General features: G+C 68.2%; 174 protein-coding genes, 2 tRNA genes, 1 pseudogene and 1 riboswitch (1 of these 178 cut by a window edge). Of the genes and pseudogenes, 76 read left to right on the forward strand and 101 right to left on the reverse strand.

What is annotated here, in order from left to right; genetic code table 11:
* The 7 genes from DKM19_RS51275 to DKM19_RS36790 all read left to right on the forward strand — a co-directional run.
* Positions 1-811, forward strand: the final stretch of a protein-coding gene (locus DKM19_RS51275; RefSeq protein ID WP_204358400.1) for a protein kinase. 1,115 nt of this gene lie to the left of the window's left edge; 811 of the gene's 1,926 nt are visible here — the last part of the coding sequence; its start codon lies beyond the left edge, outside the window; it ends in the stop codon at positions 809-811.
* Positions 812-949: 138 nt separating this feature from the next.
* Positions 950-2,746: a serine/threonine-protein kinase gene (locus tag DKM19_RS36765; protein WP_110702235.1), complete on the forward strand. Its 1,797-nt coding sequence runs from the start codon at positions 950-952 to the stop codon at positions 2,744-2,746.
* A 56-nt stretch (positions 2,747-2,802) separates the two neighbouring features.
* Positions 2,803-4,194, forward strand: a complete 1,392-nt coding sequence (locus tag DKM19_RS36770) for a hypothetical protein (protein WP_110702237.1) — start codon at positions 2,803-2,805, stop codon at positions 4,192-4,194.
* A gap of 55 nt (positions 4,195-4,249) precedes the next feature.
* A complete protein-coding gene (locus tag DKM19_RS36775; protein ID WP_110702239.1) occupies positions 4,250-5,431 on the forward strand; it encodes a DUF2510 domain-containing protein in 1,182 nt (393 codons plus the stop codon).
* 22 nt (positions 5,432-5,453) lie between these two features.
* Positions 5,454-6,056 (forward strand): oligoribonuclease, encoded by a 603-nt coding sequence (orn, locus tag DKM19_RS36780; protein WP_110702241.1) that lies wholly within the window; start codon positions 5,454-5,456, stop codon positions 6,054-6,056.
* 76 nt (positions 6,057-6,132) lie between these two features.
* Positions 6,133-6,208 (forward strand) — tRNA-His (locus tag DKM19_RS36785).
* Positions 6,209-6,364: 156 nt separating this feature from the next.
* The gene (locus DKM19_RS36790; RefSeq protein WP_089205871.1) at positions 6,365-6,643 is read left to right on the forward strand and encodes a LuxR C-terminal-related transcriptional regulator; all 279 of its coding nucleotides are present in this window, start codon (positions 6,365-6,367) and stop codon (positions 6,641-6,643) included.
* Positions 6,644-6,793: 150 nt separating this feature from the next.
* On the opposite strand, the gene lat is transcribed toward DKM19_RS36790, so the two are convergent.
* Entirely contained in the window at positions 6,794-8,095 is a 1,302-nt protein-coding gene (gene lat / locus DKM19_RS36795) for an L-lysine 6-transaminase (RefSeq protein ID WP_110702243.1), read from the reverse strand.
* Between the two features lie 101 nt (positions 8,096-8,196).
* Positions 8,197-8,748, reverse strand: coding sequence for an HdeD family acid-resistance protein (locus DKM19_RS36800; RefSeq protein ID WP_110702245.1), 552 nt, complete (start codon positions 8,746-8,748; stop codon positions 8,197-8,199).
* Between the two features lie 123 nt (positions 8,749-8,871).
* Here DKM19_RS36800 and DKM19_RS36805 point away from each other — a divergent pair, with 123 nt between their 5' ends.
* Positions 8,872-10,071, forward strand: coding sequence for a M20 family metallopeptidase (locus DKM19_RS36805; RefSeq protein WP_110702247.1), 1,200 nt, complete (start codon positions 8,872-8,874; stop codon positions 10,069-10,071).
* 153 nt (positions 10,072-10,224) lie between these two features.
* Here DKM19_RS36805 and DKM19_RS36810 read toward each other — a convergent pair whose 3' ends face one another.
* Together DKM19_RS36810 and DKM19_RS36815 are read right to left on the reverse strand one after the other, a co-directional pair.
* Positions 10,225-10,899 (reverse strand): hemolysin III family protein, encoded by a 675-nt coding sequence (locus tag DKM19_RS36810; protein ID WP_110702249.1) that lies wholly within the window; start codon positions 10,897-10,899, stop codon positions 10,225-10,227.
* A gap of 274 nt (positions 10,900-11,173) precedes the next feature.
* A complete protein-coding gene (locus DKM19_RS36815) occupies positions 11,174-12,703 on the reverse strand; it encodes a penicillin-binding transpeptidase domain-containing protein (protein ID WP_110702251.1) in 1,530 nt (509 codons plus the stop codon).
* Between the two features lie 59 nt (positions 12,704-12,762).
* On the opposite strand from DKM19_RS36815, the gene DKM19_RS36820 reads away from it, so the two are divergent.
* A complete protein-coding gene (locus tag DKM19_RS36820; protein ID WP_239513784.1) occupies positions 12,763-13,611 on the forward strand; it encodes a spermidine synthase in 849 nt (282 codons plus the stop codon).
* Positions 13,612-13,632: 21 nt separating this feature from the next.
* Here DKM19_RS36820 and DKM19_RS36825 read toward each other — a convergent pair whose 3' ends face one another.
* Entirely contained in the window at positions 13,633-15,405 is a 1,773-nt protein-coding gene (locus DKM19_RS36825; RefSeq protein WP_110702255.1) for a histidine kinase, read from the reverse strand.
* A 178-nt stretch (positions 15,406-15,583) separates the two neighbouring features.
* Here DKM19_RS36825 and DKM19_RS36830 point away from each other — a divergent pair, with 178 nt between their 5' ends.
* The gene (locus DKM19_RS36830) at positions 15,584-16,951 is read left to right on the forward strand and encodes a serine hydrolase (protein WP_110702257.1); all 1,368 of its coding nucleotides are present in this window, start codon (positions 15,584-15,586) and stop codon (positions 16,949-16,951) included.
* A 165-nt stretch (positions 16,952-17,116) separates the two neighbouring features.
* The gene (locus DKM19_RS36835; protein WP_110702259.1) at positions 17,117-18,091 is read left to right on the forward strand and encodes a pirin family protein; all 975 of its coding nucleotides are present in this window, start codon (positions 17,117-17,119) and stop codon (positions 18,089-18,091) included.
* Positions 18,092-18,336: 245 nt separating this feature from the next.
* Here DKM19_RS36835 and DKM19_RS36840 read toward each other — a convergent pair whose 3' ends face one another.
* The 6 genes from DKM19_RS36840 to ngcE all read right to left on the reverse strand — a co-directional run bounded on the left by DKM19_RS36840 (position 18,337) and on the right by ngcE (position 23,253).
* On the reverse strand, positions 18,337-18,897 hold the full coding sequence (locus DKM19_RS36840; RefSeq protein ID WP_110702261.1) for a superoxide dismutase family protein: 561 nt from the start codon (positions 18,895-18,897) through the stop codon (positions 18,337-18,339).
* Between the two features lie 109 nt (positions 18,898-19,006).
* Complete coding sequence (locus DKM19_RS36845; protein ID WP_110702263.1) at positions 19,007-19,297, reverse strand: 4a-hydroxytetrahydrobiopterin dehydratase; 291 nt, start codon at positions 19,295-19,297, stop codon at positions 19,007-19,009.
* A complete protein-coding gene (locus tag DKM19_RS36850) occupies positions 19,284-19,886 on the reverse strand; it encodes a hypothetical protein (RefSeq protein ID WP_110702265.1) in 603 nt (200 codons plus the stop codon). The genes DKM19_RS36845 and DKM19_RS36850 overlap by 14 nt, the downstream gene beginning before the upstream one ends.
* Positions 19,887-19,984: 98 nt before the next feature.
* Complete coding sequence (locus DKM19_RS36855) at positions 19,985-20,878, reverse strand: carbohydrate ABC transporter permease (protein WP_110702267.1); 894 nt, start codon at positions 20,876-20,878, stop codon at positions 19,985-19,987.
* Positions 20,878-21,789 carry a carbohydrate ABC transporter permease gene (locus DKM19_RS36860; RefSeq protein WP_110702269.1) on the reverse strand — a complete coding sequence of 304 codons (912 nt, stop codon included), beginning with the start codon at positions 21,787-21,789 and terminating at the stop codon, positions 20,878-20,880. The genes DKM19_RS36855 and DKM19_RS36860 overlap by 1 nt, the downstream gene beginning before the upstream one ends.
* 6 nt (positions 21,790-21,795) lie before the next feature.
* Entirely contained in the window at positions 21,796-23,253 is a 1,458-nt protein-coding gene (gene ngcE / locus DKM19_RS36865) for an N-acetylglucosamine/diacetylchitobiose ABC transporter substrate-binding protein (protein WP_110702271.1), read from the reverse strand.
* Between the two features lie 330 nt (positions 23,254-23,583).
* Between ngcE and DKM19_RS36870 the strand changes: the two genes are divergently transcribed.
* From DKM19_RS36870 to DKM19_RS36895, 6 genes are all read left to right on the forward strand, one after another.
* Entirely contained in the window at positions 23,584-24,231 is a 648-nt protein-coding gene (locus tag DKM19_RS36870) for a class II aldolase/adducin family protein (RefSeq protein ID WP_110702273.1), read from the forward strand.
* Positions 24,232-24,236: 5 nt separating this feature from the next.
* Positions 24,237-25,451: a DUF4032 domain-containing protein gene (locus DKM19_RS36875; protein ID WP_110702275.1), complete on the forward strand. Its 1,215-nt coding sequence runs from the start codon at positions 24,237-24,239 to the stop codon at positions 25,449-25,451.
* Positions 25,452-25,602: 151 nt separating this feature from the next.
* Positions 25,603-25,983, forward strand: coding sequence for a roadblock/LC7 domain-containing protein (locus DKM19_RS36880; protein ID WP_110702277.1), 381 nt, complete (start codon positions 25,603-25,605; stop codon positions 25,981-25,983).
* 4 nt (positions 25,984-25,987) lie between these two features.
* A complete protein-coding gene (locus tag DKM19_RS36885) occupies positions 25,988-26,938 on the forward strand; it encodes a MarR family transcriptional regulator (protein WP_110702279.1) in 951 nt (316 codons plus the stop codon).
* 58 nt (positions 26,939-26,996) lie between these two features.
* Complete coding sequence (locus DKM19_RS36890) at positions 26,997-27,377, forward strand: roadblock/LC7 domain-containing protein (protein WP_110702281.1); 381 nt, start codon at positions 26,997-26,999, stop codon at positions 27,375-27,377.
* Between the two features lie 12 nt (positions 27,378-27,389).
* The gene (locus tag DKM19_RS36895) at positions 27,390-27,761 is read left to right on the forward strand and encodes a hypothetical protein (RefSeq protein ID WP_089205892.1); all 372 of its coding nucleotides are present in this window, start codon (positions 27,390-27,392) and stop codon (positions 27,759-27,761) included.
* A gap of 47 nt (positions 27,762-27,808) precedes the next feature.
* Here the strand turns inward: DKM19_RS36895 and DKM19_RS36900 are convergent, their stop codons facing one another.
* Entirely contained in the window at positions 27,809-28,669 is an 861-nt protein-coding gene (locus tag DKM19_RS36900) for an alpha/beta fold hydrolase (RefSeq protein ID WP_110702283.1), read from the reverse strand.
* Between the two features lie 127 nt (positions 28,670-28,796).
* Positions 28,797-29,504: a hypothetical protein gene (locus DKM19_RS53125; RefSeq protein ID WP_110702285.1), complete on the reverse strand. Its 708-nt coding sequence runs from the start codon at positions 29,502-29,504 to the stop codon at positions 28,797-28,799.
* Between the two features lie 222 nt (positions 29,505-29,726).
* A riboswitch (cyclic di-AMP (ydaO/yuaA leader) is annotated at positions 29,727-29,875 on the reverse strand.
* A gap of 258 nt (positions 29,876-30,133) precedes the next feature.
* On the opposite strand from DKM19_RS53125, the gene DKM19_RS52825 reads away from it, so the two are divergent.
* Positions 30,134-31,018, forward strand: a complete 885-nt coding sequence (locus tag DKM19_RS52825) for a lytic polysaccharide monooxygenase (RefSeq protein ID WP_110702287.1) — start codon at positions 30,134-30,136, stop codon at positions 31,016-31,018.
* A gap of 131 nt (positions 31,019-31,149) precedes the next feature.
* Here the strand turns inward: DKM19_RS52825 and DKM19_RS36915 are convergent, their stop codons facing one another.
* The 4 genes from DKM19_RS36915 to DKM19_RS53130 all read right to left on the reverse strand — a co-directional run bounded on the left by DKM19_RS36915 (position 31,150) and on the right by DKM19_RS53130 (position 34,798).
* On the reverse strand, positions 31,150-31,977 hold the full coding sequence (locus tag DKM19_RS36915; RefSeq protein WP_110702289.1) for a DUF4253 domain-containing protein: 828 nt from the start codon (positions 31,975-31,977) through the stop codon (positions 31,150-31,152).
* Between the two features lie 315 nt (positions 31,978-32,292).
* Positions 32,293-33,540: a formamidase gene (gene fmdA / locus DKM19_RS36920; protein WP_110702291.1), complete on the reverse strand. Its 1,248-nt coding sequence runs from the start codon at positions 33,538-33,540 to the stop codon at positions 32,293-32,295.
* Between the two features lie 107 nt (positions 33,541-33,647).
* Entirely contained in the window at positions 33,648-34,292 is a 645-nt protein-coding gene (locus DKM19_RS36925) for an AmiS/UreI family transporter (RefSeq protein ID WP_110702293.1), read from the reverse strand.
* 230 nt (positions 34,293-34,522) lie between these two features.
* Entirely contained in the window at positions 34,523-34,798 is a 276-nt protein-coding gene (locus DKM19_RS53130; RefSeq protein WP_110702295.1) for an FmdB family zinc ribbon protein, read from the reverse strand.
* A gap of 492 nt (positions 34,799-35,290) precedes the next feature.
* Here DKM19_RS53130 and DKM19_RS36935 point away from each other — a divergent pair, with 492 nt between their 5' ends.
* Together DKM19_RS36935 and DKM19_RS36940 are read left to right on the forward strand one after the other, a co-directional pair.
* Positions 35,291-35,902, forward strand: a complete 612-nt coding sequence (locus DKM19_RS36935) for a hypothetical protein (RefSeq protein WP_110702297.1) — start codon at positions 35,291-35,293, stop codon at positions 35,900-35,902.
* Between the two features lie 10 nt (positions 35,903-35,912).
* Positions 35,913-36,833, forward strand: a complete 921-nt coding sequence (locus DKM19_RS36940) for a transporter substrate-binding domain-containing protein (protein ID WP_110702298.1) — start codon at positions 35,913-35,915, stop codon at positions 36,831-36,833.
* 8 nt (positions 36,834-36,841) lie between these two features.
* On the opposite strand, the gene DKM19_RS36945 is transcribed toward DKM19_RS36940, so the two are convergent.
* From DKM19_RS36945 to DKM19_RS36955, 3 genes are all read right to left on the reverse strand, one after another.
* Positions 36,842-37,135: a hypothetical protein gene (locus tag DKM19_RS36945; RefSeq protein WP_110702300.1), complete on the reverse strand. Its 294-nt coding sequence runs from the start codon at positions 37,133-37,135 to the stop codon at positions 36,842-36,844.
* A 180-nt stretch (positions 37,136-37,315) separates the two neighbouring features.
* Positions 37,316-37,741, reverse strand: coding sequence for a hypothetical protein (locus tag DKM19_RS36950; RefSeq protein WP_110702302.1), 426 nt, complete (start codon positions 37,739-37,741; stop codon positions 37,316-37,318).
* A gap of 278 nt (positions 37,742-38,019) precedes the next feature.
* The gene (locus DKM19_RS36955; protein WP_110702304.1) at positions 38,020-40,254 is read right to left on the reverse strand and encodes a molybdopterin-dependent oxidoreductase; all 2,235 of its coding nucleotides are present in this window, start codon (positions 40,252-40,254) and stop codon (positions 38,020-38,022) included.
* An 89-nt stretch (positions 40,255-40,343) separates the two neighbouring features.
* On the opposite strand from DKM19_RS36955, the gene DKM19_RS36960 reads away from it, so the two are divergent.
* Both DKM19_RS36960 and DKM19_RS36965 read left to right on the forward strand, forming a co-directional pair.
* Positions 40,344-40,853 carry a helix-turn-helix domain-containing protein gene (locus tag DKM19_RS36960; RefSeq protein WP_110702306.1) on the forward strand — a complete coding sequence of 170 codons (510 nt, stop codon included), beginning with the start codon at positions 40,344-40,346 and terminating at the stop codon, positions 40,851-40,853.
* A gap of 35 nt (positions 40,854-40,888) precedes the next feature.
* On the forward strand, positions 40,889-41,671 hold the full coding sequence (locus tag DKM19_RS36965) for a YqjF family protein (RefSeq protein ID WP_110702308.1): 783 nt from the start codon (positions 40,889-40,891) through the stop codon (positions 41,669-41,671).
* 92 nt (positions 41,672-41,763) lie between these two features.
* Here the strand turns inward: DKM19_RS36965 and DKM19_RS36970 are convergent, their stop codons facing one another.
* A complete protein-coding gene (locus DKM19_RS36970) occupies positions 41,764-42,753 on the reverse strand; it encodes an LD-carboxypeptidase (protein ID WP_110702310.1) in 990 nt (329 codons plus the stop codon).
* A gap of 172 nt (positions 42,754-42,925) precedes the next feature.
* Here DKM19_RS36970 and DKM19_RS36975 point away from each other — a divergent pair, with 172 nt between their 5' ends.
* From DKM19_RS36975 to DKM19_RS36985, 3 genes are read left to right on the forward strand one after another with little or no spacing between them, the layout of a single operon-like run.
* A complete protein-coding gene (locus tag DKM19_RS36975) occupies positions 42,926-43,378 on the forward strand; it encodes an SRPBCC domain-containing protein (RefSeq protein ID WP_110702312.1) in 453 nt (150 codons plus the stop codon).
* Positions 43,375-43,725 carry a metalloregulator ArsR/SmtB family transcription factor gene (locus DKM19_RS36980; RefSeq protein ID WP_110702314.1) on the forward strand — a complete coding sequence of 117 codons (351 nt, stop codon included), beginning with the start codon at positions 43,375-43,377 and terminating at the stop codon, positions 43,723-43,725. Before DKM19_RS36975 ends, DKM19_RS36980 begins: the two co-directional genes overlap by 4 nt.
* A 47-nt stretch (positions 43,726-43,772) precedes the next feature.
* A complete protein-coding gene (locus DKM19_RS36985; RefSeq protein ID WP_110702316.1) occupies positions 43,773-44,216 on the forward strand; it encodes an SRPBCC domain-containing protein in 444 nt (147 codons plus the stop codon).
* A gap of 15 nt (positions 44,217-44,231) precedes the next feature.
* Here DKM19_RS36985 and DKM19_RS36990 read toward each other — a convergent pair whose 3' ends face one another.
* Complete coding sequence (locus DKM19_RS36990; protein ID WP_162642040.1) at positions 44,232-44,789, reverse strand: hypothetical protein; 558 nt, start codon at positions 44,787-44,789, stop codon at positions 44,232-44,234.
* Positions 44,790-45,318: 529 nt separating this feature from the next.
* Between DKM19_RS36990 and DKM19_RS37000 the strand changes: the two genes are divergently transcribed.
* Together DKM19_RS37000 and DKM19_RS37005 are read left to right on the forward strand one after the other, a co-directional pair.
* Complete coding sequence (locus DKM19_RS37000) at positions 45,319-48,075, forward strand: LuxR C-terminal-related transcriptional regulator (protein WP_110702322.1); 2,757 nt, start codon at positions 45,319-45,321, stop codon at positions 48,073-48,075.
* Between the two features lie 86 nt (positions 48,076-48,161).
* Entirely contained in the window at positions 48,162-48,740 is a 579-nt protein-coding gene (locus DKM19_RS37005) for a hypothetical protein (RefSeq protein WP_239513785.1), read from the forward strand.
* 219 nt (positions 48,741-48,959) lie between these two features.
* Here DKM19_RS37005 and DKM19_RS37010 read toward each other — a convergent pair whose 3' ends face one another.
* On the reverse strand, positions 48,960-49,478 hold the full coding sequence (locus DKM19_RS37010) for an SPW repeat protein (protein ID WP_110702324.1): 519 nt from the start codon (positions 49,476-49,478) through the stop codon (positions 48,960-48,962).
* Between the two features lie 351 nt (positions 49,479-49,829).
* Positions 49,830-50,018, reverse strand: coding sequence for a hypothetical protein (locus DKM19_RS37015; protein ID WP_110702326.1), 189 nt, complete (start codon positions 50,016-50,018; stop codon positions 49,830-49,832).
* Between the two features lie 1,185 nt (positions 50,019-51,203).
* Here DKM19_RS37015 and DKM19_RS52215 point away from each other — a divergent pair.
* The gene (locus DKM19_RS52215) at positions 51,204-53,666 is read left to right on the forward strand and encodes a hypothetical protein (RefSeq protein ID WP_239513787.1); all 2,463 of its coding nucleotides are present in this window, start codon (positions 51,204-51,206) and stop codon (positions 53,664-53,666) included.
* 657 nt (positions 53,667-54,323) lie between these two features.
* On the opposite strand, the gene DKM19_RS37025 is transcribed toward DKM19_RS52215, so the two are convergent.
* A tRNA-Lys gene (locus DKM19_RS37025) sits at positions 54,324-54,400 on the reverse strand.
* A 101-nt stretch (positions 54,401-54,501) separates the two neighbouring features.
* On the opposite strand from DKM19_RS37025, the gene DKM19_RS37030 reads away from it, so the two are divergent.
* Complete coding sequence (locus DKM19_RS37030) at positions 54,502-55,353, forward strand: MoxR family ATPase (protein WP_110702328.1); 852 nt, start codon at positions 54,502-54,504, stop codon at positions 55,351-55,353.
* Between the two features lie 151 nt (positions 55,354-55,504).
* The gene (locus tag DKM19_RS37035; protein WP_110702330.1) at positions 55,505-56,875 is read left to right on the forward strand and encodes a VWA domain-containing protein; all 1,371 of its coding nucleotides are present in this window, start codon (positions 55,505-55,507) and stop codon (positions 56,873-56,875) included.
* Between the two features lie 201 nt (positions 56,876-57,076).
* Here DKM19_RS37035 and DKM19_RS37040 read toward each other — a convergent pair whose 3' ends face one another.
* Both DKM19_RS37040 and DKM19_RS37045 read right to left on the reverse strand, forming a co-directional pair.
* Positions 57,077-57,508 carry a nitroreductase family deazaflavin-dependent oxidoreductase gene (locus tag DKM19_RS37040; RefSeq protein WP_110702332.1) on the reverse strand — a complete coding sequence of 144 codons (432 nt, stop codon included), beginning with the start codon at positions 57,506-57,508 and terminating at the stop codon, positions 57,077-57,079.
* Complete coding sequence (locus DKM19_RS37045; protein ID WP_110702334.1) at positions 57,508-58,143, reverse strand: NAD(P)-dependent oxidoreductase; 636 nt, start codon at positions 58,141-58,143, stop codon at positions 57,508-57,510. The genes DKM19_RS37040 and DKM19_RS37045 overlap by 1 nt, the downstream gene beginning before the upstream one ends.
* Before the next feature lie 104 nt (positions 58,144-58,247).
* Between DKM19_RS37045 and DKM19_RS37050 the strand changes: the two genes are divergently transcribed.
* Positions 58,248-58,637 (forward strand): helix-turn-helix domain-containing protein, encoded by a 390-nt coding sequence (locus DKM19_RS37050; protein WP_110702336.1) that lies wholly within the window; start codon positions 58,248-58,250, stop codon positions 58,635-58,637.
* A 40-nt stretch (positions 58,638-58,677) separates the two neighbouring features.
* Here the strand turns inward: DKM19_RS37050 and DKM19_RS37055 are convergent, their stop codons facing one another.
* The 4 genes from DKM19_RS37055 to DKM19_RS37070 all read right to left on the reverse strand — a co-directional run bounded on the left by DKM19_RS37055 (position 58,678) and on the right by DKM19_RS37070 (position 62,317).
* The gene (locus DKM19_RS37055) at positions 58,678-59,496 is read right to left on the reverse strand and encodes an ABC transporter permease (protein ID WP_110702338.1); all 819 of its coding nucleotides are present in this window, start codon (positions 59,494-59,496) and stop codon (positions 58,678-58,680) included.
* Between the two features lie 9 nt (positions 59,497-59,505).
* On the reverse strand, positions 59,506-60,267 hold the full coding sequence (locus DKM19_RS37060) for an ABC transporter permease (RefSeq protein WP_110702340.1): 762 nt from the start codon (positions 60,265-60,267) through the stop codon (positions 59,506-59,508).
* Between the two features lie 9 nt (positions 60,268-60,276).
* Positions 60,277-61,254, reverse strand: a complete 978-nt coding sequence (locus DKM19_RS37065) for an ABC transporter ATP-binding protein (RefSeq protein WP_110706253.1) — start codon at positions 61,252-61,254, stop codon at positions 60,277-60,279.
* A gap of 367 nt (positions 61,255-61,621) precedes the next feature.
* Positions 61,622-62,317: a nuclease-related domain-containing protein gene (locus DKM19_RS37070; protein WP_239513788.1), complete on the reverse strand. Its 696-nt coding sequence runs from the start codon at positions 62,315-62,317 to the stop codon at positions 61,622-61,624.
* A 259-nt stretch (positions 62,318-62,576) separates the two neighbouring features.
* On the opposite strand from DKM19_RS37070, the gene DKM19_RS37075 reads away from it, so the two are divergent.
* Positions 62,577-63,191, forward strand: coding sequence for a TetR/AcrR family transcriptional regulator (locus DKM19_RS37075; protein ID WP_110702343.1), 615 nt, complete (start codon positions 62,577-62,579; stop codon positions 63,189-63,191).
* Here the strand turns inward: DKM19_RS37075 and DKM19_RS37080 are convergent.
* Positions 63,139-63,948 carry an SDR family oxidoreductase gene (locus tag DKM19_RS37080; protein WP_110702345.1) on the reverse strand — a complete coding sequence of 270 codons (810 nt, stop codon included), beginning with the start codon at positions 63,946-63,948 and terminating at the stop codon, positions 63,139-63,141. The two genes, DKM19_RS37075 and DKM19_RS37080, sit on opposite strands and share 53 nt — an antisense overlap.
* A 116-nt stretch (positions 63,949-64,064) precedes the next feature.
* On the opposite strand from DKM19_RS37080, the gene DKM19_RS37085 reads away from it, so the two are divergent.
* Entirely contained in the window at positions 64,065-64,643 is a 579-nt protein-coding gene (locus tag DKM19_RS37085; protein ID WP_204358401.1) for a TetR/AcrR family transcriptional regulator, read from the forward strand.
* A 116-nt stretch (positions 64,644-64,759) separates the two neighbouring features.
* On the opposite strand, the pseudogene DKM19_RS37090 reads toward DKM19_RS37085, so the two are convergent.
* Positions 64,760-64,975 (reverse strand): annotated as a pseudogene (locus tag DKM19_RS37090) (acyl-CoA dehydrogenase); the annotation flags it as partial.
* Positions 64,976-65,059: 84 nt separating this feature from the next.
* Between DKM19_RS37090 and DKM19_RS37095 the strand changes: the two are divergent.
* On the forward strand, positions 65,060-65,707 hold the full coding sequence (locus tag DKM19_RS37095; protein WP_110706254.1) for a PadR family transcriptional regulator: 648 nt from the start codon (positions 65,060-65,062) through the stop codon (positions 65,705-65,707).
* Positions 65,708-65,844: 137 nt separating this feature from the next.
* The gene (locus tag DKM19_RS37100; RefSeq protein ID WP_110702349.1) at positions 65,845-67,032 is read left to right on the forward strand and encodes an NAD(P)/FAD-dependent oxidoreductase; all 1,188 of its coding nucleotides are present in this window, start codon (positions 65,845-65,847) and stop codon (positions 67,030-67,032) included.
* Positions 67,033-67,113: 81 nt separating this feature from the next.
* Here DKM19_RS37100 and DKM19_RS37105 read toward each other — a convergent pair whose 3' ends face one another.
* From DKM19_RS37105 to DKM19_RS37120, 4 genes are all read right to left on the reverse strand, one after another.
* Positions 67,114-68,217, reverse strand: a complete 1,104-nt coding sequence (locus DKM19_RS37105) for an acyl-CoA dehydrogenase family protein (RefSeq protein WP_110702351.1) — start codon at positions 68,215-68,217, stop codon at positions 67,114-67,116.
* The gene (locus tag DKM19_RS37110; protein ID WP_239513789.1) at positions 68,214-69,389 is read right to left on the reverse strand and encodes an acyl-CoA dehydrogenase family protein; all 1,176 of its coding nucleotides are present in this window, start codon (positions 69,387-69,389) and stop codon (positions 68,214-68,216) included. The genes DKM19_RS37105 and DKM19_RS37110 overlap by 4 nt, the downstream gene beginning before the upstream one ends.
* A gap of 46 nt (positions 69,390-69,435) precedes the next feature.
* Positions 69,436-70,815 carry an RNA-guided endonuclease IscB gene (iscB, locus tag DKM19_RS37115; RefSeq protein WP_110702355.1) on the reverse strand — a complete coding sequence of 460 codons (1,380 nt, stop codon included), beginning with the start codon at positions 70,813-70,815 and terminating at the stop codon, positions 69,436-69,438.
* 316 nt (positions 70,816-71,131) lie between these two features.
* On the reverse strand, positions 71,132-72,361 hold the full coding sequence (locus tag DKM19_RS37120; protein WP_110702357.1) for an acyl-CoA dehydrogenase family protein: 1,230 nt from the start codon (positions 72,359-72,361) through the stop codon (positions 71,132-71,134).
* Between the two features lie 75 nt (positions 72,362-72,436).
* Between DKM19_RS37120 and DKM19_RS37125 the strand changes: the two genes are divergently transcribed.
* From DKM19_RS37125 to DKM19_RS37135, 3 genes are all read left to right on the forward strand, one after another.
* On the forward strand, positions 72,437-72,997 hold the full coding sequence (locus DKM19_RS37125; RefSeq protein ID WP_110706255.1) for a YdeI family protein: 561 nt from the start codon (positions 72,437-72,439) through the stop codon (positions 72,995-72,997).
* An 80-nt stretch (positions 72,998-73,077) separates the two neighbouring features.
* On the forward strand, positions 73,078-73,665 hold the full coding sequence (locus DKM19_RS37130) for a GNAT family N-acetyltransferase (protein WP_110706256.1): 588 nt from the start codon (positions 73,078-73,080) through the stop codon (positions 73,663-73,665).
* 203 nt (positions 73,666-73,868) lie between these two features.
* A complete protein-coding gene (locus DKM19_RS37135; RefSeq protein ID WP_110706257.1) occupies positions 73,869-75,107 on the forward strand; it encodes an IS701 family transposase in 1,239 nt (412 codons plus the stop codon).
* 11 nt (positions 75,108-75,118) lie between these two features.
* Here the strand turns inward: DKM19_RS37135 and DKM19_RS37140 are convergent, their stop codons facing one another.
* Positions 75,119-76,045, reverse strand: coding sequence for an RNA polymerase subunit sigma-70 (locus DKM19_RS37140; RefSeq protein ID WP_110702359.1), 927 nt, complete (start codon positions 76,043-76,045; stop codon positions 75,119-75,121).
* 143 nt (positions 76,046-76,188) lie between these two features.
* Here DKM19_RS37140 and DKM19_RS37145 point away from each other — a divergent pair, with 143 nt between their 5' ends.
* Complete coding sequence (locus DKM19_RS37145; RefSeq protein ID WP_110702361.1) at positions 76,189-76,896, forward strand: DUF899 family protein; 708 nt, start codon at positions 76,189-76,191, stop codon at positions 76,894-76,896.
* Positions 76,897-76,903: 7 nt separating this feature from the next.
* Positions 76,904-77,410: a hypothetical protein gene (locus DKM19_RS37150; RefSeq protein WP_110702363.1), complete on the forward strand. Its 507-nt coding sequence runs from the start codon at positions 76,904-76,906 to the stop codon at positions 77,408-77,410.
* Positions 77,411-77,511: 101 nt separating this feature from the next.
* Here the strand turns inward: DKM19_RS37150 and DKM19_RS37155 are convergent, their stop codons facing one another.
* Complete coding sequence (locus tag DKM19_RS37155; protein ID WP_110702365.1) at positions 77,512-78,081, reverse strand: TetR/AcrR family transcriptional regulator; 570 nt, start codon at positions 78,079-78,081, stop codon at positions 77,512-77,514.
* Between the two features lie 73 nt (positions 78,082-78,154).
* On the opposite strand from DKM19_RS37155, the gene DKM19_RS37160 reads away from it, so the two are divergent.
* Positions 78,155-79,456: an FAD-dependent oxidoreductase gene (locus tag DKM19_RS37160; protein WP_110702374.1), complete on the forward strand. Its 1,302-nt coding sequence runs from the start codon at positions 78,155-78,157 to the stop codon at positions 79,454-79,456.
* Between the two features lie 58 nt (positions 79,457-79,514).
* Here DKM19_RS37160 and DKM19_RS37165 read toward each other — a convergent pair whose 3' ends face one another.
* The 3 genes from DKM19_RS37165 to DKM19_RS37175 all read right to left on the reverse strand — a co-directional run bounded on the left by DKM19_RS37165 (position 79,515) and on the right by DKM19_RS37175 (position 82,295).
* Positions 79,515-80,375: a DMT family transporter gene (locus DKM19_RS37165; protein ID WP_110702376.1), complete on the reverse strand. Its 861-nt coding sequence runs from the start codon at positions 80,373-80,375 to the stop codon at positions 79,515-79,517.
* Between the two features lie 101 nt (positions 80,376-80,476).
* On the reverse strand, positions 80,477-80,839 hold the full coding sequence (locus DKM19_RS37170) for a VOC family protein (protein ID WP_110706258.1): 363 nt from the start codon (positions 80,837-80,839) through the stop codon (positions 80,477-80,479).
* Between the two features lie 187 nt (positions 80,840-81,026).
* Positions 81,027-82,295 carry a hypothetical protein gene (locus tag DKM19_RS37175; RefSeq protein ID WP_110702378.1) on the reverse strand — a complete coding sequence of 423 codons (1,269 nt, stop codon included), beginning with the start codon at positions 82,293-82,295 and terminating at the stop codon, positions 81,027-81,029.
* Between the two features lie 146 nt (positions 82,296-82,441).
* Here DKM19_RS37175 and DKM19_RS37180 point away from each other — a divergent pair, with 146 nt between their 5' ends.
* From DKM19_RS37180 to DKM19_RS50110, 3 genes are all read left to right on the forward strand, one after another.
* The gene (locus DKM19_RS37180; protein ID WP_110702380.1) at positions 82,442-84,232 is read left to right on the forward strand and encodes a polysaccharide lyase family 8 super-sandwich domain-containing protein; all 1,791 of its coding nucleotides are present in this window, start codon (positions 82,442-82,444) and stop codon (positions 84,230-84,232) included.
* A gap of 263 nt (positions 84,233-84,495) precedes the next feature.
* Positions 84,496-85,380: a DMT family transporter gene (locus DKM19_RS37185; RefSeq protein ID WP_110702382.1), complete on the forward strand. Its 885-nt coding sequence runs from the start codon at positions 84,496-84,498 to the stop codon at positions 85,378-85,380.
* A 271-nt stretch (positions 85,381-85,651) separates the two neighbouring features.
* Complete coding sequence (locus DKM19_RS50110) at positions 85,652-85,999, forward strand: hypothetical protein (RefSeq protein ID WP_162642041.1); 348 nt, start codon at positions 85,652-85,654, stop codon at positions 85,997-85,999.
* Between the two features lie 293 nt (positions 86,000-86,292).
* Here the strand turns inward: DKM19_RS50110 and DKM19_RS37190 are convergent, their stop codons facing one another.
* Positions 86,293-87,084 (reverse strand): class II aldolase/adducin family protein, encoded by a 792-nt coding sequence (locus tag DKM19_RS37190; RefSeq protein ID WP_110702384.1) that lies wholly within the window; start codon positions 87,082-87,084, stop codon positions 86,293-86,295.
* 334 nt (positions 87,085-87,418) lie between these two features.
* On the opposite strand from DKM19_RS37190, the gene secA2 reads away from it, so the two are divergent.
* Positions 87,419-89,629: an accessory Sec system translocase SecA2 gene (gene secA2 / locus DKM19_RS37195; RefSeq protein ID WP_369986823.1), complete on the forward strand. Its 2,211-nt coding sequence runs from the start codon at positions 87,419-87,421 to the stop codon at positions 89,627-89,629.
* 456 nt (positions 89,630-90,085) lie between these two features.
* On the opposite strand, the gene DKM19_RS37200 is transcribed toward secA2, so the two are convergent.
* From DKM19_RS37200 to DKM19_RS37215, 4 genes are all read right to left on the reverse strand, one after another.
* The gene (locus DKM19_RS37200) at positions 90,086-90,361 is read right to left on the reverse strand and encodes a type II toxin-antitoxin system RelE/ParE family toxin (protein WP_110702386.1); all 276 of its coding nucleotides are present in this window, start codon (positions 90,359-90,361) and stop codon (positions 90,086-90,088) included.
* Positions 90,358-90,636 (reverse strand): type II toxin-antitoxin system Phd/YefM family antitoxin, encoded by a 279-nt coding sequence (locus DKM19_RS37205; protein WP_239513790.1) that lies wholly within the window; start codon positions 90,634-90,636, stop codon positions 90,358-90,360. Before DKM19_RS37205 ends, DKM19_RS37200 begins: the two co-directional genes overlap by 4 nt.
* Positions 90,637-90,769: 133 nt before the next feature.
* Positions 90,770-93,451, reverse strand: coding sequence for a DUF6493 family protein (locus tag DKM19_RS37210; protein ID WP_110702391.1), 2,682 nt, complete (start codon positions 93,449-93,451; stop codon positions 90,770-90,772).
* On the reverse strand, positions 93,448-93,756 hold the full coding sequence (locus DKM19_RS37215) for a hypothetical protein (RefSeq protein WP_162641153.1): 309 nt from the start codon (positions 93,754-93,756) through the stop codon (positions 93,448-93,450). Before DKM19_RS37215 ends, DKM19_RS37210 begins: the two co-directional genes overlap by 4 nt.
* 350 nt (positions 93,757-94,106) lie before the next feature.
* Here DKM19_RS37215 and DKM19_RS37220 point away from each other — a divergent pair, with 350 nt between their 5' ends.
* The gene (locus DKM19_RS37220) at positions 94,107-94,910 is read left to right on the forward strand and encodes a helix-turn-helix transcriptional regulator (protein WP_204358402.1); all 804 of its coding nucleotides are present in this window, start codon (positions 94,107-94,109) and stop codon (positions 94,908-94,910) included.
* A 72-nt stretch (positions 94,911-94,982) separates the two neighbouring features.
* Here the strand turns inward: DKM19_RS37220 and DKM19_RS37225 are convergent, their stop codons facing one another.
* Together DKM19_RS37225 and DKM19_RS37230 are read right to left on the reverse strand one after the other, a co-directional pair.
* On the reverse strand, positions 94,983-96,062 hold the full coding sequence (locus DKM19_RS37225) for a methyltransferase (RefSeq protein ID WP_204358403.1): 1,080 nt from the start codon (positions 96,060-96,062) through the stop codon (positions 94,983-94,985).
* 80 nt (positions 96,063-96,142) lie between these two features.
* Positions 96,143-96,781: an HD domain-containing protein gene (locus tag DKM19_RS37230; protein ID WP_110702394.1), complete on the reverse strand. Its 639-nt coding sequence runs from the start codon at positions 96,779-96,781 to the stop codon at positions 96,143-96,145.
* A 456-nt stretch (positions 96,782-97,237) separates the two neighbouring features.
* Here DKM19_RS37230 and DKM19_RS37235 point away from each other — a divergent pair, with 456 nt between their 5' ends.
* Positions 97,238-98,215 (forward strand): GlxA family transcriptional regulator, encoded by a 978-nt coding sequence (locus tag DKM19_RS37235; RefSeq protein WP_110702396.1) that lies wholly within the window; start codon positions 97,238-97,240, stop codon positions 98,213-98,215.
* Positions 98,216-98,438: 223 nt separating this feature from the next.
* Here DKM19_RS37235 and DKM19_RS37240 read toward each other — a convergent pair whose 3' ends face one another.
* On the reverse strand, positions 98,439-99,023 hold the full coding sequence (locus DKM19_RS37240) for a TetR/AcrR family transcriptional regulator (RefSeq protein WP_110702398.1): 585 nt from the start codon (positions 99,021-99,023) through the stop codon (positions 98,439-98,441).
* A 109-nt stretch (positions 99,024-99,132) separates the two neighbouring features.
* Between DKM19_RS37240 and DKM19_RS37245 the strand changes: the two genes are divergently transcribed.
* A complete protein-coding gene (locus DKM19_RS37245) occupies positions 99,133-99,966 on the forward strand; it encodes an SDR family oxidoreductase (protein ID WP_204358405.1) in 834 nt (277 codons plus the stop codon).
* A gap of 231 nt (positions 99,967-100,197) precedes the next feature.
* The gene (locus DKM19_RS37250) at positions 100,198-100,959 is read left to right on the forward strand and encodes a hypothetical protein (protein WP_110702400.1); all 762 of its coding nucleotides are present in this window, start codon (positions 100,198-100,200) and stop codon (positions 100,957-100,959) included.
* Positions 100,960-101,005: 46 nt separating this feature from the next.
* Here DKM19_RS37250 and DKM19_RS37255 read toward each other — a convergent pair whose 3' ends face one another.
* From DKM19_RS37255 to DKM19_RS37270, 4 genes are all read right to left on the reverse strand, one after another.
* The gene (locus DKM19_RS37255; protein WP_110702401.1) at positions 101,006-102,625 is read right to left on the reverse strand and encodes a PepSY domain-containing protein; all 1,620 of its coding nucleotides are present in this window, start codon (positions 102,623-102,625) and stop codon (positions 101,006-101,008) included.
* Positions 102,626-102,742: 117 nt separating this feature from the next.
* Complete coding sequence (locus tag DKM19_RS37260) at positions 102,743-103,285, reverse strand: hypothetical protein (RefSeq protein ID WP_110702403.1); 543 nt, start codon at positions 103,283-103,285, stop codon at positions 102,743-102,745.
* A 237-nt stretch (positions 103,286-103,522) separates the two neighbouring features.
* On the reverse strand, positions 103,523-106,252 hold the full coding sequence (locus tag DKM19_RS37265; protein ID WP_239513792.1) for an FtsX-like permease family protein: 2,730 nt from the start codon (positions 106,250-106,252) through the stop codon (positions 103,523-103,525).
* Complete coding sequence (locus DKM19_RS37270) at positions 106,252-106,983, reverse strand: ABC transporter ATP-binding protein (RefSeq protein ID WP_110702405.1); 732 nt, start codon at positions 106,981-106,983, stop codon at positions 106,252-106,254. Before DKM19_RS37270 ends, DKM19_RS37265 begins: the two co-directional genes overlap by 1 nt.
* A 91-nt stretch (positions 106,984-107,074) precedes the next feature.
* Here DKM19_RS37270 and DKM19_RS37275 point away from each other — a divergent pair, with 91 nt between their 5' ends.
* A complete protein-coding gene (locus DKM19_RS37275; protein ID WP_110702407.1) occupies positions 107,075-107,680 on the forward strand; it encodes a response regulator transcription factor in 606 nt (201 codons plus the stop codon).
* Here DKM19_RS37275 and DKM19_RS37280 read toward each other — a convergent pair.
* Positions 107,573-109,813 carry a histidine kinase gene (locus DKM19_RS37280; RefSeq protein WP_110702409.1) on the reverse strand — a complete coding sequence of 747 codons (2,241 nt, stop codon included), beginning with the start codon at positions 109,811-109,813 and terminating at the stop codon, positions 107,573-107,575. The genes DKM19_RS37275 and DKM19_RS37280 overlap by 108 nt on opposite strands.
* 228 nt (positions 109,814-110,041) lie before the next feature.
* Between DKM19_RS37280 and DKM19_RS37285 the strand changes: the two genes are divergently transcribed.
* On the forward strand, positions 110,042-113,002 hold the full coding sequence (locus DKM19_RS37285; RefSeq protein ID WP_110702411.1) for an AfsR/SARP family transcriptional regulator: 2,961 nt from the start codon (positions 110,042-110,044) through the stop codon (positions 113,000-113,002).
* 109 nt (positions 113,003-113,111) lie between these two features.
* Here DKM19_RS37285 and DKM19_RS50115 read toward each other — a convergent pair whose 3' ends face one another.
* Positions 113,112-113,432 (reverse strand): hypothetical protein, encoded by a 321-nt coding sequence (locus tag DKM19_RS50115; RefSeq protein ID WP_162642043.1) that lies wholly within the window; start codon positions 113,430-113,432, stop codon positions 113,112-113,114.
* 296 nt (positions 113,433-113,728) lie between these two features.
* Complete coding sequence (locus DKM19_RS50120) at positions 113,729-113,926, reverse strand: hypothetical protein (RefSeq protein ID WP_162642045.1); 198 nt, start codon at positions 113,924-113,926, stop codon at positions 113,729-113,731.
* Between the two features lie 809 nt (positions 113,927-114,735).
* Between DKM19_RS50120 and DKM19_RS37290 the strand changes: the two genes are divergently transcribed.
* On the forward strand, positions 114,736-115,929 hold the full coding sequence (locus DKM19_RS37290) for an ADP-ribosylglycohydrolase family protein (protein ID WP_239513793.1): 1,194 nt from the start codon (positions 114,736-114,738) through the stop codon (positions 115,927-115,929).
* A 200-nt stretch (positions 115,930-116,129) separates the two neighbouring features.
* On the opposite strand, the gene DKM19_RS37295 is transcribed toward DKM19_RS37290, so the two are convergent.
* Both DKM19_RS37295 and DKM19_RS37300 read right to left on the reverse strand, forming a co-directional pair.
* A complete protein-coding gene (locus tag DKM19_RS37295; protein WP_110702413.1) occupies positions 116,130-119,816 on the reverse strand; it encodes a S8 family serine peptidase in 3,687 nt (1,228 codons plus the stop codon).
* Positions 119,817-120,296: 480 nt separating this feature from the next.
* Complete coding sequence (locus DKM19_RS37300) at positions 120,297-121,547, reverse strand: S9 family peptidase (protein WP_110702415.1); 1,251 nt, start codon at positions 121,545-121,547, stop codon at positions 120,297-120,299.
* A 244-nt stretch (positions 121,548-121,791) separates the two neighbouring features.
* Between DKM19_RS37300 and DKM19_RS37305 the strand changes: the two genes are divergently transcribed.
* Entirely contained in the window at positions 121,792-122,391 is a 600-nt protein-coding gene (locus tag DKM19_RS37305; RefSeq protein ID WP_110702417.1) for a TetR/AcrR family transcriptional regulator, read from the forward strand.
* Between the two features lie 80 nt (positions 122,392-122,471).
* Here the strand turns inward: DKM19_RS37305 and DKM19_RS37310 are convergent, their stop codons facing one another.
* The 9 genes from DKM19_RS37310 to DKM19_RS37350 form a co-directional block, all read right to left on the reverse strand.
* Positions 122,472-123,326, reverse strand: coding sequence for a TIGR03620 family F420-dependent LLM class oxidoreductase (locus DKM19_RS37310; protein WP_110702419.1), 855 nt, complete (start codon positions 123,324-123,326; stop codon positions 122,472-122,474).
* Between the two features lie 115 nt (positions 123,327-123,441).
* Positions 123,442-124,191, reverse strand: coding sequence for a glucose 1-dehydrogenase (locus DKM19_RS37315; RefSeq protein WP_110702421.1), 750 nt, complete (start codon positions 124,189-124,191; stop codon positions 123,442-123,444).
* Positions 124,192-124,568: 377 nt separating this feature from the next.
* Entirely contained in the window at positions 124,569-124,835 is a 267-nt protein-coding gene (locus DKM19_RS37320; RefSeq protein ID WP_110702423.1) for a YgjV family protein, read from the reverse strand.
* Between the two features lie 49 nt (positions 124,836-124,884).
* Entirely contained in the window at positions 124,885-125,856 is a 972-nt protein-coding gene (locus DKM19_RS37325; RefSeq protein ID WP_204358406.1) for a nucleoside hydrolase, read from the reverse strand.
* A complete protein-coding gene (locus DKM19_RS37330) occupies positions 125,853-126,812 on the reverse strand; it encodes a ribokinase (protein ID WP_110702425.1) in 960 nt (319 codons plus the stop codon). The genes DKM19_RS37325 and DKM19_RS37330 overlap by 4 nt, the downstream gene beginning before the upstream one ends.
* Complete coding sequence (locus tag DKM19_RS37335; RefSeq protein ID WP_110702427.1) at positions 126,809-127,753, reverse strand: nucleoside hydrolase; 945 nt, start codon at positions 127,751-127,753, stop codon at positions 126,809-126,811. The genes DKM19_RS37330 and DKM19_RS37335 overlap by 4 nt, the downstream gene beginning before the upstream one ends.
* 57 nt (positions 127,754-127,810) lie before the next feature.
* Positions 127,811-128,683: a carbohydrate ABC transporter permease gene (locus DKM19_RS37340; protein ID WP_110702429.1), complete on the reverse strand. Its 873-nt coding sequence runs from the start codon at positions 128,681-128,683 to the stop codon at positions 127,811-127,813.
* Positions 128,683-129,522 carry a carbohydrate ABC transporter permease gene (locus DKM19_RS37345; RefSeq protein ID WP_239513795.1) on the reverse strand — a complete coding sequence of 280 codons (840 nt, stop codon included), beginning with the start codon at positions 129,520-129,522 and terminating at the stop codon, positions 128,683-128,685. The genes DKM19_RS37340 and DKM19_RS37345 overlap by 1 nt, the downstream gene beginning before the upstream one ends.
* A gap of 98 nt (positions 129,523-129,620) precedes the next feature.
* On the reverse strand, positions 129,621-130,919 hold the full coding sequence (locus tag DKM19_RS37350) for a sugar ABC transporter substrate-binding protein (RefSeq protein ID WP_162642048.1): 1,299 nt from the start codon (positions 130,917-130,919) through the stop codon (positions 129,621-129,623).
* 104 nt (positions 130,920-131,023) lie between these two features.
* On the opposite strand from DKM19_RS37350, the gene DKM19_RS37355 reads away from it, so the two are divergent.
* On the forward strand, positions 131,024-132,058 hold the full coding sequence (locus tag DKM19_RS37355) for a LacI family DNA-binding transcriptional regulator (RefSeq protein WP_110702435.1): 1,035 nt from the start codon (positions 131,024-131,026) through the stop codon (positions 132,056-132,058).
* A gap of 412 nt (positions 132,059-132,470) precedes the next feature.
* Here DKM19_RS37355 and DKM19_RS37360 read toward each other — a convergent pair whose 3' ends face one another.
* Both DKM19_RS37360 and DKM19_RS37365 read right to left on the reverse strand, forming a co-directional pair.
* Positions 132,471-133,466 (reverse strand): NAD(P)-dependent alcohol dehydrogenase, encoded by a 996-nt coding sequence (locus DKM19_RS37360; protein WP_110702437.1) that lies wholly within the window; start codon positions 133,464-133,466, stop codon positions 132,471-132,473.
* Positions 133,463-133,678: a hypothetical protein gene (locus tag DKM19_RS37365; protein ID WP_162642049.1), complete on the reverse strand. Its 216-nt coding sequence runs from the start codon at positions 133,676-133,678 to the stop codon at positions 133,463-133,465. Before DKM19_RS37365 ends, DKM19_RS37360 begins: the two co-directional genes overlap by 4 nt.
* Positions 133,679-133,756: 78 nt before the next feature.
* On the opposite strand from DKM19_RS37365, the gene DKM19_RS52830 reads away from it, so the two are divergent.
* Positions 133,757-135,994 (forward strand): LuxR C-terminal-related transcriptional regulator, encoded by a 2,238-nt coding sequence (locus tag DKM19_RS52830; protein ID WP_110702441.1) that lies wholly within the window; start codon positions 133,757-133,759, stop codon positions 135,992-135,994.
* Between the two features lie 118 nt (positions 135,995-136,112).
* On the opposite strand, the gene DKM19_RS37375 is transcribed toward DKM19_RS52830, so the two are convergent.
* The 6 genes from DKM19_RS37375 to DKM19_RS37400 form a co-directional block, all read right to left on the reverse strand.
* Positions 136,113-138,641 carry a DUF262 domain-containing protein gene (locus DKM19_RS37375; protein WP_162642051.1) on the reverse strand — a complete coding sequence of 843 codons (2,529 nt, stop codon included), beginning with the start codon at positions 138,639-138,641 and terminating at the stop codon, positions 136,113-136,115.
* Between the two features lie 199 nt (positions 138,642-138,840).
* Complete coding sequence (locus tag DKM19_RS37380) at positions 138,841-140,064, reverse strand: McrC family protein (RefSeq protein WP_162642053.1); 1,224 nt, start codon at positions 140,062-140,064, stop codon at positions 138,841-138,843.
* Positions 140,061-142,151 (reverse strand): AAA family ATPase, encoded by a 2,091-nt coding sequence (locus DKM19_RS37385; protein WP_162642055.1) that lies wholly within the window; start codon positions 142,149-142,151, stop codon positions 140,061-140,063. The genes DKM19_RS37380 and DKM19_RS37385 overlap by 4 nt, the downstream gene beginning before the upstream one ends.
* A 125-nt stretch (positions 142,152-142,276) precedes the next feature.
* A complete protein-coding gene (locus DKM19_RS37390; RefSeq protein WP_239513796.1) occupies positions 142,277-142,726 on the reverse strand; it encodes a hypothetical protein in 450 nt (149 codons plus the stop codon).
* The gene (locus DKM19_RS37395) at positions 142,707-143,360 is read right to left on the reverse strand and encodes a DUF433 domain-containing protein (protein ID WP_110702449.1); all 654 of its coding nucleotides are present in this window, start codon (positions 143,358-143,360) and stop codon (positions 142,707-142,709) included. The genes DKM19_RS37390 and DKM19_RS37395 overlap by 20 nt, the downstream gene beginning before the upstream one ends.
* Before the next feature lie 392 nt (positions 143,361-143,752).
* Complete coding sequence (locus tag DKM19_RS37400) at positions 143,753-144,433, reverse strand: ATP-binding protein (protein ID WP_110702451.1); 681 nt, start codon at positions 144,431-144,433, stop codon at positions 143,753-143,755.
* Between the two features lie 219 nt (positions 144,434-144,652).
* Here DKM19_RS37400 and DKM19_RS37405 point away from each other — a divergent pair, with 219 nt between their 5' ends.
* The 3 genes from DKM19_RS37405 to DKM19_RS37415 all read left to right on the forward strand — a co-directional run bounded on the left by DKM19_RS37405 (position 144,653) and on the right by DKM19_RS37415 (position 147,775).
* A complete protein-coding gene (locus DKM19_RS37405; protein WP_239513797.1) occupies positions 144,653-145,507 on the forward strand; it encodes a helix-turn-helix transcriptional regulator in 855 nt (284 codons plus the stop codon).
* A gap of 26 nt (positions 145,508-145,533) precedes the next feature.
* A complete protein-coding gene (locus DKM19_RS37410) occupies positions 145,534-145,758 on the forward strand; it encodes a DUF397 domain-containing protein (RefSeq protein ID WP_110702453.1) in 225 nt (74 codons plus the stop codon).
* 385 nt (positions 145,759-146,143) lie between these two features.
* Positions 146,144-147,775: a restriction endonuclease gene (locus tag DKM19_RS37415; RefSeq protein WP_204358407.1), complete on the forward strand. Its 1,632-nt coding sequence runs from the start codon at positions 146,144-146,146 to the stop codon at positions 147,773-147,775.
* Between the two features lie 235 nt (positions 147,776-148,010).
* Here DKM19_RS37415 and DKM19_RS50125 read toward each other — a convergent pair whose 3' ends face one another.
* The 5 genes from DKM19_RS50125 to DKM19_RS37435 form a co-directional block, all read right to left on the reverse strand.
* A complete protein-coding gene (locus tag DKM19_RS50125) occupies positions 148,011-148,181 on the reverse strand; it encodes a hypothetical protein (protein ID WP_162642056.1) in 171 nt (56 codons plus the stop codon).
* A gap of 597 nt (positions 148,182-148,778) precedes the next feature.
* On the reverse strand, positions 148,779-149,852 hold the full coding sequence (locus tag DKM19_RS37420; RefSeq protein WP_162642058.1) for a DUF3644 domain-containing protein: 1,074 nt from the start codon (positions 149,850-149,852) through the stop codon (positions 148,779-148,781).
* A gap of 550 nt (positions 149,853-150,402) precedes the next feature.
* Positions 150,403-154,476, reverse strand: a complete 4,074-nt coding sequence (locus DKM19_RS37425; RefSeq protein WP_110702459.1) for a DNA methyltransferase — start codon at positions 154,474-154,476, stop codon at positions 150,403-150,405.
* The gene (locus DKM19_RS37430; protein ID WP_110702461.1) at positions 154,473-157,295 is read right to left on the reverse strand and encodes a helicase-related protein; all 2,823 of its coding nucleotides are present in this window, start codon (positions 157,293-157,295) and stop codon (positions 154,473-154,475) included. Before DKM19_RS37430 ends, DKM19_RS37425 begins: the two co-directional genes overlap by 4 nt.
* Positions 157,292-162,463 (reverse strand): DEAD/DEAH box helicase, encoded by a 5,172-nt coding sequence (locus DKM19_RS37435; RefSeq protein ID WP_110702463.1) that lies wholly within the window; start codon positions 162,461-162,463, stop codon positions 157,292-157,294. Before DKM19_RS37435 ends, DKM19_RS37430 begins: the two co-directional genes overlap by 4 nt.
* 198 nt (positions 162,464-162,661) lie before the next feature.
* Here DKM19_RS37435 and DKM19_RS37440 point away from each other — a divergent pair, with 198 nt between their 5' ends.
* Entirely contained in the window at positions 162,662-164,755 is a 2,094-nt protein-coding gene (locus DKM19_RS37440; RefSeq protein WP_110702465.1) for a UvrD-helicase domain-containing protein, read from the forward strand.
* Between the two features lie 340 nt (positions 164,756-165,095).
* On the opposite strand, the gene DKM19_RS37450 is transcribed toward DKM19_RS37440, so the two are convergent.
* Positions 165,096-166,016, reverse strand: a complete 921-nt coding sequence (locus DKM19_RS37450; RefSeq protein ID WP_110702469.1) for an NADP-dependent oxidoreductase — start codon at positions 166,014-166,016, stop codon at positions 165,096-165,098.
* A 106-nt stretch (positions 166,017-166,122) separates the two neighbouring features.
* Positions 166,123-167,091, reverse strand: a complete 969-nt coding sequence (locus DKM19_RS37455) for a zinc-binding dehydrogenase (RefSeq protein ID WP_204358408.1) — start codon at positions 167,089-167,091, stop codon at positions 166,123-166,125.
* Between the two features lie 377 nt (positions 167,092-167,468).
* Between DKM19_RS37455 and DKM19_RS37460 the strand changes: the two genes are divergently transcribed.
* Complete coding sequence (locus DKM19_RS37460; RefSeq protein ID WP_110702473.1) at positions 167,469-168,425, forward strand: M23 family metallopeptidase; 957 nt, start codon at positions 167,469-167,471, stop codon at positions 168,423-168,425.
* 71 nt (positions 168,426-168,496) lie between these two features.
* Positions 168,497-169,939, forward strand: a complete 1,443-nt coding sequence (locus DKM19_RS37465; protein ID WP_110702475.1) for an N-acetylmuramoyl-L-alanine amidase — start codon at positions 168,497-168,499, stop codon at positions 169,937-169,939.
* 211 nt (positions 169,940-170,150) lie between these two features.
* On the opposite strand, the gene DKM19_RS37470 is transcribed toward DKM19_RS37465, so the two are convergent.
* Positions 170,151-171,023, reverse strand: a complete 873-nt coding sequence (locus DKM19_RS37470; RefSeq protein WP_204358409.1) for a hypothetical protein — start codon at positions 171,021-171,023, stop codon at positions 170,151-170,153.
* 321 nt (positions 171,024-171,344) lie between these two features.
* A complete protein-coding gene (locus DKM19_RS37475; RefSeq protein ID WP_110702477.1) occupies positions 171,345-171,836 on the reverse strand; it encodes a MarR family winged helix-turn-helix transcriptional regulator in 492 nt (163 codons plus the stop codon).
* A gap of 127 nt (positions 171,837-171,963) precedes the next feature.
* On the opposite strand from DKM19_RS37475, the gene DKM19_RS37480 reads away from it, so the two are divergent.
* The 3 genes from DKM19_RS37480 to DKM19_RS37490 all read left to right on the forward strand — a co-directional run bounded on the left by DKM19_RS37480 (position 171,964) and on the right by DKM19_RS37490 (position 173,832).
* Entirely contained in the window at positions 171,964-172,806 is an 843-nt protein-coding gene (locus DKM19_RS37480; protein ID WP_110702479.1) for a sulfurtransferase, read from the forward strand.
* Positions 172,807-172,870: 64 nt separating this feature from the next.
* A complete protein-coding gene (locus tag DKM19_RS37485; RefSeq protein WP_110706267.1) occupies positions 172,871-173,056 on the forward strand; it encodes a hypothetical protein in 186 nt (61 codons plus the stop codon).
* A gap of 227 nt (positions 173,057-173,283) precedes the next feature.
* Positions 173,284-173,832 carry a hypothetical protein gene (locus DKM19_RS37490; RefSeq protein ID WP_110702481.1) on the forward strand — a complete coding sequence of 183 codons (549 nt, stop codon included), beginning with the start codon at positions 173,284-173,286 and terminating at the stop codon, positions 173,830-173,832.
* Positions 173,833-173,853: 21 nt separating this feature from the next.
* Here DKM19_RS37490 and DKM19_RS37495 read toward each other — a convergent pair whose 3' ends face one another.
* Positions 173,854-174,228 (reverse strand): VOC family protein, encoded by a 375-nt coding sequence (locus DKM19_RS37495; protein ID WP_110702483.1) that lies wholly within the window; start codon positions 174,226-174,228, stop codon positions 173,854-173,856.
* Between the two features lie 347 nt (positions 174,229-174,575).
* Between DKM19_RS37495 and DKM19_RS37500 the strand changes: the two genes are divergently transcribed.
* Positions 174,576-175,439, forward strand: a complete 864-nt coding sequence (locus DKM19_RS37500) for a DMT family transporter (protein WP_110702484.1) — start codon at positions 174,576-174,578, stop codon at positions 175,437-175,439.
* Between the two features lie 178 nt (positions 175,440-175,617).
* On the opposite strand, the gene DKM19_RS37505 is transcribed toward DKM19_RS37500, so the two are convergent.
* Positions 175,618-176,913, reverse strand: coding sequence for a hypothetical protein (locus DKM19_RS37505; RefSeq protein WP_239513798.1), 1,296 nt, complete (start codon positions 176,911-176,913; stop codon positions 175,618-175,620).
* Between the two features lie 196 nt (positions 176,914-177,109).
* On the opposite strand from DKM19_RS37505, the gene DKM19_RS37510 reads away from it, so the two are divergent.
* The 5 genes from DKM19_RS37510 to DKM19_RS37530 all read left to right on the forward strand — a co-directional run bounded on the left by DKM19_RS37510 (position 177,110) and on the right by DKM19_RS37530 (position 182,575).
* Entirely contained in the window at positions 177,110-177,859 is a 750-nt protein-coding gene (locus DKM19_RS37510; RefSeq protein WP_110702486.1) for a polysaccharide deacetylase family protein, read from the forward strand.
* 238 nt (positions 177,860-178,097) lie between these two features.
* A complete protein-coding gene (hpnC, locus tag DKM19_RS37515) occupies positions 178,098-179,141 on the forward strand; it encodes a squalene synthase HpnC (RefSeq protein ID WP_110702488.1) in 1,044 nt (347 codons plus the stop codon).
* Entirely contained in the window at positions 179,128-180,240 is a 1,113-nt protein-coding gene (locus DKM19_RS37520; RefSeq protein ID WP_110702490.1) for a squalene/phytoene synthase family protein, read from the forward strand. The genes hpnC and DKM19_RS37520 overlap by 14 nt, the downstream gene beginning before the upstream one ends.
* Entirely contained in the window at positions 180,237-181,565 is a 1,329-nt protein-coding gene (gene hpnE, locus DKM19_RS37525) for a hydroxysqualene dehydroxylase HpnE (RefSeq protein WP_110702492.1), read from the forward strand. The genes DKM19_RS37520 and hpnE overlap by 4 nt, the downstream gene beginning before the upstream one ends.
* The gene (locus DKM19_RS37530) at positions 181,562-182,575 is read left to right on the forward strand and encodes a polyprenyl synthetase family protein (RefSeq protein ID WP_110702494.1); all 1,014 of its coding nucleotides are present in this window, start codon (positions 181,562-181,564) and stop codon (positions 182,573-182,575) included. Before hpnE ends, DKM19_RS37530 begins: the two co-directional genes overlap by 4 nt.
* Here DKM19_RS37530 and DKM19_RS50130 read toward each other — a convergent pair.
* Complete coding sequence (locus tag DKM19_RS50130; protein WP_162642060.1) at positions 182,556-182,708, reverse strand: hypothetical protein; 153 nt, start codon at positions 182,706-182,708, stop codon at positions 182,556-182,558. The genes DKM19_RS37530 and DKM19_RS50130 overlap by 20 nt on opposite strands.
* A gap of 17 nt (positions 182,709-182,725) precedes the next feature.
* On the opposite strand from DKM19_RS50130, the gene shc reads away from it, so the two are divergent.
* Genes shc through hpnH form a run of 3 tightly spaced genes read left to right on the forward strand, consistent with a single transcriptional unit; the run spans position 182,726 to position 186,455 of the window.
* Positions 182,726-184,591, forward strand: a complete 1,866-nt coding sequence (shc, locus tag DKM19_RS37535) for a squalene--hopene cyclase (RefSeq protein ID WP_110702496.1) — start codon at positions 182,726-182,728, stop codon at positions 184,589-184,591.
* On the forward strand, positions 184,588-185,454 hold the full coding sequence (locus tag DKM19_RS37540; RefSeq protein ID WP_110702498.1) for a hypothetical protein: 867 nt from the start codon (positions 184,588-184,590) through the stop codon (positions 185,452-185,454). The genes shc and DKM19_RS37540 overlap by 4 nt, the downstream gene beginning before the upstream one ends.
* A complete protein-coding gene (gene hpnH, locus DKM19_RS37545; RefSeq protein WP_110702500.1) occupies positions 185,451-186,455 on the forward strand; it encodes an adenosyl-hopene transferase HpnH in 1,005 nt (334 codons plus the stop codon). The genes DKM19_RS37540 and hpnH overlap by 4 nt, the downstream gene beginning before the upstream one ends.
* A 157-nt stretch (positions 186,456-186,612) precedes the next feature.
* Here hpnH and DKM19_RS37550 read toward each other — a convergent pair whose 3' ends face one another.
* The 5 genes from DKM19_RS37550 to DKM19_RS37570 all read right to left on the reverse strand — a co-directional run bounded on the left by DKM19_RS37550 (position 186,613) and on the right by DKM19_RS37570 (position 214,469).
* Positions 186,613-187,347: an SDR family oxidoreductase gene (locus DKM19_RS37550; RefSeq protein ID WP_110706269.1), complete on the reverse strand. Its 735-nt coding sequence runs from the start codon at positions 187,345-187,347 to the stop codon at positions 186,613-186,615.
* 225 nt (positions 187,348-187,572) lie between these two features.
* The gene (locus DKM19_RS37555; RefSeq protein WP_110702502.1) at positions 187,573-188,301 is read right to left on the reverse strand and encodes a bifunctional 2-polyprenyl-6-hydroxyphenol methylase/3-demethylubiquinol 3-O-methyltransferase UbiG; all 729 of its coding nucleotides are present in this window, start codon (positions 188,299-188,301) and stop codon (positions 187,573-187,575) included.
* 249 nt (positions 188,302-188,550) lie between these two features.
* Positions 188,551-188,976, reverse strand: a complete 426-nt coding sequence (locus tag DKM19_RS37560) for a hypothetical protein (RefSeq protein ID WP_162642062.1) — start codon at positions 188,974-188,976, stop codon at positions 188,551-188,553.
* Between the two features lie 780 nt (positions 188,977-189,756).
* Entirely contained in the window at positions 189,757-213,480 is a 23,724-nt protein-coding gene (locus DKM19_RS37565) for a DUF11 domain-containing protein (RefSeq protein WP_110702506.1), read from the reverse strand.
* A 605-nt stretch (positions 213,481-214,085) separates the two neighbouring features.
* Entirely contained in the window at positions 214,086-214,469 is a 384-nt protein-coding gene (locus tag DKM19_RS37570) for a VOC family protein (protein WP_110702508.1), read from the reverse strand.
* A 105-nt stretch (positions 214,470-214,574) separates the two neighbouring features.
* On the opposite strand from DKM19_RS37570, the gene DKM19_RS37575 reads away from it, so the two are divergent.
* Positions 214,575-214,955 (forward strand): helix-turn-helix domain-containing protein, encoded by a 381-nt coding sequence (locus DKM19_RS37575; RefSeq protein WP_239513799.1) that lies wholly within the window; start codon positions 214,575-214,577, stop codon positions 214,953-214,955.
* 140 nt (positions 214,956-215,095) lie between these two features.
* Here the strand turns inward: DKM19_RS37575 and DKM19_RS37580 are convergent, their stop codons facing one another.
* From DKM19_RS37580 to DKM19_RS37620, 8 genes are all read right to left on the reverse strand, one after another.
* Positions 215,096-217,354, reverse strand: a complete 2,259-nt coding sequence (locus DKM19_RS37580; RefSeq protein ID WP_162642063.1) for a PxKF domain-containing protein — start codon at positions 217,352-217,354, stop codon at positions 215,096-215,098.
* A gap of 443 nt (positions 217,355-217,797) precedes the next feature.
* Positions 217,798-220,281 (reverse strand): DUF4132 domain-containing protein, encoded by a 2,484-nt coding sequence (locus DKM19_RS37585; RefSeq protein ID WP_110702512.1) that lies wholly within the window; start codon positions 220,279-220,281, stop codon positions 217,798-217,800.
* 1 nt (position 220,282) lies between these two features.
* Positions 220,283-220,675, reverse strand: a complete 393-nt coding sequence (locus DKM19_RS37590) for a hypothetical protein (protein WP_110702514.1) — start codon at positions 220,673-220,675, stop codon at positions 220,283-220,285.
* Positions 220,676-220,802: 127 nt separating this feature from the next.
* Positions 220,803-221,228 (reverse strand): DUF433 domain-containing protein, encoded by a 426-nt coding sequence (locus DKM19_RS52230; protein ID WP_239513800.1) that lies wholly within the window; start codon positions 221,226-221,228, stop codon positions 220,803-220,805.
* Between the two features lie 207 nt (positions 221,229-221,435).
* The gene (locus tag DKM19_RS37600; RefSeq protein WP_110702516.1) at positions 221,436-223,259 is read right to left on the reverse strand and encodes a caspase family protein; all 1,824 of its coding nucleotides are present in this window, start codon (positions 223,257-223,259) and stop codon (positions 221,436-221,438) included.
* A 3-nt stretch (positions 223,260-223,262) separates the two neighbouring features.
* On the reverse strand, positions 223,263-223,661 hold the full coding sequence (locus DKM19_RS37605; protein WP_110702518.1) for a hypothetical protein: 399 nt from the start codon (positions 223,659-223,661) through the stop codon (positions 223,263-223,265).
* 273 nt (positions 223,662-223,934) lie between these two features.
* Positions 223,935-224,444 (reverse strand): hypothetical protein, encoded by a 510-nt coding sequence (locus DKM19_RS37610; protein ID WP_110702520.1) that lies wholly within the window; start codon positions 224,442-224,444, stop codon positions 223,935-223,937.
* A 455-nt stretch (positions 224,445-224,899) separates the two neighbouring features.
* Complete coding sequence (locus tag DKM19_RS37620; protein ID WP_162642065.1) at positions 224,900-226,768, reverse strand: hypothetical protein; 1,869 nt, start codon at positions 226,766-226,768, stop codon at positions 224,900-224,902.
* A gap of 259 nt (positions 226,769-227,027) precedes the next feature.
* Between DKM19_RS37620 and DKM19_RS37625 the strand changes: the two genes are divergently transcribed.
* Both DKM19_RS37625 and DKM19_RS37630 read left to right on the forward strand, forming a co-directional pair.
* Complete coding sequence (locus tag DKM19_RS37625; RefSeq protein WP_162642066.1) at positions 227,028-227,993, forward strand: D-isomer specific 2-hydroxyacid dehydrogenase family protein; 966 nt, start codon at positions 227,028-227,030, stop codon at positions 227,991-227,993.
* Positions 227,994-228,292: 299 nt separating this feature from the next.
* Positions 228,293-230,503: a hypothetical protein gene (locus DKM19_RS37630; protein WP_110702526.1), complete on the forward strand. Its 2,211-nt coding sequence runs from the start codon at positions 228,293-228,295 to the stop codon at positions 230,501-230,503.
* The last annotated feature ends 183 nt before the right edge of the window (positions 230,504-230,686 follow it).

A 230,686-nucleotide genomic window follows, 5' to 3' on the forward strand; every position in this document is an offset into this window, starting at 1 on the left:
CTCGGTTTCCGACTCCCCGGACTCCTCCGTGCCACCGCCGGGGTCGCCTTCCGAGTTCTCCGAGCCCTCCGAGTCCGCTGCGGCCGGACCGTCCGGGGAACCGCCGGCCTCCCAGACCGCCTCCCCGTCCTCTTCCCCGTCGGTCTCGCCGTCGCCGAAGCCTCCGGCCAAGACCCCCACCCCGCCCCCCTCGAAATCCCCCGAACCGCCCCCCACACCCAAGCCTCCGAAGCCAGAGGTGCGCCGGGTGGACGTGCTGCGGGCCAATCTCAACGCGCGGGGCACCGGGGTGGTCTCGGTCTCCGTGGACACCGCGAACACCCGGCAGGTGCGCCTGAGCGTGGTCTTCCAGGCCGGTCAGGCCATGCAGCAGGCCGTCGTGCCCCTGTCCGGGGCGACCGGCTACACGCGGACGGTCAGGTTCGCCTTCGCGAAGGTGGCCTGCGGGTCGACCTGGAGCGTCATGGCGACCGGCGATCCGTCCGGAGGCTCAAGCGGCGCGAACGGCAGGACTCCCGCGTGCCCCAAACCGACGCCGAAGCCCACGGCCACCCGCACCGTCAAACCGACGCCGAAACCAACGGTGACCCGCACGGTGAGACCGACACCGAAACCCACGGCGACCCGCACGGTCAGACCGGAGCCGAAGCCCACCGCGACCCGCACGGCCAAGCCGAAGCCCGCGGTGACCCGCACGGTGCAGACGAAGCCGAAGGCGACGATCGCCCGTACCATCTCGCCGATCCCGGCCGCCCCCGCGCCGCCGTCATCGAAGGACACGGTCAAGACGTCCGCGGAACGTACCTCCTGACCGCGATATCGCAGGACAGGGACTGATCACTCCGGCTTTGTGGGCTGTTTCGTGATTGATAACGAGAACACGATCGTCTATCGCTAGGCTACGGTTCGTCTGTTATGGGTGGGGGCCCAGGCAACTGAGGAGACGGTTATGCACGGCACGTCGTCAGGTTGGCGAATCCCCGGATACACAGAAATCCGCGAGTTGGGCGCCGGTGCCGGCGGCTCCGTGGTGATGGCACGGCACGACGCCGACGGCGTCCTGGTGGCGATCAAGTACCTGTCCGACGAGCTCCGCAACGATGTCGCGTTCGTGGCACGTTTCCGGCAAGAGGCGCGGGTGCTCAACACCCTGGACAGCCCTCATTCCGTCCAGTTGTACGACTACGTCGAAACCGGCGAGGGCTCGGCCATCGTCATGGAGCTGGTGGACGGTGTCGCCCTGCGCGCGCTCCTGCGCTCCGAGGGGCCGACCGGCCCGGAGGCCGCGCTGGTCGTGCTCAAGGGCTCCCTGCTGGGGCTGGCCACCGCGCACACGGCCGGAGTCGTGCACCGCGACTTCAAGCCGGAGAACGTGATGGTCGACGCGAGCGGCATGAGCAAGCTCGTCGACTTCGGCATCGCGGTCCGCGCCGGCGACGGTGAGGCCCCGGCCGGCACGCCGCCTTACATGGCGCCCGAGCAGTGGCTGGGAGGTCCCGCCGGGCCGTCGACCGATGTCTACGCCGCCACCGTCGTGTTCTTCGAGTGCCTGACCGGCACCCGGCCCTTCCGCGCCACGAACATCGCCGCGCTGGCCCGGCAGCACCAGGTCACGCCACCGCCCGTCGAGGAGGTGCCGGCACCCCTGCGGGGACTGGTGGAGCGGGGCCTGGCCAAGGACCCGGCCGACCGGCCGCCGACCGCCGCCGCCTTCCTCACCGAGCTGGAGGCCGTCGCCGCCGATGCCTACGGGCCGGAGTGGCAGGAGCGCGGCCGTCGCCGCCTGGCCGGGGTCGCTCTGCTCCTGGCCTCGCTGTTCCCCCTGGGGAAGGCGCCGGCTTCGGGAGTCGCCAACACCTCCCTGGCCCAGACGGACCTCGGCGAAGGCGAAGGCGGAGGCCGGCGCTGGAGCCGGAGCCGGAGCCGAAGCCGGAATGTGAACCGGGGAACGTCCCTGGGCGGCAAGCTGGGGGTCAAGGTCCTGGTCGGCCTCGGGTTCGTCGCGGCGATCAGCGGCGTGACCGCGGTGCTGGTCAACGCCGGTGACGTCACCGAAATCCAGACGCAGGGCACGGCCACCACGCAGGAACCGTCCCCCTCGGAGCCGGTGGAGACGATCATCCCGGCCGAGGACACCGCCGAGCCCACCGAGGAGCCCACGGAGGAGCCGCCCACGGAGGAGCCGGCCGAGGAAACACCCGAGCCGACAACCACCGCGGCACCCACCGTGGCCGGCCCTCCGCCGGCGCCACCCACCGGAAACCCGCTTCCCAAGCCCAAACCGCCGGTGAAACCCACCAAGAAACCACCGGTCAAACCGACGAAAAAGCCAACGCTCAAACCGACGAAGCCCCCCGTGAAGCCGTCGCCGAGCCCCTCCGGCGTGGACACCTCCGACATCGGTGTCCCGGCCGCTCCCTCGACCCGCCCGGCGACGACCCCACCGCCGACTCCGCCGCCGGCGACGGCCGCCCCCACTCGGCCGCCACGGCCGACGAGGCCTCCGCAACCGACCAGCGCCCCGACCGAGGAGAACCCCTCGCCGCCGCAGACCAGTCCCCGCGGCGTGGAAAACCCGCCGGAGCAGAACGCCCCCGGGTCCTCGGAAGGAACCCCCCGGAAAGGGATCATCGCTTCACTCGGCATCGGGACGGCCGCCCCGGCACTCCTCACCCTCAAGCTGATGACGAACGACGCCGTTCCGTTGACACTGACGGTGACACGCGGCGCGGTCGACCCCCGGTAGAGCGGCGTGGTCGGCCCACAGTAGAGATGGCAGTAAATGGCTGAACGAGCACGATCATGAGCACCGACGGGGCGAACATCGCCGGATTCCGGCTGGCCGGCCGCACCTGGGCCGACGATCTGGGCACCTGGTCGTCGGCTGTCTCCGCCGACGGACGGCCCGGGACCGCGCTCAGGTTCGATCCACGGCTGATCACCGATCGCGCGACCCGTGACCGGCTGGTCGCGGCCGTGGTCGCGGACCGCAGGCTGGCCCAGAGCGGCCTGACCGGGCTGGTCCCGATCGCCGATCTGATCACGGCCCAGGACGAGGTCTGGCTGCTCACCGCCGAGCCGGTCAGCCCGAACGTGGCCGACCTGCTGGCCGACGAACCCGGGATCCCGCGTCCCGACGCGGGCAGCGCGGCCACCATCCTCGTGGAGATCGCGCAGACGCTGCTGGCCATACACGCCGCCGGGCTCGCCCACGGGGCGCTGCATCCCGGCACCGTGGCGATCGCCTCGGACGGCTCGGCCCTGCTCGCCGAACGGGGGCTGGCCGACGCGCTGCTCGGGCGGCCTCCCGCTCCCGAGCGGGACGTGACGGCCTGGGCCTCGCTCGCGCGGGGCCTGGCCGCCAGCTGGTCCGCGGCCGACCCCCGGTCGGCAGCCCTGCTCGAACGGGCGGCGGCCACGGCCTCCACCCTCGGACTCACCCCGGCTCGCGACACCCTGCTCCTAGGGCGTGATCAGCTGCCGCCGGGGTTCGTCACCCGCGACAGGCTGGTGGAGATCCTGCGGCGGCGGGCGGAGCGCGACATGCCCACCCAGGTCGGGCAGTCGGCGCGGACGCCGGTCATGCCGGACGAGGGAGACATCGTCACGCTGCTGAAGGATCCGAGGGCCGGCGAGCCTCCCACCGAAGACGTGATCATGCGGTTCGGCCCGGGGGTGCCGGTGGACACCACGGCCGCCCAGATCTGGCGGGCCGGCCGGGACCAGCAGCAGACGGAGCTAACCGCGGCCGGGCTCCGGAGCCGAGGGGCTCCGCCCAGGCAGCGGCGGGCCCGCACGATACTCGCCTCGGTGATCCTCGCGCTGATGATCGTGGCCGGGCTGGCGATCTGGCTGTTCCGTGGCCCGTCGATGCCTCTGGAGGTGACCGCGGTGGACGTGACCGCCCCCAAGGCGGTGCAGAAGTGCAACACACCCGTCATGATCACGGGCATGCTCTCCACCAACGGCTCGGCCGGAGAGATTCGCTACCAGTGGAAGCAGAGCGATAAAAAAGTCCCGATCGCCCAGACCGACCGGCTCGTGGCCGGGGAGACCTCGCACGAGGTGAGCCTGCTGTGGAGGGTCAAGGGCAAGGGAAGTTTCAAGGGAACCGCCACGCTGCAGGTGATCTCTCCGCTCCCCGACGGCAAGAAGCTCCAGGACAAGGCGACTTTTACTGCCAAATGTTCATGAGTGGGGCACAAGGTCAACAATGCACTGCTAAGCGGTTCTTACTACTCTGGCGGCCATGACCACGCAGACCCCACCCGGCTGGTACCCCGACCCCTACGGCTCGCCACAGTTGCGCTGGTGGGACGGGAGTCAGTGGACCGACGCCACGCATCCCGGGGACGTCCCCGCCGGGCAGCCCGTGTCCCAGGCGCCGCAGACCGGATCTTCGTCCCAGCCGGCAGGGCCTCGCTCGGCGGAGCTTCACTCCAGCCCTACCAGCCCTTCTGATTCCTTCGGATCCCCCGCACCCGGCGGGCCCGCCGGACCGCCGTCCGAGCCTCGGGAGGGCGCGGGGCAGCAGTGGGGCCAGCAGACCATTCCGGCGCCGGAGGGCGCCCGCATGGATCAGCCGCACTGGGGCGCGCCGTCCAGCGGCAACACGATGCAGATGCCCGCTCCCGCGTTCGGGTATCCGTCGGGCCCGCCGCCCCGCAAGAAGAACCCGTTGCCGTGGATCCTGGGCGGCAGCGGAGTGGTGGCTCTGATCGTCGTCATCGTGGTCGCCGCGATGTTCCTGATGAACCCCGACCCCACGCCCACCGCGAGTGATGTCACCTCGCCGCCCGCGACGACGCAGGAGCCGAGTTCCGAGCCGCTGCCCGAGACGACGATCCCGCCGTCCATCCCGGATCAGCAGAACAGCGCTCCCCCGCTGCCCCAGCCGCGGGGCGGACGCGTACAGGACCCCGAGACCGGCCTGTCCTACGCGTTTCCCAGCTCACCCTGGCAGGTGCCCACGAGCGTTGCCGCCGACCCGCTCGGGTTGACGTGGAACACCGCGGCCGTCGCGGTCTCCCAGAACGACTTCGACGGCAAGGGCAGCAACTGGCTCGGCAACATCTTCACCGGCACGCTTCCCGAGGGACTGCCCTACGGCGGGGTCGACAGCATGCAGGCGACCGCGGCGACGTTGCTGAAAGCCGTCGAGCCGGTCTACTACAGCCCCGAGCACCTGCGGAAGACCGTCCAGGACAAGGCCATCAAGGTGAGCGGCAAGGACGCCTGGCTGCTCATGGTCGATCTGGACTTCTCCAAGGAGTCCGAGGCCAACGGCTGGAAGTGGAAGAAGGAGCGAGCCGCCTTCGTGATCGTGGACCGGGGAGCCTCCACCCCTCCGGCGCTGGTCTACCTGTCCGTGCCGGACAATCTCAACGTGTCGGTGGCCGACCGAGTTGTCGAGTCGCTCAAGCTCTCCTGAAGGGAGTACTACCCTGAAGGCTATGAGTGATCTGCTGGTCTGGATCGATTGTGAGATGACCGGGCTCGACCTTGGCCGTGATGCGCTCGTCGAGGTGGCCTGCGTGGTCACCGACGGCGAGCTGAACCAGCTTGACGAGGGTGTGGACGTGGTCATCAAGCCCCCACCCGAATCGATTGAGCAGATGTCGGAGGTGGTGCGGGAGATGCACACGGCCTCCGGCCTGCTGGACGTGCTGGGTGGCGGCGTCACGCTGGCCGAGGCCGAGACCATGGTGATCGAATACATCAAGAGCCATATCCGGGAGCCCAAGAAGGCTCCGTTGTGCGGCAACTCCATCTCCACCGACAGGTCGTTCATCTCGCGTGACATGCCTGCCGTGGACGCGTTCCTGCATTACCGGATGATCGATGTCTCCTCGGTGAAGGAGTTGGCCCGGCGGTGGTACCCCCGGGTCTACTTCGCCTCGCCCGAGAAACAAGGTGGACATCGGGCTCTGGCCGACATCACCGAGAGCATCAGGGAGCTGCGCTACTACCGCGCGGCGGTCTTCGTGGCCCAGCCAGGACCCGATTCCGCGACCGCCCGGGAGCTGGCGGAGGGCGTTTCCACCCGTACTCCCTGAGCCTCCGCCGGAAACCCGGTGCGAAACGACTCCCAGAAACCGCTATGCTTTTTCATGTGCTGCTGCGGCGGACATGGTGGGTGTAGCTCAGCTGGTAGAGCGCTAGGTTGTGGTCCTAGATGTCGCGGGTTCAAGTCCCGTCACTCACCCCAGAAGAACGGCCGGTCCTACGGGATCGGCCGTTCTGTTTTTCCGAACCATCCACTTGCCACCAAAAATGGATATAGCGGGTTATGCTCGCTGCTATCGCTACGCCGTAAGACCGGGGGTTTCGGCGACCTGACCGTGTTGGCTGCCACGGAGGCCGGATGAGAGTCGACGATGCCCCGTTCGACGCCGAACCCAGAGTCGTGACGGGCTTGAGCAGGCGCGAGACCGAGGTCATGGAGCTGATCGCGACGGGTCGCTCCAACGGGCAGATCGCCCAGCACCTATTTCTCAGCGAGAAAACCGTGAAGAACCACGTAAACCGGATATACGCCAAACTCGGCGTGGACTCGCGGGTCACCGCGATCGGCCTCTGGCTGGAGCGAGCCGCCCACGAGGAGCCCCCGCGCTTCCCGGCCGAGAGACGACTTCCAAGCTGACAGGTTGCAGGCCGAAAGGCGACCCCCCGGCCGAGAGACGAGCTCCAGGCGGGCAGGCCGCTCCCGGGCCGGAAGACGGCCTCCTGGCCGCCGGGTGGCCTCCGGGCCGACCGGCGGACTTCGGACCGGCAGGCGCGATCTCCGGCGTCGCTAGGCCGACAGCCGCACGTCCCTGAAGGACTCCAGGGCCCGGTCGATGGCGGACACGCCCTCCCCCAGCTCGTCGGGAGTGACCGAGAGTGCCGGACGGAGCCGCACCGACCGCTCGCCGCACGGCAGGACGAGCACCCCCTCGTTCTCCCTGAGGGAGGCCACCAGGAGGTCGCGCTCCGCAGGGTCCGGCAGGTCGAAGGCGCACATCAGCCCGCGCCCGCGGGCATTCTCGACCAGGTCGGGGAAGTGCGCCTGGACCTTCAGCAGCGCGGTGAGAAGCTCGCCGCCGAGCTCTCCGGCACGCGGGATCAGGCCGTCGCGCTCCACGATCTCCAGCATCCGCCGGGAGCGGACCATGTCGACCAGCCCGCCGCCCCAGGTCGAGTTGATCCTGCCGCTGACCTGGAACACGTTGTCGGGCACCAGGTCGACCCTGCGGCCCGCCATGATCCCACCCACCTGGACCTTCTTGGCGAAGGCCACGATGTCGGGGCGCACGCCCAGCTGCTGGTACGCCCAGGGGGTGCCGGTGAGCCCGGCCCCGGTCTGCACCTCGTCCATGACCAGGAGCGCGTCGTGCTCGTGGCAGAGCCGCTCCATCGCCAGCAGGAACTCGGCTCGCAGGTGGTTGTCGCCGCCCTCGCCCTGGATGGGTTCGGCGATGAAGCAGGCGATGTCGTGCGGGTGCCGCTCGAAAGCCGCCCGTGCCTGGGCCAGAGCCCGCTCCTCGGCCGCCTCGACGTCACCGAGGTGGATCGCCGGCACCTCGATCCGGGGCCAGTCGAACTTCGGGAAACGGTCGGTCTTGACCGGGTCGGTGTTGGTCAGCGAGAGGGTGTAGCCGCTGCGCCCGTGGAAGGCTCGGGTGAGGTGGAGCACCTTGGTGCCCAGCTCCGGGGAGCGCCCGTTCGCCTCATTGTGGCGGCTCTTCCAGTCGAAGGCGCACTTCAGCGCGTTCTCCACGGCGAGCGCACCGCCTTCCACGAAGAACAGGTGCGGCAGCTCGGGATCGCCGAGGACGCGGGTGAACGTCTCGATGAAGTCGGCGAGGTGGCTGGTGTAGAGGTCGGAGTTGGCGGGCTTGTTCGCGGCGATCCGGCCGAGCATGGCCAGGAAGTCCGGATCATCGTCGAACGGGTTCACGCCCAGGGGCGCCGAGGCGAAGAAGGTGTAGAAGTCCAGGTAGCTCCGGCCGGTGCGGGCGTCGACGAGCCGGGAGCCCCGGCTCCGTTCGAGGTCCAGCACCAGCCGGTAACCGTCGACGAGCAGATGACGAGCGAGACAGCCGTGTACATCCATGTCCCCTCCACGTTGACCTGGACTGATGATCCCCCGTTCATGACGCGTCTATACGGAAATCTTACGCATAGACCCCGGTCTCTGTGAAGATTCTCCGGCCGTCAAGCGGGGTGAGGTCTTCCCGAAGGGCCGTAGGAACCGACTCCCCTGACCCTGAACGCCAGTGCCAGCAGGGAGATCCCGTACACGATCGCCATGGCGCCGATGAGCCAGGCGATGGCCAGCGCGCCCGTGGCGGGCCAGAGGAACAGCAGGATGCCGAACAGCACCGCCAGCACGCCGCTGACGATGAACATCCACTCTCCCTCCACGGCCCTGCGGAGCAGGATCGCCGCGACGACCTCCAGGATGCCGACGACGACGGCCCAGCTCGCGACGAGGAGCAGCAGGATGAGCGCGGTGATCCCCGGCCAGAACAGGACCAGGAGACCGATCAGGATGCTGCCGACGCCGGAAAAGATCGTCCAGCCCCGAGAGCCTCCCCTGCCCGAGCTGAACAGCTCGAAGACACCGTTGACGATGGCGTACGCGCCGAAGGCGGCGACCAGGACGAAGAGCGTCATGCCCGGCCAGATGATCGCCAGCAGACCGAACAGGATCGCGCACACGCCACGAATCAGGTACACCCACCAGGTATGAGCCAGCTCTTCCATGTTCCCTCCCCGTGTGCTCGATTCCTTTCCGGATGATCACCACTCTGAGACCACAATTCGGTTAAATCAGAGCTATCGTCCGTTTCACGACATATAGCTGTTAGATCACCAGGAGGATGCCCGGTGTCCCTTCACGAGTCCGCCATCGACATGCGGGACGAGCTCGTCCGCCTCCGCCACGCCCTGCACCGGGAGCCCGAACTGGGTCTCGACCTGCCGCGCACCCAGGAGAAGGTGCTGACGGCGCTCGCCGGTCTCCCCCTGGAGGTACGGCTCGGCGACGGGCTGAGCTCGATCACCGCGGTGCTGCGAGGCTCCCAGCCGGGTCCGACCGTGCTGCTCCGGGGCGACATGGACGCCCTGCCGGTCTCCGAGCGCAGCGGCGCGGCGGTCACCTCGCAGTTGGACGGCCGGATGCACGCGTGCGGCCACGATCTGCACACCACCATGCTGACCGGGGCGGCACATCTGCTGGCGGCCAGGCGTGACCGGCTCGCCGGAAACGTGCTCTTCATGTTCCAGCCGGGCGAGGAGGGCCAGGGCGGCGCGAAGATCATGATTGACGAGGGCGTACTGGACGCGACGGGCGAGCGCCCGGTCGCGGCCTACGCCCTGCACGTGATCAGCTCGGTGATCCCCCAGGGAATGTTCGTCACCAAGGGCGGGCCGATGATGGCCGCCGCCGACAGGCTCATCGTGACCGTGCGCGGCGCCGGCGGGCACGGCTCGTCGCCGCACCGCGCCAACGACCCGATCCCCGCCGCCTGCGAGATGGTCACCGCGCTGCAGACCATGGTGACGCGGGGGTTCGACGTGTTCGACCCGGTGGTCGTCACCGTCGGGAGTTTCCACGCGGGCACCGCCGACAACATCATCCCGGAGGAGGCCCGGTTCGAGGCGACGATCCGGTCGTTCTCCGGCGCCGCGCACGCGCGGATCCAGGAACGGGCGGTGACCCTGGTGAAGGGCATCGCGGCGGCCCACGGGCTGGAGGTGGACGCCGACTACGAGGTGAGCTACCCGGTCACGGTCAACAACCCCACCGAGGCCGACTTCGTGGGCTCGACCGTCCGCGAGGTGTACGGCGAGCACCGGTTCCTCACGGCCCCCCAGCCGTTCACCGGCTCGGAGGACTTCTCCTTCGTCTGCGACCAGGTGCCGTCGGCGTTCGTGGCGCTCGGCGCGTGCCCGGCGGACGCCGATCCCGGCAAGGCCGCCTACAACCACGCCCCGGAGGCGCTGTTCGACAACGCGGTGCTTCCCGACGGCGCCGCGCTCCTCGCGGAACTCGCGATGCGCCGCCTCGAACGCGTCGCCGTCTGACCGGACCGGGGCTCGCGACGCGCCACCCTGGGCGCGTCGCCGCCCGACCGGAGCTCGCGACGTGCCGTCCCTGACGTGGCGCGCGCGGACCTTCCCTGAGCTCGCGGCGCACCGTCTCGGACGCGTCGCGAGCCGGCCGGGCCGATCGGCGCATTATGTCGCCGCGTACACCACCAGGGACACCGCGACGTACTGGGCCACGTAGGCGGCGACGGTGAAGGCGTGGAAGACCTCGTGGAAGCCGAACCAGCGGGGAGAGGGGTCGGGGCGGCGCAGGCCGTACACGACTCCGCCCGCCGTGTAGAGCAGGCCGCCCGCGAAGAGCAGGACCACCGCGACCGCTCCCGCGCCCTCCACCAGCTGGGGCAGCACGAAGACGGCCGTCCAGCCGAGACCGATGTAGAGCGCGGTCGACAGCCAGCGGGGGGCGCCGATCCACAGCACCCGGAACAGCACCCCGGCGATCGCGCCGGTCCAGATCACCCCGAGCACCACCGCGCTGGCCGGCCCGTCCAGGGCGAGCAGCGCGAACGGGGTGTAGGTGCCCGCGATGATCAGGTAGATGTTGGCGTGGTCGAGGCGGCGCAGCACCTCTGCGAGGCGCGGGGAGAGCGTGCCGCGGTGATAGGTGGCCGAGACGCCGAAGAGCAGGCCCGAGGTGATCGCGTAGACCGCGGCGGCGAGCCGTGCCTGCGGGACGGGCCCCAGCGCGACGAGGACGAACCCCGCGACGAGCGCGAGGGGAAGGGCCGCGGCATGGAGCCAGCCGCGGAGGCGAGGCTTGATGGGCTCCGGGAGGACGAGTCTTTCGGTGCCGATCGTGGTCATAAACCTACGGTACCGTAAGTTACGTCACCGTAGGTTGTGATCTGCCATACACGGATACCGGACTTCCCGAACGGGAGGAAGCGCGTCCGGCTCCCGGACGGGCTCGCGTGGCCGGTGACGGCTTCCCCGAGGAAGGGACGACGTTCTGGCTCCGAAACGTATCGGCGTGGCCGACGACCCACCGGGCGTGGCCGGGGATCTCTTTCGCCGGACCCACTCTCCGCACCTCACCCGTTTGACCTGCAGCGATACGGCGTATGCGAAGACCAGGGGGCTAGAGGGCGCGCAGGAAGCGCGCGGCGATGGGGACGGCCGCCTGCGCGCCGCTTCCGCCGTTCTTCACGAAGACGGCGAAGGCCAGCTTTCCCCGATAGCCGATGAACCAGGCGTGTGTCTCCTGCCCGTCCACCTCGGCGGTCCCCGTCTTGCCCGCCGTACCGGCGGGAAGGTTCGCGGAGGAGGCGGTGCCGCTCGACACGACCTCCCGCATCATCGTGCGCAGGCCCGCGGCCACCCCGGGCGGCAGGGCGACCGTGTCCTCCGGCTCCGCGGGACGTTTCATCATGGACGGCTGGCGCCAGGATCCGTTCTGTACGGCCGCCGCGGCCAGGGCCATGCAGAGCGGGCTGGCCACCACCGAGTTCTGGCCGATGGCGTCAGAGCGGAGGTCGTCGACGTCTCCGTGGGGTTCGATCCTGCCGCAGACCCCCGGGCCCTTGATGTCCTGGTTGAACCCGAACAGCTCGGCGGCCTTCACCAGGCCGCCGGCCGAGAGCCGCAGGATCGACTGCTCGACGAAGGTCGTGTTGCAGGAGACCGCGAAGGCGCCGGCCAGCGTGATGGTTCCGGGGGCGGCGTCCCCTCCGGCGTTCTGAATCGGCTGGCCGTTCGGGGGCGTGTAGGTCGCGGGGCACCGCACCGGTGAGTCCGCGCTCAGGCCGGCGGAGAGCAGGGCGGCGGCGGTGATCACCTTGAACGTCGAGCCCGGGGGGTAGTAGCCGCGGAAGGCGCCCTCCCCGCCCAGCCGGTCGGCGACCGCGAGCACCTGGCCGGTGTCGGCCTGGATCGCCACGATCGCCGCGGGCCTGTCCACGCCGTCCAGCGCGCGGGCCGCCGCGGCCTGGATCGGCCGGGAGAAGGTGGTCTTGATCTTCTTGGCGTTCGGCGGCGGGAACGTCACCAGTTCCTCGATCCTCCCGTCCGCCGCGGCGGCTTCCAGGACGTAGCCGCTCTCGGTCGCCCCCACGTCGGCGTTGAGCCCGCCGAGGTAGTCCTCGGCCCCGCTGTCGCGCGGGAACCGCACGCCGGAACGGGTGACCAGCTCGATCCCCGGTGCCGGAACCTCCCTGAACCAGAGCCGCCCGCCGTCCTTGAGCGCCGGGTGCAGCGTCTCCGGCGCCCAGAGCACCTTCCACCTGCCGTCCCGCAGGGCCAGTCTCAGCGTCGAGGCGAACGCCCAGTTCCCGAGGTCCTTGATCCCCCTGATTCCCTGGAACGGCAGCTCCGCCCGCTCGCCCTGCCGCCTCAGCGTGCCGGGGGTGAGCGTGAGCGACTCGATGTCCAGATCGCGGCTGAAGGCGAGGTGCCGCTCGACGAAGTCGGAGGGGGCGTCGGCGACCAGGCGGCTCATCGTGGAGATGTCGCTGTCCTGCCAGGCGCTCAGGTATGCCTCGGCCGTCTCCTCGGGACCGGCCGCCGCCGGAGAGCCCGGCTCCGGCCCGGTGGGCCGTACCAGAACGTAGATGCCCGCCCCGCTGACAAGGAGCACGACGATGATGAGCGCGAGGACCGCTCGACTACGCATACGGTTTCTCCCATGGATTTCTCCCCGGGTGTATATCAGACGAAAGAGGCTCAAATCTGATGGTCAGGCGGGAATTGAAGGGGCCGATGCCGGGCCGTTATCCGGTCACCTTCGGCGAGGTCGACCTTCTACAGGACCTGGACCGTTCCTCCGGCTGGGTGATCTCCAAGGACGGCGTCCCGCAGTCCTATGTGGACCTGGACGACGCCACCTACCTCGACTTCGAATACGTCCAGCTGATGGCCGTCGTGATCGACCTCCTCGGCGAGGGCCCGCTGGACGCCGTGCACGTGGGCGGCTGCGCCTGCACCCTGCCCCGCTACGTCGCGGCGACCCGCCCCGGATCCCGCCAGATCGTCGCCGAGCCGGACGGGGACCTCGTCCAGCTCGTCAGGGACCAGCTCCGGCTCAAGTCGGTGCCCCGGCTCAAGGTCAAGATCCTCGACGGCCGTACGGCCACCGCCGGGCTCCAGGACGACTCGGCCGACCTGATCGTGCTGGACGCCTTCAGCGGCGCCGCGATGCCGCTCGACCTGGCCACCTCCGAATACATGGGTGACGCCGCCCGCGTCCTGCGCCCGGACGGTACCCTTCTGGTCAACATCGCCGACGGCAAGGGCCTGGCCTTCGCCCGCCGGATGCTCGCCACCATCCGGGGCACCTTTCCCCAGGTGGCCCTGCTCGCCGAGCCCGGCGTCATGCGGGGGCGCCGCTTCGGCAACCTCATCGTCGCCGCCTCCCACCTCGAGCTCCCCTTCGCCGGCCTGACCAGAAAGGCCGCGGGCGGCCTCACCCAGGCCCGATGCGTGTACGGCGACGAGCTCGTCAAGTTCATCGCCGGAGCCCGGCCGCTGAACGACGGCGACGCCGTGGTCATCCCCGTCCCGCCACCCGCCGTCTTCGGCTGACCGTACGGTCTCCCGCCCCGTTCAGCCGGGCGTGGGCACCCAGGCGCGCACAAGCGTGCCCTCGCCCGGTCCGCCCGACACGTCCAGCCCGCCGCCGAGGGCGGTCATCCGGTCGGCCAGCGCGCCCAGTCCCCGGCGGCCGGTCGCGTCCAGGTCGAAGCCTCTCCCGTCGTCCAGGACGACCGCCTGGAGCCGGCCGGCGGACTGCGTCAGCCGTACCTCGATCCGGGAGGCCGCGGCGTGCTTGAGCGCGTTGGCGATCGCCTCGCTCACCGTGAAGTACAGCGCGCTCTCCACCTGGTCGGGGAAGCGCCGTGCGCGCAGGGCCGGGTCGACCGCCACCGTCGTGGCCACCGGCAGGCGTGAGCAGCGTTCCTCGACCGCCTCCACCAGGCCGCCCTGGCTGAGCACGGACGGGTGGATGCCGGCCGCCAGCTCCCGCAGGTCGTTGAGGGTCTGGCGGGCCTGCTCGCGCAGGAGCGCCAGGCTGTCGGCCCCGCCGCCGGTCGCGCGGGCCAGCTCCAGCCCGGCGATCAGCGCGACGAGCTGTTGCTGCGCCCCGTCGTGGATGTTACGCTCGATCCGCCGGCGTTCGGCCTCCTGCGCGTTGACCAGCCGGGTCACCAGCCCCGCGTTCTGGATCGCCAGCCCGATCGGCACCGCCAGCGCGTCGAGCAGCCTCCGGTCCTCGGCGGTGAAGCGCCCGGCCGTCCTGGGGCCGCACGCGATGTGTCCCAGCCCGGCCGGAACGGTGAGCACGGCCTCGCCCTCCTCCCGCCCCGCCACCACCCGCGTGCCGTCCGCGAGCGCGACGGCCGCCCACCGCGTCTCCAGCCCCGCCCGTACGGCCCCCGCCAGCCTGCCCAGCTGCTCCGCCGGCTCCGCCTCCTCCAGCCCCGGGCCGAGCTCCGTCAGGAGCTCGTCCACCGTCGGCCGGAGGTCGAAGATCAGGAAGAACTTCGAGCCCCTGATCCCCACCCGGAGGTCGAGCAGGTTGTGCCGGAACACGGTCACCACGATCACGGCGGGCAGCGTGCCCAGGGCGACTATGACGCCGACCCAGCCCGCCTCGTGGTTCGCCCCCAACAGGAACAGCGTCAGCACGACTCCCCCCAGGGTGACCCCGGAACCCGCGACCATCCAGCGGAGCCGGCGGCGCTCGGTGGAGGTGCTGCGCCGCCAGCGGCGGATCAGGGAGACGAGCACCGACAACCCCACCATGAAGATGGCCACCTGTCCCGTCCCGCCCACGAATGCCGCGAGCAGGCCGGCCGCACCGCTGAGTCCCAGCGGGTTGCCACCGCCACCGGAGAAGGTGCTGTTCCAGATCTCGTCCGGGTACAGGAGCGCGCCCAGCCAGTAGACGGTGATCGACGTCGCGGCGATCCAGGCGCCCACGCGCCAGCCCCGCGAGGGCAGACGCCCGTCAGGGAACAGCAGGGGGACGAAGACCCAGGTCAGGCCGTAGAAAATCGTGTACAGCGACGCCAGCAGGGCTCCGATGACGGGTATGAGTCCCTCACCGGCGTCGTTCCTCGTCAGAAGACCCACCCCGAGGCCGCCGAGGCCCAGGCAGTCGGCGGAGGCCAGCAGCAGCCAGCCGTAGACGTTGTCGGACCGCCTGACCGCGATGAGCCAGCCGACCGCGGGCAGGAGCATGCACGCCGCGCCGAACAACCACTCGGTGATCGGCAGGGGCCAACCGGCCGTCAGCACCTCACCCGCGACGATCCCGGCCGCAGCCACCACGGCCATCAAGGCGGCGAGCGCGCGGACCGGGGCGGTGGAGTTCATGGAAGGCAGGGTGACCTACCGGACGGGCCGCCGTCCATGGGGTTGTCCGCACAGTCCGTGCGGTTCGCCGCACCCCGGAAGACGGAGGTCCGCCGGATGGTGCGGTGCCGTGACCCGTCCTAGTTTTGGATCAAGGCCGCCGGGAAGGCGGCCACGACACCAGTGATAGGAGTCTCTCGTGCGGTTACCGTTCCGATCGACGCGCTTCCTGGCCCTCGCCGTCGTCACGGCGGCCGTCCCCTTCGCCTCGCTCGTGGGTGGCGGACAGCCCGCGACGGCGTCCACGGCCCAGACGATCACCGCCGCCCCGGAGATCCCCGACAGCCCGGTCGGCAGGCAGCTCCGGTGGTTCCTCGACGCGCCGAGCCGGGCGCCCCTGACGGAGAGCGAGCTCGGCGCGCACGTGAACGCCGCGTATCTCCAGTCCCTGACGGTCGACGGCTTCAACGCGTTTCTCAAGAACGTGACCGGGTTCCAGCTGGAGGAGCTGACCACGGTGACGCCGACGGCCCTGGTCGGCACCGGCACGATCGGCGGTGAGAAGTTCGTCGTCCAGATCCACGTGGACGCGGAGGGGAAGATCGATCTGATCGGGGTGACGCTCCCCACCCCGCCCCCTCCCCCCTCCCCCACGAGCTGGGGTCAGCTCGACACCCGGCTCCGCAAGGCCGCCCCCCAGGTGGGTTTCCTCGCGGCCGAGATCGACTCCCGGGGCCGGTGCGAGACCGTCCACGCCGTGAACCCGGACAGGGCGCGGCCCCTGGGCTCGATCTTCAAGCTCTACGTGATGGGCGCCGTGGCCGAGAAGGTCCGCGACGGCAGGCTGAGCTGGAACACCAAGCTCACGATCAGACCCGAGTGGAGGAGCACGGGCCAGGGCGGCCTGGCGGATCGGCCGGACAACAGCACCGTCACGGTCCGCGAGGCGGCCAAGCTGATGATCTCGATCAGCGACAACACCGCCACCGACCTTCTCATCCACACGGTCGGCCGCGGGGCCGTCGAGTCCACGGTGCGCCGGTGGTCGGGCCACGCCAAGCAGAACGTCCCCTTCCTCACCACGCGCGAGCTCTTCCTGCTCAAGGGCGTCAACTACCCCGCACAGGCCAACGCCTACCTGGCCCTGAGCCCTGCCAAGAAGGCGGCCTACCTGAAGAACACGGTCGCCAAGCAGGCCCTGACGGACATCAAGCCCTGGGACAGGCCTCGCGAGATCGACAAACTGGAGTGGTTCGGCTCTCCCCGCGACGTCTGCCGCGCCTACGCCGGGCTGACCGCGCTGAACAGCAAGCCGCTGCACGAGGCGATGTCGGCCTACGACATCGAGCTCAAGCTCGACCCCAAGAAATGGCCGGCCGTCTGGGCCAAGGGCGGCTCCGAGCTCGGGGTCCTGGACCTGTCCTTCCGCGCCCGCTCCGCGAAGGGGAAGACCTACGTCGTCACCGCGCTGACCAACAACCCCCGGAGCGCGATCGACGAGAGGACGGCCACCGGGGAGCTCATCTCGCTGAGCCGGGGCGCGTTCACGCTGGCCACGTCAGGCTGAGTCCACCACCGTCCGGCCGATGATCCGATGGACCGGCCGGCGACCTCACCGGACAGCCGATCACTTTCGGGGCCGCGGCACCTTCGATGCCGCGGCCCCGAATCATGGAATAGTTGAAACATCAACTGAGTTATCACCGGCGAACATCGTAGGAAGGGATCCAAGATGCCAGCCGTGACCGTAGAGAACCCGCTGACCCTGCCCCGCCTGTCGCAGCCGCTCGACGCGGTGCGGGAGCGTGAGGTGCTGACCATCACCACCGCACCCAGCGGATTCGAAGGAGAAGGCTTCCCGGTCCGCCGTGCCTTCGCCGGCATCCACTACCGCCATCTCGACCCGTTCATCATGATGGACCAGATGGGCGAGGTGGACTATCAGCCTGGGGAGCCGAAAGGGACCCCGTGGCACCCCCACCGGGGCTTCGAGACCGTCACCTACATCATCGACGGCATCTTCGACCACCATGACAGCCAGGGCGGCGGCGGCACCATCACCAACGGCGACACCCAGTGGATGACGGCCGGGTCCGGCCTGCTCCACATCGAGGCGCCGCCGGAGCACCTCGTCATGTCGGGCGGTCTCTTCCACGGGCTCCAGCTATGGGTGAACCTTCCGGCGAAGGACAAGATGATGCCCCCGCGCTACCAGGACATCCGCGGCGGCACCGTCCAGTTGCTGACGTCTCCGGACGGCGGTGCACTGCTGCGTGTCATCGCCGGCGAGTTGGACGGCCACAAGGGGCCGGGCACCACGCATACGCCGATCACCATGATTCACGCGACGATCGCGCCGGGCGCGGAGATCACGCTTCCATGGCGCGAGGACTTCAACGCTCTCGCGTACGTGCTCGCCGGGCGCGGTTCCGTAGGCGCAAAGCACCGGCCGGTGCACCTGGGCCAGACAGCCGTGTTCGGTGCGGGCTCGTCGCTGACCGTTCGGGCGGACGAGAAGCAGGATTCGAATGCGCCGGATCTTGAGGTCGTCCTTCTCGGCGGTCAGTCGATCCGAGAGCCGATGGCGCACTACGGACCATTCGTCATGAACACCAAGGAAGAGCTTCAGCAGGCGTTCGAGGACTTCCAGAAAGGGCGGCTGGGCACGATCCCGGCCGTGCACGGAATGTCTGAGGGCGGACTGTAAGGCTCGCTGGGACCACATGCGAACGAGCCCCGCCTGGAGATGGACGGGACTCGTTCGCGCTTGCCGCCTGGTTCGGTTCGTCTTGTCCGCCTGATCGCGGGCGAGGTCGGCGAGTTCACCGGCGAGGCCGGATCCGGTGGGAACCACGCCGGATCCGAAGGAACCGCACGCCACGGCACCCTCGGAGCGAGGCCGTGCGGGGCTCTCATGCCGCGGCGGCCTCGAAGCGGGAGCCGTGCGGGGCCCTAGACCTCGGCGAGGGTGACGCAGGCGATCCGAGCTCCGGCGGTGCCCGCCTGGGTGCCGGTGGTCGCGGTCTTCTCCGCGTGGATCACCAGCGACCGGGGCAGCCGGCCGGAGACGAACGCCCAGTCCTGGGTGGCGATGGCCGTGGCATACCCCGAGGCGTCGGTGGTGAGGTCGAGCCACACCTCGTTGTCCGCGCTCGCATGGGTGTGGGCGTGCTGGTAGTGCGGGCCCGCGTCCTCCGGCTTGAGCCCGCACGGGTTCACGTGCAGGTGCACGCCGTACGTCCGGTTGGGCAGCAGGCCCGCGACCGTGACCGTGGAGGTGGCGAGCACCGCCCCCGATTCGGCCGTGGCATTGACCGAGGCCCCCGCGGGCGCCAGGGCGGTGTCGTAGACGATCGCCGAGGCCTTGGGCCTGGCCGCGACGAGCGTGCCGCCCCCGGCCAGGCGGATCGCGGAGGCGGCCGGGCTGTGCGTGGGCGGATGGGCCGCCGGCGCCTGCTGGCCGCAGGCCACGGCGAGCAGGCCGACGGCGACAAGAACACCGAGAATGCGCATCCGGCATCTCCTGATCAGAGGGGGCAGAAGCAGCGCCCACTCTAATCAGTAATCATGCGATCACTCATGGTATTCATATTTTTCCGTCCGGACACGGCCAACGAGAGCGTCAGGTGTGGGGCACGGCGATCTCGTCGATGCGGGCGGCGAGGGTGAAGTCCGCGTCCGTCAGACCACCGGCGTCGTGGGTGGTGAGCGCCAGGTGCAGGGTGCGCCAGCGGATGTCGATGTCGGGATGGTGGTTGAGCTTCTCGGCCTCGACCGCGATCTCGTCCACGATGCGGATCGCGGCCGGGAAGTCGCGGGCGGTGATCTTACGACGGATCTCGTCGCCTTCCCGCCGCCATTCGGGCACGCCGGTCAGTCTCTGGTTCACCGCGGAGTCATCAAGCAGGTCCATCGGCCCAGGAGATCACGTTCTTGGCGAAGACGCCAAGCCGGGGCAGGTTTCCCGCGCGCCGGGCCATGGCCATGACGCCCTGGGCCATGGACGTGGCGTGGGTGCCCTTGTCGAGGGCCTGCTCCAGCTCCGGCAGGAGGCCGGGCAGGCGGGCGAGGCTCCAGTCGTGCCACGGTGACAGGCGGGTGCCGCCGCTGTCGGGGTCCTCGGCGCGGTAGGCCGCCAGGATCGGGCACTCGTCGTGGATCCGGATGAGCCATGCCTCGATGTCGGCGTTGAGGGCCGCGATCCGGGAGGGCGCGGCGTAGAGCCAGCCGTCCTCGCCGATCCGGTCCGGCTCGTCTCCGGTGGCGGCGTAGGCGCGGATCACCGAGCCGTGCAGGAACAGGCCGCTGGCAGCCAGCAGCTGGCGTCCCTCGCACCAGTCGACCGCGGTGCGCAGCGGGGCGGGGACGGTGCCCACGATGACCTCACGTTGCGAGCTCGTGGGCTCGCGGCCGAAGCGCACGTGCACTTCCGCCCACATGTAGTAGTCGGCCTCCCCGGCTCCGAAGAACGGGAAGGGAAAGACCTGTTCCGGGTAGGCCATGAGTGAGCTTCTCCGAGGAGAGGGGGTGGGAGTCGTTCCGAATAAGAACGACTCCCGACGACCCCGCTGGGATTACCGGCGAAGCGACACCGTTACGGCTATTTGACGGCGCCCGAGGTGAGACCCGACTGGATCTGGCGCTGGAAGATGATGTAGATGAACATGACCGGGATGATGGCGATGCTCAGCGCGGCGAACATGCCGGGCCAGTCGGCCTCGTAGCCGGCGCTGGTGGAGATGTTCGCGACACCCTGGGTGATCACCCACTTGTCCTCGACGTTGCCGGACAGCAGCACGATCGGCAGAAGATACTGGTTCCACTGGCCCAGGATGTTGAAGATCGTGATGCTGATCAGGCCGGGCTTGGCCATCGGCACCATGATCTGGAAGAACGTCCGGGTGTGGGAACAGCCGTCCATCATCGCCGCCTCGGCCACCGAGGTGGGCAGCGTCTTGAAGAACGCCGACAGGAAGAAGACGGTGAAGGGCAGCGAGTAGGCGGTGTAGACCAGGATCAGGCCGAGGTGGGTGTCGATCAGGCCGAGGTTCCTCACCACGAAGAACAGCGGGACCAGCGCGAGGAACACCGGGAACGTCATGCCCGACACGAACAGGAAGTAGATCGCCCTGTTGCCGGGGAAGGCGTAGCGCGCCAGCACGTAGGCGGCCATCGAGCCCAGCAACATGGTCGCGGCCGTGCTGCACGCCACCACGAAGACGGTGTTCAGCATGTACTGGCCGATGTGGGCCTTCTCCCAGGCCCGGCCCCAGGAGTCCCAGCCGAAGGAGGACGGCAGCGCGATGGCGTCGCCGAAGATCTCCGTGTTGGTCTTGAAGGAGGCCAGGAACGTCCACACGATCGGGCCGATGATGAGAATCGCCCAGATCAGCAGCGCGATGTGGGACATGGCGCCGAAGACGCCCAGCGGGTTCTTCCGCTTCTTGGGCTCACGGGGAGGGGCAGACGGCCGCTGGGCCGAATCCGTAACCATCAGAACTCGATCCTCTCGCGCCGGGTCACGCGCAGGGTGATCGCCGCGAACGTGATGGTCATGAAGAACAGCGCCACGCCCATCGCCGACGCGTATCCGAACTTGGAGAAGCTGAACGCCGTGCGCCAGATCTCCAGCGGAAGCACCGTCGTGGAGTTGTCGGGCCCGCCGCGGTCGACCGAGAGCACCTGGACCAGGGCGAAGGCGTCGAAGGCGGCGATGCCCAGGTAGACCCAGGCGACCTGCATGGTGTCCCACAGCAGCGGGAGCGTGATCCTGAAGAACAGGGTGAACCGGCCCGCGCCGTCCAGCGCGGCGGCCTCGAACACGTCCTTGGGGATGGTGGACATACCGGCCGAGAACAGGACCACGTAGAAGCCGACGGCCTGCCAGACCATCACGCCGATGATCGCCAGCAGGGCGATGTCCGGATCGATGAGCCAGCCGACCGGGTCGACGCCGATCTTGCCGAGCAGGCCGTTGATCACACCGGTCTCGTCCGGGCGGTAGATCGACTGGAAGAGCACGCCGACGATGGCCACAGCCAGGACCTGGGGCAGGAAGAAGATCACACGGTAGACCTTCGAGCCCCAGACTCCGGTCATCTGGCCGCCCTTCTGCCCTCCCCCCAGATTGAGGAGGAAGGAGAAGAACAGCGCGATCACAATGGTGACGAGCGGCATGACAAGCAGCAGAACACCGTGGTGACGCACCGCGGCCCAGAAGACCTCGTCGTCCCATAACCGGGAGAAGTTCTCCAGGCCGACGAACTGAGGATTTGCCGAGATGCCCTTCCAGTTGGTCAGCGAGATGTAGAAAGCCTGGACGTACGGGCTGACCACGAAGACCACATAGAGGAGCACCGGCGCGGCGAGAAAGCCGACGATGAACGGATACCTGCCGTGCCGCATTGCTGCCTACACCGTCCGGTTCTGCTTGGTGATGGACGAGTCGGCCTTGGTCTTGTCGGCGGCCTTCTGCATCTTGTCGCAGAACTCGTCGGCGGAGATGCGGCCGAACATCAGCGCGTTGGTCTGCTTGCGCAGCTCGGTCTCGAACTCCTTGTACCAGTTCTCGAAGCTGCTGTAGGTGACGATGTTCTGGCCGGCGGCGGTCTGTGCGGCGCTGAGGCTGGCGTTGCCGGGTGAGAGCTCCAGGCCCTCGGCGGCACCGGTCACGACGGTGATGTTGCCGGACTTCTCGGTGAAGCCCTTCGCACCCTCCTTGGAGAGCATGATGCGCAGGTACTCCAGGCCGCCCTTGGGGTTCTTGCCCTTGGCGGGGACGAGGTAGGCCTCACCGGCGGCGGCGCGGATGGCCTCGAAGGGCATCTTGTCGGCGGCCGTGACGCTGGGGGTGGGCGTCAGGGCGTACTTGAAGGTGTCAGGCGTCTGACCCTTCTGCTCGTTCTCCAGCCAGGAGCCCGAGGGGTAGAGGGCGACCTTGCCCTGGTTCTGGCGGGTCTGCACCTCGGTGTGGATCAGGCCCTCGAAGGACTTGTCCATGAACTTGCCGATCTCGGCCCACGCGGCGGCGGACTGCTTCATCGAGTCGCGCTTCCAGACGCCGTCGACGAGGTTGTCGACGTCGAGCAGGAGCTGGTTGCCCTCGATCTTCGCGGCGGAGATGAGGATCATCCAGTAGGCGTAGTAGGAGGCGTTCTTGCCCGCGTAGGCGAAGGGCGCGATGCCGGCGGCCTTGGCCTTCTCGCAGAAGGCCTTGAACTCGTCGAAGGTCTTCGGCGGGGTCCAGCCGTTCTTCTCGAACAGGGCGGAGTCGTACCAGAGGCCGTAGGCCGAGAAGACGTAGTTCATGAGGTACGGCTTGCCGTCGATGAGGCCCGACTCGACGGTGCCCGGCGCGACCGTGTCGCGCACCTTCTTGCTCGGGTCGTCGATGGAGGGGGCGTCCCACAGCTCGGTGAGCTCCAGAAGCTGACCCTCCTGCTGCAGGGCCGCGTTGTCCATGAGGTCGGTGCCGGAGTTGGCGATCATGTCCGGGACGTCGCCGCTGGCGAAACGCGGCTGCAGGGTCTGCGCGATCTGCTGCGTTCCGACGTGCTTGATCGTCGCCTGCGGGAAGGCCTTCTTGTACAGCGGCTCGTGGACGTCGGTGGCGTAGCTGTCACCGAGGCCACCCTTGAAGATGACCACCTCGAGCGGGGCGTTGGCGGCGACTCCGAACGGGTTGGCGGCCGAGACCGCGCCTCCTGCGGACGGAGCGGCGGAGGCGCTGGCCGCGGGGGCCTCGCCTCCGCTGGTGGCGCAGGCGCTCAGCAATCCGGCACCGGGGCCGGCGATCAGAGCGGTCAGGCCGATCCGGCGGATCATCTGCCGCCGGGTGATAGCTCCTGGCGTACCGGCCGAGTTGGACATGTAACCCTCCTGAGCGGGGGATCAATTAGGAAAGTTTCCTAAACGTTTGCCCGAAGGTACGTACCTCCGTAGTCCAGCGTCAAGAGGTCTCAGCCGGTCTAGACCGAGCCGTGATGTCCTCGCGACATATCCGGTAGCAACCAAATGCCAAAGAAGCGCAATCTCAGGACAAAAGGTCACAGACCACTCGATATCCCCTGCAAGACCGTTGACTCAACGCTCCCAGGAGAGTAAGGGATCTGCGGCTTCTCGCCGACAATGGGCAACAACCGGTCTAGACCAGATAATGAAGGTTTGCCGCCCATCACCGCAAGCCCTTACTTTTAGAACATGTTGCTGGGGGACGAACGACGACTGCTGTGCGAGTACGGCCGCCGAGCCTCCGGGACCGGTCTGGTCATCGGAACCTCCGGCAACCTGAGCGTCCGGGTGGACGACCTGGTCGCGGTGACACCCAGCGGAATCTCCCTGGACCGGCTGGAGCCCGGGGACTGCCCGATCGTCGACGTCGAGGGCCGTCTGGTCGAGGGAGAGCTGCAGCCGTCCTCCGAGACCCCCATGCATCTGGCGGTCTATACGGCCACCGGCGCCGGCGCCATCGTGCACACCCACTCCACCTTCGCCACCGTGATAGCCACGACCATGACCGAGCTCCCGCCGATCCACTACAACGCGCTGCTGCTCGGCGGGACCGTCAGGGTCGCGGACTACGCCACCTACGGCACCCCCGAACTGGCCGCCAACGTCAGGGAAGCCCTCAAGGACAGGCGTGCCGTGCTGCTGGCCAACCACGGCGGGGTCACCTTCGGCGACGACCTCGGCGCCGCCTTCGAGGCGACCCGGCTGCTCGAATGGCTCTGCGAGGTCTACGTGCGGGCCAGGAGCATCGGGGAGCCCCGGGTGCTCACCGAAGAGCAGCTCTCCGCGGTGGTCCAGCGAGCTTTCCACCCGCCCACATTTCCCCGTCGCGAGGATTGACTTCCATGCCCCTCCAGCTCACCGGCGCCCCGAGCGACCCGGATCTGATCCGCCTTCCCTGGGACGTCCCGCTGGAGGAGTGGCCGGCGCATCACCTGGTCTCCCTGCCCCGCGGCATCTCCCGGCACGTGGTGCGCTTCGCCCGGCTCTCCGGCAAGGTCTACGCGATCAAGGAGATCAGCGAGTACTACGCCAAGCGGGAGTATCGCCTCCTGTGGGACCTCAGCCGGATGGACACCCCCTCTGTCGAGCCGGTGGCCGTGGTCACCGGGCGGACCGACGCCAACGGCGAGGCGCTCGACTCCGCGCTCATCACCCAGCACCTGCAGTTCTCCCTGCCCTACCGGGCGGTCATGTCGGGCACGCTCCGGCCGGAGACGCTCAACCGCCTGATGGACGCGCTCGCCGTGCTGCTGGTCCGGCTGCACCTGAGCGGTTTCTACTGGGGCGACTGCTCGCTGTCGAACATCCTGTTCCGCCGGGACGCGGGCTCCTTCGCCGCCTATCTGGTCGACGCCGAGACGGGTGAGCTCCACCCCATGATCAGCGAGGGCCAGCGGCTGTACGACATCGAGGTGGCGCACACCAACATCTTCGGCGAGATGCTCGACCTGGAGGCGGGCGAGCTGCTCCACGCCTCCATCGACCCGGAGGAGGTCGCCGACTCGATCTGCGAGCGCTATCACGCGCTCTGGAGCGAGCTCACCTCCGACGAGATCATCGAGGAGGTCGACTGGCACATGATCGACCAGCGGATCCGCCGGCTGAACTCGCTCGGCTTCGACGTCGCCGAGATGATGGTCCGCCGCAAGGCCGGCACCGGACGGCTGATCGTCCGTCCCAAGGTCGTGGACGCGGGCCACCATCAGCGCAGGCTGCTGCGGCTCACCGGCCTGGACGTGGAGGAGAACCAGGCCAGGCGGCTGCTCAACGACCTTGACTCCTTCCGGGTGTCGTACGGCCTGCGCCACGAGGACGAGGCGATCGTCGCCCACCGGTGGCTCGCCGAGGTCTTCCAGCCGACGGTGCAGGCCGTGCCCCAGGAGCTGCGGGGCAAGCTGGAGCCGGCCCAGCTCTTCCACGAGGTGCTCGACCACCGCTGGTACATGTCGGAGCAGGCCGGAAACGACGTCGGCCTGCCCGCCGCGGTGGATTCTTACGTGAAGAATGTTCTTATTTTCAAGCCGGACGAGAAGGCACTTATCACCGAGTCCATCTAGGTGAATTTCCACTCGGAGTGCCTATCCTTCTATCCGGTTATTGAATCCTGTCCCTCCTTCTATCGGAGTTGCGAGTAGGGCACTCAACTCCGGCGGGCTTTCCCTACGCTGTCCGGGCGACCTCTTGAAAGTCGTTGGCGAGGGAGAGCCCGTGCTCGGAATCGAAGACTGTTTGGCCGAGGTCATGGCCATACCCGGTGCGCTGGATGCGGTTCTGATCGATCAGACCAGCGGGATGGCCGTGGCGACCGGCGGTGGGAGCCGTCACACCGACGCGGAGAAGTCAGCCGCGGGATTGAGCGAAATCCTCCGCGCGACATTGGACGGGCTCGCCGTGGCCTCCCCCGGTGGAACAATCCGAATCCGCGACATGATCATAACCACGGACGAGGGACACCATTTACTGAGACCGCTGGAAACGGTTTTCGATGGTCCTCTGGTCATTCATGTCAGGCTCGATCTGAACCGCTCGAATCTGGCTCTGGCCCGCCATCGTCTTCAGGCGCTGTCCGACTGCCTGATAACGACGTGAATCCATGCAGAGCGTCGAGAACATACTTAGCGGGCTCGCCGACGATCGGGCCACCGGCTCGCTGCGTCTGGGTAAGGCCGGAACGTTCTACCTCACCGACGGCCGCGTCACCTACGCCGAGAGCACGGCCGCTCCCCGGGTGGAGGACCTTCTCACCGCCAGCCGCAGGATCTCCGCCCATGCCGTACGGCAGGCCAGGCAGGCCGCCGCCGAGGGCCGGTGGGGCGGCGAGCAACTGGTCGACAAGGGCGTGCTCACCAGGGGCGAGCTTGAGTTCTGCGTGCTGAACGCGGTGCTCGACGCCGCCTACTTCCTGTGCGACGCCACCGGGCACCGGCCGCGGTTCCGGCCGGGAGAGCTGCACTGGCTCGGGCCGCAGTGGTACTTCGAGGTGACCGGGCTGTTTCGGGAGTGCAAGCGAAGGAAGGCACGGTTGGACGAGGCCTGGCCGTCCGCGGAGCTGGACGCGCTCCCGGTTGTCCCGCTGGGACGCATCACCGCCCAGCGGGTGGTGCTGACCCCCATGCAGTGGGAGGTGCTGGTCGGCGCCGACTCGGCGGCGTCTCCCGCCGATCTGGCGCAGAAGCTGGGCCGCCCGGCCTACTCGGTGCTGCTCGCCGTACGGCAGCTCGCCTCGTCCGGGCTGCTCCGCCTGCCGGAACCCGAACCCGGAGCCGTGCCCGCCACCCCGGCGAGATCCGTCAAGCCGGCCGTCCCTTCTGCCCCTTCCGCACCCGGCATGCCCGCCGCGCCGGATCCGCCCGCTCCCCTCGCCACCCCGCGACCGCCCGACACACCCGACCTGCTGCCCAAACGGACACGCGGCGACACGAAGATCCCCGACGCCGGTGCGACCTCCTCTGGATCATCCGACTGGCTCCCCGCGGCGACGGGGGACCCGACCGACCTGAACCTGCTCATCCGGCTGAGGAACGCATTGGAGGCACTGACGTGAGCTGGCTCCGATGCCGATAAGGCCGCGGAGGCTGAAGTTGATTGGAAGGAGGATTCCGGTGGAACTCCGTGACACGGTACGCCAGGAGATGATGCTGCTGCGTGCGCGCATGCCCGATGTGGACGGATGCGTCGCGTGCAGCGTCGACGGCCTGACGATAGCCGGTGACCTGGGCGAGAACGCCGAGCAGACCGGCGCGCTCTCCTCCGCGCTCCTGGCTCTCAGCCGCCGTATGACGAGCATGGTCGACAAGGGCACCTTCGAGGAGACGTTGATCTCCGGCACCAACGGCTACGCGGTCTTCTACGCCGCCGGCCCCAAGATCGTCCTTACAGTCCTCGCACGCCCCGGTACCAACCTCGGGCTGCTCCGGCTGGAGGGCCGCAAGACGGCGGCGAACCTGGCCGCCATCACATCTCACATGTCGGTAACTCAGTGATCGGAGCCTGGAATGGGCAACATGGACATCTCCCTCAAGGAGATGATGGCGATCGACGGCGCCATCGGCGCGGTGGTCGTGGACTACAACAGCGGGATGGCGCTGGGCGCGCTCGGCGGTTCCAAGGACCTTGACCTTCAGGTCGCGGCGGCGGGTAACACCGAGGTCGTCAAGGCCAAGATGCGGACCATGGAGTCGCTGGGCCTCAAGGACGGCATCGAGGACATCCTCATCACCCTCAGCGGCCAGTATCACGTGATCCGGCCGCTCGCCGGCAGGAGCGGCAAGGGTCTCTTCCTCTACCTCGCGCTCGACCGCGCCCGGGCCAACCTCGCACTCGCGCGGCACTCCCTTCGCGGCATCGAGGAAAAGCTCGAGGTCTGATCCTCCGGTACGGCTTACGCCCCGGGAGGCGTAAGCCGTACCGGAGCTCAATCTTCGGCGGCCGCGGTGAGCTCGCCGATCGCGCCGACGAACTCGGGCCAGAGCGGGCGGGGCAGATCGTGCCCCATGCCGGGGAAGGTGACGAGCTTGGCTCCGGGGATCGCCTCCGCCGTGGCGATCCCGCCGGAGAGCGGCACGAGCTGGTCGTCCTCACCGTGCAGCACGAGGGCGCGCACCGTGAGCTCCTTGAGCATCGGCGCGCGGTCGGCGGAGGCCGTGATCGCGGCGAGCTGCCTGGCCGATCCGGCGGGATCGAAGGACCGGTCGTAGCTCAGCCCGGCGAGCCTGGTGGTCCGCTCACGGTCGAGCGGATATCCCGGGGAGCCGATGACCTCCCAGGTGGCCAGCGCCCGCTGGATCGCGGTCTCGCGGTCGGACGCGGGGGGCGCCATGAGCGCCGCCATCGCCGCCTGGGTGGGCCGGGCGGCCTCCGGGCTCGGAGTGGACATGATCGAGGTGAGGCTGTGCACCCGGTTCGGGTGGCGGATCGCCAGCAACTGAGCGATCATGCCGCCCATCGAGGCGCCGACCACGTGGGCCGACTCCCAGCCGAGCGCGTCCAGCAGCCCCGCGGCGTCGTCGGCCATGTCGTCCAGCAGGTAGGGGGCCTGCATGTTCTCGCCGAAAACGGGGGTGCCCGCGTCGTGGAGATGGGTGCTCTCACCGACGTCGCGATTGTCGAACCGTACGACATGGTGTCCCGCGTCGGCGAGGACCCCGCAGAACTCCTCGTCCCAGTGGATCATCTGGGAGCCGAGTCCCATGACCAGGAGAAGCGGGCGGCCCCGGGGGGAGCCGAAGGTGTCGTAAGCGATCTCGATGCCGTTCGCCGAGGCGCGCTGAGTCATGGCACTCCTACCGTGCTGGGTCCCGCGAATGTCCTGCCGATCCTGCGGAACAGAATGTCATTCGGTAGAAACGAGGACAAGAGCGGGAGTCCGGCGTCGTAGGCGCCCGGCCCGGTTGGGCCGCTGGTCAGTCGTTGACGACGTCGACCTTCGGGGGCGTGGCGGGGTTGTTGTCCTTGCGGCTCCACGCGCCGGTGGAGAACGCCATGGGGTAGTTCTTCTTGCCCACGCCGTCGCCCCACTTGGTGACCACGTACTGGACGTCGATGTGGCCCAGGCCTCCGTTGCCCTCCACGGCGAGCGTGTTGGAGTTGAACGTGCCGCCGGTCAGGTCGGCGAAGGTCTTGGCGTCGATGTCGATCATGATTCCGCTGCTGGAGGGCGTGCCGGGGCCGCGGTCGCCGACGAAAAAGGGGGCCTTCTTGCCCTTGTAGATGATGTAGCCCTCGGTGAACAGCGGCCAGCTCGGGCTGGCGATCATGCCCTTCTGCATCGGCTTGCCGCTCGCGGGCAGGCCGGTGTCCCCGGCGCGGCCGGAGGCGTCGTCCCAGAAGTAGGAGGCCTTGGTCGAACCCTTGAGGAGGGGGACGTCGGAATCGGGCTTGGGGGTGGGGCTCGACGCCTTGAGGCCCGTCGGTGCGCTGAGGCCCGCCGGTACGTCGAGGCTCGCCGGTGCGAGACCCGCCACGGCGGGGGATGCCGAGGTGGGGATCGCGTCCGCGCAGTACGCGGAGGCAGGGAGCGCCGAGGCGACACCGGCGGAGGTCAGGATGCTCGCGCCAAGGAGGGTGGCAGCGGCGAGACGGTTCTTATGCGGACTGAGGGAGAAACGCATGGAAGAGCCTCTTTCGCGAGGGAATGGGGCAGCCGCGTGCGACACACGGGGAGGAGGCACTGGCGGAGACGCGCTCACAGAACGGGAGGACGTAGCCGGATCAACCGGGCGCTACGCGGAGCACGTGCGGGAGGACACCGCTATCAGGTGCGGCGGAGGTGCTAGACGATCGACACGAACGGAAGATGCACCGGTACGAACATGACGCGGTGATCCATAGGGATCTCCTCTCCATCTCGTCTACCGGGTTAGCTGACGGGTTCGGGCGGTGGAGTTGCCCTACCGCCGCACGTTCGCGGCGGATTCACCCCAAGAAGTGGGCCCCCGGCTCCCGAGGCCCTACTGACCTTGGGATTCGACGCGGCTGGCCGCTCCTTCCGATGAAGGGCAGGTCGCCAACCGGTAAATGGGACACTACCGACCCAAACGGACAAAGCAAAGCAAAAGCCACGAAAGCCCCAGAAGATCTACCTGCAATCGTCAAGGAACCCTTACCGGGCAGACCTTGACCATCTTGCTCGCGGGCGTTAACTTCGGTGAAACTATTAGTAAAGTTACCTAATAGTTGACCGACGATCATCGCCTTGAAGTGCGATTTCTTCCTTTCCACCCCCGGGGGAGACAGTCTGATGAACAAGCGTAAGATCGCTTTGATCGCCGCGGCCGCCAGTGCGCCGGCCCTTCTCTCGACGGTGCTGATCACTTCCGCGCAAGCCCATGGTTCGATGGAATCCCCGGTCAGCCGGGTCTACGCGTGCTTCCTGGAGGGACCGGAGAGTCCCGACACCGCCGCGTGCAAGGCCGCGGTCACGACCGGCGGCACCCAGCCGCTCTACGACTGGAACGAGATCAACATCGGTGACGCCGCCGGCCGGCACCGTACGATCATCCCCGACGGCACACTGTGCAGCGCCGGGCGCGCCAAGTATCGGGGGTTCGACGCGGCCCGCACCGACTGGCCCTCGACCGCGCTCCCCGCGGGCGGCGCCTACACCTTCCGGTACAAGGCCACCGCGCCCCACCCGGGCACCTTCGAGGTGTACGTCACCAAGAACGGCTACAACCCCGCCCAGCCGCTGAAGTGGTCGGACCTGGAGACCACGCCGTTCCTCAAGGTCACCAACCCGGGCCTGGTCAACGGCGCCTACGTCATGCAGGGCCAACTCCCATCGGGCAAGAGCGGGCGCCATCTCATCTACTCGATCTGGCAGCGCTCCGACAGCCCGGAGGCCTTCTACACCTGCTCCGACGTGACCTTCGGCGGCGCCGTCTCCCCCAGCCCGACCCCGACGGTCACCCCCACCCCGACTCCCCCCGTCACCCCGAAGCCCACCCCGACCCCCACGCCCACCCCGACTCCCCCGGGTTCGGCGCAGGCCTGGCGCGCGGGCGTCTCCTACGCCACCGGAGCGCTGGTGACCTACTCCGGGGCCACCTACCGCTGCCTCCAGTCGCACACCTCGCTGACCGGCTGGGAGCCGTCCAACGTCCCCGCCCTCTGGCAGCGCCTCTGAAAACCTCGAGCCGCTGAAAAATCTCGGGCCTCCGAAAAACCCCGAGGAGGCCCGGCCCGAGGCGGCCGGGTCTCCTCGACGGCCTCCCGCACCGCCCGCGCGAGTGGTCAGGCGGGCAACGCGTCACCCGGTCAGTCCCACCAGAAGGACCAGGCGTTCCTGCCCTTGATCTGCTCCGCGTAGTCGATCAGCGTCCCGGCGCCCTGGGTGATGCTGTCGGGACAGAACGTCCAGTGTTCGGCGGCGACGTGCAGGGCGTGTTCCGAGGTCACCGGGGGCGCGGCGATGCTCAGGTCCAGGGTGTTGAATCCCATGCCGACCACCCGTGCCCCGAATCTGTCCTCCCAGCTCCGCACCACGGCGGCGAGCGGGACCATCCACTCGTTGTGGTTCAGGGCGCCCTGCCACCCCATGACGGCCAGCGCGTCGGCCCCCCGGTCGGCCGCGATCAGCCCGAGAGGGGTCCTGCGCTCGGCCACGAGCCCGGCGTACCAGTCGGCGACCACGCCGGGGTCGGCGGCGAGCTTGCCCGACGGGGCCGGACCCGGGCACTCGGGACCGAACGGGTCCAGCAGCTCCAGCTGGTCGATATGGGCCCTCGCGATCCAGTCCGCCCACACCTCGGCCATGAACGCCGCCGTGTGGTAGTGATCGATCTCGACCACCGTGTCCGGAGCGACCTGGCCCGTCGACCACGGCTGTATGGAGTCCTCCAGCAGCACCGGCCACAGACCCGAGTGCTCATGCTGTGCCCGGAGATCGGCCCACAGCTCACCCCGCACCGCCTCGTCACTGAGCCAGAACGCCGGACGGCGACGGATGGCCAGCTGTGCGTAACCGGGGTCGGGCCAGACCACATCCCCCGGCGGCAACTCCACCGAGAGCGTCCGCCCGTCACCTCCGTCGGCGAACAGCTGACCCAGCACTGGCGGAAGTTGCCCACGCTCGCATTCGTCCATCTCTACCGATCCGATCCTGACCACGGATCAATTTTGGCCTGTCAAGCGCCCCAAGGGACAGTTCTGCCCTGGGCCAGGCAAAAATTATCGGTATACCGCCGGATGGAACGAGGGGCGGGGGTGTCAGAAAGCTGTGTCCGCCGTCTGTCCGCCGTCTGTCCGCCGTCCACCGCTCCCACCCGCCGGGGCGACCACCGCCCCGGCGGGCCTCCTCGATGCGGGGTGTCGGAGGAGCACCGGTCACCCCCGGCCCACGCCGCGCCGACCAGTGCCGACCAGTGCCGACCAGCGGCGGTCAGCTGCGATCAGCGGCGATCAGGACGTCACGGCGCACTGCCCCCTGTCCTTCCTGACGGGTCCCTCCGCGTTCGGACGCACGTCGAAGTCGAATATCGCCGTCGGCAGGTAGAGGGAGCAGCACGCGTTGGGAATGTCGACGATCCCGCTGATCCGCCCCTCGATGGGCGCCGAACCGAGAAGCAGGTAGGCCTGCTCGCCCGTGTAGCCCCACTTCTTGAGGTATTCGATGGCGTTGAGGCAGGCCCGGCGGTAGGCCAGCGTCGCGTCGAGGTAGTAGTTCGTGTCCGTGTCGTGGTCGACCGAGATGCCGATGAACGACATGAACTCCGTGTAGCGCGGCTCGACGTTGCCCGGCATGAAGATCGGGTTGGTGGTGACGCCGTACTTCTCCATGCCGCCCTTGATGAGGTCCACCCGGAAGTCGATGAAGCCGCCCATCTCGATCGCGCCGCAGAAGGTGATCTCACCGTCGCCCTGGCTGAAGTGCAGGTCCGCTCCCGAGAGCTTGGCGTCCTTCACGTAGACGGGGTAGAAGACGCGCGCCCCGCGGGTGAAGTTCTTGATGTCGTGGTTGCCGCCGTTCTCCCGTGCGGGCACGGCGCGAGCCCCTTCGGCGGCGATCCGGTTCGCCAGGTCGCCGGTCGCCGCTCCGGCGAGGGCGTTGTCGGCCAGCGGCGGCAGGGCCAGTGCCGGGACCCTGCCGGGATCGAGGTCGATGAGAGCCCGCTCCCTCCGATTCCAGCTTGCGAGCAGCTCCGTCGACGGCGCGGTGCCGAACAGCCCGGGGTGAGTGATGCCGGCGTACCGGACGCCGGGCAGGTGACGGGAGGTCGCGTATATACCGTGGAAGTCCCAGACCGCCTTGTAGGCGTCGGGGAAGTAGTCGGTCAGGAAGCCGCCGCCGTTCGCCTTGGCGAACACGCCGGTATAGCCCCAGCCCTGTCCAGAAACATCACCGATCTGCTGGGGAACCGGCCCCAGGTCGAGGATGTCGACCACCAGGAGATCTCCCGGCTCCGCCCCCTCGACCCCGATGGGTCCGCTCAGCATGTGCGTCTGGGACAGGTCGACGTCACGCACGTCGTTGGCCGAGTCGTTGTTGCCTATCTGGGCGTCGGTCCAGTCCCTGCATTCGAGGCGGAACTCGTCTCCGGGGCGCACCATGGCGGCCGTGGGGATGTCGGGATGCCACCGGTTGTGGCCGGGTACGGCCTGGTCGCGCATTGACTTCGACTGGTCCACGCTGAATATGACTTTGGGCATGACGGGTTCTCCTCCTGGATCAGACGCACGACGATCGGATGCCGGAAAGCCGCATCACCTCCTCTCCCTCGCTCGGCCCGGCTCCCCTCCGGGTCGTCGCGAACGGTTCACCGATGGGCCTGACGGGCGGCGACGGTCTCTCCGTGAGCGGGACCCACCCCCTGTTTCCCGGTCCGCGGCCACAACGCGCCGAACACGATCACCCCGAACGCGACGAGGGTGATCGCGACGAGGTTCTGGTTCCAGCGCTGCCAGTAACCGCTGAGGAGGAGGAACGCCGGAATGGCCCCCGTGACCCAGCCCTCGATCGCCGTCACCCAGCCCGTGTAGAGGGTGAGGTGTTCCCGCTTCAGACCCAGCAGCAGGAAGAAGAGGAACCACAGGAAAGCCCAGTAGAGCCAGATGACGGCAAAAGGCCTGTCGTTGAGAACCTGGAAATTCGCGTACGAGTAGCCGATCGCCATGATGGCCACGAACAGCGAGAAGTAACCGACGCCCGTGGTGTCGAACTCTCCGAGCACACCGATCCCCACGTACAGGTAGGTGAAGGCGAAGAGGAAGAGGCCCGACGCGTTGAGAATCACATTCGTGTCGCCGTTGGCGGTGATGATCAGCACGAGAGGCGTGATCACCTGCAACACCCCGACGAAGAGATTGAAAACAGCCGCCGACCGCGGTTCGACCTTCCCCAGGAGCATCAGCCCGTTCATGAAGAGCACCGCACCGACGTAGAGCAGCCCGACGTTTCCCATCCGTGGCACCTCCTAGCGTCGGTGATGGGCGATCCAGGTGGGCAACGTGATCCGCTCACGCCATGCGACTGCACGAACGTGCCCCGGCTGTGGCGACCGCGGCCGCACCGGACGGCCGGCCTTCACCGGGCACAGGCGTCACAGGTTCGGACGTACGAGGATGTGTTGTCCTGTTATTCGTTTGTCTGGGGTTCCACTGGTCAGGCCCGGGGTGTCTGACATCCCACCGGTCAGGGACGCGGCAGACGCGCCAGTGCCGGATGCGGTGGCTGCGGACGCCGCCGGCCAGGCATGCCGGAGACGACCGTCGGCGCCTCCCGGCTCTGCTCGTCGCGATCGAGGGCGGCGGACAACGCCGGATGTGTACGAGAGATGTTCGGCGGGGAGAAGACGCGACGGGCGCCGCGCTCGCACGTGGAGCAGCCACGGGACAGCGGTGCGGTTCCTATCGGAAGGCGCACGTCGAACGGCCCACACGCCGGACACAGGTATTCGTAGATCGCCATAGGCACCCCCGCCTGCCCACCGGAGAAACAAAGGCTTTCCGGCCTTGACCTCCGGCCGGCGGCACTGTGGATTCACGACGCGTCTGCTCTACATTTCCGGACTACCGGAACCCCTATCGTTATGTCAAGTCCTGAACGGCGCCCACCGGATCCCCTTGCCCGGAAAGTGGCGTTGTATGGCCTTCTATGACTTAGAGACGACTTAGCGCGACAAAAGGGCCTGTACCCTCTCTTTGCGCATTCCAGAAGGACAATACGGAGATCGCCCCGAGAACGCCGTTTCGGGGCCGCGTTCACCCACCTGACCCATTCCGGTGGAGACCCCGGCCGCATCAACAAGGAATACCGTCAAAAAGCCAAAATAACCTGATCTACCGACATAGCATTGCACCCAAGGTTTGACCATTGTTTTCGATCAAAACACGGGGAGATTAATGCCGGAGGTGGAATGTGACGATGCACAAACCAAGCCAAACGCCCTATCTGAGGGATATGGTCTGGTTTATTCCAGCGTGCATCGCGACCTGCTTCGGGGGAATCGCACTGCTGGCGCAGGGGGCCAAGGGAGCCGAGGTCTCCCAGACCCTGTCCTTCGTGGTCGCGACCGTCGCACTCCTCCTCGCGCTCCTCTTCCGGACGAGGGAGCCGCAGCCTCCCCTGAGGAGAGGGCGGTTCTGGTTGACGCTGCTGATCGCGGTGGCACTGGGACTGGGCTCCGCGACCACGTGGTGGTTCGTCATCCACAGCCCCGATCTGAGAATCACCGACGACGTCACGGTCCTCGACGGCCGGTCGATGGAGGACGGGGCACAGGCCACCGTCGAGATCCCCGGGCGCCCACCCGGTCGCGAGAACCTCTCCATCACCTTCACCCTGGCGAATTCGCGGTCCACCGGTAACTGCGTCGTGCCGGCCACGCTCGAGGTGCGGCTCCTGGCCGACGACCGGTGGAGCAACCCACCGGCGATCGCCCACTCCGGTGAGGAGATCCGGCTGCCTCTGAGCCGCGTCAAGGACCGGGCGGGCGTGCAGGTCGATCTCCGGGTTCCCGACGACTCCTGCCTGCTCCACCTGAAAGTCTCCGAAGCCGTTCTCTACAACTAGGAAGCCGCCCGTGACCCGGATCCTCCGGCGAGTCGTCTTCGCCACCGCCCTGCTCGGCGTCACCGCCCTGTCCTCCTGCTCCGAATCCACATCTCCGCCGCTCCCAGGCGGGTTCCTCCACTCCGGCGCGGTGATCCACACGGGCGTCACCACCGACCATCCGGGCTGGTCGACGCTTGACCCGGGCGCCAACCAGCGCAGCGGATTCGACATCGAACTGGCCGACTGGCTCAGCAGCAAGCTGCAGATCGACCAGCAGTACGTGGACGTGACGCTGGAGGGCCGGATAAGGGTGCTTGAGGAGGAGAAGGTTCGCATGGTGGTCGCGACCTTCTCCATCACCGACGATCGCCGGAAAAGAATGGACTTCGCGGGGCCCTACATGATCACGTATCAGGGGGTGATGGTCAGGGAAGGCGACCGGCGAATCCAGAACTATGAGGATCTGGTGACAAAAGGCAGAAACATATGCGTCGCCGATGGCACGACGTCCCACGCCCAGCTCGCCGAGAAGGACAGAAAAGGGCTTACCCTCACGGTCCTGACGGCCCTGAAAGACTGCGCCACCCAACTGAGCAAGGGGCAGGTCGACGCCGTCTCGACCGACCAGCTGGTTCTGTACGGCTTCGCGAATTCCGAACTCTATCCCGGACTTCACGTGCTGCCCGATCTGACCTTCGGCTCCAAGGAGCAGTACGGCATCGGGCTGCCCGACAACGACTTCGCCGACTGCGAGATCGTCAGCAAGAAGCTGAACGAGTTTCTCAAGGAAGGAGACTGGGCCGAGTTCTTCGCCCGCTCCTTCCCCGGCGCCGCCCCGGCCGAGCACAAGCCCGCCCAACTCGACCCGTGCGAGAAGAGCACCGCCCCGCCGGCCACCCCTCAGGCCCTCACATCCACCGCCGTCGTACCGGCCGCCGCCACGGGATGACCCCGCGTCTAGTTCGAGGCGATCGAATCTTGCTGGGGTGAGTCCTGCTGGGGCACTTCGCCGATCCGGCAGATGGGCGAGCGGTTACGCGACGGCAGGGGTTTGACATAGATGTTGTGGCAGTGAGGACAGGAGAGGTCGCTCCACGGGGGCGGGCTGGGCAGGCCCCCGCGACGCCACACGACCGTGTCGCCGCCATGCCCGTCATCTGAGTGGCAGGCCTCGTAGAGGTCCTGCCAGGTCCGAAGACAGCGCAGGCAGAAGAATTCCCATATTTCGCTGATGGTCTGGATCTCTCGCATGAGACGGTGCTCCCGTGGATCGGGCGTGGGTATCGAGCAACCCGCAGGCTGCAAAGGGCGTCGGCCCGCGCTCGATGACGCACGGCCGAATCGGCCCGCATGAGTGGATGCGTACGACGGGAACGGCGGCGCGTGACAGGACGCGCGGACACTGTCGGGCCTACCGCCGGGTGCGTCGGTTTAGGTCAGGGAGATGCCCAGCCGGATCAGCAGGCCGGCGCTGGCCGGCCACACAGGCGATGCTTCGGGAAATCGTCTCGCGGGGCGGTCCGGAGCGAAGTCCGGCCATGCCGAGCCGAGCCATCCGGCCGGCAACAGGCCAGCGGCGAGACCGCCCGGCAGAAGGGTCCGGGCGAGGCGGTCTCCGGCCCGTGGGCGAACGATGTGGTGCGCCCAGATGTCATGGGGGTCGTGGGGCCTGGGCACCGTGGGCTGCCTGACGGCTCCGGAAGGACGAGCGTCCTCGCCTAAGGGCGTCCGCAGGCGCGTCGACCACACATCAGGGCCCGCGGCGACTACGAGGGTCACGGATTCCGCACCCGAGTAGGTGCGGATGGAGTGCCAGCTCCAGTCCAGGACCAGGTGGATCAGGATCACGAGAGGCATGACGAGCCATAGCGCCGACCTCCAGCGCGTACGGGGGGCCCCTCTCCGTGAATCTGCGGCCACGCTTCGAACAGTACACCACTCTGAGTAGTTATAAAATTACTATATGTAACCTTTATGGGCCGGTCTCTCCGCGCGCCCGCATCGGAGAACGTCAGCGAGGTGCGGGATCGCCCAACCGGGGATCACCGGCGTCCCGCAGCTCGGTCGGCCCGCCGAGCGGTGCGGCCCGCCGTTCGAATTCGTCCGCCCGACCGGCCGCGACGCCGGCCAGGCCGTCAGATCGCCTCCACCCGGGCGGGGACGTGCTTGTGCCAGGGAGTGCCCGCGAACCGGTCGCGGGCGTCGGACGAGGTGAGCTCGTTGGGCGGTGCTCCGGTCAGGACGGAGACGCCGTCCTCCGCCGGGTAGCCGAGCCCGAGGCCGTTGGGCAGGGAGACGTGACCGGGACGCAGGCCCGGGAACAGCTCGACCGCCACCTCGACGCTGCCCCTGCGGGTGGTCACGCGGGCGAGTGAGCCGTTCTCCAGCCCCAGCCCGACGGCGTCCGAGGGGTTGATGCGCAGGGCTCCCGAGGTGTCGCGGCGACGCCAGGCGGGATCGCGGTAGAGGGTGTTGGCGGTGAAGGCGCGCCGCTCCCCCGCGGAGAGCACGAACGGGAAGTCCGGATGGCGGGGTGGGCCGGCCGGAGGCAGGTCGCCCAACTCCGCGAGCAGGTCGGGCAGGGCGAGGTGGATCTTCCCGTCGGAGGTGCCGATCCGCCGCAGGCCGTCGCCGGGCTCGTCCACCGTGAAGTGGATTCCCGAAGGGTTGGAGAGGATCGCCTCGAAGAGCGCCTCGCCAAGGTCGTCCCCGGTGACTCCGGCGCGGCGGACCGCGTCCGGGTGGCGCATCGCCACCTGGTGGGCCTGTGCCCACAGGGAGGCCGCGGCCGGGGCGGGAAGCGTCGGGCCGAGGGTGCGGTAGAGCGCGACCTCGGGCACTGCCGCCAGCGCGGGATCGGCGGCCATCGCGGTCAGGAACGCGCCGGCGAAGGCCGTACGTCCCTCGGCCGCCGCCTGGCGCAGGGCGGTCAGGTCGGGCAGGGCGCCGAGCGCCTCGCACAGGCGGGCGTGGATCTCCGGCTCGGGCAGCAGGTCCGAGCCCGGCGGCGGGTCGAGGACCGGGCGGCGGAGGTGGAAGTAGTTGGCGGGCGCCTCCAGGTTGAAGAACGTCGCCTCCCACTTCTCGAACTGGCTCGGCGCGGGAAGCACGTAGTCGGCCAGCCTCGCCGTCTCGGTCATGGCGACGTCGATCACGACCAGCACGTCGAGTGCCTGGAGGGCCTCGCGCATGCGGGGCGAGTCGGCGAGGGAGTGGGCCGGGTTGGACGACTCGACCAGCATCGCGCGGTAGCGGGCCGGATGGTCGGTGAGGATCTCCTCGGCGACGACGTTGGAGGGGATCAGGCCGGAGATGATCCTCGCTCCGGCCACCGGGCTGAACCGCTCCTTCTGCGGCCGCAGATAGGACGTCTGCACCAGCGGCATGAGCAGGATCGGCGGGTTGTTGGTGCCCGGCCGGCCGAAGTTGCCGGTGAGCAGGATGATCAGGCTGTCGAGATAGCTGTTGAGCGTGGAGTGCAGGGTCATCTGGGTCCCGAGGTCCTCCATGGCGGCCACGCTCGAGGCCGACGCGATGCGGCGGGCGGCCTGCCGTACAAGGTCCTCCGGCACGTCCGCGACCTCGGCGTAGGCCGCCACCGGCACCTTGGCCAGGGCGGTCACGACCTCGTCCAGACCCTCCGCGCGTCCGGCCAGCCAGTCGCGGGCGATCAGGTCCTCCTGGACCAGCACCGCGGCCAGGGCCGCCAGCAACCACGCGTCGGTGCCCGGCTTGAGCCGCAGGTGGATGTCCGCCAGCTCGGCCGTCTCGGTGACCCTGGGATCGATCACGATCATGGCTCGGGCGGGATCGCGGGCTATCTCGCGCAGCGTGGGCCTGGCCCTCGGGATGCCGTGCGACTGCCAGGGGTTCTTGCCGATGAACAGCGCGAGCTCGCAGTGCTCGAAGTCGCCGGTGGCGAAGTTGCCGATCATCCGGTCCGACACCCAGAACTGCCCGGTCTTCTCCTGGGCCAGCGCGTTGGACCGGTATCTCCCGCCCAGGGCCCGCATCACCGAGCCCGCGTAGGAGCCGCCCAGGTGGTTGCCCTGGCCGCCGCCCCCGTAGTAGAAGATCGTCTCTCCGCCGTGGGCATCCCGTACGGCCGCGAGCCTCCCCGCGACCTCCGTGATCGCGGTGTCCCAGTCGATCCGCTCGAACGTGCCGTCGGGCCGCCGTCGCAGCGGGTGGGTGAGCCGGTCCGTACCGTTCTGGTAGTGGTCGAGGCGGAGCGGCTTCTCGCAGGTGTATCCCTGCGACGAGGGATGCGCCTTGTCGCCGCGGATCCGCTTGAACCGGCGCTCGTCCAGCTCTATCTCGATGCCACAGTTACTCGCGCACAACACGCAGGCGGTCGGCTGCCACGTCATGAATAGCCCCCGTTCGGTACCAAAATCGACTCTAACCTTATGAGTTCACTAGTGCAACGAACTCATTGAGGACGGATAGAATTCAGATCATGAAGCGCACCCCGTTCGCCGACTGGCCCTGCTCCATCGCCAGATCCGTCGACCTGCTGGGCGACTGGTGGACACCGCTCGTGCTGCGCGAGGCCTTCTACGGCACCCGGCGCTTCGACGGCATCCAGCGCAACCTGCGCATCGGCCGCAACATCCTCACCCAGCGCCTCAAGCGACTGGTCGAGGAGGGGATGATGGAACGCGTGCCGTACCAGGAGCGTCCCCAGCGGTATGAGTACGTGCTCACCGAGAAGGGCCGCGACTTCTTCCCGGTACTGGCGGCGATGATGCACTGGGGCGACAAGTGGCTCTCCCCCGACGGCCCGCCGATCAATCTGCTGCACCACGACCACGGCACCCACGCCGAGGTCGTCTGCGCCGAGTGCCGCGAGCCTCTCGAACTCCGCGACGTGTCCGCCACGCTCGGCCCCGGCTTCCCCGAGCGCCTGCGCTCCCGCCCCGACGTCGCCGGGCGCTTCCCCGACGACTCGAGCGCGAACGGCCGGTGATGGGCAGGGACGGCGCGTTCTGAGATCCTGATGTCGTGTCGCTCACGCCCGCCGTTCCTGAGCCCGTCACGGCCGACCCGCCCCGCTCCACCCCGAGCCCTCTGCTCACCCAGTCGTGGCTCGACATGGCCTTCCTGCACTGGGCCGCCGACCCGGCGGACGTGGCGCCCCTGCTGCCGGCCGGGGCCGTCCCGGACACCCTCGACGGGGTCACCTACGTCGGCCTCGTCGCCTTCCGGATGCACCGCATCGGCTGGTTCCGCCTCCCCGGCATCCCCTATCTGGGCACCTTCCCCGAGACCAACGTCCGTCTCTACTCGGTGGACGCCCACGGGCGGCGCGGCGTGGTCTTCCGTTCGCTCGACGCCTCCCGCCTGATCCCGGTGATCGTCGCGCGGACCGCCTTCCGGCTGCCGTACGTGTGGTCCCGGATGGCCATCCGCCACCGGGGCGACACCATCACCTACACCGGCACGCGGCGCTGGCCGGGGCCGCGCGGCGCGCACAGCCGGATCGCCATACGGACCGGCGGGCGCATCGAGGAGCCCACCGAGCTCGAACACTTCCTGACCGCCCGCTGGGGCATGCACAACACCTTTTTCGGGCGGCCGATGTATCTGCCGAACACCCACCCGCGCTGGCCCCTGCACCGAGCCGACCTCATCGAGTGCGACGAAGACCTCATAGCGGCGGCAGGACTGCCCGAACCGGCCGGACCGCCGGTGAGCGTGCTCTATTCACCGGGCGTCCCCGTACGTTTCGGGCGTCCCACCCGCCCGAACGGCATCCCGGCACCCGGGATGCCGGAGAAGCCGTGAACGGAAACGTCGGCCGGGCGTGCTGACGGCGATCGCCGGCCGGGCACCGTGATCGACGCGTTCGACGAAGGCGGATCACGCGTCCTCCGGTGTCAGCGTTCGGCGACGACGGGTTCGACCAGGGACAGGGTCCGGGCGGTGGCGTCGACGGCGGCGCGGACACCGAGAGGCAGCGGCAGGTTCGGCGCGGTGTGGCCGAAGTCGACGTGCCCGAGAATCGGTATTTCGCGGTCGCCGACGACATCGAGGACGATGTCGCGCAGCGTCGGCGGAGTGGGACCCCCGCCGGTGAGCGTGACGTCGCTCGGGATCCCGACGACCATCGCGTCGATCCGGTCCAGCACGCCGGACAGCCGAAGAATGTGGAGGTCACCCCAGATCGCCGCCATGGAGCGGTTCACCTCCTCCCAGAACAGGACGGCACCGTCGAACCGCTCCGCAGGCAGCGCGAAGGGGGTCGCCTGCAGCCGGATGAGCCGGTTGAGGAGGCCGCCGACGAGCGGCCCCTGAGCGCGGCCGGGCCGCCAGCACTCCCACGCGGACGCGGCCGGGAGCGGCCCAGGCGCCTCGGCCTTGGTCAGGACGCGCGTGTAGACGTCGACGAGCTGGGTGCGGCGGCTCTCATCGGCCAGGGTGTACCAGTCGCCGCCGAAGCCGTGGGTGGCGAGGTCGGAGTGAAGCCCCACCAGGCCGGTGCGGGCGTACAGCGCCATGTGCAGCACCGAGATGTCGCTGTAGCCCAGGATGGGCTTGGGATCGGCCCGGATCGCGTCCAGGTCCAGAAGGTCCAGGTAACCCAAGGTCGTCTGGCCACCGGTGTGCGCGACGATCGCCCGGACCTCCGGATCCCGCAGCAGGGTGTTGAGCTCTTCGGCCTGCTCCGCGGGCGAACCGGAGGCCCACCACCGTCTCCGTCCGGTGTCGACCAGCGGCGCGACGCGCACGCGGAACCCCATCCGTTCCAGCATCGCCACGCCACGCGCGAGGAGCGGCTCGTCGGCGGCTTCGAGCGGGCCGGACGGCGCGGCGACCGCGACGAGGTCACCGCGGGACAGGGCGCGAGGGCGGAGGACGGCGGACATGTGGAGCTCCTTTGATGTTCAGCGGCACTCCACACGATAACGATCGCCCGAACCGGAACCTTCGACAGCAACCAGCCCATCCCGCAATGCGCAACCGATGGTTGCATAACTGCGGATCGCGCGCTAACTTGACATGCAACCAAAGGTTGCAGATTGGGAAAGGGTGAAGAGCATGGAGTACGGCAGCATCGAACGCGAGATCCACGTCGACGCCTCACCCGAGGTGGTCTTCGAGGTCGTCAGCCGCCCCGAGCACATCTCGGAATGGTGGACCGACGACGCCGACGTCGAAGCGACTCCCGGCGCCGTCGGTGAGCTGGTCTGGGGCGACCGGGCAGAGGTCGTCCCGATCGCCGTGGTGAACGCCGAGCCGCCTCGATTGTTCTCGTTCCGCTGGTGCCATCCCGACGGCAAGGTCGACGACTCCGCCAGCTCACTGCTGATCACCTTCGAGCTCACCCCGTCGGGCACGGGCACGAGGATCCGGCTCACCGAGACCGGATTCCGGGAGATGGGCTGGGAGGCCGCCAAGCTGGAGGAGCAGTACCGCGAACACGTCTCCGGCTGGGACACCTTCATTCCCCGGCTCGGGGAGTATCTCGCCCGGCTGACGTCGACCTCATGACCGCCGTCGACGACGACCTGTGGTCCGCGATCGGGGACCCGACCCGTCGGCGGATGCTCGACCTCCTCCTGGCGGACGGCGACGGCACCGCCACCAGCCTCAGCGAGCAGCTGCCCGTGACACGGCAGGCCATCGCGAAACATCTCGGCGTGCTCGACCGCGTCGGCCTGGTGCACGCGTCGCCCGCCGGGCGAGAGAGGAGGTACCGGGTGGACGAGGCGCAGCTCGCTCGCGCGATCGCTCAGCTGTCCTCGGTGGGAGCGACGTGGGACGCCAGGCTCCGGCGCATCAGGCAGATCGCCGAGACGATTCAGCGCGGCAGAGACCAGCACGACACACCGCAGTGAACTCACAGATCTCAGACGAGAAGCAACTCTGGAAAGAGGAATCGAAAATGGTGGACATTCTGCACAGGACCGGAATCAAATCACCGGTGGCCGAGGTCTACGCGGCCTTGACCACCGTCGAGGGGCTTGCCGGCTGGTGGACGACCAGAACCCAGGGCGAGGGCGACAGGCTCGGCGGCGTGCTCCGGTTCCGGTTCGATGCCGGCGGATTCGACATGAAGGTCCTCGAGCTTCACCCCGGCAAGCGCGTGCTGTGGGAGGTGGTCGAAGGACCCGAAGAATGGATCGGCACGCACGTGATCTGGGATCTCGCTCAGGTCGACGACTACACCGTCGTTCTCTTCAAGCACGAAGGCTGGAAGGAGCCGGTGGAGTTCATGCACCACTGCAGCACTAAGTGGGCGGTCTTCCTGATGAGCCTGAAGTCGCTGGTCGAAACCGGGAAGGGCGCCCCGGATCCCCACGACGTCAAGATCGACAACTGGAACTGACGTTCCCGGCGAGGTTCAGGACTGCTGAACGGGGAGGGCGGACCAGTCGATGGTGAGGCGCTGGGCGTCGACCGGGTCGGACCAGACCTGGACCAGCTTGCCGGGAAGCACGGCGCCCATCAGGAGACGCGGCAGGATCTGGCGGTGACTCACCGCGTACGGCGGGCCGCCCGCGGGCTGGACCTGCAGGTCGAATACGACGACCACCTGGTCGTTCACGGTGGTGCCCGTGTCTCGCATCGAGGTGATCAGCGCTCGCTCCGGAACGCCGGCGCCGATCAGGTCCTGGTTGCCGGTTCCCATGAAGCTCTTCATCTGGCCGAGGACGCCGGTCGCCGGGCCCTGACCGTTGGCCGGCCTCGTGGCAAGAAGGCCGTTGGTCAGCTTCGCGACGAAAAAGCCGTTGGCCAGCTTCGTGGCAAGGAGGATCGAGCTCATGGTCGCCAGGAACATGCCGACGATGAAGGTCGGCACTCCCCAGGAGATGGTGGACAGGGAGGTCAGCCCGTACACGCCGGCGACCAGCAGGATGAGTCCAGCCCCGGCGCCCACGACGTACGCATTTCTCGGCATTTTTACAACCTTTCGAGTTTCTTATGCGTCACAGAGTGGGGGCCGGTGCTTGATCACCGCTTGCAGCGCGCTTACCTGACTCCCCAAATGAATTTCAGGGCATATCACTACATTTGGGACAGTTTGCCGTCGGCTTGAGTCCTCACCTCGGCGCCTGCCTCCATGGCCGGAGTCGACGCCGCGCCCGTTCGCTCCGTCCGGTTCACGCTTGCACGAGCCGGACGGAGCGAATCGCGCTCGGCGCACGCGCCCCGGGCCGATGGCGACGGCCGGCGGGGGCCGTGGCCGGTGGATCTGATCGCCGCCGCACGGGGGCGCCGGCGCGAGGATGCGGGCAGCTCGGTCCGGGTCCAGGCGACGGAGGAGCCGTCAGGGCCGAACGTCGAGGATTCGTAAGATCGGCCCCGAACGGGAGTGACCTGCGTTGATTCCGGGAAAAGCGGTAATTCAGAAGTGATTTGGTGATTGGTACGGCCCGCCGGACAAGTAGGGATTCTGTCCGTGTTTCGGCGGGGAGGTCGGGGGCGTCATGACGGCTGTGGCCGATGCGCGGGGATCTGGTCCCCGGCCGGGAGGCGGTGGTTGCGCGCCGCTGGCCGGCAAGCTCGCGCCTCCACGTCTCCACGTGGCCGTGCTGCCCCGGTCTCGCGTCCGGGAGAAGATCGATCACGCCGTCGAACACCGGGCCACCTTGATCAGCGCTCCCGCGGGCTCCGGCAAGACCACCGCGTGCGCGTCGTGGAGCATGACCTGCGGCAGGGCTCACGACGTCGCATGGCTCACCGTCGACCCCGCGGACAACCAGCCGCACAGATTCTGGTCTCACCTGGCCGCGGCACTCGGACAGGTCCAGCCGTCGCTGAGGACCCCCTCGCCGGACCGCACTCCACCGATGGATCTCGTCGATGAGATCGTCGAGGCGCTCTCCGGGAGGGAGCGGCCGATCGTCCTCGTGATGGACGACATCCACGAGCTCGATCAGCCGGAGGTCCTGCACGGCCTCGACCTCCTGCTCCGGCACGCCCCACCACAGCTCCGTCTCATCATGTCGGGCCGCCACCGGCCCGCCCTCCAGCTCGCCCGGCTGCGCGTCTCCGGCGATCTCGCGGAGATCGGGGCCGGGGATCTCGCCTGGACCGAGTCCGAGGCGGCCGAGTATTTCCGCACGGCGGACCTGCAGATCGGCACGGACCAGGTGGCGGAGCTGGTGGCACGCACCGGCGGATGGAGCACCGGCCTGCGTCTGGCCTGCCTGTGGCTGAAGGAGCGGTGCGAGACGGACCGGCAGGGGCGAGGTTTCACGGGGAGCACCCGCATCGTCGGCGACTACTTCCGCGACGAGGTGCTCAGCCGCCAGAAACCCGAGATCCGCCGTTTCCTGCTGCGCACCAGCGTCGCCTCCCCGCTCAGCGCCGACCTGGCGGGCACGCTCACCGGAACGGCCGACGCGGCGCGGATCCTGGATCGGCTGAGCCGGGAGAACTGCTTCGTGGAGGCACCCGACGCCGACCGGCCGGGGTACGGCTTCCACCCGCTCTTCCGGGAATTCCTCCGGGCCGAGCTGGGACGCGAGTCCCCCGATGACGTGCCCCGTCTTCTCGGTGAGGCGGCGCGCCGGCATCGATCGAACGGCAGGCCGCTGGACGCCCTGCGGGCCGCGGTCGCCGGAGAGGACTGGGAGCACGCCGTCGAGATACTGGCCGAGGACGACGTGCGGGTCCTCCTCGGAGCCGAGGACGGCGAACTCTCCGCGATCCTCATGCGCCTTCCGCCCGAGCTCACCTCCGCCACGCCGATGGTGGCCCTCGCCCACGCCTGGACCCGGCTGGTCGCCGGAGATCCCGACGCGGCCGCGCCGTACATCGAGTCGGCCGGGACGGCTGCCGCGGCCGTGGAGCCCCGTATCGAACGGATCATCGCCGCGCTGAACCTCGTCCGGGCCTGGATGAGCGGCGACCGCACCCCGGAGAGCCTCTCCGCCGCCCGGCGGGCGCTCCACCGGACCGGCGGCGTACCACCGCACGCGCCCGCCGAGCGCAGGGCGACCGGTTGCCTGCTGCTGGCGTTGGGACTCGCCCATTCCTGGAACGTCGAGTTCGTCTCGGCCGGTACGGCTCTGCGCCGCGCGGTGAAGGAGCTCGAAGCCGGCGACTTTCCCGCTCTGACCTGTTTCGCGACGGCGTGTTCGGCGCTGGTCGGCGCGATCCAGGGCGACCTGACGGGAGCGGAGGAAACGGCCGGAGCGCTCCAGAGCGACCTGGCACGGGCGAAGGAGACGGCCGGCACGCTCCGCGGCCCCACGCCGTCGCCGGACGGGCCGCTGCGACCTCACCCGATCGCCGACCTCGCCCTCGCCTGGGTGCACATGGAACGCGACGAACCGGCCGACGTCCACCGGCTGCTGGATCGGATCGAGCCGTGGCCACGGAGGCGGCCTCCGGAAGACGGGCCGGTCTCCGCGCTCGCGACGCTGATCCGCGCGCGAGCCCTGGTCGCCGGGGGCGACGTCGCCGCCGCCCGATCATGCCTGGCAGAACTCCACAGGCGGTGCCGGCTGTCATCTCGGCTCATCCAGGCGGTGGCCCTCCTCGACATCGCCTGGCTTCCGGCGACCGACCTTCCCGGCCTTCTGCCCGACCCGGATCCCACAGCCCCGACCCTCACGGGTTCGGAACCCGCGGCCTTGACCCTCACAGCCGCAGAGGCCGGCTCTCCACCGCCTGCCTCGGACGCCGTCGCCATGGGACGGCTGCACCTCATACGGAACGACCCGGTGAGCGCGCTCGCCGCCGTGCAGGACTGCCTGCGGGGTACGGCGGGCGAGACGCGCCTGCTGGACAGGATCGCCGCGCTGCTGGTCGCCGCGGCCGCACACCGCCGCCTGGGAGCGACGTCGCCGGCCGCCGAGCTGCTGGATCAGGCCCTGGAGCTGGCGGAGCCGCACCGGGCACGGCGAGTGTTCCTCGACGGCGGCCGATCGGTCAGATCTCTCCTGACGATTCTCGTGCCGCCCAACGGTCCCCGTGTCCCGTTCGGCAACGAGATCCTCCGCCGTTTCGAGCGCGGAGCCGTGAATCCGAACGGCGACGAGGGGCCGGCCCTGACCCAGTGCGAGCTGGCCGTACTCCGTTTTCTACCGTCGCACATGACCAACAAGGAGATCGCCGATGACCTCTTCCTGTCGGTCAACACCGTCAAGACCCACCTGCGCTCGGTGTACCGAAAGCTCGGGGTCACGACCCGTCGCGAGGCGATCAGCCAGGCCACCCGGCAGGGTTTCGTCTGAAGTTCACCCTTTTCGGGTGACATGACCTCCCCCCGCAGCGGCGATCACTCCTGGTAATGACTCACGATCATGAAGGAGGAGGCGGCATGGTGCACAACGAGGGAACCGGCAGGGTGCCCGGAGATGGAACCGGCAGGGTACCCGGCGAGGGGACCGGCATGCTGCACGACGAGGGAACCGAGAGGGTGCACGGCGAAAGCGGCATGCTGCGCAACGAGGGAACCGGCATGACACGCGGCATGAGGGACACGAGGACCACGAGTACGGGGGCCCCGAGGGTCACCGGCTGGATCGGCTGGGTCTGGTTCGCCGCCCTGATGATGATCTTGACGGGTGCGTTCAACATCATCTACGGCCTGGTCGCCATTCTCAGGAGCACGTTCTTCCTCGAGACTCCGAACAACACCCTGCTCTTCAACCTGTCCGCCTGGGGCTGGATCCACCTGATTCTCGGCATCCTCCTGGTCGTCGCCGGCTTCGCGGTGATCGCCGGGCAGACCTGGGCCCGCGCCGTGGCGGTCATCCTCGCCATGGTGAACGCCATCACGCAGATGCTGCTCTTCTCCGCCTACCCATGGTGGTCGCTTCTCGCCATCGCCATCGACGTGCTCGTCATCTACGCCCTGATCGTGCACGGACGCGAGTCCGAAGAGGTACGGATCTAGCCGTACGGGAGCGGTACGGGAGCCGTACGGGCCCCAATTGAGCAGCCGCCCGCCCGGCAACGGCCGGACAGGCGGCTTCTTCTCTTCCGGGACGACGGCCCCGGGCCGTGATGATCAACCTCAGGTGGGACGAGAGGCCACCGGTGCCCGGCGGGCGTGACGAGCATTCGCCCGCCACACCGCGTCGCACCGGTTCGGGGTCTGCCTGTTCAGGCCTGTTCAGGGCCTGCCCGGCATGTTATGGCCCGGCATACTGCTGCCCGGCATGTTGGAGGTCCTGCCCGACATGTCATTCGACATATGGGAGGTCCTGCCGCCCATATTGGGCATCTTCCTGGCGCTCACCGCCACCGCTCCCATCCCGAGCAGGAAGATGACGACGCCGGTGACGACGTTGGTCCAGATGGTCGACGTCGTCGCCGATCCCGTGACCCACGGCACGATGATGGTCCAGATTCCGATGATCGCTGCGATCCAGCTCAGCCCGTAGGTTCGGCCGAAGGCTGCCGCGAACGCCATGGCCAGAGCGGCAAGTGCGATGCCGGTGACCAGGTTGCTCACGGAAATCCTGGACAGACCGTTGAAGCCGACTACCCATGGAGAGATAGCCAGCCATAGCCCTGCGAGGAGGGAGAGTCCGTCGATTCCCTGGGCTGCCGTGCTGGAGCCCGCTCGCTCGTACCTCTCTCGCATCTCGATGAGATCGGGATGTTGTTCTAGGCCTGCGGGTCGGATCATGACCCACGCCCCCTTCCGGCTTTCGTACGGAACGGACTTAAATCCCTATACCCGTCATAAGCCACTAAAAAGTACGAAGCACGATAAATTTGACCTCGGGGGAGATTTCCCCTGCAATGGGCGGCTGGGTCGGGAGTCCCAACTGGCCCGTTTGCCGGAATTTTCCATTTCCTTGACGATGGGGTGGTCTCGTTCGGAGGTAAGAACCCCGGAAAAACGCAGCCGGAGAGTGAGACATGTCCGTCGGCAGCGGATTTCAAGAACGACGAGCAGGAAGGCTTCGCGGATGTCACCGCGTACCTTCCAGCGGATAAGCAGTCATCAAATTCAGCGCGGCGACATGGTCTCCTGTCAGACCGTCCAGCGGTGGATGCCGGAGCCGGGCGAGGCGCCACCGGTCAGATTCATGCCCGGTGGGATGCCACCGCCGTCGGCGATCACATGTGACCGCGCCCCACCACCTCGCGTACTCCCGCCCCCGCCGACCTCGGCCCCGAGGTCGTTCGAGGCGACCGGCTCGCCGGACTTCTCCGTGAGCACAGCCCGACCGGTTCTTCGGTGACCACGGGATGAGCGCCCATCCGGGGTTTCCATCACAGACGGAACGCGTGCCGCGCCCGGGTCATCCCGAACACGGCACGCGTTCTTTTCCTGCCTTTCATGCCCCCGGTCGGCTCAGTTCGGGGGGGTTATATTGCTGAAAGCGGAGCAGTTCGCCGGCCACGCCGGATTCAGGAGCGTTCCCGGAGTGGGCTGCACCAGACAACTCGTCCGGGCAATCGTCCCGGTTGAACTCAGCACGGTGACGTTGAGGTTGGTGAGATCCTCATTCAGGGCGACCCCGATCGCGTTGCCGGGATAACCCGTCAGCGTTGAGACGCTGTGCCACGGAGCGACCGTTCGCGGATCCCTGACCAACGTCGCCCCGGCACCCGAGGCAAACGCGGTGAACTCCGTTCCGTTCTCCTTCGAGGAGGCGATGCTCGCACTCGGGCCCGTAGGGCCCTGCGCACCCGTGAGACCCTGCGGTCCTGTCGGACCCGTGGCTCCGGTCAGGCCGGTGGGACCACGCGAACCGGTCGCACCCGCGGGCCCTGTCTGCCCGATCGGGCCCGTAGGACCTTGCTGACCTGTCGGACCCGTCGGACCCGTCGGACCCGCGGGGCCCGTCGGACCGGTGGCACCACGCGAACCGGTCGTGCCCGTCGCGCCCGTCGCGCCCGTCGGACCCGCAGGGCCCGTCAGACCGGTGGGCCCGGCCAGACCGGCCGCGCCGGTCGGACCCGCAGGACCGGTCAGACCGATGGGTCCGGCCGGACCGGCCGGACCCACGGGACCCTGTTCACCCGCGGGACCCGCCGGTCCGGTGGACCCCGCCGGGCCCACCGGACCCGCCGGGCCGTCGGCGCCATTCGCCCCAGCAGGACCCTGAGGACCTGCCTGCCCATCGGCGCCGTCGGCTCCAGGGGCGCCTGTCGGCCCCTCGGCGCCGTCCACTCCGGCAGGACCGGTCGGTCCTTGCGGCCCCACCGGGCCCACCGGGCCCGCCGGCCCCTCGGCGCCATTGGCTCCCGCAGGACCTTGTGGCCCTGCGGGACCCTCGGCGCCATTCTCGCCAACAGGTCCCACAGGACCGGTCAGCCCGATAAGACCTCTAAGCCCTATAGAACCGGTCAGCCCGATAGGACCTGTAGGCCCTTGTGGTCCTGTAGGGCCTACAGGACCTTGCGGACCCACCGCACCATCGGCACCCGCCGGACCCACCGGGCCCGCCGGACCCACCGCACCGTCCACGCCATCAACGCCGTCGGCACCGGCCGGACCCACCGGACCTACCGGGCCCACCGCGCCGTCAACGCCTGCGGGACCCTGCGGACCTACCGCACCATCAGCGCCCGCGGGGCCTTCTGGGCCTACCGGACCCACCGGACCTGCCGGACCTGCCGGACCTGTCGCACCGTCCGCGCCATCAACACCCGCCGGACCTACCGCACCGTCAGTGCCGTCAGCGCCGTCAGCGCCTGCGGGACCCTGTGGACCGACCGGACCCACCGCGCCGTCCGCGCCGTCGGCACCTGTCGGACCTTGCGGACCTTGCGGACCTACCGCACCATCAGCGCCCGCCGGACCCATCGGGCCCACCGCGCCATCAGCACCTGCGGGACCTTCTGGGCCCACCGGGCCAACCGGACCTGCCGGGCCCACCGCGCCGTCGGCACCGTCGGCACCGGCCGGACCCTGTGGGCCCGCCGGACCTACTGCGCCGTCCGCGCCATCAACACCCGCCGGACCTTCTGGGCCCACCGGACCTGCCGGACCTATCGCGCCATCAGCACCGTCGGCACCTGCGGGACCAACCGGGCCCACCGCGCCATCAGCGCCCACCGGGCCCACTGGGCCCACCGCGCCGTCGGCACCCGCCGGACCCTGCGGACCGACCGGGCCTACCGCACCGTCAGCGCCCGCGGGGCCTTCTGGCCCCACCGGACCTGTCGCACCGTCCGTGCCTGCGGGACCCTGCGGACCAACCGCACCGTCGGCACCCGCCGGACCCACCGGACCGTCCATGCCATCAGCGCCGTCGGCGCCTGCGGGACCCTGTGGACCTGCCGGGCCCACTGCGCCATCAGCGCCCGCCGGACCTTCCGGGCCCGCCGGACCTACCGCACCCTCCACGCCATCAGCGCCTGCGAGACCCTGCGGACCGACCGGACCCACCGGGCCCGCCGCACCGTCCGCACCATCAGCGCCCGCCGGGCCCACTGGCCCTACCGCGCCATCAGCGCCCGCCGGACCTGTCGGGCCTACTGCACCGTCCATGCCATCCGCGCCGTCAGCGCCATCAGCGCCTGCGGGACCTTCCGGGCCCTGCGGACCGACTGGACCTACCGCGCCATCAGCGCCATCGGCACCCGCCGGACCCTGCAGACCTGCCACGCCATCAGCACCCGCCGGACCTGTCGGGCCTTCCGGCCCCACCGCGCCATCAGCACCGTCGGCACCCGCCGGACCCACCGCGCCGTCAGCGCCCACCGGACCCACCGGGCCCACCGGGCCCACCGCGCCATCAGCACCGTCGGCACCCGCCGGACCCACCGCGCCATCAGCGCCGTCGGCACCTGCGGGACCCTGCGGGCCTACCGGACCTATCGGACCGTCAGCGCCATCGGCACCCGCGGGACCTGCCGGACCTACCGCGCCATCAGCGCCAGCCGGACCCACCGGGCCTACCGGGCCGTCAGCGCCGTCGGCACCCGCGGGACCCTGCGGACCTACCGCACCGTCAGCGCCATCGGCACCCGCGGGACCTTCTGTGCCCACCGGACCTGTCGGACCGTCCGCGCCCGCGGGACCCTGCGGACCTACCGCACCGTCGGCGCCCGCGGGACCCTGTGGACCTGCCGGACCCACCGCGCCATCAGCACCTGCGGGACCCTGCGGACCTACCGGACCCACCGCGCCGTCGGCACCCGCCGGACCTACCGCACCGTCAGTGCCGTCGGCACCCGCCGGACCCTGCGGGCCTACCGCACCGTCCGCACCGTCAGCACCCGAGAGCCCCTGCGGGCCGGCCGGGCCTTCGGGGCCGGTCGGACCCGGTGCTCCTTCCGGGCCGTCGGCACCGCTGGTACCGCGAGGACCGACCGTACCTGCCGGGCCCCGCGGTCCGACCGGGCCCGTAGGACCTGCGGGCCCGGTCGGACCTGCCTCTCCTTCAGGACCATCGGCACCGCTCACCCCGCTCACACCTTGTGGGCCCGCGGGTCCCCGCGGTCCGGCCGGGCCCGTCGGACCCGCTGGGCCCGTCTGACCTGCTGGACCCATCTGGCACGAAGGGACCGACGTCACGACCAGGCTTGCTTCCGTCGAGGCCTGCGAGCTCGGATCGTCTATCGGCCTCGGCGGGCTGGGCAGGTATTCGCAGGATTTTCCCCGCCCTTTCCAGCCGTCGACCTTGACATGGGTGTACATATTTCGCGGGGCGACAGTGAGGCCGGGGATCAGAATCGTCCTGCCATCACCGACCAGAGAATTAGCGTAGAAGGTTTCTGTCGTTTTGGAATCGGCGTTCGCCGGCACCTGACATGCCACTGCGAGAAAAGCTCCAGCTATTGTCGCCGCGACACTCCAGGCCGGGTAGTGCTGCCCCACGAGGGTCGGGGCTTTAATTCGCCCGTTACTGCTTAATTTCATTTTCATCCGCATCGTTGCGATTCCGAAGAAGTAGGCATCCGTAGCGCCCAAACAATCGCACCGAGAGATACCCCGACAGACGCCATTGAATACGCCACCCCGGCCAACGAGGATTAAATTAACAACATAAATCCAAAAACCTTCTTCAATTCATTTCATGTAAATAAATATGCCCCATTGTGCGATCTTTCATTTAGGCGGCATATGTTTTGAATGAGATGTTTGAGATGCTTTCATCCTGCGCCTGCACCGAGCGGCGCAGGCGCGGGCGCGGGCGCACTCGTTGCGTGGTCCAGCCCGTATCGCCCAAGCCAGGGCCTTCGAACGAGGCCGCCCCGGGCCCCGCGCACGGTTCGGGGGCGAGCCGAACCCGGTTGCGCCCAAGCGCTCGGTTCAGCCCATGAGGGCCTGAAATCACGACGAGGAAAGCCTGGAACCATGACGGGCACCGGGTGCGCTCTCTCAACCGTCGCAGCACCCGGTCGGCCCCCGACTCCGGTGACCGCCACACCGCGTGACCGCTCAGGGCGATCGACGATCGCATGGAGTCCTCGGTCACGGTCAGAGAGCCCGCAACGAATACATCGGGCCGGAAACAACCGTGGGCACCCTCGTCGTGAACGAGAATGCCCAGGTCATCGGTATGAACCGTGGTGCGCCGCCAGGGACTCGAACCCCGGACCCGCTGATTAAGAGTCAGCTGCTCTAACCAACTGAGCTAGCGGCGCTTGAAGCCCTCGAAGGATAGCGCACATCGGGCAGGGCTTCGAAATCATCGACGATCAGCGGTTAAGCTAGAACAACATTCGGTCCTGTACTGGGAGCACACATGTGGTTCGCCTCGCCCGCAGACGTCCGGGAGCGGCTCAGCGCCGTCGACTACCTCTCCGACGCCTCCATAGCGACCTCGGTCTTCCTGGCCGGAGCGCTCGGCAAGCCACTGCTCGCCGAGGGTCCGGCGGGAGTGGGAAAGACCCAGCTCGCCAAGGCCGTGGCGGCGGCGACCGGGGCCCAGCTCGTCCGGCTGCAGTGCTACGAGGGGCTGGACGAGGCCAGGGCGCTGTACGAGTGGAACTACAAGAAGCAGCTTCTGCGCATCCAGGCCGGATCGGACCGAGACTGGGACGCCACTCACGATGACATCTTCACCGAGGAGTTCCTGCTCGAACGGCCCCTCCTGCGGGCGATCCGCTCCGAGATCCCGACGGTCCTGCTGATCGACGAGATCGACAAGGCCGACGTCGAAGTGGAGGGGCTCCTGCTGGAGATCCTCTCCGACTACCAGGTCACGATCCCCGAGCTCGGCACGATCTCCGCCGTGCGCAGGCCGTACGTGGTGCTGACCTCGAACGCCACCCGCGAGCTCTCCGAGGCGCTCAAGCGGCGCTGCCTCTACCTGCACCTGGAGTATCCGACGCCGGAGCGCGAGCGCGACATCGTGCTGGCCCAGGTGCCGACGATCGAGGCGGGCCTGGCCGAGCAGCTGGCGCGTACGGTCGCCACGATGCGCACTCTGGAGCTGAAGAAGGCCCCCTCGATCGCCGAGACGATCGACTGGGCCAACACCCTGCTCGCCCTGGGACGGACCGAGCTGGACGAGGCGACGATCGGCGCCACCCTCGGGGTGGTGCTCAAGCACGCCTCCGACCAGACCCGGGCGCGCAAGGAGCTGGCCCTGTGAACGGCGCGACCAGACATGGGACCGGCCCCTTGAAACGCGGAACGGATCACGGAGCCGGACCCGCGAACGGCCGGGCAAGACGCGTGATCGGATCTTCCAACGGCCGGACCGACCGCGGGACCGGACGGGTGAGCGGCGTGGGGGCCGGGACATGAGCCTGCTCGACCGTCATATCGGCTTCGTGCACGCGTTGCGCGAGGCCGGGCTGCCGGTGTCGCTGGCCGAGGGGCTGGACGCCGCCAGGGCCCTGCAGGTGATCGACCTGAGCGAGCGGGACTCGCTGCGCGCCGCCTATGCCTCGACCCTGGTCAAGCGGCCCTCGCACCGGCCGGGCTTCGACGTGCTCTTCGACCTGTGGTTCCCCGCCTCGACCAGCGGCCTGTACGACCCCCACCAGGAGGGCGCTTCGCACGCCCCCGACCTGGATCTGGAGGCCGCCCCGCTTCCCGAGCTGCGGGACCGGCTGGCCCGGCTGCTGCTGGGCGCCGAGGGGATGAACGAGTTCGCCCGGGCGATGGTGGAGCGCTTCGGCCGCCAGCCCGCGGGCCCCGGCAGGCAGAACTGGTTCTCCTACTCGGTGATGCGGGCGCTCTCCCCCGAGACGCTCATGGCACGGCTGCTCGCCGAGGTCCTGACCGGCCAGGAGCGCGGCGGGCTGGCCGAGAAGGTCGCCCGGCAGCGGATCAACGAGAACACCAGGCGGTTCGAGGACGCCGTCTCCACCGACGTACGCCGCCGGATCGCCGAGGACTCCGGGATCGAGCGGATCGCCCGCTCCGCCGTACGGCCGCCGCTGGAGCAGCTCGACTTCCTGCGGATCACCAAGGCCGACCTGGCCAGGCTGCGCAGGGAGGTCCACCCGCTCGCCCGCCGCCTGGCCGCCCGGCTGACCGTCAAGCACCGGCTCGGCCACCGCGGCCGCCTGGACTTCCGCCGGACCGTGCGGGCCTCACTGTCCAGCGGCGGGGTGCCGCTGAACACCTTCAACAAGCCGCGCCGCCCGCACAAGCCCGAACTGGTCGTCCTCTGTGACACCAGCGACTCGGTCGCCTCCTTCGCCCATTTCACGCTGCTGCTGACCTACGCGCTGCGCGAGCAGTTCACCAAGGTCCGGGCGTTCGGGTTCGTGGACACCGTGGATGAGATCACCCGGTTCTTCGTCCCCGGCGCCGACGTGGTGGAGGCGATGACGCGGCTGACCCAGGAGGCCGACATGGTGCGGTTCGGCCGCACCAACTACGGCCACGCGCTGGAGGAGTTCGCCGAGCGGTACGGCGACGCCATCGGGCCCAAGACCTCACTGCTGATCCTGGGCGACGCCCGGTCCAACTACCAGCCGCCCGCGCTGGAGACGCTGAGGCGCTTGAGCGCCGGCGCCCGGCACGCCTACTGGCTGAACCCGGAACCGACCGCCCAGTGGGACACCGGCGACTCGCTGGCGACCGCCTACGGCGGGATCGTCCCGATGCACGAATGCCGAAATGTCGCCCAGCTGGCGGCCTTCATCGAGGAGCTCGCCTGACGATCCCGACGGTGCGGGCCGGCCGGTCCGCACCGCTCAAGGGCTTCTCTTACGGGGCCGGCCCGCACCGTTGCGGGGCGCGGAAAACCCCGATCGGGTGAGGTGAAAGGAACGGAGCGATACCCGCCGACCGGATGCCTCGATTCAAGGTGATCGCTTAGGACGGTCGGCCCAGGTCCCGGGCAAACCGCAGGGCGGCCACTACACCCGCTCCACGATCACCACGGGGATGTCCCTGCCGGTCTGCCGCTGGTAGTCCGCGTAGGAAGGCATGATCGAGATCATCAGCAGCCAGAGCCGCGGCTTCTCCTCCGCCGTGGCGGTACGGGCCCGCCCGGTGAACGTCTCCGTGCCGACCTGCATCGTGACCTCGGAGTCGTCCAGCAGATTGAGGTACCAGGCCGGGTGGTTCGGCGCACCGCCGTTGGACGCGGCCAGCACGAAGCGATCACCGTCCCGCCCGTAGACGAGTGCCGTGCGGCGCAACGTGCCCGACTTCCGGCCGCGGGTCGTCAGCAGCAGGTCGTTCATGCCCGGACGCGCCTGGCCACCGGTTGCGAGAAAGCTGCGGATGTGCCGGGCGACCCAGTCGTTCGGACTGTCGTGAACGTCCTCGCCGGCGCGGCCGTCCATCACCCCTCCTCAACGCCGAGATGCGTGCGGTGGTGCCTCGGGGCCTCGATCTCGTCGAGCATCGCGATCGCGAAGTCGGCGTAGGAGATGCGGCTGGCCGCGTCCGCCCGGGCGGTCCGGTACCGGGCACTGCGTGCACCACCGTGGTCGAAGTCGCCGGCCGGACTGATGACCAGCCAGTCGAGTGTGGTGGCCGCCGCACGCAACGCGTCCGTCCCCGCCGCGTGTCCCAGATAGAACGATCGATACTCCTGGGGGTAGCCGGGAGTGTCCATCAGCTTCACCCCGGAGGAGGTCTCCAGGATGGAGGCCAGCCCGACCACCACCAACCGCCCCACCCCGGCCTGCCCCAGACCATCGGCCAGGGCCTGTGCCGCGCCGACGAAGAAGTCATGCTGATCGGCGCCCGGGTCGTACACGGCGCTGATCGCGGCGTCGTGACCGGCGGCGATCACGGTGATGGCGGACGGGTCAGTGACGTCGCCCGGAACAACCCGTACACCCTCGTCCCCGAGGTCGCCGTACTTGGCCGGGTCACGGACGACGGCGGTGACGTGGTGGCCGCGCCCGCGTGCCTCGGCCACGGCCGCGCGTCCGGCGCGGCCACCGGCCCCGAAGACCACGATCTTGCTCATCGGATCACCCCTCTCACCAGGGCTGGGCATGGGCTCCAGCCGCTTGGCCCGGACGCTATCCGGGGCAGTGGTTACCAAGGGGATACCGGACTATCGTGGCGCCCATGAGCGAACCGCTGGCCCCCGACATGTTCGACGAGCTCTGCCCGTCCGCGCTCTCACCGATCCGGTTCGGCGACAAGTGGGCGGGGATGATCATCCGCTGCCTCGAGCACGGCCCGCGGCGGTTCTCCGAACTGCGGATTCCCCTGCGCGGCATCACCGCGAAGGTGCTCACGCAATCGCTCCGGGGGCTCGAACGGGACGGCCTCGTCTCACGTACCGCCTACGACGAGGCCGTGCAGCGGGTCGAGTACGAGCTGACCCCGCTTGGGCGCAGCCTGCTGGGACCGATGGCGGTCGCGTGCGCCTGGGCGGAGAAGCACTGGGAAGAGTTGCTCGACGCCCGCGAAGCCTACGCAACCCCCGTCTCCGGGTTCGGCCGCACCGGCTGAGCGGCGCATGCGGGAGCGGCCAACGGGTTTCGGGCGATTTTCAGTGCAGCATGACGCGCGCCCACTGCCTGCGGGCCACGACGAGGCCCAGCGCCCCCACGACCAGGAGATAGACCACGCTCACGATCATGCCGGAATCGATCTGGCCGAGGGCGCACCCCCGGAGCAGCTGGATGGCGTGGTAGAGAGGCAGCAGCTCCACCGCGACCTGCACCGGCCCGGGGTAGACGGTGACCGGGTAGAAGGTCGTCGCGAACAGGAACATCGGCAGCATCACCAGCTGTACGTACTGGAAGTCGGACCACGCCCTGATGCGCGTCGTCACCGCCAGCCCGGCGGCCCCGAAGGCGAAGGCGACGAGCAGGGTCCCGGCCGCGGCGACCAGGGCGTTCGACCAGGAGACCAGCCCGAACACCGTGATCACGAGGAGGAACCCCAGCGCGGTGACGAAGCCTCGCAGCACCGCCCACGCCACCTCACCGACGACGATCCCGGTGAGGGACACGGGGGTGAAGAGGATCGACTGGTAGAACCTGTCGTGGGTGAACTTGACGAAGGCGCCCTCCATCGTCTCGTGCAGGGCGCTGTTCATGACCGCCGTGGCGAGCAGGCCGGGCGCGACGAACGCGGCGTAGGTGACCTTCACCCCCTCGACGTCCCCGACGAGTTGCCCGATGCCGACGCCTATGGCCAGCAGGTACAGGATGGGCTCGAAGATCGAGTACAGCGCCATGGTCCACGGGTTGCCTCCCGCGTGGACCCGGAGGTTGCGGAACACCAGGAAGTGCGCGCCGCCCCAGCGGGGGACGACGGCCGGCACAGCGGTGTCCGGCGCTCTGTTCTTCAGGCTCTCCGGCATGTCGCCCCCTCAGACGTGGATGTGGCGCCGGTAGGTGACCAGGGCCGCCGCGACGCCCGCCGCCGTGAGCGCCCCCAGGTAGCCGACGTGGATCGCGGAGGTGAGCAGGGTGGCGGTGCCCAGGCTCAGGGTGCGGCACAGGTCGACGCCGTGCCACAGCGGCAGGACGTACGCCAGCGGGCGCAGCCAGTCGGGAAGCGTCTCGATGCTGAAGAAGGTTCCGGAGAACAGGTACATCGGCATCAGCACGAACCGGAACACCTTGTTGAGGGTGTCGAACTTGTCGACGGTCACCGTCCACGCCGCCAGCGGGGCCGCGAAGGCCATGCCGGTCAGCAGGGCCGCGGGCACGGTGAGCACCGCCCACGGTGACCGGGTGGCGCCGAGGGCCATCATCACCACGGCGAAGGCCAGCGCGCTCGTTCCGATCCTGAACGCCATGAACAGCATGTGCCCGGCCATGATGTCGCGGGGTTCCAGCGGCGTCGCGGCGGCCACCGCGTAGCCCTGGCCCCGGCGCAGGGAGCCGTGGACCGCGAACGCCCCCTCGATGTAGGCGTTCTGCATCGCCGCGGCGGCGATTATCCCGGGGGCGAAGAACTCCAGGTAGGTCAGGCCACCGAGTGACGAGGGGTCCACCAGCTGTCCGAGCCCGGCGCCGATGGCGATCAGGAAGAGCAGCGGGTTCGCCACGCTGATGACGATGGTGCCCTTCCAGGTGCGGCGGTAGCGGAGCATCCACGAGGAGAACTCTCGAAGGAACATGGGCATGGGTCCGCCTCAGTCCGTCAGGGTCCGGCCGGACAGGCGCAGGAACACGTCCTCCAGCGTCGATCTCCGCACGAGGGCGGTGATCGGGGTCATCCGCGCGGCGGTGACGGCGGCCAGCGTCATCTCGCCGTCGTGCGTGTAGACCAGCACCCGGTCGGGCAGGACCTCCACCCGCTCCCCCTCGGCGGGGCGGACCAGGTCGTGGAGCTTCTCCGCGGCCTGCTCGTGCTCGTCGATCCGGAACCTCAGCTCCAGGACCTCGCGGGTCGAGTGCCGCTTGATGAGCTCCTGGGGTGATCCCTCGTCCGCGATGAGCCCCTTGTCCATCACCACCAGGCGGTCGCACAGCTGCTCGGCCTCGTCCATGTAGTGGGTGGTGAGCAGCAGCGTCACCCCCTGCTGCTTCAGCCTGAACAGCCGGTCCCACAGCACGTGCCTGGCCTGCGGGTCGAGCCCGGTGGTCGGCTCGTCGAGCAGGAGGATGTCCGGCTCGTTGATCAGGGAGCGGGCGATCGTCAGCCGCCGCCGCATGCCGCCGGACAGCGCTCCCAGGGTCTCGCCCGCCTTCTCCTCCAGCTGCGCGAACTCCAGCAGGCGCTCCGTGCGCTCCCTGATCACCCGGCGCGGCAGCCCGAAGTAGAGGCCGTACATCGTCAGGTTCTCGCGCACGGTGAGATCGGGGTCCAGCACGTCGTCCTGCGGGACCACTCCCAGGCGCGCCCGGATCTTCCGGCCGTCGCGCGCGGGGTCCATGCCGAGGATCCGCAGGGTTCCCTCGGTGGCCGGGGAGACGCAGCCGAGCATGCGCATCGTCGAGGACTTGCCCGCCCCGTTGGGGCCGAGAAACCCGAAGGCCTCCCCCCGGTTGACGTGGAAGTCGATCCCCGCCACGGCCCGGAACCCGGTGCCCCGCCTGTCTCTGGGCGGGTACGTCTTTCCGAGCCCCTTCGCCTGGATCAGCGGTGTCGCGCCGTCGTCGCCTGCCATGGACACCTCGGATTCGCGGTACGACAAGTCTCGTTACCCATAGATCACAGGATCTTTGGAACTAGATTTTGCAATAGTCCGCGCATCTCACGCAATATATTTATCGCACAGCAGGACGTCACGCATCTGGCCAGGGAGAGTCGATCGTCTATCCCGCGACGGCCCTGGTGACGCTCAGCCTGCCGGTGTCGATGCCCCGGGCCTCGGCCGCGGGCTGGACGTGCCTCATTTCGGCGGAGGATGACAGCGCGTGGATGGATGTGCCCCATTCCGGCGGCAGACGACAGGATGGTGGACTCGACGCCCGGATGCGTACTTCGCGGCCGGAAGACAACCCGTAACCGCGAAGCACCGGCACCCGTACGGATCAGCTCATCCGGCGCAGCACCCGCGCGGCGGTCCGGGTGAGCACCTCCACCTGGGACTCGTCGAACTCCGCACGCGGCCCGTTCAGGATCCAGCGCGCGACCAGCCGCGGCTTGAGCAGGGTGAGGCCCTCCGCGGTGACCGACCGCCTGATGATCCCGCCGTGCACGGCGAGCAGCGGCTCGATCGTGATGGCAATGCCCGACTCACGGGACAGCACCTCGGCCAGCGACTCGGCGACCTCGACGAGCGCCTGGGCCACCTTCGTCCCGTACTTCTCCCCGAGGAACAGCCGTTCACCATACCGGGCGATCTCGGTCTCGGGATGCCACGCCTCGTTGTCGACCACCCAGACGCCACCGGGACCGATGACGAGGTGGTCGATCGAGGCCTTTCCCGGGACCGCGCGGCCTTCGAGAATCTGGTAGCCGTGCTTGCGGAGCTTGCGGCGGAGCAGCTTGCCGGTGATGACCTCACCCCGGCGCTTTCCACGCCAGACCGCCGTGGCGTCGTGCGACCACCAGTTCCAGAACAGGTCGCCGGCGCCGACCAGCACGCCGAGCAGGAGTCCGACCACCGGAGGGGAGAGATCGAACCGGTAGGCCAACGCGACACCCACCGCCAGGCCGACCGCGGCCTTGACCCCGGCCATCTTCCTTCGCTGGTCGGCTTCTTTGAGCCAGAACTGCTCGTACATAACCTGAGGCGACAGACCATGGACCTGGTCGTCTGGAGGCACGTAGATAGATCCGCCTGGCAAAGCGAACCCCCTGAAGGCTCGAATGGTGGATGGAAAGGGGTGCGGATCTGCCACGCTGAAGATCCTCCGACTATGGAATACCCAAGTAGGGGCTCCAGGCATCCGAAGGTGATGCAAGTAACACATCTCAGCTACCTCATCAGCAGTTCAACCGACCAGTCGGTATGCTTGCTGAACCACACAATGGGGGACACGGATGACTCAGGACCAGGAGCCGGTACGGCAGCGCCTGCTCAGCGAGGCCACTCGCCTGTTCGCCGAACAAGGTTTTGAAAGCACGTCGGTGCAGGAAGTCGTCGCGGCAGCCGGCGTCACCAAGGGCGCGATGTACCATTATTTCGATTCAAAAGACGACCTGCTCCACGAAATCTACGGGCGCGTGCTGCGCATGCAGATGGAGCGCCTCACCCACTTCGCCGACAGCCCGGGACCGGTGGCCGAGCGCCTCTACGCCGCCGCCTCCGATGTCGTGACGACCACCGTGGCCAACCTGGACGACTCGAAGATCTTTTTCCGCTCGATGCACCTGCTCGCGCCCGACACCCGCAAGAGCGTCCGCGCCGAGCGCCGCCGCTACCACGAGCGCTTCCGCGACCTGGTCACCGAGGGCCAGCGCGAGGGCACCTTCAGGTCCGACACCCCCGCCGACATCGTCGTCGACTTCTTCTTCGGCTCCGTCCACCACCTGGGCACCTGGTACAGCACGGAGGGCGCGCTCTCCGGCGCCGAACTGGGGGCGCACTTCGCCGACCTGCTGCTCACCTCGCTGCGACCGGAGCTGCGACCGGATCGGCCAGCACGCCCCGAGTGACCTTCCGCCCGACCAGGGCGACGAGCCTGCGCGGCAGCTTTGACATGAACCGGGACGAGACGGAGTTGCCCAGCCCGGGGATCACGTAACCCCGATCACGATCGAGCGCGCGCAGAGCGGTCCTGACGACCGCCTCCGGTGTCTTCTCCTGCACTCCGATCATCGCCTTGTCCGTGCCGACCACGTCGAAGAACCCCGTCTGGACCGGCCCCGGGCAGAGCGCCAGCACCTTCACCCCCTTGCCCCGGAGCTCACTCCACAGGGCGAGGCTGAAGTTGAGCACGAACACCTTGGACCCGCTGTAGGTCGCGAAGTAGGGCGTGGGCTGGAACCCCGCGGTGGATCCCACATTGACGACCGCGCCCTCACCGCGCGCGACCATGCCCGGGATGAACGCGTGCGTCAGACCCACCAGGGACACGACGTTGACCATCAACTGGTCCCGGTCCCGCTCGGCGGGGATCTCGGCGAACCGGCCCGCCGTGCCGAACCCGGCGTTGTTGACGAGCAGGTCGACGGTCATCCCCCGGGCGGCCACCTCCTCCGCCACCCGCGACGCGGCGTCCGGCGCCGTGAGGTCCTGGCCGATCACCTCGGCCCGCACGCCGTACGAACTCCGCAGCTCGGCGGCCAGTTTCTCCAGCTTGTCGACCGAGCGGGCGACCAGCACGAGGTCGTCCCCGCGGGCCGCGAGCTGACGGGCGAACTCCACGCCGATGCCCGAGGAGGCACCGGTCACCAGGGCGGTCTTACTCATCGTTATCTCCTCTGTCGCTTCCCTTTACGCTCCTTGAAAGTATCACTTGGTTCATTAACTGCAACGGGCAAGTACCACTAATCTTCTGAGAGAGATCATTGATGTAACATCTGGCCATGGACACGAAGGGCCGCCCGCTGCGAGCGGACGCCGAGCGCAGCATTCGGGCGATCATGGAAGCGGCCGAACAGCTCCTCAGCGAGAATCCGGGCGCGACGATGGAGCAGATCGCGGAGGCCGCAGGGGTGGCCAGAACCACCATTCACCGGCGGTTCGCCAGCCGCGAGGCCCTCGTCGAGATCATGACGACCTCTGCCTGGCGGGAGATCGGCGCGGCCGTCGAAGCGGCCAGGCCGCACACCGCTCCCCCGCTGGTCGCGATGCACCAGGCCACCACGAACGTGCTCCAGATCAAGTCCCGCTGGCGGTTCGCCCTCAACCACGTCAACCCGCTCAACGAGGAGGCCGCGGGCATCGAGGCCGCGCTCATGGAGACGTGCGACGCGGTGTTCCTGCGCGCACGGGAGGCCGGGATCCTTCCCCCCGGCACCGACCTTCTCTGGACCCGCCGGGTCTATCTGGCCCTGCTCAACGAGACGTGTGACCCCACTTCCGAGGACTCCGCCGAGCCCGATCCCGACACGCTCGCCGCCCGGATCATCGACACCCTGCTCTATGGCGTGAAAGCACGCTGACCCCCGGCACGGAGCCGGAGGTCAGCGCATCAACGTGCGGTCAGGCGGGGCCGGACAGGTCGGCGAGGACCGCCAGGGCGTCCCGGTGGACGCCGGGGCTGCCGAACGCGATCTCGGCCGCCGCCCCGGCGGACCGGCGCGCCGCCGATGGCCACCCGCTCGTTCATGAGCGCGGTCTGGACGACCCGCCGGCCGTCACCGATCTCGCCCAGCCGTAAAGAATCGCCGAGCCGTACGCCCGTCAGGAAGACCTCGTTGAACTCGGCCTCCCCGGTGATCTGCCGGAGCGGCCTGACCTCGACGCCGGGGGCGTGCATGTCACACACGAAGTAGGCGCGCATGGAAGATGAGCATTGCCAGGCTTTACTCGTCGACGTATATTCGTATACGAGTAAGCGGATGCGAGGTGATCGATGATGGCGAAGCGACGCAAGGTGGCGAACCTGCTGGCGTTGGCGATCCTTTCGGCGGTCGCGCACCGGCCCATGCATCCCTATGAGATGGCCGCGGCCCTGCGCGGCTGGAACAAAGAACGCGACATGGGCATCAAGTGGGGATCGCTCTACACCGTCGTGGGAAACATGGCCAGGCATGGGCTGATCGAGGAGGTCGAGAGCGTTCGCGAGGGTCGCCGCCCGGAGCGGACCGTCTATCGGATCACGGAGGCGGGCCGGGAGGAGCTCGTCGACTGGACACGGGAGCTGCTCAGCGTTCCGCACACGGAGTTCCCGCAGTTCCGGGCCGGCCTATCGGTAATGGCGGCGCTTGCCCCGGATGAGGTGATCGGGCTGCTCAAGGACCGCCTCGCCGCGCTCGACGAAGAGATCAGGACGTTGCGGGAACTCTACGAGCGTGACATCGCGGAGGTGCCGCGTCTGTTCCTCATCGAGACCGAATACGACGCGGCCATCCTGAACGCGGAAGCCGCCTGGACCCGCGCCCTGCTCGAAGAGCTGGCCGGGGGCACCTTCCACGGCCTGCGCGAGTGGCGGGCCTTCCACGAGACGGGAGAGATCCCGGCCGACATGCGGGAGCTCGCGGAAAAAAAGATCACAGATATGTAGGCCTGGTGGCGGTGCTGTAACACCGCCACCAGGAAACCTTCGAACCGCAACCTGTGGATGGCCCGAAGATGGCAATCACGAGGATAACGGGTCTCCTCCCATGGCGGTTCGAGCACGTCAACCGATCAGGAGGAGACATGACACACGTCGCAATCATCGGCGGCGGCATCGCCGGTCCGGTCACCGCGCTGGCACTGCGCAAGGCAGGTATCGATGCCACCGTCTACGAGGCGTACCCGGCCGCCGCCGACGGCATCGGCGGCACACTCGCCCTCGCCCCCAACGGCGTGGCGGCGCTGGAGATCGTCGGCGCGGCCGAAGCGGTAAAGGCGGTCGCGCAGCCCAGTTCGCGAATGGCGATGACATTCGCCGGCCGCAAGCGCATCGAACTGCCCGGCCTGTCCGACGTCGGGCCGCTGTTCGTGGTGCACCGCGCCGACCTGTACCGGGTGCTGCACGATGAGGCCGTCAAGCAGGGCATAAAGATCGAGTACGGCAGGCGTCTCATCGATGTCGATCACACCACGGCGGTCTTCGACGACGGCAGCCAAGCCGAGTTCGACGTCCTCGTCGGCGCCGACGGAATTCACTCCACCGTCCGCCGGCTCATCGACCCGAAAGCGCCCGGCCCCAAATGGACCGGCATGCTCAGTGTGGAAGGCATGTCACGACACGACGTGCCCGAGCACCCAGAGTCGATGATCTTCGCTTTCGGCAAGCGGGGCTACTACCTCTACTGGCCCGCGGCCGGTGGCGGCACCACCTGGGGCGTCAACCTCCCCTACCATCGGCCTCTGTCCCTCACCCAAGCACGTGAGGTGCCTACCGAGGAGTGGATGCGCCTACTGCGTGACACCTACGGCGACGACATGCCCGGTGGCGATCTGATCCGTCATACGCCGGTGGAGTCACTGCAGGTGGCGGGGTCGCTGTACATCATGCCGAGCATCCCGCACTGGTACAGGGACCGGATGGTCCTGGTCGGCGACGCCGCCCACGCGCCGTCGAACAGCTCGGGGCAGGGCGCGTCGCTCTCGATCGAGAGCGCCATCCAGCTGGCCCGCTGCCTGCGCGACATCGAGGACGTGCCACGAGCGTTCGCCACGTACGAGCGACTCCGCCGTACCCGCGTGGAGAAGGTCGCGGCCCGCGCCTCGAAGATCAACCACAGCAAGACCGCGGGCCCCATCACTCAAACGCTGATGCCGCTCCTCATGCCGCTCCTGATGAAAACGGTCATGACCCCGGAGAGGACCACAGGCCCCGAGCAGCGCTACCGCATCCCGTGGGACGCCCCCGTGACCCGTGACCACTCGCTGGTCTGACCGAATCACCGACGCCCTGCCGTACGGCATGGCAAAACGATGACCCCCGGCACGGAGCCGGGGGTCATCGCGTCACCGTGGTCAGGCCGGGCCGGGCAGGTCGGCGAGGACCGCCAGGGCGTCCCGGTGGGCGCCGGGGCTGCCGAACGCGATCTCGGTGGATTTGGCGCGCTTGAGATAGAGGTGGAGCGGGTGCTCCCAGGTCATCCCGATCCCGCCGTGGAGCTGCACGCTCTCCTCGGCCACGTGCACCGCCACCTCCGAACACCAGGCCTTGGCCACCGCCGCCGCCAGCTCGCGGTTCCCGACCGCCTCTGCGTCGCGGGACGCGGCCGGTTCCGAATCCGCGGCCAGCAGGTCGGCGGCGTTCCTCGCGGCGGCGCGGGCCCGCACCACGTCCAGCCAGAGGTCGGCCATCCGGTGCTTGATCGCCTGGAAGGAGCCGACCGGCCGGGCGAACTGGTGGCGCTCCTTGATGTAGGAGAGCGTCGTGCTCAGGCACCACTCGGCGACCCCGAGCTGCTCGGAGGCGAGCAGGCCGGCGCCGAAGTTCAGCACGCTCCGCACGTCGAACGCGCCGATCGCGTCACCGGGGGCGCCGGAGAACGTGACGGTGGCGATCGGCCGGGTCAGGTCCAGCGAGGGCACCACGTCGACCCGGACGTTCTCGGCCCGCACCGCGTAGAGCGTCGTCCCGACGGGCACGAGCAGCACGTCGGCCACGTCCGCGCCAGCCACCGCCCGGATCTCCCCGTTCAGAAGCCCGTCCGTGACGGTGACGGTCTTCGGCAGCGGCCGGTACGGCGAAGCCGCCATCGACACCGCGAGCGCCGCGGTGGTCTCCCCCGAGGCGAGCTCCTGGATCAGGTCTTTCTCACCGGCCTGGAGCAGGGCCTTCGTGGCGAGCACCGCACTGGTGAGAAACGGGACCGGCGCCACCGCCCGTCCCAGCTCCTCCAGCACCACCGCGACCTCCCGCGCCGACGCCCCCGCCCCGCCGTACTCCTCCGGCACGAGCAGGCCCGCCACCCCGATCTCCCGGGACAGCGTCTTCCAGAGGTCCATGTCGTACGGCACGCCCGACTCGACGCGCTTCAGCACGGCATCGGGCCTGCAACGGTCCGCGAGCAGATCCCGCACAGAGGCCCGGAGCTCCTCCTCGACCTCGGTATACAGAAGCGTCATCGGGGAAGATCCTTCCAGGGCACGTCCTTGTCGACGCGGGGCTCGGAGGGCAGGCCGAGCACGCGCTCGGCGACGATGTTGCGCAGGATCTCCGAGGTGCCGCCCTCGATCGAGTTGCCCTTCGCGCGGAGGTAGCGGTAGCCGGTGCCCCGGCCGAAGAAGTCCACACTGTCGGAGCGGCGGAAGGACCAGTCGTCGTAGCCCAGCCCCTCCTCCCCGCGCATCTCCAGGTCCAGCCCGGACAGCGCCTGGTTGAGCGTGGCGAAGGAGAGCTTCATGCCGGAGCCCTCCGGCCCCGGCTGCCCGGCGGACAGCTGCTCGCGGAGCCGTGTCCCGGCCAGCCGGGTCACCTCCGCCTCCACCCAGAGCCGCAGCAGGCGCTGGTGCAGGTCGTGGGTGCGCAGCTCGGGCCTCGCGCGCCAGTTCTCGGCGACCAGGCCGACCATGCCGCCACCCCGCCGGACCGGCGCGCCGCCGATGGCCACCCGCTCGTTCATGAGCGTGGTCTGGGCGACCCGCCAGCCGTCGCCGATCTCGCCCAGTCTCAGGTCGTCGCCGAGCCGTACGCCCGTCAGGAAGACCTCGTTGAACTCGGCCTCCCCGGTGATCTGCCGGAGCGGCCTGACCTCGACGCCGGGGGCGCGCATGTCACACACGAAGTAGGTGAGCCCCCGGTGCTTGGGCACGTCCGCGTCGGTTCTGGCGACCAGGATCGCCCACCGGGAGTGGTGGGCCCCGGAGGTCCACACCTTCTGCCCGTCCACGACCCACTCGTCACCGTCCCTGACCGCGCGCGTGCCCAGCGTCGCCAGGTCCGACCCGGCGCCGGGCTCGCTGAAGAGCTGGCACCAGATCTCCTCGCCCGTCCACAGCGGGCGCAGGAACCGTTTCCGCTGCTCGTCGGTGCCGAACGTCAGGATCGTCGGCGCCGCCATTCCCAGCCCGATCGCCTGCACCCCCGGGGTGAGCTGCGGTGTGTCCGCGAGCTCCCGCTCCACGACGTTCTGCAGCTCGCGGGGTGCGCCGAGCCCGCCGAGCCCCTCGGGGAAGTGCACCCAGGCCAGCCCGGCGTCGAACCGGGCCCTCAGGAACTCCAGCCGGTCCCCGGCGGGGTCGTGCCCGTCCAGGAACGCGGCGACGCGCTCCTGGACCGCCTTTTCGTCCAATGCCACGAACACTCCTTCAACGGGATTCTGGAACGGAGACCCTGGAATTCAGTCATGGGGAGATGCCGGAAGTGTCATCGATTACCTCCAGCGTGGAAACCCGGTCCTTCAGGGCCGGGAGGAAACACGGAATAGTCCGGGCGTCTGATTGAGTGGTGTAGCCGTAGCCGTCGGCTCGTTGGAGTAGCCGAATGTGGCGGTGGCCGATTCCTTGGACGGTGCCATGCCGCGTGGTGATATTGAATCTTCCGGTGGAGCGGACGGCGACCCGACCGGTGTGAACCCCGGCTTTCTTGCCATTCGGTACGTTCGCGCGGACCAGGTCGCCGGTGGTGAACCCCTTGACCTGCTTGATCCGGGGCAGCCGCAGCCTGGGAAAGCCGTAGGCGTCGGTGCGGGTACGGCAATAGGTGCCGCGCCCGGTCGCCTTCACCACCAACACCATGGACGGCCAGGCAGTCACCGTCTCCAGGTCACCGACGTGCAGCGCATCGAGCGTGTGCGACTTCGGGGCGCCAGTGCGCGAGCGGTTCCACTTCGTGCGCCCGCCCGAGGCCGTAGTCACGGATAGGCCGGTCGCGTCCAACGCCCGCCACAACGCCCACCTCGTGGCGTTGACCGCCGCCGCGTCTCGCAACGACGCCTTCGCCCGCTTGAAGATCTTCGCCAGGAGCGCGGGCCTGCTCTTCAGGAACTCCTCGATCGGAGTGGCGTTCTTCGCCTGGTTGCACGGGATGCACGCCAGGACGAGGTTACTGATCCGGTCAGAGCCGCCCCGGGAGCGCGGGTGGAGGTGATCGATGTTCAGCGGGACGTTCTGGGCGCCGCAGTAGGCGCAGGTGCGACCCCACTTCTCCAGCAGGTACTCGCGCACCTCGTATCCGGCGAGGGTGCCCTGCTGGTATTGCGATCCTTCGAGCGGATGACCCGCCGACAGGGCGTGCGTGTCGAAGGCGACCTTCTCCACGTGGATGGCGGTGACCGGAGCCCACCGGGTCAGGCGCGACACCCAGGACATGGTGGTGTCCACGCGGTGGCGAAGCGACGGCGCGAGCCACCCCTTCGGCCGTGTCCGGTTGTTAAACCGGGGCGCGCGATAGCGCAGGTTCCGCGACCGGCGGCCCCGGCGCAATGCGGCCCGCGAGGTGAGCTTGTCTCGGATCTGCGCACCCCGGTGGTCGAGCTGCACGCTGTACACGCCGGTCCGGCTCCCGCCGTATTCGGTGAATATCGCGATGCCGGTGTGTTTGCTGCCGGGGTCGATGCTGACCTGCACACCCTGGATGGCGGAGTCGGCTACCGTGCGGTCTTTGAGCCTTATGACGAACGGGGTGTGCCGGGCCACCACCGCCCGACCCGCCGCCAGCAGGCGACGGGCACGGGCCGGGTGGCACGGATCCAGCGATTGGCCGTGTGCGTCCAGGACGAACACGGCCGGGTGAACCTCACGGTCCGCTCCCTCAGACGCCGAAGCACCCTCGGGGTGACGCCGGTCCAGGCGGGTGCCGCCCGAACCGATCTCCCCTCGCCCATGTTCCATGCCAGTGCCCGGCACAGCCGGGGGTCGATGAGCCGTTTCGTCCCCACCCTCGGGGTTGTCTGCTCTCACCGATTCCAGAGCAAGCCGCTGAGGAAGCACGGCTTGGTGGGTCTTCTCACTCACAGGAAACGTAGTCATCAAAAGGCACCTCCTTGAGCTGATGACTGGGGCTGGTCAACGCGGGGCCATCGGTGCACAATGCGGCACCTCAGGCCCTGGCCTTCAGGCCGGGGTCGTTGACGTGCTTCTTGAGCTCCCGGTAGGCCAAGGAACGCTTGTGCACCTCGTCGGGTCCGTCGGCGAGCCTCAGTGTCCGTGCGTGCGCCCAGAGGGCCGCCAGCGGGAAATCCTGGCTGACGCCGCCGGCGCCGTGGGCCTGGATGGCCTTGTCCAGGATCCACTCCACGTCACGCGGGGTGGCGATCTTGATGATCTGGATCTCGGTGTGGGCCCCGCGGTTGCCGACGGTGTCCATCAGCCAGGCGGTCTTCAGCACGAGCAGGCGGAGCTGCTCGATCCTCACCCGAGACTCGGCGATCCAGTCCTGGACGACTCCCTGCTGGGCGATCGGCTTGCCGAACGCGCTCCGGGACAGGGTCCGCGCGCACATCAGCTCGACGGCCCGCTCGGCCATCCCGATCAGCCGCATGCAGTGGTGGATCCGTCCCGGTCCGAGGCGGGCCTGGGCGATCGCGAAACCGCCGCCCTCCTCCCCGACCAGGTTGTCCGTCGGCACCCTGACGTCCTCGAACACGATCTCGGCGTGCCCGCCGTGGTCCGCGTCGGAGTAGCCGAACACGTGCATGCCCCGCTTGACGTGCATGCCAGGTGTGTCGCGCGGCACCAGGACCATCGACTGCTGCCTGTGCGAGGAGGCCTCGGGGTCGGTCTTCCCCATCACGATGAAGATCTTGCAGTTGGGGTTCATCGCGCCGGAGGCGAACCACTTACGCCCGTTGATCACATACTCGGAGCCGTCCCTCACGATCGACAGCGAGATGTTCGTGGCGTCGGAGGACGCCACGTCGGGCTCGGTCATCGCGAACGCCGACCGGATCTGCCCGCTCATCAGCGGCTCCAGCCACTCCTTGCGCTGCCACTCGTTGCCGAACATGGAGAGGACCTCCATGTTGCCGGTGTCCGGGGCGGCGCAGTTCGTGGCGGTGGGGGCGATCCTGGGTGAGCGGCCCATGATCTCGGCCAGCGGCGCGTACTGCAGGTTGGTCAGGCCCGCGCCGTGCTCCCCCGGCAGGAACAGGTTCCACAGGCCCCGCCTGCGCGCCTCCTCCTTGAGATCCTCCATCAGCGGGGGGCTGGCCCACCCGCTCTCGGCCGCCTGGGCCTCGAAGGCCTCCTCGGCCGGGTATACACACTCGTCCATGAAGTCGAGCAGCCGTCCTCGCAGCTTCTCGGTTTCGGCGTCGAACGCGAAGTCCATGGGCCCTCCTCAGGTCTCCCAGGAGCGTACCGACCGGCCGGTATGGATGTCGACACGCCCTCTATTCTGAACGGCATGGAGCCCATCTTCTTCGCCACCCCAGAAGAATTCCGCCTCTGGCTCGAGAAGCATCACACCACCGAGACCGAGCTCCTGGTCGGTTTCTTCAAGAAAGGCACCGGCCGTCCCAGCATCACCTGGCCGGAGTCCGTTGACCAGGCTCTCTGCTTCGGCTGGATCGACGGGGTCCGCAGGAGCGTCGACGCCGAGAGCTACTCCATCCGCTTCACCCCGCGAAAATCCCGCAGCACGTGGAGCGCGGTCAACATCGCCAAGGTCGCCGAGCTCACCGAACTGGGCCTGATGCACCCCGCGGGCGTAAGCGCCTTCGAGCGGCGCACCGAGGAGAACTCCCTCATCTACTCCCACGAGCGGAGCCAGGATCCCGCCCTGACCCCGGAACAGGAGCATCGCTTCCTGACCGAGAAGGCCGCCTGGACGTGGTTCCAGAGCCAGCCACCCGGCTATCGCAGGACGGCGCTGCACTGGGTGACCGCCGCCAAAAGGCCGGAGACCAGGGAGAAGCGCCTCACACAGCTGATCGAGGACTCCGCTCAGGGCCGCAGGCTCAGATAGACGGAGCGCGGAGTGGTCCCGAGAAAACACGCGGGAGTGGACCTTAGGGCAGGTCCGCTTTCGGCCCTAAGGTCGTGTTCATGACCGCGAACACACCCACTTCCGTCACCCTCGAAGGCGATGTCGTACGGCTGGAGCCGCTGAGCCTCGTCCATGTGCCCGACCTTTTCCTCGCCGGTGGCGGCGACGACGAGGTGTGGCGCTGGATGCCGGCGCCGACGCCGCACAGCGAGGCCGAGATGGCGGAGATCGCGACCGGGCTGATCGAGCAGCCCGGCGTGGTGCCGTTCGCGGTGATCCTCAAGGAGACCGGCCGGGTGGTCGGATCGACCACCTACCACGACGTCCCGGGATTCGCCGACAGCATCGAGATCGGCTGGACCTGGTACGGCAGAGCAGTGTGGCGCTCGGCCGTGAACACCGAGTGCAAGATCCTGCTGATCGACCACGCCTTCGACAAGCTGGGCGTGAACCGCGTCCTGCTCAAGACCGACATCCTCAACATCCGCTCCCAGACCGCGATCCGGCGCATCGGCGGCCTGTCCGAGGGAGTGCTGCGCCGCCACCGGCGCCGCCCGGACGGCACCTGGCGCGACACGGCCTACTTCGGCATCCTCGACGACGAATGGCCCGCCCACCGCGCACGGCTCACCCAGCTCACCGGGTGAGCACGCCGTACGGAAGCCCGCGAACGCCGGCCCGCCCGACCTAGTACTCCAACGTCACTTGGCTTCGGCGTTGGGCGTGGCGTGGGCATGAAGACGGCCACCACGTTGCTCATCGATGGTTTGTGAGGACAACCGAAGATCGCGCGATAGCCGTGGGCCACAGCCTAGACCTTGACCGGTGGCGGTTCATCCTCGACGAGGCGGTGACGCGTGTCGCTGGCCGGTTCGTGCGGGCGGAGCCACGACGGACCGCGGGGCAGATCGTGAAAGGACTGCTGTCGGAGGCGGATCGCAAGACCTGCTGGTCGTTGGCCGAGCGAGCTGGTCACGCCGATCCGCAGGCGATGCAGCGGCTGCTGCGCACGGCGGTGTGGGACGCCGAAGCCGTCCGCGACGATGTGCGTGACTGGCTGGTCGAGCAACTCGGCCATCCGGACGCGGTCCTGGTCACCGACGAGACCGGCTCCCTGAAGAAGGGCGTGTGCTCAGTCGGGGTGCAGCGGCAGTACACCGGCACCGCCGGTCGGGTCGAGAACAGCCAGGTCGGGGTGTTCCTGGCCTACGTGACACCCGCGGGGCGCGCGCTGATCGACCGCAGGCTCTACCTACCCGAGACGACCTGGTGCGACCAGCCCGACCGCCTCGCCGCCGCGGGTGTTCCAGACGACATCGGGTTCGCCACGAAACCGGGCCTGGCCCGGCAGATGATCGCCGCCGCCCTCGACGCTGGTGTCCCGGCCTCCTGGGTCACCGCCGACGAGGTCTACGGCGCCGACCCCGGCCTACGCGCCGACCTTGAACAGCGCAGGATCGGCTACGTTCTCGCGGTCGGCTGCGACCGACGCGTACACATCAACGACGGCCGCACCCTCGTACGCGCCGACGAGGTCGCCGAGCGGATCCCCACCCGCGAGTGGCAACTGCACAGTTGCGGGCCGGGCGCGAAAGGTCCCCGCGAGTATCTGTGGGCCTGGATCACCACCGCCACCCGACCCGGTGAGCATCGGTGGCTGCTCATCCGCCGCAACCGCACCACCGGCGAACTGGCCTTCTACCTGTGCTGGTCACCTCGTCCGGTGCCGCCACGCACCCTTGTGACCGTGGCCGGCTCCCGCTGGAGCATCGAGGAGCTGTTCCAGACCGGCAAAGGCCAGATCGGCCTGGACCACTACCAGGTCCGCGGCTGGCACCGGTTCATCACCCTGGCCATGCTCGCCCTGGCCGTCCTGACAATCCTCGCCGCCACCACCGCCCAGCAGCCTGACGCCGACCCGGAGATGATCGCGCTGACCGTCGCCGAGATCCGCCGACTCCTCAACGCCTTCGTCCTGGCCGTGGCGCTACCGCCAGAGCACACCCTGCACTGGTCAACCTGGCGACGAACATCCCAAGCCCGAGCCCGACGATCCCACTACCAGCGCAGACTCGGCCACTTAGCTTGAGACTTACTCGTCTAGGGCTCGAGTGTGGCGGGCATGCTGAAGGCGGCGACGTGACGGGCACCGATGAAGGCGTTGCTCTCTACGATCTTCCCGTTCTCGATCCGGAGTACGTCGACGACCAACGCCTCGTAGTGCGGGCTGCCGGGCCGGCGGAGATAGTTGATCAGTGCCGGGCGCCCGTTGGCCGAGGTGGGGAACGTACGCCAGTCGAGCGGTCGGCTGAGGAACTCCGCGGCCGCGTCGATCCCGACGACCGGCGGCTCGGGCGGCATCGTGATCCGTACGTCCTCGGCGAGCAGCGCCCGGATCGTCTCCGGGTCCTTCGCGTTGGCGTTGGCGTAGCGGCGCAGGATCTCTTCGTCCTCACTGGTGAGCTGCGGGCGGCGCCAGTCCTTCGGGTCCGACGGAGCGCGCCGCCGGAGGGTGTGGCGGGCCCGCTGGAGGAGGCTGTTGACGGCCGCTACGGCGGTGTCGAGCGCGGCGGCGATCTCCTGCGGCGTCCAGCCGTAGACGTCGCGCAGCACGAAGGCCGCCCGCTGCCGCGGCGGCAGGTACATGAGCGCTGCGATCACGGCCAGCTCGACGGTCTCCCGGGCGGCGAGACCGGTCTGCGGATCGTCGGCCAGCAGGGCGTCGGGATAGGGACCGAGCTCGGTGGACCACTCCAGCGGATCACCGTACGGTACCGTCCGGTGACCGGCCGCCTTGCGGCTGTCGAGGAAGACGTTCGTGGCGATCCGGTAGAACCAGGTGCGCGCCGACGCCCGACCCTCGAAGCGGTCGCGAGCCCGCCAGGCACGCAGGAAGGTCTCCTGCACCAGGTCGTCCGCGTCGGTGACGTTCCCGGCGAGGCGGTAGCAGTGGACGTGTAGCTCACGCCGGTGCTCGTCGAAGGCGCGCTGCAGCCAGACCGCCTGCTCGTCAGGCGAGTCGGACATGTGATTTCTCCAGGGCTGAGTGGTCCTCACAACCGTACTGACGACCGCGGACCCATCCGTCATCGGTCATCGGTCACCGATGACGATCGCCGACTCGGTCGTCTGTACCTGTGACCGATCCCCACTCCACGAAGGAGATAGCCATGACGGCAACCCCCGCGTCCAGCGCCGCCGCGCCCCCGGTCGTCGACCGGGAGACCTGGCTGCGCGAGCGCGACGAACTGCTGGTCCGGGAGAAGGCCCATACCCGCGAAGGAGACGCGATCGCAGCCGCTCGGCGTCAGCTGCCGATGACCTTGATGCCGACGGTGACGGTGCGGGGCCCTGGCGGGGACACCCCGCTGGTGGAGGTGTTCGAGGGCCGCCGGATGCTCATCGCCTACTTCCACATGTGGCACGACGGCAAACCGTACGAGCATCAGTGTGAGGGGTGCACCTTCTCGACCTGTCACATGCAGATGCTGGACTACCTGCACGCTCGGGACGTCACCTACGCCGTGTTCTGCGAGGGTCCCTACGACGAAAGTGCCCCGTTCGCGGAGTTCATGGGCTATAGGTTCCCCTGGTATTCGGCGAAAGACTCCGACCCGGCTCTGGCCGACAGTCGTGACTTCGGGTTCATCGCGTGCTACCTGCGCGACGGCGACAAGGTCTACGAGACCTACTGGACCACCGGGCGGGGCGTGGAGGCGTTGATGACCACCTACCAGGCCCTGGACCTCACAGTGTACGGCCGGCAGGAGAACTGGGAAAACTCGCCTGAAGGCTGGCCGCGGGTCACCGGGCACCCGTGGCGTCTCAACGGCCGCCCCACCGCGCAATGGTCACGCCCCGGCGTCGCACCGCGATGACGTCCTGATGATCGAGGTGATCATGCTCGGGTCGGCCGCGGTGTCAGCCTGCTGCTGCGTCGTGCCGCGGGCGGGCGCTTCCCGCAGAGCCCGAATGCTTGCGGGTGCGACGGTGGCTGTCATGGTCGCGGTGACCCTCGACGCCGCACCGGTTGTGCAGCACGCGGGCACGCTGCTGCTCCTGGCCTTGGCGGTGGCGATCGTCGTCGGCGGTCCGACCGAGCGCGGTCCGGAGCTGGAGTGGCACCGTATGGCCGGGGCCGTGCTCATGGCGCTCGCCGTGCTGATGCATCAACACGGCGAGTCGATGGCTACCCACCACATGACCGCCGGGCCCCGGACGGACCACGGCACCGTCACCGGCCATGACGCGGCGCTCGTGTTGCTACGCGCGCCGCCACGGCGGCTTACCTCTGCTGGATGGCGACCGCACTCGTCCGGCTGCGCAATCGACCGATCACGGACCTGCTCCATTGGGAGCACCTGGCCATGGGGGCAAGCCTCGCGGCCATGATCTTCTTCATGAGCTAGCCGAGCAAGCCAGTCGGCCGATCAAATGACGTTGGAGTACTAGCCCCTCCCCGAACTCCCCCGGGATCACCCGGATCACCCGGATCACCCGGCGAGCATGCCGCGCAACAGATCCCTCACGCCGAGACGAAGGTCGTCCAGGGTCGGCTCGGCTCCGGCCCCGATGACGGCGTCGAACATCATGCCCTCGCTGAAGGCGACCATCTGGCGGCCGTGCCGTACCGGATCCGTCGACCCCGCGGCGGAGAGGATCGCGACCGCGGGGTCGCGGAACCGGCTCCCCGCCTCGTCGTAGATCTTGCGCAGCTCGGGACGGCGGGTGGCCTCCATGGCGAGCTCGTAACGGGCGATCGTCTCGCGGCGGCCGGTGGTCAGCTGCGTCCAGAGTGCCCGGGCCGTCATCTCGGCCAGCATGTCCGGCATGTTCAGTCCGGCGACGTCGAACACCGGGGCGAACGCGTCGGACTCCAGCTCGACGAGCCGCGCGAGGGTCAACTCCAGCAGCGCGGAACGGGTGCGGGCCAGATTGGACGTCGAACCCGGCGGCAACCCGGCCGCCTCGTCCACCGCCCGATGGGTCAGTCCGCGCATGCCCCGCTCGGCCAGCAGGGTGATGGCGGTCTCCGCGACAAGCTCGGCACGTTGGGGCTTCACCCCCCTGATACTACATTTGTAGTTTAACTACAGTCGTAGTAATATCCACTACAGCCGTAGTGAGGAGCAGGTCATGGCGCACGCAGTGGTGATCGGAGCGGGGATCGGCGGGCTGACGGCGGCGGTGGCGCTGCAGCAGCGAGGCTGGGACGTGACGGTGTTCGAGCGCGCGGCGTCCCTGGAGCCGGTCGGCTCCGGGCTGGCCGTCGCCGCCAACGCGCTCAAGGCCCTGGACACGATCGGCGTCGGCGACGAGATCCGCAGGCTGTCGGCGATCCAGGGCGAGGCCGGCATCCGGCGCGCCGACGGCCGGTGGCTGATGAAGACCACCGAGGAGGCCACCTCCGCCCGGCACGGCGACTCGGTGGTGCTGCTGCGCCGCGCGGACCTGGTCGACGCGCTCCTCGCCCGGCTCGAACCCGGCACCATCCGGCTGAACACCACGGTGAAGGAGGTGGACCCGGAGACCGGCCGGGTGACCATCGAGGTCCGAGACCTGGAAACCACCTCGGGAACCGACCCGGGAGCGAGCCACGGGACCGCCCCGGGACCCGGCCGCGTCACGGGCCGGCCCCACCCGGAAGCCGGGCGGGCGTCCGCCCCGGAGACCGATCACCCCATGGACCGGGAGCCCTACCTGGAGGCCGACCTGGTGGTCGCCGCGGACGGCATCCACTCCTCCGTCAGGGCGGCGCTGTTCCCCGGCCACCCCGGCCCGCGCTATGCCGGGATCACCAGCTGGCGGATTCTCATCCCCGGCGGGGGCGTTCCCGGCCAGACCTTCGAGAGCTGGGGCGAGGGGAAGGTCTTCGGGGTCATGCCGCTGGCCGGTGGCCTCGCCTACTGCTACGCCACCGACGCGGTCCCGGCAGGCGGCGGTGGCGGGGACCAGCGGGCCGAGCTGCGGCGCCTGTTCGGAGACTGGCACGCCCCGATCCCGGCACTGCTCGCCTCGGCCTCTCCGGAGAACGTGCTCAGAAACGACGTCCACCACCTCGCCGTCCCGCTCCCCGCGATGCACCGGGGAAAGGTCGCCCTGCTCGGCGACGCGGCGCACGCCATGACCCCCAACCTGGGCCAGGGCGCCTGCCAGGCGATCGAGGACGCGGTGGTGCTGGCCCATGTCGCGGGCAGCGGCACGGGGCTGGACGGCTACACCGCCGCCCGGCTGGAGCGGACCGCCGGGATCGTGGCCAGGTCCGCCTCGATCTGCCGGGCCACCCGGCTGCGCAATCCGCCGGCCGTACGGCTGCGCGACGTCATGATGGCACTCACCTGGCGCCTCGCCCCCGCCCGCATGACCGGCGCCATGGATGACGTGCTCGGCTGGACTCCGCCCGCGATGCCTGCGACACCCACGATCCCCATGACCTGAGTGATACCTGTGGCGCCCCGGCTTCCACGACCTGGGTGACGCCCCTGGCCCGCGATCCCTATGACCTGAGGAGGGCGGTCTCGCGAGGCAGGGCGGAAACCCCGTGGTCGGGGGCGAGACGCCCGAGCGTGACGGTCCCCCAGATCAGCAGGGCCGCGGCGAAGAGCGCGGGGATCACGTCCAGCCAGCCGGTCGGCATCGCCTCACCGAGCAGGAGCACGCCGGCGATGATCGAGGTGATCGGGTCCACCACCTGGACGGTGGCGTAGGCGATGCCGAAGTAGCCGACCTCGTAGGACTTCTGCAGCAGCACGATCGCGCAGAGGAGCAGCACGGGAATGGCGAACAGGAACCAGCTGAGCAGCTTGGACATGTCACCGCCGAAACCGCCGCCCACCACCCGGACGAAGGTCGACACGGACGCGGTCACCGCGCCCGCGCCGACCGACAGCAACAGCGCCTTGGCCGATCCCGTCACCTTCCGCGCGGCCAGGTGGGCCACCAGCACGACCAGCCCGACGGCGCCGAGGAAGCCGAACGCCTCGTTGTTCGTCAGGTGCGGCGTCACGGCATGTGTGGGGAGCAGCAGCACCAGGCCGAGCAGCCCGACCGCCACCGCGATCGACCCCATGATCTCTTCCTTGCGCGGGTGCCGGCCGTGCATCATCGCCGCCAGCGGCACCGCGAACACCAGCGTCGCCACGCTGACCGGCTGCACCGCGATCAGCGGCGCGAAGCTCAGGGCGACGGCGTGCAGGCTGGCCCCGGCAAAGCCGATGACTCCGCCCAGCAACCAGCGAGGCCGCTTCATCAGCTTCAGCGAGGCCCCCTCGGAGACCGCCTCGAACTGCTGCAGCGCGGCCCCCAGCGCATAGCCCAGTGCGCCGACGAGAGCGATGGAAATCCCGACCCAAGTCATCTCCACCCACCTGGGGAGAGCAGAGGAACGCAAAAGAGAATTTCTCGGGTCATCCTGCAAGCTTAAGGTGCCCGGCAAGCGGGTAGAGGCTGATCCCTCACTTAGTCGCGGGCCGGGCAGACGCAGAAGAGGTGCCCTTCGGGGTCCGCGAGCACGACATAACTTGTCTCATCGGGCTGGAAATCGGGCTTGGCGGCCCCAAGCTCCAGATAGTCCTGAACTGCCCTTTTCACGTCGGGGACGCGGACATCCAGGTGAAATTGCTTGTCCGAGCCGGGCCAGGCGGCCGGCTTGCGATCGAGGTTCTGCTGGAAGTAGATGGTCATCGTGCCGTCGCCGATGCCGGCGTAGGAGTCCTCGGCGTACTGGATCTCGTAGCCGAAGACCGCCGCGTAGAACTCGGCGAGCCGCTTGGGCTCGGCACAGTCGATGTTAACGGCGAGGAACTTCGCGATCGTGGTCATGTGTTCCATCGTCGCGCCCATACCTGTCAGCTGCCGTCAGGTATAGGCGACGGGCATCGGCGCCGTCGAGTCGCTCACGGACTCTCGTCCTTCACGGCTCGATCTCACGGAACCGAGCCGCACAGTCGAGCCCACTCAGCCGAGCCACTCAGCCGAGCCACTCAGCCGGGCCACTCAGCCGGGCCACTCAGCCGGGCCCCTGGGCCGGGCAGAGCGAGCGCGGGCGTTCGAGGTGGGCGAGCAGGCGATCGAGCACGTTCTGGTTGCCCGGCAACGTGAAATGGTCCACCCCGGAGTTGTCGGTGAGGCCGAAGCGATGGCAGGGCATCGCCTTCCAGGCCAGCACCGCCTCGTTGGTGATGTCCTCCTGGTTGCCGTCACCGTCCCGGTTCAGGGATCCCTTGGCGTCGGCCACCTGCCCCACGGTCAGGTTCGGCAACCGTGCCCCCACGACCGTCGCCAGGCCGGAGCCCCTCTCCGCGTACACGTCCACCTCGGGGAACGACCGGGCGTCGGCGAACGCGATGAAACCGATGTAGTGGTCGGCGATCTCCTTGGCCACCGGCAGGCCCGCGTCGGCGAACAGGCGCGGGTAGTCGCGCGGGGTGTAGGCGCGGCCGGTGGAGACGTCCCGGACGACGACCTCGCGATCACCGAAGATCTCGGGGTCGGACGCGCTCATGTAGGACGAGGGGGCGCTCAGATACAGGAGCGCACTGCTCCTGGCGTTCTCCCGGGTCGTCGGATACCCGAAGTCCTCGACGTTCAGCCCGGTGAACAGCACCGCGTACAGCAGGCCCTGCCCCGGGAAGTTGCCCGCGATCGGCGTGAAACCGTGGATGTACTTGTCGCGCCACGCCCGGGTGGTGTGGGTGAGAAGGTACTGCGCGTAGAGCGGCCCGTTGGAGTGGCCGATCAGGTGTACGGGCCGGTTGCCGTTGTCCCGGTAGGTGTCCTCGACAAGCTCCCTGGTCCGCTGCAGGAAGCCGCCCATGTCCGGGGTGAGCCGGGAGTCGTAACCGGCGACCCGGATATCGGCGTCCCGCACATACCCGGCGGACTCAAGCCTGCGATACAGCGGCTCGTAGAACGGTGCGCTGTCCGTCCTGCCGTAACCGACGATCCGGACGTCGACTCCGGGCTGATTCGAAAAGCGCGACGGCATCGGAGTGGCCGGACTCCCCCGGTAGCGGAGCGTGAGGAGCCGGTCCTGGCAGACCTGGCTGAAGACGGTGCTCGGGTGATCGTTGCGGAACCACTCCTCGAAGCCGCCCGACCGCGGGCATCCGGGAGCCGCCGTCTGTCCGTCGACGGTCACCGCGAGCCTGGTGAGATAGAACGCGGGAAACAGCACGACCGGGGTCCTGCCCGGCTGTGACGCCCCGGCCGTACCCGGGAACGCCGCCAGCAGGGTCAGCACCGCGATCACGACCCGCATCCAGGACCTGTCGAGCATCCGAATCCCCCTCGTTCGGCCACCGACCGCCTTTCGACCTAGCCATCCCCAGCAGCGGAGGAACGAATCTCGCAGCTCAACCCCCGGAAGAGGAAGCCGCGGAGCGCGAGGTGATCGAACGGAGCGTAGTGGAGAGACTACCGAACATGCATGATCTCAAGGCGATACGGACCCGCCTGCGGCACGAGCTCCTGGACGGCGTCACCGACCTGGCGGAGGCGACGCGCCTCACGAATGATCTGGCGGCCGACGGCACCTGGCCGGACATCGACTACACCGACCGGGACGGCATGGCCTTCCGGCCGCTGGAGCATGTGGCACGCGCGCTGCGCCTGGCCCTGTCGAAAGAACATCAGGCCGCAGCTCTGAGCGCCCTCGACGCGTGGCGCCACCACGGCCCGCGGAGCGACAACTGGTGGTTCAACCAGATCGGTGCGCCGCAGCTGATCGGCGACGCCCTTCTCCTGCTGGCCGGCGACCTCGGCACCCGGCAGCGCACGCGGTGGGGCGACTGGCTCGCCGGTTGCGCCGGTTCGATCGAGATGACCGGCCAGAACCTCGTCTGGGCGCAGGGGATCGTGCTGCGGCACGGGCTCCTGGCGAACGACGGCGAGCTGGTCTCCTCGGCCGTCGCCCGGATGTCGACGGTCCTGCGGGTGACCGACGGCGAGGGGATCCAGGAGGACCTCAGCTTCCACCAGCACGGTGCGCAGCTGTACTCCGGCGGCTACGGCTCCTCCCTGGTCGCGGACCTCGCCCTGTGGATCTACGCGGTGCACGACACCCCGTGGGCCTTCGGCACGTCCGAGGTCCGGCTGTTCACCGACTTCCTGCTGGACGGGCAGCAGTGGGCGGTGCACGGAGGCGGCTTCGACTTCACCACCATGGGACGCAACATCACCCGTGCCGGAGCGCACCGCGCCACCGGCGAGCTGCGGCCCGCGATTCGCAGGCTGCTGGCGGCGGGCGCGCCCAGGCGGGACGAACTCGCCGCGTTCGACGCGCGCCTGGCCGGGACCGAGGCCGGACGCCTCCCCGTGGGCCCGGTCGGCTGCCGGTACTACCCGCGCTCGGACTACCTCGTGCATCGGCGGCCCGCCTGGTCGGTGTCGGTGCGCATGTCGTCCACGCGGACCGCCCCCACCGAGAGCATGAACGGTGAGAACCTCCGAGGCCGCCACCTCGGCGACGGCGTCGCCGCGATCCGGGTCGGTGACGACCCGCAGGACGGCTACCGGGCCGTCATTCCGTTGTGGGACTGGGCCCGGCTCCCCGGCGTCACCGCCGAGTGGTTCCGCGACCCGGCGGCGCTCCTCCCCCGCCCCAACAACCGGCACGGCGGCTCCGCGGACGTCGGCGGCTGGTCCGACGGTCGTCACGGCATCGCCGTGATGCGCCTGGAGGGGACGGACCGGATCGCGGACGGCTGGAAGGCGTGGTTCTGCTTCGACGACCTGTTCGTCGCGCTCGGTGCCGGAATCACCGCGCCGTCGGCCGTTCACCCGGTGATCACCACGATCGACCAGCGGCTGGCGGAGGGACCGATGACGGCCGGGCCGGATCCACGCCGCCCCCGTTACGTCCATCACGGGCGCATCGGGTACGTGCCGCTGGCCGGTCACGGGTCCGTGTCCGCCCGGCTGGAGCCCCGTACCGGCAGGTGGTCGGACATCACCGTGACCGGCTCCGCCGCGCCGCTGTCGGCGGAGGTGTTCTCCATCGGGTTCGACCACGGCCCGCGACCGGAAGACGCCTCGTACGCGTGTCTGATCCTGCCCTGCGCTGATCGGACGACCACCGCCGAGCGGTCCATCGCCCCGGGCGTCACCGTGGTGTCGAACACGCCAGAGCTGCAGTCGGTCCGCTGTCACCGCAGCGGTGTCACCCTCACCGCCCGGCACGACGCGGACGGGATCGCGTTGACGCGGGAACCGTGATCTCGTGTCGGCGGCCTCACCGGTCCGGGTTCGAGGGCTCCGACGAGACGGCGGCCGTCGCTCGCCGGGGGTGCTGGATAAACCGCTGGATGACGCCTCTCGTGCCGGTTAGGGTGAAGCCGTGCATTTGATCATGTCTCCGCCCGTCGCCCCTTAGGCGGGCGGCACCTCTCTCCTGACAACCGGGCCCGAGCGGTCCGGTGGGTGGTTGACGCCCGCATACGTGCGGCCTGACGACAACCACCTCATCTGGAGAGTTATCCATGACGCATGTCTCCGTACGGCGGGGCCTGCTGTACGTTTCCATCGCGGCGACCGCCTGGGGCACCGGTGGCGCCGCCGGGGCGCTGCTCTACCGGACCGGCGGGCTCGGACCCGTCTCGGTCTCCTTCTGGCGATTCGCCGCCGGGGCGGTCATGCTCCTGCTGGCGTCCCGCCTCTTCGATCTCGGGCGCGTCCGCGGCCTCGGGCGGATCGTGGTCACCGGCGTCGCCATGGCCGTCTACCAGACCGCCTACTTCGCGGCGATCGCCGAATCCGGTCTGGCCGTCGCCACCGTGGTCACGATAGGCGCCACACCCGTCCTCGTGGCCGCGGGAGCGCGCCTGCTGCTGGGCGAGCGACTGGGCGCGGCCGGGCTGGGCTCCGTCGCGATCGCCCTGACCGGCCTGGTCATGCTGACCCTCGACGGCGGATCGGCGACCTTTTCCGCGCTTGGCATGGGGTGGGCGCTGCTCTCGGCGGCCGGTTACGCGGGGGTGACCCTGCTCAACCGCGCCTCCACCGACGAGCCGTACGCCACCGCCATGGGCGGCTTTGTCGTCGGCGGCCTCTGCCTGCTTCCCCTCGCGCTGGCTCAGGGCCTGCTGCCGTCGAGTGCCCCGCTCGCCTCCTCGGCGATCATTCTTTATCTCGGCGCGATCCCGACCGCCCTGGCCTACGGCCTGTTCTTCGCCGGCCTCGCCGCGGTGCGGGCCACGACGGCCTCCGTGATCTCCCTGGTGGAGCCGGTCGGTGCGGCGATCATCGGGGTGCTCCTGCTGGGCGAACGGCTCACCTCACAGACCGCCGGCGGTGCGGTCCTGCTGCTCGCCGCCGTCGGCCTGCTCGCCCTTCGCGAGAGGAGGGGCTCCTCGCTTCCCGGATGAGCCGCCGCACGCGAAGGCCGCCCCATCTCAGGAAGCGGTCTTCGCGTCCGCGGAACCATGGCTTTCCGCGCTTTCCCGGGAAGTCGATAAGTTCCCAAGAATCACCGGGACAAACAAAACGATAGGCAAAATTGGCTTCGCCTGAGCCTGTCTCCAATAATAAGAAAGCGAGCAATTAAATCCTTCGCCCCAAACAACTCGCCTTATAACGTGGCCATTGTTCACGGCCGCCGGGCAATCCCTGCCCGCGGCCCGGATAATGGAGGAATCCATGTATGGCAAGCAACGACTGATGGTGCTCGGACCGGCGCTTCTCGCGCTCCTGACCCTTGGACCGGTCTCGATCGCACACGCCTCGGACACGCCTGATCCCAGACCTCCCGCGGCGGTGAGCCAGTCGCACAACGGAGCTGCGAGTGTGTCGGACGAGCAGCCACCGTGGGGTGGATACGGGTATTGGGACGGTTACCGAGACGGTTACCGGGCCGCCGCACAGGACTGCAGAAGAAGGGCGATGCAGTCCTTCGGAGGAAACCGGAGAATGAGCGAGTACGACAGGGGCTGGATAGCCGGCTACAACGCCGGTCACCGCCGCTTCTGCACCCTGGCGACGGACTGATCCTCCCCTCTCGGCGGGGAAACCGGGCCGTGGCGGATCGATCCCGGAAGAGACCGGCAGCGGCTGTTCCGAGGTCCGTTGAAACGCACCGTGCCTGACATGAAAGACGGGCCGGTCGGCAAGGAGCACGTGGGTTCCACCACTTCCCCCGCCGACCGGCCCGCCCCATGAGTGAGATCACCGTTATACGACCCGCCGCGAGGCCGGAGCTTCCTCTCCGGAAAAGAGCATGCACGGGTGAGAGCCATCTGGAAGAGCCACGGAGGTTGGAGCGAGACGACCCCGTGCCGAGATCAGCCGAACAGGTCGGGCTCCGCCGCGACGATCTGGTCGTGGAGCGGCTGGAAGTTGATCCAGCCGACCAGGTCGTTGCCGATCTGACCGTGGGTGAGCTTGGCGTTCTCGTGGCTGATCTGGATCGTGGGACCGGCGGCCTTGGCCAGGAGCTGCGCCTGGCACGAGCGCTCCATCGTGATGAACCACCAGGCCGCCGCGTCCACGCTGTCGCCGACCGTCAGCAGACCGTGGTTGCGCAGGATCACGGCTTTGTGGGAGCCGAGGGCCTGGGCGATGCGACGTCCCTCCTCGGTCTCCAGGACCACGCCGGTGTAGTCGTCGAACAGGCCGTGGTCCTCGTAGAACGCGCAGGCGTCCTGGGTCAGCGGCTCCAGGAGCGTGCCCATCGACGACAGGGCCTTGCCGTACACCGAATGGCTGTGCGCGGCGGCGACCGCGTCCGGCCTGGCCTGGTGGATCATCGCGTGGATCGCGAACGCGGCCTGGTTGACGTGGTAGCGGCCCTCGACCACCTGGCCGTCGTGGTTGACGAGGATGAGGTCGCTCACCTTGATCTGCTTGAACGACATGCCGAACGGATTCACCCAGAAGTGGTCGGTGTGCTCGGGGTCCCGGACGGTGATGTGGCCGGCCACGCCCTCCTCGAAGCCGAACCTGCCGAACAGCCGCAGCGCGGCCACCAGGCGTTCCCGGCGATGGCGGCGCTCCTCCTCGACGGTCTCGAACGTCTGCGGCAGCCGGAAGACGAGCTGGTCCGTGGGGACCGGCTGCAGATCGGACAGGCTCATCGTGCCTCCAGGGGGGAAGGGGCGGGGTAGGGGCACACGCGCCGGGCGCGGGGGCCTTGAAGATGTCGGAGCCGCTGGATGCCCGATGGAGAAGGGCACGCGTCCAGCGTGTCCTTCCCCGGATGTCGTGTCCACGACCGACGCGAATCCCGTTCGGTTTTGTTTCGCGACGGCCCTGGTGACGCCGCGGCGCCTGCCCCGGCACAAAAAGGCACATATCCCGCCCGATGCCCCCCTACCCGGATGATCTACCCCGTCTGTACGGTGAGGCGACAGTCGGTACGGTAAAGGCGACAGTGGGAACGTGAGCCCGGGAACGGGCGTTGGAGGGAACGTGGCCTCGATAACTCAGCTCGTCAGGCGGTTCCTGGAGCGTCCCGGTTCGATCGACCGGACGCCGTTCGAGCGGACCGTGGCGGCCGCCGCGACCCGCGAGGACCGGATCCGGGAGCTCACCGAGCTTCCGGTGCCTTCGGTGGACGACCTGCCCGAGTTCTGTGCGATCGTGCGGGAGACCGCGCACCGCACGCTGGGTCTGCGGCCCTACGACGTGCAGTTGGTCGGCATGCTGGCCATGATGTCGGGAAACATCGCGGAGATGGCGACGGGCGAGGGCAAGACCCTGTCCGGTGCCATGGCCGCCGCCGGCTACGCCCTTCAGGGCAAGCGCGTCCACGTGATCTCGGTCAACGACTACCTGGCCCAGCGCGACGCCGAGTGGATGGGCCCGCTGTACGACGCGCTGGGTGTCTCGGTCGGCTGGATCGGCCAGAGCTCCTCGCCGGAGGAGCGCCGGGCGGCCTATGCCAAGGACGTGACGTACGGCTCGGTCAGCGAGATCGGCTTCGACGTGCTCCGCGACCGGCTCTGCACCGACGTCGCCGACCTGGTCGTGCCCGCGCCCAACGTGGCGCTGGTGGACGAGGCCGACTCGGTGCTGGTCGACGAGGCCCGCGTGCCGCTGGTGCTGGCGGGGAGCGCCGACCCGGGCGGTGCGGTGCCGGAGATGGCCGCGCTGGTCCGCCAGCTGGTCAAGGGCTACCACTACGAGCTCGACGACCAGGCGCGCAACGTCCACCTGACCACCAAGGGCATCGACACCGTCGAGCAGGCGCTGGATCTGGACCTCTACGACAGCCCGTCCTCCCTGACGGAGGTGAACCTCGCCCTGCACGCGCACGCCCTGCTGACCAAGGACGTCGACTACATCGTGCGCGACGGCAAGGTGCAGCTGATCAACCCGTCACGGGGCCGGGTGGCGATGCTGCAGCGCTGGCCCGACGGCCTGCAGTCGGCGGTGGAGGCCAAGGAGGCGCTGTCGCCCTCGGAGACCGGCGAGATCCTCGACTCGATCACCGTCCAGGGCCTGATCACCCGCTACCCGGAGAAGTGCGGGATGACCGGCACCGCGGTCGCGGTCGGGGACCAGCTCCGGGAGTTCTACGACCTCAAGGTGGCCGTGGTCCCGTCCAACCGGCCGTGCGTGCGGATCGACGAGCCCGACCGGCTGTTCGAGTATCGGATGGAGAAGGACCACGCCCTGGTCGACGAGATCGTCGAGGTGCACGCCACCGGGCGGCCGATCCTGATCGGCACCCTGGACGTGGCCGAGTCCGAGCGGCTGGCACTGACCCTGAGCGGGCGCGGGCTGGACTGCGTGGTCCTCAACGCCAAGAACGACGCGGAAGAGGCGGCGATCATCTCCGGGGCCGGAGAGCGCGGCACGATCACGGTCTCCACCCAGATGGCCGGGCGCGGCACCGACATCCGCCTCGGAGAGGGCGTCGACGAGCTCGGCGGCCTGTACGTCATCGGCTCCGGCCGGCACACCAGCAGCCGCCTGGACGACCAGCTCCGCGGGCGCGCGGGACGCCAGGGCGACCCCGGCGGCTCGATCTTCTTCGTCAGCGGCGAGGACGAGCTGATCACTCACTACGTGGCCGACGAGTACGCCAAGGGCGTTCCCGAGCACACCCTCGTGGGCCACGCCCAGCGGGTCGCCGAGGGCGTCAACATGGAGATCCACCGCAACACCTGGCGCTACACCCGCCTCCTCGAACTCCACCGGAGCCTGGTCCTCGACCTCCGCGACAAGATCCTGCGCGGCCACTCGGCCGGCGAGGCCCTGTCGGCGGGCGCCCCGGAGCGGTGGTCGGAGCTGGAGGAGACCGTCGGCGAGGACGTGCTGCACGAGGCCGCCCGGCAGATCGTGCTCTTCCACCTCGACCACTCCTGGGCCGACCACCTGGCCGACCTGGCCGACCTCCGCGAGGGCATCCACCTGCGCGCCCTCGGCCGCCTCAGCCCGATCGACGAGTTCAACAAGGAGGCCAAGGCCGCCTACCAGCGCATGCTGGCCGAGACCGAGTCGCGCTCGATCGCCACCTTCGAGACCGCCTCGATCACCGCGGACGGCCTCGACCTCGACGGCGCGGGCCTCAAGCGCCCCACCGCCACCTGGACCTACCTCGTCCAGGACAACCCCTTCGGCACCGAATGGGAGCGCATCCTCAACCGCCTCACCACCAAGGTCCGCCGCCGCTGACTCCGTCGTGCGGAACGGAAGCGAGAGGAATCCGGGCCACTCTGTAAGGAGTGGCCCGGCGCCGGTCTTCATCGTGGGTTCGGAACACCGACCTGGAACGGGCCCGCCACGGCCTGCCCCTCACTCCTTAAGTCGATCATCGGGAGTAAAGCGATGGTCCATTCACCATGAGCTGACGGGACACCGCCCCTGAGCGGGGGACCGACCGGCGCGCCATCGACGGTCGAACGGGCGGTGGATGCGTTTCCGGGTTGTAATCACGGGCTCGCGATGGGCGCCGAAGAAGAGGACGCGCGATCCCCTGCGTCGCGGTGGTGATCTACCTATTTCCCACGCGGGTCCTCAACTCCGGACCCGTTTTCGCCCTTGCGCACAGCCATCATCGTGAGCTGCGGGGGTTTCCAGCCATTCGGCTCACCCCGTTCCGGATATATCTTCTACGTCGTGCACGCCGTACTAGCGCGACCGGTAGGCGTCCGCCCGATGCTGGATGGTGATCACCTGGACCACGATCCGGCCATCGTCGATCAGATACAGAACCCGGTAGTCGCCTCGACGTGCGGACCATTGAGGGGCGAGAGGTTCGTCGAGGGGTTTGCCCACCCGATGAGGGTCGTCCAGCAGCGGCCCGGTGATGAACTCCCAGACCGCTGGCACGACCTTCGCCGGCAGGCGTTCGGCGAGGTCCTGCTTGGCACGGCGGGTGAGGTGAAGTTCGTACCTCTCACTCACAGACGGCCGGCCCGGCGTAGCTCGGCTTCCACCTCTGCCTGGGAGTGGACACGTCCCGATTCCAGGTCGGCGAGTCCCTCTCGGATGGCCGCCACCGTTTCGGCGGAGGCGAGGATCTCGATCATCTCGCGCATGGTCTCGTAGTCGTCCGCGGCCAGCAACACGGCCGCGGGCACGCCGTTGCGAGTGATCTCGAATCGTTCGTGTGTGCTGACGGCGGACTCGATGATGCCGGACAGTCGGGCACGGGCGTCGGCCAGAGGAAGAACTGTCATGTACATAATTATAGCCAAAATGAACGGACTGCGGTTCGCGGCCCCGGTAGTCCGGGTACCGTGCCGACCGTACGGAAAGATGATCATCTTTCCGTACGGTCGGGCCTTCCTCGGCAAAATCGTGTGACGACCGTCAGCCGGTGAGCTGGGCGTGCAGGCGGCGGGCGTGCCGTACCAGGCCGCTGGCCCGCGGCCGGGCGGCGAGCCGCGCGATCTCCGGCAGCTCGCCTCGCGCCTGCGCCCACCCGGCCACATCGGCGGCGAGGGCCACCAGCCGGGTGTGCGCGGTCGTGGCCCGCCCGCCCGGTCCTGGCAGGTAGGCGGGCAGCAGCCCGGCCATCACCCGCCACACCCCCAGGTGTGCGCCCTGCCGAGCCGCCTCCCGCAGCGCGGTCGTCGCCTCCGCGGGGGATTCCCCTCTGTGGCGGAGCAGCACCGCCAGCTGCCTGCCCACCTCCTCGCCCGGCAGCCCCCCGGAGGCCGCCAGCCACAGCAATGGCGACACGGCCCCGCCCTCCGGCCCACCGCACAGGTAGTGAGCGAGCATGAACGCGATGCCCTCGCCCCCCGGGCCTTCGGCGATGGCCAGCGCGGCCAGATCCTTGCGGGAAGGCTTCCAGTCGGGCGCGTAGGACAGCAGCCTCTGGACGGCGTACGCGGCGACCACCTCCCGGTGAGCGGGCAGCACGGCGAGGAGGCCCTCGCACGGCTCCTCCCACCTCTGGTAGGCGAGCACCTTGTCGAACACCGCCAGACCCGTGGGCTCGGCGGTGACCCCGGGCACGATGCGGATGTTGCCGTCGGTGGTCTCCCAGCGCAGGGTGATCCGGGGCTCGGCGGGGCGGGCGGTCATCCAGCGGACGGCGGCGCGACCCGCCTCACCGGTCAGCAGGAGGGCCCGCTCGACGACCTCGGCGGGCACCGTACGGGACAGGCGGAGCAGCGCCTGCTGCAGGTCGACGGAGAGCGCCTCGACGCCCGCCCGCTCGTACCCTTCCAGTCTTTCCACCAGCTCCGCGGCGTCCAGACGGCCGTTGACATGGGTGGGTGTGGCCAGCAGGTACGGCGGCAGCCTCCCGTCCATGAGCGCCTGGTACGTCTCGGCGAAGCGGATAAACGGCAGGAGCCGGCCTGCCGAGCACTGCTCGTACTCCGGCACCCGTTCCTGAACCGTCCTGGGCCACCTCGATCCGGCCACCGCCTTCCGCTCCGCACCCGGGTCGGTCAGCTCCTTGGCCATGGCCGCCGCCCACTCCCCGAGGTCCCACCACGGCGCCGACTGGTAGCGATCATCTCCGAAGCCCGCGGCGACGGGCGCGAGCGCGCCGGTCAGCGCGGCGCGGTCATGCGCGGCCAGCCGGACGAACCCGTCCAGCCAGCGCTCGGCGCTCCGCCAGTCGTACTCCGACCACCTGCAGCGCGTCAGCGCGTCGGGAACGAGGATCGGAGACGGCATGCGGGCCGGCTCGGGCGCGGGCAACAGCGGCTGGGGCGTGAACGGATCCGGGTCCGGCTCGGCGGGCACCGCCTCGCCGCCGAAGGCCGCGGCGAGAAGGGCACCCTCCTCAGCGGGGAGCAGGGCCACGGCGTCGCGGATCATCTCGGCGCCCGGCGAGGTGAACCGCCCGGCGTGTTTGACGGCCAGTCTTACGGCATGCTCCCGAGCCTCGGCTGACGTGCAGACGAAGGCGGTGGTCAGGGCGGGGGCATAGTCGTCGAGGTCTCCTCGGTGGTCGCGGACGAGCCGGTCGAGCCAGGCCAGTCCGGCCCGCACCAACCTGCCCTCCGCGCGGAAGAGCAGTCCCTCCACCGCCTCGCCCATCTCCTCCGGTTCAAGGGGTCCGAGGCTGCGCAGGTGCTTGAGCGCCAGGTCGGCGACGTTGGCCGGCGCGGCGGGCAGCAGCCGCAGATAGTCGCGCCGCCGCGCGGCCACCTCCTCGGCCGGATCGAGCTGATCGTGCAGGCGGACGAAGAAGCGCAGGTCGGCGGCGGATCCGCCGCGCAGGAAACGGTTGAGACAACCGTCGAGCAGCACCTCACGTCCCACGCGGCCCTCCTGCGCGAGAGCGCACAGCGCGGCCGGCCAGGCATCCTCATCGCGTAGCGCCCTGCCCACCCCCTCGGCCTCGAATAGACGGGGCAGCATCGCGTCGAACAGCGGATCCTCCCTCAGCCCCGCGGCCGTGGGCGTGGGCGTGGCCGCGATCCAGGCGGCGGTGAGCGGATCGTGCGCGGGCGGCTCGGCCCCGGTATGGCGCAGCAGCTCCAGTGCCAGCCTGATGGTCTGGTCGACCTCGGGGCGCAGGCCGCGCAGCCGCAGTGCCACGCGGGCGGCCAGGTCGGCCTGCCATTCGGCGGGCCGGCCGGAGATCGCCTGGAGGATCGGCGCCACGTCGTCGACCTCGTCCGACCGCCAACGCTCGAAGTCGCGCCGGTTCAGCCAGGAGACCACGGCGGCGACTCCGGCGATCGTGCCCGCTCCGGCGACGCGCATGGGTTCGATCCATCGGCTCTCCAGCCGGCGCGTCCAGTGCTCGGATACGCCCCACATGTACGACGCGTGGTGCTCGTCCCAGCCCTGCTGCTCCTTCTCGCGCAGGTACTCGGCCCGCCGGGCCTGCCGCCCCCGCTCCCACTCCGTCTCCCGCTTCCTGTCCTTCTCCTCTCCCAGCCGGCGCGCGACCGGCAGGTAGCCGGGCAGCTCGCGCGCCACCTCGCGCCGCTCCGCCTCGCCGAACCCGGCTACCAGCGCCGCCACCGCGACGGCGCTCTCGGCGTCGATCGCCCTGCGGACCGCTTCCCATGCCGCGCTCACGCGATCACCTCCGCCTCGGCACGAGCGGTGGCGGTGGCGGTGGCGGTGGCGGTGGCGGTGGCGGTGGCGGTGGCGGTGGCGGTGGCGGTGGCGGTGGCGGTGGCGGTGGCGGTGGCGGTGGCGGTGGCGGTGGCGGTGGCGGTGGCGGTGGCCGCGAGAGCGTGCCCTCCGGAGGAGCCGGAATGGTCGCGAAGCGCCGTGGCGGTCCCACCGAACGAGAGGGACCGCGAGAAGAACAGAGCCATCTCACCTCCGGCCGGGTCGGAGGGATCGGCGTAGGAGCACGCCCGCACCATATTCGTCATGATCGCGACCATAGAGCCACCCACCGACAGTCGGAGATCCCGGAACGGGCCCGACCTCGGGCGAGAGCCGTGCCGCGTGAAGCCGCCGTAACCCAGCAGCACAGCGGGCCGGCGGCGCCGGTGTCCGAGCCGGGCAGTGCCACAGCCTCACCGAAGCGAAACGCCACCACGACTCGTCATCGCAGACTTAGGATTTGCTACCCCGAATAGGCATTTATCATAAATAATTCATGGCATTCAAGCATTTTTGACTAGTATCTGCATATTCTATGAGCACAAGATAACATCATGGTACGCATAACGTGGACGGTAATGGTTTCACCATGGCCCGGCCGGTTATCGTGTAGTGCGTGACCAGCACCAGCGTGTCCCGGCCAGTCGGCGAACTTCTCCGCCAGTGGCGGGAACGTCGGCGGATGAGCCAGATGGATCTCGCAATCCAGGCCGACATCTCCACCCGTCACCTGAGTTTCGTGGAGACCGGCCGGTCAAAACCCAGCAGGGAGATGATCCTCCACCTCGCCGAGGAGCTGGAGCTCCCCCTCCGCGAGCGCAACCATCTCCTGCTCTCCGGCGGGTTCGCACCGGTCTACTCGGAGACCCCGCTCAACTCCCCGCACATGGCATCGGTCAGGGAGGCCCTGGGCCAGGTGCTGAGCGGACACCAGCCGTACCCCGCGGTGGTCGTCGACCAGCGCTGGAACCTGGTGGACCGCAACTCCGCCACCGGCCTGCTGCTGCGCGGGGTCGCACCGGAGCTGCTCGTCCCGCCGGTCAACGTGCTCCGGCTGAGCCTGCACCCCAAGGGGATGGCCCAGCGGATCACCAACCTGGGCGAGTGGCGGGCCCACCTGCTGCACCGGCTGCGCCGCCAGATCAGTCTCACCGCCGATCCCGACCTGGCCGCGCTCTGGCGCGAGCTCGTCGACTACCCCTGCGACCAGCCCGAGCCCGAGATAGAGCGGCCGGGACCCGGCGACATCGTGATCCCGCTGCGACTCCGCCGCGGCTATCGAGAGCTCGCCTTCTTCAGCACGATGGCCACGTTCGGCACCCCGCTGGACATCACCGTCGCCGAGCTGGCCATCGAGGCCTACTTCCCGGCCAACCCCGAGACCGCCGCCTACCTGCAGCACCAGCACCACCCGGACTAGTGGTCGTCCATCCGAGAGTCACGGCCGCTGTCGGCGGCGCTGCTCCATGGCGCCGCCGGCAGCGGCCGGGTGTCAGACCGCTTCCAGCTCGATCATTGTGAAGCTGAGACCTGTCGGGGTGACCGAGACCCGGCGCCATCTCGAGGCGGCGAACAACGCATCGAATTCGGGCAGGTCACGCTCTTGGCCCGGCGACATGGCCAGCATGTGCATGTCGGCGAGCGGTCCGGCGTCCGGGGCTCCGATCTCACCGATCACGTTCTCCACGACCACGGCACGGGCTCCCAAGCGGGCGGAGGCACGGCAGTTGCGCAGGATCCGCACGCACTGCTCGTCCGACCAGTCGTGCAGCACCGCCTTCAGCAGATACAGGTCGGCTGCCGGGACGGCTTGGAAGAAGTCACCGCCGACGGCCTCGAAACGGTCCGCCACCCCATCCTTCTCGGCCTCCTGCCGGGCCGTGGCCGCGTTGACCGGCAGGTCGAGGTTCAGGCCGCGCAGCGCCGGGTTCCTCTGAAGGATGCCGCGTACGAGTGCTCCGGTGGCGCCGCCGACATCCACCGCGACCGAGACGTTCGTGGTGTCGATCGTCGCGGCCACCAGCCGGTTCAATTGGTCGGTGACGCCCGCCAGCGCGGCCGAGAACAGCGCGGCCTCCTCGGGCCGTTCAGCCAGATAGGAGAAGAAATCGGTGCCCAGCACCGCCTCGATCTGAGTACCGCCCTTGCGGACGGCCTCGGGCATCCGCTCCCAGGGCCGCCAGTGTGACGGGCCGGCCCAGACCAACGCCAGTTCCCGCAGCGTGTTCGGCACTCCCGACCGGAGCAGCTCGCTCATCGGCGTCCCCGAGAACCGGCGATCACCCTCGTAGGCCACCAGGCCGAGCGACGCACAGGCCCGCAGGAGCCGGTATGTGGTGCGCGGGTCGCTGGACTCACGCTCAGCGATCTCTTCCGCGGTCAGTGACTCCGTGGCGAGATGGTCGGGGATGGAAAGGTCGACCGCCGTACGGACGATCTGACTCACCCAGTAGCCACTGATCATCTGCATGAGGGTGCCGACGACGGCCGGGGCCTCGGTTTCGCCCGCCGAAGAGCTCACGGTCTCGGTCATGGGTTGATCACGCACCTTGTTGTCTCGCACATCGGTCATGAGCGCTGAGCTCCTTGTTCTTCCGGGGGCTCGGGGACCGAGGCGACGCCGTTCATCGCGTGGCCTCGGGTGATGTCCGGTCAGCTCGGCCAGGGCGAGCCGACGATGCGCTCGACCGTCGTCACGCGCTGGAAGCCGGGGATGAAGTGCTCGAGCACGTCGGAGTTCACGGTGCCGTTCGTGGTTTCGGGGCGGTTCTTGAGCCCGTCGACGTAGGCTCGCAGAAACTCGTTCTTGAAGTCCCCTCGTGGGTGGACGGCGAGGATTTCGCCCAGCTGATCGTGTTCCAGTCCGTCCAGGCCGAAGCCGAGCACGTCGGTCAAGACGCCGAGGTACGTGGTCGCGATTTCCGGGGCCATCCGGTCGGGGATGCCCGGCGTGGTGTGCAGCGCGATCGCCGTCCAGACGGTCTCGGCGGCGGCCGTCGAGAAATCCCGGTCCAGAAGGAACTTGCGCGCGTGGTCGGCGCCGTCGACTTCGAAGCGCTGCTCGACGTCGGAAAAGGGGGCCAGGAGACCGGTGTCGTGGAACATGGCCGCCAAGTAGAGCAGCTCCGGGTCCGGCTTCACGCCGAGCCGGTGAGCGTGAATCAGGCCGAAGAGGAAGACCCGCCGGGAGTGGTGGTAGATGAGGGGGTCGGTCGTCTCCTGGATGAGCCTGGTCGCTTCGGCGACCGCCGCCGTCTCAGGAATCTCCAACCCTGCGATGATCTCTGACATGACCTCTGGCCTTCTGGGAAGTGCGTTGGCTGTGGACAGTGTGTCCGACGTTCATGCTGCCGACCGGCCGGCGTGCGGCGCCGCCTCCGTCCGGCCAGGAATCACTTAAATCCGGACAGGGCGAAATCGCAGCCGTGTGCTCCACCACGTCGCGCGGCCGGGTCCGGCGCGTGGCCCGCGACGTCGCGTCGTCCGTCACAGCCGGTTCCGCGCGATGCCCGGTGTCGGGTTCATCGCGTGAGTCACCCGGGCATCGGCTGCGGCACGAGGATTTCGCAGATCAGGCGTTTGCGACGGCTCCGGGCCGGTTGAGCAACCCCGCCCACGAGGATCCCGGTAACGGTGTGCTAGCAATGAACGGTGTCCATGCCTCCTGCGTCACCGACCCGACGGCGGTCGGTGCCGCCGGGGTCCGGCTGGTCACCGCGCGGGTCCGGCTCCGGAGGGGCAGGAGTCGTGAACGCCGCCCCCCACTCCGTCGCGATCCTCGTCTACGACGGAGTGACGTTGCTGGACGTCGCCGGTCCCGCGGAGGTGTTCAAGGAGGCGAACCGGTTCGGTGCCGACTACCGGATCGTGCTGCTGTCGCCGACCGGTGCGGACATCACGTCGAACATCGGGGTCCGGATCGCGGTCGACGGCGCTGTCTCCTCGCAACCGGCTTTCGAGACGTTCTTGGTGGCCGGGTCCGACCGCTATCCGCGCGCCCATGTCCCCGGCGACCTGGCGGACGCCGCGCGGATACCGGCGGCTGTGGCCGGCCGGATCGCGTCGATCTGCACCGGGGCCTTCATCCTCGCCGCCGCCGGCCTCCTCGACGGCAAGCGCGCGACCACGCACTGGCAGGTCACGCACGAGCTCGCCGCCCGGTGTCCGACGTGCCGCGTCGAGCCCGACGCGATCTACGTTCGCGATGGCACCACGTACACGTCGGCAGGGGTGACGGCCGGCATCGATCTGGCGCTCGCTCTCGTCGAGGAGGACCACGGGCCCGACCTGGCGCGCGACGTCGCCCGCGCCTTGGTGGTGTACATGCAGCGTGCGGGCGGCCAGTCCCAGTTCTCGGCGCCGCTGCAAGGACCGCCGCCCCGCTCGCCGGCTCTCCGCACAATCACCGACCTGGTGACGGCGAACCCCTGCGGGGACCACTCCCTCGGCGAACTCGCGAAACACCTCAGCATGAGCACCCGGCACCTCACCCGGCTTTTCCACGACGAGCTGTCCACGACACCGGCCCGCTACGTGGAAAACATCCGATTCGACATGACCAGGGCACTGCTCGACCAAGGACACACCGCGACGCAGGCCGCGACCCTCGCCGGGTTCCCCAGCTACGAAAGCATGCGACGGGTTTTCGCCAGGAAGCTGTCGATCAGCCCCGCCGCCTACCAGCGCCGGTTCAGCACGGCCCGCCGCGCCAACGCGGGTCGGTAGTGCTTTGTCGAGCCGGTGTGCCGGGGCGGAGTGGGTAGGCGCATGCCCTGCCTGCCACCGGACGGTGAAACCGTTACGCCGCAACAGCCATCGACAGACCTGACAGAGCACTACCGGCCGCTCCGCGCCCCCGGCCAGGAGCGGCACCCGTACAAACCGGTCAGGATCCGGAGCCACCGACGCTCCCGTCCATCGGGCCGGACCCCGTACGGCACCGGGTGGGTCAGGCCGCGGGTGCGAGCAGTGCGGTGATCAACGAGGCGGCCGTGGCCCTGAGCCGCTCGGGGTCCTGGTAGACGCGTTCCATGACGACGATCCCCCGGGTCATGGTGACCAGCACCCGCGCCGCCTCCGCGGGGGGGATGGTGAGCCGCGGGCGGGCCTCTTCGGTGGAGAGCCGCTCCCGGAGGAGCCGTTCGAGATTGTCGAGCAGATCGCCCAGCGCGGCGCGGATGCGCTCCCCCTCGGCTCTCGTGTCGATCGCGGTCTTGGTCGTCAGGCATCCGCGTGTGGGAATTCCGCTGGTCATGGATGCGATGGTGACGTCGAAGAAGCCGCTGAGGGCCTGGTCGACGGTCTGATCGGCGAGCACTTCGGCCGCCTCGGCCAGGAACTGGTCGGCGTAGCCCTCGAAGGCACGCAGGAACAGGGTCTCCTTGTCGTGGTACGCGTTGTAGAGCGATCCACGCTGGACGCCCGAAGCAGCCGCGAGGTCCTGCATGGACGTCGCCCCGTAGCCCTTGAGCCAGAAGACCTCCCGGACACGGTCGAGGGCGTGCTTCTCATCAAACTGACGCTGTCCGACCATCCCATGAGCCTAAATTATGTTTGACATACATGTCAATGTATGCAAGCTTGTCAAACATGACAGTTGTGTCAAACATAACGATGACTCCTCGTCCTGAAAGGGCCTTTCGATGAGCCTTCCCCGCCTGGACCTGCACGGACGCCGCGCCCTCATCACCGGGGCGGGCAGCGGAATCGGCCGCGCCCTGGCCTTGGAACTGGCCTCCCGCCACGGCACGCTCGCCCTGACCGGCCGGCGTCCCGAGCCTCTGGCCGAGACCGCGGCGCTGGTCGCCAAGCACGGCGGCACCGCCCATACGATCACCGCCGACCTCGCCGCCGACGGAGAACCCGAGCGCGTGGTCGCGGAGACCGTCACCGCGCTCGGCGGCCTCGACATCCTCGTCAACAACGCGGGAAACGTGCGGGCCGGGGTGCTCGACGACATCGACGTGGCCGACATACGGGCCATGATCCAGCTCAACCTGGTCGCCCCCATACTCGCGACCCGGGCGGCGCTGCGGCACCTGCGCGCCGCCGGCGCCCGGCACGGGCACGCCGCCGTGATCGGCATCGCCTCGGCCTCCGCCCTGGTCGGCTCTCCCTTCTACGCCACCTACGCGGCCACCAAGGCCGGTCTCACCAGGTTCGACGAGGCGCTGCGCCGCGAACTGATCGGCAGCGGCATCCACGTCGCCACGGTCTACCCCGGCCCGGTCGACACGCCCATGATGGCCTCGACCAACGCCGGCTCGGACCTGGGCTACGGCCTCCGTCCCGTCAACGAGGTGGTCGCCGAAATCGTGGCCGGCCTCGAGGCCCGTCACATCGACATCGACACGCAGGTGCCCGAACGCCTCGCTCTGCAGGAGCTCAACGCTCGCGACCCGCTCGCCGTCGATGCCGTCCTCGCGCCGAAGCTCGGCCAACTCCGAGCCGCCGTCAGCACCCATCGCAGTATCTGACCCGACGTCACGGAGCGGCGCACCCGGCGCTCCGCCGAACCCACCGAGCTCACCCGACGAATACGAGCCCGCCGGCTATCGCGACCGGACACCCCCGGCCGTGCCCCTGAACGGGCCTCGGAGCGGCTCCGGCAAGACCGATCTCGTGTGGCACATGACGCCGGGAGCGGAGCCGTACTTCGGTGATAATCTGCCCGGACCTCCTCCCTTGTCGCGCGGGCGGGAGCACGGGTGGGTAGCTGGTTCGCTAGGGAGATCGTGGCGACGGGCAAGCTCCGGCTGTTCTGCTTCTTCGTTTTTTTCATCGTCACGTTCGTGTTCATCCGGATCAGCGTGCGCCTGATCCGCGCCCAGGTGAAGTGGTGGCCCGGAAACGTGGCGCCCGGCGGCACGCACATCCACCACGTCGTGTTCGGCCTGGTCTTCATGTGCGTGGGCGGGATCAGCGGGCTGTCCGTGGAGGACAACACCTCGATCTCCGCCGGCCTGCTCGCCGCGCTCTTCGGCATCGGAACCTCGCTCGTGCTGGACGAGTTCGCGCTGGTGCTCCATCTCGACGACGTCTACTGGAAGGAGCAGGGCCGCCTGTCGGTGGACGCCGTCTTCGTCGCGATCGCGCTGTGCGGGCTGGCCCTGCTCGGCGTGAGCCCGCTGGAGCTCAGCGACGCGCTCACTCCCGACGTTGAAGGCGATCTCCCGTCCACGGGCATGATCGCCCTGTTCGTCGGCAGCAACCTGCTGTTCTCCCTGGTCGCCCTGGGCAAGGGGAAGATCTGGACCGGCCTGCTCGGGATCTATCTCACCCCGCTGGCTCTGATCGGGGCCATCCGGCTGGCCCGCCCCGGTTCGCCCTGGGCGCGGCGTCGTTACCGACCGGGCTCGCGGAGGTTGCGCAGAGCCGAGTGGCGGGAGCGGAGGATCCGGGAACCGGTCGAACGGTGGAAGGTCAGCCTCCAGAACTTCGTGGCGGGACGCCCGTCGATCAAGCAGTGAACCGGCCCATGCGTGGGGGTACGGCGACGCCGTACCCCCACCCACGTCAGGCGGGCGCCTCGACCCCGGACTTTTCGGGACCGGGCGTCCCAGCACCGGGCTCCTCGGAATCAGACGGCCCGGCGCCGGATCTCTCAAGCCCGGCTTCCCCGGCACCGGACGTCCCAGCACCGGACTCCACGGAGCCGGACAGCCCAGCGGCAGGTCCCCCGGAGTCAGGCATCTCAGCGTCCGGCTTCCCAACGCCCGGCGCTCCGGCGCGGGACGCCTTGACGCGGCCGAGTACGACGTCGAGCACGAGGAAGGCGAGCAGCGAGATCCCGAGCAGCGGCAGGAACAGTCCCACGGCGATCACCACGGCCGCCAGGGGCACGGCCACCGTCCAGGGCAGCCGTCGCAGGTCGCCACGCCTGTAGGGAGTGCCGAAGCCGCGGGTCGGACGGCGCAGCCACCACATCCGGTAGCCCAGCACGATGACGGAGATCAGTCCGATGGCGAGCGCCGCCAGGAGGATCTGGTTGGCCAGGCCGAACAGCAGCCCCATGTGACCGTCGATGCCCCAGCGGGTGAGCTTGGCCCCGATGGGGAAGTCCGCGAAGCGCAGCTCGCCGGTGACCTGGCCGGTGGCGGGGGCGACCGCCACCTGGTCGTTCCGCTGCGGCCAGTCGCGGTCCATCTCCTTGACGACGTAGTCACTCCCGGGCTTGCCCGGCCAGACGATCTCCAGGGGCCCGGACAGTCCCTTGCCCGCGGCTGCCCGGATGGCCTGGTCGACGTCGACGGGCTGGGTGGAGCCAGGACCGGCGTGGTCCCCGCCGGCGTGGTCGGCGTGGTCGCCCGCGGAGGTGGGGAGCGCCGGGGTGGACCAGTTCAGCGCCCTCTGGATCACATCGACGTTCACTCCGGCGTACTTCGACCAGGTCAGTCCGGTGGCGGACAGGAAGAGCAGACCGATCACCGCCCACAGGCCGACCGAGCCGTGCCAGGAGAGCGTCCGCCTCCGGCCGCGGACGCCGCGCTCGGGCGCGACCAGCCGGCGCAACCGCCGGCCGTTCCGGCGGCGGCTCAGCCAGAGCAGCAGCCCGCCGAGTGCGACGGCCCACAGCCAGCTGGCGGCCAGCTCGCTGTAGATGCGCCCCGGCTCACCCAGCTGCAGATGGCGGTGGAGGGTGGAGATCCAGGTTCGCACCGGCAGCGCGCCGGAGCTGCCGTAGCTCTCCAGGGCTCCCCTGACCTCGCCGGTGTAGGGGTCGACGAACACCGCCAGCCGGGTGCTCTCGGCGAGGCCCGGCACATCGAGCAGAACCTGGGTCGTGCCCTCGGGCTCGTCGGCGGTCCGTACGGCGTTGACGGTGCCCTCGGGGTGCGCGGACGTGGCGGCGACGACCTGCCGCGCGAGCGGCAGCCTCTCCTGCCCCGCCGGGACCGGGACCGTCAGCTCGTGGGAGTAGACCACCTTCTCCACCTGGTAGGAGGCGGCGTAGAGCAGGCCGGTCGTCGCCGCGACCAGCAGGAAGGGTGCGATGAGGATGCCCGCGTAGAAGTGCAGGCGGAGCAGGAGCGAACGCAGGACGGGCCAGGTGGAGGGCCCTCGGGATGAGGAAGGGGAAGACGGCTCAGGGAAGGACGGCTCAGCGGTGGGCTGAACCTCGACGTCGGACGTCATGGGAGGTTCTCCGTTCACTGGGGGCGCGCACGGTGAAAGGCACGCGCCACCTCGGCGAGTGGTTCATGAGAAAGGCCGTCCGCGAGGGCGCGGCGGCACTCGGGCCCGCGGGCCCGATCAGATGACGGAGAACGCTCCCGGCGGCCCACGCCGGGAGACGGCCGCGGCGAGCAGCCGGGTGACGAAGGAGACGCGGTCGTCGCCCCTGGCGGGAGGTGCGACGGGGTGCGCGATGGCGGGTGCCCGCCACACCAGGAGGGTGAGGACCGAGGCGACGAGCAGGCGCAGGAGGACGGCCAGGCCCGACTCCCCGCGCTCCAGCCAGTAGGCGGACAGCAGTCCCGTCGCGACGTGCACCAGCAGCATGAACAGGCCCACGGACAGACCGCCGCCGTGCGGGTGCTCAAGCTGCGGCGGAGCCATTCCGGCGGAGAACCAGAGGTGCAGGCCGTACTGCGTGGCGAAACTCGCCCCCATCAGCGCGCCGAACCCGCGCTGCCGCCGGGCGAGGAAGTACGCGCCCACCGCGACCGGCGGCATCGCCCCGGCCAGGACGCCCGGAGCCACCGGGGCGCCTTGGGCCAGCACGTGCATGGCCATCGACGCCGTCACGCACACGACCGCGAACACCGCGGCGCGCAGGAGACGGAGGGCGTGCATGGGGCAATGGTGGCAGAGAACGGCGAATCTGCCAGCCCCTTGATCTTCTTGGCAATATGCATTAATACCGGTTGATCCTCCGCTGAGGATCGCTTAAGGCGCTCGAAACGCCTCGCGGAACGGACTCGGCCGCGCCTGTCCCGCGAGAAACTCCAGGTCCGCCCATCAAGCCCGGCGGGGATGCCGAAGGTCCCGGAGGGAATCCGGGACCTGGGCGGCAGCGAAGTCGTCAGGGGTTTACTCGCGGGCTCCGATGGTGTCGGCGGGGCGGCCTCGGAGGGCGAAACGGGCAGGGACGCTGGTGGCGGCCACCGCCAGGATCGCCGCCCCCGCGACGATCAGGGCGTAGGTGAGAGGGGAGGCGTAGGGCAGGGCGGAGCCGGTCATGCCGGCGCTGAACGCGGAGATGGTGACCAGGGTGGCGACCGTGCCGAGGAGCACCGAGACGGCGACCACGGACAGGGTCTCCAGGCGGAGCATCCGCAGGATCTGGCGGCGGGTGGTGCCGACGAGGCGGAGCAGGGCGAACTCGCGGGCGCGGTCCGAGGTGGCCATGGCGAGGGTGTTGACGACCGCGATGAGCGTGAACGCGATGATCAGGCCCATGGCCACGTAGTTGATCTCGGCGCCGGCCTGCTCGCGCTCGGCCGCGACGGTCGCCTGGTCCGCCACCATGACCCCGGGGAAGTTCCGCAGGGCCTTCGCGAGGCCGGCGGCCGAGGATCCGGCGACGAGCACGGTGTCGCTGAGGGGATTGTCGACGTGGGCGGCCACCAGGCCGCGGGCCAGGGTGAGGTCGCCGAAACCGAGGTTGCGGGTGTAGGTCGCGATGACCTTCAGCGTGGCGGGCGTGCCGTCGCCGAGCGTGAGCCCGATCCGGTCGCCGACCTTGAAGCCCAGCTTCTCGCTGACCGCCACGGTGTCCTCGCCCAGGAGGCCGATCGAGCCGGAACGCACGCCGAGGCTCATGGTCCGCTCAAGCCCGGCCGGGGTGACGGCCTGGACTCCGTACTTGGCGAGACCGATCCGGACCGTGGTGTGCAGGACCTCGGTGACCGCGGTGACCCCCGGCGCCTGCCGTACGGCCTCGGCCGCGGCGGCGGGCACGTGCGGCCCGAGCACGTGGGCGGCGCGGGTGCCGTCGCGCAGCTGGCCGGCGGCGGCGTGACCCGTCGTGTCCTGGACGAAGAGGATCGTGCAGGTCATGGTCACCATCAGGGTGAGCGGGGTGACGACGGAGGCCAGGCGGCGGGCGCCGGTGCGGAGGTTGGCCGCGGCGAGGTAACCGCCGGCCCCGGAGGCGCGGAGCAGCAGGGCCGGCACGGCGACGAGGATCCGCGCGACGACGGGACCGAGCAGGGCCACGGCGACCGTCCAGATCAGGGCCGTCAGCATCGTGACCGGGCTGGACGCGGCCTCGGAGGAGAGCGTGGAGAGCACGATCGTGAGGATCACGCCGCCCGCCACGCAGACCAGCCCGGCCAGTACGCGGACCACGGGCAGGCGCGCCGGGCCCAGCGCGGCGTCGCCGAGCGCCTCGACCGGCCTGACGCGTGCCGTACGGCGGGCCGAGACGCGAGCGGCGGCCCAGGCCGCGGCAACGGTGGCCGCCACCGCGACGACGATGGGGAACGGGCTCACGACCAGCTCCAGGTTGACCGGCATCGCGCCGAGCGCGACGAACCTCCCCCGCAGCCAGAAGGCGAGCCCGGTGCCGAGGGCGGCGCCGATCGCTCCGGCGGGAAGGCCGATCAGCAGGGCCTCGCCGCCGATCATCTTCCTGATCTGCCCGGGGGTGGCGGCGACGGCCCGGAGCAGCGCGATCTCGCGAAGGCGTTGCTGGATGGAGAGCGCGAACGTCCCGACCACCACGATGATCGCGACCAGCAGCGAGGTGCCGCCGAGCGCGCCGCCGAGGCTGATCAGCTTGATCCGTGCCTTGTCCGCGTTGAGAAACTCCAGCGGACCGCGGGCGTCGCCCGTGTGGGCCACCGCGGCGGCACCCCCAACCGTGACGGGGGCCTGCGCGGAGGCGCCCTCCGCCCCGGCGGCCGCTCCCACGGTGCCGCTCCGCGCGGCGGCGGGATCAAGCGCAGGAGTGTTCTCCACCCCGGTATCCGTCCGCGCCGCGCCGCTCCGCGCGGCGGCGGGGTTCGGTGCGGAGGCGTCCTTGAGCGCGGCGGTGACATCCACGGCGGGAAAGACGCCGATCGCGCTGACCAGGCCGGGACGACCGGCCAGGCGACGGGCCTCGCCGGTGTGGAAGAACAGCGTGGGCTGGTTCTCCAGCGCCTGCGCGGTCACGCCGGCCACCCGGTAGACGCGTGGCTCGGCGGTGGACTGGATCGTGACGCGGGATCCCGTGCGAAGCCCGGCGGCCGCGTCGGCGACGACCTCGTCGTCCGCCTTCGGCGCCCGGCCTTCGGCCAGGGTGAAGGGGGTGAGGGCGGCGGACTCCCAGCCGTGTCCCAGGAAGAGGACCGATGCCGTGGGGGCGCCGATCGGGGCCGAGGTCGTGCTCCCGGAGGCATCGCGTCCCGCGGCGGTTCCGGAGGACACCCGGGCGACAGCGGTCGTGCTCCCGGAGGCGTCACGTCCCGCGGCCGTTCCGGAGGACACCCGGGTGACGTAGGCGGGGAAGGTCACCTCCGGGACGACCGAGGTCACTCCGGGCACCGCCCGGAGCCTGTCGGCCAGTCCGGCCGCGATCCACGCTCGCTCGGCGATGGGCTTGGCCTTGACCTTGACCTTGTCCTCGGACTTGCGGATCGTCTCCCGGACGTTCTGGTCCCCGGCGACGACCACCGGGGTTCCGGCGTAACGGGCGGCGGCGATGGTGCCCCGCAGGCCGGTCTCCAGCAGCATGCCGAAGGCGCAGACGAGCGCGGCGGCGCAGAGCAGCGCCAGGAAGGCTCCGGCGAAGGAGGCCTTGCGGTGGCGCAGGTTGTGCAGGGCGAAGGAGATCATCAGACGTACGCCCCCAGCCGGGTCATGCGCTCGGCGACCATGTCGACGGTCGGGGCGGTCACGGAGTCGACGATGCGGCCGTCCGCGAGGAAGAGGACGGTGTCGGCGTAGGAGGCGGCGATCGGGTCGTGGGTGACCATCACCACGGTCTGCCCCAGGCCGTCCACCACCTCGCGGAGCAGGGCCAGCACGTCGCGGGCCGTCATCATGTCCAGGGCACCGGTCGGCTCGTCGCCGAAGACCACCTCGGGGCGGGCCACCAGGGCCCGGGCGATCGCGACCCGCTGCTGTTGCCCACCGGACAGCTGTGCGGGCCGATGGTCCGTGCGGCCGGTCAGCCCGACCCGCTCGACGATCCCCCTCAGCCAGGCCTCGTCCGTTCTCACCCCGGCCAGCCGGAGCGGCAGCGTGATGTTCTGCGTCACGGTCAGCGACGGCACCAGGTTGAAGGCCTGGAACACAAAACCGATCCGCTCCCGGCGCAGTTCGGTCAGCTCGGTCTCGTTCATCGCCGACAGCTCGGTGTCGCCGAGCCGTACCGACCCCGAGGTCGGCCGATCCAGGCCCGCCGCGCAGTGCAGGAACGTGCTCTTGCCCGATCCGGAGGGGCCCATCACCGCGGTGAAACTGCCCTTCGGGATGCCGATCGTCACCTCGCGGAGGGCGGCCACCGCGCTCTGCCCCCTGCCGTAAACCTTGCTCACCACGTCCAGACGCACCACGTTGTTCATGGGTACGAGTCTTCTGATCACGCGGTCGCCGGCCCAGAGATGCCCTCACCTGTGGACCATGACCTCATCATGAACTGGTACATATGACCACATGCTCAAGGTTCTCCTCGCCGAAGATCAGCACGTGGTCCGGGGCGCGCTCGTCGCACTGCTGGAGCTGGAGTCCGATCTCACCGTGGTCGCCGCGGTCGGCTCCGGCGACCAGGTCCTCCCGGCGGCGCTCGAGCATCGCCCGGACGTCGCGGTGCTCGACATCGACATGCCCGTCATGGACGGCCTGGCCGCCGCGGCCGTGCTTCGCGAGCGGCTGCCCGGATGCGGCGTGCTGCTGCTGACCGGGAACGGAAGGCCCGGCCACCTGCGCCAGGCCCTGGCCGCCGGGGTCGGCGGCTTCCTGCTCAAGACCGCCCCGCCCGATGAGCTGATCGACGCCATCCGTGCGGTCTCCGCCGGTCAGCGGGTGCTGGACCCGAAGCTCGCCGTCACCGCCTGGGACCTCGCCGGCAACCCGCTCACCCCGCGCGACACCGACGTGCTCCGCCTCGTCGCGGAGGGCGCCGACGCGCCCGAGATCGCCACCAGGCTCCACCTAACCGCGGGAACAGTCCGCAACTACCTCACGGCCATCGTGGCCAAGCTCAACGCCCGCAACCGCACCGACGCGGTCCGCATCGCCACCGAGGCGGGCTGGATCTAACACGGCGCGCAGCTCGAACCAGCCGCCGTCGGTCCGGATCGTCAGTCCGGCGTCAAGGGCGGCCAGGCGGGTGGTCAGGTTCCCGATTCCGGAACCCGGCTTCTTCCGTGCGGCGGACACCCCGTCATTGGCCACGCTCAGCCCTTCGGAGGTGGTCCTGATGACGCAGCGCCGGGCGGAGCTGTGGCGCAGGACGTTGGTCACGGCCTCGCGGAGCACGGCGCTCAGGACGGTGGCCACCTGCGGCGGCAGGCGGTCGTGGGAGAGGTCGAGCTCCACCTCGATCCCGGCGGCGGCCAGCACCGACCTGGCCGACTCCGCCTCGACCTCGAGTGACATCTCCCGCCCGTCCCCCGACACGCCGCGCATGTCGGCCACCGCCCGCCCGGCCATCTCGACGACGTCGGCCAGCTCGGCCCTGGCCCGATCCGGATCCCTGTCGGCGAGGCGGCGGGCGAGCTCGCATTTGAGGAGGATCGCGGCAAGGCTGTGGCCGAGGAGGTCATGCAGGTCTCTGGCCGTCCGGAGCCTCTCCTGGACGACGGCCGCGCTCGCCAGCCGCTCTCTGGCGGTCTGGAGCTCCTTGACCAGCCGGGCCAGCGTGCCCAGACCGTACACGACCAGCCCGGTCACCAGCGTGCTGATCGTGAGGTTGACGACCACCCCGGGATCGAGGTCCATGGTCACGCCGATCCCCGCCACGCTTCCCATGACCCCCGCGACCATCGGCCACGCCGCCACCGGGGGGAGGGCCAGCAGCAGCGGTCCGGCCAGGAATCCCGCCACCACCAACCAGCCCGACCCGAACGCGGGAATCGGCAGGTAGGTCAGGGCGGCCATCACCAGCAGGTTCCACGGATGCCGCCCTCGCACCGAGATGAGATGCAGGAACACGACCATGCCCAGGCACACCGTGACCGGGACCAGCGTCTCCGCCGTCACCCGCAACAGCGCCTTCGCGCAGAATCCCATCAGCACGGCCGCCAGCAACCACACCGACAGCCGATACGCCGAGTCCGCGTTCCCCACCGTGCTGAGACGCCCGGCATCGAGACGCCCGAAGACACCGCCGAGGCGCCCGCCGGCACCCGCTCCGCTCGCCTCACCCCGCGTGCCCGTCGCCGCGCCGATCGTCGCCGGCCGGGCGGGCGGGGTTTTGGGGACACGGGCGTCGATGGTGAGACGGCCGTCGGGGGCGAGGTCGAGGGTCAGGGTCCCGTGGGCGGAGACGATGCGGGCCTGGGCTTCGGAGAGGGCGTCGGCGGCCTGGACGGCGGTGCGAGGGGCGTCGTGGACGATGCGGAGCCGTACGGAATCTTCGGATTCGGAGGTCTCGATGAGGCAGTGGCGGGCGGTGCCGTGCCGTACGGCATCGGAGACCGCGTCGCGGAGCGCGGCGGCGAGGAGGGCTCCGGTGGGACCGAGGGGCTCGGTGTGGCCGACGCGGACCTCGATCTCGACCCCGGCCGCGAGAAGGAGCGCGCGGGCGGAGGCGGTGTCGGGGGCCAGGGAGAGGGAGCGGTAGTCGACGGCGGCGGCGCGGGCGTCGGTCAGGGCCTGCCGGGTGACGGCCAGGATCTCGCCGAGCATCTCGGGCCGTTCCGGGTCGAGCCCTCCGACGATCGCCAGGCTCCGGCCGACGCCGGCGTTCAGCTCGGCGGCGATCTGCAGTCGCTCCTCGGCCACGGCCGCCATGGCCAGCTCGAGTCGCGCCGCGAACAGGTCGTCCACCAGCTCGATCATCCGGACCAGCCCGTAGATCACCAGGGCGATCAGCAGCGTGGTGATCGTGGCGTCCGGTGACAGCGAGATGGCCCCGGCGGCCGCCACGACGAGCGCCGCCGCGGGCCAGGCGGCGGTCAGCAGCAGCGACCCGGCCACGAACCCGAGCATCCCCACCGACATCCCGAAGCCGAGCACGCCCAGACAGCCCAGACCGGCCTGTACGGCGAGCAGCCACCACGGCCGCGCGTCCGTCAGGACATAGGCGGCCTGAACCAGGAAGGCGGCCACCGCGATCAGCACCGGCGCGGGCGAGGGCAGTCCCGCGAGCACGTAAACACTGGCGAAACCGCCGAGGACGGCGACGACCACCGTCCGGGCGAGGCGCGGAACCAGGTCAATACGATCCATGTCCCGAGATCTTCCCAGCAACGGTGGATCGGCGATCGCATCGGGCCCGCACTCCGGCAGGCATCTGATCCGAATCAGCATTAAGGCCGTCGAAATGGACCTTCAACGCCTTAACATAAGATGATCCATTCGGGCTATACTCCCCGAAATCAGACAACTACGGACCGTCTCCGGAGCGGCGCGGTTCGTACCGGCCCTTGAGATCTGCGAACCGTTCGGGGAGCTTCGATGAGGTTCCAGGTACTTGGCGATGTGACGCTCGTCCTCGACGGGCGTCCGGTATCACTGTCCTCCCGGAGGCAGGAACAGCTGCTGGCGCTGCTCGTCTGCGCGCAGGGACGCGTCGTGGCAGCCGAGACGCTGATCGATGCGATGTGGGGGGAGCAGCTCGGGCCTCGCGCCGGCAAGAACCTGCAGGTGCTCGTGCACCGGCTACGCAAAACGCTCGACGATCCCGAACGGATCCGGCACGACCGCTCGGGCTACGCGCTGTCGGCGCAGACGGCGGAGGTCGACGCCTGGCACTTCGCCGACCTGGCCGAGCGCGCCAGGAGGGCGCTGGACCGGAAGGATCTGGAGACGGCGGCCGTCCTGCAGAGGGAGGCGCTCGCGCTGTGGCGCGGCCGCGCCTTCGCCGGTCTGGACGACGTGGCCCCGCTGGCGGAGGCGGCGGAGCGGCTGGAGCAGGACCGCAGGCGGGTGCTGACCGAGCGCATCGACGTCGACCTGGTGATGGGCAGGCACGCCGAGGTCGTTCCCGAGCTGATCTCGATGGTCGCGGAGGATCCGCTGATGGAGTCCGCGGCCGCCCGGCTGATGGTGGCGATGCACCGGTCCGGGCAGCGTACGGAGGCGCTGGAGACCTACCGGCGTACACGCGCCGTCCTGGCCGAGGAGCTGGGGCTGGAACCGGGGCCGCAACTGCGCGCGCTGGAGGCGGCCATCCTGCGCGGGGACGCTCAGATCGGTCTGGACCTCCACATGAGAGCGGAGCCCGCGGAGAAGAAGACCGCGGCCACGGCACCGGATCCGGTGCCGTTCCTGCTTCCCGCCGGGGTGGGCGACCTCACCGGACGCGATGACGAGCTGCGCCGGCTCGCCGCGATCCTGCGTGACCGCCCCGCCACCACCCCGGCGATATGCGCCATTTCCGGCATGCCGGGAGTGGGCAAGACTGCGCTGGCCGTACAGTCCGCCCATGAGTTGCGGGACGACTTCCCCGACGGCCAGCTGTATGTGAACCTGCGGGGCGCGGGGACCGAGCCGGTCGAACCGTCGCACGCGCTCAGCCGGTTCCTGCGCGCGCTCGGCGTGGAGGGAAGGGCCATTCCGGACAGCCTGGACGAGCGCGCCGAGGTGTTCCGCGCCCGGCTGTCCGGCCGTCGCGTCCTGGTGCTGCTGGACGACGCCGCGGACGAGGCCCAGGTCGAGCCGCTCATCCCCCCGGAGAACGGGTGCGCGGTGATCATCACGAGTCGCAGCGCTCTGACCGCGCTGCCCGGCACGCGCCGGCTCGTCCTCGGAGTCCTCACGAGCACCGCCGCCGTCGGACTGCTGGGCACGATCACCGGCCGGGCCGAACTGATCTCCGACGGCACCGACGGCGCCACAGCCGGGCAACTGGCCGAGCTGTGCGGGCGGCTGCCCCTGGCGCTCCGGATCGCCGGAGCGCGGCTGGCCGCCCGACCGCACTGGACCGTCGACCGGCTGGTCTCCCGGCTCATGGCCGAACACGACCGGCTCGACGAGCTCACCCACGGCGCTCTGTCGGTGCGGGCCAGCCTCGCCCTCGGCTACTCCGGGCTCACCGAGCCCGGCCGTACCCTGTTCCGCCGCCTCGGCCTGGTCGAGACGCCCGACTTCGCCGGCTGGGTCGCCGCGGCGCTTCTCGACGCCGAACCACGCGACGCCGAGGACGTGCTGGAGGGGCTGATGGAGGCGCAGCTCATCGAGTACGCGGGGCTGGACGGCATCGGCGAGCCGCGCTACCGCATCCACGACCTGGTACGGCTGCACGCCAGGGAACGTGGCGACGACGAACCGCCCGCCTCCGTCCGCGCGGCGCTGACCCGGCTGACAGGGGCATACCTCGCGCTCGCCGAGCAGGCTCACCGGCGGCAGTACGGCGGCGACTACACCGTGCTGCACGGCGAAGGACTCCGCTGGGACTGCGGAGCGGCCGCCTCCCAACGGCTGCTCGCCGACCCCGCCGCCTGGTTGCGCAGCGAACGGCTCGGCCTGGTGGCCGCGGTGGACCAGGCGGCCAGGGTCGAACTGAGCGAGACCTGCTGGGACCTGGCCATGACGGCGATCACGCTGTTCGAGGCTCAGGGCCACTTCGACGACTGGCGGAACACCTCGGAGACCGCGCTGGCCGTGGTCCGCCGCGCGGGCGACCCGCGCGGCGAGGCGGCGATGCGCTACTCGCTGGGCACGCTCGATCTCTTCCGGCAGCGCTACACCGCCGCACGGCCGCACTTCGACGCCGCGCTGCCGCTCTTCGAGGCGGTGAACGACCAGCACGGCCAGGCACTGACCCTGCGCAACGCCGCGCTGATCGAGCGGGTGGAGGGACGCGCGGGGACGGCGCTCCGCCGTTACCGGCGGGCACTGCGGATGCTCCGCGAGGTCGGCGACCGGCACGCCGAGGCCCATGTGCTCGGCAGCATCGCCCAGATCCACATCGAGCACGGCCGCGCCGACGCGACCTCGCTTCTGGAGACCGCGCTGGCCGTCTACCACGATCTGGGCGATCTACGAGGGGCCGCCCAGATCCTCAACCGGATGGGCGCGCTGCACCTGCGGCAGGGCCGCACGGAGCAGGCAGGAGCCGCATACCGGCAGGTGAGCGCCGCGTCCCAGGCGATCGGAGACCGGATCGGCGAGGCGTACGGCCTGCTCGGACTGGGCGAGGCCGAACTGCTGGCAGGGGAACTCGACCTCGCGGCCGACCACCTCGACGCCGCGCTGGCGCTGGCCGAGGGGCTCGGGGAAACCTTCATCGCCGCCCGCGCCCGGCTGGCCGCCGGACGGCTCGCCGCCGAACGCGGCGAGCACGAACCGGCCCGGTCCATGCTGGACCGGGCGATCAGCGAGTTCGCCGAGATCGGCCTGCCGGTCTGGCACGAGCGGGCGGTGGATGCCCGGCGCAGCCTCGACACCACGCTGTGCCCGCCCCTGCCGTACTGACCCGGACCTGCGGTACGGCCAGGCGGATTTCTCCCGAGCACGGCAAACACAGCAAACGCGGCCCGTGCCTCACGCCTGACCGTCTCCACGACGCCGGTTCCCCCGATCACTAGGGGTTCCCCTCCGAGGGATCCCCGGGGATCCACCCCTTCGGAGGGATCTGGGGAGGCTCCCAGTCCTCATAGGGGTCTGGGGCCACCCCTTCGGAAGGACCGGGAGTCGGCGCAGGGGGAACAGGAGTCGCCGTGGAAGGATCAGGACTCGGCGCGGGGGGAGCAGGGGTCTCAGGGGGCTCGCTGGGCTCCATCCAGTGACTGTCCTGGACGCCGAAATCCGGATCCGGCTCGGTGCCGTCGGCGAGCGCGGCGTTCGCCCCCACCAGTGCCCCGGTCACCATCAGCGCCAGCAGCGCCACTCTGATCTTCTTCATCTCTCCTCGATCGTCATCGGGACGGTGCCCGCCATCATGCGTCGGTGATCTCCGACAGGACCGCGGCGAGTGCGGGCCGGCCCGCACCCGCCGCGGTCCTGTCGTTCCTCCGGCACGGGAGGACGGTTGACGGCCGGCGGCCCTCGACGCCGTGCCGTCCCCGCCCCTGCCCGCCCTGCTGCGCTGATCCAGACGTACGGTGCGGCCAGATGGAAGCGCGACCCCCGCCTCCCGCCTGACCGCCCCGTGACGTCAGTCTCCGCCAGAGGGAAACACCGGGGGTTCCTTCAGAGGGGTCAGGGGGTCCCTCCAGGGGGAACGGTGGGAAGCCCGTCGGGAGGGTCGCCGGGAGCCATCCAGTGACTGTCGGGACAGAAGCCGCCGCTCTGCTCCGGGCACGGACCTTCGTACTGCGTCGCGGAAGCGGGCGCGGCACCTGCCCCCAGGAGCCCGGCCACCACCACGGCCAGTAGCGCGCTCTTCAACTTTTTCATTCGTTCCTCCCCGCACTCATCTCCGGTAGGACTGGAAGAAGTCTCGGGTCTGCACGCTCATCTGTCACCTGTGTAATTCGGCGACGGGTGACCACGTGCCGTCGGTGAGATTCCCCGCTCATTCCGAAGGCGTGGTCATGGCCGCGTGCGACCCGGTGTCCCCGGCCAAGGCCGCGACCGCCCCCGCGGAGGCCACGGCAGTGACGTCCGCAGGCAACGCGCCCCGCCTGACGTCGTTCTCGGTCGATTCCGGTTGGAGTGCCGGACGGTCCCCGACGGGGCCGGCAGCTACTGGCAGGCCGCATGATTCGGCGAGGATGGATCACGTGCCCGGAGCCTCGGTGGCGCTCGCCGAGCCGTGGCCCGCGACTCCCCTGGGCAGCACTTCGTCGAATCCGGGCACGGACAGCCACCTTCACCTCGCGGCAACTCGGATGCCGCCCCCCGGCGGCATTGGCGCTAATCGAGATCAGGGTAAGGAGAACCGGTTTCACGGGGGTTTCATCCCATACGACGCGGAACGCGACCTGACCATCACGACAAAAGGTCGGCATAAAAAGGTGCGAAATGGTAGAAATCACCCTTTCGCATGCCTGATTTCCGCCATCGGGCAGCTGCCGTCAGAGGATGGATGCCTTCATAATCGATGTCACATATGCCTATTGGGCCGTAAATTTCGCAAGGACACCGTACTCATCCCGAAGTGCGGCCACTCTTGGGTGGCCTGCCCGTCGACCGACCATGAACGCTCCCGCCGGACATCTGCTACCGTCCGCCCGACATCTGACAGAAGCCGAAGGATCACGACCGTGCGCCGTTCCACCGATGACCTGCCGGAGTACCGCAGTCGCGTGAGGGGTTGCCTCCTGGGCGGCGCGCTCGGCGACGCGCTGGGAGCGCCCGTCGAGTTCGAACCGATCCGGAGGATCCGCAAGCAGTACGGCCTCGCGGGCCTGACCGGGCTCGTCGCCGACTGGCGCGGCGAGGTCGGCCTGATCACCGATGACACGCAGATGACGCTGTTCACCGTTGAGGGGCTGATCCGCGCGGGCCGGATCACCGTGGACGGGCCGGCTCACGAAGGTGAGACCGTCGCGGAGGAGCCGACCCTGACGGAGGAGACCGCCGCCGTCCGGCGGGCCTACCTGCGCTGGCTGGACACCCAGCAGCACTCCGCCCCTCTCCCCGTCTCCTCCACCTCCTCCGCTCCTTCCGTGAACGAGATGGTTCGCACCGGCCGGCTCCGCGAGCAGAAGTGGCTCTACTCCAAGCGAGCCCCCGGAAACGCCTGCCTGTCCGGCCTGCGTCACCAGCCGGAAAGCGCACCCGTCTCCCCCGGTCTGCCGGGCCCGGTCAATCCCGACTCCAAGGGCTGCGGAACGGTGATGCGCTCGGCTCCCTTCGGGCTCCGTGCGCGGAGCGCCCGGCACGCGTTCGATCTGGCCGTCGAATGCGCCCAGATCACCCACGGCCATCCCACCGGATACCTCGCCGCCGGCGCCTTCGCGGCCCTCGTCCATTTCCTGATGGAGGACGAGGTCCGGCGGGGAGCCGAGCCGCTCGCGCAGGCCGTACGGAAGGCGATGGACCTGCTGGCGACCTATCCCTCCCACGAGGAGACCACGCAGGCGCTGCACGCCGCCGTCTCCCTCTCGGCGACGGGCGACCCGAGCCCGGAGAAGGTCGGATCCCTCGGCGAGGCGTGGGTCGCCGAGGAGGCTCTCGCCATCGCGGTCTACTGCGCCCTGGTGCATCCGGAGCCCGGCGACTTCCAGCGGGCGCTCCTGCTCTCGGTCAACCACTCCGGCGACAGTGACTCCACCGGCGCCGTCTGCGGCAACCTCCTGGGAGCCCTACACGGCGAGACCGCACTCCCCGCCGAATGGCTCGCCCACCTCGAAGGGCGCGACGCCATCGTCGAACTCGCCGACGACTTCGCGGCGCAGTCGGTCGACGGGCACGAGGTCACCGAGGCGTGGCTGCGGAAGTATCCCGGCGCCTGAACCTGGAGGGCTCCGCGCCGGCCTCCGGATACTTCGGCGACGCAGTCGATGGGGCGCCGCACGTATGGCGTTCTCCACCTGGTGGTGCCGACGGTCCTCACCTACGCCGTCGTGTTCGGCGAGGACGATCCTTTTCCCGGCCTCCGTGGCGGGCGGGGCCGCGGTGAGCGGCCCCGCCCCGATGACGGGATTGAGAGTGGCTACTTCAGCCCGAAGGCACGGGTGATGTTCTGGGTGACGCTGTTGCCCCGGCCGTCGTGCGCGGTGACGCGCAGGGTGACGTACGTGGCTCTGGCGGAGGCGTGGAGTCTGGTCCTCCAGCCGTCACCGGCATGGGTGAGGTCTGCCTTCTGCCAGGTGACGCCGTCGTCGTAGGAGATGTCGAGCGTGAGGGCGTTGATCGCCTTGGAGCTCGGCCCTCCGGGGAGATGGGAGGGGGTGACCGCCAGGTCGGCGTTCCGGCGTGCCCTGCCCGCGGGGTCGGTGTCGACCTTGTAGTCGAGCTGGATCAGCGGCAGGACCGCGGCCGTGCCGGGGTCACCGGCCGCCGAGGTGAAACCCCACTCGGTCCGCGTGCCGGTGGAGTACGGGTTCGCCCAGGTGCCGCGGGAGTTCTCCGAGATGAGCCGGTAGGGAAGGCGCTCAGCGCCGAGTCCCCCGACCTCGATCCAGTCGAAGTAGTTCTCCTGCAGGAGCGTGTCTCCCTGGTACAGCGTCAGCGTGTTCATGACCTCGGGGTTGCTGACGGTGCCGCCCACGTGGTCGCCGCCGGAGTCGCCCCAGCCCGGGACGGTGACGTAGAACGCGTCGTCCTGCCTCGTCGGCAGTCCCGCCTGGACGCCGAGGCGAGGGCGCTGGATCGGGCCGAACCAGTGAACGTCGCTGGTGGTGCCGGCCCTGTACCGTCCCACCGGGGCCGACTCCTGGATTTCACCGAGGAGCAGTGCCTGTTCCTGCCACTGGATGTCCGCGTCCGCGGAGACCCAGTCGGTCCGCTCGCCCTGGGCGGGAGCCTCAAGAGAGATGGAGCTGCTGATCGCGACTCCCTGCCAGACGTCCCGGCGATACTCGATCGCGCTGTCCTGCTGGTAGTTGCGGAAGGAGACGTCGACGCGGGCCAGGTCGTGCTTCTCCGGCCGGTAGGTCGGGTCGGCGGGCACCGCGCCGTCGTAGTGACGGACGAAGTCGTAGAGGTAGTCGGTGGTGGGGCTGGAGACCAGGGTCAGCGGGGTCCTGCCGCGCTGGATCTGGGCGATCAGTTCCTCGCCCTCGTCATGGGTGAGGGTGGCCACCGTGACAGGCGCGGGCGGCGGAGGAGCCCAGATGGGGTTGGTCCAGGGCTGCAGGCGGCCGATTCCGTCGTTGACGACCAGCAGCAGCCGCGCGCCGGCCTTCACGGCCGAGGCCGCCTGCTGCTCCACGGTGACGGCGTCGTTGCGACGCACCACGGCGGCCTTGCCCTGAGCCCGCAGCCCGGCGAAGTCGGCCTCGGCGCCCTGTCCGGCGAAGACCGTGTCGAGCTTCATCCGGCCCTCGGGCAGCGGCGTCGAGGCTCGCTGGACCCGCAGGTCGTCGAAGCTCCGCCGGCCTGCGTCCACCGTCAGCATGGGCTCCTCCTTGCGCCAGCGCGCGCCGAAGAGGAACTCGCCCCTGGTGACCTTCTTGCCGGTGGGCAGCGCCCACATGCTGTCGTACTCGGGCCGGGGTAGCTGGGAGCTCCCCGCGGAGTCGTCGGGGCCGAAGGACCGGTAGGTGTCCAGACGGATCTGGGAGTCCGTGGTCTTCTGGGGGGTGACGGCCGTGACCTGCCGGGCCTTCGAGGCGTCCAGCGTGACCGCGCGATCCCGGTCCAGGATGATCTCGGGAGCGCTCAGCGTCGCCACGCCCAGGGAGTGCGGGCCGTGAGTGCCCTGCACGTCGGCCTCGAGCCACACTGCGTATGTGCCTGCCGGCATCCGGAGGCTGCCCGTGCCCGACGCGCCGAGACCGTACGACTCGAAGAGCTTCTTTCCCGCCACGAAGAGCTGCCCGGAGAGCGGCTCGCCGCTGCGGTCCTTGGCGGTGATCGTGAGGTTGTAGCGCTCGTTCTCCTTGCCGGCCCCGATGAGGGTGTGGGCCAGGACCTTGCCGTCGGCTCCGGAGGCGTCGACCATGCCGCTGTAGTGGCTGTCCAGCGGCATCTTGTCCAGGTTGGCCGTGAGGGCGACCTTGCCGGTTCCGTGGGCGGGCACGGTGACCCGCGTGGCGGACAGGGTGAACACGCCCTGGGGCGCCTGAGGTGCGTTGATCGCCAGGTCGAGGGTGACCGGGGTGTCGGCGGTGTTGGTGTAGGTCACCTCCTTGGTGCTCTTCTCGCCGGGCTCGTGCGGCCAGGTGTGGAAGCCGGAGTAGGCGCTGCCCGTCGCGAACACCGTGTTCCGCACCGCGGCCGCGGCGTCCAGGCGACCGCTGCCGGCCTCGTACGGGGTGTAGTCCGGGGTGGCCTTGGTGGAGCTGACCAGGGCGTCCTTGAGCTGCGGGCCGGTCCAGTCCGGGTGCGCGGCGGCCAGCAGCGCGGCGGCTCCCGCGACGTGCGGGGTGGCCATCGAGGTGCCGCTCAGCGTCTGGTAGAAACCCTCGCCCTCGGGCGCGTACTGCGAGCGTGCCGCGAGCACGTCGACGCCGGGCGCGGTGAGCTCCGGCTTGAGCCCGTAGTCGCCCGCGCGCGGACCCTGGCTGGAGAAGTCGGCGAGCTGGTCGGAGCCGTCCACGGCGCCCACGGTCAGCGCGGCGTCCGCGGCGCCCGGAGTGCCGACGGTGTTCGGCCCGGCGTTACCCGCGGCGATGGTGAAGAGCACGCCGGTCTCGGCGCTGAGGGTGTTGACGGCCTGGCTCATCGGGTCGGTGCCGTCGGTCGGGCCGCCTCCGAGGCTCATGCTGATGATCTTGGCGTGCTGGTCGCGGGCGGCCCACTCCATGCCCGCGATGATCCAGGAGTCCTGACCGCTTCCCGCGTTGTCGAGGACCTTGCCGATGTGCAGGTCGGCGCCGGGGGCGACGCCCTTCTCCGTACCGCCGGAGGCGGCGCCGGTTCCGGCGATCGTGGAGGCGACGTGCGTGCCGTGGCCGTGATAGTCGCTGACGTCCTCGTCGGGGACGAAGCTGGCCGTCTCGGCGATCCGGCCGGCCAGGTCCGGGTGACCGGTGTCGACGCCGGTGTCCAGGACGGCGACGTCCACGCCGGTGCCGGTGTTGCCCGCCGCCCACACCTGCGGGGCGCCGATCTGCGCGGTGGTGTCGGCCAGGTCGGCCTTGACCTTGCCGTCCAGCCAGATCTTGGCGATGCCGCCGGTGAAGACCGGCGCGGCGCCGGTGGTGCGGGCGCCCGCGCCGGAGGTGAGCGCGGACCAGAAGCCGGCCGAACGGCTCCGCTCCTCGGTCAGCGCCGCGCCCTGAATGCTGCTCAGGGCGCGGACCCTGGCCGCTCCGGAGGGCACCGCCTGGGTACGCGCGCCGGCGGCGGCGTCGGTGTAGGTGACGATCAGGGGAAGACGGTCGGCGTGCGCGTCGTCGTAACCGTCGGCGAGGAGCCGGGTGACGTTGAACAGGTCCTTGTCGAGGAGCCCGGCGGAGACGTACGGCAGGGTGGAGTCGGGATAGACGTAGGTGTCTTTTCCGACCTTATTGATCTTGAACCCGATGGATTCGCCATCCGGGCCCTCGACCTGCTTCGTCTCGGTGCCGTCGGCGGCGGTGGTGACGGTGACCCTGTCGCCGGTGATCAGGGTGACGGCACGAAGGGCGCCGGGGGTGTTCGATGTGACCGTCGCGCCGGGGGTGGTGGCCGACGTGGTGGCGAACGCCGGCGGGATGACCGTCAGGATCGCCAGTGCGGACGCGAAAGCCATCAGCTTCGATCCGCGGGGGGAAGGGATTAACAAAGGGGAGTTCCTTTGACGAAAGGGAATAAAACTCCAAAAACACCAAAGATGACTTAAGTGTCATCAATGCGAATTTCTGGGCGAAGCTGCCCAATCGTACGGTAGATCAACGGTGCCTGCTAGGACCTTTAAGCCTTGTTTCTACAGGTCTGTGAGCTATCATCCGAATTTGGCGAGCCGCCGAGATGGCCGAGGCGTGGGCGGGCCACTCTTGCTCACGCCCCATCGCCGTTCCGCCGTGAACGCGTTTTGGGAGTTTTTCTTGCCCCTCGCCATTTCTCGTGTTGATTTGGCGGCAGCCACCAAAAAATGAGGGTTTTCTTCTCTCCGCGCTTCTGCGCCCTCGCGCAACGGCGGCGGCTGGATCCGGCCGCCGGCGTGGATCGCCGCCGCCAACCGGCGCGGCCCCGTCGTCGTCATCACCCGGCTCGGGGCACGCTCCCGGGACTACTCCTTATCGGCCTCCTGCCGGAACCAGTCGAGCACCTGCGGCATGGATCGCATGACCGATCCGGTGTGGTCCACGTCCCCGACGTCGGTGAGGCTCGCGTCGAAGCCCTTGCTCCGCAGATCCTTCAGGCAGCTCACGGAGTTGGCGATGGCCACGTCGCGGTCGCCGTTCGCGGCGAACAGCCGTACGGGCACCCCGGGCCGCAGGTCGCGGCAGGTGGTGTCGTTCGCCCTGATCGCCTTCAGCAATGCGCCCGAGGGCTTGTCCAGCTGCTTGAGGTAACCGGGGGTGAGGAGTTTCTCCACCGTGGGCGGCAGGCCGGCCACGATCGTGTCGAAGTCCTGGCTCCCGTCGAGCAGGTTGGTGATCTTCTTGTCGTACGGCGGGCGGAAGGCCTGCGCGGGGGTGGCATAGAGGTTGTAGATCCGGTCCATCGAGGTGAGCCAGTAGGCGAGGTAGAAGGTGGCGGAGCGTTCGTCGAGCCCGCCGTGGAGCGCGGCGGGCAGCTCGGCGTCCTCGAGGTCGAAGGGACCGCTGACCGGCGCGACGGCCGCCACGTCGAGCTCCTCGTCCTTCTGGAGAGCCGCGCCCAGGGCCATGGCGGCGTGGCCGCCCTGGGAGAAACCCGTCACCAGGATCCGCCTGTCGAGCGTGACCTGCTTCTGGCCGGCCAGCGTCCGGGCGGCCTTGAGCAGGTCGAGTGAGGCACCGGCTTCGGTGGCGGTGTGCATGTAGGGATGGGGGCCGGGTCCGCCGCCCAGGCCGAGGTAGTCGGGGGCGACCGCCGCGAAGCCGTGGGTGGCGAAGTAGGCCGCCAGGTAGCTGCCGTCGGTCTGGGTCTCCACCGACGGGGCGTCCTTCCTCGTCGCCATCGTGCCGTGCGCGTAGCTGACCACGCGCAGGTTGTGAGCGGGCACGCGGGGCAGGACGACCGCGCCGGTCGCGGTGGTCGGCCTGCCCTGCACGTCGACGGTCCGGTAGGTGACGCTGTAGACGTCGATCCCCTTGGCGTTCTCGATCGCCGGGAACCCGGCATTGCCGAGGTAGTCGTTGACCTGCTTGCCCGACAGGTGGGCCGACCGCTCGGCCTTGACCAGGGCTCCCCGGGTGGACCCCGTGACGGTGGCAGCGGCGGCGGTGCCGGCGGTGGAGGTGGCGGCGGTGGCGCTGGTCACCGCTGCGAGGGGGGCGACGGCGATGAGTGCGGCGCAGGAGAGCGCGAGAACGCGGCGGGGGTTTTTGATCACGTTTGAGAGATTAGGTCTCCACCGAATGCCGCCCCCAGCAGGCCATCACCCGGATCCCGGGTAGCGCACACCGAGGATTCCCGGTAGTGCGCTCCGAGGTTTCCGGTAGTGCACGCCCTACTCTCAGGTCGTCGGCGGGCGCCTGCCGAGAGCCGTAGGCCGGTGCGAGCCGTCCTGTCCGGACACCGAGATCATGGCGTATTGTAGTGAGCGTTATAGATTTGGTCGATACCGGGAGGCCATCATGGCGGGAGGACGACCGCGCGGCTTCGACGTCGACGAGGCGCTCGACCAGGCGGTTGAGGTGTTCTGGCGCCAGGGCTACGAAGGCACCGGGATTTCAGACCTCACCAGGGCGATGGGTATCAATCCGCCCAGCCTCTACGGCACCTTCGGGAACAAGGAGGAGTTGTTCCGGAAGGTCCTCGACCGCTACACCGAAGGCCCCGCGCGCTACATTCGCGAAGCGTTCGAGCAGCCGACGGCGCGGGCCGTCGTCGAGCATCTCCTGCACGGTGCCGTTGACGGGACGACGCGTCCCGACTGCCCTCCCGGCTGCCTCACGGTGCAGGGCGGGCTTGCCTCCGCTCCCGGCGCGGAGGGCGCCCGCGACGAGATGGCGGCGCGCCGAAGGATGGGCGAGACCTTCCTGCGTGCGCGGCTGGAGCAGGCCCGCATCGAGGGGGAACTGCCGGACGACGCCGACCCCGACGGCCTCGCCCGCTACTTCGCCACCGTTCACCAGGGCATCGCCGTTCAGGCGTCCGGCGGCGCGAGCCGGGAGCAACTGCACCAGACCGTCGACTTCGCCATGCGTGTCTGGCCGTCACGGGTAGACGCCTGATCGCGGCCGGGGAATCCCCGTCACACCCGGGAAGGGCCGGGGGACGGCGGTAGCCGTATGCCCCGGGCAGCCGGGACACGTCAGCGGGTCAGCACGGCCAGTTCACGCCATTCGGGCAGGGGCAGGCCGGAGCCGGCGCCCACCACATGCAGGCAGACGTGATCGGCGCCGGCCTGGTGGTGCGCGCGGACGCGGTTGCCGATGGTCTCCACATCGCCCCAGGCCACGACGGCGTCGATGAGCCGGTCGCTACCGCCACCGGCCAGGTCCTCCTCGGTGAAGCCCTGACGGCGCAGGCTTCGGGCGTAGTGGTCCATGGCGAGGAACCCGCCGAGGAAGTCCCGGGCGGCGGCGCGCGCCTTGCCGGGGTCACGCTCCAGCACGACCGCCTGATAGGGCGCGATGAGGGGGCCGTCACCGAGCAACTCCCTGGCCGCGGCCGAGTATTCCGGGGTGACCATGAAGGGGTGCACGCCCGCGGTGCGCCGCCCTGCCAGCTCGGTCATTCTGGGGCCGAGCGCGGCCATGAGTCGTTCGTCCGCGGGCACCCCCGGGGCCTGGTCGAGCTTGTCCAGGTAGGCGCTCATGTCCGACAGCGGTCGATAGGCATGTCCCGCGCTCTGTGCGGCGGCCGGGTCGCTGACACCGAGCCCGAGGAGCAGCCGGCGGCCGTACCCGTCCTGCAGCCGCGCATGCCCGGCTGCCATTTCGGTGGCCTGGTGCCGCCAGATACTCAGCACCCCGATCGCGACCTTCGTGCTGCGGGTGGCTCGCAGCAGCCGCTCCGAGTCGCCGAGGATGTCCCCGCCTCCCAGGCCCGGGATCCACAACGCTCCCCAGCCCAGTTCGTCGAGCTCGGCGGCGGCATCCGTGATCTCTCCCGGATCCGCCATCCGCAGCTCGATGCTCCAAAGGCCCGTTCGTCCCAAATCCATGACATGTATCCCGTCTGCGCTGGTGGTGCTCTTGTTATGGATGTAAGGAGGCGGCCGTTCACCGCAAGCCGCCCCCTTCGGCCCCGCCCCGCAGCGGGGAAATCTGTGCAAGCGGTCAGATCTGGTTGGTGCCGCCGTCGACGAAGAGCTCGGTTCCGGTGATGAAGACGCTCTGGTCCGAGGCGAGGAAGAGGGCGGCATCGGCGACCTCCTCGGGGCGGCCCAGGCGCCCCAGGGGGATCTTGCCGGCCAGGAAGGTCTTGAGCTGGACGGCCTGCTCCTGGTCGGGGGCCAGGCCGTCGATCCCCGGAGTGTCGATCGTGCCGGGGGCGATGGCGTTGACCCGGATCGCCCGGCCCCTGAGCTCGGCGGCCCAGGTGCGGGCGAAGGACCGCACCGCGGCCTTGGAGGCCCCGTACACGCCGAACGCCTCATTGCCGACGGTGGCCGCGGTGGAGCCCGCGAGGATGATCGAGGCGCCGTCGTTCAGCAGCGGCAGCGCCTTCTGCACCGTGAACAGCGTGCCCTTGACGTTGGTGCCGAACGTCGCGTCGAAATGCTGCTCGGTGACCTGCTCCAGGGTGGAGAACTCACCGCCGCCGGCGTTGGCGAACAGCACGTCGATGCGCCGGCCCTGCTGCGCGACGGCCTCGTAGAGCCGGTCGAGGTCGGCCAGGTTGGAGACGTCGCCGACGACCCCGGTGGCGCTGGGGCCGATCTTGGCCACGGCGGCGTCGAGTGCGTCCTTACGGCGGCCGGTGATGAACACGTGCGCGCCCTCGGCGGCGAACCGCTGAGCGGTGGCCAGACCGATGCCGATGGTGCCACCGGTGACGATCGCCGTCTTGCTGTCAAGCTGTCCCATGATCTGGTGCTCCGAATCAAAAAAGATGGGGTGATACCCTCGAACCAAAGACGTAACATTTCTTGTTACATCACACTCCGAGCATGCCAATGCGATCGGGGTTGCGAGGTGGGAGTGAGGCACGTTTTGTAGTGCTCGATAAGAAACTAGATTGCTTCGAGCCCCACGTCAAGCGGGACGGCGAGACGCCACCCGGATCCCCTGTGACACACCCGAGATTTCCGGTCCCGGTAGTGCACGCCCCTCGACGACCTGGGAGGTGGTGTGACGGCCGGGCCGGTCTACCTGGATGGGGTGCCACAGCTGCTGATCGCGGCCGAGTTCGTTCAGATACCTGGCGACGGTCGAGCGCCGGTCACGCTTCGCGAAAATCGGCGCTAACGACCCTCTGGCGAACGTGAAGATGCATGTCGCTTCCCGTCGCGCGCGACCTTCCAGATGAAATAGAGATCGATGAGGAGCACCGCGGCATTCATCCCGACCATCGGCCAGATCGCGATAAGGACGTTGTAGACAACGAGCATCACGGAAGCAACCGCGTTGATGATCCTTAGTCGGAGGACCTGCTTCTGGAGGAGTGACAGGATCAGGACCCCGGAACCTGTCCAGCCGAACACGTCGAGCCACAGCTGAGGGTCGTTCATCGCTTTTTCCCCTGGGGAATCCTGGCTGTGCGGCGGTAGGCCCTACGGATCATGATGTCTGAGTAAGAAGCCGTGTCACCACGTCGGCGACGTCGTCCTTGACCTCGAGTACGACCGTGCATGTTGCTCCGCTCTGTGGCGGGAAGCCCCGGAACCGGTTCCTGAGATCGCAGATGGTTGCTCCGCGCGCCGGCCCGTGACCACACTCGACATGCACGCTCGTCAGCGGGGCGAGCGCCGGGGTGACGTTCCCAAGCGCGAGCAGGGCGGCCAGTGGGTCGTGAAGTGCGATGCGTTCGGTGGAGTAGACGCCCTCGTAGAACGTGAAGTATGGACCGACAACCGCAGCGATCACCGTGGCGAGAGGCGATGGTGCTCGCGCGATGAGTGTGTGTTGCGCCCGGGTGAGAGTGTGTTCCATCGTGACGTCCAACGGCACGAGGGTGAGGGGCCAGCTCGCATTGAGGACTTCGTGCGCAGCCTCGGGGTCGTGAAAAATGTTGGCCTCCGCTCCGGGGGTGATGTTTCCCGGCACCAGTGCGTTTCCGCCCATGAGAGTCACTGATTTCACAAGCGAAGCGATTCCGGGATCCAGGCGGAGAGCGAGGGCGAGGTTGGTGAATGGACCGATCGCGATGATCTCGAGTTTCCCTCGATGCTCGTGGGCGAGGCGAACGATCGCCTCCGCGGCACTCTCTCGTCCTTGCGGATGGCGAGCGATGCCGAGGGAGGTTGCGAGTCCGATGTCTCCAAGGCCGTCGGTGCCGTGGATGTGTGATACCCCTCCGTCGAAGACGCCGTTCAGCGGCGAGGAGGCACCTCGATAGACGGGAACGGTGCCGGCATCGGCCACACGCAGAAGAGCGAGGGCGTTGCGAGTCGTCTGATCGACGTCGGTGTTCCCGAAGACGGTCGTTACGGCGACGAGTTCGGCTGAGGGGTCTGCCAGGATCACGGCCAGCGCCATCGCGTCGTCGATTCCAGGATCGGTGTCCAGGAGGATCGGGCGGAGCGGTCTCACAGGTGCGACCCGCCTTCGCGGTCCGACAGCCAGGCGTTGAACCGGTCCCGGGTCGGGTAGGACGGTTGGGCACCGGCGTACTGAGCCGCGTAGGCGGCGACACCGGCGGCGGTTCTCGCCGCGGAGACGAGTTCAGCGCCTGCGGCGATTTCACTCGCGATGACGCCCGCGAACGCGTCGCCGCAGCCCGTCGTGTCCATGGCTCTCACACGAGGGGTCGGTACGCGCTGTGGCGACCGGTCCGGCCCGGCGGACGAGTCGATGACAAGGGCGCCTTCCGCGCCGAGCGTGATGACCGCCCTGTGCACCCCGAGTTGGTCGAGCTTTTCGGACAGTTCCCCATCGGAGATGTCGAGCAGGGAATCGATACCGCACAGTTTCGCCGCCTCGTGCTCGTTGACGATCACGAGGTCCGCCATCGCGGCGAGGAATGCCGCGCCCTCGCTGTACGGCGAAAGATTGAGGATGACCGTGACACCGTGCGCGGAGGCTGCGATCACGGTGTCACGGACGACGTCCAGGGGAATTTCGAGGCACAAGCTGACAGCCGACACCTCCGTAATCGCTTCCAGGGATGAGCGCACGTGCTCAGAGGTGAGCTGCGTGTTCGCGCCCGGCGACACGATGATCAGGTTCTCCGCCGCATCGTCGACGGCGATCAGAGCCACACCCGTGGTCGCCGAAGGAATCACACGGACGTGGGTGGTGTCGATTCCCGTGTTCTGGGCCTGGCTGATGAGCTCATGCCCTTCGGGATCGGAACCAACGGCTGCGACAAGGGAGACATCAGCTCCCATAAGGGCTGCGACTGCGGCCTGGTTTGAGCTTTTTCCGCCGGGGCTCCGACAGATGTCCGACCCGAGAACCGTGCTTCCCGGCTGGGGAAGGACCGTTGTTCTGACGGTGAGGTCGAGATTCATCGAGCCGACGACGACAAGTCGTCCGCCTCCGGTCATGTCAGCTCCGTTTCACGGAAGAGTGACGGTGGAGCCGAGGCATGCACGATCGCGTCCACTATCCGGTTCGCGATGTGGTTCTTGTCGAGCGCGGTTGTGATCCGTGTGGAGCCTGCCGGATCCGGCAGGAACACGCTGCGCCCCGCCTCGGTGCCGCCGACGGAAATCATCACGCGCCCAGGCTCGGAGAACTCGAACAGTTCGGGGTGAAGCAGGGTGAGAACGGCGACGGGGTCATGGGGGACGTTCCGTTCGCGCCGCCAGTGGGTCCACCACTGGCGGATGTCGGCGTCGAGCGCGGCACCGAGCTCTCCTCCCGCGGAGATTCTCGTCAACTGTTCGGCCTCGAACTCAAGCTGTTCGGTGACGTCAAGCCCGGTGACGGTTGTGGGGATGCCGGAGGTGAAGACGATGGCCGCGGATTCATCGTCGCTGCGGAAGTTGTGCTCGATGCCTGTCCCATCGATGCCGGTGCCTCCATCGAAGATTCCGCCCATGACCCAGAGGTGCCTGACATCGGCGGCGAAATGGTCGTTGGCTCGGATGGCGGCGGCGATGTTCGTCAGCGGTCCGATGGCGACAATGTCGATCTGGCCTGGGTTCTCCGCAACAGCGCGAGTGAGGAACTCCACCGCGGGCTCGTCGCTCACGGACTCGCGCTCAAGATCGTGGTGGAGAGAACCTTCGATCCCGGCCCACCAGACCTCCCGTCCGGACCGAGGGGATCCGATACCGGCGTAGGTGGGAGTATCCCGGTCGGCCAGGGAGCTGAATCGTCTCACGAGACGTGCTCTGAGCAGGGTGTCGCCGTACACCGTGGTGACGCCGAGGAGGTCGATCGACGGCGTTCCCAGGATGACGGCCAGGGCCATCGCGTCATCGACATCGGATCCGAGATCGGTGTCCAGAATGACATGGTGTTGCGTGCTCAAAACGAGCATCCTCCTTGAGGGGAACGAATGCGGCGCTGCGCCGAATGTCCATTCGTGGATGCGGTGTTATTTGATTCCGGACGTGCTGGCGCTCTGCACGAAATAGCGCTGGAAGGCGATGATTATCACCAGGGGGATCAAGGTGAGGACCATTGAGCCCGCGAAAAGAACCCCGTAGTCCACCGTGTGCTGCCCCTGCAGGTTGGCCAGGGCGATGGGCGCGAGCATGTGCTGGGAATCGGTGCCGACGAGAAGCGGCCAAACGTAGGACTGCCACTGGAAGAGGAACAGCGTCAGGCCTGCCCCGATCAGTGCGGGAACCGACAGCGGCAGGTAGAGCCGCCGGAAAATACCCCACCACCCCAGACCGTCCAACCGCGCCGCTTCGACCAGTTCCGTCGGAACAGCGAGGAAGAAGGTCCGCAGCAGGAAGATCGCCATGCCGTTGCCAAGGCCGGGGAGGATTAATCCGGCGTAGGTGTTGACCAGATTCCAGTTCCGGAAGAGGTTCGCGAGCGGGATCGCGATGGCGTCGAACGGGATGAGGAAGCTGATGACGATGAGGACGAAGACGACGCTCCGGCCGCGGAACGGGATCGCGGCGAGGGCGAACGCCGCAGTCGAGCAGATCACCAGCCCGACGAGGACCGTGACGGCGCTCACGAGAATCGAGTTCAGGGTCGCGGCGCCGAGATTGCTTGAGAACAGGGCCGTGTAATTGTCGAATTTCGGGGTGAGCGTGAAGAGCGTCCGCCATTGCAGCGGATCGAGGAAGGCGAACGTATCCGCCGATGGACGGAGAGAATTGATGAACGTCCACCAGAGCGGGATCAGGAACAGGAGTCCGACGACGGCGCCCAAGACGCTCAGGCCGATGTAGCCGACAGAGAGACTTCGCCGAGCCTTCCGGGCCGAGGTACGGGGTGCGGTGACGGCCATCAGTCGGCGCTCCTCAAAAGGCGGAATTGAACGGCGACGACGATGAGGGCGAGCAGCACGAGGATGATCACCTCTGCCTGGGCTTTGTTGAGGTCACCGAGCGCGTACGCCCGGTTGTACAGGTCGTACATCAGAAGATTCGTCGACCCGTCCGGACCGCCCTTGGTGAGGATCTGTGGCGGCGCGAAGACCAGGAAGTTCGCCACGGTGTCGGCGACGAGCACAAACGCGAGCGGCCTGCGGACCATCGGGAACGTGATCGACCACATTTTTCGCCACCCGGATGCACCGTCGAGAGACGCCGCCTCGTAGATTTCCTCCGGGATATCGTTGATGCCGGCGATCAGAAACATCATCCAGTACCCGATCCCGATCCAGCTCAGCAGCACCATGATCGACGCGAGAGCCTGGTGCGGCGACGTCAGGAACGGTTGTGCCGGGATCCCGAGCATTGACAGAAACGAGTTCCCCAGGCCGTCTGGGCGATAGATGACGCTCCACACGACGGCGGAAACAGCGGGAGGGGCCGCGATCGGGACGATGACCAACGACCGCCAGATGCGTGCGCCCGCCGCCTTACGGGTGTAGAGCGTCGCGAGCAGGAACGCGAGACCCACCTGCACCGGATTGATCACCACGGTGAACACGAGCGTGACGAGCAGAGCGCCCTGGAAACCGCTGTTGGAGAACAGATCCGCATAGTTGTCCAGGCCGACGAACACCGGGTCGGGGTTGAGGATGCCGGTGTGGAACAGGCTCTCCCACAGGGAGATCGCCGCGGGTGCCAGCCGGAGGACCACCAGGCTGATCAGCGCTGGTGCGAGAAAGGCCAGCGCCACCCATGCGTTCGACGACCGGCGATGCCGGGTGAGGCGGCGAGGTTCCGCCTCACCCGAGCGCTGAGGATCGGCTTCCGTACCGGAACGGGAAAGAGAGGTCACTTCAGCTGAGCCCAAGCGTCCGTGATCTCCTTCTGCGCTTGCGCCAGGCGATCTTTCACGGGTGAGCCGTTGAGGATGTCGCCGAACGCCTTGTTCGCGGCATCTTCAAACTGCGGGTATCCGACGCTGACGGGCCGAGGTGTCGCGGTGTTCTTGATCTCGTATGCGATGAGCTTGCTCGCTCCGGCGCTGTGGTCACCGGCGATCGTGTCAAGTTGCTGAAGGTACTTGGCCTGCGCGGCGAGATTGGAGGGGATGTTCGAGGTGGTTCCGCTCGTGGCGAGGCTTCCATCGGTGTCCAGCGCGGCGAACTTCATGAACGTGAGCGCGGCCGCCTTGTTCTTCGAAGCGGAGTTGAGCCCCCAGGACCAGGAACCTGTCGGAGTGTTCGTCCCTCCGCCCTTGAAGGAGGGCATCGGGGCGATTCCCCAGTCGACACCTGAGTCGGCGAACGTTCCGAGGTCCCACGATCCGCCGACGAAGAAGGCGAGATCGCCGGCCGCGAACACGGGACTGGTCTGAAAGTCCCCGATACCGCGGGGCGAGAGCTTGGAGTCGAAGGTTTCGGAGTACCAGCTCATGGCCTTGTTCCAGCCGTCGTTGGCGACATCGGCGGTGAGGTTGTCATCCCCGGTGAATCCTGAGCCCCCTCCCGCCGATTCCATCAGCGGTTGCAGCTGGTAGTAGGCGTTCGGTTGTTCCAGGAGGAGCCCATACTTCGTTCCGGCCGCTTGGGCCGCTTTACCCTCGGTTTCTATCTGCTCCCAGGTGAGCCGTTGCGCGGGATCGATCGACGGGTGCGCGACACCGGCCGAGTCGAGTGCCTTCTTGTTGTAGAAGAGCATCTGCGCGGAGTTGGAGATCGGAAGCGCCCACAGCTTGTCCTGGTAGACACTCACTTCATATTGGGCATCGGATACGGCCGACTTGGTCTGATCCTTCAGGTCACTGAGGTCTTCCAAAAAACCTTGCGCCGCGAGCTGAGCCATCCGTGGCTGATCGACGCCGTACACATCGATCGTGTCGTCTTTGGCACCGAGTCGTTGCTGAAGGGTGGAGTTGTACTGGGCGAACGGAATCTGCGTATACGTCACCGCGATATTCGGATTGGCGGCTTCAAATGCTTTGATGACGGCGGTATAAGTACTCGGGTCGTCAGTCGCGACGAAATTGACCTCACCGATACCGTCACCCTGACCGGCAGCCGCGCTGGAGTCCGACGAGGCCGAACACCCTGCGAGCAGGACAGAGCCGACCGCGATGAGTGCGATGACTCCTGGAATGCGTTTCTTCATGGGCACTTCTCTGTGAAGGAAGAGACAAGGCATCTATGCGCTTAGATTAGGTACTTCGCACCGCCCCGTCAAGTGGGCACTGCTGCTATGATGAGCTGCAGACGATGGCTGCCAGTCCAGACATCTATGCGATTAGATCTAGGGATGAGGAGACGATGGCGACCGCGAGCGACGTTGCACGGCTGGCCGGGACATCCACTGCCGTCGTGAGCTACGTGTTCAACGACGGTCCTCGCAGGGTTGCGCCAGAAACGAAAGAGCGCGTGCTCAAGGCCGCTGAGATGCTTCAGTACAAGCCGAACGCCCTCGCGCGCGCCCTGAGCGCAGGGCGTTCACAGTCAATCGGCCTGGTCGTTCCGGATATCACAAATCCTTACTTCGCCGAGTTCGCGCGCGCGATCGAAGAGGAAGCGATCGCCAAGGACCACTTGCTCCTCATTGGCGATTCCGCGATGACGGTCGAACGCGAGATCAGACTCATCGACACCTTCGTCGACCGGCGCGTTGATTCTCTCGTTCTCGCCTCGCTACGACAGCCACTTGACCTGAGTCACCTGCGCCGAGCGCGCATCCCCGTGGTCACACTTCACCGTGTGAGAGATGGCGAACATGCGTCGTCTCTGGTTATCGACTACGAGGAGGCGGCGTACGTCGCCACGAAGCATCTGGCAGAGCAGGGTTATCGAAGCATCGGGATACTAAACGGACCCGAAGGCTCGGTTCAAGGAAACGATCGGCTTCTGGGATTCACCCGAGCGGTTCGAGAGTTCGATATCGAGGCGAGCGAGCGAAAGTCGCCGCTCACGCGCGCTGCCGCGCATGACGTTTCCCTTGAGTGGCTTGAGGCCGATGACCGGCCGCGGGCTCTCTTCGTGACGTGCGACGAGCAGGCATTCGGCGTGCTTTCGGCAGCCCACAGCCTTGGGCTCGGAGTTCCCCATGATCTCGCTGTGATCGGCGTCGACGGCACCGAGTCGGGGAAGTTCACCGTCCCGCCCCTCTCGTCCATCAGGCAACCGGTCCGAGCGATGGCGCGAAAGGCAGTTGAGATCTTGGTTGGCAGGACGGTGGATGACCCGGTGGCCCACGAGGTGTTCGACTTCGAACTGAAGGTGCGCGAATCATCATTGTCCGGCTGAAGCCACCGAAGGCCAGGACGTCCTGTGCTGGGACACCAAGGACCCCGGTCCCGACAAACGGCCCATCGTGAACGCGGATTACGGTGGCCCCGAGGTCTTCACCGGTACCCTCACCGAGCTCCTTGTCGCCGAGCTCACGGGCCATGACGGACTTGGCATGACCAGCTCCGAGTTCGGTGATCCCGATGAGTGGGCATGGCCGATCCGGGGTCCACGCGCAGCCCCGTAACGACGGGGAAGCCGGCGCGTGCGGCTGCTGCACTACGACTGGCCGCCCGGGTGACCGGTCCACCGACTGCGCGGACACGCCGGAGGATACGCGCAGCCGTTCGCTCTACGCGGGAACGTCGTAGACGACCGGCTCGCCCACGCCGCCGGCGACGGCCGACCATCGGCCGTCAAGGGTTATTCGTCATGAGACGGTGATGACCACCTTGCCCTGAGCGTGTCCCTTGTCGAGGTAGCGGATGGCGTCCGGGACGGCGCTGAGCGCGTACGTCCGGTCGATGACCGGAGTGATCTTCCCGGCTTCGGCGTGCCGGCGCAGCAGGTCGAGGTCGTCGCCGCTCGCCTTCGTCACCATCGGCGCCAGCCGCTGACTGATCAGCGGGGAGAGCACGAGCAGTTTGAGCGGACCGAGCAAGGGTCGGATCCACATCCCCTTGAGCGGCCTGCCGACGGCCACGAGCACGCCGTTCGGGGCGAGCAGCCGCCTGATCACGGGCAGGGGATGGTTGCCGACCATGTCGATCATCAGGTCGTAACGGCGCCCCGCCCCGGTGATGTCGTCGCGGGTGTAGTCCACGACGTGGTCGGCGCCGATCGAGCGGACCATGTCCACGTTGTGGGTGCCGCACACGCCGGTCACCTCGGCGCCGTACGCCTTGGCGAGCTGCACCGTGAACGTGCCCACGCCTCCCCCGGCGCCGTTGACGAGCACCTTGTGCCCAGGCAGGACGCGGCCCTTGTCGCGCAATGCCTGAATGGCGCTGAGCGCCGACACCGGCATGGCCGCCGCCTCCTCGAAGGAGAGGTTGGCCGGCTTCTTGGCCACCATCCCGTCCTGGGGAAGGCTGGCGTACTCGGCGAACGCCGCACTGCGCGCGGTGGGCGCCATGCCACGGCCGCCGTAGACCTCGTCTCCCGGCCGGAACCTGGTGACGTTCCCGCCCACGGCCTCGACGCAGCCCGCCATCTCGCCGCCCAGGCCGATGGGCTTGGGCCGGGGCAGGCCGCACAGCAGGCGCATGAAGTACGGCGTGCCCGTCATGGTGCGGACGTCGAGCGGGCTGACGGCGGCCGCCTTCACCCTGACCAGCACGTCGTCATCGCCGACAGCGGGCATGTCGACGTCCTCCAAGCTCAGGACATCGGGCGGACCATACCGGTTGAAGCGGACTGCCTTCATGACGTCTCCTCAAAGGAATGCGACCGGAGGGGGATGACCTCGTGTCCGCGCAGCGCCTCGAGGAACAGCTGGAAGCCGCCGCAGACGCAACAGCTCAGGACCGTGCCGTCGGCCTGTACGTCACTGACTCCCGACGCGCGCGCCACCTGCCGTACGGGCGGGGCGCCGACGAAACCGACCTCGACGCGCTGTATCGCCGGCTCCTCGGACATGCTCGTCACGGTAGGCAGCGGAGCCGGGCCGCCGATATCACGGAGATTCGTGATTCGGTAGTAGTGTCCAGGTCAATCATGGCCAGACCGCCGCGCCTCTCGGGCAATCTGCCGGCCGAAGCGACCAGCTTCGTGGGCCGCCGCCACGAGCTGGCAGACGTCAGGAGGAAACTCACCGAGGCGCGCCTGGTCAGCCTCGTCGGGCCGGGCGGGGTCGGCAAGACGCGCCTGGCGATCAGGATGGCGGCCGATCTCGGCCGTGGGTTCCCGGACGGGGCGTGGCTGGTGGAGCTGGCCGAGGTACGGGATCCGGCCCGGGTCTGCGACGCCGTGCTGACGGCCCTGGACCTGCGGGACCAGGCGGCGACCAAGCCTCTGGCCCGGCTGCTGTCCTACCTGCGTGACAAGAAGCTGCTGCTGGTGGTGGACAACTGCGAGCACCTGGTCGAAGCGGCCGCCCGGCTCGTGACAGAGGTGCTGAAGGCCGCACCGGGTGTGCGGGTGATGGTCACCAGCCGCGAGCCGCTGTCGGCACCGGGCGAGCACGTGGTCCCCGTGCCGCCGCTCGAACTGCCCGTGGCTCACACGGCTCTCGCGCGGCTCCGGCAGAACGAGGCGGTCGCGCTGTTCGTGGAACGGGCCGCGGCGGGATCGGGCGCGTTCGAGCTGACCGCGGCGAACCAGGCGGCCGTGGTCGATCTGTGCCGCCGGCTCGACGGCCTGCCCCTGGCGATCGAGCTGGCGGCCGTCAGGACCCGGGTGCTCACCGCCGGGCAGATCCTCGATCGCCTGACCGACCGGTTCGGGCTGCTCGTCGGGGGTGGCCGGGCCGCGCTGCCGCGCCATCAGACATTGCGTACGACCATCGATTGGAGCCACGACCTGCTGGCGGCGGGCGAGCAAACGTTGTTGCGGCGGTTGTGCGTGTTCGCGGGCAGGTTCACGCTCGAAGACATCGAGTACGTCTGCGATTCCGCGGACGCGTTGGACCTTCTCTCATCGCTCGTCGACAAATCCCTGGTGATGAGGGAGGACGCCGGAGATCTCGCCTGCTATCGGCTGCACGAGACGATGCGCGAATACGCCGTTCTCAAGCTGCGAGCGGCCGGTGAGGAAGAGGCCGTCGAACGGCGATTCGCCGACTACTACAGAACGAGGTGCCTGCGTTCCACGGCCGAGGCCCGATTTCGGCTTGTCGAGTGGCTCGAGTGGATGGACCTGGAGATCGACAACGTCCGGTCGGTTCTCCGGCGATCCCTGGACCAGGAGGATTTCTCCGGCGGAATGGCCCTCGCCGTCTCCCTCGGCTGGTACTGGATGACGCGGGCGACCAATGAAGGCGTTCGGTGGCTCGACGAGCTGATCGCGTCCGGAGGCGGTGATGCGCGGGGACACTTCATGCGCGGATTCCTGGCCGTGCTGCAGTCCGATCCGGTAACCGCCGGATCGGCGCTCGAAAAGGCGGTGGCGGCGGCCCGGGAGCCGAGCCTGCTGTCACAGTCGCTCTCTCTGGCCTCGATGGCCGCGAACATGGCTGGTGATCGCGAATCCGCCGAGCGCCTGCTCGGTGAGGCCCGCGCGGCGTGCGACGACCTCCCGGCCACCCTCATGTCGCTGCAGGCCCAGTCGCTCAACGGACTGTTCGACGGCGATCTCGACAGCGTGAGATCCGCGTCGTCACAAGGCGTGCGGATCAGCCGGGAAATCGGCGACCTCTACAGCCTCGACATGATGCTGTTCAACCACGGCTCAGCCATGCTGATGGCCGGTGATCTCGGCGAATCCAAGCCACTGTTCACGGAGGCGCTGCGAATCGCCCAGCGGATCGACGACCGGGTGGCGCAGCATTGCCTGCTCGACGCCTTGGGGTGCCATGCCGCCGGCTCGGGCGAGGCGCGGCTCGCGGCGCGACTGCTGGGGGCGGCGGAAACCGTGCGCACGGGCGCGGGCGCGGGCATCCTGCCCTTTCTCGTCCCACTCGTCACCCGGGCCGAACAATCGGCGGCGGCGGAACTCGGGCCCTCCGGGTTCGAGGCCGAATTCAAGGCGGGAAAACGCCTGAGCCGGGCCGCCGCCATCGGGCTGGCACTCGGCGAATCGCCTCAGGTCGCCGCCTCCGCCGACGTGACGCCGCTCGGGAAGCGGGAGGCAGAGGTCGCGCGACTGGTCGCGGACGGTCTGAGCAACAAGCAGATCGGGGCCCGGCTTTTCATTTCCGAGCACACCGTGGACAGTCATGTTCGCCATATCCTGAACAAGCTCGGGTTCAAGTCGCGTACTCAAATCGCCGCCTGGATGGCATCGTCCGACCAGTAAAGAGGACTCGTGGAGCTCCCGCTCCGGATCGCGAGCAAAATCGGTGCCGGCCCAGCAGGACGGCACCCGAATCCCCAGTGACCTGCCCCTCGGATTCCCGGCAGTGCACGCCCTACTCTCAGGTCGTCGACGGGCCGCCGTCGGTTTCGGTCTGGGCGGTGAACCAGTCGAGGCAGGCGACCACCACGTCCCACACGGCTTCGTCCGCCATCAGGTCGATCTCGAAGGAGGGGTAGAGCTCCAGTTTGGCCGCAGACAGCTCCACGCCTGGAGCGTCGTTGAAGCGCCTGCGCAGCTCGTCGCGGAGAATGGGATCGTTGAACGGGATGCGCTTCTTGAGCGTCCCGAACGGCACTTCCACCGTCTTGGAATAGAAACGGACCATCGTCAGGGTCTCGCCACCATGCCTGACGAAGGGCGCGCACGAAGCCCCCGCCGAACGACCGAACTGCACCTCACCTCCACGGTCGCGCCACCAGTCCAGCAGCCGGGAGACCGCACCGGCCGCCTGCGGTCCACGCGCGTCGCCCAACTGCTGGAAGAAGCGCGCCTCGTGTTCATCGACATCGGCGTGGTCGTCGTCGGCTGCGAGCTCTGCCTCGCTGAGGTTCAACGCGCCGGGAAGGTCCAGCAGCTCGGCCAGCTCCCGTGCCGAGATTCGCTGGCCGGGGTCGGCGCGGTCGGCGTCGTCGAGTTTGATGCCCTCGGCGCGGAGGACCTCATGAACATCACGATCGTCGTCTTCATCCACCCACTGGAACCCCTTGGAAACCTGCCCAGCCGCGTTCAGCACCCGATGGGCGTTGAGCACCTGTGACTTGGCCAGGTGGGCGCCGACAGGAACGGCGTGCGAACCGATCAGCTCGGCCAGATCACCGTAGGTCGTCCAGGTGCCCGCAGGCAGTGCCGCGAGGGCGGCATGAAGCAACGTCCAGTCCCGAGAGGGACCGACCGGGCCGACGTCCATCGGGCTCGGCCAGATCTCGATCGCTCGTGAGGCGAGTCCGTCGGCACGAGACTGGATCTCCGTCTTCCCCCACCGCTCACGCTGGGCGATCTCCTGGTTCATGGCGATACCGCTGCGACCGAGGAAGTCACGCTTCTTGTCGAACGACATGTTGCCGAGCTCGGAGTTGTAGCCGCTGAGCGTGAGGTTGCCGAGAGTGTGCACCAGTTCCTTGTGAAGGCGGTCGGCATCCCCGTCGGAGGCGAGCTGCTCCCGCCAATCGGCGGTCGGGCTCTGCGGGAGCACATGCTCGATGGTGATCTTCTTGTCGGAGAGCTCCACCGCTTCCTTCGCCCCGTAGGACTCCTCCAACCGGCAGAGCACGAGCTTCTGCTGCGCCGTACGGCCCTGCCAGTAGAACGCCCGGCTCCGGATGTCGGCACGGAACTGCTCATCGGACGACCAGTACAGCCGGGCCGGCGAGAGCCCGGCGCGCAGAGTGTCGGCCGGCTTCTCTCCGGTCAGCTCCCGGGTCAACCGCATGAAGATCTTATTGAGGCTGCCGGTGGCGACTCCCCCGATGAGACGGCGGACCAGGAAGCTCTCGATGTAGCGCTGTGCCTCCACCACCTCGTCCTCAGTGGCATCACCGCTGTCGCGAAGCTCCAACAGGCGCATGATGACCGGGTAGGCGGTGCTCCCCTTCCACTCGTTGAGGAAGCGCAGGCGCGCGTCGATCTCTGACTCGCCATTGGGCTCAAGGATCTGGTGAAGGTACCGAGCGCGGCGGGCGAGGTCCTTGACGTAGTTCTCGACCCGATCCTCGACGTTTCCGCTGTCCATGGTCACGGCCCGGAGCAGCTCCTGATGACCGCGGTAGGTGTCGTTGTACTGCGCCTCGTCACCCCGGTCGAGGATTAGGGCCAGATACATCAGCTGGTCCATCCCCTTGGGGCCGAGCCTCTTCTGCATCGGCAGCCAGTGGACGTCGTAGACGTACTGTCCCTTGGTCGGCAGGTGCATGAAGACGTAGTTGCGGATCAGGTCGACCTGGCTGAGTCTCATTCCGGTGTTGTTGATGGACTCGAAGATCCGGAAGGCGTTATCGTCGTCCTCCACGACGATCTGCACGAGGTTCAGCCGGTTGAGGACGATGCTTTCAATGCGTGCGATGTCGTGGGGATCCGCCGGGTCGTCGACCGCCACCAGCTTGGTGCGGAAGAACTGGTAGGCACCCGCGATCCGGCTGTCGGTATCGCCGAACGGCTGTCCTTCGACGCAGTCTTTGAAGGCCTGACGGTCCACCTGGGTCGGCAGCAGGCGGTATCTCAGGTCACCGGGGCTGAACTTGTTGATCAGATGGGTCTCGTTGATCCGGTCACGATGCAGAGGATCCTCGGCGACCTGGTGGTCGCGGAGAGCGCACAGGGCCACCATCAGCGTGGTCAGTCGTTGCTGGCCGTCGACCACCAGCCACTGTGACCTGCCGGGCGAGTTCTCTGGGCCGGGTGCCAGCACGACCGAGCCGAGGAAATGGCTGTTGTCCTTTCCCTGCTCGATCCGGTCGGCCTGCAGCTCGATGTCGTTCCACAGCGTGGCGAGCTGTTCGCGCTCCCAGGAGTAGGGCCGCTGGTACAGCGGCACCAGCAACTGCTGCTCACCACCGATGAGTCCTCGCAGCGTCGTCTCGTTGGCCTTCACGTCGACCCCTTTCGGAACGTTACAACCACGGAAGATCAACGATCCTTACATGACTGGTTGCCCTACGTATACAGAAAGCTAGGAAGCGATTAATAAATGCCTCTACCTGCCGGACTAGAAGTAGTGGTCCTGAATTTTTTCCTGGGCACTCAAATACTTCATAAGCCATGCGATGTACACAAAAGCAACAAATTCCCATTCACCACGAACGACAAGACTCCAGCTCACGATCGCCGTCGGATCGAATAATCGATCCCGCAAGCCGTTCGATGGCGCCGAGCAGGTCAGCCGGTTGCAGGGTCAGGTCGATCGCGTGTTGCGCGATCTCGATCCCCGCGCCTCGCACCACATGCCGGTACGGCTCCGCCTCCCCCTTGGCGTACACCAGATGGCCGCGCTCGAGGCCGAGCGCCGTGCAGTACGCCAGCATCTGGTAGAGATCGGCGCCGTGGCCGCCAGGACCGGCCGAGATCTTGTACTTGCTATCGACCACCGCGGCCGGGATTTCCTTGCCTCCGGCGTCAACGACATAGCGCACCAGGTCAGGCTTGAGCAGCACCCGCTGCCCGTGGTCCAGATGGTGGCGCTTGTCCTGCAGCTCACTTCGCCCGCCATGCGGCCGGAGCGCCTCTGTCAGGGCTACGGTCACGAAGTCCTCGAAGACCCGCCACATCTCCACCAGCAGGCCGTTCACCCGGACGGCCGTGCCATCGTCCAGCTCGTAAGAGGCTCCGCGAAGAACGAGCTCGGCCAGCCCGAGCGCGGTGTGATAGCGCGTGTTGATCCGGCTGGACAACCAGGCCGGTAACGGCCGTCCCGGCACCAGCGCGGTGACGCCCGCCAGCCTGGCGATGACGTGCCGCAACGTCTTACGGGTCTGTACCGCAAGGCCAGGCAGCCGCAGCAACCGCGCCGACGCGGCCAGCAGCAGCCGGTTCTCGGCGATGTCGACGGTGTAGTCGTCGTAGCGGACCTCGACGGGGAGCGGCAGGCCGTACCGGCGGCGGAGCTGGTCGGCCTCGCGGATCCGGCCCCGGATGACCGGGAGAGCCTCCTCCATCTCCAGGTAGCCCTGGAGCACTCCCTGCCGGAGGGCACGGTCGGCGGCCATCGCGTAGGCGTGCGCGAGGGCCGGAAGCAACTCGGCGTGCTCCCCCGCGTTCACCTCCTCCTGTCGCCAGCCGCGTGGCCGGCGCGCGTATCCGAGGAGGAAGAACACCCGGTCCACCGGCGTCTTCGGCGTGATGCGCACCTCGACCCCGCCGATGACGGCCGCGCCCACGTATCCGTTGTCGCGGACCTTCCAGAGCCCCGCGCGCGGTCCCGGGCCCACCCGGACGGCTCTCGCCGTCACCAGGGCCGCCACCTGCTCGGTCGTCAGCTCGCACTCGACCGGCAGAGCGCCCTCCGTCAGTTCGATCACGGAGTGGGCTCCTGGTCGAGGCCGAGCCGTTGCCGCAGCGTGGCCAGGCCGTACCGCTGTGAGACATCGACCCCGTCGCCGTAGTGGTGCTCCTCCAGAAGCGGAAGGATTTGGGTCCGCCAGACCCGCTCGAACCCCTTCGCGTCCTGGTGGATCCTCTCCCGCATCAGATACGAAGGACCGATCTTGAAGTCGCGGTCCTCGATCCGGGCGTTGAGTTCCCCCAGCAGGCGAGAGGCATCGACCGGCAACCCCTTGCCCGCGAGCCAGCGCCCCAGCACCTCCCGGGTCGGCGTCTCCTCCGGGTGCAGCTCCACAAACGCGAAGCGACGCCGCATGGCCGCGTCAACCAGCGCGATCGACCGGTCAGCGGTGTTCATCGTGCCGAGGATGATCAGGTTCTTGGGCAGCGTGAACGCCTGGCCGGTCCCCTCCGCTGAGGAGTACAGCAGGTCGATGGCCTTGTCCCGATACTCCAGCAGGAAGTACAGCTCACCGAAGATCTTCGCGAGGTTACCCCGGTTGATCTCGTCAATGATCAGAACATGCGGCTCCTCGGGGTGCTGCCGCGCGGCATCCACCAGACGCAGCAGCGGCCCCGGCAACGGCTTGAAGGTCACGCCCTGCCCGTCGGCGGTCTGCACCGGTCGGAAACCCTCGAAGAAATCCTCGTAGGAGTACGCCGGGTGGAACTGCACGAGCTTGACGTTCTCCGGCTTCCCACCGGCCAGAAACTGGGCCAGATGCTGCGCGATGTAGGTCTTCCCGGTCCCCGGCGGCCCGTAGAAAATCATCTGAGGACGGTCACGGAGCAGCTCCACGCACTCCTGCAGCCAGTCCTGGTCGACGAGCAGTTCCTCGGCCAGCTCTATGCCGACGTCCGGCAGCACCATCTCCCGGACGACCGGCGGCCTCACCGGCCCCGGCCCGACCAGCGCTTCCAGCTCCTCGACGAATTCCGTCAGGTCGAGCACATCGTGCTGGGTGGCCAGCTTGGCCGCGATCTCGTCCGGCAGGTCGTCGGCGAAGTCGAGCGGGGCCTTCGGGTTCAACCACTCGACCGGTCGTTGCAGGTTGGCCCGGTTACCCACACTGGCCCGGAACGCCGGACCGCCCCTGATACGGCCCAGATAGACCTTTCCTCCGTCGTTGCTGAGCACCAGGTCGTCCTCACGCATGCGCGACAGGAACGCGTGGAACTCGGCCGTCTTCTTCAACCGGTCGTTGTACGAGCCGTGCGCGTAGTCCTCGTCAACGGCCGCCTGGATCGCTTCCTGTGTCACCCCGGCGAGGAGCTCGCGCAGCTTGGACGCGGGAAGCGAACAGTAACCGTCGGCCAGCCAGTCCTCCACCAGACTCATCCCGTGCACGTTGGACCCGCGCACCAACCAGGCCCGCCGCGGACGGTCCGACCCGTCAACGGCCACCGGATCCTCGATCACCAGCTGATGCAGATCGGCGCCGGGGATCCGTCGCTCCTGCGGCACCATACCGAGCATGGCGTCCAACCCATCCGAAGTGAGCAGCCCTTGCCACTCCTTACGCAGCCGCTCATCGACATGCGCGTCATCCGGAATACCGCCATCGGAATCCAGCACCCGGTGCCAGCCCTCGGGCCGCTCGCCTTGGAACAACCACACCAGCCGCGTGGCCTCAAGACCGGCCTGCGAGGCGAGGTCTCCGGCAGCGACCCAGCTTCCTTCCGGTACGGCTCCCGCCAACCGCTTGGCCGACTCGAACCCCGCCTTGTTCTGCTCCCAGTAGTGATACCCGGCGCTGGACCCCTCGGTGAAAGATGAGACATCGAGATGACGCTTGATGGCAGTACGGCCGAGCGGGGTCAGATACCAGCGACCATGCGCCTTGGTGACCCAGCCGGATTTGACCAGGCCTCCGCTCTTCCACTGAAGAGCGAGCTCCGGCCTGTTACTGCTCGCTCCGCCTGAGCTCCACTGCTCGTCCAGGTCCGGCATGCGCCCCTTGATCAAGGGCCACAGCTCGGAGACAGGCAGGCCGTCGGGGTGCTCAGCCAGAAACTGGGTGGCCATGAACAGGATTTGCCGAGTGAGCTCCATCCGCGATGCCATAGCTAAATGATCGTTAAATCCGATCTGATCATTACAACCTCGATCGAGCGTTCGATAACATCACGGCAATCGACTTTCAGTCCTCGATTTCGGCTTCAGTAGAACCGACCCCCGGGCGGTAAGGACTAAATCGAATCCGGCCAATACTTGGGCGGAGCAGCAGCCGGGTCAATAACGCGCAGGCGGCTGGCCGGCGCCGGGTCGATACTCCGCAATGTCACCAGACGTTGCCCATCTGCCTCAGCGAGGAGAGCCAGAGCAATGGGTAATCCAGCGGCGATCGTGGCCACCGCAAGACCGATCCCGATCAGGCCGGAGTGTTTGTGTGGGTATTCAATCCGATGCAGCCCAGAAGCGGCAATCGCCTGGACTTCCCGGGGACGTTGCATCTGCCGAGCGTCGTTGGTCAGGATGACGTGAAAACCCTCGGCCGCTGCCTGAAGATAAAGCTTCTCGTCTCGTGTTCCGGACCAGCGATCGAGGTCAAGAAGGTGAACGAGCTCGTGGCCCAAGACGAAAGCGGTGAGAGCTTGGTGGAGCGGCTTGGACACGTTTTCATCCAGCAACAGCCTCACGCAGTTCCTTGGGGGGATCGTAGCTGTCAACGTAGTCGGCGAAATCGGCGGCATCCAGGGCCGCCGTAGCAGTGACGCTCGGGTAGTAGTCAGAGATCCGTTCCGGGGAGACCCCGTCCCGGAGCAGCGCGGCGACCTCGTCATAGGGGACGCGAGTGCCTTCGATCACCGGGACCCCGCCGCGGATCGCCGGATCCACCGTCACATGCACGCGGGGCTGCAACAACGACGGGATATGCCTGCCGTCACGGTAGAACGGCTGCAGGACATCCACCATCTCGTGGATGACCACGTTGGCCTTCTTTCGCGCCAGGTCGATCGCTTGATCAGGGCCCGCCAGATAGATAGTGCTGCCGTCAGCGATCAGCGTGTAGGACGACAGGTGGTCCAGTTCTTTCAGATCGTCACGGAGCGTGTCGAGCGCCCGCCTGATCTTCTGCAGCGAAGCGTCGTTGCGCAGCTTGACGCAGGTCCTCAGCGCCACCACATCACGAAAGGAGTAAAGGACGGGCCGCGTGCTGGAGATCTCGGGTACCAAAACCGCGCCACGATTCACGCTGGCCTTACGCCAGTGTGCGAGCTGACGAAGCGTGGCACCCGACAGCGCCGCAGCCAGTTTCGGATCGTAAGTCATCGCTTCACCCCTTTCGCACCTCGTGAACCACTCTCTTGCCCTGTCATCATCGCAAATCTCTCTCGGCTGGTCAGCCGTTACACGATCTCCCCCCTTCAAGTGCGAGGCAGGATGTGTACCCGAAAACGACATCCCGCCCCGCACCTATCAGGTCGTCAGCCGACGCCTCGCCACACGGGCCGGCAGGTAGACGCTCCGACCAGAATCAGCGTGATGTGTCTCCACCTCGCATATCAGAGCTGTCAGGTCTTCCAGCTTGGCCGCCTCAACAGCTTCTGCGTTGTCACTGATCCAGCAGGGAAAGGCCCAGAATCGCCGCGCCCACACCCGCCACAGGATTACCCAATCCGAGTGGTTGGCCTGTAGACGGAGAGCTTGATCTGTCTCGGGTGCTACGACTCGCTGCGCCTCACCGGTGTGAGTACGTGCGCGATTCGCCTGGAGACAGCCTCGATGTCATCGACCGTGGCGATTTTTTCCGCCCAGCCCCACCAGAAATGCCACTGCTCTGCCTCCTGAGCCGCGTAAACGATCTCTGTCAGACTCGTTGCTTCCGGGTTGATCACTCGCAGGTAAGCAACGGCCCTTCCGTCCGCCGGACACACTCGAGCCAGGAAGCCCATGATCTGCAGCCGGTCACGGAGTTGTTCGAGGTAGTCGACCGCGCTGGCGGGGGTCGTCTCAGCGGCGATCCACCTGAGCTCTGCCCAGACGACGCGGCCTTCCGTGTCGCCCTCGACGCCCATGTGCGCGCTCAATGCAGCGACGATGGCCAGGCCTCGGCCGCCTTCGAGCATCTCTTCTTGGCCGGGAGAAAGAAGAGATGGCACCGTAGGTCCTCCGGCGTCTTCCACCGCGATCCGAACGGAATTTCTCGCCAGCCGGACTTCGACTACGAAGACGTCTTCGCATGACCGGGTGTGGATGACCGCGTTGGAGGCCAGTTCCTCGAGGCAGGTGATCGCATCATCGAGGACGGGGCACCCCGCCAGCAGCGCCGTAACGAGTTTGCGGACATCGTGAAGCTCGATCGCGTTACCGGGGAAAGACCGGCGCCACACCACGGCGCTCATGGTTCTGCATCCGAATTGCGAGGAGTGCGGGTTACATCCACCAGCGTCGTCATGCTGCTCACAGCCTCTCGACTCACACCACTCCGGAGAGTGATGACTTGAACACGTCGAACTATGGCATGCGCCTTGCAAATATGCACAGCGGAATCATGAACTCCTCCTATCTGCGTGACGTAGGTGTAACCTTCGAGCACTGTCCGTACATGAGAAGGGGTGGCCGTGAACGCCAAGCGCGGGGTGACGCTGCGATCGCAGTGGCTGGGCAAGCAGCTCCGTGAGCTACGCGAGGCGGCCAACCTCACGCTCAAAGAGACCGGCGAGTTCCTTCAACGGGACGGCTCCACCGTCAGCCGCTTCGAAGCGGGCCTCTATCCCGCCCGAACTCCGGACGTCATTGCGCTGCTCGACCTGTACGGCGTCGCGGGCGAACAACGGCGAGAAGGACTCATCCGATTGAGCCGTGACGTATGGCAGAGCGGCTGGTGGGACGCCTACTCCGAAGACGTGTCGCTGGGCATCGTCGACTACGCCTGGCTGGAGTCACGCGCCCAGCAGATCAGATCATTCGACGCACTCGTCATCCCGGGCCTGCTTCAGACCCAGCACTACATGGAAGCCATGATCCGCGCCGAGGATTCCGACGCCAGCCCTGATCAGATCAACCGCTGGATCGAGTTCCGGCGGACTCGTCAGCAGGTAATGATGGCGAAGGATGCGCCCAACTTCGTCGCAGTCCTCGATGAGGCCGCGCTGCGCCGCCTGGTAGGCGGATCCGAAGTCATGCGTGATCAGCTCGACCAGCTCGCAGCCGCCGCAGGCCAGACGAACACCGAGATCCGCGTGCTGCCGCTAACCGCAGGCGCCCATGCCAGCCCCGACGGCTCCTTCCGAATCTTCGAACTGCCCGAGCCGTACCCTGCCGTCGCCTACGTACCGAGCCCTGCGGGCGCGATATATGCAGAGGCCGAAGCAGCCGACAGGCTTAAGCTGAAGTTCGACCGCATTTGCCACGATTCGCTCACAGCCAGGAAGTCCATCGAGCTGATCACGGCAATCGCGGAAGACCTTCGCTAGCACGCAGAAACGGAGCCGCACCCGTCATGTCTGCACCCGAGCATGCACCGATCGCCTGGCACATCAGCAGCTTCAGCGCCGATGGCGGCGGCAACTGCGTCGAAGCTGGCCTCGTGAACGACGGTACCGAACGCGTCGCCGTGCGACACAGCAAGGACCCCGACGGTCCGACGATTCACTACACCCGCGCCGAGTGGGAGGCTTTTCTCGCTGGCGCCCGCGCGGGCGAGTTCGATTTTCACCGCGACTGACGATCTGCCGGTCAAAATCCTTCAGCCCGGCTCAGCCTCTTCCCGCGCCCGCGCGTGATCGCCGTGAGGCATGAGTCGTCTCGGACTGTAGTGGGATGAGTGGAACGCGTACTGAAGGCCCATCCACCCCCAGCCAGCCAGCAGAGTCCGGCACGGAACCTGGCGCTTCGGCTCGGCGCCCCCTGGATTGCCGCCCGTCACGCAGTGACCTGAACAGTCCCATCTATCCGGCCAAGAATTTTGAACTATTTGCACCATTTCGGATGCCTGCTATTCACGATTAGTTCGCGACTACTTTTCAGATGCTGGGATTTCGGGTTAATTTCACGTCAGACAGCCGTTCAATTCCGGAACGGCCAGCGAACCTCAGCACCGGAGGAACCACGTGGCCAAGCGCCAAGGAGTATGGGCTGACCTTCAACGTGAACGTGCGCGTCGCCAGCGCCTGGAACAACAAGCTGATCGGGCTGCAAGCCGGGCAGCGGCCAGTGCCGATCGGGAGCGAAAGCACGCTCTGCGCACCGCAGCGCAGAAGACTGCCGCGAACGAACGCGAGCGCAAAAAACTCTACGTCGAAGAACGTAAGGCCGAGGCTGCCGAAATGACCTCCGATCTCCAGTCGGTAATCACAGAACTAGAATCACTCCTGACCGTCGGAACCGGACGGCGGCCGGGCTTATCGTTCGCATCGCTCAAGCGCACTGTCGAAGTGCACCCATTTGACCCAGGTGATCTCGATAAACCGACTCCAGCGCCACGTTGGGACCAATTTGCGCCAAGGCCGCCGGGAGCATTTGGTCGCCTACTCGGAGGCGCCGCACGATACGAGCAGGAGGAAGCAGCAGCTCGACAGAAATATGAACACCGTCGTACGCAATACGCCGCCACGGAAGTTGATCGACTTAGACGACTGGACATGCGACGTAACGCTTATGACCAGAAAGTTTCCGAGACCGCTGCTGAAGTGCAGCGCTACAACACCGAGGTCGAAGAGTTCGAACGCGACATTTATTCTGGTGATTCTGATGCGGTTGCTCAGTTTTTCACTCTCGTGCTCGACGCTTCTCCTTATCCTGATGGATTCCCACACCAGACTCGAGCCATCTACCGACCTGAAGCTAAAGAACTGGTCGTCGAGTATGAACTTCCCGCGCAGACAGTCATACCATCCAAGCGTCACTACCGCTACGTTCAGACACGCGACGAGATCGATTCGGTCGAGCGTTCCATCAAGGAGATCAAGGACCGGTACGCCCGAGTTGTCGCACAGCTCGCACTACGCATGCTTCATGAAGTCTTCACTGCCGATCCGGAAACGATCATCGAAGTAGCGACGTTCAACGGCCATGTCTCCACCAAAGACAGGGCGACCGGGCAACCGATTCGCCCCTGTCTGATCAGCGTGAGCGCGACAAGGGAGCGGTTTTCTACCCTCGTGCTCACCGACCTCGACCCCGTCGCTTGCCTCAAACACCTCAACGCGCTGGTCTCCCCGCATCCTTACGATCTCGAAGCCGTCCGTCCTGTCGTTGACTTTGAGGCGCTGCTGTCTCAGTACAAGTTCGTCGAGGGCATGGACGTTGTCGCCAGCATGGACAGCCGGTCCGACCTACTCAAAATGACGCCAACCGAGTTTGAGCACCTGGTCAGGCATCTGTTTGAAGCCATGGGCATGAAGTCATGGGTCACTCAGGCCTCCAAGGACGACGGCGTCGACGCGGTTGCTGTCAACGAAGATCCTGTTTTCGGTGGCTTGTGCATCATCCAAGCCAAGCGCTATAGCAAGGCCGTCGGCATCGAATCCGTACGCGCTCTCGCCGGCGTGATGGAAGACAAGCATGCGACCAAGGGAATTTTGATCACCACCTCATGGGTCGGCAAGGACAGCCGTGACTTCGCTACCCGCCATGGCCGGATTCAGCTCATCGAGTGCGAAGAGGTGAAGTATCTCTGCAAAGAGCATCTCGGGCTCGATGTTCTCATCAGCCTGCCTAAGCCACCACCAAGCCGCCATTAACAAGCGCCCACCCAGCATCTAAATGATCACGGCCTAACAAGCGAGACGAATCCCGCAAGCCGACGCCGTACCAAGTGAAGGAGACCCGGCCTGGCGCCGTCAGTTCCGCGTACGTACTGCAAGCCCGCCGAGGGCTTGCCAATACTGGTCAGACCAAGTGCGGTGCTTCGTGGCTTGCTGTGATCGACGTAGGGGTTTGCCCGCGATCGGCCGTTGATCTTCGGCTTGTGGGGGATCAGGCGGCGCGTTCGTGGTTCAGGTGACTGTGGAGCTCGCGGACCATCACCCTGTCGCCGTACGGCTCAAGCTGACCGGCGAACTGCCGGAGACCCTCGACCGAGCGGGCGAAGGTCAGCGCCTTCGCCATCGGGATCGCGGCCCGTGCGGAGGCGAGGGCCTGCTCCAACTCGCCTATCCCGAGGTATGCCTAGGCGCGTTCACCTGATTGAGCTAGGCAGTTCGAGGGAGGCGTTGGCTGAACTCGGTCACGGTCGCTTCCGCATAAGCCGCTGACCACCGGTGCTAGCCAAGCAAGCTCCAACAGTCGCCCGCTTGGGCATTCAGCTCCACCGCGGCTTCGCCACCACCGATTGCCAACTCTGCCCGCTGTGGATGCACTGCGCCAAAGGCGTCTCAGAGGCCGTACGCGCCCACACCCTGCGCCTATGCCGCTACATAGGCCTGGCTGGCCAAGACCCGTCTGCAGCAGTCCTGATCGCCTGCGCCATGAATCCCGCCCGGATCGCCGACTGGACCGACGCGATAACCACCCAGCTCACCAATGTCCACTCAGCAGCTTCACAAACCTCCGCAAGACCCACAAAGCGATTTGACCACAGAGTCCACGCCGGAACCCCGATCACAACGAGACCAGGGGGGGTTATCGTTTTCCCGCAACGCCCGATAACCGCACATTCATGGCGATGCACTACAATATAAAAATAATTTCCCTGCGATCATCAATATTTATCGACTCACCCAAATTCTTCATCTCGACCTTACGTCAGCCATCGGATCGATTTACAAGGAAATCGCCGACAGGATCATTTATTGTAGCACCCCTGGGCATGACGCCAATAAGCTCCAGAAATCCGTCAGCCGAAGAGCACCTCTTGATGACCGCCTTAATGAAGGCATCCGTATATCCATAGTCTTTATGCATTGAATCATATCGACAATACTGCTCTTTAGTGCGCTCAGGATGAGGATTGCCCGTTTCGGGTCGGACACCTAACGCTTTCCAAGCTTTAGTAAAGTGATTCTGATTAAACACGAATATCAGGCTCTCGGAAATTTTCTCCGCAGCTACACGAGGCTTGTATAGATCATCGTTCGATACAGATCTCCTCTGCTCTCGCACTATAACAACGCCCATATCCTTAATGGCAACCCTCTGCTCCTCGCTCATTTCGTCATATCGAGTGAATTGCATGGGGAGAACTTCATCGTCCGTCGCCCTCGTCAGCTCGCTTACGAGCCGAATGCGGAACTCAAAGTGACTGCTATCCCTTATATCGCTATCGAGATCGGCGTGGTACTCAGAAATAAACTTACGGAGAGGAGCAGGAAGCCTAGACCTTAGTTTATTAAGTGCCCTTTTTCCGGAATCAGTAAAAGAACCAATAAATACGGGGAATCTAAGAGTCGTTGCAAGGGAGGAATTTTCGCCAAATTGATCAACAAGTTCTTCTTCGAAATTCAGCAGAAGAGCTTGAGCATGACCCGAGACCGCTAGGGAAATTTGCCTTTGCTCACTCTGGTAGCGATGTTCGATGCGATTTCTTATCTGAATGAAAAATTCAATATTTTGGCGAACGGGCTCGCCGGCATCCCACTTATAACTAACACACTTTGATAGTTCCCAACATTTGGGCTCTCCATCAATATATTCGATCAGTCTAGAATTATCGCGACGCCTGTATCTATAATCCACCCCATCACGAGTGAACTCTGCATGGAGTAGATAAAGCCAGGCAAGCTGCATATGGACAACAAAACCCTCGAAGGCTCGCTCTTCAGCCGCGTCATTATATAGGCGTACTGCCAGGCGGGCCTCAGCCTGAGCGGCTTGCATCATGCGGTAAAACTTCTTAGGGGGAGCCATTGTCTGACTTACTTCTCTCTGCGCCGCTTCTCGGCATGGCCTAGGATATAAAAGCTATTTAAGCCAGACGGGAAGTGTGTCAATATTAAACACTTAAGGTACACGTTACATAACATTATGTAAGGGATGGTTAGGTTAATCGATGGCAAGTTGATCTGATGCACGGGGCCGCCAAGGCTGCGGCGTGTGCCATAAGGCGTTGTTTGATCGCCGAGGGTGGAAAAGCTCCGTCAACGACCTGCCGTAGTGGGTCGTTCGAAGTTGAAGACAGCCTGACCTCGGAGCCGCGGGTGAGGGTGAGGGTGAGAGCAGCCTCGATAACGTCGGGACGTGTCGATACCGCCGGACGGCACGAGTAGTGAACGAGAAAACCATCTTGTGCCGCTCCCGATCTCCTCCTGTCCAGGGCGGGCAGGGATAGGTGCGTCGTCCGCCGCTCAGTGGAGGAGATCGGCCTGCCCCGCCCGCCGAGAACGACCACGGTCTGCTCCTGGCCACCATCTGTCCGGCGACACCTTAAGTGTCATGCGCGTCGCCCAGGGTGACGGGGGCCCTGACCAGGAGACGGATCAAGCGGGGTCTGGTACGACTTACGCCCATCGATGGCGTCTTGCATGGCGTCGTAGATATCCAGGATCGCGTCCTTGGTGCGCTGAAACTGGTGAGGAGACTTGTTTCGAAAGGCTCGGAAGGTATCCATGATGTAGTCCACATCTTCACGGGAAACCCCGTAAAGATGGAAGTAGGCCGCATCCAACTCGGCCCGCAGCCAGAACCGCCGCTCGTCATCCCACCTGTATGGAGCGCCTTCCTCATTGTGGTCGCGAGCAAACGCCTCCATTTCATAGGAGGTGTAAGAAAGCTCCATCACTCGTACGCTTACCCATGAGTCCAGCCGCCCGCTTGGCTCCCAATGACAGTTCTCTTCATAAGCCATCAGCGGCACAACGGGAAGCTGTTTTAAAGTCATGTATGACATAGATGTGCCTGCCATCTTTTGGCGAGCACAGAAGTCGAGCACGAATGACGAGAAGTTTGCTTGAAGGAGTGCACCTTTCGAAGGTACTAAAGCCAGCAGGAATTTGTGGCCGACCCCGAATCTAGGAAGAACGCTACTGATTAAAGTGCGAGTGTCGGAGCTGCGGCAGATGTCGCGCCAGCCGAGCAACCATCCCTTTTCCCACTTTCGGAAACGACGCTCACCTTCGACCGCGCTCTTCGGACAGAGTCTCTCTTCGACCTCGCCCTCAGCCACCCAATAACGAGGCTGCACCACATAGGCTGGGTCATCCTTCTGCACCTCAGTAGTTCTTGGCAACGTACCCTTATTTAACTGCGCCTCGGTTGCATCTCTGTAAGTACCAAACCGGTCGTCGAAATGATGAACCATCTTCGCTTCAACAAGCGGAAGCAGGCGCTCACCGTCTTTGAAAAGGAAGTTTCCACTAAGCTGCCACCCCTCTGCCATCATTTCTTCTAGCGTCTCTTTCCCTTCTGCGTTTGGGCGGAAAATATCGGAATTATTTGCCATGTCCAACATACGAAGGAACGATAGATCCCAAGGATTGACCTCGGGACTCTCTCGCCAGAGCACCGGGAGTCTCTGGTAGATGCGGAGCGTAATCTCCGAATTCTTCCTGTAGTCGAATACCGGGCATGTTCCAGTGTTCGGATTTAGCCTCGCGATGTCCTCAGGCGTAAGTGTGAATCTCCGTTCCTCCAACTGAGAGGTTTGTCGAAGCCTGAAAGCCAGATTGATTTCACTCTGAGGAGATTGACGGCCCGTTCCACTCCACAAGCAGAATCGAAATTGATTATGAACGTTAGAAAATATCTTCTCTTCGTTCTCAAAGTCGTAAAGCGAGGCCAGTGTCTTCGTCGTCACCATGTCCTTGAAGAAGAACTGGGTGGTGGCGTCGGTGGCGATGCCGGTGGGCAGCACCATGCCGACACGTCCCTTCGGCCCAAGGATCGTCCGCCCTGTCTCGGCGAAGACGGCGTAGGTGTTGATGTCACCCCGCCCGGTCAGCGGATACCGGCCTGACTCCCGGAACAGGTGTGCCCAGCCGTCGGCGCTGCGGAGTTCGTCCGCGAACTCGGCGAACAGTCTCCGGTCCACTTCTTCATCGCTGGTGGCCAGTGCGGCGATGGCCTTCTTCCGTGCGGCGGCGTTCCTGGCGTTCGCGATGTCTTCGTGCCGGGTGGCGAAGAACTCCTTCTCCTGCAGCTTGACCCGCTCCCACGGAGGGTTGCCGAGCACACAGGTGAACCCGCCCCGCCAACCTGTCGCCGGGTTGATGTCAGTGCCACCCTCGACTGTGACATCGAAGATCTCGGGAAACTCCACGTGCCAGTGGAAGAAGCGGTAGCGCTCCATGACCCGGTCGAACTCCTCGGCCATGGCCGAGGAAAGGCTGCCTCCTGCCGCCAACTGCCGCAAGGTGTCGGTGGTGATGGGGTTCGGAGCGTTGATGTGCTTGCGCCAGACGAACGCCGCACACCAGGCGTTGGCGACCAGACGGGCGCGGGCCAGTTCCTCGGACCGCTCGAACTCACGGAATCGCCGCTCCTGTTCCCGGACATCGGCCACGCTCGACACCGGGATGGCCGCCAGTGCCCGAAGCTTTCCGCCCAGGTCCTTGTTACCGACGCGCGGGCCCTTCTCCGCGAAGAGCGTGCCCTGGTTGCTCCGTTGGTGGGCGTTCTCCTGCTTCCACGATGCCACGATCTTCTTGTCATCGCCTTCGATCGCCTTGAAGGCCGCGTCCGGGATATCGTCGTCCAGCAGTTTGGGCGTGGTGCCCAGCAGGGAGTTGCCAACCTTGATGTGGGCGTCGAGGAAGGCTAGCGGCTTGCCCGGCTCCAATGACTCGATCCAGAGGGACACCTTGGCCAGTTCGGTGGCGAGCGGGTTGATGTCCACGCCGTAGATGCACCTGCCGACGACCTTGCGCATGGCCTCGCCGACGGCCTTGGGCACCGGCTCGGCCTCGCCAGTGACCATAGCGGCGTACCGCTTGGCGATGCGGCGGGCTGCGGCGACGAGGAAGTGGCCGGAGCCGCAGGCCGGGTCGCAGATGGTGATCTTCAACAGGTCGTCGGCGACCCCGGACGCGGCGTACTCGTCGATGACGGGGTCGAGTGTCGTGTCGAGCAGCGACTCGATCAGCGACGACGGCGTGTAGTACGACCCGGTGGTCTTGCGGTCGTTGCCCGCGACGGTCTTCAGCTCGAATGACGGCACCGCGAGCTCGGGGTGCGGGACCAGCTCCAGTAGTGACTCGTAGACGCTGCCCAGCTCGTCGGCTCCCAGGTGCTGGAAGTCGACGTCGCGGGGCCGGCCGTCCCTGCCGCGCACGGTGGACATGTGCCGGACCGCGGTGAGGAGAGCCTGGTTGGGCAGGTCGCAGACGAGAAACTGATCGGGCACGGCCTGGTCGGTCAGCTCCGTCAGGCTGTCGTCTGTACGGAAGAAAAGGCCGCCGAGGCCGGGCAGGCCGAGCGTGGACAGGCCGTTGTCGTCGCCGAGTGCCTTGATGACCCGGGCGGTGGTCTTCCACAGGTCGGTGTGGCGGTCTCCGGCACGTCGGACGGCGAGGCTGCGCAGCCGCCGGGTGGAGAAGTAGGTGACGTAGCGGTCTTTCGCGGCCTGCGACGCGTCCGGGGTGAGCAGGGCGTTTCGGTCCTCGGCGACGAAGAGGAAGATGAGCTGGTAGGCCAGCCTGAGCAGCTCGTGGTGGAAGTCCCCCTTCGTGAGGGCGCCGGAGCCAAGCTGGTCGCGGAGCTTGGGGTTGGCGACGAGGAAACCGGTGCCGAGCGTTTCGAGGGCCTGCTGCACGCCGATACGGAGCTGCTCGCGGGCCCGCAGACCGGTCTCGGCGGCGAAGGCGCGCCATTTCTCCAGCCAGCAGTCGGCGCAGGTGGGCGTGGAGTCGTCGCCGGAGATCAACTCGAAGCGGGAGGCGTGCAGCAGCGTGTAGAGCAGCACGAAATCCGAGTATAGCTCGCCGTCGAAGATGGCTTCCAAATCGAACTCGACGTAGGCCGCGCCGACCAGGGCGGTGGAGTCACGCAGGATGCGCAGCTGCCGTCCGTTGGACAGTACGCCCCACAGGTGGTCGTCGGAGAGGTTGAGAAACTCCTGCAGCATCGACTGCGGGGCCCGCTTGGTCTCCGCCCTGCCGGGGGTGCCCCTGTCCAGCTCGGTGTTCCAGCCGAGCAGGTGCATCGGCACGCTGTGCCACAGGTGGGAGATGGGAAACTCCTTCTCCCCCGTCTTCAGGCCGCCCCGGATGTACGGCACGTGCCCAAAGCCCAGCTCGCCGAGGAGCACCTGCAGCCAGCGTTCCCTGGTGGGGGTGGTGGCAGCGTCGCCGTCCGGCAGTTTGTCCACCCGGTCGCGGAACGCACGGTAGGCGCCGAGCAGATAGTCCCACCGGCGACTTGCCGCGTCTCCCAGCCGTTCAGAGGCGGCCAGGTGGTAGTCCTCGGGGCGGATACCGGGGAGCTCACGGTCGGCGGCGCCGATCCGGGAGAGCACGTCCTGCGGGATCAGGCTGCCCTCGACCTTGACGGCCAGGTAGGCGAAGGTTTTCATCGGGCACCGCCGGCCGGAAGGTAGACGTAGATGCCGAGCACGTCGGCATCGGGGTTGGCGGTCACCTTGAGTCCTCTCACTACCGCGCCGATGGCGCCGCGGACGCGCTGGTGGGATTCGGCGAGCTTGGCGGCCAGAGCCTCGCCGCGGGCTTCCAGGTCTGCCTTGAGATCGGGGACCTCGTCGGCGGCGCGCTGGGCGGTGCGTTCGACGAGCTGGCGCAGGGTGTTCTCCGGGCGGGAGGCCAGCACGTCCGACACCTCGGCGTCGCTGAGCCACTCACGCCCCTCCGCACCGGCCCGGTAACTGAGCACCTGGGCGTCCTCGGCGATGAGAGTACGGGTCCCGGCGCGACCGGGCAGGGTCACGTGGAAGCGGTAGCGGACCAGGAGCACCGTGGTGCGGATGCGAACCGCGTCGGTGCGGACGACGCCGAAGCGGCGGGCCGGGCCTTCGGCGTCGAGTGCGGAGTCCAGGGTGGTCCTGGCGAGGTCGCGGACCAGGGAGTCGGTCCGTACCAGTGGGTGACTGCCCGGTGGGGCCGGGATGTCGGGGTGGAAGTTCAGGTCCTGGGCCTTGCCGTTGAAGCTGAGGCCGAGGGCGTGCCGTACGGAGATCGGCAGTTGCCGGGTGTCGGCGGCGAAACCCTCGATTCGGGCGTCGATGATCGCGCCGAAGCCGGACAGTGCCTCGCGGGTGAACTTGGCCACGTCGTCCGCGCTGCCCAGCGCGGCGCGGATCTCGGCGACCTCCCGTTCGACTTCGTCGAGCTTGACGCCGGAGTGGGCGTATTTGGTGAGTGCCTTCGACTCGCGGTCGGCGGCGCTCTCCCAGGCCCGGTGGATCTGGTCGCGGGTCTTGGTGACGCCGAAGTCCAGGTCGAGTTGGTCCTGGTTGTCGTCGCCGCGGATCAGCAGGCCCTCGATCAGTGCCTTGATCACATCGTCTCCGCCACTGGGGACGGGTACGGCGACGCCGGTCTGCTTGGCAATGGCGCGGTGCTTGCGGATCAGCACGTTGAGCACGACGCCGTCGATGCCGTTGTCCAGGCCGTACATGGTGACGGCGCGGACGATCTGCTTGCGCTGGCCGAACCGGTCGACCCGGCCCTCCCGCTGCTCGTGCCGGGTCGGGTTCCAGGCCAGGTCGTAGTGGATGACCGCCTGGAAGTGCTCCTGCAGGTTGACGCCCTCGGACAGGCAGTCGGTGGCGACCAGGACGTGGCGGCCGGGTTCGGTGCCGAGTTCGTCGATGGCGGCCAGCCGCACCTCCGGCGGGAGTTGTCCGGTGACGTGGCGGACGGTTGCCTTCTTACCGAGCGCCTTGCGCAGGTGCTCGGCGACGTATTCGGCGGTGGGGATGAACCGGCAGAAGACGATCGGGTCGTAGCCATCGGCCAGCAGCGACTTGACCTCGTCGATGAGCGCCGCGAGCTTGGCATCCTCCTTCGGGCCCTCGATCGCGGCGAAGGCCGACGCCAGCCGCTTGAGCCGCCGGGCGTCCGCTGACTTCTCGTCGTCGTCGGTACGGCCGCCGGCCGCCGCGTCGATGCCCTCCAGGGCTTCGTCGTCGGTGAGGTCGAGCACGCTGGAGCGCCCCAGCTCATCGGCCTCCCGGTCGGTCTCGGCGGCGACGGTGGCCGACCGGGTGCTGAGCGTCGCGGCGGCGGCCCTCGGCGAGGAGGCGACGGAGCGCAGCATCGCGAGTGCCGACCACCAGGACACCCGCTGCTGCAGCCCGCTGCCCGGCTTGCGGACCGTCTCGCGGGCGTAGTCGAGGACCTTGCGGGCGAGCCTGCCGTACTCACCGGTCAGCGCGTAGGAGACGTCGCGGACGTGCCGGTCCTGCGGGAAGGGCGTCTCCTGATGGTACGGGGAGTCCTCGTGGAGGAACTTGCGGATGTCGCGGCGGCGGCGCTGCACGAAGTGCCTGGCCAGGTGCTCGCGGCCTTGCACCTGCTCCAGGTCGACGTTGCGCAGCTCAGGGTCGAGCAGGGCGATGAGGTCGCGGAAGGCGTCCTCCTTGCCGCTGTGCGGGGTGGCGGTGACCAGGATGAGGTGCCGCTTGGGGTTGTCGGCGATCTGCTCCAGCAGCCGGTAGCGGAGCTGGCTCTGCTTGCCGGTCGATCCGGCCGACACGCAGGTGTGGGCCTCATCGACGATGACCAGGTCCGGGCAGGTGCGGACGAACTGCTGGTAACGGCGGTCGGCCTTGATGAAGTCGGTGGAGACCACGGTGTACCGGTGCTTGTCGAAGATCGTCTCGTCCTGGCGGAGCTCACGCTCCAGCCGGTTGGCGGTGGAGGCGAGCACCAGCGTCGCTTCGATGGCGAACTTGTCGCGCAGCTCGTCGCGCCACTGCTCGGCCAGCGCCGGGGAGCAGAGAACGGTCAGCCCGGAGGCCTCGCCGCGCTCCAGCAGCTCCTTGGCGATCAGAGCGGCCTCGATGGTCTTGCCGATGCCGACGTCGTCGCCGATCAGCAGCCGTACGGTCTCCATCCGCAGTGCGAGCAGCAGCGGGACGAGCTGGTACTGGCGCGGACTGACGGCGATGGAGGCCAGGGAGCGGAACGGGCCGGCGCCGGAGGTGAATCCGATGCGCAGCGCCGTACGGAGCAGTCCGGCGGCGACGCTGTCGCCGACCTCTTCCGGCCGGGGCGGCGGGAAGGTCGCGGTGGCGACTTCGTCACGGAAGAGGCATGCCTCGAAGTCGGTGTCGCCGTTGAGCGGCCGGGCGAGCAGGAAGTCCCGGTCGCCGCCGGGCTGCACCACCCATTCACGGCCTCGGGCGGTCACCAGTGCGCCAGCGCTGTAGTTCATCGGCCGTTCCGTCCGGTGCCGAAGACACTCGGGTTGCTCCGCACGATCTCGTCCCACTTCTCGTCGTATCGGAATCTGATGACCAGCCAGCCCAGGTCCATCAGCCGGTCTTCCGCCTGCGCGTCGCGCTCGCCCACCGGTGCGGCGTCGTGGTGCGGCCCATCAACAAAAATCGCCACGTTTCCGGCCTTGAGCCGGTAGACGAAGTCGGGCTTCGTCCAGGCGTCGGAGATGAGCACCTGCGCTCCGTCGGGCAGGCGATAGTCACCCGCCCGGAGGAACTCGACGAACCGGAGCTCCAGCTCACTGTCGGATGAGTCGCGGAGGCTTTCCGTGTGCTCCTCAGCGGTCCGGTGCTCGCCGGTCGGCGTGGTGTCGGCGGACGCCAGCTCCCGCAGGACGTCCACGACCGCGAGCCGGTCGATCCGCTCGTGCCACCGCTGGTTGCCGTAGGAGAGCAGGCAGTCGTAACACCCCCGCTCGCACCGCTCCCTGGCCTCGGGAGCGTGGCCGTGGTCCTCTCCCGTCTCCGGGTCGATGTGGATGATCTCCAGTGCCTTGACGGCGACCTGGCGTAGCGCGTCGGGCTCGTCGTGCAGGCGGCGCAGCACACCCGCCCCGCCCTCGGCACTCTCGATGAGCAACATCCGGCCGCGCTGCAGAGGGTCGGGCAGTTCCTCGCTGGCCAGTTCGGCGTCCTCCAGCTGGAAGTGCGCCTCGATGCCACGCTCCAGGGCGTAGCGGAGGGTGGTGGCCACCGTTTCCGAGACAGGGTCGGTGAGGCGGATGACGCAGATGTTCTTGTGGTCCTCGACGAACGGGATGACCTTCATCACCCGCTGTGCGTCCTCGACCGACCTCAGTCCCTCGTCCTCCGGGTTCCGCTGGGCGGCCTTGGACTCGGCGAGCCAGCGGCCCCGGACCGGATCCAGCCAGTAGCCGACGTCGTTGGTGTTGCGTCGTCCCCGGTGTCCCAGGTTGGTGACGCGGACCGTGGCGGCGTCGCCGTACACCAGTTCGGCCAGCGGACCGTTCGTGCCCCGCACGTCCGCCCGCAGCCGCCCGTAACGGCTGCCGTGGCTGCTGAACCGGTAGGTGGTCTCCAGCTCGAACCCGGCGCGACGCCGCTCCTCCTCGTCGGAGGAGATCCGTTGTCGGCGGACGGTGTGCACGGTCTGCAGGTGCATCATCCCGGCGCGGTGGCCGCCCAGCTCGCTGTCGCACTCCTCGCAGCGGTCGAGGCCCACGTCGCGGGCGTGCCAGTAACCACACGCCGCACAGATCCGGACCTCGCTGGTGGCCACGTCCCCGGATTCGCCAGCGGGCACCTGGATGCTGTCCACCTGGTAGCGCTGGCCCTCGTGGTAGATCAGCGCGCCGGGACCGAACTCCCCGATTGCGATGAACCGGGGGCGCTGCACGTAGCTGCCCCGTCGCTTGCTTCCCGGGATGTAGGCGGCCAGTGGGAGGCGGGGGAAGGAGTAGCCCGGGAGGAAGCCCTCGGAGGCGAAGTAGCGGTAGGTGTAGAAGTCGCTGAAATGTTGCTCGGTGTCCTCGTTCTTGAGCAGCCGGATCTGGTTCTCCGCCTGCATGCGGCGTCCCTGCGCCCGCTGCCGGGATTTGGGCGTGGCGGCGTGGTCCAGGACCCGGCGGTTCTGCTCGGCCTGTTCGACGATGGCCGCCCGGTACAGACCACGCCACCGGTTGCAGTCGGCGTCGAACCTCTCCGCCGCACCGCGCACGGTGTCCTCGACCCAGCTTTCGGACCACCAGATGCTCTTTTCCAGCTCTCCGCGCTCCACGATGGTGGCGAGAATCCTCTTGGCGCGCGGTACGGCCCGGCGGCGTGCGTTGACGTCATCGAGCTGGACCTGGATGTGATCGTGGATGGGCAGCGTGTCCAGGTGCGAGATGTCGAGCACGTCGGTCATCTGGCTCTGCAGGTGCACGCCCGTCTCCGCCAGCCAGACGGCGTGGACGTGGGAACGGATCAGGTCCTCGTTGCCGAGGTCGAGCCGGGGCGGCTGCACGCTCCCCGCGACCATGAGCTGGCTGCGCCGGAAGTAGTACTGGTCGTGTGAGCTACCGGTCGAGCAGTAGGTGGTGATCAGGGCCGGCTGGCCGCTCCGACCGGCGCGGCCGGAGCGCTGGGCGTAGTTGGCGGGTGTCGGGGGGACGTTGCGCATCCCCACCGCGGCGAGGTTGGCGATGTCGACACCGAGCTCCATCGTCGGCGAGCAGTAGAGCAGCGGAAGCTTCTCCTCCCGGAACCGCTCCTCACGCTCCTGACGGTCCTCCGAGCGCACCTGCGCGGTGTGTTCCGCCGCGTGGATACCCACCAGGTCGGCGGAGGCCTCGGCGTACAGGTCCTTGAAGAACGGGTTGACGCGGGCGCCGACCTCTGGGTCCACGGTCTTGCGGAGCGGGTCGGAAGCGCCGGTTCTGCCGTCACCGGCCTGCCAGATCAGCTCGGAGGATTTGAGGCGATACCCGTTCACCCCGTCGCGCCCCTCCTCGATCTGGGTGAGCAGGCCGTACTTCCGCAGCGCCCAGAGCAGGTCGACGATGACCTGCTGGGCCTCATCGACGGTCAGCCTGCCCGGGTGGTTGGGGAAGGCTCCGGTCCGGCGCAGGTAGGTGCCGAGCGCCGAGCGGCCGGTGAAGTTGACCCGGTCACGGCTCTCGCCAGGACGCCCCGGCTGGGCGAACACGGTACGGGCGGTGTCGCGGCTGCCGCCCTCGGTGAGCGTCCACACTCCGGCGAGGTGCTGCTCGCTCTGCTTGTAGACCCGCTCGTATCCCTCGGGTGTGAGGTCTTCGACGTCCACGGCCAGCGCCCGGCGCATCTCGTCGAGCACGATGCGGGACAGTCCGGCCCGCAGGGCGGGCTCGGCGGTGCGCAGGGCGGGATGCGTTCTCTCCCAGTGCTCGGTGTCGGCGGCGATCTCGTCAAGTCCGACGTAGTCGAAGCGGAGCAGGCCGGTCTGCTCCAGGTTGGGCATGGTGATCCGCCAGCCACGCTCCAGGTCGAGATAGATCAGGTAGGAGAGGACGCCGCGGAGCGCCTTGCGCGCGGCCTCCTTCTGCCCGAACTTCACCTCCGGGTTCTGCGCATAGGCCTCCAGCGGCAGGTCCATGACCCGGGCCACCCGCTGAGCGACCTCGTCATGGCTCAGGCCCTCCTCACCCGCCGCCTTGGCCGCCCGGTAGAGGGCGCCCCGGAGCTGGGTCACCTGCACGAAGTCGTTCAGATGGCCGGCCTGCAGGCTGGCGTCCTGCCTGTTGTCGACGAAGGTGAGCAGCTTGCGGGCCTTTTCGTCGAGCTGGTTCTTCCGGCGCTGTTCGCGCAGGCTGCGCACGATGCTCGTACTGATGATCGACACCGCCGAGCTTCGGCCCTCGGTCGCGAAGGTGGCCAGCTTGGCGAAGTCCCGGCCCCGGCTCTGCTCGTAGGCGACTCGGCAGCGCAGGCAGAACCGGAAGGGCGAGGGCACGTACCAGGCCTGAATGCCCTCGCCGGGCGGAAGCTCCGCCCCGCCGGGGCCGAGCCACACCTCGCGAGGCAGATGATCCCTCAGCGACGGGCGCACCTGCGTACGGCCGTCGGCGGCCGGCTCCAGCCAGGAGTCCGGCAGGCGGCCGTTCTCCACCGGGTCGACCGGCCAGGGATGCTCGGCGCTGATGTAGAGGTAGCCGTTGACCGCGTCGCCGCCGACGACGCTCGCCTCCTGGCGGGCGCTGTAGCCTCCGCCCTTCCTCTTGGCGACGACGACGTAGTCCTGGCCGCACTCACGGCAGAAGGCGAGCGGGAGCAGGACCTTCTCCCGCTGTCCAGGCACGCTGACCTGGTACTGGCTGGTGATGTGGCGGATCTCCTCGGGCTCCAGGCTGATGTAGGAGGTGTCGCCCTTGGACAGGAACTGGTGCAGCCGGAACGCGAACAGCGGCCGGGTGGTCTCCGGGTGCCGTGCCCGCGCTCCCTCCTGAAGGAGCCGTTCGATCGCCTCCACGCACTCGGTCTCGTCGCGGCCGGTCTCCCCGGCGAGTGTCTCGGCGGCGATGGCGACCCTGGTCGGGTGGCGGCGGATCAGCCGTCCGGTGCCCGATTCAGCGGCGAGACCGAAGGTGGACTCGATCCAGCTCGCCAGCGGGTCATCGGCCAATTCCACGTAAGAACGGCCACTGCCCGCCCGTGCCATGCTGTCGGTGAGCTCGTCGGGGACGGATTTCCGGTCGACCGTGGCCCGGACCAGCGTCTCGCCGATCACCCGGTCGGGACCGACATCGGTGCCGAAGAGACGGGTGGCGACCTTGCTGACCGCCTCCTGCGCCGCGGTGAAGGTCGCGGTGGTGGCCATGGTGGCCGAGGTACCCACGCACTGGAGGTCCGGCGCGTTGCAGGCGTCCCGCAGCCGCCGGACCAGCATGGCCACGTCGGCGCCCTGACGGCCCCGGTAGGTGTGCAACTCGTCCAGCACAAGAAAGCGCAGTCCCTGTGCCGCCCCGATCAGCTTCTTACGCTCCTCCGGCCGGGTGAGGAGATATTCCAGCATCACGTAGTTAGTGAGCAGAATGTCAGGTTTATTGGTCAGAATGCGTTGGCGGTCATCCGCCTTCTCCTGCCCGGTGTACCGCTCGAAAGTGACCGGGCGAGAATGCTTGGGGAGTCCCCACTCCAGGTAACGCTCCAACTCGTGACGCTGACTATTGGCCAGCGCGTTCATCGGATAGACGACGATCGCCTTGATGCGGCCGGGGTCAGGGTCACGGAGAACGGAGTCGACGATCGGCACCATGTAGGCGAGACTCTTGCCGGAACCCGTTCCGGTGGTCAGGACATAGCTGCCGCCGTCACGAGCAGCCTCAACCGCCTCGCGCTGGTGACGGTGGAGCGAGATCGGCCGGCCTTCTGGACCGTTCCCTTCCGACTTGATGCAGAAGAGGCTTTCGCAGAGCGGATGTAGCAGATCCGCCGCCACCAGGTCGGAGATCGTGCCGCCACCGGCGAAGCTGGGGTTCAGTGAGACCCACGGGTGCGGCCACCGGACCCGGGCCTCCTGCTCGTCTTTCAGGTGCTGGGCGATGCGCTCGTCACGGACGTGGACGAGCGACGTGGTAAAACGGTCATAGTCGGCGATAAGCCGCTCATGTACCTGAAAGACATCCATTCCCGGACAGACGCCCCTTTTCTCCGGCGGAGACCAAAATGGCCGTTTTTGCACGTCGGAATTGGCCGCTTTCACGGCTTCGCCGAAGGATTCCCCGATCTAATCACCTGATGCCGAAAAATTGAATGGTAATTTACTGGCAGTTTAAAATCGGCACGCTGCACCGGTGCGACCGGCGAGAACTCAGGGAGACGTGGCATGGCCAGGATCGGCGTCTACCGGGACTTCTTCCGCGACTTCCCCAAACTCGAAAAATCGGTCCAAGACCAGGTCATTGGGGTTTTCTCAAAGTTTGAGGAGGCCACATACGCTGGATTGCACCTGGAACCTGTGAACAACGCTCGCGACAAACGAATGCACACAATCCGCATCACGCTCTTCTGGCGAGGCGTCGTGCTCGCCCCCGACAAGGGCGACGTGTATGTGCTGCTCAACGTGCTGCCCCACGACGACGCCTACGCGTGGGCCAAGCGCCGCCGCGTCACGGTGAACGCCGCCACCGGCGTCGTCGAACTGCGCGACCTCGTGACCCTGGAGGAACAGGCCGCCTCCGTCGTGCCTGCGGCCGAAACGGCAAGCCGACTGTTCGTCCATGTCAACGACGCCGACATGGCACGTCTCGGCATCGACGCCCAGGTGCTCGCATTCGCCCGGACGTTCAACAGCGACGATCAACTGGACAAGGCTCAGGCCTTCTTCCCGAAGCAACAGCACGACGTATTGGTCGGTCTGGCCTCCGGCATGACTCCGGACGAGGTCTGGACGAGCCTGCCGGCGCCCTCCGCGGAGGTCGCGGCATTCGACCCCGAGGACGTCAGCGCCGCCGTCGAACGCTCATCTGAGCAGGTGTTGCTGGTCAGCGGGCCCGACGAACTGATGGAAGCGTTCGCCAAGCCCTTCGCCTTCTGGCGGATCTACCTCCATCCCTCCCAGCGTGATGCCGCCTCCGGCTCCTTCAGCGGACCGGCCCGAGTGACGGGCGGTCCCGGAACCGGGAAGACCGTCGTCGCTCTACACCGCGCCAAGCATCTCTCCTCGCAAGCGAGCGATGAGAAATCCATTCTTGTCACCACCTTCGTCCGGACCCTGCCCTCCACCATGGAGGATGCACTGCGCCAGCTCACCGACGATGACGTGCTGATGAGCCGGATCGAGGTCCGGCACATCGATGGTGTGGCCTACCGGATCGTCACGGGCGGCACAGGTGGCCTTGCCGTACTCCGCGCTGAGGATGAGAAGCCGCGCTGGACCAGGGTGATCCGCGCCCTCGGCCTTCCCTCACGGTTCGACGAGGCCTTCCTCTCCCATGAGTGGCGGCAGGTCATTCTCACCCAGGGCATCAACTCCCTGGAGAAGTATCAGCAGGCGTCACGGCCAGGGCGCGGAAGGTCGCTCGGCCACCTCCAGAAGACGCAACTCTGGGGCGCCATCGCCGCCTTCACCGACGCTCTACGAGCAGAGGGAATGTGGACCTACGAGACCATCTGCCTTGAAGCGACGCGGTTGCTCGAGGAAGGCGAACGCAAGCCGTACAGGCACGTCATCGTGGACGAGGCGCAGGACCTCAGCCCTTGGCACTGGCGTCTCCTGCGTGCCGCGACGGTCCACGGCCGAGACGACCTGTTCCTGGCCGGCGACACCCACCAGCGGATCTACGACTACCGGGTCTCCCTGAAGAAGCTGGGCATCGACATCGCGGGCAGATCCACCCGGCTTAAGATCAACTACCGGACGACGGCGGAGATCCTGCGCTGGAGTCTGGGTCTGCTTCACGGCGAGCGAGTCGACGACATGAACGGCGCACTCGACACGCTGACCGGGTATCGATCAGACGTCCACGGCGCCGAGCCTCGCCTGACCGGCTTCACAACCCAGCAGAACGAGCTGGAGGAGCTGGTCAAGACCGTCAGACGATGGCTCGATCAGGGTGTCGCTCCAGGCCAGGTCGGAGTGGCGGCGCGCTCCAACATTCTCGCCGATCAGGCCGTTGCCAAGCTCAAGGCCGCGGGCATCCCCACGGCACCGCTGGCCAAGAAGCACACCGACTCCGAGGTGGGTGTAGGCACCATGCACCGGATGAAGGGGATGGAATTCCGGTGCATCGCGGTCATCGGCGTCGGGGAACACATGGTCCCCCCGACCTCTGCCATCACGCCTGCCGAAGAAGATCTGATCGCTCACCAGCAGGACCTACAACGGGAACGCTGCCTGCTGTTCGTAGCCGCCACCCGCGCCCGCGAAGAACTCACCATCTCCTGGCACGGCTCTCCCAGCACGCTTCTGCCCGTGTGATCATTCACCACAAACTGATCAAGCAGTAAGGCCTCCGTGTACGAACTTCTCACGATCTACATTCCGTGGAAGCCCAGTAGGAGAAAGGCGGAGTCGGCCGGCAACAGTGGCTGTCCGGCGATTCTCATCGTCCCAGGCGAGCCTTGGTGTCGTCGACGTCCATCCCGTGGAGCCTGGGCTCCGGCCAGGCCGCCGTCGACCTCCGCAGCAGCTGACCGCGCAGACGGAGAGCTGCCCGCGTTCCGGCATCAGACGTCTCCGCCAGATACCAATCGGTCATTGTCCTCGCCGAAGCAATGAAGAAGCTCACCGACCTGCTCTTCAACTGACCGCAATCCTGTCACGCGACCACGATCACGATCTTGCCGCGGAGGTGGCCTTCCTCGCTGAGACGGTAGGCGTCGGCGGTCCGCTCCAGCGGGAAGGTCCTCTCGATCGGCATGCGCAGCGCGCCCCACTCCATCAGCGGGAAGATCTCGGCGAAGACCTCGGACAGGGGCACCCTGTCGGCGCCGGTCGAGAAGCGCACCCCGTACTCGGCGGCGCGCCCGTCGGCGATGGTGACGACCCTCTCCGCGTCGCCGGTCAGCTCGACGGACATGGCGAGCACGTCGCGGCCGGAGCCGTCGAGGACCGCGTCGACACCTTCGGGGGCGGCGGCGCGCACCCGCTCGGACAGGCCGTCTCCATAGGTGACCGGCCGGACGCCCAGCTCACGCAGGAAGGCGTGGTGGACCGGGCTCGCCGTGCCGACCACCTCCGCACCCCAGGCGCGGGCCAGCTGCGCGGCGACCAGCCCGACGCCCCCGGCGACCGCGTGGACCAGCAGGGTCTGGCCCTCTTTCACGCCAAGCTGCCGCAGGCAGCGATAGGCCGTCTCGGCGGCCACCGGCAGCGAGGCGGCCTGCTCGAAGGAGAGCCAGTCGGGTTTGGCCAGGAGACTCTCGGAGGCGGTTGTCGCATGGGTGGCGACGGCGCCGGAGGTGGCGTGGCCGAAGACGGCCTGACCCACGCTCCAATCCCGGACGCCGGCTCCGAGGGCATCGACGATCCCGGCGAACTCGACACCGGTGCCGGCGGGGCCTCCCGCGAGCTGGCCCCGATCGAGGAATCCACGGCGGAGTTTCCAGTCGATTCCGTTGACCCCGGCGGCACGCACCGCGACCCGCACCTCCCCCGGCCCGGGCTCGGGGATGGGGACCTCGTCAAGAGTGAGCACGTCGGGACCGCCGTAGCGGGCGTAACGAATGGCCAGGGACATGTTTTTTCCTTCCGAACACGTATGAACTTCCGGACGCGCATGAGCTTCCGAACACGCATGAGCTTCCGAACACGCATGAGCTTCCGAACGCGCATGAAGAGGCGTCTCAGATCAGCAGCAGGGTCTTTCCGACGGCGTCGCGGGCCTCGATCACGGCGTGCGCTTCGGCGGCCCGCTCCAGCGGGAAGGTCTGCCCGATGACCGGCCTGATCCGGCCCGCGGCCGCCTCCGACAGCGCCCGCTCGGCCAGTCGCCTGGCCTCGCCGGGCGCGAACTGCACTTGCTCGATCCCGCGCACGCTCACCCCTCGCCCCTCCGCCTCTCCGGGGTCGACCTGGGCGAAGCCGCCGCCGAGCACGCCGTATGCGAAGAACCGGCCGTCCCGTGCCGTGACCTCGAACGCGGCCCGGCCCAGCTGCCCACCGGCGCCGTCGAAGACCACGTCCGCTCCCTCGCCACCGGTCGCCTCGCGCACCCGCTCGGGCCAATCCGCCTCCGAGTAGTCGACCGCGGTGTCGGCGCCCAGCTCCCGGGTCAGGTCCAGCTTGCGGCTGCCACGAGCGGCCGCGACGACGTGAGCGCCGGCCGCGTGGGCGAGCTGCACCAGCAGGCTGCCGAGACCACCGGCCGCCGCGGTGACCAGCACCCGCTCCCCCGGTTTGATCCCGGCCCCCTCGATCAGGCTCAGCGCGGCGGGGCCGATCTGGAGAAGCGCCACCGCCTCGCGCACGGCCAGCCCGTCCGGCACCGGGATCAGCTCCTCCGCCGGAGCCACGGCCCGCTCGGCGTAACCGCCGCCGTCGGTCCCGGTGACGACGCGCCGGCCGATCCAGGCGGGATCCACGCCCTCCCCGACGGAGATCACCTCTCCGCCCACCCCGCTCCCCGGCACGTACGGCGGGCTCAGGTTGAAGTACTCGGCACCCCAGCCGCTGCGGAGCTGCACTTCGACGGAGAGGATGTCCGCGACGGACACCCCGACCACGACCTGCCCGGATCCGGCGACCGGATCTGTCGCCTGGCCCGCCACCAGCACCTCGGGTCCCCCGAACTCGGTCACCTGGACGATCCGCATACCGATCACTCTCCTTTGACGTCGCTGTGGACATCTTCGAACCTCAAGCTTTGTTGAGGTCAAGTCAGTGTGATCGGCGTCACCCAAGCATGATCATCACAGCCGTGTTCCGCACTTCACGAGGTGGCACATCGGCGTGGGCGGGATCTCGGAAAACGAGGGGGCCTCGGCAGAACCCCTGCGGCACGGACGCCGCCGCGGACGCGAGAACCAGGCCGCTGCATATGGGACGGATAGATCGTCGTGCCGATTTTGGATGATTTTTGTGCAGTCAATCCTGACCCTTAACCCCAGCGGGAGACTTTCGGAGAGATCCAACAGACAGCGCGCGGTTCCGGTCAAGGCCTTGCCCGCCGGGGTCGCAGGAGAGGATCTACATGAGACTCAAAGGGGTAGTCACGGCGGGTTTCGCCCTGTTACTCAGCCTCGCGGGCGGCGCCGTCATGGCACCGAACGCCGGTGCGGCGGCTCTGGCAGAGCCGGTGCCGGTCGGCGCCACGGCGGACTCCGCTCCGAGTGACGGCGCGACCATCCTGGCGACCAACTTCCAGCTGCCCTTCCCCTGCGGGCAGGCCTGGACGGGCAACTCCGGCGCGAGCAGCGCGCACCAGTCGTGGGAGATCGACTTCAACCGGGGCAGCACCGCGAACGCCGATCTAGGAGACACCGTCGTCGCCGCGGCGGCGGGAACGGTGGCCATCTCGGCCCATCAGGGATCGGTCAACCGCTACGGCAACCTGGTCAAGATCGACCACGGCGGAGGCTGGTCCACCTACTACGCACACCTGAACACCCGCTCGGTGAGCGCGGGCGCCACGGTCTCACAGGGCCAGCAGATCGGCACGGTCGGCAATACCAGCAGCCCGGGCAACGCCATCTCCCCCCACCTGCACTACGAGGTGCGCCTGGGAACCAGCTACCCGTCCAACATCCAGAAGGCCGTCTTCAACGGGTCAACGTTCGGCTACCCCGGCGCGACGGTGACCTCGGCCAACTGCGGCGGCTCCAGCAACCCGTACACCCCGCAGGAGGTCTGCGGCAGCGGCTACGACGTGATCGACAGCGCGGCCCTGGGCTCGACGGGCACCGTCTACCTGCTCTACAACGCCGCCAACGGCAACAACTGCGTGACCACCATCAAGCGCACCTCCCTCGGTACGGCCACCGCCACCGCCGCCTACCTCGAAGTACAGGGACAGAGCCGGATCACCGACTCCGGCAACTTCGCCTACTACGCGGGTCCCGTACGCGCCACCGCACCCGGCAAATGTGTGAAGTGGGGCGGAAAGGCCGGCGCCTCCGTCTACGACAGCCCCTTCGAACACTGCGACTGACGTCAGGCAGGGGCCGCCCCCGCTTCCCGGGGCGGCCCCTTCGACACCCCCCACCTGCTAGAGGAGCACCCGTGAAGGCCCGACTTCGCCGTTCAGCCGTACTGCTGGCCGGCTCGCTCATCCCCCTCGTGTGCCTGGCGGGACCGCCCGCGAGCGCCGCTCCCCCGGATCCCCTGACCGACGCCTTCACTCGCGCCGCCGCGACCTACGAGGTGCCCCGCGATCTGCTGGTCACGCTCGGATACGCCGAGACCCACCTCGACGGCCACAATGGCGCGCCCAGCGCGAGTGGCGGCTACGGGGTGATGCACCTGGTCAGCAGCCCGGCCGGCCACACCCTGGAGCGCGCGGCCTCGTTGACGGGACAGCCGGTCGCGACGCTGAAGGCCGACGACGCGGCCAACGTCGTGGGCGGCGCGGCGGTGCTGCGCTCCTACGCCGACGAGCTCGGGCTGGACGCCACCGCCCGCAAGGACGCCGGGAAGTGGTACGCGGCGGTGGCCAGGTACGGCAACGCCTCGACCGCCGAGGTGGCCAGACTGTACGCCGACACCGTCTACGACCTGATGGCCACGGGTGTCCGTACCGCCACCCCGGACGGCGAGACCGTGACCGTGACCGCCCAGACCGTACGGCCCGATCGCGGCGCCTACGCCCAGACGCGGGACCTGGACAGGTCCTTCGCGGCCGCGGCCGTGGACTATCCCTCGGCGCACTGGGTGCCTGCCAGCTCGTCCAACTACGCCGTCTCCAGCCGGCCGACGAGCAATGTGATCGACCGGATCGTCATCCACGTGACCCAGGGCTCCTACGCCAGCACGATCTCCTGGTTCCAGAACCCCGCCGCCCAGGTCTCGGCCCACTACGTCGTCCGCTCCTCCGACGGCGACATCACCCAGATGGTCCGCGAGAAGGACAGGGCCTTCCACGCCCGCGACTACAACAGCCGGTCGGTCGGCATCGAGCATGAAGGCTTCGTCGACAACGCCTCGTGGTTCACCGACTCGATGTATCGCGCGTCGGCCGCGCTGACCCGCAGCATCGCCGACCGGTACGGCATCCCCAAGGACCGCGCCCACATCCTCGGACACGTCGAGGTCCCGGGCAACGACCACACCGACCCGGGCCCGAACTGGGACTGGGCCAAGTACATGCAGTACGTCGGCGGCGACAACGGCGGCGGGAGCAACCCGCACACCCCGCAGTCGGTCTGCGGTTCCGGCTACACGGTGGTCGACTCCGCGGCGCTGGGTTCGGCGGGCACCGTCTACCTGCTCTACAACACCGCCAACGGCAACAACTGCGTGACCACCATCAAGCGCACCTCGCTGGGCACGGCCACCGCCACCGCCGCCTACCTGGAGGTGCAGGGAAAGAGCCGCGTCACCGACTCCGGCAGCTTCGCCTACTACGCGGGCCCGGTACGCGCCGCGGCACCCGGCAAGTGCGTCAAGTGGGGAGGCAAGGCGGGCGCGTCCGTCTACGACAGCCCCTTCGAACACTGCGGCAGCTGAAGTCGGCTCCACCGGCTCACCCGGCTCCGGATGGAGCCGGGCGGAGAGCCGGTGGAGCGTCCTCGGATCGGCGGGGCAGCTCCGGCCGGAGGGCGAGCGACCGAAGTTGTTCGGTACCCGTTCCGGCCGAAAGGTGAGTGCTCACCTTTCGGCCGGAGGGCGAGTGACCGAGGTCATCCGGTACCCGCTCCGGCCGGAGCGGGTGCCGAGGTCATTCGACGCCCGTGGACCGCTGCGCGACCCCGTCGTCCGTTGTCTCCTTCAGCCAGAGCGCCGCGAACCGGGGCGAGCCGGCGCCGTAACCGCTGACATCGGAGAGCCGGTAACCCTGCCGGACCAGCCGGTCGAACTCCGCCTGATACTGCGCCGACGTCAGACCATGCCGCGCAACCCACGCGGAGCCACCCGTCCGCTCCCAGATCGCCGCGTACAGAGCCCTCCCGCCGACCTCGTAGCCGTCCACATGCACGAGGCGGTAACCCCGCCCGGTCAGCCGGTCGAACTCCGCCTGGTACTGCGCGGACGTCAGACCGTGCCGGGCAACCCGCGCGGGCCCGCTCGACCGCTCCCAGATCGCCGCGTACTGGGCCTCCCTGCCGACCCTGTAACCGCTGACGTCGGTGAGACGGTAGCCCTGCCCGGTCAATCGATCGAACTCCGCCTGGTACTGCGCGGACGTCAGACCGTGCCGGGCAACCCACGCCGGCCCACTCGAACGATCCCAGATCGCCGCATACTGGGCCTCCCTGCCGACGCCGTAGCCGTCCACGTGCACCAGGCGATAGCCCAGCCTGACCAGGCGATCGAACTCCGTCTGGTACTGCGCCGACGTCAGACCGTGCCGGGCAATCCACGCCGGTCCACTCGACCGCTCCCAGATCGCCGCGTACAGGGCCCTCCCGCCGGCCTCGTAACCGTCCACATGCACGAGGCGGTAACCCCGCCCGGTCAGCCGGTCGAACTCCGCCTGGTACTGCGCCGACGTCAGATTGTGGCGCGCGTGCCAGGGAACCGGCTCCGAGGTCCGCGCCGTACCGGCGACGAGGTCGCCCGCATGCCGGGCGACGTCCGCCGCTGATGCCACCCCGGTTTGTCCAAGGCCGAAAAACGCGCCCAGGCCGATGCCCGCGTGGAGCACACCGCGCCGGCTGAACAGCCCCGATGAATCCCGCATGTCGCCCCTCCTCATTTCACTCATCGTCACGCTGAGTTACATGAAGATACGGAACGGGCAAGATATCGAGCATCCTCTTCGCGGCGGGTCCGAGGTAAAGAAAGAAGAACGGACCGTCTCGACCGGCTCAGACCGACCGGTGAACCGCCCGAGCGGCCGGAGACGACGTCGACCCGCTCGCGCGGCGGTCGTCCGGATCCCGAGCCCGTACGGCGGGAAGGTCCGCGCCCTTTACCCGGCCGACGCCTGTCCGCGCACGGCCCGGTGAGCGGCGTTGGCGCTGCCGGCGGCGGCGATCACCTGGGTCAGCATCCCGTGAAGCCGCTGGAGCTCGCCCAGTTCCATTCCCAGGCGTTCGACGATCGCCGGGGGGATCTTCTCGGCTTCGTCGCGAAGCCTCCGACCGGCCGGGGTGAGGGTGACCGCGAGGGAACGCTCATCCTGGCTGGCGCGCGGGCGGTGGACGAACCCGCTGGCCTCAAGGCGTTTGAGCAGGGGTGACAGCGTGGCGGGCTCCAACTGGAGCAGCCGGCTGAGCTCTTTGACCGACAGCGGCGCGTGCTGCCACAGCGCCAGCATCACGAGGTACTGAGGATGGGTCAGCCCCATCGGCTCCAGCAGCGGGCGGTAGACCGCGATCACACCGCGCGAGGCGACCGCCAGGGCGAAGCAGACCTGGTTCTCCAGGGACAGCGGGTCGGGAATGTCGCCGATGTCACTCAATGGCATCTCCATGGAAGTCGTAGCCGTGCTATAAAATTAGTGTACGAACGGTTAGTGCACTAATCCATCCCCTGCCGGTCACGGCGGGTGTCCTCGATGCCCCCCTTCCTACCATCGGAGAGAAGCCATGAGCCGCTCCACCGTGCTTGTCGACGCCCCCTGGGTTCTGGAACATCTCGACGACGCCGACGTCGTCCTGGTCGAGGTCGACGAGGAGACCAGCGCCTACGACAAGGACCACATCCGCGGAGCCGTGAAGATCGACTGGAGGGATGACCTCCAGGACCCGATCCGCCGCGACTTCATCGACAGAAACGGCTTCGAGGCCCTGCTGTCACGCAAGGGCATCGCGAACGACGACACCGTCATCCTCTACGGCGGCAACAACAACTGGTTCGCCGCCTACGCCTACTGGTACTTCAAGGTCTACGGCCACCGCGACGTCCGCCTGCTCGACGGAGGACGCAAGAAGTGGCAGCTCGACAACCGTGAGCTGTCCAGCGACCCGGTCCAGCGCCCGGCCACGCGGTACCGCGCCCAGGAACCCGACGCCTCGATCCGCGCGTTCCGCGACGAGGTCATCGCCGCCATCGGGACCAAGGCCATCGTCGACGTCAGATCCCCCGACGAGTTCTCCGGCCGGATCCTCGCCCCCGCGCACTTCCCCCAGGAACAGCCCCAGGTCGCCGGTCACGTCCCCACGGCCAGGAACGTCCCGTGGTCCAGGGCCGCCAACGACGACGGCACGTTCAAATCCGACGAGCAGCTCCGTCACCTGTACGGCGAGGCGTCGGTCGACCTGAACGCGAGCGAGACCATCGTCTACTGCCGTATCGGCGAGCGCAGCGCCCACACCTGGTTCGTGCTGACCGAGCTGCTCGACCGGCCGGGCGTCAAGAACTACGACGGCTCCTGGGTCGAGTACGGCTCGCTCGTCGGCGCCCCCGTCGAGCGGGGAGCCGCCTCGTGACACCGCCGCCCGTGCTGTGCAGGGGTGCAGCCGGATGAGCACTCACTCCACCCCGGAGACCGTCATGCCTCGTCGGAAGAGGAAAACTCTGGAAGAGCGGATCGCCGACCGTCAGGCGCAGAGAGCTCCGCTGCGGGAGGGGAAGCAGTTCGAGCACGGACCCGCCAAGTTCGTGTTCATCTTCCTCATCGTGCTCCTCGTGGTGCTTCACCTCGGCGGTCTCGTCGCCCTCATGGTGCTGGACCACTGATCGACCGGCGCCGACCGTCAATCGACGCATCAGGCGATCCGGACCACCTTTGACGTCGACGTATGCGCGGGTCGCGCCGGAGACGGCTTCTCCTCCCGCGGTCATGTCGCAGGTGAACGAGCATGTATTGCAAACACGCTGCAATCGATGGGGCCTACTAATTGATGCAGCGAGCCCCGGGCAGTACTTCAGGGGAACCGGGGCACCCCTCCCTCGGGAGATCGACCATGCATCGCTCTGTTCGCCGTCTGCTCGGGTCCGCCGCCACCGTCGCCGTCGCGGCGTCGCTCTCGCTGATCATCACGGATGGGACGTCCGCGAGCGTCACCTCCTCCGCCATCCCTCGGTTCACGATGCCGAAGGTCTACGGGACGCAGTTCCAGGCCGCCTCCCACCACGACTTCACCAAGGGCATCCTCCGCTCGCGCGACGACGGCATCCTGCGCGGCTGGGTGCGCTCCTACAACAGAGGCACCGCGGAGTACACGCCCGTCAGATGGGTCGGCGGCAAGCAGGAAGGGGACGGGTTCTTCGCCGGCCCCGGAAAGGGTGACGTCTCCGGCTACAGATCGCCGGTGTCGAGCGAGGCCGTGCTCTACAGCACGACCGACTGCAAGATCCCCGGGGCCCAGGTGACCGCCGACAAGCGAGGGCTGGGCACCAGGCGCTGCTCCAAGCAGGAGCTGACCGCCCATCTGGAGGCCGGGTATCGGGCCGCCATGATCACCGTCCACCGCGGCCGGATCGTGAAGATCCAGGAGATCAGCACTCCGTAGGCATCCCGGTTCGCTCCCCCGTCACTGCGGTTCTGAGGGATGCCGCCAGGGAGCGAGCACGCAGAACTCGTTGCCGTCCGGGTCCGCGAGCACCACCCAGCCCGCGTCCGCGGGCTGCCCGACGTCCACCCGGCGGGCCCCCAGCCCGATCAGCCGCTCGACCTCGGCGTCCTGATCGTCGGGGTTGAGCTCGATGTGCAGGCGGCTCTTGCCCTGCCGGGGCTCGTCGAGCGGGGAGAAGACCATCCCCGGATGGCTGAACTCGTCCTTGGCGATGGCCACCTCGCCCTGCGGGCCCTCGAAGACGATCTGGTAACCCAGCGCCTGAGCCCAGAAATCGGCCAGCTTGGCGGGGGCTGGGCTGTGGATCGCGAGGCAGAACCAGGTGCTCGGCATGGCTGGATTTCTACCGTGTATCCCCCGTCGAGTCCAGATTCCGGACGGCAAGCGGACAGCGGCACCGTGCGATCTTCACCTGACGCGCGGTCGCAGGACGTCCGGCTGGCACCCGTCGTCCAGGTGGTCCGACAGCCATGACGCCCCTGGGCCGCCTCTCCGGAAAGGCCATGCGGAGGCAAAGGTCGTTTTAGTCGATGCCGTGGGCGGCGTGGAGCACCGGCGCCGCCGACCTGTTCACCGATGCTCGTAGTGCTCAGATGCCACGACGTCGCGAAGCGGGTAGCACGCTTAATGATCTCCACTGATGGACGGCGCACCGCCTGCGTCCGGAAAGCCGGGCATCGATGATCGCGGTGATCCTGGCCGTGCTCACCGCCGCGTGCAACGCCCTCTCCTCGGTGCTGCAGAAGCGCGCGACGCGGACCGTGCCGGAAAGCGACGCGTTCAGGCTCATACTGATCTGGGACCTGATCCGAAACCCTCTGTGGCTGGCCGGCATCGGCACGCTCATCGGAGGCTTCGTCTTCCAGGCCGCCGCGCTGAGCTTCGGCGGGCTCTCCCTCGTGCAACCCATCCTCGTCGTCGAACTGCCCTTCACGATGATCCTCCTCTCGTGCCTGTCCCGCACCCGGCTGGCCCGGGAAACGTGGCTGGCCATCGGCATCCTGACCGCCGGGCTGACCGTCCTGCTCGCCAGCGCCAACCCGACGGTGGAGCAACGGTTCCCGAGACTGACCGACTGGATAATCGCCACGATCGTGACGGTCGGTATCGCGGGATGTCTGGTCGCGATGGCGAGGCTCAGGCACGGCGAGTCCAGGGCGGTCCTGCTCGGGACCGCGTCCGGCCTGGGATTCGCCTTCACCGCCGCGCTGATAACCGAGAACACCCGTGTCTTCGCGGAGAACCCGTTCAGCCTGCTGACCACCTGGCCGCTGTACTCCATGGTCGTGGCGGGTCTCATCAGCCTCTTCCTCCTGCAGAACGCGCTGCAGAGCGGAAGCCTCGTGACCGTGCAACCGGCGCTCAACGTCACCGACCCCGTCGCCAGCATCGGGTACGGCGTCGCGTTGTTCGACGAGGACATCCGGCTGGGTCCGTGGATCATGCTGGAGTTGCTCGGCTTGGGGCTGATCCTCTACGGCAGCGTCCGGCTGGCCCGATCGTCCGTCCACCGGCAGCCTGGGGCCGGTACCTGGGAGGTGTGAGGACCTCGAAAGGCAGGAGATGAGACCGGCGCCCGGGGCGTGCAGAGCCTCCGGAGAACGAGGGATGAGGTCAGAGGCCCGGGGAGCGTGAAGGGCCCCAAGAACGAGAGCTTCCGGGGCGTGCAGGGCTCCCGAAGAGCGAGCGGCGTGAAGGGCCTCGGAGGAGCGATAGACGGGGTCAGAGGCCCGGAGGGACGAGGAAGGACTCGGCGGGAGACAGGGCGAACAGCGCGGCTCCCCGGGCGACCTGCCGGTCGCGTTCCTCTCCGTGACCGAATCGGTCCAGAGCCGCGAGCAGCTCCCCCGTGTCACGCGCGTACACGCTCAGTCCGGCCCGCGCCATGGCCCTCGCGCCGTCCTGGCCGTGACCGGGAATCGGCCGGTAGGAGACGACCGGCACTCCGGCCGCCATCGCCTCCCTGCACGTCACGCCCGCCGCGTTGTCCACCAGCGCGTACGCGGCGGCCATCAGCCCCGGCATGTCGTCGCACCAGCCGAGGGCGATGCCCGTATGCCGCAGACGGCGGCGCAACTCGCGGTTGTGCCCGCAGAGGATGACGGGCAGGTAGCGTCCCGAGCGAGCCAGGACGCGCGCCGTCTCCTCCACACCGCCCACGCCCCACGCGCCGGCCGAGACGAGGACCAGCCGATCCCCCGCGCGGGCACCGATCCTGGACCGCATCGACGCCGTACCGATCCCGGGCCGCGGCTCCGGGCGTACGGCCGGCGCCGCACCGCTCTCCGTCCGGCCGAGATCCGAATGCACGGCCGGTACGGCACCGCTCTCGGGCCGCCCGGGATCGGGACGTACGATCGGCGTCACCCCGGGACCGGGCCGCCGGAATCCCAGCCGTACGACGGGAGCGTGACAGGACACCGGGCAGCCCGTCGCGGTGTGGACGACGTGTGCGGTCGCCAGGTCCGGGCACAGATACCGGTCGTTTCCCGGGTGCAACCAGAGCCGATGCGCCGCGAAGTCGGTCAGCAGGACGGTGCTGGGGACCAGCAGGCGGCCGTGCCACCTCAGATGCCCGGCCGCCTGCGCGGCCACGTGGAAGGTCGAGACGACCTCGGCCACCTGCCTGCTGCCGACGAACCTTCTCAGCCGTGCCGCGATCACGATCGTCAGCGGCGACACCGACGGCGCCCGGCCGGGGACGAAGAAGATCTGGTAGATCAGCGCGTACAGCCAGGGGGCGGAGCGCATCATCCAGCTGTACCACCCGCGCAGTGCCGTACCCAGTCGCAGCGGGAGCAGGTCCAGGATGTCGACCACCTCGGCGTCGACGCCCTCGGCGGCGAGCCGCCTGACCAGCTCCGCCGCGATCACGTCGTGCCCGGACCCCATGCTCGCGCTGAGGATCAGCACCGTGGGCCGCGCCGGCCCCGTGGCCTCCCGCGCGGGGAACTGACGTGAAGAACCGTGCCGCGCCGGCACCAGGGTCGCTCTCACCCGGACCTGGAACAACCTCATGCGAACTTGAAACGACCTCACGCGGATCCGAGACAACGAAACGCGACGCGCCGGCGCGTCATGGTCCCTCTCGCACGCGGACTTGAAATAACGGAGCGCGGCGCGTTGGCACACCGTGGCCTTTCGCACGCAGATTTGAATTAACGAAGTGTGGCGCATTGGCGCATCGTGTCCTTTGGCTCGCAGACTTGATGTGATGAACCGCACCGTGTTGGCGCTCGCCGGTCTGGCCATGCTCCATGTCGGGCCCGCCGCGACCTGGCTGCCGGCCGTGCGCCGCCTGCTGCCCGGTCTCGCCGGGGTGGGGGCCGCCGACCATGTCGCGCTGACCTTCGACGACGGGCCCGACCCGCGGTCCACCCCGCGGTTCCTCGACGAGCTGGAGCGACTCGGGTGCCGGGGCACGTTCTTCGTCCTCGGCGAGATGCTCGAACGCCATCCCGAGCTCGGCCTCCGCATCGTCGCGCGGGGCCACGAGATCGCGGTGCACGGCTGGGGGCACGACAACGCCCTCATCACCCGTCCGGGCCGGATGGCTGCCGAGATGAGCAGGGCCGCCGAGCTGGTCACCGCTGTCACCGGCGTCGGCCCCGCCTGGTATCGGCCGCCCTACGGGGTGCTCAGCGCGGAGATCCTGATCGCCGCCCGCGGGCTGGGGTTGCGCCCCGTGCTGTGGACCGCGTGGGGCAGGGACTGGACCCGATCGGCGAGCCCGGCCTCCGTGCTGGACACCATGACTCCCGGCCTGCGCGGCGGGGCCACTCTCCTGCTGCACGACTCCGACTGCACCTCGGCCCCCGGCTCCTGGCGATCCGGACTCGGCGCCCTGCCGGAGCTGGTGGACCGCTGCCGGTCCGCGGGCCTGCGGATCGGGCCACTGCGGGATCACAGCGTCCTCCCCGGCCGTCCGGCCCCTCGCGAGGTTTACGAGACCACCGCCGTCTGAAGGCGTAACGATAGGAAAAGCCGCGCCGTACTTTGCGGTGACTTTGATTTCGAGCCGGTTTATGTCGCCTCCCTGAAAAAAATATTAATTCGCCGAAAACGAGACTGCGGCGGGATATCAAATATTTGCCCAGCTCCCGCCCGATAAACACCAACGAACTACACCCTCGCGTTTATAGCGGCCCACAAGGGACAAGCTCAAATTTATGTATTCGGGGGGAGACGACGCACGAGACGTCATGCGTCAAGCACGTCGGGAGGACTTTCCGAACGCCGTGCACGAAGCACCCCGGGAGAACCTTCCAGACGCCGCATGCCGAGCACGCCGGGATCACCTTCCGGACACCACGCATGAAGCACCCGGGGAGAACATTCCGGACGCCACACATGAAGCGCCCCGGGAGAACCTCTCGGACGCCGCGCAGGAAACGCTCCGGGAAGACCTCTCGGACGCCGCGCGTCGAGCACGCCGGGAGAACTTCCCGGTCGCCTCGCGGCTGCTGCCGCGCGGTCACCGCCACCACCTCCTCGCGGTGTACGGCTTCGCGCGGTTCGTCGACGACATCGGAGACGAACCCCAGGCCGAGGATCCGCTCCGCCTGCTCGACGACGTCGACGCCGATCTCGACCGCCTGTACGCCGGGCAGGCTCCTCGCCTGCCGGCCGTCAGCGCCCTCGAACGGACCGTCGGGACCTGCTCCATCCCGGCTCGGCCGTTTCGCCGCCTGGTCGAGGCCAACCGGATCGACCAGAGGGTCAGCCGATACGACACCTTCGACGACCTGCTCGCCTACTGCGAGCTGTCCGCGAACCCCGTCGGGCACATCGTGCTGCACGTGTTCGGCGCGGCCACCCCGGAGCGGCTCGCCCTGTCCGACCGTGTGTGCTCGGCGCTGCAGGTCATCGAGCACTGCCAGGACATCGGTGAGGACTACGCGCGAGGCCGCGTCTACCTGCCGGGCGAGGACCTGCGCCGGTTCGGCTGCGTCGAAAGCGATCTCGACGGGGTCGTCACCCCCACCCGGCTGCGTGGCGTCGTCGCGCTCCAGACCGAACGGGCCAGGCGGCTGCTCCACGAGGGAGATCCGCTCGTCTCCTCGGTGACGGGCTTCACCCGCGTCGCCGTCGCGGGCTACATGGCGGGCGGCCTGGCCACCGTCGCGGCGCTGACGCGTGCCCGTTACGACGTCCTCGGGCATGCCGTACGCCCACGCCGCACGCGGTTGCTGACGGAGTGGCTGCGGATCCTCAGCAGAAGGAGGCCCGGCCGTGGACATCTCTGACGCGTACCAGCACTGTGAGCAGGTCGTCCGCAAGAAGGCACGGAACTTCTCCTACGGCCTCCGGCTGCTGCCGCCCCCCAAGCGCCGGGCGCTGAGCGCCGTCTACGCGCTCGCACGACGGATCGACGACATCGCCGACGGGGACGAGCCGGTCGAGCAGCGCCTGGACCGCCTGGCCACCGCGCGGGCGGCGCTTGACGCGGCACGGCCCGATCTCGCGGAGCCGGTGCCGTACGGGTCCGATTCCGAAGAACCGGTGCCGCTCGGACACGGCGCGGCGACGGCCGGTTCCGGAGACCCGGTGCCGGTCGCGCTGAGCGCGGCACGATCCGATCCCGACGCCCCGATGCCGCTCGGACCCGGCGCGGCGACGGCCGAGCTCGAAGACCCGGTGCCGCTCGGACACGGCATGGCGGCGGCCGATCTCGAAGACCTGGTGCCGTTCGCGCTGAGCACGGGACCCCCCGGTCTCGAGGACCCGGTGCTGGTCGCCCTCTACGACGCCGCCCGCCGCTATCCGCTCCCGCTCTCCGCGTTCGAGGAGCTGATCGACGGGTGCGTCGCGGACGTGCGCGGGACGACCTACCGGCAGTTCGACGAGCTGCTGTCGTACTGCCGGAGCGTCGCCGGATCGATCGGCCGGCTGTCGCTCGGCGTCTTCGGCACCGAGGACGCCGATGAGGCGGTCCCCCTGGCGGACGCCCTCGGGGTGGCGCTGCAGATCACGAACATTCTCAGGGACGTGCGCGAGGACCGGCTGGCCGGGCGGATCTACCTTCCGTCCGAGGACCTCGAACGGTTCGGATGCACCCTGGACATCGACTCCTCCGGCAGGTTCACCGACCCGCCGGACCGGCTCGTCGAGCTGATGCGGTTCGAGGCCGACCGGGCACACGGCTGGTTCCGCGACGGCATGCGCCTGCTGCCCACCCTCGACGGACGCAGCGCGGCGTGCACCGCGGCGATGGCCGGCATCTACCGGTGCCTGCTCGACCGCATCATGTCGGATCCCACCGAGGCGCTGGCCGCACGGCTGTCACTGCCTCCGTGGAGGAAGGCGATGGTGGCGGCACGCGCCCTGGCGGGGGCGGGCCGATGAGGGAGGCTCCAGTCGCGATCATCGGTGGCGGGCTGGCGGGCATCTCCGCCGCCATCGCGCTCGGGGAGGCCGGCCACGCCGCCACCCTGTACGAGGCTCGGCCGAGGCTGGGCGGCGCGACCCATTCGTTCGTGAGGAACGGGCTGATGGTCGACAACGGCCAGCACGTGTTCCTCCGCTGTTGCACGGCCTACCGCGGCCTGCTCGACCGGCTCGGCGGTGCCGGGCGCGTACACGTCCAGGACCGCTTCGACGTGCGGGTGCTCACCTCGGCGGGACGGTGCGAGCGGCTGCGGCGCGGCGTGCTGCCGGGGCCGTTCCATCTGTTGCCGGCGCTGGCGAGGTATCCGCTCCTCAAACCCGCCGATCGGCTGCGCGCGATGCGGGTCTCGCTGGCCCTTCGCCGGCTCGACCCGACGGACCCGGCGCTGGACCGGACCGATCTCGGAAGCTGGCTGGCCGCCCACGGGCAGAGCGACGCCGCGCGACGCGCGCTCTGGGAGCTGTTCGCGATGGCGGCCCTGAACGTCGGCGTCGAGGGCGCGGCCCTGGGCCCGGCGGCGATGGTCTTCAAGACCGCGCTGCTCGGCCGGGCGGACGCCGCCGACATCGGGGTTCCCTCCGTACCCCTCGGTGAGCTGCACGGCACCGCGGCGCAGACCGCGATCGTGCGCCGCGGCGGTGCCGTACGGCTGTCGGCGAAGGTCACCGCCGTGGAGCCGGGCCCGGTGATCATGGTGGACGGCACCCGGGTGAAGGCGTCGGCGGTCATCGTCGCCACACCTCATGAGCAGGCCGCGATCCTTGTGCCCGGCGAGGCCGTACCCGGCAGGGGGCTCTGGAGCGGCCTGGACGCGAGCCCGATCGTCAACGTGCACGTCGTCTACGACCGGCGGGTCACCCGGGTGCCGTTCGCCGCGGTCGTGGACTCACCCGTGCAGTGGGTGTTCGACAAGACGCGCGTATCGGGGCTGCAGGACGGCCAGTATCTCGCGATCTCGGTCTCGGCGGCGGAGCGCTGGATCGACATGCCCACCGCGCAGGTGCGGGCCGTGTTCGTGCCCGCGATCGAGCGGCTCTTCCCGGCGGCGTGCCAGGCCCGGATCATCGATTTTTTCGTCACGAGGGAACGTCGCGCCACCTTTCGCCAGGGCCCTGGCAGCGGTGCGCTCCGTCCCGGGGCCGCCACCCGGTGGCCCGGACTCTTTCTCGCCGGCGCGTGGACCGACACGGGCTGGCCCGACACGATGGAGGCGGCCGTGCGCAGCGGGCTCAACGCGGCTTGTTTGGTCAGGCAGCATCTGAAGAACGAGGCCGCCCGGTGACCGCGGTCATCCCGCCGTCGGTCGGGGCCGCGCGCGGGCTCGTGGAGCCCGTACTGCGGGAGGCCGTGGCCCGGCTCGATCCGCTGACCGCACGCGTCGCGAGCTATCACCTCGGCTGGACCGATCCGGCGGGAGGGCCGGTCTCCTCGGGAGGCAAGGCGCTGCGTCCCGCCCTGGTCATCCTGTCGGGGAGGGCGGCCGGGGGAAGCGCGGAGCAGTACATGCCCGCCGCCGCCGCGGTGGAACTCGTGCACGCGTTCTCGCTGCTCCACGACGACATCATGGACGGCGACCGCATGCGGCGGCACCGGCCGTCCGCGTGGACCGTCTTCGGCTGCTCGGCGGCCATCCTGGCCGGCGACGGCCTGCTCTCGCTCGCGGGGGAGTTGTTGCTGGAAGGCGGCGTGCCCGACCGGGTACGGGCCGCGTACGGCCTGACCGTCGCCACCCGGGAGCTGGTCGCGGGCCAGGCGCTCGACCTGGAGTTCGAGCTGCGCTCCGATGTGAGCCTGGACGAGTGCCGGGAGATGGCCACGCTGAAGACCGGCTCCCTGCTGGCCTGCGCCTGCTCGATCGGCGCGACGGCGGTGGGCGGTCCGGCTCCGCTGGTGGCGGCCCTGACGGCGTTCGGAACCGAGGCGGGCCTGGCCTTCCAGCTCACCGACGACCTGCTGGGCATCTGGGGAAGCCCCGAGGTGACGGGAAAGCCGGTGCTGTCGGACCTGCGTTCCCGCAAGAAGTCACTTCCGGTCGTCGCCGCGCTCACCAGCGGTACGGCGGGCGGCGAGCGGCTCGCCGGCCTGCTGACCGGTTCGGAGCCGCTCACCGAGGCCGATCTTCAGGAGGCCGCCCGGCTCGTCGAGGAGACGGGCGGGCGATCCTGGGCCGAGACGGAGGCCAAGCACCGGCTCGACGCCGCCGAACGCCATCTCGCCGACGCCGACATGCCCGCGGACGTCCGTGCGGAGTTCCTGGACATCGCCCATTTCCTCACCTCCCGAGGTCACTGACATGACCATGGTCGAACTCCTCGACGCCTCTCACCTCTCGGGTCACCGGCACCACCACGGTCGAGTTCCTCGACCTCGCCCACCTTCCAAGGCCGCTGACATGACCGCCGTCGAACTCCTCGACCTCGCTCACCTTCCGAGGCAGCTGACATGACCACCGTCGCCGCGCCCACCTCCGCCGCGCTCGCCCTCGACGCGGCGTGCGACCATCTGCTCGATCTCCAGTCGCCCGAGGGGTGGTGGAAGGCCGAGCTGCAGACGAACGTGACCATGGACGCGGAGGACCTGCTGCTCCGGGAGTTCCTCGGCATCCGCACCGAGGAGGACACCGCGGAGGCGGCCCGGTGGATCCGCTCCGAGCAGCGCGACGACGGTACCTGGGCCAACTTCCACGGCGGGCCGGGCAACCTGTCCACCACGATCGAGGCGTACACGGCGTTGCGGCTCGCCGGTGACCGGACCGACGCGCCGCACATGTGGGCCGCGGCCCGGTTCATCCGGGAATCGGGGGGGATCGAGGCCAGCCGGGTCTTCACCCGGATCTGGCTGGCGATGTTCGGGCAGTGGAGGTGGGAGAAGCTCCCCGTCCTCCCGCCCGAGATGGTGTTCCTGCCCCCGTGGTTCCCGCTCAACGTCTACGACTGGGCCTGCTGGGCCCGGCAGACGATCGTGCCTCTCACCATCGTGAGCGCACGCCGCCCGGTGCGGCCGCTCCCGTTCGACCTGGCCGAGCTGCGCACCGGGCGTCCCGTCCGGCCACGTCCGCGCGGGGCGTTCACCGCTCTCGACCGCGCCCTGCACCGCTACGAACGGCGTCCTGTCCCGGGTCTGCGGCAGGCGGCGCTGAGACGTGCCGCCGAGTGGATCGTGGCACGGCAGGAGTCCGACGGGTCCTGGGGCGGCATCCAGCCACCATGGGTGTATTCGCTGATCGCCCTGCATCTTCAGGGCTACCACCTCGACCACCCGGTGATGAGAAAGGGCATAGCGGGGCTCGACCGGTTCACGATCCGCGACGAGAAGGGCCGCAGGCTGGAGGCCTGCCAGTCTCCCGTGTGGGACACCGTCCTCGCGGTCAACGGCCTCCTCGACGCGGGCCTCCCCGACGACCATCCCGCCCTCGTCAAGGCCTCCGGATGGCTGCTCGCCGAGGAGATCCGGAGCCCGGGTGACTGGTCCGTACGACGGCCGTCGCTGCCGCCCGGCGGCTGGGCGTTCGAGTTCGACAACGACGGCTATCCGGACATCGACGACACCGCGGAGGCGATCCTCGCCCTCCGCCGCGTACGCCATCCGGACGTCCGTCCGGCCATCGACCGCGCCGTACGGTGGATCACCGGCATGGCGTCCCGCGACGGCGGTTTCGGGGCCTTCGACGCCGACAACACCCGTGAGCTCTGCAAGAAGCTGCCGTTCTGCGACTTCGGCGCGGTCATCGACCCGCCGACCGCCGATGTCACCGCACACGTCGTCGAGGCGCTGGCGGCCGAGCGACCCGACTCCCCCGTCGTACGGCGGGCCGTCGTCTGGCTGCTGAAGGCGCAGGAGGCGGACGGATCGTGGTTCGGCCGCTGGGGGGCCAACCACGTGTACGGCACCGGCGCCGTGCTCCCCGCGCTCGTCGCGGCGGGAGTACGGCCCGGCAGCCCGTGCGTGCGGCGGGCCGTCACCTGGCTGGAACGGCACCAGAACGGCGACGGCGGCTGGGGTGAGGACCTGCGTTCGTACAGCGATCCCGCCTGGATCGGGCGCGGCCACTCGACACCGTCGCAGACGGCGTGGGCGCTCCTGGCGCTGCTCGCCGCCGGGGAGCGTTCACCGGCGGTGCGCGGAGGCGTGGAGTGGCTGGTCGGTCACCAGCGTGCGGACGGCACCTGGGACGAACCGCACTTCACCGGGACCGGGTTCCCCGGCGACTTCTACATCAACTATCACCTCTACCGGCTCGTCTTCCCGATCAGCGCGCTGGGCCGCTACGTGCGCTCGGGCGACGAGGTCCAGGAGACGTTGAGATGACCGGCCTGTTGATCTGCACCGCCCTGGGAATCGAGGCGCGAGCCGTACGAGGCGGCCTCTCGCGGGACTCACGGGCATCACGAGGCTCACGGGACGATCTTCCGGACACCTCAGGAAACGACCTCCCACGCGCCGCACGGGACGACCTCCCGGGAGCCTCGCGGGACAGCCTTTCGCGCACCTCACCGGGCGACCTCTCCCAGGTCTCGGGGAACGGCCTGTCGGCCGAGGACGTGAAGGTGATCCGGATCGGGATGGGGCCGGGCCGGGCCGCGAGCGCGGCGGCGCTGCTCCCTTCGACGGGAGCGGTGGCGGTGGTCGGCTTCGGCGGAGCCCTCGGCGGGGGCCTGCGCCCGGGGGACGTGCTGGTGGCGAGCGAGGTCCGCTTCGGGGGCCGGGTGCTGCCCTGCCCCTCGGCGCGTTTCCTCGCCGAGGAGCTGGCCCGGGCCGGCCTGCCCGCACGCAACGGACCGCTGGTCACCTCCGGTCACATCGTGACGGGGGCCGAGCGTCGCCGGCTCGCCCGCGAGGGGGCGCTGGCCGTCGACATGGAGACCGGGCCGCTGGCGGGTGCGGCGGTCGACCGGCCGTTCGCCGCCCTGCGCGTCATCGTCGACACCCCCGCCGTCCCGCTGATCCGACCGGCCACGATACGCGGCGGCATCACGGCGTACCGCACGCTGCGCCGGCTCGGCCCGATCCTCGCCCGCTGGGCGGCCACCACCGACCTCCCCTACGTACCGCTCACCGAGCGACCCCCGCCGAGCCTCCGCATACACGTCGAAGAGACCATCCGCCTGCCGCACACGCACGTTGAAGAGACCAGCCGGTTCACATCGCTCAAGGAGGTGCGATCCATATGACGATGCCAGTTCGCCAGCGCCTGCGTATCGGCGGCTACATCATCCGCCAGAAGCTCCGCGGACGTGCGAAGTTCCCGCTCCTGCTGGAGCTTGAGCCGCTGTTCGCCTGCAACCTGAAATGCGCGGGCTGCGGAAAGATCCAGCATCCCGCCGACGTGCTGAAGCGGCGCATGCCGGTCGAGCAGGCCCTGGCCGCCGTCGAGGAGTGCGGCGCTCCCATGGTGTCGATCGCGGGCGGGGAACCGCTCATGCATCCGCAGATAGCCGAGATGGTCCGGGAGCTGGTCGCCCGGAAGGTGTACGTGTTCCTGTGCACCAACGCGTTGCTGATCCCCAAGAAGATCGACCTGTTCGAGCCCTCGCCGTACTTCGCGTGGACCATCCACCTGGACGGCATGCGCGAGCGCCACGACGAGTCCGTGTGCAAGGACGGCGTGTTCGACGAGGCCGTCGCCGCGGTCAGGGAGTGCCAGCGCCGCGGCTTCCGGGTCACCACGAACACGACGTTCTTCAACACCGACAGCCCGCAGACCGTCATCGACGTTCTCAACTATCTCAACGACGACCTTCGCGTCGACGAGATGATGATCTCTCCCGGATACGCGTACGAGAAGGCGCCCGACCAGGAGCACTTCCTCGGTGTGCAGGAGACCCGGGAGCTGTTCCGCAAGGCGTTCTCCGGCGGGAACCGGAAGCGGTGGAGGTTCAACCACTCACCGCTCTTCCTGGACTTCCTGGAGGGGAAGACCGACTTCCGGTGTACGGCGTGGGCCATCCCGTCATACTCGCTGTTCGGCTGGCAGCGGCCCTGCTACCTCATGTCCGACGGCTACGCGGCGACCTACCGGGAGCTGCTCGAGGACACCGACTGGGACTCCTACGGCCGGGGACGCGATCCCCGGTGCGCCAACTGCATGGCCCACTGCGGATACGAGCCGACCGCGGTGTTCGCCACGCTCACCTCTCTCAAGGAGTCGCTCCGGGCCATCCGCAACGTCTGAGCGGCCCGCTCCCTTCGCACGAGGGCGCACCCGGAACCGTACACAGCCTGCCGAACATCCCCGCGAGGGCCCGGCCGCCTGCCGGATGTCCCGGCGCGCGGAGACCGGGTCCCGCGCCCAGGAGTCGCTCCGGACCGTACGCGCGACGGCCGAGGGCTCACTGCCTGCCGAACACCCCGGCGAGAGCGCGGAAGGGGCCGGGCACCGCGCCCTTCAGCCGGGCCGGCAACCGTAGCCAGCGCGGGGCGTACGTCTCGGGGCGGCCGTGTTCGACGGCGGCCACGACGGCCCGGGCGACCCGCTCGGCGGGGATCGGCGCGGGCCATCGGCGGCTGTACGGGGCGCCGCGCCGCTCGAAGAACGGGGTGTCCACCACGCCGGGCAGCACGACGGACACGCCGATCCCGCGCAGTTCGTACCGCAGGCTCTCGGCGAAGACGAGGAGGCCCGCCTTGGTCGCGGCGTACACCGCCTCGTCCCGCACACCGACCGCTCCGGCGATCGAGGCCACGAAGACGAGATGCCCCCGGCCGCGCTCGATCATGGCGGGCAGCAGCGACCGGGTCAGGCGGATGGGAGCCGTCAGGTTGCACGCGACCATGTGCTCGATGGTGTCGTCCGGCATCGTCGCGAACGGCCCGGCCCATCCGGTCCCCGCGTTGCAGACCAGGACGTCGACCACTCCGGCGCGCTCGGCCAGGCCGGCGACGTCCGTCGTGAGGTCACAGGCGAGCGCCTGCCCCCCGGTCTCCGAGGCGACGGCTTCGAGCCTCCCGCGATCACGACCGGACAGCACGACGCGGGCTCCCACCTCGGTCATCGCCCGCGCGGTCGCGGCCCCTATGCCCGACGACGCGCCCGTGATCAGCACGCGAGCCCCCGCAAGTCTCATCGTCACATCGCCCTCGTCGGTTCGGGAGGGGGGAACTCCAACGTCGTCTCCGGTGTGGTTCCCCCCGATGCCCCGCCGCATGCACCGGCAGCGCATCCTCACCCCGCCCTTGCCCAGGAGGAGGTGTCCGGCTCACCGGTCGTCTACCGGTCGGGCTCCGGCGTGAAGGCAACGCCCCTGTGATGTCTCCGGCCGGAAGGCCGATGTGAGTGCTGTCCCGTTGGCTCAGGTCGTGCGCTCGGAGACGAACACGAACTCGCGACCTGGGCGATCAGGGGCTTCCCGCACATCCAGCACTCGATAGCCGTTGGCGACCAGGCTCGATTCGACCTCGTCGCGACCGCGGAACCGGAGGGTCGAGTCGGAGGTGACCACCGTGCCGTCCGACAGGAACCTGTAGGTGTGGCGGAAGGAGACGAACGGAAGACTCACGTCGGTGACCTCGCGACGCTGCTCCACCGGTCCGTTCCCCGGGATGTCGAGGACGACCTGAGCGGCGTCGGCGGCCCACTCCTCCCAGGCCCGGCGTTCGGGACGCCTGGTCTCGAACACGAAGTGGCCACGTGGACGGAGTGCGGCGTGGACGCCCTGGAGAGTCCGCGCCCAGTCGTCATCGGTGAGGAAGACCTGCGCCACGTTTCCCGTCATCACCGCAAGATCAGCCCCGAGCGCGGGCACCGTCGTGGCATCACCGTGGACCCAGGTGATCCTTCCGAGCCGATCCTTCGACGTCGCGATCTCCAGTGATGCCTCGGCCGGATCGACGCCCACGACGGTGCGGCCGCTCTCGGCGAGCAGGAGCGCCAGGCATCCCGTGCCGCAACCGACGTCGAGCACGCGGTCCGCGCCCAGCTCGTCGGCGATGCGGAGGTAGGCCGTCAGGTCGTCGCGGTCTCCGTCGAAGGCGTCGTAGACGGCGGCGAGGCGAGGGTGGGCAAAGATCGCATCGGGCACCCGGCGACCATATCCACGGCAGAGCGCTCGGACGACGGGTTTTCGGCCGCCGCCGTTGTGCTCTCAGGCCGCGATGAGGATCTGGTCCGGCCGGCTGGGTCGCCTCCGGCGTGTCCGCGCCGAAGGCGACCCAGCCGATTCGGCTGTCGGGGCGCATTCCGGCATCGTCAAGGACCTCGGGGCATGCTCCGAACCGCCGTGTGCCTGGCGGATCGATGGCCTTGACGACACCGGACGCTCGCGGACGCCTCAGGACACGATGCTGATCCCGGGCATGGGACAGAGCATCTTCTGCTCCGCCGCGAAGTGCTTCTTCGCGGTCCAGGCGACCGTCTTGCCCGGGGGCACCTTCACGAGGGTCTGGGCGTAGTCGAGCGTTGTCGCCTTGGTGGTGGTGAAGTGGACGATGACCTTGTAGGTGACGGCCTTCTTCCCAGGGTTTTTCGCCGTTCCCTGAGCACTCCAACCGCCCGGTACGGCCTCGCATTTGGTCTGAACGATGTTCTGGCGAATGCCGGGGTCATTGGCCATCTTCGTCGGAAGCGGGTTCGCCCCGGCGTCCTTGTCCTTCGCGGTCGGCGCCGCGGCCGGCTGCCCCTCCGACACCGCCGAGACGTTGCGCACGGTGTCCGCGTTCGGAGAACATCCGGCGGCCAGCACGGATGCCAATATCACCAGCGCGGGGACTTTTACCACCGAAGGTGACGCAAATCGTATATTCACTGAACGACTCCCGCAGTATCGGTTGATTTATATTGGCGTTCAACTTTTCGACCTATACGGAATCGCAGCGTCAGGCCGAGGGCACCCACTGGATGCACCGGATTCTCACGGAGCCTGCGCTTTCGGTACGCAGGATGACCGTCGAAGCCATTTATTCACGATTGCCATGGAGCGGTGAATGCCATATCACCCACGACGATACAACCGCTCTCGGCAGAGGTCATTCTTCGTTGTCCATCACTGACCCGGTTTTGAGGTAATATTCACGCTCATCGAGATGGAATTCTCCCCTCCTGTCTTATATGACAGATAAGACCATTCCGATACCGAGGCGCCGACGGTCACGCCCCATCGAGTTCGGTCGCCGTCGCCCCGTCGTCCGTGAACCGTCGTCCTTGAAGCCGCCGGTCCTGCGATGCTCGGAGGTACGTTCGTCCTGGACGAGCCCGATGCCCGGCGAACCGGGCCGGCGCGATCGGTCCGGCTCTCGCCGCGGCCCGGCGGCTCCACACCGGCGAAATCCACCTGTGCTCATACGCGTTTCTCGGTGGATAAGGCGGCGTTTACCGCCTTATCCACCGAGAAATCATGTCCGGTCGTCAGCCCGGTGGACCTTCTTCCGGCCTACCGGTTGCCGTGACCGGCCCTCGCCGTTACAGGCATCGAGCCGATCGCCTCTCGTTGCCCAGGTGATGGCCCCCACCTATTCGGATGAGGTGGATGCGGCCGGGCTCAACAATGCCTTTTTGGATGACCTCCGTGATGCCGGTGGTGGTGCCTCCAGTGACCTGCGTGATGCCGGTCGTGGTGCTTCCAGCGACCTCCGTGATGCCGGTGATGGTGATTCCGACGATCAGTGATCTTGGTCTTTCTGGAATTCGACCAGGACTTGTGAACCTGGCAGGTCTGATTGCCGGCACCGCCGGCCCGTGGCCTGACCGTCGCAACCGTCGCGGTCGACATGGTGGAGGTGGTGACCGCGCCCGTCGGCAGAGTGCCCGAGGCCATCGCCGTATTCACGATCGAACCGGCGTTCATGTCCGCCCGCGTCACCACGTACGTGCCCGTGCAGGTCGTCGAGGCCAGCGGCGCCAGCGTCGTCACCGGACACGTGATCACCGAGGGCACCCCCGGCCGCCCGGAGGTGGTGTCCTTGATCCCGATACCGCTCAACGTGACGTTGCCGGTGTTGACGACCAGGTAGGAGTAGGTGATCCTCCGGCCCGCCGCCGATACCCTGTCGGGAGTCGCCGTCTTCGACAGCGTCAGGCCGGGATTCGGCGTAGCGGTCACCGTCGCGGTCGACGGAGGGGACATGACCGGTAGACCCGTCGGCAGGGTGCCGAAGGCCGTCGCGGTGTTCACGACCGAACCGGCGTTGACATCCGCCTGGGTCGTCACGTAGGTGCCGATGCAGGTCGTCGTGGCCTGCGGCGCCAGCGTCGTCACCGGGCAGGTGATCATCGGTGGCGTCCCTGTACCCGAGAACGCCGTGTCCGTCGCCCCCACCCCGGTCAGGGTCTCGTTACCGGTGTTGACGATCAGGTAGGAGTAGGTCACCATCCGACCCGCCGCCGTCACCGTGGACGGATCAGCCGTCTTGACGAGCGTCAACGACGCGGCGACCGTGACCGTGACCGTAGCGGTCGACGGCGCCGACGTGACCGCGGGACCCGTCGGCGGAGTGCCCGAGGCGACCGCCGTGTTCACGACCGACCCCGCGTCGATATCCGCCTGCGTGGTCCTGTAGGTGCCCGTGCACGTCGTCGCGGCCTGCGGTAGGAGCGTCGACACCGGACACGTGATCACCGGAGGCGTCCCCGTACCCGAGAACGCCGTGTCCACCACGACCACTCCGGTCAGCGTCGCGTTGCCGGTGTTGACGACCAGGAAGGAGTAGGTGATCGTCTGACCCGCCGCCGTCACCGTGGACGGCGAGGCCGTCTTCAGCAACGTCAGACTGGGCGCCGAGATGACGCTGACGGTCGCCGTCGACGGAGCCGACGTGACCGCGGGCCCCGTCGGCGGAGTACCCGAGGCGACCGCCGTGTTCACGATCGACCCCGCGTCGACATCCGCCTGAGTGGTCACGTACGTACCGGTGCACGTCGTCATGGCCTGCGGCGCCAATGTCGTCACCGGACAGGTGATCACCGGAGGCGTCCCCGTACCCGAGAACGCCGTGTCCGTCGCCCCCACACCCGTCAGGGTGGCGTTGCCGGTGTTGACGATCGAGTACGAGTAGGTGATCGTCTGACCCGCCGCCGTCACCGCCGACGGGGAAGCGGTCTTCAACAGCGACAGCTCCGGACGCGAGATGGCGGTCACCGCCGCCGTCGACGGAGTGGACGTGACCGGTGGACCCGTCGGCGGGGTGCCCGAGGCGACCGCGGTGTTCACCACCGACCCCGCGTCGACATCCGCCTGTGTCACCACGTATGTACCCGTGCAGGTCGTCGAGGCCTGCGGCGCCAACGTCGTCACCGGGCAGGTGATCACCGGAGGTGTTCCCGTACCCGAGAACGCCGTGTCCACCACGACCACTCCGGTCAGCGTCGCGTTGCCGGTGTTGACGACCAGGAAGGAGTAGGTGACCGTACGGCCCGCCGCCGTCACCGTGCTCGGCGAGGCCGTCTTCAGCACCGTCAGACCGGGCGCCGAGGCGATAACCACGGTCGCGGTCGACGGAGCAGAGGTCACCCCGGGGCCCGTAGGTGGAGTGCCCGAGGCGACCGCCGTGTTCACGACCGACCCGGCGTCGACATCCGCCTGAGTCGTCACGTAGGTGCCGGTGCAGGTCGTCGCGGCCTGCGGCGCCAACGTCGTCACCGGGCAGGTGATCACCGGAGGTGTTCCCGTACCCGAGAACGCCGTGTCCACCACGACCACACCCGTCAGCGTCGCGTTACCGGTGTTGACGACCAGGAAGGAGTAGGTGACCGTACGGCCCGCCGCCGACACGGCGGACGGAACCGCCGTCTTCAGCAACGTCAGGCCGGCGACCAGATCTCCAGTGATCGTCACGGTCGACGGAGCCGACGTGACCGCAGGACCTGTCGGCGGAGTACCGGAGGCGACCGCGGTATTCACGATCGACCCGGCATCGACATCCGCCTGAGTCGTCACGTAGGTGCCGGTGCAGGTCGTCGTGGCCTGCGGCGCCAATGTCGTCACCGGACAGGTGATCACCGGAGGCGTTCCCGTACCGGAGAACGCCGTATCCGTCGCACTTACCCCGGTCAGGGTCGCGTTTCCGGTGTTGACGACCCGGTACGAATAGGTGATCGTCTGCCCCGCGCTCACCACCGCCGACGGGGAAGCGGTCTTCAACAGCGACAGCTCCGGACGCGAGGTGGCGGTCACCGCCGCCGTCGACGGAGCGGACGTGACCGCGGGACCCGTCGGCGGGGTGCCCGAGGCCACCGCCGTGTTCACCACCGACCCCGCGTCGACATCCGCCTGCGTCACCACGTACGTACCCGTGCACGTTGTCGAGACCTGCGGTAGGAGCGTCGTCACCGGACACGTCACCACCGGTGGCGTCCCCGTACCCGAGAACGCCGTATCCACCACACTCACACCCGTCAACGTCGCGTTACCGGTGTTGACAACGCTGTACGAGTAGGTGACCGTCTGCCCCGCCGCCGTCACCGTGGACGGCGAGGCCGTCTTCAGCAACGTCAGACTGGGAATCAGGTCGGCCGTCACCGCCGCCGTCGACGGAGCGGACGTGACCGCGGGACCCGTCGGCGGGGTGCCCGAGGCAATCGCCGTGTTCACGATCGACCCCGCGTTGACATCCGCCTGGGTGGTCACGTAGGTGCTGGTGCAGGTCGTCGTGGCCTGCGGTGCCAGCGTCGTCACCGGACACGTGATCACCGGAGGCGTTCCCGAACCCGAGAACGCCGTGTCCACCACGCCCACACCCGTCAACGTCCGGTTGCCCGTGTTGACGACCAGATAGGAGTAGGTCACCGTCCGGCCCGCCGCCACCACGGCGGACGGAACCGCCGTCTTCAACAGCGACAGCTCCGGGCGCGACGTGGCGGTCACCGTCGCGGTCGACGGATCGGAGGTCACCGCGGGACCCGCGGGCGGGGTACCCGAGGCCGTCGCGGTGTTCACGATCGACCCGGCGTCGATGTCGGCCTGGGTGGTCACGTACGTGCCGGTGCACGTCGTCGTGGCCTGCGGTGCCAGCGTTGTCACCGGACAGGTGACCACGCCGGGTGTTCCCGTACCCGAGAACGATGTGTCTATCGCCCCCACTCCGGTCAACGTGACGTTGCCGGTGTTGACGACCAGGTACGAGTAGGTGATCGTCTGACCCGCCGCCGACACCGAGCTCGGCGACGCGGTCTTCGCCACCGTCAACCCAGGAGCCGGCGTCGCCGTGACCGTAGCGGTCGACGGCGCCGACGTGACCGCGGGACCCGTCGGCGGAGTGCCGGAGGCGACCGCCGTGTTCACGATCGACCCCGCGTCGACATCGGCCTGTGTCACCACGTACGTGCCCGTGCAGGTCGTCGAGGCCTGCGGCGCCAATGTCGTCACCGGACACGTGATCACCGGAGGCGTTCCCGTACCCGAGAACGCCGTGTCCACCACGGCCACACCCGTCAGCGTCGCGTTGCCGGTGTTGACGACCAGGAAGGAGTAGGTGACCGTCTGACCCGCCGTCGTCACCGTGCTCGGTGAGGCCGTCTTCGCCACCGTCAAACCCGGAGCCGGCGTGGCCGTGACCGTTGCGGTCGACGGCGAAGACGTGACCGGTGGGCCCGTCGGTGGAGTGCCGGAGGCGACCGCCGTGTTCACGATCGAGCCGGCGTCGATGTCGGCCTGGGTGGTCACGTACGTGCCCGTACAGGTCGTCGCGGCCTGCGGCGCCAGCGTCGTCACCGGACAGGTGATCACCGGAGGCGTTCCCGAACCGGAGAACGCCGTGTCGGCCACGCTCACACCGGTCAGCGTCGTGTTGCCGGTGTTGACGACCACGAACGAGTAGGTGATCGTCTGACCAGGCGCCGACACCGTGTTCGGTGAGGCCGTCTTGACGAGCGTCACACCAGGAGCCGGTGTCGCCGTGACCGTCGCCGTCGACGGAGCCGAGGTCACCGAGGGACCCGTCGACGGAGTGCCCGAGGCCGTCGCGGTGTTCACGATCGACCCCGCGTCGATGTCGGCCTGGGTGGTCACGTAGGTGCCGGTGCACGTCGTCGCGGCCTGCGGTGCCAGGGTCGTCACCGGGCAGGTGATCACCGGAGGCGTTCCCGTACCCGAGAACGACGTGTCCGCCGCCCCCGCACCGGTCAACGTGACGTTGCCGGTGTTGGTGACCAGGTAGAAGTAGGCCACCGTCTGCCCCGCCGCCGTCACCGTGGACGGCGAGGCCGTCTTCAGCAACGTCAGGCCGGGCGCCGAGGTGATGCTCACGGTCGCGGTCGACGGAGCCGACGTGAGCGGCGGGCCCGTGGGCGGGGTGCCCGAGGCCGTCGCGGTGTTCACGATCGAGCCGGCGTCGACATCCGCCTGGGTGGTCACGTACGTGCCCGTACAGGTCGTCGTGGCCTGCGGCGCCAATGTCGTCACCGGACACGTGATCACGGGAGGCGTCCCCGAACCGGAGAACGCCGTATCCGTCGTCCCTACACCGGTCAACGTGACGTTGCCGGTGTTGGTCACCAGGTAGGAGTAGGTGATCGTCTGGCCAGGCGCCGACACCAAGCTGGGCGACGCCGTCTTCACCACCGTCAAACCGGGTGCCGGCGTCGCCGTGGCCGTCACGGTCGACGGAGCCGACGTGACCGCGGGGCCCGTCGGAGGAGTACCCGAGGCGACCGCGGTGTTCGCCACCGAACCGGCGTCGACATCCGCCTGCGTCACCACATACGTACCCGTACACGTCGTCGAGGCCTGCGGCGCCAATGTCGTCACCGGACAGGTGACCACCGGAGGCGTCCCCGAACCCGAGAACGACGTGTCCGCCACAGCCACACCCGTCAACGTCGCGTTGCCATTGTTGACGACCCGGTACGAGTAGGTGATCGTCTGATCCGTCGCCGTCACCGTGGACGGCGACGCCGTCTTCAGCAACGTCAGGCCGGGAGCCGAGGTGGCCGTCACCGTCGCGGTCGACTGAGCCGACGTGACCGCGGGCCCCGTCGGCGGAGTACCCGAGGCGACCGCGGTGTTCACCACCGACCCCGCATCGACATCCGCCTGCGTCACCACGTAGGTGCCGGTGCACGCCGTCATGGCCTGCGGCGCCAACGTCGTCACCGGACAGGTGACCACCGGAGGCGTCCCCGAACCCGAGAACGACGTGTCCGCCACAGCCACACCCGTCAACGTCGCGTTGCCATTGTTGACGACCAGATACGAGTAGGTGATCGTCTGATCAGGCGCCGACACCGAGCTCGGCGACGCCGTCTTGACGAGCGTCAACGACGCGGCGATCGTGACCGCGACCGTCGCGGACGACGGCGAAGACGTGACCGATGGACCCGTCGGTGGAGTGCCGGAGGCGACCGCGGTGTTCACCACCGACCCCCCGTCGACATCCGCCTGGGCGGTCACGTACGTACCCGTGCAGGTCGTCATGGCCTGCGGCGCCAGCGTCGTCACCGGACACGTGACCACCGGAGGCGTCCCCGAACCCGAGAACGCCGTATCCACCACGGCCACCCCGGTCAGGGTCGCGTTTCCGGTGTTGACGACCACGTACGAGTAGGTGATCGTCTGCCCCGCCGCCGACACCGTGGACGGCGACGCGGTCTTCGCCACCGTCAAACCCGGAGCCGGCGTCGCCGTGACCGTCGCCGTCGACGCAGCAGAGGTCACCGCGGGGCCCGTCGGCGGAGTGCCCGAGGCGACCGCCGTGTTCACCACCGACCCGCCGTTGACATCCGCCTGCGTCACCACGTAGGTGCTGGTGCAGGTCGTCGAGGCCTGCGGTGCCAGTGTCGTCAACGGACACGTGATCACCGGAGGCGTCCCCGAGCCGGAGAACGCCGTGTCCACCACGGCCACACCGGTCAGGGTCGCGTTGCCGTTGTTGACGACCAGGTAGGAGTAGGTGATCGTCTGACCTGCCGCCGTCACCGTGCTCGGCGACGCCGTCTTCAGCAACGTCAAGCCGGGATCCGAGGTGACACTGACCGTCGCGGTCGACGGCGAAGACGTGACCGGTGGACCCGTCGGAGGAGTGCCCGAGGCCACCGCCGTGTTCACGATCGACCCCGCGTCGACATCCGCCTGGGTGGTCACGTAGGTGCCGGTGCACGCCGTCATGGCCTGCGGCGCCAGCGTCGTCACCGGACACGTGATCACCGGAGGCGTCCCCGACCCCGAGAACGCCGTGTCCACAGCCCCCACCCCCGTCAACGTCGCGTTTCCGGTGTTGACGACCCAGTAGGAATAGGTGATCGCCTGACCCGCCGCCGTCACCGTGCTCGGCGACGCGGTCTTCGCCACCGTCAACCCAGGAGCCGGCGTCGCCGTGACCGTCGCGGTCGCGGGAGCAGACGTGACCACGGGACCCGTCGGCGGAGTACCCGAGGCGACCGCGGTGTTCACGATCGACCCCGCGTCGACATCCGCCTGCGTCACCACATACGTACCCGTGCAGGTCGTCGCGGCCTGCGGCGCCAGTGTCGTCACCGGACAGGTGATCACTCCGGGCGTTCCCCTGCCCGAGAACGCCGTGTCCACCACGCCCACACCCGTCAACGCCCGGTTACCGTTGTTGACGACCAGATAGGAGTAGGTCACCGTCTGACCGGCCCCCGTCACCGTGGACGGCACCGCCGTCTTCGCCACCGTCAACCCAGGAACCGACGTCGCCGTGACCGTCGCCGTCGACGGAGCCGACGTGACCGCAGGGCCCGTCGGAGGAGTACCCGAGGCCACCGCCGTGTTCACGATCGACCCCGCGTCGACATCCGCCTGGGTGGTCACGTACGTACCGGTGCAGGTCGTCGAGGCCTGCGGCGCCAACGTCGTCACCGGACAGGTGACCACCGGAGGCGTCCCCGAACCGGAGAACGCCGTGTCCACCACGGCCACACCCGTCAACGTCGCGTTGCCGGTGTTGACGACCAGGAAGGAGTAGGTGACCGTCTGACCCGCCCCCGTCACCGTGGACGGCGACGCCGTCTTCAGCAACGTCAGACTGGGCGCCGAGGTGATGCTCACGGTCGCGGTCGACGGAGCCGAGGTCACCGAGGGACCCGCGGGCGGGGTACCCGAGGCGACCGCCGTATTAACCACCGACCCGGCGTCCACATCCGCCTGGGTGGTCACGTACGTGCTGGTGCACGTCGTCATGGCCTGCGGCGTCAACGTCGTCACCGGGCAGGTGATCACTCCGGGCGTTCCCGTACCCGAGAACGCCGTGTCTGCCACACCCACACCCGTCAACGTCGCGTTGCCGGTGTTGACGACCAGGTACGAGTAGGTCACTGTCCGGCCCGCCCCCGATACCGCGGACGGAACCGCCGTCTTCAGCAACGTCAGGCCGGCGACCGCATCTCCAGTGATCGTCACGGTCGACGGAGCCGAGGTCACCGCGGGCCCCGTCGGTGGAGTGCCCGAGGCCACCGCCGTGTTCACGATCGAGCCGGCGTCCACATCCGCCTGCGTGGTCACGTAGGTGCCCGTGCAGGTCGTCATGGCCTGCGGTGGGAGCGTTGTCACCGGACAGGTGATCACCGGAGGCGTCCCCGTACCCGAGAACGCCGTGTCCACCGCCCCCACACCCGTCAACGTCGCGTTGCCGGTGTTGACGACCAGGTACGAGTAGGTGATCGTCTGCCCCGCCACCGTCACCGCCGACGGGAAAGCTGTCTTCAACAGCGACAACTCCGGACGCGAGGTGGCGGTCACCGTCGCCGTCGACGGGTTGGAGGTCACGGCAGGACCTGCGGGCGGAGTACCCGAAGCCGTCGCGGTGTTCACGACCGACCCCGCGTCGATGTCGGCCTGGGTGGTCACGTAGGTGCCGGTGCACGTCGTCGAGGCCTGCGGCGCCAGCGTTGTCACCGGACAGGTGACCACTCCGGGCGTTCCCGTGCCCGAGAACGCCGTGTCCACAGCCCCCACACCCGTCAACGTCGCATTTCCGGTGTTGGTGACCAGGTAGGAGTAGGTGATCGTCTGCCCCGCCGCCGTCACCGTGGACAGATCAGCCGTCTTCAGCAACGCCAGGCCGGGAATCAGGTCGGCCGTCACCGTCGCGGTCGTCGGAGGGGCCGTGATCGGTGGACCTGTCGGCGGGGTGCCGGAGGCGACCGCGGTGTTCACGATCGAACCGACATTGACATCCGCCTGGGTGACCACGTATGTGCCGGTGCACGTCGTCGAGGCCTGCGGCGCCAACGTCGTCACCGGACACGTGATCACCGGAGGCGTCCCCGTACCCGAGAACGCCGTGTCCACCACGGCCACACCGGTCAGGGTCGCGTTGCCATTGTTGACGAGCATGTACGAGTAGGCGATCGTCTGACCCGCCGCCGACACCGTGGACGGCGACGCCGTCTTTACCACCGTCAAACCCGGAGCCGGCGTCGCCGTGACCGTCGCCGTCGACGCAGCCGAGGTCACCGCGGGGCCCGTGGGCGGGGTGCCCGAGGCGACCGCGGTGTTCACGATCGAGCCGGCGTCCACATCCGCCTGCGTGGTCACGTACGTGCCCGTGCACGTCGTCGCGGCCTGCGGTGCCAATGTCGTCACCGGACACGTGATCACCGGAGGTGTTCCCGAACCGGAGAACGCCGTGTCCACAGCCCCCACACCCGTCAACGTCGTGTTTCCGGTGTTGACGATCGTGTACGAGTAGGTGATCGTCTGGCCCGTCGCCGTCACCGTGGACGGCGACGCCGTCTTCAGCAACGTCAGGCTGGGCGCCGAGGTGATGTCCACGGTCGCGGTCGACGGCGAAGACGTCACCGCGGGACCCGTCGGCGGGATCCCGGAGGCGACCGCCGTGTTCACGATCGACCCCGCGTCGACATCCGCCTGGGTGACCACGTAGGTCCTGGTGCACGTCGTCGAGGCCTGCGGCGCCAACGTCGTCACCGGGCACGCCACCGCCGAAGGCGTCCCCGAACCCGAGAACGCCGTGTCCACCACACCCACACCGATCAGGGTCGCGTTACCGGTGTTGACGATCGCGTACGAATAGGTCACCGTCTGACCTGCCGCCGACACCGAGCTCGGCGACGCCGTCTTCACCATCGTCAGACCAGGAACCGACGTCGCCGTGACCGTCGCCGTCGACGGCGAAGACGTGACGGCGGGACCCGTGGGCGGGGTGCCCGAGGCGACCGCCGTGTTCACCACCGAACCCGCGTCGACATCCGCCTGCGTCACCGCATACGTACCCGTACAGGTCGTCGAGGCCTGCGGCGCCAGGGTCGTCACCGGACAGGTGACCGCTCCGGGCGTTCCCGTACCGGAGAACGCCGTGTCCACAGCCCCCACACCGGTCAACGTCGTGTTTCCGGTGTTGGTGACCAGGTACGAATAAGTGATCGCCTGACCCGCGCTCACCACCGTCGACGGGGAAGCGGTTTTCAGCAACGTCAGACTGGGCGCCGAGATGACGCTGGCGGTCGCCGTCGACGGAGCCGACGTCACCGCAGGGCCCGTCGGTGGAGTGCCCGAGGCGACCGCCGTGTTCACCACCGAACCCGCGTCGACATCCGCCTGAGTCACCACATACGTACCCGTGCACGTCGTCATGGCCTGCGGCGCCAGCGTCGTCACCGGACAGGTGACCACCGGTGGTGTTCCCGAGCCCGAGAACGCCGTGTCCACCACGGCCACACCGGTCAGGGTCGCGTTGCCATTGTTGACGACCAGGTAGGAGTAGGTGACCGTCTGACCCGCCGCTGTCACCGTGCTCGGCGAGGTCGTCTTCAGCAGCGTCAGGCCGGCGGCCGGATTTCCGGTGACCGTCGCCGTCGACGGAGCCGACGTCACCGCAGGGCCCGTCGGCGGAGTGCCGGAGGCGACCGCGGTGTTCGTCACCGAGCCGGCGTCGATGTCGGCCTGGGTGGTCACGTAGGTGCCGGTGCAGGTCGTCGTGGCCTGCGGTGCCAGCGTCGTCACCGGACAGGTGATCACCGGCGGCGTCCCCGAGCCCGAGAACACCGTGTCGGCCACACTCACACCGGTCAATGTCGCGTTACCGGTGTTGACGATCGTGTACGAGTAGGTGATCGTCTGCCCCGCCGCCGTCACCGTGCTCGGCGAGGCCGTCTTCAGCAGCGTCAGGCTGGCGGCCGGATTTCCGATGACCGTCGCCGTCGACGGAGCCGACGTCACCGCAGGCCCTGTCGGTGGAGTGCCCGAGGCCACCGCCGTGTTCACGATCGACCCCGCATCGATGTCGGCCTGAGTGGCCACATAGGTGCCGGTGCAGGTCGTCGAGGCCTGCGGTAGGAGCGTCGTCACCGGACACGTCACCACCGGCGGCGTCCCCGAACCCGAGAACACCGTGTCCGCCGCTCCCACACCGTTCAATGTGACGTTGCCGGTGTTGGTGACCAGGTAGGAGTAGGTGATCGTCTGACCCGCCGCCGACACCGTGTTCGGCGACGCCGTCTTGAGGAGCGTCAACGACACGGCGGCCGTGACCGTGACCGTGACCGTCGACGGCGAAGACGTGACGGCGGGACCCGTCGGTGGAGTGCCCGAGGCGACCGCCGTGTTCGCAACCGAACCGGCGTCGATGTCGGCCTGCGTCGTCACGTAGGTGCCGGTGCAGGTCGTCGAGTCCTGCGGCGCCAACGTCGTCACGGGACAGATGACCACCGGAGGCGTCCCCGAACCGGAGAACGCCGTATCCGTCGTCCCTACACCGTTCAATGTGACGTTGCCGGTGTTGGTGACCAGGTAGGAGTAGGTGATCGTCTGACCCGCCGCCGACACCGTGCTCGGAACCGCCGTCTTCACCACCGTCAAACCAGGAACCGGCGTCGCCGCGACCGTCACGGTCGACGGCGAAGACGTGACCGCGGGACCCGTCGGCGGGGTGCCCGAGGCGACCGCCGTGTTCACCACCGACCCCGCGTCGACATCCGCCTGAGTCGTCACGTAGGTGCCGGTGCAGGTCGTCGAGGCCTGCGGCGCCAACGTCGTCACCGGACACGTGACCGCTCCGGGTGTTCCCGTGCCCGAGAACGCCGTGTCCGTCGCCCCCACCCCGGTCAGGGTCGCGTTGCCGGTGTTGACGACCAGGTAGGAGTAGGTGATCGTCTGCCCCGCCGCCGTCACCGTGCTCGGCGAAGCCGTCTTCAGCAACGTCAGGCTGGGTGCCGAGGTGATGCTGACGGTCGCGGTCGACGGAGCAGAGATCACCGCAGGGCCCGTGGGCGGAGTGCCGGAGGCGACCGCCGTGTTCACGATCGAGCCGGCGTCGGCATCCGCCTGGGTGGTCACATAGGTCCTGGTGCAGGTCGTCGAGGCCTGCGGCGCCAGCGTCGTCACCGGACACGTCAGCGCCGAAGGAGTCCCCGAACCGGAGAACGCCGTGTCAACCACACCCACCCCGGTCAGGGTGGCGTTGCCGTTGTTGACGATCAGATACGAGTAGGTGATCGTCCGGCCCGCCGCCGACACGGCGGACGGCGACGCCGTCTTCAGCAACGTCAGGCCGGCGACCGGATCTCCGGTGACCGTCGCCGTCGACGGAGCCGACGTCACCGCGGGACCCGTCGGCGGAGTACCCGAGGCCACCGCGGTGTTCACGATCGACCCCGCGTCGACATCCGCCTGCGTGGTCACGTAGGTGCCCGTGCAGGTCGTCGTGGCCTGCGGCGCCAGGGTCGTCACCGGACAGGTGATCACCGGAGGCGTTCCCGAACCGGAGAACGCCGTGTCCGTCGCCCCCACCCCGGTCAGGGTGGCGTTGCCGGTGTTGACGACCCGGTACGAATAAGTGATCGTCTGCCCCGCCGCCGTCACCGCCGACGGGAAAGCGGTCTTCAACAGCGACAGCTCCGGGCGCGAGGTGGCGGTCACCGTCGCGGTCGCGGGAGTGGACGTGACCGGTGGACCCGTCGGCGGGGTGCCCGAGGCGACCGCGGTATTCACGATCGACCCCGCGTCGATGTCGGCCTGGGTGGTCACGTACGTACTGGTACAGGTCGTCGAGGCCTGCGGCGCCAACGTCGTCACCGGGCACGTGATCACCCCGGGCGTTCCCGTGCCCGAGAACGCCGTATCCACCACACCCACACCGGTCAGCGTCGCGTTGCCATTGTTGACGATCGTGTACGAGTAGGTGACCGTCTGACCCGCCGCCGTCACCGTGGACGGAACCACCGCCTTCAGCAATACCAAACCAGGAGCCGACGTCGCCGTGACCGTCGCGGTCGACGGCGAAGACGTCACCGCAGGACCCGTCGGCGGAGTGCCGGAGGCGACCGCGGTGTTCACGATCGAACCGGCGTCCACATCCGCCTGCGTCACCACGTACGTACCCGTACACGTCGTCGAGTCCTGCGGTGCCAGCGTCGTCACCGGACACGTGACCACCGGAGGCGTCCCCGAACCCGAGAACGACGTATCCGTCACACCCGTACCGGTCAACGTGACGTTGCCGGTGTTGGTGACCAGGTAGGAGTAGGTCACCGTCTGACCCGCCGCCGTCACCGTGGACGGAACCGCCGTCTTCACCACCGTCAAACCCGGAGCCGACGTCGCCGTGACCGTCGCCGTCGACGGAGCCGAGGTCACCGCGGGACCTGTCGGCGGGGTGCCCGAGGCGACCGCCGTATTCACGATCGACCCCGCGTCGATGTCCGCCTGGGTGGTCACGTACGTGCTGGTGCACGTCGTCGTGGCCTGCGGTATGAGCGTCGTCACCGGGCAGGTGACCACCGGAGGCGTCCCCGTACCGGAGAACGACGTATCCGTCGCCCCCACCCCGGTCAACGTCGCATTTCCGGTGTTGGTGACCAGGTAGGAGTAGGTGACCGTCTGCCCTGCCGCCGTCACCGTGGACGGCGACGCCGTCTTCGCCACCGTCAAACCAAGAGCCGGCGTCGCCGTGACCGTCGCCGTCGACGGCGAAGACGTCACCGCGGGACCCGTCGGCGGAGTGCCGGAAGCCGTCGCGGTGTTCACGATCGAGCCGGCGTCGATGTCCGCCTGGGTGGTCACGTACGTGCTGGTGCACGTCGTCGAGTCCTGCGGTGCCAGCGTCGTCACCGGACACGTGATCACCGGAGGCGTCCCCGAACCGGAGAACGACGCGTCCGTCACACCCGTACCGGTCAACGTGACGTTGCCGGTGTTGGTGACCAGGTAGGAGTAGGTCACCGTCTGACCCGCCGCCGTCACCGTGGACGGCGACGCCGTCTTCAGCAACGCCAGGCCGGAAATCAGCTCGGCGGCCACGGTCGCGGTCGACGGATCGGAGGTCACCGCGGGACCCGTCGGCGGAGTACCCGAGGCCGTCGCGGTGTTCACCACCGACCCGGCATCGATGTCCGCCTGCGTGGTCACATACGTGCCCGTACACGTCGTCGAAGCCTGCGGCGCCAACGTCGTCACCGGACACGTGATCACCGGAGGCGTCCCCGTACCCGAGAACGCCGTATCCACCACGGCCACACCCGTCAACGTCGTGTTACCGATGTTGACGACGCTGTACGAGTAAGTGATCGCCTGGCCCGCGTCGGTCACCGTCGACGGGACGGCCGTTTTCAGCACCGTCAGGTCGGGAGCCAGGGCGGCGGCCAACGTCGCGGTCGACGGGGCAGACGTCACCGCGGGACCCGTCGGCGGAGTACCCGAGGCCGTCGCGGTGTTCACCACCGACCCGGCATCGATGTCCGCCTGCGTGGTCACATACGTGCCCGTACACGTCGTCGAAGCCTGCGGCGCCAACGTCGTCACCGGACAGGTGACCACCGGAGGCGTCCCCGTACCCGAGAACGCCGTGTCCGCCACGGCCACCCCGGTCAGGGTCGCGTTGCCGTTGTTGACGACCAGGTAGGAGTAGGTGATCGTCTGACCCGCCGCCGACACCGAACTCGGTGAGGTCGTCTTCAGCAATGCCAGACCGGGAGCCAGGACGGCGGCCACCGTCGCGGTCGACGGATCGGAGGTCACCGCGGGACCCGTCGGCGGAGTGCCCGAGGCGACCGCGGTGTTCACGATCGACCCCGCGTCGATGTCGGCCTGGGTGGTCACATAGGTGCCGGTGCAGGTCGTCGAGGCCTGCGGCGCCAACGTCGTCACCGGACAGGTGACCACCGGAGGTGCCCCCGAACCGGAGAACGACGTATCCGTCACCCCCACCCCGGTCAACGTCGCGTTACCGGTGTTGACGATCTGGTAGGAGTAGGTCACCCTCCGGCCGGCCGCCGCCACCGTGCTCGGCGAGGCCGTCTTCAGCAACGCCAGACCGGGATCCGACACGGTGGTCAAGATCGCTGTCGCCGGATCGGACGTGACCGGTGGACCCGTCGGCGGAGTGCCGGAGGCCGTTGCCGTGTTCACGAGCGCCGCCGAGTCGATGTCGGCCTGCGTGGTCACGTAGGTGCCGGTACAGGTCGTCGTGGCCTGCGGCGCCAGCGTCGTCACCGGACACGTGATCACCGGAGGCGTCCCCGTACCCGAGAACGCCGTGTCCACCACACTCACCCCGGTCAGCGTCGCGTTACCGGTGTTGACGACCCGGTAGGAGTAGGTGACCGTACGACCGGCCGCCGTCAGGGTGTTCGGAGTTCCTGTCTTCAGCAGCGCCAGGCCGAGCTCCGGCGCGGCCGCAACGGTCACGGTCGACGGATCGGAGGTCACCGCGGGACCCGTCGGCGGAGTGCCCGAGGCCGTCGCGGTGTTCACGATCGACCCGGCATCGATGTCCGCCTGCGTGGTCACATACGTGCCCGTACAGGTCGTCGAGGCCTGCGGCGCCAGGGTCGTCACCGGGCAGGTGATCACCGGAGGCGTCCCCGTACCGGAGAACGCCGTGTCCACCACACTCACCCCGGTCAACGTCGCGTTACCGGTGTTGACGACCCGGTAGGAGTAGATGATCGTCCGACCGGCCGCCGTCACCGAGCTCGGCGACGCCGTCTTCAGCAATGACAGGCCAGGATCCGAGGTGGCCGCAACGGTCACGGTCGACGGATCGGAGGTCACCGGTGGACCCGTCGGCGGGGTGCCCGAGGCGACCGCCGTGTTCACGATCGAACCGGTGTCGACATCCGCCTGCGTGGCCACATACGTGCTGGTGCACGTCGTCGAGGCCTGCGGTAGGAGCGTCGTCACCGGGCAGGTGATCACCCCGGGTGTTCCCGTGCCCGAGAACGCCGTATCCACCGCCCCCACCCCGGACAGGGTCGCATTTCCGGTGTTGACGATCAGATAGGAGTAGATGATCGTCCGGCCCGCCGCCGTCACCGTGCTCGGCGACGCCGTCTTCAACAACGACAGGCCAGGATCCGAGGTGGCCGCAACGGTCACGGTCGACGGATCGGAGGTCACCGCGGGACCCGTCGGCGGAGTACCCGAGGCCACCGCCGTATTCACGATCGAACCGGCATCAATATCGGCCTGCGTGGTCACATACGTGCTGGTACAGGTCGTCGAGGCCTGAGGCGCCAACGTTGTCACCGGACACGTGATCACCCCGGGCGTCCCCGAACCCGAGAACGCCGTATCCACCGCCCCCACCCCGGTCAACGTCGCATTTCCGGTGTTGACGATCAGATAGGAGTAGATGATCGTCCGACCGGCCGCCGTCACCGTGCTCGGTGAGGCCGTCTTCAGCAACGACAGGCTGGGCGCCGGGGCGATGGTAACGGTCGCGGTCGACGGATCGGAGGTCACCGCGGGACCCGTCGGCGGGGTGCCCGAGGCGACCGCCGTGTTCACGATCGACCCCGCGTCCACATCCGCCTGCGTGGCCACATACGTGCTGGTGCACGTCGTCGAAGCCTGAGGCGCCAACGTCGTCACCGGACACGTGATCACCCCGGGCGCTCCCGTACCCGAGAACGCCGTATCCACCGCCCCCACCCCGGACAGGGTCGCATTTCCGGTGTTGACGATCAGATAGGAATAGGTGATCGTCCGGCCCGCCGCCGACACGGCGGACGGAACCGCCGTCTTCAGCAACGTCAGGCCGGCGACCGGATTTGCGGTGACCGTCGCGGTCGACGGATCGGAGGTCACCGGTGGACCCGTCGGCGGAGTGCCCGAGGCCGTCGCGGTGTTCACGATCGACCCGGCGTCGACATCCGCCTGCGTGGCCACATACGTGCTGGTGCACGTCGTCGAGGCCTGCGGCGCCAGCGTCGTCACCGGACACGTGATCACCGGAGGCGTCCCCGTACCCGAGAACGCCGTATCCACCGTCCCAACCCCGGTCAGCGTCGCATTACCGGTGTTAACGATCATGTACGAATAGCTCACCGTCTGACCCGCCGCCGTCACCGTGCTCGGCGACGCCGTCTTCAGCAACGACAGGCTGGGCGACGAGGTGACGTTGACCGTCGCGGTCGACGGAGCCGACGTCACCGCGGGACCCGTCGGCGGAGTACCCGAGGCCACCGCCGTATTCACGATCGAACCGGCATCGATATCGGCCTGCGTGGCCACGTACGTACCCGTGCACGTCGTCGAGGCCTGCGGTAGGAGCGTCGTCACCGGACACGTCACCACCGGAGGCGCTCCCGTACCGGAGAACGCCGTGTCCGCCGCCCCTACCCCGGTCAGGGTCGCATTTCCGGTGTTGACGACCAGGTAGGAATAGGTCACCGTCTGACCCGCCGCCGTCACCGTGCTCGGCGACGCCGTCTTCAGCAACGACAGGCTGGGATCCGAGGTGGCCGTCACCGTCGCCGTCGACGGAGCCGACGTCACGGCGGGACCCGTGGGCGGGGTGCCGGAGGCGACCGCGGTGTTCACGATCGAGCCGGCGTCCACGTCCGCCTGGGTGGTCACGTACGTGCCGGTGCACGTCGTCGAGGCCTGCGGCGCCAGCGTCGTCACCGGACACGTGATCACCCCGGGTGTTCCCGTGCCCGAGAACGCCGTGTCCGTCGCCCCCACCCCGGTCAGCGTCGCGTTACCGGTGTTAACGATCATGTACGAATAGGTGACCGTCCGGCCTGCGGCCGTCACCGTGCTCGGCGACGCCGTCTTCAACAACGACAGGCTGGGATCCGAGGTGATGCTGACGGTCGCGGTCGACGGATCGGAGGTCACCGCGGGACCTACGGGCGGAGTGCCCGAGGCGACCGCCGTGTTCACCACCGAACCCGCGTCGACATCCGCCTGCGTCACCACATACGTGCCCGTGCACGTCGTCGTGGCCTGCGGTGCCAACGTCGTCACCGGACACGTGATCACCGGAGGCGTCCCCGTACCGGAGAACGCCGTATCCACCGCTCCCACCCCGGTCAGGGTGGCGTTGCCGTTGTTGACGATCAGATAGGAGTAGGTCACCGTACGGCCCGCCGCCGACACGGCGGACGGCGACGCCGTCTTCAGCAACGTCAGGCCGGCGACCGGATCTCCGGTGACCGTCGCCGTCGACGGAGCCGACGTCACCGCGGGACCCGTCGGCGGAGTACCCGAGGCGACCGCGGTGTTCACGATCGACCCCGCGTCGATGTCGGCCTGGGTGGTCACATACGTGCCGGTGCAGGTCGTCGTGGCCTGCGGCGCCAGCGTCGTCACCGGACAGGTGATCACCGGAGGCGTCCCCGTACCGGAGAACGCCGTATCCGTCGCACTTACCCCGGTCAGGGTGGCGTTACCGGTGTTGACGACCCGGTACGAATAAGTGATCGTCTGCCCCGCCGCCATCACCGCCGACGGGAAAGCGGTCTTCAACAGCGACAGCTCCGGACGCGACGTGGCGGTCACCGTCGCGGTCGACGGATCGGAGGTCACCGCGGGACCCGTCGGCGGAGTGCCCGAGGCCACCGCCGTATTCACCACCGCCCCCGCGTCGACATCCGCCTGCGTGGCCACGTACGTACTGGTGCACGTCGTCGAAGCCTGAGGCGCCAACGTCGTCACCGGACACGTGATCACCCCGGGCGTCCCCGTACCCGAGAACGCCGTGTCCACAGCCCCCACACCCGTCAACGTCGCGTTACCGGTGTTGACGATCGAGTACGAGTAGGTGATCGTCTGCCCCGCCGCCGTCACCGTGGACGGAACCGCCGCCTTCAGCAACGCCAGGCCGGGAACCAGCGCGGCCGTGACCGTCGCCGTCGCGGGAGCGGACGTGACCGGTGGGCCCGTCGGTGGAGTGCCCGAGGCGACCGCCGTGTTCACGATCGACCCCGCGTCGATGTCGGCCTGGGTGGTCACATACGTGCCGGTGCACGTCGTCGCGGCCTGCGGCGCCAGCGTCGTCACCGGACAGGTGATCACCGGAGGCGTCCCCGAACCCGAGAACGCCGTGTCCACCACCCCCACCCCGGTCAGCGTCGCGTTACCGGTGTTGACGATCATGTACGAGTAGGTCACCGTCCGACCGGCCGCCGACACCGTGCTCGGCGAGGCCGTCTTCAACAGCGCCAGGCCGGGATCCGGCGTGGCCGTGACCGTCGCGGTCGACGGATCGGAGGCCACCGCGGGACCCGTCGGCGGAGTGCCCGAGGCGACCGCCGTGTTCACGATCGACCCCGCGTCGATGTCGGCCTGGGTGGTCACATACGTGCCGGTGCACGTCGTCGCGGCCTGCGGCGCCAGCGTCGTCACCGGACACGTGATCACCGGAGGTGCCCCCGAACCGGAGAACGACGTGTCCACCACCCCCACCCCGGTCAGCGTCGCATTACCGGTGTTAACGATCATGTACGAGTAGGTGACCGTCCGGCCCGCCGCCGCCACGGCGGACGGCGAGGCCGTTTTCAGCAATGTCAGGCCGGCGACCGGATTTGCGGTGACCGTCGCCGTCGACGGCGAAGACGTGACCGCGGGACCCGTCGGCGGGGTGCCCGAGGCGACCGCCGTATTCACCACCGAACCCGCGTCGACATCCGCCTGCGTCACCACATACGTACCCGTACACGTCGTCGTAGCCTGCGGTAGGAGCGTCGTCACCGGACAGGTGACCACTCCGGGTGTTCCCGAACCCGAGAACGCCGTGTCCGTCGCCCCCACCCCGGTCAACGTCGTGTTTCCGGTGTTGACGACCCGGTAGGAATAGGTGATCGTCTGGCCCGCGCTCACCACCGCCGACGGGGAAGCGGTCTTCAACAGCGACAGCTCCGGACGTGAGGTGGCGGTCACCGTCGCCGTCGACGGAGCCGACGTCACCCCGGGACCCGTCGGCGGCGTACCCGAGGCGACCGCCGTGTTCACCACCGAACCCGCGTCAATATCCGCCTGCGTCACCACGTACGTGTTCGTGCACGCCGTCATGGCCTGCGGTGCCAGCGTCGTCACCGGGCACGTGATCGCTCCGCGCGTTCCCAGACCCGTGAACGTCGCGTCCACCACACCCACATCCGTCAACGTCTGGTTACCGGTGTTGGTGACCAGGTAGGAGTAGGTGATCGTCTGACCCGCCGCCGTCACCGTGGACAGATCAGCCGTCTTCAGCAGCGCCAGGCCGGGATCCGGCGCGGCCGTGACCGTCGCGGTCGACGGAGCCGACGTGACCGCGGGACCCGTCGGCGGGGTGCCCGAGGCGACCGCGGTGTTCACGATCGACCCCGCGTCGATGTCGGCCTGGGTGGTCACATAGGTACCGGTGCACGTCGTCGAGGCCTGCGGCGCCAGCGTCGTCACCGGACACGTGATCGCTGGAGGTGTCCCCGTACCGGAGAACGCCGTGTCGGCCACACTCACACCGGTCAGGGTCGCGTTGCCGGTGTTGACGACCCGGTAGGAGTAGGTCACCGTCCTACCCGCCGCCGTCACCGTGCTCGGCGACGCCGTCTTCAGCAGCGCCAGGCCGGGATCCGGCGCGGCCGTCACCGTCGCCGTCGACGGAGCCGACGTCACCGCGGGACCCGTCGGCGGGGTGCCCGAGGCCACCGCCGTGTTCACGATCGACCCCGCGTCCACATCCGCCTGCGTGGTCACATACGTGCTGGTGCACGTCGTCGAGGCCTGAGGTGCCAACGTCGTCACCGGACACGTGATCACCCCGGGCGTCCCCGAACCGGAGAACGCCGTATCCACAGCCCCCACACCCGTCAACGTCGTATTTCCGGTGTTGACGACCTGGTACGAGTAGGTCACCGTCCTGCCCGCCGCCGTCACCGTGCTCGGCGACGCCGTCTTCAGCAACGTCAGGCCGGGCGACGAGGCGATGCTGACGGTCGCGGTCGACGGAGCCGAGGTCACCGCGGGACCCGTCGGCGGAGTGCCCGAGGCGACCGCCGTGTTCACGATCGAGCCGGCGTCGACATCCGCCTGCGTGGTCACGTAGGTCCTGGTGCAGGTCGTCGAGGCCTGCGGCGCCAGCGTCGTCACCGGACACGTCAGCGCCGAAGGAGTCCCCGTACCCGAGAACGCCGTGTCCACCACGCCCACACCCGTCAACGTCCGGTTGCCGTTGTTGACGACCAGGTAGGAGTAGGTGATCGTCCTGCCCGCCGCCGCCGCCGTGCTCGGTGACGCCGTCTTCAGCAACGTCAAGCTGGGCGACGAGGTGACGCTGACCGTCGCGGTCGACGGAGCCGAGGTCACCGCGGGACCCGTCGGCGGAGTGCCGGAAGCCGTCGCGGTGTTCACGATCGAGCCCGCGTCGACATCCGCCTGGGTGGTCACATAGGTCCTGGTACACGTCGTCGAGGCCTGAGGCGCCAACGTCGTCACCGGACACGTCACCGCCGAAGGCGTCCCCGAACCCGAGAACGACGTGTTCGTCACCCCCACCCCGGTCAACGTCCGGTTACCGGTGTTGGTGATCAGGTAGGAGTAGGTGATCGTCCGGCCCGCCGCCGTCACCGTGCTCGGTGACGCCGTCTTCAGCAACGACAGGCTGGGCGACGAGGTGACGTTGACCGTCGCGGTCGACGGAGCCGAGGTCACCGCAGGACCCGTCGGCGGAGTGCCGGAGGCCGTCGCGGTGTTCACGATCGACCCCGCGTCGACATCCGCCTGGGTGGTCACGTAGGTCCTGGTACACGTTGTCGAGGCCTGAGGCGCCAACGTCGTCACCGGACACGTCACCGCCGAAGGCGTCCCCGAACCCGAGAACGACGTGTTCGTCACCCCCACTCCGGTGAGGGTGGTCTCACCGGTGTTGGTGATGGCGTACGAGTACGTCACCGTCCTGCCCGCCGCCGTCACCGTGCTGGGCGACGCCGTCTTCAGCAGCGCCAACGACGAAACCTGCACGGGAACCACCGTCGAGACATTGGAGATGGCACTTCCCTGCTGGGTGGGCGTGTCAGAGCTGGAGTACGTGATGGTCGCGCTGTTGGTCACCGACGTGCCGGGCGAGTTGGGGCCGAGGGTGACCCGGAACGTCACGGAGGTGGATTGGCCCGGTGCCAGTGAGCCGCCGCTCGTGGCGTTCGCTCCGGTTCCCAGCTGTGCGCTGACCTGATTGCCGACGAACTGTGCCTGGTCATCCCCCGGGGCGTCCGTTTTGGGGCCGGCGTTGGGCCCCGACCCCACGACGATGGTTCCCGGAACGTAGACAGTGTTGGCGGGGATCGGGTCGAAGAGCAGCACTCCGAGGGCGGTGTCGTCTCCCGTGTTGGTCGTGGTGATGGTGTATTCGAGCACCGAGCCTGGTTTGGGGGTTCCGCCGCCTATCAGCTGGGATGACTTGGTCGTCTGCAGGTTCGCCTGGTGGAGGTCGGTCTGGGTGAAGAACGCCTGGGGCCAGTAGGCGTCTCCCACGGTGGCGAAGGTGAACTGGGCCGTGGTGTCATTGTTACGGAACGCCGACGACGCGTTGATGATGTTGGAGTCGTACCCGAGCGTGTTGGTATAGGTCGGGTTTCGGTTGGTCACCTGGTTGCCGAGCGTGGCGATGGTGGAGTTGAAGAAGTTGTTCGCCGGGTGGAGGGCGTCGGTGAGGGTGGTCAGTGGCCCATTGGTGGTCTTGACGCTCAGAGAGTCACCGACGATCGCGTTGTCGCCGTCGTAAACGACCTCGCCCAGCTGGACGTTCACCGCCCCGGTGGTCGGGGTCCGGAACCCGGACAGGTTGATCGTGGTGCTCGCGGCGCCGTTCTCCTGATACAGGAAGCCGTCGAACACCGCGATGTTCCGCAACGGCAGCGAGGGGTCGCGGTAGGCCACCACCAGTGACCAGCCGCCGAACGCTCCGAGACCGTCGAGCCCTCGGGCGGCCTGCACGTTCGCCACCGCGTAGGTGCCGGCACCCGCCGACGCCACCAGGGAGGTGACATCCGCGGAGGCTCCGTAGACGATTCCGTTCGCGGTGACGTTGTCGGGGGTGTCTCCGATGTCACCGGCCGAGGCGGTGATCGTCCGGTAGGCGGTGTCACCCGGAGCCTTGATCAACACTCGACCGCGCAGGCTGATGTCGGGCGCCAGGCGGTTGCCGGCCGGAAGGCCAGTCGTGTCGGTCGTGGTCTGGCCTCGCCCGCCCCAGTACAGCCGCGCGTAGGCTACCTGCGGGCTGGCCGACAACGTGAGGTCGGCGGTGCTGGAGTTGAAGGTCGTCGCGTCGCTGTCCACGTCGATGAAGGTGGCGGCGACGTTGTTGTTGCCCGAGCCGTTCTGACGGGTGGCGCAGTCGCTCACCTGCGGGGGGTAGCAGGTCACCACCGCGTTCGCCGCCCGGGTCACCGTCCCTCGGTAGTTGCTCGTGTAGCGCTGGGAGAAAGCGATCGGCGCCCGGCGCGCCGCTCGCGCACCCGCCTTCGCACCCGCCTTCGCACCCGGTCGAGCCGACTCGGCATCGGCCCGGGTCTCCGCGGACGGCCGGCGCCGGGCGGCGCCGCCGTCGGCGGTCTCCGGCATCGGATCGGCCGTGACGTCCAACGGCGCCTGGGACGGCGCATCGGCGACGGCACCGGCCTCATCGGCCGGCGCGCCGGTGGCGGCATCGGTGGCGCTATCAGCGGCGGCATCGGCGGTGGCGGCATCGGTCGGCGCATGACGCTTGTCGGCCTGCGCGCCGGCGGTGGTGTCGGCCCCGCCGGTCGGCGCGCCAACGGCCTCGGGGCCACCGGTCGCGTCCTGGCAGGTCCGCCCCGCGTGCGCGTCGACCGTCGGGATGGACATCCGGTCGCCGTATGCCCGGACGGCGTACCGGACCTCGACGCTGTCGCCCGCGCTCACATCGCCCGTCCACCTGAGCAGGGGCTTGCTGTAGGTCAACGCCCCCGCGGTCGCCTGCCTGTCGCCCACGGTCTCGCCGCCGGGGACGGCGGAAAGGTCTTCGGCGAAACTCGCCCCTTTCGCGTCGACGTCACCGGTGTTGGCGACGTGCACCGTGACGATCGCGCGCGCGCCTTCGACATGCGCGTCCCGCGTCAACCGCAAGGTCGGGCCCGTCCCATCCGGACCGCAAGTGATCATAAATGATGGAATGGTACTTTCATCGCCAGATGCAGCAGAAGATGGATAAATCGCAGGCGCCAGGCCGACCGCACATACCACAAATCCGGACAAGGCACTTCTAAAGAAACCCTTGCACACATAAGCACAGCGCGACAACGCCAACCCCCTGCAGAAATTCCGACAAATAGCGTCGAATCATTGAACGGGGGGTCACGCTCTGTGCCGCGACATTACTCCGACCGCAGCTTTAAGAGGATAACCAGATCATCAACGGCTGAAACATCAGCTGACCACGGCAATCACGACCTGCCGGTCTATGGCGCCAGGAGGGCCCATTTTCTTTACGTGCACGCTTTTTCCAGAAAAGTACCTCGATTTCTATTCGTCTGATCTTTCCCATTGCGAGCAGGAGTCGGACCAGGTGTCCATCTGGGGATATACCGATATACCGACACCAGCCTCGAACCCCCTACGGGAAGGTCGGGAATATCCATGTCCAGCATGAAACAACCACATTCCAGGCTGAATCCTTGACCGGCAGCCGCAGGTCGACCGAACCTCACCGCCGTGAGCTCGCCATCGGTCGATCAGTGCGAGCCGGGCTCGATGATTCGCTGGACGAGATCGGGCGTCCACTCCACGTACTCGACCTCGGCACCGTCCGCATGCCGGGCGTAGAGGAACCTCCCGGTCTCGGACCTGGTCTCGGGCACGGTGATCCGTCCGCCGTGTGCCGCGAGCTGCCGCGTGAGCTCGTCGAGGTCGGAGACGACCACGGTGGCGGAGGCGGGATACCTCACCCGCTCTTCCAGCGGCACCTCGATGACGAGGAAGTGCCCGATGGCGGCGGCCTTGACGTTGTCGAACGCGAAGCGGATATCGGGCTCGCGGCCGACCAGTTCCCGGAGGAAGGGCAGCGCCCGGTCAAGGTCGTCCACCCAGAGTCGGGCGTAGGTCCTGAGGATGCTCATCGCGTTGTTTCTTTGCTCCGTGCTCTCTTGTGGTTACTGGCTAACGATAGGAGAGTGAGAGCTGACCAGGAAGAACGCACTTTTTCGTGAGAGAGGAACCTCACGGTGACCGAGCAGTCAAGCAGCGTGGGGGAACGCGGCGATGTCATGCGCGCCCAGGCGTTGGCAAGGGAGATCTTCGCCAACGTCGCCAACAAGTGGGCGTTGCTGATCATCAACGCCCTCGGCGAGGACACCCGGCGCTTCACGGAGCTCCACGCGGCGGTCGAAGGCATCAGCCACAAGATGCTCACCCAGACCCTGCGCACCCTGGAACGCGACGGCGTGGTGAGCCGCCTCGTCCACCCCACGGTTCCACCACGCGTCGACTACACCCTCACGGAAGCCGGCCTGAGCCTCCAGACGACGGTCAACGCCATGTGCGTGTGGACCCGCCGGCACCTGGACAACATCGACGAGGCCCGCCACCGCTTCGACGCGCGATAGTTCCGCCGCTGTCAAGCACGGCAACCGAACCGGCCGAAGCGGTGCGGGCCAGAGCCGATGAGGGTGTACAGAAATGAACACCCGGCCGGGGAGCGGAGGCCGGTTCTCGTTCCGCTCCCCCGCCGGGCATCGCGTTGCGGCTACTTCAACCTGATGGTGGTGAAGTGGCTGCTGCCGTCATCGAGCTTCAGCTGGAGCCGGCGGCAGGTGTGGGACCAGCTCTTGTCGGTCTTCCACACGTAGTTGTACTGGCCGTCCTTGTAGCTGACTCCCGAGTGCCCCGGGTTCCTGATCGGCTCGGCCGCGCCGGTCGGTTTCCCGGTGTCGCAGGTCACCTGCTGAGAAGCCGGGTAACCGGGGGCGAAAACGCCGGTGCCGTGGTAACCGTCGAGACTGAACTTGATCGGCACGGCGCTGCCGGCCTTGCCGTTCATCGTCTCCGGGAAGTAGGCGTGCCAGCGGTAGACGACCTGGTAGGTCACCTTCTGGTCGGCGGTGTTGCCGGCGCGGTCGGCGGCGTTCACGGTGAACTCGTGGAAGCCGACGGTGGAGGTGTCGAGCCGGCGGCCATCGCGTACCGTGCCGACGCAGGTGGCGACTCCGGACAGGTTGTCCTTGCACCGGTACGACGCGTCCGTGTCCTTCCCGAGCGTGTAGACCGCCCCATCGGTGGGCCTGGTGAGGGAGATCGTCGGCTTGGTGACATCGACGGTCACCTTCACCGCCTGGTCACCGGAGATCGACACGCGACGCTCGGTCGCCACCGCGCCTTCGACGGTCACGGTGAAGTCGCACTTGACGTGGGGGAACACCGCCTTGAGCCGGCCGTCCGCCCCGGTGGTACCCAGGTTCCGCGGGCCGTTGCCGCAGTCGGCCCGCACCGGTGCCCCGACCAGCGGCTGACCGGCATCCGAGATCGCGGAGACCGTCACCGCGTTCAGCGCGTTGTGCGCCACCGCGCCGCCCACGACGTCAAGGGTGGTCTGCAGCCGCTCGGGACTGATGTTGTCCATCGTGTCCGTCGGCCTGTGGTACTGCGGCTCGGTGACGTACGTCCCACCGGTCGGACCACAGACGGCCGGCGAGGCCGGCGGCCGGTAGTCGAGCCAGATGAACAGCGAGGACGGGATGCCCGCATCGAAGAACGCCTGGTGGTCGCTCTGCCCGAGCCTGCAGTTGCGCAGTCCGTCGAACCCGAAGCGTGCGGCCGCGTTGTACGCCTCCTGGACCACGTAGTTCGACTGGCCGTCCGGGGTCAGCGCCCACAGCCGGGCCGGCTCGTACGGCGTGCCGACCATGTCCATCTGCCACTCGCCGACGAACCGCGCCTTCTCCTCCGCGGTCAGCGTGTTCACGTACGCCTTCGCGCCGAGCAGGCCGCCCTCCTCACCGCCGAAGCCGCCGATCCGCAGCTCCTTGTCCAGCGGATACCGGCTGAGCGTCCGGGCGATCTCCAGAGAGACGCCGTTGCCCGAGGCGTCGTCATGGGCGCCGGGCGCGCCCAGCACCGAGTCGATGTGCGCGCCGACCATGACGATCGGCGCGGTGGTGCCGGTCGGGTCGCCGACCGCGTGCCGGATGCCGATGACGTTGGTGCCCATCGGGGTCACGTATTCGTTCGTCGCGATCGTCAGCGTCAGCGGCCCCTTGGCCAGGAGGTCCCTGATCCAGGTGTTGTGCGCGCTGCCGCCGCCGATCACGGGGATCTCCGGCTGGGGCGTGGTGAGAGTGAACGACGGCGGCGCGGAGTTGCCGGTCGGGTAAGCCAGGATGACCGCGATCGCACCGTGGCTCACCGCGTTGGCCACGGCGGTGTTCCGGACCGCGGCGGTGGTGCTGTAGTCCATCAGCACGATGTTGCCCGCGGTGTCCGCGGGGAACTCGGCGTCGGACTGGCCGGTCTTGGCGTCGACGACCTGCCCCTTCACGCCGGTGTCGCCGGTGAACTTCCCGCTGGTCGAGGCGGCCATCTGCCAGTTAGGTCCTCCGGGCAGGTCCGCGTCCGAGGACGTGACCTTCGCGACGCGCTTGGTCGAGACCGGGCCCCATGACTGGAGGGTCACCTCGAAGCCGTAGGACTTCAGGACGCCGCCGATGTACTCCGCGCCCTCCCGCTCCTGCGGGGTGCCGTTCAGCCGCGGGCCGATGTCCACGGCGAGGTGCCGGATGTGGTTGACGGAGTTGACCGAGTCGAACTGGCCGACGATCTCGCTGTCATAGTCCGGCAGCAGTGTGCTCGTCGCTGCGGGCGCGGCCGCCGTCAGATCTGGGCCGGGCGGCCCCTGAACCTGTACGCCGCCGGCGGCCGCCGACACGGTCCCGAAGGACAGTGCCGCCGCCAAGCCACCGATGACGGTAAGTCGTTTGAACCGGTGAGGTTGTTTGGGTGAACTCCTCACGGAGCGCCTCCTGGTCATGGCGGACGTGAAAGTCCGCGTAGCGTCCCCACCTTCCGGGTCGCAGAGGGCGAGGACAAGGTTGGTAATGAGCACCAGTCGGGCAAGTGCGAATGATCACGTTATTCCTCGGGGTTCTGATCACCTAATGTCCTAGGTCCTGACCTTGTCTCTGTTCTGTATCGGTTCCATATCGCGCTCGTGGTCGCGGTGGGAGGACGCGACCGGGTCTCTTGCTGGGGCGGTGGCCGGGCCTGGTGGCTGGTGTTGATCAGCCACAGCGGCCTCGGCGTGCTGTCCGTGTGGTTGCGCATGGAGGCCAGAGCCGTGAGACCGGTGAGCCGGTTCTCCGGCGAGCATCTCTGTACAGGTCGCTCTGCGGGCCGATGGGCTGTCTCCCGGGCGCGCTACGGTGAGCGCGCCGTGAGGAGGCCGCCACAGCGTTTTCAGGCGTCGAGCTGGCGAGTGATCGACGGATCGGTGATGGTCGTGTCGTCGGCGAGCAAGAATGCTTTGGACAGGATGATCGAAAGCATTCCGCCGTCCTCCTCGAAGGGCAGGAAGACGGACGCGGTGCCGCGGTCGTGCCCGGGGACGATGCACAGGTAGGCGTCGTTGGGCTCCATCAGGATGTTGCCCGAGCCCAGATGGATCTTGTAGGTCCGCCGGTCTCCGCGTACGCGCAGGAACCGGTCGGTCAGCTCCGCCCGATCAGCGATCTTCAGCCGGGGCAGCAGCCGGGTGAGCGCATCGTGCCGGGTCCTGGCGGTCTCGGTGAGCTCGCCGAACCCGTAGGAGTTCCAGTACGCCTCGTGCCCGCCGGTCGCCTGCTGGTCCAGGCCCACCGAGGCGACGCCGACGGCCAGGTCGGCGTCACGGAGCACTTCCGACAGCACCAGCGGCGGCACCTCGGCCAGCGGCACCCCCTCGCGGACGACGCGGTTCCCCATCTGGTCGCGCTCGGAAAGCTCCTGTTCATCCCGGTAGAAAGTGATCTGTTCGCCGGCGCAGAAGGAGGCGGTGCCCCACTCATCGGCTTCCCCTTCACCCGTCACATGCATGCCCCAGCGGGCGCGCCAGCCGGACAGCTCCCTGATCGCCTCGCCCCGGTCGCCGCCGCCCTCGTAATCCCAGTGACCGATCGCCAGGCCGGTCCAGCCGCGCTGGTTCAGCAACGCCTTGGCCTGGCCGTAGCGCAGCACATGCCCGGCGAACCGGTTGGAATAGGTGCCGGTCTGCTCCTCGGCCGGAGTCAGCAGGTATATCTCGCGGAAGGCCTGCTTGTACGGCTGGCGGATTCCGTGCTCCAGCAGGTGGTCACGCCAGGCCCGCACCTCCTCGGCGGTCGCGTGAATCGGGTGCCAGAGCTGAACCGAGGTGTCCGGATCGAGCTGGGTACGGTGGCCTCGCGGATCGGTGAATTCCCATCCCACCTCGGTCCTGACCGGCAGCCCCGCCGGACCCTGCGGGACCTGCCAGATCAGGGTCCGGGCGTACAGGCCGGTCACCGGGTGGTCGAGGAAGAACTCGGCCACCTCCTGCCAGCGCCACGCACGTTCCTTGATCAGCGCCTGCTCCAGCCGGAAGCGCTCGGCCGAGAGCGCCTGCTTGAGCTCCTTGAGCGTGATCTTGAGGTCGGCCAGCGCCGGATCCTTGCGGATCGCCTGCGGGGCCGACTTGACGGTCTTGCCGGCGGCGTTGACGAACCGGAGCGTGAGACCGTCGGCGCAGAGCCGTACGAGGTAGTCGCCGATCTTCTCTTCCCGGACCCCGTCCTGACCGAGCCCGAAGGCCGGAACGGTGCGGTCCACCAACTGCTCACGGGTCAGCCCCGCCTCGTCGGCCAACGCGTCCAGGGTGCGCGCCACGTTGTTCAGCACGGACCTCACACGGGCCTTGGCCTGGAGGCGGGCCAGCGGCACGATCGCCGCCGGCCCTCCGCGGCGGGCCAGGACACCGACGGCGGCGTTGGTGATCATCTCGCTGCGGCAGGTGGAGCCCATCCCGCTTCTTCTGCTTCCGGTGCCGCAGTTCAGCGCGACGTCACCGAGGAGCGAGGTCACCCACCGCTCCTCGATCGCCTCGCACGTCCACACCATGCCGCGCACCGGTACGGCGGTGCGCTCGTCCAGGAAGACGGTCTCCTCCCACTCGAGATCACCGCTGACCCGGTTGACCTTCCGCTCTCGGTAGGACACCAGCCGGGTGAGGATCTCCCTGAGCAGGCCGACCGTCTCAGGGGTGAGCAGTGCCTTGGCAGTCTTGAGCCATTTGCCGCTCGGCTTGGTGGAGCGGGCGGTTCTCCAGTGGCGCAGCAGCGGCAGGACCGCGGGGTCGGCCAGGCGCGGGCCGTACTCCTCGGCCAGCAGCCAGGCGAAGGCGTCACCCTCCCAGATGACGTTCCGCACCACGCCGGCCGGACCGTGCTCGGCCGGTTCGACCAGCAGCTCCTCCAACTGCCCGGCCAGAGCCTCCCGCGCGGGCTTCCACTCCGCTACGCGCGACTGGGAATGCCAGCCCGGCTCTCCCATCCATCCGAGGATCTCGCGGCGCTCCCGGAAGCCGCAGCGGCGCGTCACCGCGAACGGCAGCAGGAAGATCTCTTCGTAGCGGGTGTTGTGGCCTCGATAGACCAGCTCGTGGGCCTGCCGCACAAAAATATGAGCGTCTCCGGGCGTCCAGTCGATGTCGCGCTCGGCCACCGAGCGGATCAGCCGCAGGACGCGCTCGTAGTGATCGTGCCCGTCCTTCTCCCCCAGTCCCAGTTTCAGCTGCGCCCAGTACCCGTACGCCCGCCAGTCGGTATCCGGCCCGGGCTCCAGCCCCTGCTCCAAGAGTGCTTCGAAACGGCGGCAGGTCTCCCTGGTCTCGTCGCTCACATACCCATGCAGATTGGTGTAGAGGAGATTGATCTCATGGATGTCAGTCATGTCAGCCACCGACCAGTGGGACGAGCTTGATGAACGACAGAACCGGGTCGACGGTCAGGTCGATCACCTCGGACAGGTCGTCGATCTGCCGCTCCCCGACCAGCAGCAGGAACCCGTTGCGCTGGAACGCCCGCTCGGCGATGTCCGCCTGACGCTCCCAGTCGATCCGTCGCGTCGCGCCCATCCGGTAGCCGTTCAGCTCCACCTCGGCGTCCACGGGACGGACCAGCCCGTTGAACCGGGCCGAGGGATTGGCGTTGTAGCGAGCGACCTCCTCCCGGACGCGAAGCCGTACCAACTCCCGTGCGGAGATGTTTTCCGGCAGGTCGGGGAGGGTGAACTCCTCTATCGGTTTTCCCGTCGCGGTCTCATCCCGGAAAACGACCGTTGCCATCCCGCAGCTCCACAAATCATCGGAATCGTTGTGATGGCCATAACTATCAGCCCGCTCCGACATAAAACCGATGCCACCGTCGGTGGCGAGCTCCTCCAAGCCTGGCCGATGTGCCGCGAATCAACCACTATCGAATAGATCTGCCCGATATATCCATATTTGAAGAGGGATATCTGAATCCTCGCCCGGAGGAATTGGTGCTCAACTTGCGGCGCCGGGGGTAGAGGTGCTCGTCCCGGGTTCCGGACCAGCGATCGAGGTCGAGTAGGTGCACGATCTCATGGCCCAGACTGAAAGCCGTAATAGCCCTGTGGAGCGGTCTGGAGACGTTCCCATCCAGCAGCCTCGCGCCGCTCCCTGGGGGATCGTAGCTGTTGACGTGGTCGGCGAAATCGGCAGCATCCAGAGCCGCGGTGGCGGTGACGCTCGGGTAGTGGTCACAGATCCGCTCCGCCGGAACCCCGTCCCGGAGCAGCGCGGCGACCTCGTCATAGGGAACGCGGGTCTGCTGTCTGTCTCCCAGGTCGGGAAACAGGTCTTCCTGTTCACTCATCACGCCAGCCGACGCCTCTTACAGCATCCCCCACCGTGGCCGTTCATTACAGCAGCGGCGACCTGATCTTTGATCCGTTCACTGCTGTGAATACGGTCGGGAACGTTTCCAAAAACGGCGGCTTGGTTGACCATGTCGTCCTTATAGCTGACGCCGAGGCCTGGCGCTAGGCATAGAGGCCCTTAGAGGTCAGGCCGGATCTATTTGTCAATGGGGCTGGGACGAGAGGAGGGTAATGGCCGTCACCCCCCGGATGGCAATCTTCTCCAACCTTTCCTGCTTAGGCAGCAAAAGAAGAGAAGTGTCCCTCGTGACGAAGGCGACGGTCACAACCACGTTGGCTCTTTGCGACCGGATGATGATCGCGTTGTCGGAGCCTGCAAGATAGGCATCGCTCCCGAGCTGGCTCAAGGTCTTCCGCAGAGTCAATCCCGCATCACTGTCCTGACCACGAAACTCGGCTAACTGACGGGCGGCCAACTGGCTCCCAGAGGCCCCGCTCGTACGGGAAAACCTGTCGTATTTCAGCTCGACACTTCCATGTGTGAATATGCTGAAAAGAGCCGAGATATTCCATCGACATTGGCTACGCTGGCCTGTCGTCTCATTCCCTTCATTTTTGAGGCTCGGAGCCAAAGACAGCTCTTTCACCACCTCGTCAGCGGCCCGCTGGTCAAGCACTCCGCACGCATGGGGCACCTGCTCGGCTTCGGTGTAGACGACCCATGTCCAGGGGCGGTCCACAGCCACGAGCAAGACCAGGATGAGGGCGAGCGGTGCCAGCACACCACGCACGCCAGCCCAGCGTGAGCCGGTCAGGACGGGTGCGGGGGACCCCCACTGCTCGCTCCACCGGCGGATCGTCAGTACTTGGTCGTCGAACTCCACGTTGCGGGCCAGAAAATGAGTCCGCGGGGCGGGGAGCACAAGGCGGTGGGACAAGCTTGTATCCGCACGGCGGAGCGCGATGGTGCGTCCGGTCGGCGTCGGCCGTACTTCGATTGCGAGGATGGACGGCCAACGCAGCCGAGCAGGGAACGGCGGAAAAGTCCGGACACCGTCGCGACCAAGCTCGACTCGGTCGAGCGCCGCCGCGGCCATCGACAACCCTAGGAGGATCAGCCACGCTCCCGCGACCATCGCCGACCAGGCGTACTGCTCAATGCCCCACCAGCCGACGACGGCCCCTAGGGCGAGCGGCACCAGAGCTACGACTGTCAGCCATCGCGGCGGCCGGAAGACCAGAGGCTCTGGCGACGGTATCGACCGAACGGCAAACGTCGCGTCGGGGCGACGACGGCCGAGGACGAACCGTCCCTGAGCTCCGAACACCCACCGGCACGGCGTCTGTCTGGAGCCCGACAGACGCACCGCGTCGAACGTGAAGTCGTAGATCTCATCGAGCGTGATCTCCGCATCGTCGTTCAGGTCTGCCGCACCGGTGTCCAATCCTTCGATGAAGGCGCGGGTGAAGACCGAAGGCCTGGGGTCGATCTCCTCGGTCAACACACCGTCCTCGAATGCGTACTCCGTCGCAGACGAGGCCGTGATTATCACCAGCCCGCGCCCACCGAACCGCTCCTGGACGTGCACGGTCTGGTCGGCGCGCACGACCATTCCACGTGCGAACGCGCCGCTGTAGCAACAGTCGAGGATGAGAACGATCCGCCGCGATCGGCTCCGCTGAATGCACGCGTTGATGAAGTCAGCCGTCACCCCGGTGTTCGCAAGATCCTCGATATGCGTGTCCTCGGCGGCCAAATACAACGCTCCGGTGGCGTCCTTCAGGCCGTGCCCGGAGAAGTAGAGCAGGAGGAAGTCATCTGGGCGCCGGTTGGCGAAGAATTGCTCGATCTCGGCCCTGATCTCGCTACCGGCCTTGTCCGTCAATGTTTTCGTCTCGAAAGAGCCGACCTCTGGGTCGGACAGGACACGTCCGAGCTCCGCCACGTCCTGGGCGGGCGCCCGGAGTCGGCGCAGTTCCGCATCGTCATAGACGGAATTTCCGATGAGAAGCGCCTCCCGGGCCACGCGTTACCCTTCTAACTCTCTTGCGTGCCGTTCGATGAACAAATCGATGAGACGACTCATCTCTTGAACCGTCACGCCCGTCACCTCAAGCCGATCACCGTCGATCTCCACCACCACCGAGCGGCTGGCTGACAGCGACACCCATGACCGGATGGCGTCCAGCACGGTGCCAAGCGATTCCTTGGTCCCCGACACGATCACCGTGAGGGCGCCTATGACGGTCTGTAGCCCTTTGGCGCCCGATGGTTCGCCCTCCGACGCCCTAGGTTCGACCACCGATCCAACGTGAAGGCCGGCCAACATGCGACCGAGTGCCGCAGTCTCCTCTTCGGTTTCTTCCGGCTCGAAATCAGCGGGTAGGTCGAGCGTAAGCCCGAGGTGAACCCTGGAGTCAGCCAACATATGTCCCCCTTCGCCCTAATTGTCAGCAGCGACTTTACCCACACCACCCATAGGGTGAACGCCTGTTGATCTAATCGACTTCATATCCATACGAACGTGTCAGGCCGCCACCGGTCTCGCCCGTAAGATGGCGGAGGGCGAGAAACCATGAGCGCGGAATCGTTGTGGCGGCCATGACTATCAGCCTGCTCCGACATAAAACCGACGCCACTGTCGGCGAAGTCCACCTACCTGTACGGGGCCGCACAGTCGAGGTGACGTTATATATGCTCGTCAGTCGCGGTTGAGCTGCTGGGCGAAGGCGATGGCGGATTTCTCGGCGAACTCACCGCTTATCGCTACCACCCCTCCGGTGATCGACTCCTGGACGATCGGGGCGGAAACAATCTTGCCGTCGATGAGAATCGCGAGCTGGTTGCGGGGCGAGGATTCGGCGGCGAGCCTGCCGGTCATGTCAGCGAACACGAGGGCGTCGGCCTGGCTCAGGGTGACCAGGATCGCCCATTGGCCGGTGTTGGGCTCGACAGCGGCCACGGCCCTTTTGGCCTGCCTGACCGGTGTTCCCTCGGCCAGACGGAAGCACGCGGTTCCTGTGAAGTCCAGCAGATCCGTGCCGGTGCAGGGCGCCGGCTTGATCTCGAGGACAGGCTGGAGGCGGAGTAAGGCGGGAGGTTCGATGAAAGGTTCGCGTGAGCCGATGTAGTTCACGGCGACGGTGGTCACGACGAATATGGCCGCAGCGACCACGATCGCCGGGACGGCCGTGATCACGACAATCAGCATCGTCCTGCGCCCGCGCCGGGAAGGTGGTGCATCCAAGGTCATAGACCCCATGATTTACCAAAAGTGTCAATTCATCACTTTTCGATCAAAACCCAGGAAATCGGTAGTTTATCCGCCTGCCGAGAGATCGTTTGCCTATGTCGGCAGGCCGATATCAGCCCCATGCCCTCCTCGGGGAAGACAGCACGGGGCTCGTCTGGCCGATATGGGGCGTACTTCCTCTTAGTACCTAAAGCGGAGTGAGCGCCGAGTAGGTAGGGCGCCCCGCGATCAGCCTGCCCCTCGGCCACAGCGAGGGCGGACTTCCGATCGGGGCGCAACTCGTAGCCCCCTACGGCCGCGAGAACCTGCTCATCCGGGTCGCCGCCCGGCTTGAGCAGACCCTGCCCTGGAAGGACCGCACCCCCCAGATCTTCGCTGGGAGGTGCTGACGACGTGGCCGCGTCGAGCCTGGGTCAGCGCGCCCTCCGCGGTGCGGGGATCCCTCCCGCGGGGGTGTCACGGAGCAGCCAAACGGGGTTGGACAGGGCGATGACCTTCCCGGTGCTGTCTCGCACCTCGATCCGTACGAACCGGGGTGAGCTGGTGTCGACGGGCAGGTCGACGAAGCCCCGGTGCCACGCGGACGTCGGCATGTCGGTGAAGGTGGTGCCGGGTTCGGGCTGGGCCTCTCCGGCGAGGTCGACCGTTCCCTGAACGACGCGCACGACGCCGCCGACGGGGGGTTTGGTGAGGATGGCGCGCACGGTGCGGGTCGCGGCCCTCGACGTCGTGACGGAGCCCATGGGGGCGGATCCGTCGACGAGGAGGTCGACGACGCCGGAGAAGCGCGCGGGGTCACCGAAGTAGACCCGTCCGGCGGCCAGGCTGGTGAGCAGGTCGCCCAGATCGCGGCTGCGTGCGTGCGCCCAGGTGACGAAGTTGGATTCCTGGCCGAGCCAGTCCTGGCCGGAGTGGTCGTCGCTGACCCCCGTGCCGGTGAGGAACAGCGCGTTGCGGGAGCAGACGTCCCAGAGCTGTGAGTGCCGGTCGAGGTCGACCCCGCCGCGGCTGGGGTAGCCGACCTCAAGAATGTCGCAGCCCATGGCCCGGTCGGCGAGGACGGTCTTGGCGACCGCCGCCCGGAGCGTGTCCTGCCCTTCGGGCGGGAGCTCGGCGGGGTGGGCGGTGCCGAAGGGGTGGTTGTAGGAGGCGAGACCGCCGTTGGAGTGGATCATCTGGACGACGGCGAGCCCGGCTGCCGGATCGGGGTCGGCGACCGGCAGGGGATTCGCGAACTCAGGCATGGTGATCTTGTGGCCGAACCAGTTGACGTGCGTGGGCTTGACGAGGGAGACCTCGAGGCCCTGGTACTGGCGTACTGCGGGGAACCGTCTGGCGTAGCCGGCCATCAACTCGGCCTGCACACGCAGGGAGGCGTTGGCCGAGCGTGCCGGGCGGGAGATGCGCAGCAGGTCGAACCAGCCGTCGGCGAGACGCTCCTTCTCGCTGACCGCGCCGAGGGTCAGGGTGATCATCGCGGCGTCGCGGCTCTCCAGATCCGGCCAGAACCTCTCGATGTCCTCGGCCGGAGAGATCTTCAGCGTGTTCCACCGTCCCTGCCGGGCGGGCAGGTGCACCACGCCGTCCAGCCCGGACCGGCTGCGGGACCTGCCCTGGGTCCCGTCCACGACGTAGGTCAGGGTGTACTGACCGGCGGGCCGGTGGGCGGTGGCCGGTCGCCAGCTCGTGCTGACCACCAGGGTGAGGTAGGCGTGCGGCGACACCTCGGCGGGGAAGACGTCGACCTCGATGGTCTGGTCGTACAGCGACCGCTGCATCACGGTGTTCGTGGCGCCCGCCGAGATCCTCACCGCCGCCGCGTCGCGGCCCGCGGAGGTCGCCGAGAGGCGCACCGATCCGGGGGTGGACGCGTCGCCGGGGGAGGCCGTCGTCTTGTCCCACAGAACCTGGGACGACGCGAGGGTTCCCTCCCGCTGCTCGGCCCACGACCACGCCACCCCGTTCACCTGCTCCGCGGCGCCGTTCATGTGAACCAGGTTCGGGTAGCCGTGCTCGGCCATCCGGAAGTCGTGCTCGGTCCACCACAGCACGTCGATGCCGGCACGGGTCGCCTGGTCGAGGTGGCCCTGCATGGTGCCGTTGCCCTCGCTCCAGGAGGCGTGGATGTGCATCGCCATCGACACCGGACGAGAGGCGGCGCCCTTCGTGGTGGCCTCAGCGGCCAGGGCCAGGGGCTGGGGTCCCAGCGAGAGACGCCCGGCTCCGATGGCGGCCACCGCCGCCGTCGTCTTCAACACATGGCGGCGTGATATCGAGCTCATCGTGCTCCAACCCTCAGCGAAACTACCGTGAGGGTGAGGGTGGCCCGTGCGGATGAACCGGACATGGCCGCCCAATGAGGCACGAACTAACGCGGCCTGTGCAATCACGTTTTTGTGCCTATAAGTACGGATTGCACGCTTTTCGGCGGCGTTGTCGATATCTCACAGGCGGGTGCCGGCCTGCCGAGACCACGGTCACCGTTGACGGTCGCAGGCCCTGGTCAGAGCCCGGTCGGTGGGCCACGGCAGAATGTCGCCCATGGAAGCCCGCATCGCGATAGCCCCGTCCGCGGAAGCACGAAGGGCTTACGGCCGCGCCAACTCCCCCGACTTCGACCATCTGGCCTCCGAGATCGAAGAGGCCGTGTCCGGGGGCGGCGGTGCCAACGTCCCCCTGGCCGAGGCCAACGGCCTCGTCTGGCTCATCCCCGGCGAGCCGGAACAGCTCCGGCTGACCCTGGACGGCCATCCCGGGATCGAGTGGGTGCAGTTCCCCTGGGCGGGAGTGGAGAAGTTCGCGACGTCCGGCCTCTTCCACCGACCGGTGGTCTTCACCTGCGCAAAGGGGTCGTTCGCCGGGCAGGTCAGCGAGCACGCGCTCATGCTGATACTGGCGAGTCTCCGCAGTGTCGTACGGCAGGCACGGGCGCCCCACTGGAGCCCGGTGGACCCCCGGTCACTGCACGGCCGACGAGTGACGATCCTCGGGGGCGGCGGCATCGCCTCGGAGCTCATCCACCTCCTGCGGCCCTTCGGCTGCCGGATCCGGGTGATCCGTCGCCGGCCGGAGAAGATCGAGGGTACCCAGGAGACACTGCCGCCCACGGCTCTGCACGCCACGCTTCCCGAGACCGACATCCTGGTGCTGGCCCTCGCCCTGACTCCGGAGACGAGGCACGTCATCGGTGCCGCCGAGCTGGCGCTGCTGCCGCCGCAGGCCGTCGTCGTCAACGTCGCACGGGGCGCGCACATCCAGACCGACGCACTCGTCGAAGCCCTCCGCACGGGGGCGATCTCCGCCGCCGGCCTGGACGTGACGGATCCCGAGCCGCTCCCCGACGGGCATCCGCTCTGGGCCGACCCTCGCGTCCTCATCACCTCGCACTGCGCCGACTCCGCCGACTACGTCCTGCGGATGCTCTGCGAGCGGGTCGAACGGAACGTGCGCAACCTGCGGGCGGGCCGGCCGCTGGAAGGGACGATCGACCCCGCCGCGGGGTACTGACCACGCCGGACCATCGATTCGGGTACCCCCCGGCCGGTGACGGAACCACCCGATGCATCTGATTCGGGCCTGAGGTAACGCAATCAACCCGTGCCGGGCAGACGTCCATGACACGCTGTGTGCGCATACGGGAACCCGCCGGGCGTCGCTGACATCCAATCGCGTACGGCCCACGCCCGCTCGCCGGGGCGTGAGCCGTACATCCCCGTGCTGATGTGAGCCGTAGATCCCCATGCTGATGACGTATCCGGATGTGAGCCGTACACCCCCCAGTTGACGACGTATGAGGTGCCTTCGCTATGGCGTCGAATGTGACCCGGTTGTATCAGGCGGTACTGCGCGACCCGTCCGTTCCGATCTCGATCCCGCTGTGCCGTACCTTCTCGGACTGGATCGTGGGGAAGGGGTTTCCGCCCGCGGACGCCGGGGGGCCGAGGGTCGAGACCGAGGTCGACGGGGCCCGGCTCACGATGGAGCGGCACGGCGACTGCGGACGCTACACGCTGGAGGAGCCGCGCGGGGAGGGGCACCTGTGCACCCGCGTGACCTATGCCGAATCGGTGCCGGGCATGACCGGGTGGGTTGTCGTCACCGTGGACCGGCACGGGGAGGGGGAGGCGATGGTGGCGAACGCGCCCGGTTTCCTCCCGGCCTACCTGCGCACCGCGCGGATCACCGACGGCGGTGTCCATGTCGAGGACGGCCCGGTGGCCCTCGACGAGGATGATGTGCAGCGGTTCGTCCACACGATGACCGAGCCCCGCCGGAGGGTTCCGATCGTGGTCGTCTCCGTGGACCCCCAGAACCCCGGGGCGGGTCGCGCCCGTGCCGACTACCTGGCCGGCGCCGCCGCCGGTGCGAGCCTGGTGGTGCAACTGACCGACCAGCGCGCCCAGGACCGGTTCAACAAGGCGATGGGCAGCGAACTGGGCGTGTTCGGCGGCGGTATACGCACCTACGTCACCCCCTTCGACGCCGGCGACGAACGCTATCCCTACCGGCACCCGCCCATGGGCGGCGCCATGATCCGCGACCAGGGCATCGCCGCCCTCAACCGGGTCGTCGACGGAGTGATCGGTGAGACCGCCCGTCGCAAGCTTCCCGACGACGTCCAGCAGACACTCCGTATCGTCTACCGCGTGCTCGCCGGGCGGGCCGAGCCGAGCGAGATCGCCACGGCCGTCGCACCCCGGCCCGCGAAGTCCGCTCTCACCCGCGAGGAGTTGCGGCGGCGGATGGCGGCCATGATCCAGCGCCCGGCGCCGTCCGTCATCGGGGCCGTCATCGAGAAGCCGGTTGCCACGAAGGGATCCGTCGGCGTCGAGGCCGGGGCGGCTGTCACGAACGGCGCCATCACCGCGGAGGCCGGACCGGCTGCCGCGAACGGCGCCGTCGCCGTAGGAACCGAGACGGCTACCGCGAACGGAGTCACCGCCGTAGAGGCCGCCGCGAACGGCGTCATCACCGCGGAGGCCGGACCGGCTGTCGCGAACGGAGCCGTCGCCGTAGAGGCCGCCGCGAACGGAGCCGCCACCGCGGGGACCGGGCCGGACGCCGGCGAGGGTGCCGTCGCCGTGAAATCCGCGCCGGCCGCCGTACCGGCGCCCGACCTGGAAGAACTCGCCCGGACCGTGGCGAACAGGGTGATCAGGGAGCTGCGCGGGGAGTTGGAGACGGCGCTGGGTCTCGCCACGTCATCCGGGACCACCGGCGGCGACTCGGGCAGGTTGCTCCGCGAGATCCGGATGCTCGGCGCGCATCTTTCCGGACTGCGTGACGTCGTCACCGAACGGCGCCGCGACGAGCTTCTTGTGCAGGCCGAGGACGAGAGCGACCGGCTGGCCACCGAGGTCGAGAGTCTCCGCGATGAGCACCGATTACTCCAGGAGGAGTACGCCGAGGCCGTCACGAGCACCAGGAAGCTCTCCGAACGGGTCCGCTGGCTGGAGCGCACGCTCGCCGAGGCGGGCCAGCCGGTGTACGGCGTGACCGGGGAGCAGCCCGTATTCGAACCGGCCAACCTGACCGAGGCCCTGCTCGAAGCCCGCGAGAACCTGCACCACATCGTCGTCGGCGACACCGACGGCGTCGCCGCCCGGCTGGATCTGGACCATCCCGCCCAGTGCCGCACGTGGGCGGCCAAGGCATGGGACGCCCTCCGCGCCCTGGACGACTTCGCGAAGGCACGGTCACGCGGGGAGTTCGCGGGCGGCTTCTACGACTGGTGCGCCCACGGCTCCCCCGGCCGCTTCACCATCCCGACCGGCATGCTGTCCATGCGCGAGTCGAAGACCGTGGCCAGCCGCCACAAGTTCAGTGCCCCTCGCACCTTCGCCGTCCCGCCCGAGGTGAACCCGATCGGGCAGGTCCTGATGGAAGCCCACATCAAGCTCAGGCCCATCGGATATCCCGCACCGCGGATGTACTTCCACGACGACTCCGGCGGCGCCACCGGCAAGATCTGGATCGGCTACCTCGGCGACCATCTCCCCAACACCCGCACGAACTGACCGACCCCGGCATATCGGCCTTCCCCGACCGCTTTCGGATGGCCGGCCCGGCTTATCGGCCTTCCCCCACTGCCTCTGAACGGCCAGCCCGGCCTATCGGTCTTCCCAACCGTTCCCGGATGGCCGGCTCCGACGTCCACGAGACCGTCACGCACTCGGCCCCCGCCTCTTCCGGAGGCCGGA

Origin of the sequence: Streptosporangium sp. 'caverna', assembly GCF_003203775.1 — a bacterium.
GTDB classification, from domain to species: domain Bacteria; phylum Actinomycetota; class Actinomycetes; order Streptosporangiales; family Streptosporangiaceae; genus Streptosporangium; species Streptosporangium subroseum.

Coding starts and splice junctions, on each gene's coding strand:
- DKM19_RS37120 (WP_110702357.1), bottom strand. CDS start 72,361: ATGGACTTCGCGTTCGACGCCGAAACCGAGAAGCTGCGAGGACGGCTG.
- DKM19_RS36955 (WP_110702304.1), bottom strand. CDS start 40,254: ATGACGTGGCAGCCGACCGCCTGCGTGTTGTGCGCGAGTAACTGTGGC.
- DKM19_RS37240 (WP_110702398.1), bottom strand. CDS start 99,023: ATGGTCGGACAGCGTCAGTTTGATGAGAAGCACGCCCTCGACCGTGTC.
- DKM19_RS37085 (WP_204358401.1), top strand. CDS start 64,065: ATGGACACGAAGGGCCGCCCGCTGCGAGCGGACGCCGAGCGCAGCATT.
- shc (WP_110702496.1), top strand. CDS start 182,726: ATGACCACCGTCGCCGCGCCCACCTCCGCCGCGCTCGCCCTCGACGCG.
- DKM19_RS36900 (WP_110702283.1), bottom strand. CDS start 28,669: ATGACTCAGCGCGCCTCGGCGAACGGCATCGAGATCGCTTACGACACC.
- DKM19_RS37350 (WP_162642048.1), bottom strand. CDS start 130,919: ATGAAGAAACGCATTCCAGGAGTCATCGCACTCATCGCGGTCGGCTCT.
- DKM19_RS36980 (WP_110702314.1), top strand. CDS start 43,375: ATGACCGCCGTCGACGACGACCTGTGGTCCGCGATCGGGGACCCGACC.
- DKM19_RS37500 (WP_110702484.1), top strand. CDS start 174,576: ATGATCGCGGTGATCCTGGCCGTGCTCACCGCCGCGTGCAACGCCCTC.
- DKM19_RS36885 (WP_110702279.1), top strand. CDS start 25,988: ATGCAGAGCGTCGAGAACATACTTAGCGGGCTCGCCGACGATCGGGCC.
- DKM19_RS37585 (WP_110702512.1), bottom strand. CDS start 220,281: ATGACTGACATCCATGAGATCAATCTCCTCTACACCAATCTGCATGGG.
- DKM19_RS37150 (WP_110702363.1), top strand. CDS start 76,904: ATGATCGAGGTGATCATGCTCGGGTCGGCCGCGGTGTCAGCCTGCTGC.
- DKM19_RS37400 (WP_110702451.1), bottom strand. CDS start 144,433: ATGAGCGCCGTGGTGTGGCGCCGGTCTTTCCCCGGTAACGCGATCGAG.
- DKM19_RS37035 (WP_110702330.1), top strand. CDS start 55,505: ATGAGCCTGCTCGACCGTCATATCGGCTTCGTGCACGCGTTGCGCGAG.
- DKM19_RS37075 (WP_110702343.1), top strand. CDS start 62,577: ATGACTCAGGACCAGGAGCCGGTACGGCAGCGCCTGCTCAGCGAGGCC.
- DKM19_RS36975 (WP_110702312.1), top strand. CDS start 42,926: ATGGAGTACGGCAGCATCGAACGCGAGATCCACGTCGACGCCTCACCC.
- DKM19_RS36985 (WP_110702316.1), top strand. CDS start 43,773: ATGGTGGACATTCTGCACAGGACCGGAATCAAATCACCGGTGGCCGAG.
- DKM19_RS37485 (WP_110706267.1), top strand. CDS start 172,871: ATGCCTCGTCGGAAGAGGAAAACTCTGGAAGAGCGGATCGCCGACCGT.
- DKM19_RS37395 (WP_110702449.1), bottom strand. CDS start 143,360: ATGACTTACGATCCGAAACTGGCTGCGGCGCTGTCGGGTGCCACGCTT.
- DKM19_RS36835 (WP_110702259.1), top strand. CDS start 17,117: ATGCCAGCCGTGACCGTAGAGAACCCGCTGACCCTGCCCCGCCTGTCG.
- DKM19_RS37230 (WP_110702394.1), bottom strand. CDS start 96,781: ATGTCAGAGATCATCGCAGGGTTGGAGATTCCTGAGACGGCGGCGGTC.
- DKM19_RS36870 (WP_110702273.1), top strand. CDS start 23,584: ATGTTGCTGGGGGACGAACGACGACTGCTGTGCGAGTACGGCCGCCGA.
- DKM19_RS53125 (WP_110702285.1), bottom strand. CDS start 29,504: ATGCGTTTCTCCCTCAGTCCGCATAAGAACCGTCTCGCCGCTGCCACC.
- DKM19_RS37455 (WP_204358408.1), bottom strand. CDS start 167,091: ATGCGGATCGTCCAGGTGACCGAGTTCGGGGGACCCGAGGTGCTGGTG.
- DKM19_RS37190 (WP_110702384.1), bottom strand. CDS start 87,084: ATGAGCCTGTCCGATCTGCAGCCGGTCCCCACGGACCAGCTCGTCTTC.
- DKM19_RS36970 (WP_110702310.1), bottom strand. CDS start 42,753: ATGTCCGCCGTCCTCCGCCCTCGCGCCCTGTCCCGCGGTGACCTCGTC.
- DKM19_RS37620 (WP_162642065.1), bottom strand. CDS start 226,768: ATGAGCTCGATATCACGCCGCCATGTGTTGAAGACGACGGCGGCGGTG.
- DKM19_RS37185 (WP_110702382.1), top strand. CDS start 84,496: ATGACGCATGTCTCCGTACGGCGGGGCCTGCTGTACGTTTCCATCGCG.
- DKM19_RS36800 (WP_110702245.1), bottom strand. CDS start 8,748: ATGGAAGAGCTGGCTCATACCTGGTGGGTGTACCTGATTCGTGGCGTG.
- DKM19_RS37160 (WP_110702374.1), top strand. CDS start 78,155: ATGGCGCACGCAGTGGTGATCGGAGCGGGGATCGGCGGGCTGACGGCG.
- DKM19_RS36790 (WP_089205871.1), top strand. CDS start 6,365: ATGAGAGTCGACGATGCCCCGTTCGACGCCGAACCCAGAGTCGTGACG.
- DKM19_RS37295 (WP_110702413.1), bottom strand. CDS start 119,816: ATGGCTTTCGCGTCCGCACTGGCGATCCTGACGGTCATCCCGCCGGCG.
- DKM19_RS37330 (WP_110702425.1), bottom strand. CDS start 126,812: ATGACCGGAGGCGGACGACTTGTCGTCGTCGGCTCGATGAATCTCGAC.
- DKM19_RS37165 (WP_110702376.1), bottom strand. CDS start 80,375: ATGACTTGGGTCGGGATTTCCATCGCTCTCGTCGGCGCACTGGGCTAT.
- DKM19_RS37100 (WP_110702349.1), top strand. CDS start 65,845: ATGACACACGTCGCAATCATCGGCGGCGGCATCGCCGGTCCGGTCACC.
- DKM19_RS37335 (WP_110702427.1), bottom strand. CDS start 127,753: ATGCTCGTTTTGAGCACGCAACACCATGTCATTCTGGACACCGATCTC.
- hpnC (WP_110702488.1), top strand. CDS start 178,098: ATGCGTCAAGCACGTCGGGAGGACTTTCCGAACGCCGTGCACGAAGCA.
- DKM19_RS37275 (WP_110702407.1), top strand. CDS start 107,075: ATGCTCAAGGTTCTCCTCGCCGAAGATCAGCACGTGGTCCGGGGCGCG.
- DKM19_RS37425 (WP_110702459.1), bottom strand. CDS start 154,476: ATGAAAACCTTCGCCTACCTGGCCGTCAAGGTCGAGGGCAGCCTGATC.
- DKM19_RS36770 (WP_110702237.1), top strand. CDS start 2,803: ATGAGCACCGACGGGGCGAACATCGCCGGATTCCGGCTGGCCGGCCGC.
- DKM19_RS37245 (WP_204358405.1), top strand. CDS start 99,133: ATGAGCCTTCCCCGCCTGGACCTGCACGGACGCCGCGCCCTCATCACC.
- DKM19_RS37355 (WP_110702435.1), top strand. CDS start 131,024: ATGGCTGCCAGTCCAGACATCTATGCGATTAGATCTAGGGATGAGGAG.
- DKM19_RS36775 (WP_110702239.1), top strand. CDS start 4,250: ATGACCACGCAGACCCCACCCGGCTGGTACCCCGACCCCTACGGCTCG.
- DKM19_RS36815 (WP_110702251.1), bottom strand. CDS start 12,703: ATGCGTAGTCGAGCGGTCCTCGCGCTCATCATCGTCGTGCTCCTTGTC.
- hpnE (WP_110702492.1), top strand. CDS start 180,237: ATGAGGGAGGCTCCAGTCGCGATCATCGGTGGCGGGCTGGCGGGCATC.
- DKM19_RS37420 (WP_162642058.1), bottom strand. CDS start 149,852: ATGATGCAAGCCGCTCAGGCTGAGGCCCGCCTGGCAGTACGCCTATAT.
- DKM19_RS37610 (WP_110702520.1), bottom strand. CDS start 224,444: ATGCTGATTGTCGTGATCACGGCCGTCCCGGCGATCGTGGTCGCTGCG.
- DKM19_RS37440 (WP_110702465.1), top strand. CDS start 162,662: ATGGCCAGGATCGGCGTCTACCGGGACTTCTTCCGCGACTTCCCCAAA.
- DKM19_RS37550 (WP_110706269.1), bottom strand. CDS start 187,347: ATGAGACTTGCGGGGGCTCGCGTGCTGATCACGGGCGCGTCGTCGGGC.
- DKM19_RS36845 (WP_110702263.1), bottom strand. CDS start 19,297: ATGGACCTGCTTGATGACTCCGCGGTGAACCAGAGACTGACCGGCGTG.
- DKM19_RS37410 (WP_110702453.1), top strand. CDS start 145,534: ATGTCTGCACCCGAGCATGCACCGATCGCCTGGCACATCAGCAGCTTC.
- orn (WP_110702241.1), top strand. CDS start 5,454: ATGAGTGATCTGCTGGTCTGGATCGATTGTGAGATGACCGGGCTCGAC.
- DKM19_RS37435 (WP_110702463.1), bottom strand. CDS start 162,463: ATGGATGTCTTTCAGGTACATGAGCGGCTTATCGCCGACTATGACCGT.
- DKM19_RS37105 (WP_110702351.1), bottom strand. CDS start 68,217: ATGACGCTTCTGTATACCGAGGTCGAGGAGGAGCTCCGGGCCTCTGTG.
- DKM19_RS37030 (WP_110702328.1), top strand. CDS start 54,502: ATGTGGTTCGCCTCGCCCGCAGACGTCCGGGAGCGGCTCAGCGCCGTC.
- DKM19_RS36840 (WP_110702261.1), bottom strand. CDS start 18,897: ATGCGCATTCTCGGTGTTCTTGTCGCCGTCGGCCTGCTCGCCGTGGCC.
- DKM19_RS37570 (WP_110702508.1), bottom strand. CDS start 214,469: ATGAGCATCCTCAGGACCTACGCCCGACTCTGGGTGGACGACCTTGAC.
- DKM19_RS37360 (WP_110702437.1), bottom strand. CDS start 133,466: ATGAAGGCAGTCCGCTTCAACCGGTATGGTCCGCCCGATGTCCTGAGC.
- DKM19_RS37055 (WP_110702338.1), bottom strand. CDS start 59,496: ATGCCGGAGAGCCTGAAGAACAGAGCGCCGGACACCGCTGTGCCGGCC.
- DKM19_RS36935 (WP_110702297.1), top strand. CDS start 35,291: ATGGTCTGGTTTATTCCAGCGTGCATCGCGACCTGCTTCGGGGGAATC.
- hpnH (WP_110702500.1), top strand. CDS start 185,451: ATGACGATGCCAGTTCGCCAGCGCCTGCGTATCGGCGGCTACATCATC.
- DKM19_RS37490 (WP_110702481.1), top strand. CDS start 173,284: ATGCATCGCTCTGTTCGCCGTCTGCTCGGGTCCGCCGCCACCGTCGCC.
- DKM19_RS36855 (WP_110702267.1), bottom strand. CDS start 20,878: ATGGTTACGGATTCGGCCCAGCGGCCGTCTGCCCCTCCCCGTGAGCCC.
- DKM19_RS36820 (WP_239513784.1), top strand. CDS start 12,763: ATGGTCAGGCGGGAATTGAAGGGGCCGATGCCGGGCCGTTATCCGGTC.
- DKM19_RS37060 (WP_110702340.1), bottom strand. CDS start 60,267: ATGCCCATGTTCCTTCGAGAGTTCTCCTCGTGGATGCTCCGCTACCGC.
- DKM19_RS37215 (WP_162641153.1), bottom strand. CDS start 93,756: ATGACGAATATGGTGCGGGCGTGCTCCTACGCCGATCCCTCCGACCCG.
- DKM19_RS52825 (WP_110702287.1), top strand. CDS start 30,134: ATGAACAAGCGTAAGATCGCTTTGATCGCCGCGGCCGCCAGTGCGCCG.
- DKM19_RS37070 (WP_239513788.1), bottom strand. CDS start 62,317: ATGTACGAGCAGTTCTGGCTCAAAGAAGCCGACCAGCGAAGGAAGATG.
- DKM19_RS36925 (WP_110702293.1), bottom strand. CDS start 34,292: ATGGGAAACGTCGGGCTGCTCTACGTCGGTGCGGTGCTCTTCATGAAC.
- DKM19_RS36765 (WP_110702235.1), top strand. CDS start 950: ATGCACGGCACGTCGTCAGGTTGGCGAATCCCCGGATACACAGAAATC.
- DKM19_RS37205 (WP_239513790.1), bottom strand. CDS start 90,636: ATGACAGTTCTTCCTCTGGCCGACGCCCGTGCCCGACTGTCCGGCATC.
- DKM19_RS37625 (WP_162642066.1), top strand. CDS start 227,028: ATGGAAGCCCGCATCGCGATAGCCCCGTCCGCGGAAGCACGAAGGGCT.
- DKM19_RS36990 (WP_162642040.1), bottom strand. CDS start 44,789: ATGCCGAGAAATGCGTACGTCGTGGGCGCCGGGGCTGGACTCATCCTG.
- DKM19_RS37590 (WP_110702514.1), bottom strand. CDS start 220,675: ATGGCAACGGTCGTTTTCCGGGATGAGACCGCGACGGGAAAACCGATA.
- DKM19_RS37145 (WP_110702361.1), top strand. CDS start 76,189: ATGACGGCAACCCCCGCGTCCAGCGCCGCCGCGCCCCCGGTCGTCGAC.
- DKM19_RS37460 (WP_110702473.1), top strand. CDS start 167,469: ATGAGACTCAAAGGGGTAGTCACGGCGGGTTTCGCCCTGTTACTCAGC.
- DKM19_RS37320 (WP_110702423.1), bottom strand. CDS start 124,835: ATGAACGACCCTCAGCTGTGGCTCGACGTGTTCGGCTGGACAGGTTCC.
- DKM19_RS50110 (WP_162642041.1), top strand. CDS start 85,652: ATGTATGGCAAGCAACGACTGATGGTGCTCGGACCGGCGCTTCTCGCG.
- DKM19_RS37630 (WP_110702526.1), top strand. CDS start 228,293: ATGGCGTCGAATGTGACCCGGTTGTATCAGGCGGTACTGCGCGACCCG.
- DKM19_RS37255 (WP_110702401.1), bottom strand. CDS start 102,625: ATGACGTCCGACGTCGAGGTTCAGCCCACCGCTGAGCCGTCCTTCCCT.
- DKM19_RS53130 (WP_110702295.1), bottom strand. CDS start 34,798: ATGGCGATCTACGAATACCTGTGTCCGGCGTGTGGGCCGTTCGACGTG.
- lat (WP_110702243.1), bottom strand. CDS start 8,095: ATGGATGTACACGGCTGTCTCGCTCGTCATCTGCTCGTCGACGGTTAC.
- DKM19_RS36945 (WP_110702300.1), bottom strand. CDS start 37,135: ATGCGAGAGATCCAGACCATCAGCGAAATATGGGAATTCTTCTGCCTG.
- DKM19_RS37000 (WP_110702322.1), top strand. CDS start 45,319: ATGACGGCTGTGGCCGATGCGCGGGGATCTGGTCCCCGGCCGGGAGGC.
- DKM19_RS36895 (WP_089205892.1), top strand. CDS start 27,390: ATGGGCAACATGGACATCTCCCTCAAGGAGATGATGGCGATCGACGGC.
- DKM19_RS50115 (WP_162642043.1), bottom strand. CDS start 113,432: ATGAAGAAGATCAGAGTGGCGCTGCTGGCGCTGATGGTGACCGGGGCA.
- DKM19_RS37170 (WP_110706258.1), bottom strand. CDS start 80,839: ATGACCACGATCGCGAAGTTCCTCGCCGTTAACATCGACTGTGCCGAG.
- DKM19_RS37065 (WP_110706253.1), bottom strand. CDS start 61,254: ATGGCAGGCGACGACGGCGCGACACCGCTGATCCAGGCGAAGGGGCTC.
- DKM19_RS37260 (WP_110702403.1), bottom strand. CDS start 103,285: ATGCACGCCCTCCGTCTCCTGCGCGCCGCGGTGTTCGCGGTCGTGTGC.
- DKM19_RS37010 (WP_110702324.1), bottom strand. CDS start 49,478: ATGATCCGACCCGCAGGCCTAGAACAACATCCCGATCTCATCGAGATG.
- DKM19_RS37315 (WP_110702421.1), bottom strand. CDS start 124,191: ATGGGACAGCTTGACAGCAAGACGGCGATCGTCACCGGTGGCACCATC.
- DKM19_RS37505 (WP_239513798.1), bottom strand. CDS start 176,913: ATGAGGTTGTTCCAGGTCCGGGTGAGAGCGACCCTGGTGCCGGCGCGG.
- DKM19_RS37480 (WP_110702479.1), top strand. CDS start 171,964: ATGAGCCGCTCCACCGTGCTTGTCGACGCCCCCTGGGTTCTGGAACAT.
- DKM19_RS37175 (WP_110702378.1), bottom strand. CDS start 82,295: ATGCTCGACAGGTCCTGGATGCGGGTCGTGATCGCGGTGCTGACCCTG.
- DKM19_RS37510 (WP_110702486.1), top strand. CDS start 177,110: ATGAACCGCACCGTGTTGGCGCTCGCCGGTCTGGCCATGCTCCATGTC.
- DKM19_RS37125 (WP_110706255.1), top strand. CDS start 72,437: ATGGAGCCCATCTTCTTCGCCACCCCAGAAGAATTCCGCCTCTGGCTC.
- DKM19_RS36915 (WP_110702289.1), bottom strand. CDS start 31,977: ATGGACGAATGCGAGCGTGGGCAACTTCCGCCAGTGCTGGGTCAGCTG.
- DKM19_RS37310 (WP_110702419.1), bottom strand. CDS start 123,326: ATGGATTTGGGACGAACGGGCCTTTGGAGCATCGAGCTGCGGATGGCG.
- DKM19_RS37285 (WP_110702411.1), top strand. CDS start 110,042: ATGAGGTTCCAGGTACTTGGCGATGTGACGCTCGTCCTCGACGGGCGT.
- DKM19_RS37225 (WP_204358403.1), bottom strand. CDS start 96,062: ATGACCGATGTGCGAGACAACAAGGTGCGTGATCAACCCATGACCGAG.
- DKM19_RS52230 (WP_239513800.1), bottom strand. CDS start 221,228: ATGAGTGAACAGGAAGACCTGTTTCCCGACCTGGGAGACAGACAGCAG.
- DKM19_RS36810 (WP_110702249.1), bottom strand. CDS start 10,899: ATGACCACGATCGGCACCGAAAGACTCGTCCTCCCGGAGCCCATCAAG.
- ngcE (WP_110702271.1), bottom strand. CDS start 23,253: ATGTCCAACTCGGCCGGTACGCCAGGAGCTATCACCCGGCGGCAGATG.
- DKM19_RS37180 (WP_110702380.1), top strand. CDS start 82,442: ATGCATGATCTCAAGGCGATACGGACCCGCCTGCGGCACGAGCTCCTG.
- DKM19_RS37140 (WP_110702359.1), bottom strand. CDS start 76,045: ATGTCCGACTCGCCTGACGAGCAGGCGGTCTGGCTGCAGCGCGCCTTC.
- DKM19_RS36825 (WP_110702255.1), bottom strand. CDS start 15,405: ATGAACTCCACCGCCCCGGTCCGCGCGCTCGCCGCCTTGATGGCCGTG.
- fmdA (WP_110702291.1), bottom strand. CDS start 33,540: ATGCCCAAAGTCATATTCAGCGTGGACCAGTCGAAGTCAATGCGCGAC.
- DKM19_RS37095 (WP_110706254.1), top strand. CDS start 65,060: ATGGCGAAGCGACGCAAGGTGGCGAACCTGCTGGCGTTGGCGATCCTT.
- DKM19_RS37280 (WP_110702409.1), bottom strand. CDS start 109,813: ATGGATCGTATTGACCTGGTTCCGCGCCTCGCCCGGACGGTGGTCGTC.
- DKM19_RS52830 (WP_110702441.1), top strand. CDS start 133,757: ATGGCCAGACCGCCGCGCCTCTCGGGCAATCTGCCGGCCGAAGCGACC.
- DKM19_RS36850 (WP_110702265.1), bottom strand. CDS start 19,886: ATGGCCTACCCGGAACAGGTCTTTCCCTTCCCGTTCTTCGGAGCCGGG.
- DKM19_RS37365 (WP_162642049.1), bottom strand. CDS start 133,678: ATGTCCGAGGAGCCGGCGATACAGCGCGTCGAGGTCGGTTTCGTCGGC.
- DKM19_RS37495 (WP_110702483.1), bottom strand. CDS start 174,228: ATGCCGAGCACCTGGTTCTGCCTCGCGATCCACAGCCCAGCCCCCGCC.
- DKM19_RS36960 (WP_110702306.1), top strand. CDS start 40,344: ATGAAGCGCACCCCGTTCGCCGACTGGCCCTGCTCCATCGCCAGATCC.
- DKM19_RS37605 (WP_110702518.1), bottom strand. CDS start 223,661: ATGTTGGCTGACTCCAGGGTTCACCTCGGGCTTACGCTCGACCTACCC.
- DKM19_RS37005 (WP_239513785.1), top strand. CDS start 48,162: ATGGTGCACAACGAGGGAACCGGCAGGGTGCCCGGAGATGGAACCGGC.
- DKM19_RS36950 (WP_110702302.1), bottom strand. CDS start 37,741: ATGCCTCTCGTGATCCTGATCCACCTGGTCCTGGACTGGAGCTGGCAC.
- DKM19_RS37450 (WP_110702469.1), bottom strand. CDS start 166,016: ATGTCCCTGGCCATTCGTTACGCCCGCTACGGCGGTCCCGACGTGCTC.
- DKM19_RS37385 (WP_162642055.1), bottom strand. CDS start 142,151: ATGGCATCGCGGATGGAGCTCACTCGGCAAATCCTGTTCATGGCCACC.
- DKM19_RS37050 (WP_110702336.1), top strand. CDS start 58,248: ATGAGCGAACCGCTGGCCCCCGACATGTTCGACGAGCTCTGCCCGTCC.
- DKM19_RS36860 (WP_110702269.1), bottom strand. CDS start 21,789: ATGCGGCACGGCAGGTATCCGTTCATCGTCGGCTTTCTCGCCGCGCCG.
- DKM19_RS37045 (WP_110702334.1), bottom strand. CDS start 58,143: ATGAGCAAGATCGTGGTCTTCGGGGCCGGTGGCCGCGCCGGACGCGCG.
- DKM19_RS37080 (WP_110702345.1), bottom strand. CDS start 63,948: ATGAGTAAGACCGCCCTGGTGACCGGTGCCTCCTCGGGCATCGGCGTG.
- DKM19_RS37540 (WP_110702498.1), top strand. CDS start 184,588: ATGACCGGCCTGTTGATCTGCACCGCCCTGGGAATCGAGGCGCGAGCC.
- DKM19_RS37130 (WP_110706256.1), top strand. CDS start 73,078: ATGACCGCGAACACACCCACTTCCGTCACCCTCGAAGGCGATGTCGTA.
- DKM19_RS37340 (WP_110702429.1), bottom strand. CDS start 128,683: ATGGCCGTCACCGCACCCCGTACCTCGGCCCGGAAGGCTCGGCGAAGT.
- DKM19_RS37040 (WP_110702332.1), bottom strand. CDS start 57,508: ATGGACGGCCGCGCCGGCGAGGACGTTCACGACAGTCCGAACGACTGG.
- DKM19_RS50120 (WP_162642045.1), bottom strand. CDS start 113,926: ATGAAAAAGTTGAAGAGCGCGCTACTGGCCGTGGTGGTGGCCGGGCTC.
- DKM19_RS37305 (WP_110702417.1), top strand. CDS start 121,792: ATGGCGGGAGGACGACCGCGCGGCTTCGACGTCGACGAGGCGCTCGAC.
- DKM19_RS37270 (WP_110702405.1), bottom strand. CDS start 106,983: ATGAACAACGTGGTGCGTCTGGACGTGGTGAGCAAGGTTTACGGCAGG.
- DKM19_RS37265 (WP_239513792.1), bottom strand. CDS start 106,252: ATGATCTCCTTCGCCCTGCACAACCTGCGCCACCGCAAGGCCTCCTTC.
- DKM19_RS37430 (WP_110702461.1), bottom strand. CDS start 157,295: ATGAACTACAGCGCTGGCGCACTGGTGACCGCCCGAGGCCGTGAATGG.
- DKM19_RS36875 (WP_110702275.1), top strand. CDS start 24,237: ATGCCCCTCCAGCTCACCGGCGCCCCGAGCGACCCGGATCTGATCCGC.